This is a genomic window from Xanthomonas boreopolis (assembly GCF_046529185.1).
Taxonomy (GTDB): Bacteria; Pseudomonadota; Gammaproteobacteria; order Xanthomonadales; family Xanthomonadaceae; genus Pseudomonas_S; species Pseudomonas_S boreopolis.
The window spans coordinates 2379225-2604869 of sequence record NZ_CP097162.1; the positions used below are offsets into that span (position 1 = coordinate 2379225).

Genomic DNA, 225645 nt, shown 5'->3' on the forward strand with positions numbered 1-225645 from the left:
TTCGAACGCCTGCGCCGCGGCAGGCGCGACCGGCCGCGCATGGCCGCGCTCGCGACGGCCACCTCGGCAGTGGCCTACGCGGTGGACTACCACGTCGTGCCCCGCCGGCTTTCGCCGGGTTTCGACCGTCGTCTGCACGGGCGCGACCTGGCCGTCATCTACGCCAGCTTCGCGCTCGGGCTGGCCGTGCCCTGGCTGCTCGCGCGAGGGCGCGGCACGACGCGGATGCGTGGAGGCCGGTGATCACCGGCCTGCCCTCCCGGATGGGCTGCCGTCCCCCACGATCGCGTCCAGCTCGCGGGCGGCGAACGGATCGAGGGAATCGCCGGCGCGGCACAACCAGGTCTCGTGGGTGAGTTGCCGCTGCACCTCGAACCCGGCGCTGCGCGCCATCGCCAGCACGCAGGCCGCATTGGGCGCCCACCAGTTGGTCGGATCGCCGGCCAGCCGGTGCTCGATGAAGGCCATGCGCGGCCAACCGGGCGACTGCAGGCGATCGCGCTCGTCCAGGCCCAGGTCGGGCGGCGTGTCCAGCTGTTCGGTTTCGGGCATGGTCATGGTCTGCAGCACCATGCGGTCGGCGCACTTGCGGCGGACGATGTCCAGCGCCAGCAGCGGGTGGCGCAGGTGGTACAGCACGCCCATCAGCCAGATCCAGTCGAAACGGCCAGGCAGGTCGGCGATCTCGTAGATCTGCATCTGCCGGAAGCTCACCTGCGCCTCCAGTCCCAGCTGCCTGGCGGCCCAGCGCGCCTGCGCCAGGTAATGCGGGTCCACGTCGATCGCGGTGACCCGGGCGCCGCGCCGCGCCAGCTCGAAGCTGTAGAAGCCGGCGTTGCAGCCGATGTCCAGCACGGTCGCGCCCTGCAGGTCGCGCGGGATGTGCGGCTCGATCTGCCGCCACTTGAACGCGGGGAAATCGCCGTACGCATGGTCCGGCGCGGTCTGTTCCCCGCCGGGCAGGTGCAGGTTGTGGAACCACGGGCCGAGCTCCTGGATGGCCTGCGCCGGCGTTCGGGTATCGGTGGCGATCATGGGCCGCGCCTTCAATCGCGCTCGACCAGCTTGAAGAAGCGGCTCTCGCCGCCGTCGGCGGTCTTCTCCTGGTAGAGGAAGACCAGCCCTTCTTCGTCGAACTTCTCGAAGAACTCGTCCCACTCGATCTCTTCGAGGTCCTCGTCGTCGCGGAACATGATCCGCAGCAGGCCGGCGTGCTCGCCGCGGTCGGCGGTGCCGCGCACGCTGGCCGGGCGGCCGCCGCGTTTCTCCGCCCACCGGCGGATCTCGTCATGGTTGGTGGTCTGCTTGGACGAATGCTTGCTCATGGGCGGTTCTCCTGGCGTGGTGCGGCCGCGCGGCCCGGGCCGCGGCGCGCTCGTGGTAGTCGTGCAACGCCTGGGCGCGATGGGCCGGCGTGTGTTCGGAGAGGAAACGCCGCCGCACGGCCTCGCCGATGCGCCTGCGGGCGTCCTCGGGCGTGTCGCGCAGCCACCGCAGCACCTGGTCGCCCGATTGCGCGACCAGGATCTCCTGGCCCGGGCGGAACAGCGAATCCAGCCCGGTCCAGGCATCGGACACGATGGCGGTGCCGCACGCGGCCGCTTCGAACAGGCGCACGCTGGGCGAGTGCCCCATCGCGACCATGTCGGCGCGGGTCACGTTGAGGGTGAAGCGTTGCCGGTTGTAGAACCGGCGGTGCGCGCTGGGCGGCAGGTGCTCGATCCGCTCGACGTTGCCTGGCCAGCGGAGCGTGTCCGGGTACTGCGGGCCGGCCACGACGAAGCGCCCCTGCGGCCAATCCCGCGCGGGCCCCGCCAGCAGGCGCTCCAGCACCGGCTGGCGGTCCTGGCTGTAGGTGCCCATGTAGCCCAGGTCGTAGTCGGCATCGACCGGCTCGGGGAAGTAGCGCTCCGGGTCGGCCGAGCAGTACAGCGGTACCGGCATGGGCGCCCCGTAGTACCGCCGCAGCGTTTCCAGCGCCGGTCCGCCGGTGAACGACAGGTACAGGTCGTAGCCGGCGACCAGCTCGGGCGAGAGATAGTCGCAGGCGCCCCGCTGCAGCGCCGCCAGGGTGACCGGGGTATCGATGTCGTAGAAGGCCACCACGCCGCGGGCGGTTTCCTGTACCCACGCGCCCACGTCGATGCCTTGCGGCACGTACGATCCGACGATCACCAGGTCGGCCCCTGCGACGGCCTTGGCATGGCCATCGCGCAGCTCGTCCAGGTCGCGGTAGAGCGCCAGCCGCCCGGGAAGTTCGTCGCCCGCGTCCTGGTGCTGCGCGTACCAGGGCACGTCGCGCTCCAGGAACAGCACGCGGTCGCCGCGCGCCTCGAGCGCGCGCAGCAACGCGCGGTAGGTGGTCGCATGCCCGTTGCCCCAGGCCGAGCGCAGGCTGAGGCCGAGCACGACGATGTCGAGCGCGCCGCCCATCACGCGGCCACCCGCAGCTGCGCTTGCAGCAGCCGCTCGAGCTGCTCGGCGCGGTGCGCATAGGTGTGCTCGCGCAGCAGCCGCTCGCGGGCGCGCTCGCCGATCTGGCGCGACTGCGCCGGGCCAATCCTGCGCAGGTGCTCGACCACGTCCTCGGCGCCGTCGGCCACCAGTACCTCGCGGCCCGGCTCGAGGAACATCTCGATGCCCTCCCACCTGTCGGTGACCAGGCATGCGCCGGCCCCGGCCGCCTCGAACACCCGCGTCGGCGGCGAGAAGCCGAAGCGCGCCATGCTGTCGCGGTTGATGTTGAGCACCATGCGCGCGCTGCAGTTGAGCGCGTTGTGGTCGCGGGTCGAGACGTGCCCCAGGCGCTTCACGTTCCCTCCCGGGGCCACGTCGTCCCAGCCGCTGCCGCCGAGCAGGAAATCGAACTCCGGCGCCTGCCGCGCCGCCTCGAAGAAGAACCGGTGCACCCGCGCCTCCCGGTCGGGCAGGCGGTTGCCCAGGAACGCCAGGTCGGCGGCGAAGCGCGGCTCGTGCGGCACCGGATGGTGGGTGTGCGGGTCCAGCGCGTTGTAGACCGGCACGCACTGGCGCGCACCGAGCCCGCGGTAGGCATCGATCACCCGCTGCCCGCCGCCATAGGTCAGCACCAGGTCGTAGCGCGGTATGTGCGCCCGCAGCGGATCGTCCGGATCGCCGAGCATCCGCTCCAGCGTCGCCGGCGCGTCCACGTCCCAGAACGCGACGCGCGTGGCCGGGGATCGCAGCGCGAGCACCTCGCGCTCCAGGAAGTCGTCGAACACGCCCACGCCGCTGGCCTTGACCACCAGGTCGGCGCCGCGCGCCCGCTCCAGGGCGCGCGCGGCCTCGGCCTCGTCGCTGCCCGGGTACACCACCACCTCCGCCCATGGCGGATCGTCGATGTCGCGGTGCCGCTGCCGCTCGAACGCGTCCGGCTCGAAGAACGTGACGCGGTGGCCGCGCTCGTGGAGCGCGCGCACGATCCCGCGGTAGTACGTGGCCGCGCCGTTCCAGTACGAGGACACCAGGCTGGAACCGAAGAACGCGATGCGCAGGGGGCTAGGCATGGGTCAGACTCCGTGGCGTGGGAAGGGACGCTCGTTCGCGCGCGGGCCCGTCCAGTTCGGACAGGATCGACTGCAGTTGCTCGACGCGATGAGCGCAGGTGTGGCGGCGCGCGATCGTGGCGAGGCCGTGCATGGCCAGTTCCGATGCCATGGCCGGGTCGTGCAGCAGGTCGTGCAGGTGGCGGCGCATCCGCGCGCCGTTCTCCGCGACCAGGTAATCGCGTCCCGGCGCGAACAGGCCTTCCGCGTCGGTCCACGGCGCGCTGACCAGCGGGATGCCGCAGGCCAGGGCCTCGAACACCCGGATGGTGGGAATGCCCGGCAGCAGCCGCACGTAGGGGCGGCGCGGCACGTGCACGGTCGCCTTGAAGCGCGCGAACGTCTCCGGCGCGCGGTAGTTGGGCAGCCATCCGCGGTAGGCGATGCCGGCGCCGGCCAGCATCGCCAGCGCCTCCGGCGGATAGCGGCTGCCATGGACGCAGGCGTCGAGCCCGAGTGCGCGCACGGGCTCCACCAGGAATTCGCGCAGCTCCTGCGAGCGCTCGTCGTCGCCCCAGTTGCCGATCCACACCAGGTCGCCGGCACGCTCGCCGGGGGCGCGCAGCGGCTGGAACACGCGCACGTCGGCCGCCTCGTGCCAGGTCCATGCGCGCTCGCACCAGCCGTTGTCGAGGTAGCGCTGGCGGACCGCCTCGCCGAACGCGAGCACGCCGTCGTAGCGGTCCAGCCGGTAGCGCTGCATCTCCTGCGGCGCGCTCACGGAGCGGTGGTGCGTGTCGTGGAAGAAGACCCGGCACCCGGCCGGCGCATGGCGGCCGACCTCGGCGACCAGCGCCGGCTCGTTCCATTCGTGCACGATCGCCACGTCGGCGCCGTCGAGCGCCTGGTCCAGGTCGAGCGCGTGCATGTCGTAGCGATGGCTGTGCAGCCCGGGGAAGCGTCGCCGCCATTCCTCCAGCGGCGCCTGGCCGTGCTCGGCGACCAGTTGCGTGACGCTCCAGGCGTCGCGCGGCTCGTACACCTCGACCTGGTGGCCGCGCGCTTGCAGCTCGGCGACGATGCCGCGCAGGAAATGCGCGTTGCCGTGGTTCCAGTCGGACACCAGCGAGTGGTAGAACAGGACGTACTTCATGCATGCGCTCCTGCGACGTCGGGAATCGCGGTCGCCCGCGCCGGCCTGGCGTGGCCGCAACGCAGGGCCGCGTAGGCACGGCGGTAGCGCGCGGCCATGGCCTCGGGGGTATAGCGGCGCGCCCGCGCGGACGCCTGCCGGGCCATGCGCGCGCGCAGCATGTCGTCGTCGATCAACCGCCGCAAGGCATCGCGCAGCGCATCTGGGTCGTCCGGCGGCACGAACAGGGCCGCGTCGGCCCAGATCTCGCGCAGGCTGGGGATGTCGCCGAGCACCAGCGCGCAGCCGCCCTGCGCCGCTTCCAGGGCGGACAGGCCGAACGGCTCGTAGCGGGCCGGCAAGGCGTAGACCGGGGCTTTCGCCATCCAGGCGCGCAACTGCGCTTCCGGCAGCCGTCCCAGCACCCGCCCGCCTTCGAACGCGGCATCGCCGCCATGCGGATGGCGCGCATCGCCGGCCAGCAGCACCGGCCACGGCAGGTCGCCGGCGACCGCGGCCAGGGCCCCCAGGTTCTTGGCCTGGTCCCACAGCCGCCCGGCGCCGAGCACGAACCGCGCCTTGGCGTACGAGGCCTGCGGCAGCGCGGTGCGGCCGTTGTGGATGACCTCGCACGAGACGGGTGCGCCGTAATGCCCGGCCAGCGCCTGCAGCATCGCCTGCGATGGCGCGACCACGTGGTCGGCGGAGTGCACGCACGCGGCCACGCGGTCGCGGTAGGCATCCCATTCGCGCGGCGCGGCCGTGCCATGCACGGCCTGCCACCAGGAACACACGCAGGAGTGCGCGGTCAGCAGTACCGGGGCCGGCCAGCCGCGCTCGGCCAGTGCCAGGTCGTTGAGGTGGATCACGTCGGGCGCGAAATCCCGCGCCAGCGCCTGCAGCCAGTCGGCCGCCGCGTCCAGGTCGCGCCATGGATCCTGCATCCACACCAGGCGATAAGGCCGCGCGTGCAGTTCCAGGCCGGGGATCGCCGCCGCTTCGGCGCGCTGCGAGGCATCCGGTTCGCGCCCCATGGCGGCCAGCAGCACGCGATCGCCCCGGCCTGCCAGTTGCCGCGCCAGCTCGATGGCGAACGGCCATACGCCACCGAGCGTGTCGGCGGTCATCAGCACGCGGCCATGGAAGCGCTCAGCGGCCATAGATGGCATCCACGGCCCTGGCCACCTGCAGCAGCCGCACGGCGGCGGGATCGAAGCGCCGGTCGTGGCGCAGGCGCCGCGCCCACTCCACCAGCGTGCGCCCGCCCCATGGGTCCGGTGGCGCGGCGAGGTTGGAGCGCGCGGTGCCGTCGAAGCGTTCCACGATGAAGTCGTAGAAGGATCCGCCCACGTTGCGCAGGGCGGCCCCGGCGCGGGTGCCGTAGAACGATGCCTGGATCACCGCGTCGCGGCCCGCCGGCAAGCGCCACGAACAGGCCAGGCGCACGTGCGTGCCGTTGTCCAGCCGCCATTGCGCCACCGCATAGTCCTCGACCCGGTCGATCGGCGCGTCCAGCAGGCGCCCCTGCGCATAGAGCGCCGCGCTCATGTCCTCGTGCCCGCAGGCGCCGCAGATCCACTGCGCCAGGTCGACCAGGTGCGTGCCCAGGTCCATCACGCAGCCGCCGCCGGACTGGGCCAGTTCGTAGAACCAGGCCTTGTCCGGCCCGTAGGCGTTGTGGAAAACCAGGTCCACCGCGTAGATGTCGCCCAGCTCGCCGGCCTGCACCTGCCGGCGCAGTTCCGGCACGCCGGCGACCGCGCGATAGCTGAAATCGACGTCCAGGAGGCGATCGGCACGCCGCGCGGCCTCGATCACCTGCTCGGCCTCCGCGGCGGTGCGCGTCAGCGGCTTCTGGCAGAATACCGCCAACCCGCGTTCGAGCGCCGCGATGGCCTGCAGCGCATGGGCGCCGCTGGGGGTGGCGATCACCACGCCGTCCAGGTCGTCGTCTTCCAGCAACTCCGCGACGCTGCGGCAGCGACGGGCCTGCGGCGCATGCTCGGCGGCGCGCGCGAGCGATCCGGGATGCGGGTCGGCGATCGCGGCCACGCTGGCCTCGCCCGATTCGGCGAGCACCTGCATGCGCTGGCAGCCGATCCAGCCCACGCCGAGGAAACCCAGCCTCGGCCGCTCGGGCATCGCCTGCAAACGCGCGTTCATAGCGTCACCGTCGCTTTCATGAAGCCCTCGGGTCGTGCGGACATGGCCCGGAACGCATCGCCGAGGCGGTCCAGCGGATAGCGGTGCGTGAGCAGCGCGAACGGCTCGATGCGCCCGTCGCGCAGCGCCCGCATCGCTTCGGCCAGGCCGCGCAGCGCCACGGCGCGGTCGCGCTCGTGCGCGTTGATCACGTCCAGGCCGCGCCAGTTCCACTGCTGCATGTCGACCTGCCGTGACCCGTCCTGGTGGTAGCCGGCGATGACCAGGCGGCCGCCCTCGGCGCAGATCGCGCTGGCGATGTCGAGCGTCGCCTGTTCGCCGGCGGCCTCGATCACCCGGGCGCAGCCGCCGCGGCTGAGTTCGTTGACCGCGTTGATCGCGGCATGGCGGTCCTCGGTCGGCAAGGTCACGTCCGCTCCGCAGGCGCGCGCCACGTCCAGCGCGAACGGGCGCCTGGACAGCGCGATGACCTTGGCCCCGGCCCGGCTCGCGAGCTGGATCAGCAGCGCGCCGATGAAGCCCACGCCGACTACCGCCACGGTGTGCTCCGGGCGTATGTCGCTGCGTCGCCAGATGTTCATCGCGCAGGCCAGGGGCTCGCCCGGCAATGGCTGGCCGTCGAATCCTTCCGGCAGGCGTACCAGCGCATCGGCTTGCGCGACGTCGTACTCGGCATAGGCATTGCCGGACAGCAGCGCGACCCGCTCGCCGCGCCGCCAGCCGTCGACGCCATCGCCGACCTCGTCGATCTCGCCCCAGCCTTCGTGGCCCGGCGCGCCCGGTTCCAGCGGGTACTGGAACCAGGGGCGGCCCGACCACACCGGCAGGTTGGACGCGCATACGCCGCAGCCATGCAGTCGCACGCGTACCTGCCCGGCCGCGGGTAGCGGACGCGCCGTGCGCGCCACCTGCACGCGTTCGCTGCCTTCCAGCACTGCCGCAAGCATGCCGCTCATGCCGCGTGCGTCCTGGTCGCCGGCGCCCGCGGCACCGATACCGTGCCCGCGAGCCAATCGTGCAAGCGGGCCACGCCTTCGCGTGCGGCGACGCAGGGCCGCCAGCCGGTCGCGTGACCGAACGCGCGCGCGTCGGATACGTAGTAGCGCTGGTCCCCTACCCGCCAGGGGCCGTACTTGACCTGCGGCGGCCGGCCGTCGAGCGCCTCGATCAACGCCAGCAGCTCCAGCAGGCTGAGCGTGTTCGCCGGCCCGCCGCCCATGTTGAACGCGCGCCCGGCCAGTTCCGGCATCTGTTCCTGGGCGCGCAGCAGGGCCTGCACGAGGTCGTCCACGTACAGCACGTCGCGGACCTGGCGCCCGTCGCCGTAGATCGTGATCGCCTCGCCGCGCAACGCCCGGATCAGGAAGTGCGCCACCCAGCCCTGGTCCTCGGTGCCGCACTGGTGCGGGCCGTAGATGCAGCTCATCCGGAACAGGGCCGCCGGCAGGCCGAAGCTGCGCGCGTAGTCGAGCACGTACTGGTCGGCACCGCCCTTGGAGCAGCCGTAGGGGCTGTGGAAACACAGCGCACGCCACTCGCCGATGCCGCGCTCGCGCAGCTCCGCTTCGCGCGGCTGGTAGCGATCGCCCTCGATCTCCATCGCGATGTCGTCCAGGGCGCCGTAGACCTTGTTGGTGGAGGTGAACAGCAGCGAGGGCGGATCGTCGAGCGCGCGCATCGCCTCGAGCACGTTGAGCGTACCACCCAGGTTGATGTCGAAGTCCTCGCGCGGGTCCGCCAGGCTCGACGTCACCGCGACCTGCGCCGCCAGGTGGAACACCTGCCCCGCCTGCGCGACAGCGGCGCGCACGCGCTCGCGGTCGCGGACGTCGGCGACCTCCACCTGCAGCCGCTCGCCGTGGCGCGCGCGCAGCCATTGCAGGTTGCGCTCCACGCCGGCGCGCGACAGGTTGTCGTAGACCAGCACGCGGCGGCCCTGCTCCAGCAGCCGGTTCGCCAGGTTCGTGCCGATGAACCCCGCCCCGCCGGTGATCAGCACCGGCCGCATCGTCCCGGTGGCCTGCGTCATAGCTGCAACCCCCGGCGTGCGAGTTCTTCCACCGCCGCGTCGATGCGATCGACCGCGGTCTGTTCCCTGATCCAGGCCACGAGCTCCGTCATGCCTTCCTCCAGCGTCACCTGCGGGCGGTACCCGAGCAGTTCGCGCGCCAGCGCGATGTCGGCGAAGCAATGGCGGATGTCGCCGGCGCGGAAGTTGCCGGTGATGTCCGGCGGCAGGTCGTCGATGTCCAATGCCTCGGCCATCGCCGCGGCGATCGCGACGATGCTGATGGCCTGGCCGCTGCCGATGTTGATGGCCCGGCCGGCCGCCTCCGGGGTTTCCAAGGCCAGCCGGCAGGCGCGCGCGACGTCGCGCACGTGCACGAAATCGCGCCGCTGCCGGCCGTCCTCGAAGATCCTCGGCGGCTTGCGGTTGAGATAGCGCGAGGCGAAGATCGCCAGCACGCCGGTATACGGGTTGGACAGCGCCTGGCGCGTGCCGTAGATGTTGAAGAAGCGCAGCGCCGTGGTGGCGATCCCGTAGGCTTGGCCGACGATCAGGCACAGCTTCTCCTGGTCCAGCTTGGACAAGGCATACACCGACGTGGGCATCGGCGTCTTGCCCTCGTGTGTCGGCACCGGCGCAAGCGGGCTGCCGTCCTGCAGCAGTTCCCATTGCCCCCGCCTGAGCGCATCGAGGCTGCGCTCGGGCGGCGCGACCTCGTTGCCCGCGGCGTCGACGTACAGCCCTTCGCCGTAGATGCTCATGCTGGAGGCGACCACCAGGCGCTCCACCGGCGAGGAGGACAGGGCCTCCAGCAACACCGCGGTACCGCGGTTGTTGACGTCGGTGTAGTGCGCGATCTCGTACATGCTCTGGCCCACGCCGACCGCCGCGGCGAGGTGGAACACCTTGGATACGCCTTCCAGCGCGGCGCGGACCGCCTCCGGATCGCGCACGTCGCCCTGTATCAGCTCGACGTCTTCTGCCAGGTAGCCGGGGCGTGCCCGCTGTTCGCCATGGACCTGCTCGACCAGCGCATCGAGCACGCGCACCTGGTAGCCGTGCGCCAGCAGTTCGTCGGCCAGGTGCGAGCCGACGAAACCGGCGCCGCCGGTGATCAGCACCCGGCCTTTGCCGGACGAGCCGCCATTGCCGCGTGTGTCATGCGCAACCACGATGGACCTCCATGACCGGCATGTGCGCGGGATGCAGGCGCGCGCGCTGGGGTTGTTCCTGGCTCCGGAACCACTCGATCGTGCGGCGCAGCCCCTGCTCCAGCGGCACCCTCGGTTCCCAGTCCAGCTGCCGCCGCGCCAGCGCGATGTCCGGGCAGCGGCGGGTGGGATCGTCGATCGGCATCGGCAGGCGCCTGAGCGGCGAGGCCGAGCCGGTCATGGCCCGGATGCGTTCGGCCAACTCCAGCACGGTGATTTCCTCCGGGTTGCCGAGGTTCACCGGGCCGGTGAACGCCTCCGGCGCGCCCATCAAGCGCACGATGCCCTCGACCAGGTCGTCGACGTAGCAGAACGAGCGCGTCTGGCTGCCGTCGCCATGCAGCGTCATCGGTTCTCCCCTGATCGCCTGCACGATCAGGTTGGAGACCACCCGGCCGTCGTCCTCGCGCATGTAGGGCCCGTAGGTGTTGAAGATGCGCGCGACCTTGATGTCCACGCCATAGAGGCGGTGGTAGTCGAAGAACAGGGTTTCCGCGCAGCGTTTCCCCTCGTCGTAGCAGGCGCGCGGCCCGATCGAGTTGACCGCGCCGCGGTAGCCTTCCTGCTGCGGATGCGTTTCCGGCTCGCCGTACACCTCGCTGGTGGACGCCTGGAAGATCCGCGCCCCGTTGCGCTTGGCCAGTTCCAGCAGGTTGAGCGAGCCCTCCAGGCACGTCTGCAAGGTGTGCACCGGCCGGGCCTGGTAATGCACGGGCGAAGCGCAGCAGGCCAGGTTGAAGATCACGTCGGCGGTCGGGTCGTCGTACGGCTTGGTCACGTCGTGCCGCACGAACCTCACCGCGTCGTGATCGACAAGATCGCCGAGGTTGCCGAGGCGGCCCGTCACCAGGCTGTCCAGCACCGTGACCCGGAAGCCTTCGGCCAGCAGCCTCCGGCAAAGATGGGCACCGATGAAGCCGGCACCGCCGGCGACGAGTGCGTGTTTACGCTTCAGCTGTTTTGACCGTGCTACGCCATCCATACTCGTTCCTTTTCGGATAACCTGCCGCGCCACGTTGTCGGCCCGCGTTCCCGTACGCGACGGGGACGGGCCCGGACCTGGCGATGGACCGGACAGGCGGTTTGAGTTGCGCGTCACCCGCGGCGGAAACGCCGTTGCGTTCCGGGCGGGACCGTTGGCAGGAGTCGCGATGCGGTCGCTAGGCCGGCATCGACATCGCGCCATGATGTTTCCACTGGACCGGCCGGCGCGACCGTAGGTCTGCGTGATCGACGCTGCCGGCGGCATCGTGGAGAAAGGCACTCGACCATCGTTTGCGCTGCGGCCACCTCCTCGCTGCGAAGAAGCGGACCCCATCCGACGCCACGGAATGCATGTCGATGCGCAAGAAGAACGGTCCGCTTCAGGTTCGGGGCCAGTCTCAGCTTTGATGCTTTAAAGCTTTGAGAAGAAACACCTGGAAACGGCTACGCATGCTTCACAGCCAAGCTCGCTGGGTTTCACGCGAACGTGCCGGCGGGACGCGGAGCTCGCGCGGGATGGAGGCAACTCACGCGAAATCGCCTGCACTTCCCGTGTCGTTGATGCAAACGATGCGGATCCACATGTCGTCCACATCCACCACGCTGAGCGAAGCCGGGCTGATCTCGATCCGATGGAAAAGATCCAGCGGGATGCCGGCGTAGTGCGCCACCGCGCCGCGGATCATGTCGCCATGGCTGACGACGGCGATGGTCTGCTGCGGATGCAGCCTGCGCAGGCGGTCGAGCCCGACCACCATCCGCGCCTGCGCCTGCAGCATGTATTCGCCCGCGCGCGCCGCCGCGCAGCTGCGTTGCCCGTTGAAGATCCGGAATGCCTCGTCGTCGGCCAACGCCTGCAGGCTCAGGCCCGTCCATTCGCCGTAGTCGATTTCCAGCAACTCTTCACAAGGCACGATCCTGTGCCCTCGTAGAGTGGCGATGGCTTCGGCGGTCTGCATCGCCCGCTCCAGCGGGCTCGCATAGATCGCCGCGATGGAGAGTTGCCCGAGCCTCGCGGCCAATGCACGGGCCTGCCGGCGGCCGAGATCGTTCAGGCCTACGCCCGGCAGTCGCCCGGCCAGGCTATGGCCGTTCGCATCGGTTTGCGCATGACGGATCAACAGCAGCCGGGTCATCGTGGCGACCTCGCCGGTAATCGCGGGGTTGCCAGCATCGTCATCCCGCTTGGACGGAATCGTGAAGATCGGCGTTCTGACGTTCCACCGTTGCATCAACTACGGCAGCTACTGGCAAGCGAAATGCCTGGCCGACGGGCTGCGCTCGCTCGGCCATCGCGCCGTCATCCTCGACCACACATCGCGCAAGGTGGACATCGCCGAGTGGAGATGCGCGCTGCGCCCGACCCTGCCGCAGCCGACGCTGCGCGAGGACCATGGCCGCTACCGGCGCAAGATCCGCCGCTTCTTCGAAGCCTTCGAAGAGCTTCCCCTGTCGCCGCGCTTTCCCCTGGACGAGCCCGGGCGCATGCCGGCATGCGATACGGTGGTCGTCGGCAGCGACGAAGTATGGAACCTGTCGCATCCCTGGTACGGCGCCTTCCCCGCCTTCTACGGCGAAGGCCTCCGGGCGCGGCACCTGGTCTCGTACGCGGCCAGCTTCGGCCATTACGATGCGCGGCTCGGCCTGGACCAGAAGAGAGCGCAGTGCCTGCGCCGCTTCCGGCACATCGCCGTCCGCGATGCCGCATCGCGCGACCTGGTCGAGAACGCGACCGGCCACAGGCCCGAACTCGTGCTGGACCCTTGCCTCGCGCTCCCGCCCGCGCCATCGGTGCCCGTGCCCTTGGACGAACCCTATGTCGCCGTGTACGGCCACAACTTCTCGCCCCGCTTCGCCGATGCCGTGGCGCGCTGGGCCAGGCGCCGCGGGCTGAGGACGGTCAGCATCGGCTATCGCAATGCCTGGGCCGACCGGCAGTGGATCGAGGCAGGCCCCCGCGAGTTCGCGGCGCTCGTCGCCGGTGCGCGATCGGTGGCGACGAACTTCTTCCATGGTTGCGTGTTCGCCCTCCGGTACGGCCGGCCATTCGTGTGCGAAGGCTCTTCCTACCGCAGCACCAAGCTGCGCTCCCTGATGGCCGACGCAGGCACCGGAGCGCACTTTGCCGGCCCGTCCACGCCGGATTCCACGTTCGAGCGGCTGCTCGAAGAACCGTTGCCCGACGCGGTCCAGGATCGCATCGGCGCGCTGCGCGCCCGCTCGCATCGCTACCTGCTCGCCGCGCTGCTCCCTGCCACCGCCGCCGCATGAAGGCGTTGCGGCCCGAGGCCATGGTCCGCGCCGGTCTCTGCATCGGTTGCGGTGCCTGCGTCGCGCAAAGCGGCGTGCCCGGGGCCCGCATGCGCATGGACCGCGATGGCCTGCTGCGGCCCGCAGGTCCGCCTGGCTGGGGCGAGAATGCCGTGCCGCGCTTCGAGCGCACCTGCCCGTTCTCGCCCGCGGCCGACGACGAGGACCGCATCGCGGCGGAGCTGTTCCCGCACGCCGGCCTGCACGATGCGGCCACCGGCCGCTTCGCCGCCGCCTACGTCGGCCACGCCGGCGAGGGAGCGTTCCGGGCCGAAGGCAGCTCGGGCGGCATGGCGACCTGGCTCGCTGCCCAGTTGCTGCGCGAGGGAATGATCGACGGCGTCGCGCACGTCCACGCGATCGAGGATCCCGGCCGCGACGGCCGCTTCTTCCGCTACCGCATCTCGCGCGACGAGGACGCGTTGAAGCGCGGCGCCCGGTCGCGCTACTACCCGGTCGAGATGTCCGAGGTGCTGCGCATCATCATGGACACCCCCGGACGCTATGCGGTGGTCGGCATCCCCTGCTTCATCAAGGCCGTGCAGCTGATGCGCCGCGAGCACCCGCTGCTGCGCGAGCGCATCCGCTTCACCCTGGGCCTGTTCTGCGGGCACATGAAGAGCGCGCGCTTCGTCGAGAGCCTGGCCTGGCAGATGGGCACGACCGGGCGGGACGTCCGCGGCGTGGAGTTCCGCCGCAAGCTCCCGGACCGGCCGGCCAGCTGGTACAACGCGGCCCTGGCCCTGCACGATGGCCGCGTGCTCGACCGCGACTGGTGGCACCTGGCCGATGGCGACTGGGGCGCCGGCTTCTTCATGGACCCGGCCTGCAACTTCTGCGACGACGTGATGGCCGAGACCGCGGATGTCTCTTTCGGCGATGCCTGGGTGGAGCCGTACGCCTCGGACTGGCGCGGCAACAACGTGGTGCTTGTACGCTCTCCCGAGGTGGCGCGCATCGTCTCGCGCGCCGTCGAGGACGGCCGGGTGAAGCTGGACCGGGTGGACGCCTCGTTCGTCGCGCAAACCCAGGCGGCCGGCTTGCGGCAACGGCGCGAGGGGCTGGCCTATCGGCTCGCGCGCCGGCACGGCCTGCGGCCGCGCAAGCGGGTGGTTCCGGACAGGCGCGTGCCCTCCGCGCAACGCCGGCTGGTCTATCGCATGCGTTGCGCCATCTCCGCAGGCAGCCATCGCGCATTCCGCATCGCGCGCCGCCTGGGCATTCCCGCGCTCTACATCGGATGGGCGCGCGTCGCGGCGGCGACCTACCACGCCCTGGCCTACCACCGCGGCCGTCTGGGCGCCTGGATCAGGCGAGTGGGTTTGCGCTGAACCCGCCGGATCCGGATTTCCAGCGCGCGGCGCGATCGCCCAGCATCCGCCCGACGCGGGCGACCACCCCGGCCCAATCGCCCGCCTTCGCTTGCCGCACCAGGCGCATCGTCGGATACCACGGGCTGTCCTGGCGGCCTTCCATCCAGCGCCAGTCCGGCTCGGTGGAAAGCAGCGTCCACACCGGCACTCCCAGGGCCCCGGCAAGGTGGGCCGGCATGGAATCGATGGTGACCAGCAGATCCATCGCGCGCACCCCGCGCGCGTAGTCCGTCATGCCGAACTCGCCGGGGAAGCGGCCGAACTCGCCGTTCCATCCCGCCTCCCGCGCGCCGGGCTGGAGGATGAACCAATCGACGTCCGGCAGCTCCGCCAACGGCATCAGGGTCGCGAACGGCATCGAGCGCGCCGGGTTCCAGTCTCCCGCCTTCCATACCAGCCCGATCGCGGGTCGATCCGCGCGGCGCGCCAGCGCCATGGGCTCCGCGCGCAGGTACGGGACCTCCGCCGGCACGGTCGCCGGCGTGGTTCGGAAGAAATGCGCCAGCTCCATGATCTCGATGTCCGCGTCGTAGCCGGCGTCAGGGGCGCCGTCGTGCAACGGCAACAACCGGTCGATCCCGGCCACGCCCCGCAGCAGCCCGAGCAGCGAGGGCTGCGCCCACACGATCACCTCGCGGGCGATCGCCTTGAGCGGCCGCATGTAGCGGATGAACTGCAAGGTATCGCCCAGGCCGTGGTAGCACCGCACCAGCACGCGCCGGTTGGCCAGCGGCGCGCCGGTCCACACGTACTGCATGTGCCGCGGCCAGTGCGCGCAAGGCCGGCAAGCGCGCAGCGGGAGCTCGGCGTCGGTGATGGCCCAAGCCTGCTCCCATTCGCCGCGCCGCATGTGGCGCAGCCAGGCCTGCAGCGGATCCGTGCCGGGATCGCCGCAGGGAGGCTCGGCCGGGCGCGCATGCTGCAGGGCCATCGTGGACGTTCCGCGCCGGTCAGGCATAGCGCCGCAGCATTTCCACGCAGAAGTCGGCGAACTCCTGCATCTCCTGCGGCGGGCTGGTGTGGTGGGGACGTATCCCCCTGCTCTCGGGGGTGAAGCAGAAGGTGACGGTGAGCTCGAAAGGCTCCAGCGCCTTCATCATGCGATCGAACCACGCCAGCGCATCCGGCCTGTGCCGGTCGGCCCAGCTCAGGCCGGTGCGCAGTCGGCGCACGCCCAACCGCTTGAGCCAATCCACGGCGGCATCCAGCCGATGATCCTCGAAGTGGAACCACTGGCAGATGCCCAATTCCGGCGTGTACTGCGGGAACTGCCTCAGCGCGAGCTTGGGCGTGCCGTCCTCGCGCAGCAGCCCCATGTAGAAATGCCGGTAGTACGACGAGCCCTCCGCTTCGCGATGACGCGTGGTCGCCTCCCACGCGCTGGGCAGGTCGTACAGGCTGTACCAGTGCACCCGCTCGACGCGGCCCAGCAGCAGCTCGGCGGTACGCCGCAGCCCGAAGTCCTGCACCTCCTCGGCGCCGAAGCTGGACACGCCGACCTCCGTCACCCAGACCGGCAGGTCGGTGACGGCCTCGATCTCGGCGATCTTGTCGCGCCAGGCGTGGATCGGCCACAGGTTCCAGTCCAGCGGGAACCCGTGCACCGCCACCACGTCCATGTCGTCGAGGGCGCCCAGTCCCTGCAGGTGGCGCACGAAACCCGGATCGATCGGCGAGATCCCGCCGAGCACCCGCCGTACCCGCGGGCACTCGGCCTTGGTCGCCTGCGCGGCGATCGCCACCATCCGGGCATACATCTTCCACTCGGGATCGACCTCCATGTCCCAGTGCGACTTGTTGTTGGCCTCGTTCCAGAAAGTGACGGCTTCGATCATGTCGGCATGGCGGCGCGATGGCGAGGCGGGGAACCTGCGTCAGGCCCCCACGGGCTCCTGGTAGTAGTCCAGGCCCAGGTGCGTGATGAGGTCCTCGCCCATCATGTGGCGCAGCGTGTTCTGCAGCTTGATCAGCTGCTTGAAGATGTCGTGCTCCGGGCGCAGCCCGGGCGCCGTCTGCGGCGACTTGAAGTAGAACGACAGCCACTCCTGCACGCCCGACATGCCCGCGCGCTTGGCCAGGTCGGCGAACAGCGCCAGGTCCAGCACGATCGGCGCGGCGAGGATCGAGTCGCGGCACAGGAAGTTGATCTTGATCTGCATCGGATAGCCCAGCCATCCGAAGATGTCGATGTTGTCCCAGCTCTCCTTGTTGTCCCCGTGCGGCGGGTAATAGTTGATGCGGACCTTGTGATAGAGCTCGCCGTACAGCTCCGGGCTGAGATCCGGCCGCAGGATGTCCTCCAGCACGCTCAGCTTGGAGACCTCCTTGGTGCGGAAATTGTCCGGATGGTCCAGCACCAGGCCGTCGCGATTGCCCAGGATGTTGGACGAGAACCAGCCGCGGATGCCGAGCGCCCGTGCCTGCAGCCCGGGCGCCAGGATGGTCTTCATCAGCGTCTGCCCGGTCTTGAAATCCTTGCCGCCGATCGGCGTCCCGTTGGCCGCGGCCAGTTCGGCCAGCGCCGGGATGTCGCAGGTCAGGTTCGGCGCGCCGTTGAGGAACGGGATGCCCTGCGAGATCGCCGCATAGGCATAGATCATCGAGGGCGCGATGGCCGGATGGTCCTCGCGCAGCCCGCGCAGGAAACCATCCAGCGTCGCATGCACGTCCTGCGGCTGGATGTACTTCTCGGTCGAACCGCACCAGACCATCACCATGCGCGCGCAGCCATGGGCCGCGCGGAAGCGCTCCAGGTCCTCGATGACCGCTTCGGCCTGCGCCATCTTGCCGGCGGCCTGCTTCACGTGGCGACCATCCAGGTTCGAGACGTAACCGGGATCGAAGACCGCCGACATCGGCCGGATCGCCTCCAGCTCCGGCCTCACCGCATCGAGCATCGCCGGGTCGAGCACGCGCGCATTGCGCGCGGCCTCGTACACGTTCTCGTCGTAGATGTCCCAGCCGCCGAAGACCAGGTCGTCCAGGTCGGCCAGCGGCACGAAGTCGCGGATGCGCGGATGGCGGTTCTCGGTGCGCTTGCCCAGGCGGATGTTGCCCATCTGGGTCAACGAGCCGATCGGCAGCGCGAGCTGCCTGCGCACGGCCTGCACGCCGGCGATGAAGGTCGTCGCCACCGCGCCCAGCCCGGGCATCAGGATGCCCAGCTTTCCTTCGGCCGGTTCGACGCGCGTGGGTTTGATTGCGTGTTGGTAGGTCACGCGGCCAGCATGTAAGCGCTGCGGTAGAGCATCCGTGAAGCGGCCACATGCGTGGAGGCGCCGCGTGATGCCGCGTTGACGCGCCGGCGCACTGCGGGCACGTCCCGGCTGCCAGGCTCCACGCACGCACCCGGCCAGCGCGGCGCCATCACGGTGTCAGGATGAAGTCCAGGCTCTTGGCGTGCGCCGCCGCTTCATCCGCTTGCCGCGCACATTACCTCGCCGCCCACAGCGACATCGCGCGATGGAGGCCGCCGCGCCACGGCATCCATCGGGATCCGCTTCAGAGTGCGCCGAGCACCCAATGGTCGTTCAACTCGGGGCCGCCGCCGCGGTTGCCGCTGCCGGCCACGACATGGATCGCGTCCCCGGCCACCACCGCCTGCATGCCGTGCCGGCCGACCGGCATCGCCGGCAGGCTCGTCCACGTTTGGTTGCGCGGATCGTAGGCTTCGACCTCGGCATGCGCGCGCTCCTGCCGCTCGCTTTCGCCACCCAGTACCACGATGCGCCCGTCCAGCACGACCACCGAGACTCCGGAGCGCGGCGTCGGGATCGCCTGCGCCGCCGTCGTCCAGCGCCGCGCGGCGACGTCGTAGACGTCCATGCCGTCCAGGTGCAGCCCCATCTGCCCGCCGTCCTCGTGCCCGCTGAGGCGCCCGCCGACCGCGTAGATCTTTCCGTCCAGCACGGCGGCATGGAAGTGGTCGCGCGCATGCGGCGCATCGGGCAATGCCGTCCACGTTCCGGTCTTCGGATCGAACGCATCCAGCCACGGCACGAACCCGGCGCGATGGCCCAGCCGGTTTCCGCCCACCAGGTAAAACACGCCCTCGTGCACGACCAACCCGCCGCCGCCGCGGCGCCTGTCCGCCGGCAGCTCGGGGCCTTCTTGCCAGCGGTCGCTTTCAGGATCGTAGATCAGCACGCGCGGCACGACCTCTTCCTGCGGCCACGGCCCGGTCAGCGCCCCGATCACGTAGATGCGGCCATCCAGCACCGCCGCCTGCGTGTGGTGGATCTCCATCGGCGCCGCCGCGCCCTGTCGCCATTCGCCGGTGGCGAGGTCGAGGATGTCCAGCGGCGGCTGGCCACGGCCGCCGATGACGAACAGTTCGCCATCCACCACGGCCGCCGCACTCTCGTGGCGCGCCGTGGGCTGGCCGGAAGAGCGGGATGCCGCGGACCAACCTGGACGCGCGGGCGCGTTCGCCTCGGCCACGGATGTTCCGGCGGCCATCGGGACGGCGTCGGCCGCCGGTGTCAGCGTGGCGGCCATCCACAGTGCGAATCCGCAAGCGTGCTTGAGCATGCAACCCCCTCCGTGCCATCGAAACGAAGTGCCGGGTATGACACAGCGCCCGGCGCCGATCAATGCGTGGCCTCGCGAAACTGGGCCACGCGTCCCATGCGGACCGGCTCCCCACGTCGCCTTCCGCGTACCCGGTCGCCCGGCGGTGCAGCCTCCGGCCGGGGCCTACTTGAACGGCACGGCCGCCTCGCCCTCGGCCTTCTCGCGGGCATCGAAGGCTTCCCTGGCCGCGTCGATGTCGGCGATGTGCTGTCCGGCCCAGGTGCCCAGCGCGATCACCGGCTCGGTCAGCGAGCGCCCCAGCGGCGTCAATTCGTACTCCACGTGCGGCGGCATCACCGCATAGACGGTGCGCTTGATCAGCCCGTCGCGCTCCAGCCCGCGCAGGCACAGCGTCAGCATGCGCTGCGAGATGCCATTGATGGCGCGCTTGATCTCGGTGAAGCGGCGCGGCTTGGCGGCCAGGAACATGATGATCAGCACGCTCCATTTCTCACCCACGCGGGCCAGCACCTGGCTGACCTTGTGGCAGTCGGTTTGCCGCAAATCATGAGGGAAATCAGTCACTTTCATGTTACCGGGTTCTCTTGATGTGCCGTATTGTGCACCTTGGGAGCCGTAGTTACATTCCTAGTCCCGGTCACAATTCTATACCGAAGGACTTCCCATGACGCTCCTCCACATCGACGCCAGCATCCTCAACGAGCAGTCGGTCAGCCGCCAGCTCACCGCCTCCATCGTCAAGCGCCTGACCGACCAGGCGCCCGGCACGCAAGTCATCCGCCACGACCTTGCCGCGGAGCCGATCGAACACCTTTCCGCCGCCGAGTTCCTGGCCTTCCAGGGCGTCGAGCCGCAGGGCCCGGCGCAGCAGGCGGTGGCCCGCAACGCCCGCCTGCTGAACGACTTCCTGGCCGCCGATACTCTGGTCATCGGCGCGCCGATGTACAACTTCTCGCTACCCTCGCAGCTGCGCGCGTGGCTGGACCGCCTGGCGGTACCCGGCAAGACCTTCCGCTACACCGCCAACGGCGTCGAAGGGCTCGCCGCCGGCAAGCGCGTCATCGTCGCCTCCACCCGTGGCGGCATGTATGGCGAAGGCACCCCGATGGCCTCCTTCGACCACCAGGAAGCCTACCTGCGCAACTTCTTCGGCTTCCTCGGCATCACCGACATCGCCTTCGTGCGCGCCGAGGGCCTGTCGATCAGCCCCGAACTGCGCACCGCCGCGATCGACGCCGCCACGGCCGAGGTCGAGAAACTGGCCGCGTGACGCGCGGCCATCGATCAGCAGGACCATCCCCATGCATACGACATCCACGGCGGCTGCGGCCGCCCCTCTCGACAAGACGCCGCGCTTCATCGAATTTCTGCAAGAAAAACTTATTACCCACTAAGAGCGGCTAACAAAACCCGGGAAGATGGCGAAGACAGATGACCGAGCAGGCGAGAGACAGCAGGGCCAGATGGATATCGATCCGGCGTTCGAAACGGATGCGCAGCTTGCCCATGCCCGCGAACCAAGCATGAGTGCGCTCGACTACCCAACGATAGCGTCCCAGCCTATCGTTGCGTTCTATCCCCTTGCGGGCGATACGCGGGGTGATACCTCGCTGGTTGAGGTGATCGCGGCAGCGGTCGATGTCGTAGGCCTTGTCGGCGTGCAGCTTGCCCGGCCAGCGTTGCGGACGCCCCGGCTTGCCAGCGATCGGGGGCAGTGCATCAACCAACTCCTCGAATACCACCGAGTCGTGCCGGTGGGCTCCGGTGACACAGAACGCCAAGGGAATGCCGTTGCAGTCGGTGATCAGGTGCCGCTTGCTACCGAGCTTACCGCGATCGGTCGGGTTCGGCCCGGTGTAGGCGCCCCCCGGGGGGCGGCCACACTGGCCGCGTCCAGGCTGGCTCGACTCAGGTCCAGCTTGTCGGCCCGGCGCAGTTCGGCCAACAGGACCTGATGCAGACGATGCCAGACCCCGGCGGCTTGCCAGTCGCGCAACCGCCGCCAGCAGGTCATGCCGCTGCCGTAGCCCAGTTCCTGGGGCAACTCCTCCCACGGGATGCCGGTGCGCAGGACATAGACGATACCGTTGAGGGCTTGTTGGTCGCTCACGCGCGGTCGCCCTCCCTTGGGCGAGGGCTTCACGGGCGGGATCAAAGGTTCGATGCGCTTCCACAGCGCGGCGGGAATCTCTTTGCGACGTGCCATGCAGGCGATTTTGTCATCACCGCTCAGGTGTACAAGGCGGTTTTGTTAGCCGCTCTTAGTCCATCCAAAGCGCTTAAAGGAATAGGCGGATAGAAAACTATCCGCCGATGATTTCATCCAAGGAACGGAGAAAAATAGCGATGTGAATTCAACAGAGGACCGCGAATTATGATTACTCTTTTCAAGAAAGTCACCCCCGCCGCGCTCACCGTTGCTATCGCCGCCGGCATGATGGGGGGAACGGCAACGCTCTATGCACCGCCCGCCCATGCAATCTACTGCTCGAACTGCTCGACCGTCTGGAATCAGATGATGGAGTACGCCAAGGCGGTCGAAACCTCGATCAACACGGCGCGCCAGTTGCAGACGCAAATCCAGCAGTACAACGACATGATTAAGCAAGGCCTGTCCTTGCCCAACAGCATGTTCCAGAGCTTCACGAATGACCTGCGCCGGTTGCAGTCGATCTACAACGACAGCCGGGCGCTCGCGCATTCGATATCGAACCTCGATTCGCAGTTCCGCGACCAATTCAAGGGCTACGACAGCTATCTCAAGAGCATCGGGCAAGGCACCAACAACATGCCCGACCGCTACCGGAATTGGGCGCAATCGAGCTTCGACAATGCGCGCACGGCGATGGAATCGGTCGGACTGAATACCAGCATGTTCGATTCCGAGGATGCGGTGCTCGCCTCGTTGGTGTCCCGCTCGCAGACTGCGCAAGGCCGGATGCAAGCGATTCAGGCCGGGAACGAAATCGCGGCCCAGCAGGTGCAGCAGCTCCAAAAGCTGCGCGAAATGATCGCCACCAACGTCACGCTGCAAAGCAACTACATCGCGCAGCAGACCGAGCGGCAGGCGGTAAGTGATGCTGCCGCTCAACAGTTCTATAGCCGCAAGAGCCAGCGCGGCCCGAGCGAGGGCTTCTAATCATGATGACTATTTCCAAGCGGGTATTTGCCGCACTGCTTATCGGTGTCGGCTTCGGTGGCGCGGTTGTGTCCCGGCTAGTGATATCGCCCAGCAGCGAATGCGCGGTGATCGCCGACAAGATCAGCAAAGGCGACGCGGCCGAAGAAGAGTTCCGCCGCCGCCCGAGCCAGCGCGGCCCATCGGAGGGGTTTTGATATGAACCGCAAGACCATCCCTCTCTGCTTCGCCGCGCTGGCGCTTCTGTTGCTGACCGGCACTGCGATGGCTCAAGGCGTGGATCTCACCCAGAGCAACACCGCCATGAACGGGCTGCTCCGCGAGATTCACGAGGCATCCAACGCATGGACCGGCCGGCTACAAGGCTATGCAACGCACCTGCTCGTCGGCCTTGCCGTGATCCAGCTCGTCCTACAGTTCATGCCTTTGGTGTTCAAACAGGCGGAAATCGGGGAAACCATCGGCGAGATGGTCCGCACGATCCTCGTCGTCGGCTTCTTCTTTGCCCTGATTGAACACGGGACCGAATGGGTCGGCGCGGTCGTCAATAGCTTCCGGCAGGCCGGCGCATCGGCGGCCGGCCTGCCCACGGAAAAGCTCATGCCGGGTGATATGTTCGCGCTGGCGGTCGAGTTCTCGGAAAAGATCATGAATTCTGGCATGTCTATTCTGAGTCCGATTACGTCGGGCGTCATTGCCCTCGGCGCGATCATTGTCCTGCTGTGCTTCGCCTTCATCGCGGCGCTGATCTTCGTGACGTTGGTTGAGGCCTATGTCGTCATCAACGGCTCTGTGCTGCTGTTCGGCTTCGGTAGTTTGCGGTTCACGCGGGAATACGCCATCGCCCCGCTGCGCTATGGCGTCGCCGTTGGTGTCAAGCTGTTCGTGCTGACCTTGCTCGTCGGCCTGATTATGACGGCCGCCGCTGGTTGGTCGGCAAAGTACGCCAACGATCAAGCCTCGTTGCTGACGCTCGTCGGGCTGTCTTTGGTGTGCGCTTATCTCACGCGCACGATCCCTGAATTGATGGGCGGCATGATTTCGGGCGTTTCGATGGGCGGTGGCCACGCTATCGGCGGCATGGCGGCCGCAGGTGCCGCAGGCGCGGCGGCGGCTATCGCCACCATTGCGACCGCAGGCGCGGCCGCTCCGGCGGCCGGTGCCCTCGGCGCGGGTGGTGCTGGGGCGGCCGGTGGGGCGGCCGGAGGCGGTGGTCTGGCTGGCCTCATCAATTCCAGCTTCGCCGGGCAGGCTAGGGCCATGTCGGCCGGTAGCACGGCAGGCGGCATGGCCAGCGCGGCCAGTTTGGGCGGCGGCAACGCGGTCAAGGCGGCAGCGCCGCGCATCGGCGGCGGCAACGCGGCCGGTAGCGGCCCGGCTGCGAAACCGACCGGGGAAGCCGGCAGCGGCATGAATCAGGCCGCCAAAGCGGCCGGGCACGCGCCGCAGAATGGCGAGGACAAGAGCCAAGTGCAAACGCAGCCTGCCCCGGCGCCGTCGTCTGACAGTGGCAGCAACAACGCCCATATGTTCGCCTCTGGCGCGGTTCGCATGACGGGCGTGCTCTCCGCCATGTCGGTTCCGGGAATGGAAGGCGCGGCAGGCCTGTCGCTCAACGCGCCGAGCACGCCTGCCGCCGGCAGTGAAGGCGAAACCCCGACCGAAAACGCGAGCGCGGCGGCTGACTCCGAAAACGTTATTCGCCCGGCGAGCACCGCGCCCACCGAGGCGAAGGCCTCGCCCTCGTCGGCGGCGGATGCACCGAAGCCAACATCGTCCCTTGCGACCCTGCGTGTCGCCGGCATGGTCTCGTACCCTAATCCTCAAGGAGCCTGAAAATGACCGAATTTCTGTACACCTTCGGAATTCTGTTTTTCGTGTTCGCCATCATGTATCTCCTAGGCTTCTGGCTGCGCGCGCGCGGCCACGGTCCTAAGCTCGATGCCATCGCCGACAAGATCGAGGCTGCACGCGGGTTCATGGCGGATCGCATCATGATCCCGCTGGGGTTCGGAATGCTCGGCGCGGCGCGGGCCATCCATAGCGTGCCGCTGCTGGGTTCCAAGCAGTCGGCCCATCAACTCGCCCAGCTCGTGGCCCAGCTCCAGGAACAGCAGCAGGCGCAACAGAAGCGCCGGCAGTAAGTTTCGAAACCGAGCCAGCCGCAGCCCGCCAAGGATGGCGGGCTTTCTTTTGCCTGCGCAAAGGCGGCAGAAGCGCGTAAAACGGGCTACACGGGCCGAAGCGACCGAGATGCCCCCACCCTGCACCCACCCCCATGAAAACTTCATCACGGCCCGCCTGCGCAGCCGTAGGCGTATCAGATTACACGCGGGTGGCGCCCGGCAATCTGCGCCTTTCCTTTTGGTGTCCTCCCGCTTGCCCGGCAAGTAACCGGCTCAAAGCCTGATCCGGAAAGCAATCAGGCGTTCACCTCGCTCATCTGCGTCTAACCGCACCGTCCCTCGCATGAGCTGCGCAACCGACAGCCGCGATATGGTTATGCACAGGCCAATCGGGTTTTAAGAGTTTTATATAGATTTAAAGAGTTTTAGGTGCGCGAGTTGCCAATTTTCCCCGACTTTTCAATGAATTACGGAGGTGACCAGTGGGTAATAGACGGTTTCTGGTGGGTAATAGACGGTCCCGGGTGGGTAATAGACGGTGCCGGGTGGGTGATAGACGGTCTGTCCACAAGCAGGAGAGCGATTTCTTTGTGTCCGTCAAACGTATGAGTTTCTGGACAGCCAAAGAGGCCATTTCAAGCCTTCTTGGCACTGCGTCACCGTCTATTACACACCGCCGTATCATGTAGTAACGCGTCAGGCGCTTCGCTCCGATGCCGCATGAGCAATTGAGGGCCGCTCTGCCCTGCCTCCTCACGTAAAGTGTATTCGGGCAGGTCGTCGGCTACGATAAGCTTGCGCAGGATGCGGCAGAACTCTTTAAACGTGCCGGCGCTTCCGCTGCGCTGATAGATCGTCCGAAAAGCCCATTTCGCCTTACCCTTCCCGGCGGCGCGACGCGCGAGACGATAAACAAAGCGACCCATACCCGGCTCGATCAGAAAGTAGTCCGGGTGTACAGTTAGAACGTCCGGTTGCTTGCCCTCGGTGATCTCGCGGTAAATCCAGTTTGGGGCCTCGATCTCCACTCTGGCCACCTTGCCTGTATCCGTGCGCGATACGATCTCGTAGGAGCTGATAAGCCCCTCCGATTTGACCTCGCGCGTAGTGCGCTTACTGTCGCGCGATACTTCCCGCACGCTCTTGATCGTGGTTCCCTTGAGCCGGTCGAGCGCTGCTTCGACCTGCTCGAACTGGCGCGCGCCGTCACCTTTGCGACAAAATTTCAGAATGTCCGAAACGTGCGGTTTAAACACGCGGCCGGGTTTATCCCCCTTCCCCTCTCGATAACGGTTCATGGCTTCTGTGAGGTGGGAAACGAGCATCAGCACAATGTCATAGTCCCAGATCGAGGCCATGCCATCCGGCCCCGCCTTGACCTCCACGTGGCCGTCCGGCAGTTCGTAGCGGATGACCTCACCCGCCCGTTTATCCTTCTTGGACAGGCGGAACACGGCCACATCCATCATGCTGCGGCTGTCGCGCGTGCCAACTTCACGCAAGGCCGGGATGAAGAAATCCGGCTGCTCGTCGCCCTTGGGCGGTTTGCGCACGAGGGTCGCCGGTTGCTGATTAGAAACAGTCGGACGGCCTACCTTTTCCGCTTCCCGCTGGAAGCGGGCGGCAACGTGTTCGTATGTCTCGCCAGGACGTGCAGCAGCCTCGATGCACTCCCTCTGCTGCCTCCTCATGGCCTCAATGCGATCCAGCAGACCGCCAACGTCGCCTAGCACAGCGCCGATCGGCGTAAGACCGCTGTTTCTGATAATCATACGAGCGGTCCGACCTCCGTCGCATAAGGCCGAGCGCAGGCAGTTCGTTTCCGGGCATTACCGCGGTTGGGGCCCATCCCGGGATGGGCGGCTTGAATGCCCGACGACTTGCGCGTCTCAATCCATTGCTCGACGTCGGCCAGATCCCAGGCGACGTTCCGGCTGGTTAGTGCTATGCGGCGCGGGAATTCACCTCGCTGCTCCAAGTTGTAAATCGTGCGCTCGCACAGCGGGATCATCGCCAACAGCTTCTTTTTGTTGATGAGAGTCCTGCTCGTCTTTGCTTGCATGATTTGACCTCCATCAGTCACTTTCGAATGCGTGCCTGATGGTGCCCGGCATTACAGATTGCATCGACCTAATGATTGGCTAAAATGGTTGACATGAAAAATCAGCCAACCATAACCGTCTGGGACGGGTGCGATCCCACCGTTTCAAAGGCCATCGGACAATTTCAGGATCGCTGGAAGCCCTACTCAGAGTATGGGAAGCGCTACCCCATCGCTCGGCTTATCGAAGAACTCATTGACCCCGCTGTTGCGGCATACTCGGCAACGCTTCCGTCCCGATACGTGGGCCACATCCCCGGCGCAGGAACGGGCGTGGCCTTCAGCGAGATTGTCCGACTGGTCGGGCTCACTGCGATGGTGCGTTTACAGCGCCAGTTACTTCGAGCATTTGTCCTCACGGAAGACCAACAGTCCCCGCGAGATCAGCGATTTGTCGCGACACTTGAATCTTTGATTGAGTTGGTTTGGGCCTGCGCTCGTAAGCGTCCCGCGAAAAGGCAGGTACGCAATACTCGCCTGAACGGCCAGCGCTTGCAGGGCTTTTGCCGCTTTTGCGGCGAACTCGCGGAGTTGACTTCCTTCGCCGCAGGAAGCGACGCACCCAAAGCGGACGATGCAGACGAGCAGCTCCGCCTGAGCAACCTGTACTGCGTGGACCACCGGCCCAAGTTGGCGAATGGCGCATGGAATCCTGCGTACAGGAAAGCGAAACGCTCCGTGGCGCAGTTCGATCTCGAACTAGAAAGACTCACCCGACAATGCGCAATGCGGGGCGCGCCGCAAGCGAAATCTGGCAACGAACTGGTTGACGGCTACATCCTCCATTACATGCTCGGACAGACGTTGCAGCCGGCGGATGAAGCCGAGCTGCGAAACCGAGCACGCCTAATGGTGGACTCTAAATTGTCGGATCGAAAAAAGCAGATACTGATGCTTCAGCGAGCTGGCTTCAATCAGTCTGAGATTGCCCGCAGACTAGGTATTGAACGGCAAGCTGTATCGAAGGCCATTGCCTCGATCCCCCAGATATTTCGACTGAGCTTGCCAAAGCGTTCTGCCCGCTAACTTGTTCGCTCCGCTTAAGTGCATCCCGGCCGAGCGTTAATTGATCTCCGGCCGTCAAGGCAGTCGCACCGTGCAAACCGAAGCGTCCAATAAAGAGCCCGTCGTTCGACAAAGAAATCAGCAGTCTTTCCCCACTTGCGGCTTTCTAAGCGTCCACTCGTCTATCATGTCCGCCCAGTCCTGCAACATCGCCGCCCGTTGCTCCCGGTACTCCGCCTTGTTGTAAACAGCCCTCACTCCCCGCTGCTCGTGCGCAAGGCACTTCTCAATCCAATCGGTGTTGTAACCGGCTTCGTGGAGTAGCGTGCTGGCGGTGCGCCGTAAGTCGTGCGGGCCAAATTTGCCAAGGGGCTTGCCCTCCTTCTGCGCCAAGCGGTAAGTCAGCGTCAGCACCTGATTGAGCGTGGCGCTGCTCATGGGCAAGTCCGAGTCGTACCGCGACGGCAACACGTAGTCCGACCCACCCGCGAACGTTTTCAGTGCGATGAAAATGTCCAGCGCCTGTCGCGATAAGAACACCAAATGGGGATTGCGCCGCTTCATCCGCTCCTTTGGAATCGTCCAAAGCGCCTGGCTGAAATTGATCTCGCTCCACGTGGCGTTGGTCAGTTCACTCTTGCGCACCATGGTCAGCAACAGCAGCTTGGCAGCCGCCCGAATGGATGGCGTCGTGCCGATGCGCTCGATGTACTGGTACATCAGACCGATTTCGTCAGGCGTCAGCGCCCGGTCGCGCGGCTCGAACTTAGCGATGGTCGTTGGACGCACAAGCTCTGCCGGGTTCTCCACCTTTTGGCCGCGCTCGATGGCCCAACGATAGACCTGCAACACCACCTCGCGGGCATGTACCGCCGTGGCCGGAGCGCCGCGCTCCACGATGGCATCAGTCAGCGCTCGCAAATCCTCGTGTGTGATCTCGACCAACTTCTGATTGCCGAATTTCGGCTTCAACTCGCGCTCGAACACGGAACGGCGCATGTCGCGGGTGGAATCGGCCATCTGGTAGCCGCGCAACCACTTCTCCGCCCAAGCCCCGAACGTCTCTGCATCCTTGATACGGGCCTTGTCCCGCGCTTTCTCCTTCGCTGGCGACTTCCCGGCCGCGATCATCTTCTTGGCTTCGCCCAGCCGTTCCCGGGCTTCCGCGAGCGTGATGCCTCCTACACCATAGCGGCCGAAGGTGATGGTCTCCTGTCTGCCATGGATCGCGTAGTTGTAGCGGAATGAGATTGACCCGGCCGGTGTAACGGCCACGTAGAGGCCGTCACGGTCATTCACTTTGTAGAGCTTGTCCTTTGGCTTGAGGTTTCGCAGCTTGGTATCGGTCAGCATGGGCCTTTGCAGTTCTTCGCTTCGATACCATGCTCGGAAACGCTACGTTGAACCAGTGAAAATCCTTCAAGATCAACGTACTACGCACACTCAATACCATGATCCGCTCATTTTCACGACATGGTATCGGGCGCCAGACATGGCATCAGTGGTACTCGGTGCCATCGACTATGCCATAAAAAAGTGGTGCTTGGCGATGCAAAAATCTGCCGGAACGTGCCAGACATACCAGCAAAAAAGCCCGCATTTCTGCGGGCTTACGTGTGTTTTGGTGCTTAACCGTGCCAGTCCATGCCGGACGTGGGATCATTCCCACTCGATGGTCGCCGGCGGCTTGCCCGAGATGTCGTAGACCACGCGCGAAACCCCGCGCAGTTCGTTGATGATCCGGTTGGACACCGTGCCCAAGAAGTCGTACGGCAGGTGCGCCCAGTGCGCGGTCATGAAGTCGATGGTCTCCACCGCGCGCAGCGCGATCACCCATTCGTAGGCACGGGCGTCGCCGACCACGCCAACCGACTTGACCGGCAGGAACACCGCGAAGGCCTGGCTGACCTTGTCGTACAGGTCGGCCTTGCGCAGCTCGTCGATGAAGATCGCGTCGGCCCTGGCCAGCAGCTCGGCGTACTCGGCCTTGACCTCGCCGAGGATGCGTACGCCCAGGCCCGGGCCCGGGAACGGATGGCGATAGACCATCGTGCGCGGCAGGCCCAGTTCCACGCCCAGGCGGCGCACTTCGTCCTTGAACAGTTCGCGCAGCGGTTCGACCAGGCCGAGCTTCATGTGCTCGGGCAGGCCGCCGACGTTGTGATGGCTCTTGATGACGTGCGCCTTGCCGGTCTTGCTGCCGGCCGATTCGATCACGTCCGGGTAGATCGTGCCTTGCGCCAGCCACTTGGCGTTCTTCAGCTTGCCGGCCTCCTCGTCGAAGATCTCGACGAACAGGTTGCCGATGATCTTGCGCTTGGCCTCCGGGTCGCTCACGCCTTCCAGCGCCTTGAAGTAGCGGTCGGCGGCATTGACGCGGATCACCTTGACGCCCATGTGCTCGGCGAACATCGCCATCACCTGGTCGCCCTCCTGCCAACGCAGCAGGCCGGTATCGACGAACACGCAGGTCAGTTGCTCGCCGATCGCCTTGTGCAGCAGCGCGGCGACCACCGAGGAATCCACGCCGCCCGACAGGCCGAGGACGACCTCGTCGTCGCCCACCTGCTCGCGCACGCGCGCGATCTGGTCCTCGATGATGTTGGCCGCGGTCCACAGCGTCTGGCAGCCGCAGATATCGACCACGAAGCGCCGCAGCAGCGCCTGGCCCTGCAGGGTGTGGGTCACTTCCGGGTGGAACTGCACGCCGTACCAGCGCTTGTCCTCGTTGGACATCGCGGCGACCGGGATGCGGTCGGTGGTGGCGGTGACGGTGAAACCCGGCGGCGCCTTGGAGACATGGTCGCCGTGGCTCATCCACACGTTCAGGCGCGGCGCGCCGCCGTGGTCGCTCAGCCCGCGGAACAGCGCGTCGGGCGCCACCACGTTGACCTCGGCATGGCCGAACTCGCGCTGGTCCGCCGCCTCGGTGGCACCGCCCAGTTGCGCGGCCAGGGTCTGCATGCCGTAGCAGATGCCCAGGATCGGCAGCCCGCTGTCGAACACTTCCTGCGGCGCCGCCGGCGCGCCCGGGAGCGTGGTCGATTCCGGCCCACCCGACAGGATGATGCCCTTCGCCCCGAACTTCTCGATCTCGGCCGGATCATGGTCCCAGGCCCAGATTTCGCAATACACGCCGATCTCGCGGATACGGCGGGCGATCAGCTGCGTGTACTGCGCGCCGAAATCGAGGATCAGGATCTTGTCGTTGTGGATGTTGGTCATTGCTCGGGCGCAGGGAAAGGGTGAACAAGGAAAGTGCGGTTGATACTGTCTTCCAACGCACGATGTTGCGACACGGCCAGAGGATCGTCGTCGGACCAGCGCTGGCCGACAAACCCATCGGCACGTAGCTCGCGCCGGGGATATGGGTCGCCCCACATGCAGACGCTCAGGCTCTCTCCGCGCACATACGCGTTCTTGCACAAGATCAAGCGTGAGTCCCTAGAGCCCAACGAACCGCCGCTCAGCGTACTCATTACAGTTCTCCGGCCCGGGTCGTCCCCATACGGCCATTGCAGATGCTCGGCGTTCTGCTGTTCGGCGTCCCTGAGGAAATCCTGATAGTTCTCAGGATTGTCAGTGCAGGACACCCATGCTCGAAGGCTGGATACCTGCGGGGCCACGATCTGCCACTGGTAACTGTTCAAGCGCTGCAACTTCCAACCCTCGGGCAGCTTGAACTCCGTGTTGTTGCAGGGGGACGCCACCACCAGCCTCTTGGATTTGGAGGGCGTGCCCTCGCGCCTCGAAGTGGAGTCCGTATTGGCCGAACAGCCCGCTATCGAAAAGCAGGCTGCCGCGAACAGAGATATCCCCTTTACCATTTTGCTCCGTATCGTCCGTGGGGCCTCTGTCGCCACCCGATCACCCCATCCGGTAGTTCGGCGGTTCCTTGGTGATCTGCACGTCGTGGACGTGGCTCTCGCGCTGGCCGGCGCCTGTGATCTTCACGAACTTCGGCTTGCTGCGCATCTCGTCGATGGTCGCGCAGCCGACATAGCCCATCGTCGCACGCAGGCCGCCCACCAGCTGGTGGACGATGCCGCTGACCGAGCCGCGGTACGGCACGCGGCCTTCGATGCCTTCCGGCACCAGCTTGTCGGCGTCGGAGGCGTCCTGGAAGTAGCGGTCCTTGGAGCCTTTCTCCATCGCCGCCAGCGAGCCCATGCCGCGGTAGCTCTTGTAGCTGCGGCCCTGGAACAGCTCGACCTCGCCCGGGGCTTCCTCGGTGCCGGCGAACAGGCCGCCGATCATCACCGTGGAGGCACCGGCGGCGAGCGCCTTGCCGATGTCGCCGGAATAGCGGATGCCGCCGTCGGCGATCAGCGGGATGCGGTCCTGCAGCGCCTCGGCGACCATGTCGACCGCGGTGATCTGCGGCACGCCCACGCCCGCCACCACGCGCGTGGTGCAGATCGAGCCGGGGCCCACGCCGACCTTGACCGCGTCGGCGCCGGCGTCCATCAATGCCAGCGCGGCGTCGCCGGTGACGATGTTGCCGCCGATCACCTGCAGCTGCGGGAAGTTCTTCTTGACCCAGGCCACGCGGTCGATCACGCCCTGCGAATGGCCGTGGGCGGTATCGACGATCACCACGTCCACGCCGGCGGCGGCCAGGGCCTCGACGCGCTTCTCGGTGTCGCCGCCCACGCCGACCGCGGCGCCGACCAGCAGGCGGGTCGCGGCGTCCTTGGCGGCGTTCGGGAAATCGGACTTCTTCTGGATGTCCTTGACCGTGATCAGGCCGCGCAGCTCGAACGCATCGTTGACCACCAGCACCTTCTCGATGCGGTTCTTGTGCAGCAGCTGCAGCACTTCGTTCGCCTCGGCGCCTTCCTTGACCGTGATCAGGCGGTCCTTCTTGGTCATGATGTGGCGGACCGGGTCGTCCAGCTCGGTCTCGAAGCGCATGTCGCGGTGGGTCACGATGCCGACCAGCTGGCCGCCGTCGACCACCGGCACGCCGGAGATGTTGCGGGCGCGGGTCAGCGCCAGCACGTCGCGGATCGAGGTTTCCGGCCCGACCGTGATCGGGTCGCGGATCACGCCCGATTCGTACTTCTTGACCTTGGCCACCTCGGCCGCCTGCTGCTCGACCGTCAGGTTCTTGTGGATGATGCCGATGCCGCCCATCTGCGCCATCGCGATGGCCAGCCGGGCCTCGGTGACGGTGTCCATGGCGGCCGAGAGGATCGGCAGCTTCAGCTTCAGGCTGCGGGTCAGCCGGGTCTCCAGGCTGACGTCCTTGGGCAACACTGTCGAGTGGGCGGGGACGAGCGAAACGTCGTCGTACGTGAGAGCTTCAGCCTGGATGCGCAGCATCGGCGGACCCGAGAGTTTTGGGGAAGCGCGACATTTTACCCTGAAACGCGCCGCAACGACACCGTGGCAACCTGTCGCAGGCGCAATGCAGCGTTGCCGCCGGCCCGGCCCCGCTCCCGTTCAGCCAGCGGCTTCGGCGGCCTCGATCGTGTTCTGCATCAGGGTCGCGACCGTCATCGGCCCCACCCCGCCCGGCACCGGCGTGATCCAGCTGGCGCGCCTGGCCGCGGCCTCGAAGCCGACGTCGCCGACCAGCCTGCCGTCCTCCAGCCGGTTGATGCCCACGTCGATCACCACCGCGCCGGGCTTGACCCATTCGCCGGGGATCAGCCCCGGCCGGCCCACGGCCACCACCAGGATGTCGGCATTGCGGACGTTCGCCTCCAGCACCTCCGGCGGCGTGAACTTGTGGCAACTGGTCACGGTGCAGCCGGCGATCAGCAGCTCCAGCCCCATCGGCCGGCCGACATGGTTGCTCACGCCCACGATGGTGGCGTTGCGGCCGCGCACCGGCTGGTCGGTGTGGCTCAGCAGGGTCACGATGCCGCGCGGCGTGCACGGGCGCAGCCCGAACTCGCGCAGCGCGAGGTGGCCCACGTTCTGCGGATGGAAGCCGTCCACGTCCTTGCGCGGATCGATGCGCTGGATCAACCGGTTGGCGTCCGGGATGCCCGGCAGCGGCAACTGGATCAGGATGCCGTGGATCTTCGGGTCGGCGTTCAGCCGGTCGATCAGCGCCGCCAGTTCCGACTCGCTCGTGCCTTCCGGCAGGTCGTAGTCGAAGGCCTCGATGCCGACCTTCTCGGCCGCCCGCCGCTTGTTGCGCACGTAGACCGCCGAGGCCGGATCGCCGCCCACCAGCACCACCGCCAGGCCCGGCCGGGCCTTGCCCGCCGCGACCCGGGCGTCCACGCGCACCTTCAGCTCGTCGAGCAGTTCCTCGGCGATGCGGCGGCCGTCGAGGATGCGGGCGGTGTGCGAAGGGGCGGATGCGTCGGTCATCGGGCGCGGGCTTGGGAGGGGGCCGCCTATTGTCCCCGATTCCGCCGTGGCCGACACCCTCGCGATCGCCCGGATGCGCACCGCTCCGCAGGCGCGAAGGGACGAGCCGGCCGCTCTACTCGCCGGCCTGCGGCTCGGCGGCCGCATCCGCGTTGAGGGTGCGGCTCTCCCGCTTGGGCGTGGTGAACGGCGTGGGCTTCGGGCCAGGCTGGTTGCCGTAGACCATCGATGCCCCCGCCTTCAGGCCGCCGCCGGCCATCTCCAGCTCGAAGCGCTCGGCGTCGCGCTTGCGTATCTCGGTGGCGATGTTGGCGGCCTCGTCCTCGTCCACGCCCAGCTCCACCAGCGCCGCCTGCCCGAACTCCACGGCCGACTCGAAGGTCTCGCGGACCTGGTAGTCCACCCCGGCATGGATCAGGTGCAGGGAGTGCTCGCGGTCGTAGGAGCGCACCAGCAACCGCGCCTGCGGGAACTCGTGCTTCACCAGCTCGACGATCCGATCGGTCACGTCCCGGCGATCGGTACAGACCGCGATCGCCTGCGCGGTCGCCGCGCCGGAGGCATGCAGCACGTCCAGCCGCGCACCGTCGCCGTAGTAGATCTTGAAACCGAAATCCGCGGCGGCGCGGATCATCTCGATGTCGGTATCGATGATGGTGACGTCCACGTCGCGCGCCAGCAGCGATTGGCTGGCGACCTGGCCGAAGCGGCCGAAGCCGATGACCAGCACCCGCCCGCTCTGCCCGTCCCCCCGTTCTATGCCCTCCATCGAGGGCTCCTGCTCGGGCAGCATCCGCTCCATCAGCAGGACGAACAACGGCGTCAGCGCCATCGAGAGCACCACGATCGCGGTGAGACTCGCGCCGACCCGCGCGTCGATCACGTTCGTGGCGGCGGCCGCGGAGAACAGCACGAACGCGAACTCGCCGCCCTGCGCCATCAGCACGCCGCGATCGAGCGCCTGGCTATGGTCCGAGCCGGTGAAGCGCGCGACCAGGTAGATGCAGATCGCCTTGCCGACCATCAGCGCCAGCACGCCCAGCAGGATGCGCTGCCAATCGCCGGCGACGACCGACAGGTCCAGCGCCATGCCCACGCCCAGGAAGAACAGGCCCAGCAGGATGCCGCGGAACGGCTCGATGTCGGCCTCGATCTGGTGGCGGAAGGTCGATTCGGAAAGCAGCACGCCGGCGAGGAAGGCGCCCATCGCCATCGACAGCCCGCCCAGCTGCATCAGCAAGGCCGCGCCGAGCACGACCAGCAGCGCCGCCGCGGTCATCACCTCGCGGGCCTTGGCCTGCGCCAGCAAGCGGAACAAGGGATTCAGCAGCCACCGGCCCGCGGCGATCAGTCCGGCGATGCACCCCGCCGCGACCAGGATCGAGCGCCAGCGGTGGGATTCGGCGGCCACGTCGCCCACCGGCGCCATCAGCGCCACCACCGCCAGCAACGGCACGATCAGCAGGTCCTCGAACAGCAGGATCGAAACGATCTTCTGGCCCGACGGCAACGCGACGTCGCCGCGCTCGGACAGCAGCTGCATCACCACCGCCGTCGAGGTCAGCACGAAGCCGGACGCCGCGATGAACGCCACCGACGGCTCGAAGCCCAGCAACATCGCGATCCCGGTCAGGACCACGCCGCAGGTCGCGATCTGCAACGTCCCCAGCCCGAAGATCTCCCCGCGCAGGCTCCACAGGTGCGAGGGGCGCATTTCCAGCCCGATCACGAACAGGAACATCACCACGCCCAGTTCGGCCACGTGCAGGATCGACTGGGGATCCTCGAACCAGCCCAGCCCGAACGGCCCGATCGCCAGGCCGGCCGCCAGGTAGCCCAGGACCGAGCCCAGTCCCAGGCGGCGGAACAAGGGAATGGCCACCACGGCCGCGCCGAGCAGGGCGACCACGCTGGTCAGGTTGCTGGTTTCGGCGGAGGTCGTCATGGTTCGGTCCTGGAACGTGCTTGCCGCTGCGATGGAAGGAAGACTGCCGGCGCCGGAGGCCGTACTGCAAGAACGCCGGCGTCCCGAGCGCCCCCGGGCGACGGCATGACCCGCGCCCCGCCCGGCCCGTCTCGTGGAATGAAGGCCCACGCGTACCCATTACATAACACGCTCCGGTACCCGGCCCGTCCGAAACGACGAAGGCGGACCCGGGGTCCGCCTTCGACAGACAACCTTGCCGGCCGGGGTCAGCCCAATTCGGCCAACGCCTTGCGCATGATGTCCTGCGCCGAGGCACTCAGTTTCTCGTGGTCCAGCGCGTACTGGATGGTCGCCTCGATCAGGCCCAGGTGGGTACCGCAGTCGAAACGGGTGCCTTCGAAGCGGTAGGCATTGACCGGCTCCAGCTTCAGCAAGGCGGCGATCGCGTCGGTCAGCTGGATCTCGCCGCCCGCGCCCGGCGTGGTCTGTTCCAGCAGCTCGAAGATCTTCGGGTTCAGCACGTAACGGCCGACCACCGCCAGGTTGCTGGGCGCCACTTCCGGCTTGGGCTTCTCGACGATCCCGGTGATGCGCCCCTGGCGCCCGTCGAAGGTCTCGGTCGCGACGATGCCGTAGCTGGCGGTCTTGTCGTGCGGCACGTCCTGGACGGAAATCACGCTGGCGCCCGTGGCCTCGGCGGCGTCGGCCATCTGCTTGAGCGCGCCATCGCCGCGGTTCCAGATCAGGTCGTCCGGCAGCAGCACCGCGAACGGCTCGTCGCCCACCACCGGCTTGGCGCACAGCACCGCATGCCCCAGGCCCAGCGCTTCGGCCTGGGTGACGAACACCGCGCGCACGCCCTCGGGAAGCACGTGCCGGACCAGCTCCAGCTGCTCGGTCTTGCCGGCGCGCTCGAGCTTCTGCTCCAGCTCGTAGGCCTTGTCGAAGTAGTCGGCGACGGAGTGCTTGTAGCGATTGGTGACGAACACCAGCGTATCGCAGCCCGCCTGGATGGCCTCGTCCACCGCGTACTGGATCAAGGGCTTGTCGATGATCGGCAACATCTCCTTGGGAACGGTCTTGGTCGCCGGCAGGAACCGGGTGCCAAGGCCCGCCACGGGGAAAACCGCCTTGCGAATGCGCTTGCTCATCAAATTCTTCTGACCTCTCGTGCGGGGAAGGGAACGACCGTATCCGAGCGTGCATCGCTCTCATGACGGGCAGATGAGAAATCCGGCATCAAACTGCCGAGCACCGATTCCATGGCGGCCGTGTCGTAGCGGTCGACCGCGTCGCGCAACCTGGCCACCTGCTGGAGCACCTGGTCCTGCGGGAAGACGCGCACGTCCGCCTCGAGGATCTTCGGGTGCGCCGTGGGGCGATAGTTCTCGTCGGCGTAGAACAGCGTCTCGTGCAGCTTCTCGCCCGGCCGCAGGCCGGTGTACACGATGGCGACGTCCTTGCCCGGTTGCTTGCCGGTGAGCCGGATCATCTGCTCGGCCAGGATCCGGATCGGCACCGGCTCGCCCATGTCGAGGGTGTAGATAGCGCCATGCGAGGCCGATGCCGCCGCCTGGACGATGAGCTGGCACGCCTCGGGAATCGTCATGAAGTAGCGGGTCACCTCGGGATGGGTGACGGTGACTGGCCCGCCCCGGCGGATCTGTTCGCGGAACAGGGGCACGACGCTGCCGGCCGAATCCAGCACGTTGCCGAAGCGCACGGTGACGAAGCGCGTGGAGCCGTTGCGCGCGTCCAGGCTCTGGCAGACCATCTCGGCGTAGCGCTTGGTCGCGCCGAGCACGTTCACCGGCTCCACCGCCTTGTCGGTGGAAATGAAGACGAAGGTCTCGACCCCTGCGTGATGGCATGCACGCGCGACGTTCTCCGTCGCGAGCACGTTGTTGCGCACCGCCTCGCGCAGTTGCTCCTCCAGCAGCGGCACCTGCTTGTAGGCCGCGGCGTGGAACACCGCGTCCGGGCCGGCGCGGTCGAGCGCGTAGCGCACCACCGCGGGATCGCCGCAATCGCCCAGCACCCGCACCACCTCCACGTCCGGGAACAACCGGCGCAGGTCCGAGTCGATCGTCAGCAGCGCCAGCTCGTCCACCTCGAGCAGCACGATCCGCTGCGCGCCATGGCGCGCGCACTGCCGGCACACCTCGGAGCCGATCGAGCCGCCGGCACCGGTCACCATCACGGTCTTGCCGGTCAGCCATCCGCGGATCAGCTTCCAATCCGGCGTCACCGGCTTGCGGTTCAACAGGTCCTCGATGGCGACCTCGCGCAGCTCGCCGGGCAGCGAACGGCCTTCCAGCACGTTGACCAGCTTCGGCACCATCCGGAACGGGAGCCCGGTGCTCTCGCACAGGCCGACCACGCGCTGCATGCCCGGCGCATCCAGCGACGGGATCGCGATGACCAGCAGCTTCGCCGCGGTCTCGCGCGCGATCGACGCGACCTGGTCCAGGCTGCCCAGCACGGTCAGCCCCTGGATCTTGGCACCATGCAGGTGCGGGGCGTCGTCCAGGTAGCCCACCGGGAAGAACGCGCCGGTGCGGCGCAGGTCGCGCACCAGCGCCTCGGCGGCGCGACCGGCACCCAGGATCAGCACGCGCTGGCTGGTCTCGGCGGAATGCGTGATCTGGTAGTCCTTCCAGGCCCGGTACAGCAGGCGCGGCGTGCCCAGCAGCGCGGCAAGCGCGATGGGATAGACCACGAGCACCGACATCGGCACGCCGTTGAAGCGGTCGAAGGACAACGCCACCAGGATCGCGACCAGCCCCAGGAAGCTCGCCTTGAAGATGTTCCAGAGGTCGGGGACGCTGGCGAAGCGCCACAGGCCCCGGTACAGGCCCACGCGCCAGAAGACGACGCCCTGCGCGAGCATCACCACCGCCGTCCGCCAGTCCCACAACGGCAGGTCGGGCGATTCGCGCAGCATGGAATAGCGGCCCGCGTGCAGCAGCTGCCAGCAGATCCACACCATCAAGAGGTCATGCGCGACTACCGCAACCTTCGGCATGACACCTGCAAGTTTGTCGCGCCAAGACGTCATCGAACGTTCCATCAACGGTCACGCAGTCCTTTACGGAGGAAAAACCAGATCGCCATGGCGAAAGCCAGCCAGGCCCCTACTGCCGGCACCGCAAATGAACGTTGCGTTGCACCAAGCAGCAAGAATAGGACAAGCGCGAACACACTGAAACATCCATACCCGAACGTAACCCAACCGTGCGATTGCAGCTTCCGGGCCAGCCCCTGGTAGACATGCTGCGCATGGGGCTCCCACCAACGCTGGCGAGCGAGCATGCGGGCAACGAGCGTGAAGCCGGCGTCTACGAGGAAGGCCGTCAGCGGGACCCAGGCCCACCACCAGGCGGCGCCCTTCGCCAGCACGGCCCAGGCCATCAGCGCCGCCAGGACATAGCCGAGCGAGCCGCTGCCGCCATCGCCCATGAAGATCCGCGCCTTCGGGAAATTGAAAGGCAGGAACCCCATGCAGGCGCCGGCCAGGGCCACGGCGATCCAGGCGGCGGGGAAAGGGAGCACCAGGGCGAAGGCGGCCGCGGCCAGCAACGCCTGCGAGGCGGCCAGCCCGTTGATGCCGTCCATGAAGTTCCAGACGTTGATCAGCACCACGCACGAGCCGGCGGCGAACATCGCCTCGAACGGGCCGGCACCGGCGCGATACGACAGCCACCCCAGCCATGCCGACGCGAGCGCATGCACGGCCAGCCGCAATGCCGCCGACAAGGGGCGATGGTCGTCCCACCAGCCGATGCCCGCGACCACGACCAGGCCCGCGGCGAATCCCAGCAGCGAGGACCTGTGCGGGGGGAACAGCCAAGCCGCGGCCACGGCCGCCAGCAGCACGACCAGCACGATGGACATGCCACCGCCACGCGGCGTCACCACGGCATGGCTGCGCCGCTGCCCCGGCTGGTCCATCAGGCCTTTCGCAAGCGCGTACCGCCGCAGCGCCCAGGTCCCGGCAAGCGCTCCCACAAAGGAGAGCGCCAACCACGCGGTCCAGGCAGGCACTTACACCACCGCGTAGTTGAGCAGCGGCTTGACCGTCCCCCACTCCTTGCAGCTGGGGCATTGCCAGTGGTGGGTCTTGGCGCCGAAGCCGCAGCGCGTGCAGCGGTAGCTCGGATTGCGCACCAACAACTGGTCGGTGATGTGCTTCAGGTCGTGCAGGGTCGCGGTCGGGTCGGCATCCGCGGCCAGGGTCAGGTCGATCAGCGCGGACTCGCCGCGCACCGACGGCCGGTCCTTCAGCTGCCGTCCCAGGTAGGCGCGCGCGGGGACCGGGCCCTCCTGCGATTCCATCAACTGGGTCAGTGCCAGCACCGGCGCGATGCCGCGGTAGTGCTCGGTCATTTCCGAGAGGAAGTTGCGCGCGCCGGCGATATCGCCCACGCGCCGGTAGGCGGCCAGCAGGCTGGGGATGATCTCCGGCAGGTACTCGGGATCGTGGCGCGCGGCGCGTTCCCACGCGCGCACGGCGGCCTCGTCGCGCCCCATGTCGGCCTCGATCCGGCCCTCGAGGATGCCCGCGCGCACCGACGTGGCGTCGGCCTGGTAAGCGCGCGACACCGCCTGCAAGGCCAGGTCCGGCTTGCCGGCGCCGCGGTAGCGGTCGGCCAGTTCGCACTCGAACTGGGAAATCAGCTTGCCCATCGGCTCGCCGGTGACCTGCTCGTAGCGGGTAGCGTTGTCGATCGCCTTCTCCCAGTCGCGCTCGGCCTGGTAGATCCCGATCAGGTGCTTGAGCGCCTGCGGCGCGCGCTGGTCGATCTGCGCCAGTTCGGTGAACACCGTCTCGGCGCGATCGAGCAACCCGGACTTCATGTAGTCCTCGCCCAGCGCGAGCAGCGCCTGGACCCTCTGCTGGTCGGTCAGGTCGGAGCGCTGCACCAGCCCCTGGTGCAGGCGGATCGCCCGGTCGACCTCGCCGCGGCGGCGGAACAGGTGCCCGAGCGCGACCTGGGTCTCGAAGGTTTCCTTGTCCAGCTCGGCGATGTGCAGGAATAGCTCGATCGCCTTGTCAGGCTGCTCGTTGAGCAGGTAGTTCAGACCGCGGAAGTAGGTGCTGGAAAGGCGGCTGACCTGGGTGTCGCCATGCCGCTGCCCTCCCCGCCGGCCGATCACCCAGCCGCTCAGCGCGGCCAGCGGCAGGAACAGGAAGAACCAGAACCACTCGGTCAGAAATTCCATAGCGTGTCAGATGCCGTGGGTGGGGCCAGAAGCGCCCGGCTGGGAAGACGCCGCCTTGCCGGCGAGCTGTTTGTTGGCCGCGCGCAACCTGGCATAGAGCGGCAGGGCGACGCCCGCGAGCGCCAGCACCGCGCCGACGGCCAGGCCGACGAGCAGCGTGGAAACGATCACCGAACCCAGCTTCATCGTGAAACTGGTGACCAGCAGATCGATGGTGACTTCGCCGTTGTTGACGGCGCCGATGATCAGGCCCGCGAGCAACGCCACGAGCAACAACACGAGCAACAGGACCCAGCGAAAAGCCTTCATGGCTCGACTCCTTTCGGGGAGCACCTAGCTTAACCGAGCCGGAGCCTGCTCATTCGCCGGACTCGGCGACATCCACCGGGGTCACCGAGCTGACGCGCTCGCGCAACTCCTTGCCCGGCTTGAAATGCGGAACATGCTTGCCCGGCAGCGCGACCGACTCGCCGGTCTTGGGATTGCGGCCCAGCCGGGGCGGACGGTAGTGCAGCGAGAAACTGCCGAACCCGCGGATCTCGATGCGATCCCCGCCGGCCAGCGACTCCCCCATCATCTCCAGCAGCGACTTGACCGCAAGATCGACGTCATCCGACTTCAGATGCGCTTGGCGCCTTGCCAGGATTTCGATCAGTTCGGACTTGGTCATGGGGAAGGATGATATTGACTTGGCACATCCGGAATCGGCCCGGGGATTGCCCGGGCCGATCCAGTGACACGGCGGAAGCCGCGTCGGGGCTTACTCGGACTTGCCGCCCAGCTGTTCGCGCAGCAGCGCGCCCAGGCTGGTGGTGCCGGCGGCGGCCACGGTCGAGGCCTTGTTGTACTCGGCCAGCGCCTCGGCGGTCTCGGCTTCGTCCTTGGCCTTGATCGACAGCTGCAGGGTGCGGCCCTTGCGGTCCATGCCCACGAACTTGGCTTCGATCTTGTCGCCGACCTTCAGGTGCTGGGTGGCGTCGTCGACACGCTCGTTGGCGATGTCGCGGGCCGACACGTAGCCTTCGATGCCGTCGGCCAGTTCGATCACGGCGCCCTTGGCGTCGACTTCCTTCACCACGCCTTCGACCTTGGAGCCCTTCGGATTGGCGGCCATGTACTGGCCGAACGGATCCTGCTCGAGCTGCTTGACGCCCAGCGAGATGCGCTCGCGCTCCGGGTCGACGGCCAGGACGACGGCGTCCAGGGTATCGCCCTTCTTGAAGTTGCGAACGACGTCTTCGCCGGTGGTGTTCCAGCTGATGTCGGACAGGTGGACCAGGCCGTCGATGCCGCCGTCCAGGCCGATGAAGATGCCGAAGTCGGTGATCGACTTGATCTGGCCCGACACGCGGTCGCCCTTCTTGTGGGTCGCGGCGAAGGTCTCCCACGGGTTGGCCATGACCTGCTTCATGCCCAGCGAGATGCGGCGACGCTCTTCATCCACGTCCAGCACCATCACTTCGACTTCGTCGCCGACCTGCACGACCTTGGACGGGTTGACGTTCTTGTTGGTCCAGTCCATCTCGGAGACGTGCACCAGGCCCTCGACGCCCGGCTCGATCTCGACGAACGCGCCGTAGTCGGTGACGTTGGAGACCTTGCCGAACACGCGGCTGTTGGCCGGGTAGCGGCGCGAGATGTTGTCCCACGGATCCTCGCCCAGCTGCTTCAGGCCCAGCGAGACGCGGTTGCGCTCGCGGTCGAACTTCAGCACGCGCACGTCCAGCTCGTCGCCGACGTTGACGACTTCGGACGGATGGCGCACGCGCTTCCAGGCCATGTCGGTGATGTGCAGCAGGCCGTCGATGCCGCCCAGGTCCACGAACGCGCCGTAGTCGGTCAGGTTCTTGACGACGCCCTTCAGCACCGCGCCCTCGACCAGCTTGTCCAGCAGCTGCTCGCGCTCTTCCGAATGCTCGCTCTCGACCACCGCGCGGCGGGAGACGACCACGTTGTTGCGCTTGCGGTCCAGCTTGATGAGCTTGAACTCCAGTTCCTTGCCTTCCAGGTAGGCCGGGTCGCGCACCGGGCGCACATCCACCAGCGAACCGGGCAGGAACGCGCGGACATCCTTGATGTCCACGGTGAAACCACCCTTGACCTTGCCGCTGATGCGGCCGGTGATGGTCTCGTTCTTCTCCAACGCTTCTTCCAGCTCGTCCCACACCATCGCGCGCTTGGCCTTCTCGCGCGACAGGACGGTTTCGCCGAAGCCGTTCTCGATGGAGTCCAGCGCGACCTTGACCTGGTCGCCCACGCCCACATCGATCTCGCCAGCGTCGTTACGGAACTGTTCGATCGGCACGATGCCTTCGGACTTCAGGCCGGCGTTGATCACCACCACGTCGCCGCGGACGTCCACGACGGTACCGGTGACGATGGCACCCGGCTTCAGCTTGGCCAGATTGGCCTGGCTGGCTTCGAACAGTTCGGCAAAAGATTCGGTCATTTGAAATTACTCGGTTGAACACACAGGCGATCGCCCCGTTGCATCGGATGCGAACCGCCCACCCTGGTTAGTCGGCCCGTACCGCAGCCGTGTGTGGATTGGAAAAAACCGCCGCGCAGCCTGCGCGACGGAGCCTTTGGGTACAACTTGTACAACGATGCCTGCCGTGCAACGGGGCGACGGACCGCTCAGGAAGCGGGCAGCAACCCGATCACGCGCTCCACGACTTCCTCGATGTCCATGCCGGTGGTATCGATGAGGACGGCGTCTTCGGCCGGCCTCAGCGGCGCGACCGCGCGCTGGGCATCCCGGGCGTCGCGAGCTATGACCTCGCGCAGCAGGTCGTCAAATATAACCGAAACACCCTTTTCCATCAACTGCTTATGCCGCCTGGAGGCGCGCTCCTCGGCGCTCGCGGTCAGGAACACCTTGCAGGAGGCGTCCGGGAAGATCACCGTCCCCATGTCGCGCCCGTCGGCGACCAGGCCCGGCGGGCGCCGGAACGAGCGCTGGCGCTCCTTCAGCGCCGCCCGGACCTCCGGGATGGCCGCGATGGCCGAGGCCAGCGCCCCGGTCGTCTCCAGGCGCAGCTCGTCGGTGGCGTCCACGCCGTTGACCATGACCCGCAGCCCCCCGTCCTCCCGCTCGACGAACTCCACGTGGGTGTCGAAGGTGCAGCGCACCAGCGCGGCCGGGTCCGAGACGTCGAGGTCGGCCCAGCTGGCCGCCACCCCCACCGCACGGTAGAGCGCCCCCGAATCCAGGTAGTGCCAGCCCAGCCGGGCTGCGACAATGCGGCTTACCGTCCCCTTGCCGGCCCCCGACGGGCCATCGATGGTGAGCACGGGGATGGAAGCATTCATGGGGGCTCCTGGGGCGGCAAAGTCGCCATTGTAAGGCCGCCTGTCCACGCCCCGGCGCAATCAGTTGAAAAAGCAAGGAAAAGCCAGGTACAATGCCGGGCTTACTGCGGGATCGGCGCCCAGGTGGAGGTGCCGGGATCCCCTCCCTGAATCCACGTTTACGCCGAGGTGTGTCATGAAGGTCCTGTCCTCCCTGAAGTCGGCGAAGACCCGTCACCGCGACTGCAAGGTGGTCCGCCGTCGCGGCAAGGTCTTCGTGATCTGCAAGTCGAACCCGCGCTTCAAGGCCCGCCAGCGCTGATCGGCGGCCAGCGAACCGCGAGACCCGGAAAAGCCGCCCTTGGGCGGTTTTTTCGTTTCCGGCGGAGTTTCCGCCATCGCCGTCTGGTGTAATCGGCCTCCGCAAGCCCCCGTACCGCCGTGCGGGCAACTCAATGATTGATCCACTGGGGAGTAGATGATCATGAACCGCCGTTTCCTTGTCCTGCCGCTGCTCGCCGCCCTCGCCTCGGCATCGCCGGCGAGCGCCGACACCTTGCTGATCGAGCGCGTGCAGGAGAAGCCCGCGCAGGCGCTGCCGTTGCGCGGCCAGAGCATGGCCGAGGTGCAGTCGCGCTTCGGCGAGCCGTCGCAGAAGCTCGAGCCGCGCGGCGGCCAGAAGCGGCAATGGCCGACCATCAACCGCTGGGTGTATCCGGCGTTCACGGTCTATTTCGAGAAACAGCGCGTGATCGACGTGGTCGCCAACCAGGCCGGCGCCGACGAGATCGGCCCCAAGCCCGCCATCCGTTGATGCGGTCCGCCGCGGGAGCCGCGCATTCATGCGCGGGGCTTAAGATGGCCCCCGCCAGAGCCCGCGCCCCGGCGCGCGGGGATTCGATGAATCGCCCGGACCCCGTTCCGGGCACGATGTGAGTACCAGCCCGTAATGACCGACAGCTTTCGTTTTCCCGCGGAGTGGGAACCCCAGTCCGCCGTCCTGATCGCCTGGCCGCACGCCGAAACCGACTGGGCCGAGCGCCTGGGCGAGGTGGAGGAAACCTATGTCGCGCTGGTCGCGGCGATCACCCGCTTCGAGCCGGTGCTGGTCTGCGTGGCCGACGAGGACCTGCAGACCTATGCCGAGGCGCGCCTGCGCTCGGCGCGGGTGGACATGGACAAGGTCCGGTTCGTGCCGGCCGCGTACAACGACACCTGGCTGCGCGATTCGGGCCCGATCACGCTCAAGCGCGCGGACGGCGGCTTCCGCCTGCTGGATTTCCGCTTCACCGGCTGGGGCGGCAAGTTCGAGGCGAGCCTGGACGACCAGCTGGTCGGCGTGCTGGACGCGGCGCAGGTCTTCGCCAACCACGAGGTGCGCAGCATCGACTTCGCGCTGGAAGGCGGCGCCATCGACACCGACGGCGCCGGCACCCTGCTCACCACCTGGCAATGCCTGCACGAGCGCCATCCGCAGCGTTCGCGCGAGTCGCTGGGCAGCGACATGGCCGGCTGGCTGGCGCAGCAGCGGGTGCTGTGGCTGGACCATGGCTACCTGGAAGGCGACGATACCGACGCCCACGTCGACACCCTCGCCCGCTTCGCCTCGCCCGGCAGCATCGTCTACCAGGCGTGCGACGACGCGTCCGATTCGCACCATGCCGAACTGACCGCGATGGGCGAGGAACTGGCCGCGCTGCGCACCGCCGACGGCAAGCCCTACCGCCTGTTCCCGCTGCCGTGGGCGCGGCCGATCATCGACGAGGGCCGCCGCCTGGCCGCCTCCTACGCCAACTTCCTGATCGTCAACGGCGCGGTGCTGATGCCTGCCTACGGCGATCCGGCCGACGATGCCGCGCGCGACGTGCTGGCCGCGGCGTTCCCGGACCGCGAGATCGTCCAGGTCCCCTGCCGTCCGCTGATCTGGCAGAACGGCAGCCTGCACTGCATCACCATGCAGTTGCCGGCCGGCCTGCTGGCCGCCTGACCCGCCCCGCGCCCCTGCATAGGAGCGGCTTCAGCCGCGATGGGCTTTACCGAGAAGCCTCTCGCGGCTGAAGCCGCTCCCACAGGGGCGCGAGGCATGGCGCGGTAACATTCTCCTTCCATTCCCGCAGTTGCTTCCCCATGAACCCACGTACCCTCCCCGTCGCGCTGATCCAGGAGCGCAACCATGGCGACGCCGAGGCCAATCTCGCCGTCATCGAATCGCGCGTGGCCGAGGCCGCTGCGCAGGGCGCCAGGCTGGTGCTGCTGCAGGAGCTGCACAACGGCCCGTATTTCTGCCAGCACGAGTCGGTCGGCGAGTTCGACCTGGCCGAATCGATCCCGGGCCCAAGCACCGAGCGCCTGGGCGCGCTGGCCAAGCGGCACGGCGTGGTCATCGTCGGCTCGCTGTTCGAGCGCCGCGCGGCCGGGCTGTACCACAACACCGCGGTCGTGCTCGAGAAGGACGGCCGCCTGCTCGGCAAGTACCGCAAGATGCACATCCCGGACGATCCGGGCTTCTACGAGAAGTTCTACTTCACCCCCGGCGACATCGGCTTCAAGCCGATCGACACCTCGGTGGGCCGCCTGGGCGTGCTGGTGTGCTGGGACCAGTGGTATCCGGAAGCCGCGCGCCTGATGGCGCTGGCCGGCGCCGAGCTGCTGCTCTACCCGACCGCGATCGGCTGGGACCCGGACGATGCGCAGGACGAGAAGACCCGCCAGCGCGATGCCTGGGTGCTGAGCCACCGCGGCCATGCCGTGGCCAACGGCCTGCCGGTGCTGAGCTGCAACCGCGTCGGCCACGAACCGTCGCCGCTGGGCGCCTCGGGCATCCAGTTCTGGGGCAACAGCCACGTGCTCGGCCCGCAGGGCGAATTCCTCGCCGAGGCCGGCACCGAGCCGGCCGTGCTGACCTGCGAGGTCGACCTGCAACGCAGCGAGCACGTGCGCCGCATCTGGCCGTTCCTGCGCGACCGCCGGATCGATGCCTACGGCGACCTGCTCAAGCGCTACATCGACTGACCCGACCGCCTCCATGACCGTCCATCTGCGTGCCGCCACCGAGGCGGACATCCCGGCCATCACCGCGATCTACGCGGTGGAAGTCACCGACTACGTCAACACGTACGAATACGAAGTGCCGGACGAAGCGGAGATGGCCCGCCGGATGCGCGACATCGTCGGCCGCGGCTTCCCCTACCTGGTCGCCGAGCTGGACGGCAAGGTGGTCGGCTATGCCTACGCCAACACCTATCGCACCCGCGTGGCCTACCAGTGGACCGTGGAGAACTCGGTATACGTCGACTACGCCTGCCAGGGACGCGGCATCGGCGCCGCGCTGATGCAGGCCTTGATCGATGCCTGCACCGAGCGCGGCTTCCGGCAGATGGTGGCGGTGATCGGCGAGGAAGCCAACGTCGCTTCGATCCGGCTGCATGAACGTTTCGGCTTCCAGATGGTCGGAGTGTTCAAGGGCCTGGGCCGCAAGCACGGCCGCTGGCTGGACACGGTGCAGATGCAGCGTGCGCTGGGCCCGGGCGCCGACCAACCTCCTTCCAACGAAACGACGCAATGACCGAATACCCCACCGAAGCGGCCGGCGCGCTGGCCTTGTCCGGCCAGCCGTACCGCATCGTCGAGCGCGATGGCGTGCGCTATACCCTGCTGGGCACCGCCCACGTTTCATTGACCAGCGTGGCCGCCGTGCAGGAGGCCATCGGGAGCGGCCGCTACGACGCGGTGGCGGTGGAACTGGACGCGCAGCGCCTGCAGGCGATCAGCGACCCGGACGCGCTCGCCAAGCTCGACCTGGTCCAGGTGATCCGCAAGGGGCGCGTGGCCCTGTTCGCGGCCAACCTGGCGCTGGCGGCCTACCAGCGCCGCCTCGCCAAGCAGCTGGGCATCGAGCCGGGCGCCGAGCTGAAGGCGGCGGTCACGATGGCGCGCGAACGCGGCCTGCCGGTGCACCTCATCGACCGCGAGGTCGGGCTCACGTTCAAGCGCGCCTCGGCCCGGCTCGGCTTCTTCGGCAAGCTCAAGCTCGCCATGGGCCTGCTGGCAGGCCTGTTCGCCGCCGACGAAGTCGGCGAGGAAGAGATCGAGAAGCTCAAGCAGGGCGACATGCTGGAGGCCAGCTTCGGCGATTTCGCCAGCGAGAGCCCGGAGCTTTACGAGACGATCATCGCCGAGCGCGACCGCTACATGGCCGCGCGCCTGCGCGAGGAAGCCACGCCGGCGCGCCGCGAGGTGCTGGCAGTGGTCGGCGCGGGCCACCTGGCCGGCCTCGCCCGCCACCTGGAGTCCGACCAGGAAGCGCCCGGCCCGCTGCGCACCTCGCTGGAAGAGGTACAGAACAAGAAACGCATCCCCTGGATCACGCTGGGCATCCTGGCCGTGATCGTGGCCGGCATCGTGGTCGGTTTCTGGCGCGGCGGCATGGCGATGGGCGCGGACCTGCTGCTGCAGTGGGCGCTGTATACCGGCGGCCTCGCCGCGCTGGGCGCGCTGCTGGCCGGCAGCCATCCGCTGAGCGTCGCCACCGCCGCGGTCGTGGCGCCGTTCAAGCCGTTCCGGCTGAGCGTGCCGACGGGTGCGTTCGCGGCGCTGGTGGAAGTGCACATGCGCAAGCCGGCCTATCCGGACTTCCTGACTCTGCGCGACGATGCGCAGACCCTGCGCGGCTGGTATCGCAACCGGGTCTCCCGGGTCGTGCTGACCTTCCTGCTGACCAATCTCGGCAGCGCCCTGGGCGTGTGGCTGGCCGGCCTGCAGATATTCCACAAGCTGCAGGGCTGACAAGCTCCCTTCCTTGCGAGATGGAAAGGCGCGGCTTGCGCGCCGTCCTCTTGGCTTGGGAATGCCCACGCCGGCATGGGTCGCAACGCGAGTAAGGGTGGTGAGCGAAAAGCGCCGCTCGACCGCAGGCTTCACCCCTGTCTCGCCCCAGCGCTTCGCCCTTCGCCTTCGAAGCCTTCTCCCCCAGGGAGAAGGCTACTCCCACTACCCTTCCACCGCCGCGGGCATCGGCGGCACGCCGCGCGCGCGCCGCACCAGCCTCGCCGCGCCGTTGCTCAGGTCGTCGAGGATCGCGTAGATCGTCGGCAGGAACAGCAGGCTGACCGCGGTCGAGAACGCCAGGCCGCCGGCGATCGCGCGCGCCATCGGGAAGTACGGCGGGCCGTCGGCCATCGTGGTGGTGGACAGCGAGATCGGGACCATCGCCAGGATCGCCGTGCCCATGGTCATCATGATCGGGCGCAGGCGCTCCTTCGAGCCCTCCACCAGCGCGTCGGTACGTCCCATGCCGCGCCGGCGCAGGTTGTTGATGTGCTCGATCATGACGATGCCGTTGTTCACCACCACGCCCATCAGCACCAGGATGCCGATGAAGGACATGATCCCGAACGCCGTGCCGGTGGCCCAGAACAGCCAGAACACGCCGAAGATCGAGAACACCACGCCGCTCATGATCGCCGCGGGGAACAGCAGCGATTCGAACACCGCCGCCATCACCACGTAGATCATCACCAGTGCGATCACCAGGTTGAACAGCATCTGCTGCATCGCTTCGCCGTCGTCCTGGTAGTCGCCGCCGTCGAAGGTGTAGCTGTAGCCCGCCGGGAAGCTCATGCCCTTCAGCACCGCTTCCATCGCCTTGCGCCCCTCCGGCACGGTAACCTTCTCGCCCAGATTGGCCTTGATCGTCAGCGTGGTCTGGCGGTTGGTGCGCCCGATCTGGGTCGCCGACGGATGCTGCCGCACGTCCACCAGGCTCAGCAACGGCACGTTGCGGCCATCCTTGGTGCGCACGGTGAAGCTGGCGAGGTCCTCGGGCCGGGTCTTCTCCGCGCCGGCGAAGCGTACCCAGACCGGCACCTCGTTGTCGCCGCGGCGGAACTCGCGCAGCGGCGAGCCGCGCAGCGCCAGGCCGACGAACTTGGCGACCTCGTCGGCGCTGAAGCCGAACGCCGCCGCGCGCTCGCGATCGACGCGGATCGCCAGCTCGCTGGTGCGGTCGCCGGTATCGATGCGCACGTCGCGCAGTTCCTTGCGCCGCGCCAGCAGCGGCAACACCTCCTCGCCGATCGCCTGCAACTGCTGGGTGGAATCGCCCACCAACTGCACCTGCACGCCCTGGTTGTTGCTGCCGTTGTTGCCGCCCTGGTTGCCGATGCTGTAGTCGGTGCGGGCCGAGCGCGGCATCTCCTTGCGGATCTGCTCCAGCACCGGCGCCACGGCCTTGACCTTGTCCGGGTCGAACGTGACCACGGTGCTGCTGCCCTCGTCCTCGCTGAACCACGAGTAGACCTGGGTGATGTGGAAGCGCCCGCGGTTGTCGTCGAGGAACTTCTCGACCCGCGCCACCTCGTCGCCCATCTGCTCGCGCGTGTACGAGCCCTTCCACTGGTAGCCGATGAAGGCTTCGTTGCCGCCTTCGCCGCCGAACATGTCGATCTTGGTCAGCTTCATCGGCACCAGGCTGACCGCGGTCACCACCAGGATGCCGAACACGCTCCAGCCGCGGTGTTCCAGCGTCCAGCGCAGCAACCCGGCGTAACCGCGCTGCAGGCGCGCGATCACGCCCGTGTGCGACTGCACCAGCGCCGGGGTCTGCATCCGCGCAGACAGCATCGGGATCAGGCTGACCGCCACCAGCCAGGAGGCCAGCAGCGACACCGAGATCGTGATCGCGATCTGGGCCATGAAGATGCTGATGTTGTTGGTCTCGCCGAACAGGTTGGGCACGAACACGATGCAGTGGCACAGCGTGCCGGCGCTCAGCGCGATGGCCACGTTGCGGGTGCCCACCAGCGAGGCCAGCATCGGCTGGCCGGGCATGCGCTCGCGCTCCTGGTAGATGCTCTCCACCACCACCACCGCGTTGTCGACCAGCATGCCGACCGCCAGCAGCAGGCCCATCATCGTCAGGATGTTGAGCGTCACCCCGGCGAAGTACATGAAGCCGAGCGTGATCGTGAAGCAGATCGGGATCGCGAGGGTCACCATCAGCGTGGACGGCCAGTGCCGCAGGAAGAAGAACAGCACCGTCACCGACAGCAGCAGGCCGACCGCGCCGGCCTCGGCCAGCTCGACCAACGAGGACGTCACCGCCTGGCCCTGGTTGTCGATCACCTTGACCTGCACGTCGCGCAGGGCCGGCTGGCTGCGGATCGCCTCCACTTCCTTCAGCACCGTGCTCGACACCTCCACGAGGTTGGCGCTGCGCTCCTTGTAGATGTCCAGTCCGATCGCCGGATTGCCGTCGAGGCGGCGCCCGTAGTTCATGCGGGTCGGCTTGAGCCGGATCTCGGCGATGTCGCCCAGGCGCAGGCCGGTGTTGTTGATCACCAGGTCGCGCAGCTCCTGCAGGTCGCGCAGCTCGCCGACCGGCTGCACGCGGATGCGCTGGCCGTTGTCGTCGATCTGCCCGGCCGATACCGAGAAGTTGAGCTTGCCCAGACGCTCGCTCAACTCGTTGAGGCTGATGCCATGGGCGGTCAGCCGGTCCGGCGCGATCGCGATCTCGACCTCGTTCGGCGGCGCGCCGGAGATCTGCACCCGCGCCACGCCGGGAATGCGCTCGATGCGGCGCTTGAACTCGCGGTCCAGCATGTCGTACGCGCCGGTCAGGTCGGTCTGGCTGGCCAGGCGCACCTTCAGGATCGGCTCGTCGCTGCTGGACCACTTGTAGACGTAGTAGCGCTGCAGGTCCTCGGGCAGGTCGTCGCGGATCGCGTCGATGCGCTCGCGCGCGTCCGAGGCGGCGATGGCGATGTCGCGGTCCCAGTCGGAGAACTCGATGAAGATGTTGGCGCCGTCGGACGTCGCGGTGGAGCGCATCCGCTTGATCCCGGTCATCGTCGCCAGCGCCTCCTCGGTCGGTCGGACGAGGTTGCGTTCGGTCTCCTCCGGGGTCGAACCGGTGTAGGGCAGCTGCACGAACAGGAACGGCGCGGAGATGTCCGGCAGCGCCTCCAGCGGCAGGCGGAACGAGGCGATCAGGCCGACCACGACCAGCGACACGAAGCACATGATCGTGGTGACCGGCCGGCGGATGCTGAAGGCGGCGACGCTCATGCCGACTCCAGGGCGGCGTCGTCGCCGTCCGCGGCCTGCTGCGCCTTGCGCTGCATGCGGCGGCCGCGCTCCAGGTAGTAGCTGTCGGCGCGGCGGTCGAGCAGGTCGTAGACCACCGGGATCACCAGCAGGGTCAACAGCGTGGAGACCAGCAGGCCGCCGATCACCGTGATCGCCATCGGCGAACGCACCTCGGCGCCCTCGCCCATCGCCAGCGCCAACGGCGCGAAGCCGAACAGCGTGCACAGCGTGGTCATGATGATCGGGCGCAGGCGCGAGCGCGCGCCCTCGATCAGCGCCTCGTGCTTGGCCACGCCCTGCTCGCGCAGCTGGTTGACCTTGTCGATCAGGATGATCGCGTTCTTGGTCACCAGGCCGACCAGCAGGATCAGGCCGATGAACACCACCACCGAGATCGGCTTGCCGGTCAGCAGCAGCGCCAGCACCGCGCCGACCAGCGCGAGCGGGATGGTGAACAGGATCACGAACGGATGCAGCAGCGACTCGAACTGCGAAGCCATCACCAGGTAGACCAGGAACACCGCGAGCCCGAACGCGAACAGCAGCGCCTTGACCGAATCGGCCAGCTCCTCGCCCTGCCCGCCGATGTGCATGCCGATGCCGGCGGCGAGCGGATCGTCCTTGACCATCTGCTCGACCTCGCGCATCGCGCCGCCCAGGTCGATGTCGCGCAGGTTGGCCGAGACGATCGCCACGCGTGTCTGGTCGGCGCGATGGATCTCGCTCGGGCCGGTAGTGGCGACGACCTCGGCCACCGACGACAGCCGCACCGGCCGGCTGCTGCCCGGATTGACGATCAGGCGGCGGATGTCCTCGACGCTGGCACGATCGCTCTGCTGCGCGCGCACCAGCACGTCGATCTTGCGGTCGCGGAAGCTGTAGCGGGTCGCCACGTCGCCGCGCACCTTCTTGACGATCACGTCGGCGATCTGGCGCGTGGTCAGGCCGAGCGCGCCGGCGCGCTCCTGGTCGAAGCGGATCTGGATCTCGGGAAAGCCCTCCTCCACGGTCGACTTCACGTCGGCGTAGTGCGGGTTGGCGCGCAGCATCGCCGCCAGCTTCTGCCCGGCATGCTCCAGCTCGACCAGGTCGTTGCCACGCAGTTCCACTTCCAGCGGCGTGGAGAACGAGAACAACGCCGGCCGCGCGAAATCGACCTGCACGCCGGGATGGCCGGCCATCGTCGCGCGCAGCTTCTCGGTCTCGGCCGCTTCCACCTTGGCGCTGCCGCCGTTGGCCATCACGACGGTCAGCTTGCCGATGTTCTCGCCGCTTTCGGTCGGGTTGGCGTCCAGGCGCGTGCCGCTGCCGGACACGCCGTACAGCGACGCGATGCCGGCGTCCTTGCCGTGCGCCAGCTGCAGCTCGCGCACCAGCCCGTCGGTCTGCGCCAGCGGCGTCCCGGCCGGCAGCTTCACCGTCATCTCGAAACGGTCCTGCGCCAGTTGCGGGATCAGGTCGGCGCCCAGCATCGGCACCGCCAGCAGCGTGGCCACGAACGCCGCCGTCGCCGCGCCCAACACCAGCCACGGACGGCGCAGTGCCGCCGGCAGCAGGCGCAGGTAGCCGCGCTCGGCCCGGTCGTAGGGCGCCATCGCCAGGTCGCTGGCCTTGCGCATCACCGGGGCGACCACGCGCACCACCCCGCGCCACAGCCTCACCACCAGCCAGGCCGCGGCGAAGAAGCCGTAGCGGAACAGCGCGCCGAGCCCGCGGCGACCGGCCGCGACCGGCTTGAGCCAGCCCTGCCGCGGTTGCCATTGCGGATGCGGCGGTTCCTCCGGGAACGCCAGCGGCGGGCGTCCCTTCAGCGAACTCAGCATCGGGATCAGCGTCATCGACACCACCAGCGAGATCGCGATGGCGATCGCCACCGTCAGCGCCTGGTCGCGGAACAGCTGGCCGGCGATGCCCTCGACGAACACCAGCGGCAGGAACACCGCGATCGTGGTCAGGGTCGAGGCGACCACCGCCATGCCGACCTCGCGGGTACCGGCGATCGCCGCCTCCAGCACGCCCAGCCCGCGCTCGCGCGCCTTGGCGATGCTTTCCAGCACCACGATCGAGTCGTCCACCACCAGGCCGGTGGCCAATGCCAGGCCGCCCAGCGACATCACGTTGAGGCTCAGCCCGAACTGGCCCATGAAGAAGAACGTGGTGACGATCGACACCGGCAGCGACAGGCTGATCACGAACGTGCTCCAGCCGTCGCGCAGGAACAGGAAGATGATCAGGATCGCCAGCATGCCGCCGATCACCGCGTCGTGCTTGACCGAGGTGATCGCCGCCTCGATGAAGTGCGACTGGTCCTCGATCGTGGTGATCTCCACGTCGCCGGGTATGGTGTTCCTGATCTGCTCCAGGCGCTTGCGCAGCGCCGCCGCCGTGGACACGGTGTTGGCGTCGCCTTCCTTGTAGATCGCCAGCTCGACCGCTTCCTTGCCGCCCAGGCGGATGATCGCCTCGCGCTCCTTGAAGCCCTGGCGCACCTCGGCCACGTCCTTCAGGCGCACCGGCAGGCCGCCGGCGATGGACGCGGTCGACGAGGACGACGCGCTCTGCGCCTCGGCGGCCGCCGCGATCGCCGCCTGAGAACCCGTGGCCGCCGCGATCGCGTACATCTGCTGCAACGCCGCCTCGGCGCCGTTGCCGCTGCTGGTGGTGGTCGTCACCAGCATGTTGCGGATCTCGTCGAGGTCGACGAACTGGTTGACGGTGCGCACCAGGTAGCGCTGCGAGCCCTCTTCCAGCCTGCCGCCGGAGAGGTTGACGTTCTCTTCCTTGAGCCGGGTGATGACGTTGTCGATCGGTAGGTTGAGCTGGGCCAGCTTCTGCTGGTCGATGTCCACCTGGATCTCGTCCTCGAGGCCGCCGCCGACCTTGACCGCGGCCACGCCGGCAACCGGCTCGAGCTTCTTCTTCAGGTCCTCGTCGGCATAGCGGCGCAAGGTGGTCAGCTGGCGGATCGCGTCGCCATCGTCGCGCGGCGCATCCTTGGGCGACAGCACCAGGCGCATGATCGGCTCGGTGCTCGGGTTGAAGCGCAGCAGCACCGGCGCCTTGGCTTCCAGCGGCAGCGTCAGCGCCTCCATCTTGTCGCGCACCTCCAGGCTGGCCTGGTCCATGTTGGTGCCCCAGGCGAACTCCAGCACCACGTCGCTCTGCCCGGTACGGGAGACCGACTTGAGCTTGCGCAGGTTCTTGACCACGCCGACCGCTTCCTCGACCGGCTCGGTGATCAAGGTCTCGATCTCCGCCGGCGCGGCACCGGTGTATTCGGTGCGCACGGTGAGCGTCGGATAGCTCAGGTCCGGCAGCAGGTTGACCTTCAGCCCCTGCAGCGCGATCGCGCCGAACAGCAGCATCGTGACGGTGATCATCGCGATGGTGACGCGGCGGCGGGTGGAAAATTCCACCAGGCCGCCACCCATCGCGCCGGGTGCGGCGTGCGTGGCCGGATCGCGGCCGTGATCGGATCCGGCGCTGGTCATGAACGGTCGCCCTGCTGCGGCCCGGCCTTGGCCACGTCCCTGGCCGACGCCTGCGACTGGCCGATCACCTGCACCGCCGTGCCGTCGCGCAGCGCCACCTTGCCGGCGGTGACCACCTGGTCGCCCTCCTTCAAGCCTTCGCGCACTTCCACCCACGGCCCTTCGGCATAGCCCAGCTTGACCGGTACGCGCGCCACCTTGCCGTCGCGCACCCGGAACACCGCCGGATCGCCGTCGTCGAGCAACGCCACCCGCGGCACCACCAGCGCGTCGGCGCGCTGGTCGTAGTCGATGCGCAGGCGGCCGAACATGCCCGGTTGCAGGTCCTGCGCGCCCTCGTCGAACGCGCAGACCACGCGGAACGTGCCGCTGGTGGAATCCACCACCGGCGCAACCCGGTCCACGCGCCCCACGAAGCTGCGCCCGGGCAGCGCGTCGGCCAGCATCGTCACCGGCTGGCCGGCCTTGAGCGTGGCCAGTTCGCGCTCGGGCACGTTGAGCGTGGCCTCCAGCTGCGAGTCGTCGACGATGCGGAAGATCGGCGTGTTGATCTGCACGAAGTTGCCGGTCTTGATCGAGCGCGAAGCGACCACGCCGGAGATCGGCGCCACCACCGTGGTGTAGGACAGCTCCAGCGTCGCCAGCCGGTACTGCGCGCGCGCGTTCTCCAAGTCGAACTTGAGCTGGTCGACGTCGGCGGCGCTGACCAGCTGCTGGCCCACCAGCTGCGTGGCGCGCAGGTAGCTGTTCTCGAGCTTGCGCATCTGCGCCTCGCTCTGCGCGACCGCCAGCCTGGGCCGGTCGGGATCGAGCCGCACCAGCGGCTGGCCCGCCACGACCTTCTGGCCTTCCTCCACCAGCACCGCCAGGGCCACGCCGGAAGTCTTGGCGACCACCTGCGATTCGGCGCGCGGCTCCAGCGAGGCGGTACCGGTATAGCTGGCCGCCACGGCGCGGCGGGAAGCCTTGGCGACCTCGACCGGCACCGCGTCGGCCGCCTTCTCCTCCTTCTTGTCCGCGGCCTGGGCGTTGGATGCCTCACCGGACTTGCAGGCCGGCAGCAACAGGCAGGTGGTGATCAACAGTGCGGCGGCGCAGGTTCCGGTGCGGCCGCACAGCAGGGTCGGTAGCGACATCGTCTGGTCCCGTGGATGCGTGAGGAGGTGTTATAGGAAAGTAAATCACTGATCCACCCAGACACCATGCGCCAAAGGTCATGGTGCCGGCCCAAGTCCCTATTCACCCCCTTTTCAGATACCTGATATCGCGGGCTATACTCGGTCCCGGCCCCGCGTCCCCCCACGCCGGAGCCACCAAAACCCGTACCCGGACCCGAAATCAATGCGCCCGCAGCCGCTCGCCGCTTGTCTCGCTCTGGTCGTTTTCCTGCCCTTGGGGGGCGCCCTGGCCAGCCAGGATGCCGCACCGACCGCCTCCGCTCCCGCCGCCAACCCGGCATCGCCGACCGGGAACCCGGCCAATGGCCGCGTCCTGGTCTACACCTGCCAGGGTTGCCACGGGATCACCGGCTACAAGAACGCCTATCCCAGCTTCCGCATCCCCAAGATCGGCGGCCAATCCCCGCAATACCTCAGCCAGGCGCTGGTCGAGTACCGGGAGGGCAAGCGCAAGCACCCGACCATGCAGGCTCAGGCGCAGAGTTTCTCCGACCAGGACATCGCCGACATCGCCGCGTTCCTGTCCACCCTCAAGTAAGGCAAGCACGCCATGTCGAAAAGCCAGCATGCCCTGCGTCTCGTCACCGTCCTGCTCGCCTCGGCCCTCATGGCCGCCTGCTCCCAGTCCCAGGTCGAATCGACCAGCAAGTCCGCCGGCGATCCCGGCCATGCCAGCGGCGAGCACGGCTCGAGTTCGTCCGCCGGCCTGCCCGCAGGCCGCATCGAGTCCGGCGACAAGCTGGCCCATGCCAAGGGCAAGGCGACCGGCCAGAGCTGCATCGATTGCCACGGCGCCGACGGCAACGTCCCGATCGACCCGACCTATCCCAAGCTCGGCGGCCAGTACGGCGACTACATCGCCCATGCGTTGCAGGCCTATCGCAGCGGCGACCGCCAGCATGCGTTGATGAGCCCGCAGGCCGCCAACCTCAGCGACCAGGACATCGCCGACCTGGCCGCGTACTTCGGCTCGCGCACCACGCAATTGCGCGACCTGCAGGGCATCAAGTAACGCCCGGGCTTTTCCCACCGAATGGCCGCACATGGAGGTGCGGCCGGTCGCGCGGGAGCGCGCGGGAAGCCTTCGCGGCGCACCCGTCCGATCTTCAGCGCACGCTGCCGTTGTCTTCCTGCAGCTCCTTCTTGAACGGCACATCCGGCGGCGGCCGGGCGCTGGCCGGCTGTTCGTTCATGTTGGGATTGGTCAGCCCGCAACCGCCCCCGAACTGCAGCATCGACACCACGCAGCTGATCTTCGTGGACGTGCCCGGGATCGCGATCTCGATCTTCTTGATGCCCTTGCGCACCCATTCCTCGAGCAGCGACTCGTTGGGCACCCAGTACTTGTCGAACGAGGTCGGGGTGTAGTCGTACGGCGGCCGCTTCAGCCACGTGCCCGACTCGGCAATGCGTTCGCGGCTCCAATGATCGGTTTCGCTGCCGGGCGCGCCGCGTCCGCCGTCGGCCTGCCCTTGCTCGGGCACGCGCAGGCTGCCGTCGCGGTTGTACAGGCCGTCGCCCTGGCTCGCCCCTCCGTCCTGCCGGCCGGCCTGGTTGCGTTCGCCCAGGCCCCAGTCGTCGGCCGCCTTGGGCGCCGCCCAGCCGCCGCTGCGATCGGTGGGCCTGGGCCCTGCTCCGGCCTGTCGGCCAGGGCTGGCGCCGGGAGCACGGGCGGCAGGCGTGCTGCCCGCCGCGACCGGGCCCGACTCGGCCGGTGCGCTTGCCGGAGCCGATGCGGCGGGAGCCGGCGCGGTCGCCGCCGGGCTCGCGTCCATGGCACGGGCGGTTTGCGCCGGCGCCTGGCGGACCGGCTCGGCCGCGGGCGCAGGGGCCGGCGAAGACGCGGGAACGTCCGGCAGTTCCCGCTGCCGGACCGCGACCTCGGGCGTTTCCAGCGTCGGCGCCGGCGGGTGCAATGCCGGTTGCGGCAACGCGATCGCCGGCCGGTCGACCGTCGCCACCTCGCGCTCGCGCACCGTCGGCACCGGCAACGACGGCGCCGTGGGCGGCTGCACCTCGCGCGGCCTGACCTGCATCGCCTGCGGCCGCTCGACCGTCTCGACCTGGCGTTCGCGGACCTGCGGCAACTCGGGCTGGGCGAGCCGGGCCTCGCGCAGGGGGACCGATGGCGGCGGCGGCACCACGAAATCGGTCGTCGCGACCGGCGTCTCGGTGGCGATGACCGGCGCGGGATCGATGACCATCGGCGCCGGCCGCTGCACGGCCACCGGCGGCACGGGGCGCTCGGCCGAAGGCGGCACCCGCTCGGGTACCGGCGGCGCAGGTGGCGAGGCGGGCTCGGCCTCCGCCGCGGCGGCCGTCGGTGGCGTCGCCGCGGGCGAGGCTTGGCCGGAAGCGACGGGCGCGGGTCGGGAACGCGGCCGTACCGGCGCGGTGGTTCTCTGCGTGGCCTCCGGTGCCATCGCCTGCCCGCCTTCGCCGCCGCCTTCGTCGTCGGGCGCTCCGCGCCCGAGGATGGAGAGCTGTACGCGCCCCGCCTCGGGCTCGGTCTCGCGCGCGGCCCATCGCACCACCGCGACCCACAGCAACAGCACTAGGAACAGCACGTGGATCAGGAAACTGCCGGCGACGCCGAGCCAGTGCAGTCCGCGCTGGTCGGCCGGCCGCGGGTCCCAGTGCTGCCACCACAGCCGCCGGAACGCCTCCAGGAAGCTCAACTGGGGAGCGATCCCGCTCCCCGGCGGGCGCGGCAACGTGGCGACATGCGCGGCGATGTCGCGCCCGTCGAACGGTGCGGCGGCCGCTACGCCACTGCGCATCCAGATGCCCCAGCCATGGGGCATGCCGCTGCGTTTCTCGAGAATGGGCCAGTCCGGCCTGCGCGCCAGCAGATGGTCGATCAGGTCGGCGGCTTTCGTCACCGGTGCGACAGGGGATCAGGCCGCGTCGCGCGGGATGTACGGGGCATCGCCGGTGCTGTGGTCGGTGGCGTCGCGCACGGCGGTCACCCCCGGCACGCGCCCCATCAGCGTCTTCTCGATGCCCTGCTTGAGCGTCACGTCGGCCATCCCGCAACCGTGGCAGCCGCCGCCGAAGCGCAGCAGCACCACGCCGTCCGCGGACACTTCCTGCACCGCCACCCGGCCGCCATGCGAAGCCAGCTGCGGATTGATCTCGTTCTCGACCACCCAGCGCACCCGCTCGACCAGCGAGGCCGACTCCGCCGGCGCCTCGCCCTTGATCTTCGGCGCCTTGATGGTCAGCTGCTGGTTGCCGGTGGACTGGGTGACGTAGTCGATCTCCGCGCCGTCGAGCCATTGCACGCTGTCGGCGCTCACGTACAGCGTGAAGCCGTCGCAGTCCACCGCCCACTCGTCGCCGCGCAGGTCGGCCGGCTCGGCGAACTCGAGCCGCGCATCGGCGCGCGGGGTGCCGGCGTCCACCGCGCTGAGGCGCACGCCCATGCCGGCCACGCCCTCGCGCTCGATCAGCTTGCGGAAGTGTGCCTGTGCCTTGTCGGATATCTGGATCATGCGGGTATTCTAGCCCTGTCTTGACGACCGCTGATGGAACATTACATCCCTTGGCAACCCGTTCACGTCAGCCACCGTGGAGGCCCCCGATGACCGACCTCGTCCCGCTCGCGCAAGCGCACTGCCTGCCCCGCAAGGGCAGCGAATACAAGCTCGGCCAGGCCCGCCTGGCCGAACTCCTGCCCCAGGTCCCCGGCTGGGAGCTGGCGGAGAACGGCAACGCGCTGACCCGCACGTTCGCCTTCCGCGACTATTACCACACGATGGCCTTCGTCAATGCACTGGCCTGGATCGCGCATCGCGAGGATCATCACCCCGACCTCGGCGTGCACTACGACCGGGTCGTCGCCCGGTTCTCGACCCACGACGTCGGCGGCCTGAGCGAGAACGACTTCATCTGCGCCGCCAAGGCGTCCGCCCTTTACGAGGAAGCATGACCATGCGCCTGCACCACCTGATACTGCCGGTTGCCGCCACCGTCCTGCTGGGCGCCTGCGGCAAGTCCCAGACGCCTGCGGCGCCCGTCGTGCCGCCGACCGAGCTGACCGCGGTGCACACCCCGCCCCCGGAATACCCGGCCGAACTGGCCTGCGCCGGGATCGGCGGCAAGACCGTGCTCAAGGTGACGATCGGCACCGAAGGCACCGTCACCCAGGTCCAGCTGGTGCAGAGCAGCGGCCAGGCGGTGCTGGACGAGTCGGCCCAGAAGCGCGTGCGGGAAGAATGGAAGTTCAATCCGGCCACCCGCAACGGCCAGCCGGTTTCGCAGACCATCCAGGTGCCGGTGGATTTCAACCCGCCGCAGCCCAAGCCGAGCGAATGCTTCGCGATCGAGGAGCGCGCGCGGCGCGGCTGACCGCGCGCCTGTCCCGCGATCCCGTCCCCGGCGCCGCGAGCGGCGCCCGTCGTGCCGGCGCCGCCGGCTTCCGCCCGATACGAACCGGGTTCGGCGACGGCATGCGGGACCCAAGCCCAAGACGGAACCTGGCGCATGCCCGACATCACTTCCGCGAACGTGGTCACCGCCCTGCTGGTGACGCTGGCCGCAGGCCTGGCCACCGGCCTGGGCAGCCTGATGGTGCTGTTCTCGCGCAAGCCCGAACCGCGCCTGCTCGCGTTCGGCCTGGCCTTTGCCGGCGGCGCGATGGTGTACGTCTCGTTGTCGGAGATCCTCAACAAGTCGATCGCCTCGTTCTCGCTCGCCTTCAACGACAAGCTCGGCTTCACCTACGGCACCCTCGCCTTCCTCGGCGGCGTGCTGCTGATCATGCTGATCGACCGGCTGGTGCCCAACCCGCACCAGAGCCTGAGCAGCGAGGATCCGCTGTTCCGCGAGAACAACCGCGCCTACATCCGGCGGGTCGGCCTGTTGACCGCGGTGGCGATCACCGCGCACAACTTCCCGGAGGGACTCGCCACCTTCTTCGCCACGCTGGAAAGCCCGGCGGTCGGCATGCCGCTGGCGTTCGCGATCGCCATCCACAACATCCCCGAAGGCATCGCCATCACCGTGCCGGTGTACTTCGCCACGCGCAGCAAGTTCTATGCGTTCCTCGCCAGCCTGTTGTCCGGGCTCGCCGAACCGGTCGGCGCGGCGATCGGCTACGTGGCGTTGTCGGGCGTGCTGTCCGAGGCGATCTTCGGGCTGGTGTTCGGCCTGATCGCGGGGGTGATGGTGTTCCTCGCGCTGGACGAGCTGCTGCCGGCGGCCAAGCGCTACGCGAAGGGCCACGAGACCGTGTACGGCCTGGTCACCGGCATGGCCACGCTGGCGATCAGCCTGGTGCTGTTCCGCTTCGCGGCGCCCTGACGCGGCGTTCCGCCAAGCCGCAATCACGCCTGAACGCGATCCGTCGCGCGGCTCCGCCGCGGCTTCGAGAAAGGTGGCAGACATTCAAGCCGGCGCATCCTGCGCGCGTCCTCCAAACGCACGAAGAGAGGTGCAGCATGGACACCCGCACGTTGTCGCCGGCCCGGCTCGCCCTGGCCGTGGCCACCACGCTGAGCGTGCTTGCGCTGGGCGCCTGCCAGCAGCCCGCCCCGCCGCCCGCGGCCACCAGCGACGCCGCCCCGGCCGATCCCGCGCAACCGCCGTACGTGCCGCCCACCGCGGAGCAGTTGTACAAGCTGGTCGCGCCGATCGCGCTGTTCCCGGACAAGCTGGTCGCGCAGACCCTGGCGGCATCGGTGTATCCGGACCAAGTGCTCGCCGCGCAAGGCTGGTTGCACCAGAACGGCAACCTGAGCACCGCCGACCGGCTGCAGGGCGCGGCCTCGCAGCCCTGGGATCCCAGCGTCAAGGCGCTGAGCGCGTTCCCGGACGTGGTCGACCAGCTGGCCGGCAACCTCGACTGGACCCGCGCCCTCGGCGATGCCTACGCGCACGACCCCAACGACGTGCTCGACGCGATCCAGGTGATGCGCCAGCGCGCCCAGGCCAGCGGCCACCTGCGCAGCACGCCGCAGCAGCGGGTACAGGTGGTGCAGACCGTGGTCGCCCCGGCGCAGGACGAAGGCGAGATCCCGCCGCCGCCCCGGACCATCGTCATCGAGCCCGCGCAGCCGGACGTGGTCTATGTGCCGCGCTACGACCCCGGCGTGGTCTACGGCACGCCGGTCGACGTCTACAGCGACTACCGCTACCGCCCGGCGCGGGTCTACGACGACGGCGACATGCTCGCCACCGGCCTCGTCTCCTTCGGCGTCGGCGTGCTGGTGGGCAGCGCCCTCGAGCACCACCATCACGGTCCGCTGGCCTGGATCGAACCGGAACCGGCCTGGCACGGCTGGGGCTGGAACAACTGGGGCGTGGACTGGAACGCGCCGCCCGCCGCGCCGCACTACGTGGTCTACCAGAACCGGGTGTACGCGCCGCGCACGACGATCATCAACAACCGCATCGACAACCGCATCGATGCGCGCAGCTACGACATCCACCAGGACAACCGCAGTTGGGTGACCACGACGGCACCGCCGCCAGCCCAAGCCGCAACGGCCGCAGGCATGCCGATGGCCGCGTCGGCGGCGGCGCAGCGGCCGTTCCAGGGTTCGCGCGGGCCCTCCCCGCAAGTCGCGGCCGCGCAGAACCGGGGTGCGCCGGACTACGCGCACCTGTCCACGCCGCATTTCAATGCGCAGATGCTCCAACCGGGCCGCCCGGTGGCGATGGCGGCGCCTGCGCCGGCTGCGATTCGCGCCGGCGCCACCCCACCCATGGCCATCGCGCCGCACGACCTGCGCGCCCAACCGGCGGCGTTCGCGCCGCCGCTGCATCCTTCGGGCCGGGTGCCCGCGCCCGCTCCCCGTGCGACGGCACCGTGGGCGGCGGCCGCCACGCAGGCGCCCCGGCATGGCCTGCCCGCCGCCGCGGCCCATGCCCGCGACATGGATCCCATGCGCATGCCGATGCCCCGTGCTCCCGTTGCCGTTCGCAACGCGGCCCAAGCGCCGATGCCGGCCCGGCAGGCGCCGCCTGCGTTCGCGCCGCCGCATGAGGTCCCGCGCGCCATGCCGCTCCAGGAGATGGCCTTCGGCCAGCCTCATCCGCAGCGACAGCAGGCGCCGATGCCATCGTCGCGCCCGTCGTTCCCGCGCCCGCCGCAGGCGCAGCGCATGGCCGCGTTCGCGCCGCCGCACGCGCCTGCCGGTCGCGCGCCGGAACCACGCCCGGCGCACCCGCAGCCACGCCACGACCCGCACCACGACCACGACAAGCGCAACGGCTGAACCGCCGCCCCTGGCGCCCCTCCGGCGGCGTCAGCGGCCCAGCCGGTCCAGCGCTTCGGCCAGTTCGTCGGCCAGCGGCGCGCTCAACAGGTACGGGGTCCGGCCGCCGTCCAGCGCGAACTCCAGCGAGGCGGCGTGCAGGAACAGGCGCTTGAGCCCGATCTGCTCGCGCAGCCGCTTGTTGACCTCGGCCTGGCCGTACTTGTCGTCGCCGGCGACCGGGTGGCCGAGATGCTGGGCGTGGACGCGGATCTGGTGGGTACGGCCGGTCTCGATCCGCACCTCGCAATAGGAATGGCCTCCGCGCCGTTCGAGCACCCGGAAGTGGCTCAGCGACGGCTTGCCCTGCGCGTTCACCTGCACGTGCCGTTCGCCGCCCTGGCGCAGGCCGATGTGCAGGGGAGCGTCCACGCTCATCACGCCATCGGGCATGCGGCCGACCAGCAAGGTAAGATAGCGCTTGGCGATGCCGCGGCCGTCGTCGCCGTCGCCTTCCCGCATCAGCGCCTGCAGCTCGGTGAGCGCCGAGCGCTTCTTGGCGACGATCAGCAGGCCCGAGGTGTCGCGGTCCAGACGGTGCACCAGCTCCAGGCCCTGGTTGGGACGCAGCGCCCGGAGGGTCTCGATCGCGCCGTGGCTGATCCCGCTGCCGCCGTGGCTGGCCACGCCCGAAGGCTTGTTCAGGGCCAGCAGCCGCTCGTCCTCGAACACGATGGCCGCCTCCATCCGCGCCAGGAAGGCAGCGGGCGGCGGGGTCCGTTCTCCCTCCTCGGTGAGACGCACGGGCGGCAGCCGCACCTCGTCGCCGCCTTCCAGCTTGCGCTCGGCCTTGGCCCGGCCCCCGTTCACGCGCACCTGGCCGCTGCGGACCAGCTTGTAGACCAGGCTGCGGGGCGCCCCCTTGAGCTGGCCGAGCAGGAAATTGTCCAGGCGCTGGCCGCTGCGGTCGTCCGGGACCTTCACGATACGTGCGCCCGACGCTTTCGGAGTATGGGGATCGGTCATCCGGCTATTTATTCTGCTACACTCGGCGGGCGAGATAAGGGTTTGATTTCGTTGGAAGTTGCCTAGGGCCAGAAGCCCCGCTTCCGATGGATCCGGCACAGTGCGCGGCCACCGCCCCCGGGGCGGCCATGTTAGCGGCTTACCGGCCTACCCGGCCATCGCCGGCGGCCTTAGGGCCGTCGCGCTGAACATGTCCCGTGCGACGCCCCAGCCTGCTGGACGCGGCCGCCGGTCCTGAAACACCAAAAAACGAACAAGCGCTCCCGCGGCCTGCCGTGGTGTCGCAGCGCTGGAAAGCTCAAGCGGACCTGTACGCGCCCGGCGCGGAGGGGTCGGCGAAACCGTTCCAGAGGCGAAACGCCATGGCGTTCCGCGCGGTAGCAGCGCGCGAGGAACGCAACAATGAAGCGAATGCTGATCAACGCCACGCAGGCCGAAGAACTGCGCGTGGCGATCGTGGACGGCCAGAACCTGTACGACATCGACATCGAACAGCCGTCCAAGGAACAGAAGAAGTCCAACATCTACAAGGGCCGCATCACCCGGCTGGAACCCTCCCTCGAAGCCGCCTTCGTCGACTACGGCGCCGAGCGCCACGGCTTCCTGCCGCTGAAGGAAATCTCCCGCGACTACTTCCAGAGCGGGGTAGACCACCATAAGGCCGGCATCCGCGAGCTGCTGCGCGAGGGCCAGGAGATCGTGGTCCAGGTCGACAAGGAGGAGCGCGGCAACAAGGGCGCCGCCCTGACCACGTTCATCTCCCTGGCCGGCCGCTACATGGTGCTGATGCCGAACTCCCCGTCGGCCGGCGGCGTCTCGCGCCGGATCGAGGGCGAGGACCGCGCCGCGCTGAAGGACGCCCTGGACAAGCTGAACATCCCCGACGACATGGGGGTGATCATCCGCACCGCCGGCGTCGGCCGCGATGCCGAGGAACTGCAATGGGACCTGGACTACCTGCTGCAGGTCTGGCGCGCCATCGCCGAGGCCGCACTGTCCAAGCCGTCCCCGTTCCTGATCTACCAGGAGTCGCGCCTGATCGTGCGCGCCCTGCGCGACTACCTGCGCGCCGACATCGGCGAGATCCTGGTCGACACCGAGGAGATGTACGAGACCGCGCGCGAGTTCATGCAGCAGGTGATGCCGCACAACCTGCGCAAGCTCAAGCACTACAAGGACGACATCCCGCTGTTCAACCGCTTCCAGATCGAATCGCAGATCGAGGGCGCCTACGAGCGCAACGTGCGCCTGCCCTCCGGCGGCTCGATCGTGGTCGACCAGACCGAGGCGCTGACCGCGATCGACGTGAACTCGGCGCGCGCCACCAAGGGCGGCGACATCGAGGAGACCGCGTTCCACACCAACCTGGAGGCGGCCGAGGAAGTGGCGCGCCAGCTGCGCCTGCGCGACCTGGGCGGCCTGGTGGTGATCGACTTCATCGACATGGCCTCGTCCAAGCACCAGCGCGAGGTCGAGAACCGCCTGCAGAACGCCCTCAAGTACGACCGCGCGCGCGTGCAGATCGGCCGCATCTCGCGCTTCGGCCTGCTCGAGATGAGCCGCCAGCGCCTGCGCCCGTCGCTGGGCGAGTCCAGCCAGATCGTCTGCCCGCGCTGCGACGGCCATGGCCGCATGCGCAGCGTCGAGTCGCTGTCGCTGTCGATCATCCGCGTCGCCGAGGAGCACGCGATGAAGGAGAACACCGGGCAGGTCCTGGTCCAGGCCCCGGTGGAGATCGCCAACTACCTGCTCAACGAGAAGCGCCGCGCGCTCAGCGAGATCGAGAAGCGCCACGATGCGCCGATCATCATCGTCGCCGACGAGCAGTTGCATACGCCGCACTACGAAGTCACCCGCCTGCGCGAGAACGAGCTGGGCGAGGAAAGCGGCAAGCCGAGCTACCAGCGCGGCACCCCGCGCAAGCTGCCGGTGCATGCGCTCACCAAGGCGCAGCTCAACATCCCGCCCGCCCCCGCGGTCACGCAGGTCAAGCACAGCCAGCCTGCGCCGGTGCGCGAGGAAGCACCGGAACCGGTGCGCGCGCCCGCCCCTGCCGCAGCTCCCGCACCGGCCCCGGCGCCGGCGCCGGCTCCCAGCGGCGTGGTGGGCTGGCTCAAGCGCATCTTCGGCGCACCCGAACCCGCCCAGCCGGCGCGGGCCGAGCAGGCCCCGCAGCAGAAGCAGGCGGACGGCCGCGGCAACCGCAGCGAGCGTGGCCAGCGCCGTGAGCGCGACAACCGCGGCAATGGCAACGGCGGCCAGGGCAAGGAGCGCGGCGGCAACAACGCCAACGCCCGCCGCGAGGAACGCCGCCAGGGCAATGCCGGCAACGCCCAGCCGCAGCAGCCGGCGCAACCCAAGCAGCCGCGCGGCGACCAGGCGCCCGCCACCAAGCAGCCCAAGCCGCAGAAGCAAGCGCAGCAGCCCGCCGCGCAGAAGCAGCGCCCGGCCCAGCAGGAGCCGGCTGAAACGGCACCGAACGAGCGCGCGCAACCGCCACGGCCGCCCCGCGAGGACAAGCCCACTGCCGCCGCCGGCTCGAACGAGAACGCGGTCGCCACGGCTGCCGCCGGCACCGTCGCCGTGACCGCGCTCGCCAGCGAAGCCGTCGCCGCCAAGCCGGCCCCGGCCGAACGCGAAGCCCGCGAGCCGAACGTGGCCGCCGCGGAGGCTTCTGCCGAGGCCGCTACCGCGCAGCCCCAGGCTGGCGAGGCCAATGCGACGCCGGGCGAGGCCGCCGGCGAAGGCGGCAGCCGTCGCCGCCGCGGACGCCGCGGTGGACGCCGCCGGCGCCGTGGCAACGGCGCGACGAACGAGAACGCCGCCGGCACCGCCGATGAGCTGGACGACGGCGAGCTCGACCTGGACGAGGGCCAGGAGGTCGATGCGACCGATGCGGCCCCTGCGCCGGTCGCGACGTCGGCCGGGCCGCAGCCGGAATTCGATTTCGACGATGTGCCCGCCCCTGCCGCGCCGGCTGCCCCCGTCGTGCGCAACGAGGCGCCGCGACCGGCTCCCGTTGCGCCGGTCGCGTCCGACAGCGTTCCTTCGCCCGCGGAAAAACCCGCGGAAACGAAGGAAGCCGCTCCCGTCGCCGTCGTCCAGGCAGCGCCGGCCAGCGAGCCGCACGCCATCGCGGTCAGCCCGGCCGTCGCCGCCCCCGAACCGGTCGCCGTGACCGCTCCGGCCGTGGTCCCGCCGCAAACCACCGAAGCGGCCCAGGAAGCTGAGGCGGAAGCCGACACCGCCAAGGCCGACACCGCCCCGGAAACCGTGCCCGCGCCCAAGCCGTATGCGCCGGTCCAGACCACGCTGCTGGATGCGCTCGCCCCCGACGAAGCGCCCAAGCAACCGGCGCCGGAGGCCGAGCCGGTCCAGCACGCCGAGCCCCGCCAGGTCGCCGAAGAAGCGGTGCCGCAGGCGGAAGCTCCGGCACCGCGACCGGACACCGTCCCGGCTCCGCAGCCGGCGAACGAGAAGAAGCTGGCCGCGGAAGTGCACGAGGACGCCTCGTCCGAACCCCAGGCGCCGGACCGCGCCCCGGAAGGCATCGCCGACAAGCCGCGCGCCGGCTGACGGCAGGCAAAAAGAAAGCGGCCGCAAGGCCGCTTTCTTTTTGGGCATCCGGAAATGCTCAGATCGTCCGGGCCGGATCGGTCAGCCCGTACTGGTTGGCCAGGCGCGCCAGCGCGATGTTGTCCTGGATCCCGATCTTCTCGAACAACCTGGCCTTGTGCGTGTTGACGGTCTTGGCGCTGAGGTTCAAGCGCTTGGCGATGTCCTCCTGGCGCAGGCCCTGGGTGAGCAGCAGCGCCACTTCCAGTTCCCGCGGCGACAACGCATCGAAGGGCGAGGCACCGCCGTCCAGGTTCGCCAGCGCCATGTTCTGCGCGATGCTGTTGCCAAGGTAGCGCTTGCCCAGCGCGACGTCGCGGACCGCGCGCAGCAGTTCCTGCGCATCGCCGCCCTTGCCGACGTAGCCGGACGCGCCGACTTCGAGCAGGCGCTTCGGCAGCGGCCCGTCCTCGAGCACCGACACGATGATGACCCGCACGCCGTAACTGCCCTTGACCAGCCGCTCGGTCACCTCCAGCCCGCTGACGCCGGGCAGGTGCAGGTCGCACAACACGATGTCCGGCTGCAGGCGCCTGATCTGCGGCAATGCATCCTCGCCGGTCTCCGATTCGCCGACGACCTCGATGTCCAACTCGTTGGACAGGATCATCCCCATACCGGTACGTACCAATGCATGGTCGTCGATCAGAAAAACTCTGATGGTCATCCGTGTTGTCCCCCAGACTGTGACGGCCAGCCGCTTGGACCAGCCTAGCTCCATGAATAATTCAGGGCAAGACATTGCGCGCCGCCAAAAAAGCATCCTTGCGGCATGCATTTCCCGAAGCATGAAAGGCGTTTGCTCGCAGCCATGACCCGGTTGCATGCAACTGTCATGCTGCTGGCTGATGCACGGCGACGATGGTCCACCCGCCGCGACATCCGATCTTGCCGATGGCCGGCCAGGCCAGGCCATCGGACAATCCGGAATTGATCGGTCAGATTTTCCCGACCTCGGCGACCGGCTGTTCCGGATCGTGCAGGGGCTGCAGTTGCGGGTCGAGGGCGACCCGGCCATCGAACACGAAGCAGCGGCCGTCGTAACCCTCGCCACCGACTTCCTCGAAGTAGCCGAGGATCCCGCCGTCCAGTTGCAGCACGTTGTCCATGCCGCTGGCGCGCATCCACAACGCGGCCTTCTCGCAGCGGATGCCGCCGGTGCAGAAGCTGACCACCGTCGCATCGGCAAGCTCCTCGCGATGCGGCTGGAGCGCCTCCGGCAGGTCGGTGAACTTGCTGATCGGCAGCGTCAACGCGCCTGCGAAGGTGCCGTATTCGATCTCCTGGCGGTTGCGCGTATCGAGCATCACCACGCGGCGTCCCCGGTCGTCGCGGCCGGAGCGCAGCCATTGCCGCAGCACGGCGGGCGACACGCCAGGGGCGCGCTCGCCCAGGGGCGAAGCGTGGTCGCGCCGGAAACTGATGATCTCCGGCTTCACCTTCACCTTGAGCCTGCCGAACGGCTGGTGGCGGCTGCGGCTGTACTTGATGCGCATGCCGGCGAAGCGGCGGTCCGACCGCAGTTCGCCGTAGAACGCGTCGATGTCCGCCTGCGCGCCGGCCAGGAACAGGTTGATGCCCTCGCCCGCCACGAGCACGGTGCCCGTCAGCCGCAGGGCGGCGGCACGCTCGCGGACCTGCCCGGCGAGCGCGTCGGGATCGGCGATGGCGACGAAGTGGTAGGCGGCGGTGTTGGTGAACATCCGCCCATTTTACCCGCTGGCGGCGCCTACCCCTTCAACAGCAGGAACGGCAGCAGGACCAGCGAGGCCACCAGCAGCATCGCCAGCAGCGTCGCCAGCACGAACAGCGGCCGGCGCCGCAACAGCGAGCCGAAGGTCTCCGCGGTGCCCTCCTCCAGCGCCCGCTGCCGCTGCGCGCGGGCGGACTCGCTGCGCTGCCGCTGGTACTCCGCCAGCAACTGGCGCGCGCGCGGATGGGTGTCCGCGTCCTGCAGCCAGATGCCGCCGGCGGAGATGCCGAACACGCTCGGACGCGTCTCGTAAAAGGCCACGCCGTGCTCGCGCAGCAGGCGGCGGACGTCTTCGGCCTCGTCGTCGGGCACGTTGCGCAGGTTCATCAGCAGCTTCGCCATGCGCGGATGATAGCCGGCATGGGTGCGATAATCCCCGCCCCTTTGCGCCGGATGCCGCCATGCTGCGATTCCCACTCCTGATGCTGCTCTGCCTGCTGGCCGGCTGCACGCCCCCGGGCCCGCCGCCGGGCGGCACCATCGCGCAGTTCGAGAAGATCGACACGCATCCCGGCGACGGCGCGGAAGCCAAGCCCGGCGACCTGGTCACCGTGCACTACACCGGCTGGCTCTACGACGAGCGCACCGCCGACAGGCACGGCGACAAGTTCGACAGTTCGGTGGATCGCGGTGAGCCCTTCCAGTTCCGGCTCGGCGGCGGCCAGGTGATCCGCGGCTGGGACGAAGGCGTGGCCGGCATGAAGGTCGGCGGCAAGCGCACCTTGATGATCCCGCCCGAGTACGGCTACGGCGATCGCGGTGCCGGCGGCGTGATCCCGCCCGGCGCCTCGCTGGTATTCGACGTCGAACTGCTCGGCGTGCGCGCGGATTGATGGCCGGGCCGGTGTCCGCTGCCCGGGTGGCCGTGATCGGTGGCGGCCCTGCCGGCCTGTTCGCCGCCGAACGCCTGCGGGCGGCCGGCCTGCAGGTGGACCTCTACGAGGCCAAGGGCTCGCCGGGCCGCAAGTTCCTGATCGCCGGCAAGGGCGGGCTCAACCTCACCCATTCCGATCCGCCCGGCCTGTTCGCCAGCCGCTATCGCGAGCAGGCCGGAACCGTCGGCGCGTGGTTGCGCGACTTCGACGCGCAAGCCCTGCGCGACTGGGCGCGCGGCCTCGGCGTGGACACCTACGTGGGCAGTTCCGGCCGGGTCTTCCCCGTCGACCGCAAGGCGGCGCCGCTGCTGCGCGGCTGGGTACGGCGCCTGAAGGAACAGGGCGTGCGCCTGCACGTGCAGCATCGCTGGCTGGGTTGGAACGACGACGGCAGCCTGCGCTTCGCGCATGGCGACGAGGACGTATCCGTGCGTGCCGACGCGACCGTGCTGGCGCTGGGCGGCGGCAGCTGGCCGCAGCTCGGTTCCGATGGCGCCTGGGTCCCGTTGTTGCGTTCGCGCGGCGTGGACATCGCCCCGCTGCAGCCGGCCAACTGCGGCTTCGACGTCGCCTGGACGCCCTGGTTCGCCCAGCGCCACGCCGGCGCGCCGCTGAAGCCGGTGGTCGCGCACTGGCACGGCCTCGCCGGCCAGGCCCATCGGCTGCAAGGCGAATGCGTGGCCAGCGAGTACGGCATCGAGGGCAGCCTCGTCTACGCCTTGGCGGCCGATTTGCGCGAAACGATCGATCGCGACGGCCAGGCCATGTTGTGGCTGGACCTGGTCCCCGGCCGCGACGAAGCCCGCCTGTTGGCCGACCTGTCCAAGCCGCGCAAGGGCCGCAGCTTCGGCGAGCACCTGCGCCGCCAGGCCGGGCTGGATGCGGCCAAGGCCGCCTTGGTGTTCGAGCGGTTGGGCAAGGATGCCGGCCAGGACCTTGCCGCGGTGGCTGCCACGCTCAAGCGCTTGCCGCTGGTCCTGCTCCGGCCGCGCCCCATGGCCGAAGCGATCAGCACGGCCGGCGGCGTACGCCTGTCGGCGCTGGACGAGGGCTTGATGCTGGCCGCGCTGCCGGGCGTGTTCTGCGCCGGCGAAATGCTCGATTGGGAAGCCCCGACCGGCGGCTACCTGCTCACCGCCTGCTTCGCCAGCGCTCTGCGCGCGGCCGAAGGCGCGCTGGCCTGGCTGGAACGCTGAGCCGCTACCAGGGCCGCCGCATCCGTACCGAAGCCAAGGCCACGCCGCAGGGATGCGGATAGCGCTCCTCGCGTTCGACGACGAAGCCGACGCGCCGATAGAACGGCACGGCGTTGAGCGAGGCCGACACCACCAGCTCCCGGGCGCGATCGGCCCGCGCCAGCAGCCGTTGCATCAGGGCCTGGCCGATGCCTTGCCCGCCGCGGTCGGGATCGACGAACAGCGCATCGATCTCGTTGCCTTCCCGGTCCAGGACCCCATAGCCCAGCAGCCGGCCCGAGGCATCCTCGGCGACGATGCAGCCGCCCTGGGCAAGCAGCTCCGGGTAGTGCGCAGGCGGCGGCGATGCGGCCCACGGCGCGATGGCCTCCGGCGGATAATGGCTGCTGCACAGCTCGCGCACGCAGCGCGTGCGCAAGGCCCAGAGCGCATCGACATCCCCTCCGTGCCCGGCCCTGAACCGCATCGCCGTCCCCCGCTATCGCGACTTGCTGTCGCGCAGCGCCCGGATGCGCGGCGGCGGCGCGAACGAATCGCTGCGCGCATCCGCCCAGTAGTCGCGGAACACCGCATGCGCCGGCACCGCGTGCAGCAGCTCGCCCGGTTCCAGGAAGCGGTACAGCGAGGCCAGCGAACGGATTTCCACCGGCGACACGCGGCGGATGATGTGCTCCGGACCCAGCTGCGCCGGATCGTCCAGCCCGGCCGCGCACAGCAGCTCGCGCAATGCCTTCAGCGTGTTCTCGTGGAAGCGGTGCACGCGCTCGGCCTTGTCCGGCATGTCCAGGTGCCGCCAGCGGCGCGGATCCTGCGTGGCGATGCCGGTCGGGCAGCGATCGTTGTGGCAGCTGAGCGACTGGATGCAGCCGAGCGCGAACATGAAGCCGCGCGCCGCGTTGCACCAGTCCGCGCCCATCGCCAGCGTGCGCGCGATGTCGAAGGCGCTGGTGATCTTGCCCGCGGCGCCGATCCGGATGCGATCGCGCAGGTCCAGCCCGACCAGCGTGTTGTGCACCAGCATCAGCGCCTCGTGCATCGGCACACCGACATGGTCGACGAACTCCGATGGCGCCGCGCCCGTCCCGCCCTCGGCCCCGTCGACGACGATGAAGTCCGGCAGCAGTCCGGTTTCCCGCATCGCCTTGGCGATCCCGAACCATTCCCAGGGGTGGCCGATCGCGAGCTTGAAGCCGGTCGGCTTGCCGCCGGACAACGCGCGCAAGCGCGCGACGAACTGCAGCAGGCCGACCGGGGTCGAGAACGCCGAATGCGCCGCCGGCGACACGCAGTCGACGCCGGTGGGCACGCCGCGCGTCTGCGCGATCTCCGGGCTCACCTTGGCCGCCGGCAACACGCCGCCGTGGCCCGGCTTGGCGCCCTGCGACAGCTTGACCTCGATCATCTTCACCTGGTCGCCGGCGGCATTGGCGACGAAGCGCTCCTCGCTGAAGCGGCCGGCCTCGTCGCGGCAACCGAAGTAGCCCGAACCGATCTCCCACACCAGGTCGCCGCCGTGTTCCCGGTGGTAAGGCGAGATCGAGCCCTCGCCGGTGTCGTGGTAGAAGCGGCCGCGCCGCGCCCCTTCGTTGAGCGCGCGGATCGCGTTGGCCGACAGCGCGCCGAAGCTCATCGCCGAGATGTTGAACACGCTCGCCGAGTACGGCCTGGCGCAATCGGCGCCGACCAGCACCCGGAAATCGTGGCTGTCGATGTGACTCGGCGCGAGCGAATGGTTGATCCACTCGTAGTCCACCTCGTACGCGCTGCGCAGCGTACCGAACGGCACCACGTCCATTTCCTGCTTGGCGCGCTGGTACACCAGCGAACGCTGCTGGCGCGAGAACGGCACCTCGTCGATGTCGCTCTGCACGAAGTACTGGCGGATCTCCGGCCCGATCGATTCCAGCCCGTAGCGGAAGTGGGCCAGGATGGGATAGTTGCGCCGCAGCGTGCTGCGCCGCTGGCGCAGGTCCCAGCATCCGAGCGCGACCAGCGCGCCGAAGACCGCCACGCCCCACCACCAGTCCGGCCATCGCACGGCCAAGACCGCGCTCAGGCACCACATCGACAAGCTGATGGCCAGGGCCAGGTAACGATGCATCGCGCCTCCGATTGGTCGATCCGCTACAGCCGGTCGGTGACGAGTTCCCTCGGCCAGACCGATTTCACATCGTAAACGACCGCACCGGGCTTCCCGAGCGCGCGGATGCGATCGGCATCGAACTCGCGGAACTGCCGGTGCGCCACCGCGAGCACGATCGCGTCGTAGCCGCCGGCATCCGCCTCGGGCGCCACGGCGATGCCGGCCTTGCGCCGGGCTTCCTCGGGCGAAGCCCAGGGATCGACCGCATCCACCTTGGCGCCCAGCGCGGCGAAGGATTCCACCAGCTCCAGCGCGCGGCTGTTGCGCAGGTCCGGGCAGTTCTCCTTGAAGGTGATGCCCAGGACCAGGATGCGCGCCTGCGGCATGGACACGCCGCGATCGGCCAGCAGCGCCTGCACCCGCTCCACCACGTGCCGCCCCACCCGGTTGTTGATCGTGCGCGCGCTGTGGATCAGGTCCGGGTGGTAACCCACGCTCTCGGACTTGTGCAGCAGGTAGTACGGATCGACCCCGATGCAGTGCCCGCCCACCAGCCCCGGCCGGAACGGCAGGAAATTCCACTTGGTGCCGGCCGCGTCCAGCACGTCCTGGGTATCGATGCCGAGCCGGTCGAAGATCAGCGCCAGCTCGTTGACCAGCGCGATGTTGACGTCGCGCTGGATGTTCTCGATGACCTTGGCCGCCTCCGCGACGCGGATCGAAGGCGCCGGCCAGGTGCCGGCGGTGATGATCTGCGCGTAGAGCGCGTCGACCGCGGCTGCCGCTTCGGGCGTGGAACCGGACGTGATCTTGCGGATGTCCGGCAACCGCCGCTGGTGGTCGCCGGGATTGATCCGCTCCGGGCTGTAGCCGCAGTAGAAATCCCGGTTGAAGCGCAGGCCGGACACCGATTCCAGGATCGGCACGCAGACTTCCTCGGTGGTACCCGGGTACACCGTGGATTCGTAGATCACCAGGTCGCCGGGCTCGAGCATCGAGCCGATCAGCCGCGTCGCGCTGCGCAGCGGCTCCAGGTCCGGTTGCTCGTGCGCGTCGATCGGCGTCGGCACGGTGACGATGAAGACGCCGCAGCCGGCGAGCGAAGCCGGGTCGGCGCTGTATTCGAGCAGGCGTGCGGCGGCCAGCTGGTCCGGCTGCAGCTCGAGCGTGTCGTCGTGGCCGGCCTGCAACCGCGCCACGCGCGTGGCGTCGATGTCGAAGCCCACCGTGCGCCGGTACCGCCCGAACTCCGCGGCCAGCGGCAGCCCCACATAGCCCAGTCCGATGATGCCGATGGCGGCCGATGCGATGTCGACGAGCTTTGCGGCCGTCATGCCCTTTCCCGTTGGATGCGATCCGCGCGGCGAGCGCCGGCCGGCGACTCGCCATCTCACGTGCCCGGAGTGGGAATCGAACCCACATGACCTCGCGGTCGAGGGATTTTAAGTCCCTTGCGTCTACCGGTTTCGCCATCCGGGCATGGGGCGATAGGGTGCCTGATCGCCACGCGGTTGTGAATGCCGGGGTCAGATCGCCTTGGAATACGCGGCCTGCCGCGGCGCCTGCAGGTAGCGGTCGAAGCACATCGCGACCAGGCGGACCAGCGGCCGCCCCGCGTCGGTCACGCGCACCCTGCCCGGTTCGACGCCGACCAGGCCGTCGTCCGCCAGCGGCGCCAGCGCCCGCAGCTCGGCATCGAAGCGGCTGCGGAAATCGAGGCCGTATGCCGCCTCGATCGCGCCGACATCGATCTCCCCCTGGCACATCAGCCGCTGGATCAGGTCGGCGCGCACCTGGTCGTCCTGCGACAGCACGAGCCCGCGCCAGGCCGGCAGGCGACCTTCGTCGATGGCGGCCTCCCATTGCGGCAACCCCTTCGGATTCTGGCTGTAGCTGTCCCCGACGTGGCTGATCGCACTCGCGCCCAGCCCGAGCAGATCGGTGCCGGCATGGGTCGTGTACCCCATGAAGTTCCGGTGCAGGTCGCCGCGGCGCTGGGCCTGGGCCAACTCGTCTTCCGGCAGCGCGAAATGGTCCATGCCGATGTACTGGTAACCGGCCCCGGACAGGGTTCGCACCGCCGAACCCAACAACGCCAGCTTGAGTTCCGGGTCCGGAAGGTCGGCATCGGCGATCTTGCGCTGCGCGCGGAAGACCTGCGGCAGGTGCGCGTAGCCATAGATCGCCAGCCGGTCCGGGCGCGTGCTGACCACCGCGTCCAGCGTCCGCGAGAAACCTTGCAGGTTCTGCCGCGGCAGGCCGTAGACCAGGTCCACGTTCACCGAGCGGATGCCGTGCTGGCGGCAGGCTTCGATGAGCGACAGCGTTTCCCGCACGCCCTGGATGCGGTTGATGGCGCGCTGCACGTCGGGGTCGAAGTCCTGGACCCCCAGGCTGACGCGATTGAACCCGATCGCGGCCAACGCCGCGATGTCGCCCCGGCACGCCTGCCGCGGATCCAGCTCGATCGAGACGTCCCGGCCGGGCGAGGCATCGAACCGGAAGTGCCGCCCCAAACCGGCCATCAGTTCGCCGATCAGCGCCGGGGAGAGGAAGTTCGGCGTCCCGCCGCCGAGGTGCACCTGCACGACCTCGCGCCGCGGATCGAGCAGCGCCGCCAGCATCTCCGCTTCGCGCAGCACGCGCCGCACGTAGGCTTCGCCCCTGCCGCGATCGCGCGTGATCACGCGGTTGCACCCGCAGTAGAAGCAAGGATGGCTGCAGTACGGCACGTGCACGTAGAGCGAGAGCGGCCGCCCGGGCCATCGCGCCTGCGAACGGATCACGGCACGACGCAACTGCGCGGCGTCGAAATCCGCGCGGAAATGCGGCGCGGTCGGATACGAGGTGTAGCGCGGTCCTGGCCGGTCGTGGCGGCGCAGCAGCCCGGGATCGAAATTCCACGCCGGCATGGGCGGCAAGTCGGGGGTTTCCATGCCGCCACTATGGGCGGCCCTCGACCGCCGCGCCTTGATCGGGATCAATCCCTGCGCCGGCAACGACGAAGCCCGCCAAGGCGGGCTTCGATGGAGGCCTGGGTCGGAATTGAACCGGCGTACGCGGATTTGCAGTCCGCTGCATAACCACTCTGCCACCAGGCCGGTGCTCGAAGTCTATCGGAAAACCGGAGGCCGGGTCACCGATACGACAAGGCCCCGCGAGCGGGGCCTTGGAAAACCTGGAGCGGGAAACGAGACTCGAACTCGCGACCTCAACCTTGGCAAGGTTGCGCTCTACCAACTGAGCTATTCCCGCGTTGAGCTGTGCATTGTACAGGGACATTCCGGTTCGTGCCAGCCCTTCTTCACACTCGAAAGCAGGCCGGCGCACCTGCGGGGATGGCCCGGCAGCAGGCCACCGGAAGCCTCGTAAGTAGCTGAATTCCCTTGGATCCTGCCTGGGATGCGCGCATGAAGGCCATGCGTCGCGGAGCGATGCCGCGACCGGCCCGGCAAGCGTTCGTGCCACGCGCTCAATCTCGTTCGATCCCGCGCGCGAGCCCTGCAAGCCTGCGCACGAGCGGCTCGTACAGGTGCTCCGGCGTGTTCCCGTAGCCGAGCACCAGGCCGTTGTCGGAAGGCACCGGCCGCATCGCGAACGCCGACAGTGCGGCCGCCCCGATCCCATGCGCGCTGGCCGCCGCGGCCAGCGCGCGGTCCGGGCAACGACCGGGCAGCCGCAGCGTCAGGTGAAGCCCGCATGGCCCGCCCTCGACCCGGTGCGCGACGTCGAAGCGCCCTAGCGCTTCGAGCAGCGCCCGCCGCCGCCCTCGGTACAACCGCCGCATCCGGCCGAGATGCCGTGCGTACTCGCCGCTTTCGATGAAATCCGCGAGCGCGAGTTGCGTATGCCGCGGGACCCCGCGCAGCAATTCGCCCAGCGCATCGGCGACGACGGGCACCAACGCCTCCGGCAACACGACGAAGCCGAGCCGGAGCGCCGGGAGCATGGTCTTGCTGAACGAACCGACGTACAGCACCGGTGCGTTCGCGACCAGGCCCTGCATCGCGCCGATCGGCTCGCCGGCATGGCGGAACTCGCTGTCGTAGTCGTCCTCGATCACCCATGCGCCATGGCGCTGCGCGGCATCGAGCAGCGCCAGCCGCCGCGCGACCGACAGCACCGCGCCGGTGGGATACTGGTTCGACGGGGTCGTGTAGACGATCCGCGGCGGACGTCCCCGCCAATCCCCGGCCTCGACGCGCAATCCTTCCGCGTCCACCCGTACCGGCACGACCTGGAGATCGCCGGCGCGCATCGCCGCCCGCGCACCGCGGTAGCCCGGCTCCTCGATCCAGGCGACATCCCCGGGATCGGTCAGCAACTGCACGCACAACGCGATCGCGCCTTGCGCGCCGTCGGTGATGACGATCCGCGCGGGCTCGCAATGCACGCCGCGGGTGACCGCGAGGTGCCGCGCGATCGCGGCACGCAGGACGGGCTCGCCGAACGGATCGCCGTAGCCGAACGCGCCGGCACCCGAGCGCCGCCCTGCCCGGTCGAGCGCATGCCGCCACGCGGCGGCCGGGAATTGCGCCAGCGCAGGCACGCCCGGCCGGAAATGGCCGCCGTCGTGCACGGGCGCGGCGGGACGCAGGTCCGCGATGCGGCGCGGGACCTTGGGTGCCGCCACGGCCTTCTTCGCCCGCGCCGGCCGTACCAGATCGACGACACGCGTACCCAGCCGGTCCGAACGCAGGAAACCCTCGGCGACCAGTTGTTCGTAGACGGCCGTGACCGTGTTGCGCGAGACCCCGAGCGCGTCCGCGAGCGCGCGCGTGCCGGGCAGCAGGCTGCCGGCCGGCAACGCGCCTTCGAGCATCGCGTCGCGCAGGCGCCGCAACAGTTGCCGTTGCAGCGGCGGAGCGCCGCGCGTGCGCGTCAACGGGGCATCGAGCGGCGGCAATGGCAAGGCAGGCTTGGCGGTCATGGACTGGCACCATGGAAATCGGGCCGGGTGGATCTTTCCATGGTACCTCCGGGTACCTACGATCCCTTGCACCGGCATGCCGCCGGTCCCTACCGAAGCGAGAGCGACCTTGTCCCACACTGCCAACGCCCATGGCCAGCCCGTCGGGCTGCCGGTTCCCGGCTGGAGCGCGCGCCCATGCCCCGAGCGGGTAACGCTCGGCGGCCACTACTGCCGGATCGAGCCCCTCGACGTGGAGCGCCATGCGGCCGAACTGCATGCCGCCTACGCCGCCGCCCCGGACGGCCGCGACTGGACCTACATGTCGATCGGCCCGTTCGAGGATCTGCAAAGCTACCTGTCCCATGCGCGAGCTGCGGCCGCGAGCACGGATCCGCTGCACTACGCGGTGGTCGACCGGGCCAGCGGGCGCGCGCTCGGCACGTTCGCGCTGATGCGGATCGATGCGGCCAACGGCGTGGCCGAGGTCGGCTACGTCGCCTTCTCCCGCGCGCTGCAGCGCACGCCGATATCGACCGAAGCCCAGTACCTGCTCATGAAGTACGTGTTCGGCACGCTCGGCTACCGTCGCTACGAATGGAAGTGCGACGCGCTGAACGCGCCGTCGCGCAGGACCGCGTTGCGGCTCGGTTTCCGCTACGAGGGCACGTTCCGGCAGGCGATGGTCTACAAGGGACGCAGCCGCGATACCGCCTGGTTCTCGATCGTCGATCGCGATTGGGCGGCGCTGGCCGCGGCGTTCGAGGCGTGGCTCGCCCCCGGCAACTTCGACGCGCACGGCGCGCAACGCCGCTCGCTCGCCGCGATACGCGCGGACCAGGTCCGCGAAATGCACGACAAGCGCGCCGCCAAGCGCCCCGCGATCGCGGTCCGGCCGCTCGCCGCCGGCGACGAGGATGCCTGGCGCCCGCTGTGGCGTGACTACCTCGCGTTCTACGACACCCGCCTCGACGACGCGATGTTCGCCACGACCTGGGCGCGGCTGACGGATCCCGCCGAGCCCATGGTGGCCCTGGGCGCCTTCGACGGCACCGGCCGGCTGCTCGGCATCGCGCACGCGCTCTACCACCGCTCCTGCTGGACGGTCGGACCGTACTGCTATCTGCAGGATCTCTTCACCGTGCCCGACGGGCGCGGCCGCGGCGTCGGGCGCGCGCTGATCGAGGCCGTCGGCGCGCACGCGCGTGCAGCCGGCGCGGACCGCGTGTACTGGCACACGCACGAAACCAACACGACCGCCCGCGCACTGTACGACCAGGTCGCGACCAACGCGGGGTTCATCCAGTACCGGAACAGCATCGATTGAGCGCGTGCGGCCACACGCCCACGCGCGCCGGACGGGCAACGCCCATTGGCGCACGGACCCTGCCCAATGGCCGGGTCGCAGCATCTTCCCCCTCCTAACGCCGAAGAGGCGTTCCCCAACCCCGAGTCAGGACATGCCCATGCCATCGCCTCGTCCCGGCATCCCGCGAAACGGCGTGCCTTCCGCAAGCTTCATGAAACCGGCTGTTTCCTGCTGCCGAACCCTTGGGACGTCGGCAGCGCGCTGTGGTTGCAGCGGCTGGGCGCCGTCGCGCTCGCGACGACGAGCTCGGGCCTGGCCTGGTCGCTCGGGCGTCCCGACGGCGGCGTGACCTGCGCCGAAGCGCTCGCGCACCTGCGCGCGATCGTCGATGCGACCGACGTTCCCGTCAACGCCGATTTCGAGCGCGGTTTCGGGGCCGACCCGGATGCCGTGCACGACAACGTGCGGCTGGCGGCGCGGACCGGCATCGCCGGCCTGTCGCTCGAGGATTCGACCGGCATTCCCGCCTCGCCCCGGATGGGCCTGCGCGCCGCGGTCGAGCGGCTGCGGGCCGCGCGCGCAGCGCTCGATGCGGAAGGCGCCGACGTCGTGCTGGTCGGCCGCGCGGAAAATTTCCTGGTCGGCCACCCGGACCTGGCGGACACGATCGAGCGCCTGGTCGCCTATGCGGACGCGGGCGCCGATTGCCTGTACGCACCGGGCGTGCGCGACCGCGGCGACATCGCCGCGATCGTCGCGGCCGTCGCACCGAAGCCGGTCAACGTGCTCGCCGGCGCGGGGATCGGGCTTTCATTGCGCGAACTGGAGGATCTCGGCGTGCGACGCGTCAGCATCGGCGGAGCGCTCGCGCGCACGGCGTGGACCGGGTTCGTCCGCGCGGCGACGCGTCTCGTCGGGCACGGCTCGTTCGACGGCTTCGCGGACGTCATGACGCACGATTCGATCGATTCGGCCTTCCGCGACCGCGGCCCGGACGCACCGTCCGGCTAGCTGTGATCTCTCAGTAGGTTGTTCATCCGTGGCATCTCTGGAAGATGGGGGGTTGCGAAGCCAACCCAGCCCCAGGAGCCCCGGATGAACCTGCATAAACATGCCCGTTTGAGCCCTCGCGGTCGAGCCCTGCTCGTTGACCGCATCCTTGTTCATGGGATGCGCGTGGAAGAAGCCGCACAGGCGGCCGGGGTGAGCGTGCGTACCGCCTACAAGTGGCTCAAGCGCTTCCGGCAGGAAGGGCCCGCTGGCCTGCTGGATCGCTCCTCCCGGCCCCACCGCTGTCCGCACGCGACTCCACAAGCCGTGGCGGACCAAGTGCTGAACCAGCGGCGTGCACGCCAGACCTATCGCCAGATCGCCGAGCAATTGCCGGTAGCGCCAAGCACCATCGCCCGGCTGCTGCGCCGCGCCGGCCTGCACCGGCTGGCTGATCTGGAGCCAGCCTTGCCGGAGAACCGTTACGAGTACGCCCAACCTGGCCAACTTCTGCATCTGGACATCAAGAAGCTGGCCCGCTTCCGCCAACCCGGCCATCGCGTCACTGGCAATCGCCAGATCAACTCCGATGGCATCGGCTGGGAGTATGTTCATTTGGCCATCGACGACCACTCACGTGTCGCCTTCGGCTCCATCGAGCCGGACGAACGCGGACTCAGCGCCTGCAGGGCCTTGATGCAGGCCATCCGCTATTACCGGACCCTGGGCGTGTACTTCGAATGTGTGCTGACCGATAACGGCGCTTGTTACCGCTCGCGAAGCTTCCGTCGCCTCGTTCGGCGCCTCGGCATGCGGCATCTGCGCACGCGGCCCTACACGCCGCGAACCAACGGCAAGGCCGAGCGGCTGGTGCAGACCAGCTTGCGCGAATGGGCTTATGCACGCTCGTACCTCGACTCGCAGCAGCGCGCCAGTGCCTTCAAGAACTGGCTGCACCACTACAACTGGCATCGGCCTCATGCCAGCCTTGGCTACAAACCGCCCATCTCCCGTATCCCACTGAACAACGTGCTGGGTTTACACAGCTAGCGGTGCGTGCGTCGCAAGCTGGAGCGGGAAACGAGACTCGAACTCGCGACCTCAACCTTGGCAAGGTTGCGCTCTACCAACTGAGCTATTCCCGCTTGTTTTCGAGAACCACGACGCGTGGTTCGGTGGAGGCCTGGGTCGGAATTGAACCGGCGTACGCGGATTTGCAGTCCGCTGCATGACCACTCTGCCACCAGGCCTGGAACATCCCCGGCGCGCCCTCCGCCGGAACAACGAGGCCCCGCGTACGGGGCCTCGTGAGAATCTGGAGCGGGAAACGGGTTTCCCCATCAGTCCCTATCCACTTGATTCAACAGGGGTCTTCGGCACACCTCGTTGAACGACGTCGAGTATTGTGTACTGGCCGGCGAAATTTGGCAAGCCTTCGGCTGCGGGGAGCCACCTACCCGGCCCCAAATACGGACTACCGGCTATGCGGTTTGATCACAGCGAAGCGCTCGCTGTTCGGATGTCGTGGAGCAACCCGGCGAATTCGCCGTTGCCACGAGAGACCCCACCATGTCGCACCCGCATCCGACCTCCCGCGAAACGTCCGCCACGCCGACCGTGCTGCCCGCCGTACCGCTCGCACTCCTGCTCGACAAGCGCCTGATGCCGCTCGAACGCAATGCCTGGATGATCCTGCGTGCCAGCGCCAATGCCGGCGGCCACGTCACCGATCTCAGCTACATGCAACTGCGCCAGTTCCTGGCTTGCGTGCCGGAGAACGAGCTAGCCTCGCGCGAAACCGTTGCCCGGACGCTGACGGTGCTGCGGCTCACGCGCTGGATTCACGTCGAGGCGCACACTCGCAATCCGCTGACCGGCCATCTGTCCACCAACCACTACGTCGTCCACTCGCAGCCGGTGTCGATCACTCGGGTCTGCCACAGCGACCTGACCTGGATCGCGCTGTTGGAGCAGTCCTTCCAGCACGCCAGCCTGGCGGTGCGCCAGGTCGCGCGCCATGTCCTGGTCGAACTTGCCGCCGATCCCGATGCACTGACGCAGATGCCGGCCTCCATTCGGGAACGGGTGCAGCAGTTGCCACTGCCGCCTTCATCCGACGATGACGACCCACCCTCATCGACCGGCCAACACGACCTGCCCGTTGGCGATCACGGCCGTTCGGATAATCGCCCGGCATCGGAGCAACCGAACGGAACAGTACGTAACAGCTTTTGTTCTAAGAGCGGCTAACAAAACCCGGGAAGATGGCGAAGACAGATGACCGAGCAGGCGAGAGACAGCAGGGCCAGATGGATATCGATCCGGCGTTCGAAACGGATGCGCAGCTTGCCCATGCCCGCGAACCAAGCATGAGTGCGCTCGACTACCCAACGATAGCGTCCCAGCCTATCGTTGCGTTCTATCCCCTTGCGGGCGATACGCGGGGTGATACCTCGCTGGTTGAGGTGATCGCGGCAGCGGTCGATGTCGTAGGCCTTGTCGGCGTGCAGCTTGCCCGGCCAGCGTTGCGGACGCCCCGGCTTGCCAGCGATCGGGGGCAGTGCATCAACCAACTCCTCGAATACCACCGAGTCGTGCCGGTGGGCTCCGGTGACACAGAACGCCAAGGGAATGCCGTTGCAGTCGGTGATCAGGTGCCGCTTGCTACCGAGCTTACCGCGATCGGTCGGGTTCGGCCCGGTGTAGGCGCCCCCCGGGGGGCGGCCACACTGGCCGCGTCCAGGCTGGCTCGACTCAGGTCCAGCTTGTCGGCCCGGCGCAGTTCGGCCAACAGGACCTGATGCAGACGATGCCAGACCCCGGCGGCTTGCCAGTCGCGCAACCGCCGCCAGCAGGTCATGCCGCTGCCGTAGCCCAGTTCCTGGGGCAACTCCTCCCACGGGATGCCGGTGCGCAGGACATAGACGATACCGTTGAGGGCTTGTTGGTCGCTCACGCGCGGTCGCCCTCCCTTGGGCGAGGGCTTCACGGGCGGGATCAAAGGTTCGATGCGCTTCCACAGCGCGGCGGGAATCTCTTTGCGACGTGCCATGCAGGCGATTTTGTCATCACCGCTCAGGTGTACAAGGCGGTTTTGTTAGCCGCTCTAAGAATACGTATGTACCGCGCGCGAGGGAGAACACGCCCAGCGCCACCACCGAAAGCCTGCGCCTGCCAGCCAACTTCGCCGCTCTGACCGCCGAGCAGCAGCGCGACGTGCTGCGCGGCCTGCGTCGTCTCGACAGCCACCAGCGCCAGCCCGTCCTCGACGAGTGGTCAGCACGCTGCCTGCTCGGCCAGGTACTCAAGCCGGTGGCCTATCTGTTCGGACTGATTCGCAAGGCGCTGGCGGGCGAGTTCCGCCTATGGGCGGCCATTCGGCGCGCCCCAGCCACGCCTGCTGCACCACCACCCGCACCGGTCCCGCGTCCAGCCGCCGCATCGCCGGTACCGTGCCCGGCAAGGCCTGCGGCCTCGCCGGAAGTTGTGCGCAAGCATCTGGATCAGATCTCAGCCATGCTGCGGGTACCTCCACCCAAGCACATCTCCGGAGCAGCAGCGACGTCCGCTCCCTGCTGAGGGAGCACCGCAGGGCATGTAAAGCCCCACCGCTCCATTCCATTTCCTTTCTACAAGCAGCATCATCCGCTGCTGTCTCATCGACAATCCGCAACCGTTACATTGCCCACAGGGGACGACATGCAACAAATTCTTGAACATTTGAAAAATGGGAACCCGGAAATCACCCAGTTCTTCGTTGAAGCGGAAGAGCTCTGGACCACCTTGCTAGCTGACATTGATGCCGTGTCAATCACAGACCTTGCAGAACGACTGCATGTAAAGCAACCCGCTTTTGAGCGAATCTGCGACGACCGGCACCTTGGGAAGATCCTCATGGCATGGAGCGCATTCCCTCACTTCTATTCCTGCGAAGTGGGTTTCGATGAAAATGGGAAGCGCGCCCACAAGCTCATGCAGGCGTTCGCAAACAGCTTTTGCTCCGTGGAAGTCAAGCATGCGGCCAAAGATGCCGCAGAAATGTACGGCGTAGCAGACTACGCATGAGCCATCGACAACCTTTTCCAGGATAATAAAAATTGGCAAAGAGCAATTCGGAACAAACTGATGGCTCAGCCGTCGTAGAGAAAGGATTGGGGGTGCTGGATCGGGCCTGGAATGCCCAATGGGCATTGCGGCTGACATGCCTTGCCTTGTTCCTCGACATCGCCATGATGATTCATACCGGACATGGATTGTCACAGTGGTCGGATGGTGACAAGGAACTACTGGGAGACGTAGGGTTGATCGTGCTCACCCTTGTCGCCTTCAGCTTTGCTGTCGCCATCGTGATGCCGGTGATCCTAAACTTGTTTCGCCATGCCTGCTATTTCGTTCTGGCATGTATCCCCACCTCACGGAAATCACCGGATGACCGGCGTTATCAACGCCCCTTAGGGCGAGTTCCCGTCCGCGCATTTCATGATCTGGCACTACGCGAGAGGAGCGAGTTTTTGCTCGACCTATATCAATCACATGAACAAGAGAGAATTGCAGCCAGCCAATTCAGGGAGCGCACAGGGGAATTGACCGCCGCAGTTTTGCTGGTCGCCTCAATCGATTACCTGATTTCGTGGTTAACACCGAACTGCATCAGTGTGGTGGACACCATCATTGAAGCATCAGGGGACTGGGCATCCATCATAGTATTGGTAGTTCTGTTGTCCGCAGGAGCCATAGTGAAATGGGCATGGTTTACAGATACTCCGCCAAATGAGATCTACTACCCTCCATTGGATCGTGAACTTCGAGAAAATGAAGCAAGAATCAAAGGACTTTCCTGAGATGATGCCCTCTTGAGCGACACCGTAATCCCTAACGATGACGCGCCTAAACTGCCATGATCCGCACGAATCCTGCCGCCGCTCCCTCTGCGGCAAGTCGGCAACCGTCCCTCATCTCGGATGGAAGCACTGCCAATGCCTTTGCATGATCCGAGGCCCTGCGCCATGACGTCCAGCCTACCGCTGCCCTGAGCGTATCCACGCTGGCCGACCACCTGGGCTATCTACGTACCTGCAATGAAGTGAGTGACGAACTGGTGCAGGTACTTGCAGTGGCGCTGGTGTTTTGGGCTTTGCGTGCTACGGGTGTCTCTACGGCATTTCCTTGTGTTGCATGTAACGGTGAAATGGGCTATCTTTGTTACATGTAACGAGAATGGAGGAGAGAATGGCTCAGGTAAATTCCCGTGTCCAGAAGCATCGCGATGCTCTGCGCATGGCCGGATTGCGCCCGGTGCAAATCTGGGTACCCGATACTCGGCGGCCTGACTTCGAGCAGGAATGCCGGCGTCAGGCGAAGTTAGTGGCTCAGGCGGACGAGGCCGATACCGATCTGAGTCAATGGATGGACGAAGTGGCTGCTGACCTAGATGGCTGGACCGAATGAAACGCGGCGATTTGGTAACGGTCGCCATGCAGGGCGACTTCGGCAAGCCGCGTCCCGCGTTGGTAATCCAGGCCAACCACTTCAGCGAGAGCGCGACGGTGACGGTGTTGCCGGTGACCAGCACATTGGTGGCTGCGCCACTACTGCGGGTCAAAGTTCGACCGGATGCGCAGAACGGCTTGCAGAAGCCGTCGCAGTTGATGATCGACAAGACGATGACGGTGATGCGCGAGAAGATCGGGCCGACCTTCGGGAGGTTGGATGCGAACACGTTGGTCGAGGTGGAGCGGTGTCTGGCGCTGTTCCTGGGCATCGCGAAGTGAGGAACGAGCGTGGTCTCCAGCAGTAGACTGCGGCAGCGGGCCTTTTCCCTTTTCAAGTAGGCCCGTTGTCCGTTGATCCCCATTCCCTTGTCCATTCTTTCGCCTTTTCCTTGGCCCTTTGAGCCAGCGCATGCAAGCGAGGTATCTGCGATGAACGACAAGCTGCAACAGCACAATGCGGCGAGGAGGCTGGGGCGCTGGGTGGGCGAGCGGCATCGTACGCTGCGCCGACGGGAAGCGCTGGTTGTGCACTGGATGACCGATTGTGGCGTACCGTTGGGATTGGCACGGCTGCTGCCATGGACGGTCAAGGTTGTCGTGTTGTTGGCGCTGCTATATGTGGCGGTCTGGCTGGTGTTGCTGCTGGTATTCGAGGCCGTCGCCGCGAGAGTGCTGGAGGCGCAGTCGCAGATGACGCCGGAGGAGCGGGGCCAGTGGCGTGATGGCGAGCGAGGTTTCGGGTATTACGAGGGCTGCTTCAGGACGGACTTGGGGAATCCTTGGAATAGCGAAGACTGACCAAGCACGATAAGGAAGGACTCTGCTTGAAAGGTCTTACTTGATCGTCTTAGTGATGATGTCGGCTCCTCCTTTTCCCGCAGCGGAAGCGCCGGAGGTACCATCCCGGAGGCCGCGTAGTGCGTCGCCGACGTGCATGCCTGCCCAGCCCAACGCCGCCACCCAGAACGACGGCAGCACGATGAACATGGTGGCCATGACGAAGTTCAGCAGCATGTCGCCGAAGGCGTTGTTGAGGCCGATCAGCGGGTCGAAATTGGTGTGCGGGCGGTTGTAGCCCCAGCCCCAACCGTACAGCGCATCGAGGATGGTCGAGTCCAGCCAGCGGGCCAGTTGGAACCAGAATTCCACGAAGTACAGTGCGAAGAACACGCAACTGACCGTCGCGAACGCCTTGAGGTCGTAGGTCGCCAAGGTCAGTACCAGCGGGATGCAGATGATCAGGGCCATCTTCAGCAGCGACAGCACCATCGGCAGGGCTTGGCGCACCGCATCCATGGCCGGGAAGTAGCCGATGGCACCTACCGCGATGCCCACGTCGCTGGCAGCGCGCGTCACCACATTGGGCAGGGTCTTGTCGATCTGACCGCCGTAGTCGGCATAGACCGCGCCCTGGTTCATCTTCTGCTGGCGCGGGGTGGCAATGGCACGGATCACCGAGTCGTCCAGTTCGGTGCGGGAGACGAAGCCGGCCCAGTTCGCCAGTCGGGTCATCAGGCCGGGATCGACCACGGCCAGCAGCCGAGCGCGCAGCCCTTGGCCGCTGTCGTTCCACCACTGCCGGCAAGTCGGATAGCCGGCACCGCTGGGCACCTCGGCCAAGCCGGCATCGCGGGTGCTGTCGTAAGCCCAGCCTTCGCGCGGGGTCTTGGCGTGGTACGTATCGTAGAAGCCGGCAGTGTCGAGGAAGAAGCGCGAGCCGATCCAGGTGACGTCGTACATCTGCTCCTCGCTCAACTCGGGGCGGCTCATGAACAGCTTGGCGCGCGCCGGTCCGTAGCAGTCATGGCTGAAGTCGGCCACTTCCTGGGCCAGGACCGGATCGTCGATGCGGGTGGCATCGATGTCCATGCGCATCTGCCGCAGATCCGTGCCGCAGGGGATGGCGGCGACGGCCGCGCCGGTGATGGCCTTGGACAGGCTGTGCAGGAAGAACCACCAGACCGGGACCTTGGCCGACTGATTGTTGAGCGTGGTGAAGGACTGGCTCCAGCCGGTATCGGATGGCTGGGGCACCGAAACCTGGCACTGGGTCGAGCGAGTGGTGTCGAGCTTGATCGTCGCCAGGTCCACGTCGATGAAGGGCATGCAGGCGAACAGGATGATGACGATGGCGGTGAAGACGCGATTCTCGATCCGCAGTGAGGACAGCACGCCCTTGTTGCCCTCGTCGGCACCTTCGGCGCGGGCGCGCAGCCACTCGCCCAGGACGATGGCCAGGAACGGCAGGCCGATCGCACCGCTGGCCACGAGGATGGCCCAGACGCCGTTGTTGACCACCCAAGCCACCAGCGTCAGGTAATACTCCAGGTAGTCGGTCGTTTGCAGGGTCATTGTCGCGACCCTCAACCGTGTCGCAGCCACTGGCTGGTTTCGGAGAGCAGCACCGCGCCCACGCCGAGGATTTCGAGCCGGCGCAACTGCGGAGCGGATTGCGGGGCGCGCTGAAGCCGGCGCTTCCTGGCCCAGGGCCAAGCGGCCAGGATGGCGGCGTACAGGCATAAGCGCCAGACGAAGAAGTGCACGACATGGGCGTCCAACCAGCGTTGCCAGCCTTCGATGCCGCCGGTCAGGGCGATGCCGATGAGGTTGACTGCCGGCGCAACGAAGATGAGCGCGATGAGGATGGACAGCACCACCCACCATTGCCGGCGGGCATCGGTATCGGGATTCGACGGGAACATGCGGATCACTCCAGGCGCGATGAACGCCGCCAACGGTCATTGCGGGAGCCGCAGGTTGTCGATCAAGAATGCGGTAGTCCAAACTCCTTAAACTTTGGGCAAGCCGGAGGCAATAGCCATGACATCCTCTTGTTGCCTGCTCCAGCGTGGCATGGAGGCGTCCGGCGTGTTCGGCAAAGACCTGTCCGGCCAGGGGGGGGGGCCGACGGCTGCGCTCGAAGAGCGTCGCCCCCCCAAGGCGCTTTCCAACTCCTTGATCATACGCACAGGGGAGATTGGTCGATATTCAGTTGCTCGGCAGCGCGGGTGAAGTGAAGTTCTTCAGCAAACGCGAGGAATCCTCGCAAGTGCCGAAATTCTATTCGGCTTCTCTTGTGTTTCTTCGAGTCCATGTGGGGTTATCGGCAGGCTTGTATCCGGGACGGTAGCTCCTGAGACGTTGGCGGTTGAAGCTGAAGTTCTCCTTGCCTGAAGTCGATAGTGGCGCTGCATGACGTACAGTTCCAGTCGGATTGGTTATGAGTAGGTGGTGGATTGGCGATTATCGGCCCAGGTAAACAGCGGTGATTTTTGCTCTGCCATGTCCCAGCTCATGGGAGATGATTTGTCGGGCTTGGGCATCGAGAGCACGCTGTTCCGGAGCAAGTTGTCGGGAGGACGGGCCACCGACTGCCGGTGCCTTCCAGCCGGTCAGAGCCTCATAGCGCATCTGCGCGTAGCGATGCCGGAGACCATGCATGTGGCTCAGGCCAGCGGCCTTGCATTGGCCGTCGTAGGTATGCCGCTGCTGAATGTAGGTCTTGTGGGCTGGAATCAGCGAACCTGCACCGACCAGCGCATGCGCACGGTCCAGTACGGCGCGCTGGTTGTCGGTGAGGAGCGAGATGGTGCGCGCCCGCCCGCCCTTAGTCCATGAACCCTTGAGCGTGAGGTGGTCACCGCGGTCGGCATGGGCGGGCTGGAACTTGATGGCCTCCTCCCGGCGCAGGCCGAAGGCGGCCTGAAGCTCCAGGCTCATGCGCACGTGCGCGTCGGTGACGGTTTGGAGCTGGTCGTCCAGTTCGCGGGCCTTGTTCTGCTGACTACCCTGGTGACGGTCGGGGATGCCTAGCTGCACGTTGTCGTTCGGCAGCAAGCCGGCTTTGCCGATCTTCTCGGCCCACCAACGCAGGTGCGCCATCCGGTTCTTGAGCGTGCCGGTGGACAAGCCCTCGGCCTGCCAGCGCGAGAGCAGCACCTCGACGTGGCGGCCCCTGAGCGAGGTGGCGCGCATCTGGCGGAAACCGGCTTCGCGCAACTGGCGTGCGGCCAGGGACAGCGAGCGCATCCGATCGGCCTGCGTGGCGTGGCTGCCGTCGCGGTTGCGCCGGCAGAGTTGCTTCAGGGTCCAAGTCAGATCGTCCATGGCGCTCTCCTGCGAATCGGGGAATCGGTGGTGCGGGGTTCCGAGTCGTTCGTGGGTCAGTGTTGGTGCCAACCCGCAGCAGCGGGATGCTCCGAAGAGCCAAGGGCAAGGTGCTCAGATCGTAAGCTTCCCCGTCAAGCAGGCATTTCAAAAGCAGAACTTCCGGCGACGCGTTGGCGGTACTCGGCCGGGGTCAGATCGCCGAGCGAATCGTGGGGACGCTCCTCGTTGTACTCGAGCATCCACCAGTACGCGGCCTCGCGCACGTCGTCGAGGCGGGTGAACAGGTGCTGGTCCAGGACCTCCTCGCGGAAGGTCCGATTGAAGCGTTCGATGTAGGCGTTCTGGTTGGGCTTGCCGGGCTGGATGTACCGGATGGCCATGCCGTTGAGCTTGGCCCACTGCACGAAGGCCTCGCCCAGGAACTCCGGGCCGTTGTCGGTACGCAGGACCTGCGGCAGGCCGTGGTCGCGCTTGAGCTGCTCGAAGATGCGGACCAGGCGCGTGGACGAGATCGAGGTGTCGACCTCGATGTGCAGCGCCTCGCGGTTGAAGTCGTCGACCACGTTGAAGGTCCGGAAGCGGCGGCCACACGCCAGCGCGTCGGCCATGAAATCCGCTGACCAGACGGCATCGGGCAGCAGGGGAACGTAGAGCGGTACGCGTTCGCGCTTGGGCAGCCGCTGCTTGGCCTTGCGGCGCAGATTGAGCTTCATCGCCTTGTACACTCGGTAGATTCGCTTGTGGTTCCAGTCCGGACGCGCACGGCGCAGGACCTTGCAACACTTCCAGAAGCCGCGGCTCGGGCGATTCTCGACCACCTCGGCCAGGGCCGCGATGATCTCGGCATCCCGTACCGTCCAGTGCACCGGCGGCTGGTACCACGCTGCCCGCGACAACCCAACGCAATCACAGGACCGGCTCAGGGGCCGCGTGTGCACCTCGACCAGGTACCGCACGGCCTCGCGCTTCTGCTCCGGCCCTACAGTTTTTTTGCGATCAGATCCTTCATCGCGGCGTTGTCGAGCGCCAGCTCGGCGTACATCCGCTTGAGCCTGGCGTTCTCCGCTTCCAGGTCCTTGACACGCCGCAGCTCGGAGGCCTCCAGGCCGCCGTACTTCGACTTCCACTTGTAGTAGGTCGGAACGCTGATGCCGGCCTGCCGGCAGATGTCCTTGACCGGCACGCCGGCGTCGGCCTGCTTGAGGATCGAGACGATCTGGGTCTCGGTGAAACGGGACTTCTTCATGGAACCTCCTGGCTGGGGAAAACATGCCAGAAAGTTCTACTTATGGGGTGTCTGCGGATCGGGGAAGCTTACGAGATCACCAGGTACCTCGGGTGAGGCAGCCCGCCTTGCTTCCTGCGGGAAGACCGAACGGGCGTGGTCGGTACAGCGGAGAAACGGGCGTTGTGCGGGGATGAACCTCCTTCGGGAATAGTGGGAAAGGGTGACGAACACAGGTCGGTGGCCTGCGGCATGGGAACGTGGAGCGGACGCAAGACGCTGCGCCTTAGAAGGACCGACGAACGAGAAAGGACAATGGCTCGGCCCTGGATCAGGGGGCGGCGCGTGCGGGAGCCGTGTGCGCCTGGAGTGGTTCCATCCTTGCGGACGGGCACGTGCGGGAACCGGTGCCCTTGGGAGGCCGGGTGGGTACGGCCAGCGCAGTGACGACGCGGTGGCGCATGGAAGCTGCGCCAGGATCTCCGGTGTTCAAACCCGCCGGAAGGTCACTGCCGGGCCAGTATGTCGGGGCATCGTCATGCACGCCGCATGTAATGCGTAGCCGCGCCAGCCCGCATTATTGCGGCAGCCGCCGTTGTCGTCACTGCGGTGGGCAGTGACGACACGGCTCGTGGCAGGCATTGGCGCAGTTCATGGGGGAGGTGGCATCGCTGGCGCAGCGCAGGAAGGCTGGCTGTTGCAACTATCCCCAGGGGATAAGGCCATGGAGCTCCATGGAGCGCTAGTCGTGCCGTGCAAGACTGGCTATCAGCAGAAAAATAGCGCCGCCCGAAAGCGGCGTAATGGCACATGGGGCCAAATGAAGTTGAGGCTTGGCTGCAGCAGTTCGCCGAGGCGGTCGTAAGCGGCTGTCGAGGGCAAGCCAGTTGCGTGCCTTACAAGTCACAGATCAAAATGCGCCTAGTGTGGTCTATTGATCAACCAACGACCGGTTCCAGCAAATGCCCCTTCTCTAGATCGAGACGCCGAGTTGCATAGCCAGCCGCCTTAGGATCATGTGTGACCATAATGATTGTCTTGTCATGGACCTGATTGAGTTCCCGAAGAAGGGAAAGCACCTCTTCGGCAGAAATCCGATCCAAATCACCCGTCGGCTCATCGCATATCAGGATGGCCGGATCGGAAACAATCGCGCGCGCGATCGCCACGCGCTGTTGCTGTCCCCCGGATAGTTCGCTCGGCTTGTGCGAGGCACGATCTGCCAACCCTACTAGCTCTAGAGCAATTTCGGCACTCCGCCGCCGTTGAGATCTGCTCAAGTGGGTCAGGACAAGCGGAAGCTCAACATTTCCCCGAGCACTAAGAGATGGCATGAGGTTGTAGAACTGGAATACATATCCGACGTTACGGTGCCGCCAAGACGAAAGCTCATTGCTTCCCATGCTATCAAGCCGCTGCCCTCCGACATCAACCTGACCTCGACTTGGTAAGTCCAGACCGCCAAGCAGGTTCAAAAGCGTGGTCTTGCCGGATCCAGACGGCCCCATCAAAGCAAGAAACTCACCTTGTTCTATATCAAGATTGACATCGTGCAACACCTCCACTTCGGAGGAGCCGCGTCGATAGGTTTTTGTCAGATTGCGTACTGAGATTAAGCTCATTTACATTGATCCTTGGTTGTCAGCAGCGTTCGCTTCTCGCCGCGCAGAGAAACTGACCATTGCCCCCATCTCAGGAACGATGCGTTCGTCAGGGGCAAGAAATCCAACCCGTACTTTCACGGTCGCCTTTCCTCGATCAGCAGTGGGAATAATCGCAATGACCTTGCCTGGAAACGGGCTATCCCGATAGGCATTGAGGGTTATGCTGACGGGCATACCAGGTTGCACGCGGCTAATGTAGGCCTCGCCAACATCCACTTCGACCTCAAGGGAAGCCATATCCACGATGGTCCCGATACCCGTTCGAGTGTAACTGCCACCCGCAGAGAGCGGAGATACGATTTCGCCAGGCTGGGCTGCCTTGGCCACGACCACACCATCGAATGGCGCACGCACAATCGTGTCCGAAATACCAATGTCGGCAATTCGCACCTGCTCCAATGCCGTGGCAACCTCCATTTCTTCACTTTCAAGCTGCGCCTGGAGGGCATCTCGCTGCGCCACAGCCTGATCGTACTGGGATCTTGAAACCAATTTCTGCTCAACAAGCGTTCGCAAACGAGCCTCTTCGACAATGGCCTGCCCAAGCTCCGCCTTGTATTGGCGAACCTGTGCCCGTGCAGCAGCGGCCCTTGCTATGTATAAGCGACGATTGGCGTCTGCATCGATCCTATCGAGACGTGCCAGCACTTGCCCCTTGGAAACGTGCTGCCCCTCTTCTATCAGAACTTCAGCGACACGCCCGGTCACGCGGGCGGATACGGTGGCCATGCGTCGTGCCACGACATATCCACTGGCTTGGAGGACCGAGGAGGATGGGTTTGCAGTCTGAACGATGGACGACGCAGGCTGTACTTCCCCCCGAACAGGAACTGCGGTTTCTTTTTGTGCAGGAGCAACTATCTTGGGGCGTAACAACAAATGGACGCCGACCAGAACGGCAACGATACAGGCGCAAACTAGCGCCGACGCGGCCAGGACTTTCTTGCGACTCCCATGACTGGCGGATGCCACACTTGGTCGTTCCAGCCGCAATTCCTCTAGAAGTCGTTTGTTCGTACTCATGAATAAACGTCCATTGCCAAATGCGTCTTCGACCATCCCAAGCCTAATCGGCTCGAAGCGCATCGACCAAACTTCCAAAGGACATCTTCCAAATGGGAATCAAGGACGCCAGCGCACCGAGAAGCAGCGTGTAAAAGAAAACCGAGACCAAGACCCTGCCATCGAAGTTGAGCTGGGCGAACATGGAGTGCCCGCCAGAGGACGCCACAAACTGACGGCCATCCAGAGTCAGGAACAACACGAGCAGGGACAACACACAAGTCAGTGCACCGATGATCAACACTTCGATCAGTGCCGATGCAGCCACACTACTGCTTCGGAAACCCAAAGCACGCAATGTTCCCGATTCCCGACGACGACTCCGGAAGGACGTGCCGAGTGCATTGCCGATGGCAAGTACAGCCCCCGCCCCCAAGATGATCGACACGGCAACCGTTGCCTTGTACAGAAGCTCCGCCAACCATTGGGTATGCGCCTGATAGTAATAATCCTGTCGGACAATGCGGACTTCTCGTAGCCTGGGGTCTTGTTGGACGGCATCCTTCAGCTTTTGGAAGTTCTCCGGACGATCCAGCTTCAACAGCGCTACAGACCATACGGATTGCGATTGGTAATCTGCCTGCAAGGTGGACAGATCCGCCCAAAGCTCGGAGTCCCAAAGGCTTCCTGCACGATCCATTCTTCCGGAAAGATGCCAGTCATTGTTTCGGATTCGGACGGAAGTGATTTTCTGCTGTCCGTTACCAATATCACTCCCCACCATTGCTCCAGCCAAAAGCGCCCGACTTCCCGGCTTGATTGCATTGAACGGATCATCAGAAAATCCCATCACCCTCCACGTCTGCGGGTCAACGCCGCGGACCTGTATGGATCTGACCTGGGTGCCATCACTAATTTTCGTCGTCCCTAACAACTGCGGGGCAACGAGTGATTGCCCATCAGTTCCGCGCGCGACATACGGAAGATTACCGAGAAGCTGGATTTGTTGAGGTGAGAGCGTGCTGCTCGCCTCATCGAACGAACTCGTACTGAGAGCCAACGCAACATCAGGCCGCCCCGTCTTCGCCGCAGCCTGTTGCAAGCCGGAGGGCACGGCAAGGAGAACTGCGAGTACGGCAGAGGCCAAGGCAAAACCGGCTATGGTGAGGAATAAATCACGCGGACGAGAGCGATGCGTATGCCCCGAAAGCACTAATAGGTGAAGAATTTGCACTGTTGCCTCTTTACGCAGCGTTGCGGTCTGCCGGAGTTACGCGAGCGATGGTTCGGAATGGCGCAGCGGCCGACATCAGCGTCAAGGCAATCGCTCCAATCGCGAGCACCGCGTACGAAAATCCCAGCGGACGGATCTGCCCAAGATAAATGGAGACATAAGGGGTCAGCGCTTGCAGAAGGATCAGAGCCAGCAGGATGCCCAAGCATGCCCCCACAATCGTTATCACCGCGATTTCGACCACAATGCCGGCTTGGAGATGGCTCCCCCTGAATCCAATAGCCTGCATAGTAGCCATCGATGCTCTACGTTCCGCAGCCACATGAGCAAAAGAGCTGATGAAAACCAGCAGCGTGCATGCCGCAAGCGCAGCAGCCACCAACCACAACAGAATCGAGATGCTGCCGAACCGACTGAGGATCCCCTCCGATTCAGCTGCTGGGTTGGCTTGGATTGGTTCAACCTCGGAAGCAAACTCTTGTTCGATCCGAACGGCCAAATCCGCAGCCTTAACTCCGTCTTCAAGATAAACGCGGGCCACTCGAATCGTATCGCGATCCGATTCCGGAACCATGCGGTTTACATAGCCATAGTGGGCAAATGCGATCTGATCATTGCTGCCTGTATCAGACGGCGGAAGTATCGCAGACACCGTGATTTGAAGTGGCCGGCTGCTGAACAAGTCCATCGGTTCTATCGTAGTGCCCGAAGTCCATCCGCAATCGGCTGCAAGACGAGAACCAGCAAGGATGTTGCGATCATTTCCCTGCCAAGAGGAAATGGCCGATGCCGGAGTATTGCCCCCAAGGACGGCATGCAACCTGCCGGAAGGAATTTCCCATGCGTTCAGCGTTGCAACTGTAGCCGGTTCACGGCACATCACGGGAATGAACGTCATGAATGCAACGTCTGCGACACCATCCACATCGCGCAACTTTTGGACATACCGCATTGGCAACGAGCGACCATTACGCTCAGCCATCACGGTAATGATGGAACTCATCCCAGCCTTGGTTTCGGCCGACAGTTTTGATGCAACAGCGGACAACACCAGCCATGCCAATACCGTTACGGCCAGCGATGCAACCAAGTAAACAGAGCGCGACGGATGCTCCCTCAGACGCAAAAAGCCCAACTCTAAAGCGACCTTCATCCCTTTCTCATCTCATCCTATCCGTTGCAGCATTGAGCCAAGTGGTGCTTAGCGATCCACTCGCCCTTTGCTGGAAGACCAGAAGACGCGTTTGCAGTCTTGCGGCCCAGCCCCTGTTGCCGGGGAACACTCGACGGTACCGCCGCGCTGAAAAGCGGCATCCTCTGCCGCATTGTCAACGTAATGAGTGCTGCATGAAGCAAGGGAGGTTGATGCTAAGGACAAAGCTATCCAGAAGAGCTTTTTCATGTCAAAAATCCAGTAAAAATAAGATGATTCAGAACGCTTGGTGCCGCGGACACCAAGCGCAATTTTAGGTCATCTTAGTGGATTACCACTTGACAACGACCTCGCAGTAGACGGTGCCATCGGACCTGACACCGCAGCGAAGCTCACCTTCCGCACGTGCGGCGCTCGCTTCAGGCGAGGTCGGCGTGGCGAAGGCGGGGACGACCGAGAAGGTGGACGCCAGGATCATCGCGCTTGCAAGAACAGCCTTGAACTTCTTCATCGTACTCATGTTCCTTATGGTGTTGACGTAAGAACAGCTTTGCACTGAGGCAAAGATGCATTCTTCCTTCCATGCAGCCGGTGCATCCTCACTGAACTGGCAAGGAAAAATTCATCCAACCTTCAGGCAGATTTAGAGCGGCTAACAAAACCGCCTTGTACACCTGAGCGGTGATGACAAAATCGCCTGCATGGCACGTCGCAAAGAGATTCCCGCCGCGCTGTGGAAGCGCATCGAACCTTTGATCCCGCCCGTGAAGCCCTCGCCCAAGGGAGGGCGACCGCGCGTGAGCGACCAACAAGCCCTCAACGGTATCGTCTATGTCCTGCGCACCGGCATCCCGTGGGAGGAGTTGCCCCAGGAACTGGGCTACGGCAGCGGCATGACCTGCTGGCGGCGGTTGCGCGACTGGCAAGCCGCCGGGGTCTGGCATCGTCTGCATCAGGTCCTGTTGGCCGAACTGCGCCGGGCCGACAAGCTGGACCTGAGTCGAGCCAGCCTGGACGCGGCCAGTGTGGCCGCCCCCCGGGGGGCGCCTACACCGGGCCGAACCCGACCGATCGCGGTAAGCTCGGTAGCAAGCGGCACCTGATCACCGACTGCAACGGCATTCCCTTGGCGTTCTGTGTCACCGGAGCCCACCGGCACGACTCGGTGGTATTCGAGGAGTTGGTTGATGCACTGCCCCCGATCGCTGGCAAGCCGGGGCGTCCGCAACGCTGGCCGGGCAAGCTGCACGCCGACAAGGCCTACGACATCGACCGCTGCCGCGATCACCTCAACCAGCGAGGTATCACCCCGCGTATCGCCCGCAAGGGGATAGAACGCAACGATAGGCTGGGACGCTATCGTTGGGTAGTCGAGCGCACTCATGCTTGGTTCGCGGGCATGGGCAAGCTGCGCATCCGTTTCGAACGCCGGATCGATATCCATCTGGCCCTGCTGTCTCTCGCCTGCTCGGTCATCTGTCTTCGCCATCTTCCCGGGTTTTGTTAGCCGCTCTTAATTTATTGGAAACACGCCATCTGTCAACACGCCGTTGTGCCGGCTCTACATCGACAAGAACGCGAGACTCTCCTTGAAAGGGCTGGCATCAGAACATCTGAACTATCAATCCGAAACAGATTGTTCCGAACTTGTATGCGATCACCGAAAGCTTCGCATGGTTAGTACCGCCACAATGCAATTTTGGCGTCATCTGCCGCTGGACTTCCTATGCACGAAGCAACGACGACCGAGCGAGCAGCCCGCCCCATCGCACGTCCGTTCAGCCCTGCAACTGCTGAAGGACCGCCATCAGCGCCGCCCCGCCATGGGCAGGCCGGGCCGATCCCTGCATCAGCACCTTCAGCGCCTGGACCACCTCCGGCATCTGCGGCAGCACCGGCGTGTTGACCACGGTTTCCCCCGCCGCCCAGCGGTCGAGCCGATCGGCCCAGTCCTGCATCATCGCCCGGCGCTGCTCCACGTAGGCGGCATGGTTGTAGGCGGCCCGGCTCGGGTTCTTCTCGACGTGGGACAACTGCACCTCGACCCAATCCTCGGGATACCCCAGTTCATTGAGCGCGGTCGAGATCGTGGCGCGGATGCCGTGGCCGGTCAGGCGATTGGTATAGCCCATGCGATGCAGCGCACCGTTGAGCGTGTTCTCGCTGATGCCCTTCTTCAGGTCGCTGCGGTGCGGCAGCAGGTAGCGCTGCGCCGGCCGCCGCGCCTGCACCCCCAGCAGTTGCTGGACGATGGCCAGCGCCTGCCGCGACAACGGCACGATGTAGGGATCGACAGTCTTGCCTTCCTTGCGCAGCTTCACCTGCAACTGCTTGACCAGCACCGGCGGGATGATCCACAGCTTGCGCTCCAGGTCGAACTGCGCCGGTACGGCCTGACGCAACTCCCCGGTACGCACCCCAGTCAGCAACAACAGGCGCAAGCCGAGCTTGGTCGTTTCGTAGCCACCGTAACTCGCCAAGGCCTGCATCAGCCCCGGCAGTTCCTCGGTGCGCAGGAACGGGTTGTGCGAGACCGGCGGTTTGGGCGCGGCCACGATGTCCAGGTCGGCGGCCGGATTGTGGCGCAGGCCCTTCTCGACCATGGCGTAGCGGAACAACTGGTTCAACCAGGTCCGCACCTTCTCGGCGGTCGTATGCGCCTTGCGCCGTTCGATCCGGCGCAAGATCGGCAGCAAGTGGGTCTGGTCCACATCGAAAATCGAGAACGGACCCAGCGTGGGCAGCACATCCTTGGCGAAGATCCGATCGATCTGCGACAGCGTGCTTTGCCGACCGGGCTTCAGGCTCAGGGCCTTGAAGGCACGCCAGGTCTTGAACACCGCCGCGAAGGTATTCAACGGCGCGGCCAGCACCGCCGCCTTGGCTTGCAGGCGGTAGATGCGCGGATCGACGCCGCGGGCTACCTGCGCACGCAGGTCGTCGCGCTGCTCGCGGGCTTCCTTGAGGGAAAGCTCCGGGTAACTGCCGATAGCGATGCGCTGCTGCTTGCCGAGCCAGGTGAAGCGGAAATGCCACTTCTTGGCCCCCTTGCCGGTGATGAACAATACCAGCCCGTCAGCATCGTTGAGGGTGTAATCCTTGCCGGTGATCCGGGCTTGGCGGACGACGGCATCGGTAAGCGCCATGGGGTACGTCTCCTCTGGTTGAGGAGGTGTACCAACCGCACCGGGGAGAAGTCAGGCGAAAATCCGCACCGCCAGCCACCCGGATTTCACGTACTGATTCGTGTACTGATCCGGCGTGGTTGAAGGTGGATTTCAGCGGATTTCGCTGGAAGCTCCACAGGACGAAACCACTGTGGAATCAAGCTGGTCAAGACATCCGTGGATGTCTCTGGACCATGAATTGGAGCGGGAAACGGGTATCACATCAAACACCCAACCCGTTGATGAACAACGAAGTTTCCCGTCTCGCTTGTCTGAGACGGCCTCAATTATGGCCTCAAACGGGTACCCCGTCAACGCTCCGCGTCCATCAACATCCATGGTGATCTGACGACGCCTACCGTGCGCTACGCCCTCTCGTCCCTCGCATGCGCTCGGTTGCTTGTTCAACGTGCAGCTCTTCGGGCGCATTTCGGCAGCGAACACCTGATGCGATTTCAGCCTCTCAGCATGCTGATCGCGCATCCCAAGCGTGCCACTCGCCACAGAAATTCCTGGCGGGAAGGCTCCATCGGCAGACAAGGCCCTCCATAAGGCTCCAGCGCCAACACCTGATGCCAAATGGGCCTTGCCAAGCTCGCTGGAGCGTTTGACGCTCATCCCGAATGTGACTACGGCGTGACTGCTTCCGCTCGCACTGCTCTGTGTGCCGCCAACAAACAGCAGCGACTTTGTACACCCTATAGCAGCGCTGAGCTACTGGCCACGGGCCAGCTTCCCGCGCCATGACATGACGCCCCGCTCCCGCGAGCCTCGCGTCTGTCCGAACGATTTCCTCCGCTCGGGGCGGCCGCGTCCGCGAGCGGATTCCCACTGGTCAATGTGTCGATGCACCAGTCCTATCTGGGCGCTGAGGAGCTCTCGATGAAGTAGCGTCGCAAGGAGTCAAAGGCATGCGAGAGAATTCATTGTCGGATGTGTACTACCGTCCCATCGATGCGGCAATACGATGGGCTGGACTGCTGCGGTTCCGGGACGAGATCCTGGCCGCCGTCCAACATCGACACTTGCCTGCGCATCTGGACTGCCCGCGCTGCGACGAGTTGCGGCTCTACACCGATCGCATCTACGACGGCATCTACCACGGGGAACTTCCCTATGGTCAGAACGGCATCACGACGAACGACAAGACCCTGTGGGACTCCCCCGCGCTGACCGTCCGGCACATCGACCTGAAGCAGTGGATGCTCCACTACTATCCAGGGCAGCGACCGCCTTTTCTGTTCAGCCGCATCGAACGCATCGCCCATCCCGTGATCACCATGGAGTCCGGGCACGCGCTGCTGGTGGAGCGCGAAGCGCTGAAGTCGCAGCTTGAGCAGTGCCGCCGACAACTGCATGCCTTGCAAGAGCGGCAGAAGCTGCAAGGTCCGGCGCCTCCCGCCTGCAACCTGTGCCCGTTGAGCGATCGCGCCGAAGCCACCTACCTGCACATCATCGGCGCCATGCTGACGCTGATGCTCGGTCGATCGCCGTCGGGCACGCCTTACTCCAGCTTCAACAGCCAGGAGGCCATCGCCAGCGCCTTGGTCGCGCATCACGGCCACCTCATGGGCATCACCGAGCGCACGCTGCAAGGCAAGTTCGCCCAGGCCAAACGCAAGCTGCAATCGGCCGTCTCCTGAGATTCGCAAGCCCGTATCTGCGGTCGCGGAAACCGCATTTGCGGTGTACGCGGCCGAAAGGCGCTATTCCACTACGAGTCACCCCTAACAAGCGCTCGCGAGCGCCAAGGAGTGACTGTCATGCCGGACGAAACGCCGCTTCTTCCTACCGCGGTTGAGCACCGCATCCTACGGCTCGATGAAGTCGAAGCCAAGAGTGGCTTCAAGCGCGCCCACATCTACAACCTGATGAAGGCGGGCAAGTTCCCCAGGGCCATTCGCCTGGGGATTCGTGCGATCGGCTGGGATTCGCTCGAAATCGAGCAGTGGATCGCCGAGCGCCGCAAGCAGCGCGTCTGACCCCTCCGACCGTTCCATCCCGACGCGACGAGGAATCAGACCATGCTGGCTATCTCCATCATCTCGACCAAGGGCGGTGTCGGCAAGACGACGACCGCCGCCAACCTGGGCGGCTTCGCCGCCGACGCCGGCTTGCGCGTACTGCTGATCGACCTGGACGTGCAGCCCACGCTGTCCAGCTACTACCCGCTTGCACGCCAGGCGCCGGCCGGCATCTACGAGTTGCTCGCGTTCAACGAGCGCGACCCGGACAAGCTGCTGTCGCACACGCACATCGACCGGCTCGATGTGGTGCTCTCCAACGACGACAAGGGCCAGTTGAACACGCTGCTGCTGCACGCACCCGATGGACGCCGGCGGCTACGGCATCTGCTCCCGGCCTTCCAGTCCAGCTACGACCTGGTGCTGCTCGACACCCAGGGCGCACGCAGCGCGCTGCTGGAGATGGCCGTGCTCGCCTCGGACCTGGCGCTGTCGCCGGTCACGCCGGAGATCCTCGCGGCCCGCGAGCTGCGCCGCGGCACCTTGCAGTTGATCGAGGACATCACGCCGTTCCGCCACCTGGGCATCGAACCGCCACCGCTGCACCTGCTGATCAACCGCGTGCCGCCGGTCTCAGCCAACGCTCGCCTCATCCAGCAGGCGCTGCGGCAGATATTCGCGGATCGCAGCGACGTGCGCGTGCTGAACACCGCCATCCCGGCCATCGAAGCCTACCCGCGTGCGGCAACGCAGGGCCTGCCAGTCCATCGCGTCGAAGGCCGGCGGCCGAGCGGACGCAGCGCACCGGCCGCGCTGGAGTCGATCCGCATGCTCGCCAGCGAACTGTTCCCGCAATGGCGGGACCTGTTCGATCAGGTCGGTACGAAAACCGCAAAGGAGGCCGCCCATGTCCAGCGCACATGAGTTGTCCCGCGGGCACAAGCAACTGCGCGGCCTGATCGAGTTCGCGCTCCAGCACGGCTGGGAAGTCGTGCGCACATCGGGCGGCCATCTCAAGTTCACCAAGCCGGGCCTGCCGCCGATCTACACCGGCTCCACCGCCAGCGACTACTGCGCCGAGCGCAATGCCCGCGCCCAGTTGCGGCGGGCGGTTCGGCACGCCAGCGCATCGGGAGGGGAACGTCATGGCTGACTTGACACCCGACGACATGGCCGCCAAGTTGCTTGCCAGCGGCTTCCAGCGCCAGAGCCCCGCCGCGCAGGCGTTGAGCGATCCCATCGCCGATACCCCGATGGTGGTCACGCTCGACGAGCTGAGGCCTTACGAACTCGACCCGCGGCTGACGCGCAATCCGCTCTTTGATGAGATCAAGGCCTCGATCCGCGAGCGCGGCCTGGACGCGCCGCCGCCGATCACCCGGCGGCCAGGTGCCGACCACTACATCATCCGCAACGGTGGCAACACCCGGCTGGCGATCCTGCGCGAGCTGTGGTCGGAGACGAAGGACGAGCGGTTCTTCCGCATCTCGTGCCTGTTCCGGCCCTGGCCCGAACGTGGCGAGATTGTCGCGCTGACCGGCCACTTGGCCGAGAACGAACTGCACGGCGGCCTGACCTTCATCGAACGCTCCCTGGGCGTGGAGAAAGCCCGCGAGCTGTACGAACAGGAGAGCGGCAAGCCACCGTCGCAGTCCGAACTGGCCCGCCGCCTGGCCGCCGATGGCTACCCGGTCCAGCAGTCCCACATCAGCCGGATGCAGGACACCGTGCGCTACCTGCTGCCGGCGATCCCGAACGTGCTCTACGGCGGGCTGGGACGGCATCAGGTCGAACGGCTGGCCGTGCTGCGCAAAGCGGCGGAGTTCGCCTGGGAAACGCGCGTGCACGGCCGGCACCTGAGCGTCGATTTCGATACGCTGTTCCATGACGTCCTGGCGCAGTTCGACGCGCAGCCCGAGAACTTCTCGCCCCAGCGCGTACAGGACGAGCTGATCGGGCAGATGGCCGAGCTGCTGAGCGCGGACTACAACGCCCTGGAACTGGACATCGACAACATCGAGAACCGTCAGCGGGCGGTGAACAGTCCGCCCAGCCTGCCGGCCGAACCTTCGGCGCCGCCCACGGTGCCCGCATCCGCGCCCGCCCCACCTGCAGCATCGCCGCTGCCTGCCGCCGACACGTCGGAAACCGCTACGCCGTCCTCACGCACGGCGACGACGCAGAAGCCGGCCACCCCGGCACCGGCCGCAGCACCGCCTGCGAAAGCCGAAGACGAAGATGCGGACGCGGCGAATGAACGGCTGCAAGGTCACATCGTTTCCCCGGCGGCCAGTACCGATCGCCTCCAGGCCATCCAGCAACTGGTCGCCGAGCACACGGGCGAGGCCTTGCCGGATTTCGCGGACAACGTGCTGCGTGCGATTCCGGTCCAGGCCGGCGGGCTGTTTCCGATCACCGACGTCTGGTACATCGAACCGGGGCTGGACAGTCCCGACCGGCTGCGCATCCACATCGGGCAGTTCGCCCGCGAGATCGCCGACGAGGCCGAGTTGGCCGATTGCATCGCGCCGAGCGATGCCGGGATCGGCTTCCGGTGTTCGGCGGCGCTGCCCGCCACCCACACCGCGCCGGCGTTTGGCCGCGCCGTACTGGCGCTGCTGCATGCACTGAGCGGCGACGCGACCGACAGCGCGCCAATCCATCGTGCCGGGCACGATCCCTCTGGCTTGAACACGCTGGGCGTGCTGCTGCAAGGCGCTCGTCCCGGCCATCCCATCACGATTCCCCGATTGAGCGACAACGGGCTGGTCAAGCTCTTTCGCTTGTTGCGACTGGCTCGCCGCCTTTTGGAACTGGAAGCAGGTACGCGCGATGTAACCGAGGATTGAACCGACGGGAGGCCATCCATGTCCGCACCCCACCCACTGAACCAAGCCGTCGTCGCGCAGGCGCTGCATGACTTGCGCAACGGCCAGTTGCGCCGATGCCTGGCCATGGGATTCGGCGAGCGCGAACTGGACGTGCTGAAGCAGCCGGCGCTGGTGGCACTGCTGGCCAACGCGCGAGTGCCGTGGTGCTCGGTGAAAGTGGATCGAGACATGCTCTGGCGGCTGGTCAGCCAGATGCGCGACATCGAACAGGAGATCACTTCGGTCGACCGGATGCTCAGGCTCGGCGCCAGCACCGAGATGGTCAGCAAGTTCTATGGCCTCACGCATCAGGAAGTGGCGCTGCGCCGCGAAATACTCGGCTTGCCCAAGCGCAAAGGCCGTCATCCCGTGCTGAGCGAGGAACAGGAAACCACCCTCTGGCATCGTTGGAAGCCCGCCATCACCGCACGCGGCATCGCGCTGGACGATGAAACCGCCATGCTCGGACTGACGATGGAACTGGCTGAATCGCTGTCCCTGCCCATGTCGGTGATCTGGGCCGCGATACAGGGCTGGATCGAACAGAAGCTGGTGTAGGCCATGACGATGCCCAGTCCAGGCTCGCCAGATCCAATGCCGCTTTCGGCGCTGCTCGACGGTGCGCTTCAGCATCTGGAGGCGTCCAGTCGCGCCGCGGCCAGCCCCCCGCAGCCGCAGGACGGCTTTCTGTTCTCCGGCAACCGCCACGAGGCCGTGCCGCGGGCGCTGTTCTTCGACCGGCGGTTGACGCCCTTGGAGCGCAACGCCTGGCAGGTCTGCCGCCTCATGCTTAACGACGATGGCCTCACCGCCTGGCCGACCTACGAGCAGTTGCGCCCCTGGCTGACCTCGACGCCGTGCGCCCCGAAGGCCTCCCACGAGACCGTCGCGCGGGCGCTGACGGTGCTGCGACTCACGCGCTGGCTCAGCCTGGCTCGGCGCCGGCGCGACCCCAAGACCGGCCGCATCCTCGGCAACCTCTACGTGCTGCACGACGAGCCGCTGAGCCCTTTCGAGGCCATGCAGTTGGACCCTGCTTACCTGGAACTGGTCAGCCAGGCGCTGACCCATGCCAGCAAGGCCATCCAGCGTGTGGGCCAGCAGGCATTGCGGGAGTTGGCCGACGACCCTCTGCTGCGCGGGCGCCAGTTGCCGACGCGGCTCCAAGTGCTCGCCCAGCGTCTGGCCCACACGCATCCCAACCTCGCGGACACTTATCCACAGGAGGATGACGATCAGGATTCCGAAGAAGGCAGCGAACGCCTTCTTCGGAACGAGGAATCGCCGTCTTCGGATTCCGAAACAGGCGAAAAACCCGGCAAATCCACCCCTCTTCGGAATCCGAAGCAGGACCGTACTGAAGTACTGAGTAGTCGTATAAAAGAAGTACGTACAGTACCGCGTGCGCGAGAACTCAACGGCCTGCGACTGCCCGAGCGCTTCCAGTCCTTGAAGGACGAGCAGCAGGCCGGGGCGCTGGTGGCGCTGCAACAGGTCGAGAACGATCAACGCCAGGCCGTCCTCGACGAGTGGGCCGCCCGCTGCCGTGGCAGCACGGTGCGCAACCCCGCCGGCTATCTGTTCGGCATCATTCAGCGGGCGATCCGCGGCGAGTTCAAGGCCTGGGCCGGACAGACCGACACCGCCAGCACCCGTCCACGGACCAATCCAGGCCCGGCGCCACCTGCACCGAGGGCGGCCAGTCCCGAGCAAATCCAGGCCCATCTGGCCCACCTGCGTGCCATCCTGGACAAGCCCTGAGCAGCAGACGTCCTTGGCTTTCCATGGCGCTATCCCCAGGGGATAGTTGCAACAGGGAGCCTTCCCAGTCCGGCCCCGGTCGGAAATGGGTCGAACTTGAGCTATGCGTGAACTGTGCGTAAAATGTGCCTGAAACCACTCTCCATTGAGGAGTAGCGCCATGTCCGCCGTCTTCGCTGATGTGCTCGAATCGACCCGTGAACCCGGTACGTCGCGGTTCTCGGCATCGGGCATCGCCGCCGTTCTCGACCTGCAACAGCAGGATCTGGCCACGCTTGCGGGCGTTCACCGCAACACCCTGCGGACGCACCCGGAATCGCCCCGCCTGCAAGCCGCGTTGCGCGACCTGGTGCGAGTGCTGTCGGCCGCGACGGCGATACAGCCGGACCAGCAGCGTGCCATCTTCCTGATCAAGAACGAGCCCATTCCCGCGTTCCGCCACAAGACGCTGCTGCAACTGATCCAGGAGGGCCGGACGGAAGATGCGATCGGCTACCTGGAATCGATCAGCTCCGGCTTCGTCGGATGATCCTCGTCGATCTGCCTCCCGGCGCCACGCTGTTCCGGGCGCATACCCCGCAATGGGCCAGCCGGCCCACCAGCGGCGCGGGTGCCGCCACCCGCGGCGGACGCTTCAATCGCGAGGGCGTGGAAGCCCTGTACCTGTCGCTGGATGAGCTGACGGCACTGCGCGAATACCAGCAGACCTCGCCCTTCCTGCCTCCCTGCACGATGTGCTCGTACACCGCGACGCTGAGCAACCTGGTCGATCTGCGCCAGCTCCATCACGGCGAACCATGGGACGAACTGTGGCATGACTGGCGCGAGGACTGGCGCCACCTGAAGCTGGAACTGCACATCGAGCCGCCGACCTGGGTGCTCGCCGACATGGTGCTGGCCCATGGCTACACCGGCATCCTCTTTCCGAGCCTGGCGCACGAGGGAGGAACCAACGTCGTGGTCTATGCAGACCAGCTCAAGGACGGCAATTCGGTGGCAGTGAACGACCCGGACGGGCGACTTCCCCGCGACCAATCCAGTTGGGTGCGCTGATCCACGTCCCGAATCGGTCCATGCACTGACCGAGTGGATGTCCTTGGCCTTCCATAGCGCTATCCCCAGGGGATAGTTGCAACACACAGCCTTCCGCTTCTCCCCAAACCGGCGTCCTGTCCGTGCGGTTTGTTGACTGACGGCCTTCCGGCCCGTCCCGATGCTGGCGACTCGCTCACCACCTTGCGAGTCGCCTCCATGCCTACTAACGAATCCCTGCAACTGAACCTCGGGTCGCTGCGCAGCGCGATGTCGCTGACGCTGCACACGCATCATGCCTCCCGCATCTGGCACGGCCGCGCCGCCGCAGAAGGACGGCCCGGCATCATCGGCCTGAACGGCTATCTCTCGATCATGAGCAAGCTGCGGCGCGGCGCCGAGCAGGACGATCCGTACAGCGACTGGTGGATGCTGCGCATCGAAGACAAGCTGGCGCAGACCAAGACCAGCCTGCAATCGCTGCGCGAACAGGTGGAGCAGGTGCTGGCGAACGTGCCGCCCGCGTTGTCGCTCGGAGAAAACATGAACGTGCAGCCGGTCAAGCTGCCGCTGTTCGTGAACGCACAACTCGGCTTCATGGCCGTCTACCTCTTGGCGGACTACGACGACCTGGCCCGCAAGCTGATCCTCTCCCACCACACCGCGCTGATCGACCGCTCGACCCTGGAACGCTGGCTCAACGAAGGCGCGCACGCGCTGCGCAGCCTGTTCTCGCTGGCCCAGCAGTACCGCTACTCCGGCTGCACCCGCGACGACTTCGCCGCCAAGAACGCGGCAGCGCGTGCAGCCATCGAGAAGTACGGCGAACTGCCGCAGGAGGTGCTCGAAGGCACGAAGCGTTCCCGCTATGCGCCGCCCATCGTCCGGCGTTCGCCGCTGGCCTCGGCCCCCGGAGGCCGGGCCAGCCGCGCGGAGGACGAACCCGCGCTGGACGACGAGACCCCGCCGACTGCGGCAGCGGGCGATGCCGAGGGTGAGCCGGAATGAGCGCCAGCCCCGCGCGTCGATTCGCACCATTGGAACAGGCGGACTTCCTGACGCTGGAACACGCCGCCTTCCTAAAAGGCCTTTTACGCCCTTTTCCTTTTAAGGGTAAGGGGAGTCTGGAGGACTGGGCCAGCCAATGCCACGCGCTGCGCGACGACCTGATCGCCCTGGCGCAGCGGCGCGTGCTGGCGCAGGCCACCGACTACCCGTTCCGCCTGCTGCCCGTGCATCTGGCCCAGCAGACCACGGGCGCCGGCACGACCTTCCTGCGCTGGCGCAGACCCGACCGTTCGGCGATGGGCGTGGCGCTGTGGCAGTCGCTGATCGCCAGCCCTTCCACGCCCGACCACCTGATCGGCGACCTCTACGCGATGGAGGTCCAGCGCATCGTGCTGAACATGCAGGTCAGCCTCACCCACAGCATCGCCCGCCAAGCATTGGAGGCCGCCGAGAAGGTCGCCCAGGCCGAAGCGGTCTACCACCGGCGCAGCCGCGCCAACCACTCCCAGGAGAAGCATCGATGAGCACCCATTTCAGTGGCGAGGGCAATATCGGCTCTGCACCGGAATACCGCGAATTCCCCAGCGGCAACGACGAACCCCGCAGGCTGCTGCGCCTGAACGTCTACTTCGACAACCCGATCCCGAAGAAGGATGGCGAGTACGAGGACCGCGGCGGCTTCTGGGCGCCGGTCGAACTCTGGCATCCCGAGGCGGAGCGCTGGGCCAACCTCTACCAGAAGGGCATGCGCGTGCTGGTCGAGGGGCGCACCGTGCGCGACGAGTGGGAGGATGCCGACAAGAACGAGCGCGTCACCTTCAAGATCGAGGCCCGCCGCGTAGGCATCCTGCCGTACCGCCTCGAAGCGGTGACGCTCAGCCCCAAGCCTGTCACCTGATCGCTGCCTCTGCGAGGGCGGCTGCGGCAACCCACCGTCGCCCTCCATGCGCCAGTAGACCTCAGTGGAGCTATCCCCAGGGGATAGCTCCACCAACGTCCACCGAGTTCCACGCGCTCTCCCGATACGACGCTCCCGCCGAACAAACCGCAGCTTTGCCGTCCGGCTGCTGCGGCACGCGCCGCCTCATCGACCAACAAATCGGTGGCCGCGCCATGCGGCTTCTTTGCGGTGTCGCCGGCTCATCCCGGACACGCTGCTGCTCATCCGATGAACAGCACGTTTCCGAGGAGGCCGAATGCGCGTGGTTCTCTGCGAAAAGCCCTCTCAGGGCAAAGACATTGCCCGCGTGCTGGGCGCGAACCAGCGTGGCAATGGCTGCTACACCGGCGCCGGCCTCAGCGTCACCTGGGGCATCGGCCACCTGATCGAAACCGCACCGCCGGAAGCCTACGGCGAGCAATACAAGCGATGGGCACTGGAACCGCTGCCCATCGTTCCCCAGCGCTGGCAGGTCGAGGTCAAACCCAAGACTGCCGCGCAATTCAAGGTCGTCAAGCAGTTGCTGGCGCAGGCCAGCGAGCTGGTCATTGCGACGGACGCCGACCGCGAGGGCGAGATGATCGCCCGCGAACTGATCGACTACTGTGGCTACCGCGGCCCCATCCAACGCCTCTGGCTCTCGGCGCTCAACGATGCGTCGATCCGCAAGGCGCTCGGCGCGCTCAAGCCTTCGTCGGAGACCTTGCCGCTGTACCACTCGGCGCTCGCCCGTTCGCGTGCCGACTGGTTGATCGGGATGAACCTCAGCCGCCTGTTCACCGTACTGGGTCGGCAGGCCGGCTACGACGGCGTGCTCTCGGTCGGCCGTGTGCAGACCCCGACGTTGAAGCTGGTGGTCGACCGCGACCGCGAAATCGCACGTTTCGTCTCCGTGCCGTTCTGGGCGATCGAGGTTGCCCTGTCCGCAGGAGGCGCTTCCTTCATCGCCCACTGGCTGCCGCCGCAGGGCTGCACCGACGATGCCGGCCGCTGCCTGCAGCAGCCCGTCGCGCAGCAGGCCGTCGAGCGCATCCGCACGGCCGGCACCGCTCAGGTGATCGGCGTCGAGACCGAGCGGGTGCGCGAAGGCCCGCCGCTGCCGTACGACCTGGGTACGCTGCAAGAGGTCTGCTCCCGGCAGTTGGGTCTGGACGTGCAGGACACGCTCGACATCGCGCAGGCGTTGTACGAAACGCACAAGGCGACGACGTACCCGCGCTCGGATTCGGGCTATCTGCCCGAAAGCATGCTCGCCGAGGTGCCGACCGTCATCGACAGCCTCATCAAGACCGATCCGGCCCTGCGCCCACTGGTCGCCCAGCTTGATCGCAACCAGCGCTCGCGGGCTTGGAACGACGCCAAGGTCACGGCGCACCACGGCATCATCCCGACGCTGGAGCCGGCCAACCTATCCGCCATGAGCGAGAAGGAACTGGCCGTCTACACGCTGATCCGTGCGCACTACCTGGCGCAGTTCCTCCCGCACCATGAGTTCGATCGCACCACGGCGCGGTTCGCCTGCGGCGGCCAGAACCTGGAAGCCGTCGGCAAGCAGATCGTCGTGCCGGGCTGGCGCCTGGTGCTGGCGGCATCGGAACCTGCCGACGAGGACGGCGACGCCAAGGCTCGCAGCCAGGTGCTGCCGCAGCTGCGTGAGGGACTGGCCTGCCGGGTCGGCCAAATCGATCTGAAGGCACTCAAGACCCTGCCGCCCAGGCCATACACGCAGGGCGAACTCGTGAAGGCGATGAAAGGCGTCGCCAAACTGGTCACCGATCCACGCCTGAAGCAGAAGCTGAAGGACACCACCGGCATCGGCACGGAAGCCACCCGCGCCAACATCATCAAGGGCCTGCTCGACCGCGGCTACCTCATCAAGAAAGGCCGTGCCGTGCGTGCCTCCGACGCTGCCTTCACCCTCATCGACGCCGTGCCGCCGGCCATCACCGACCCCGGTACGACCGCGATCTGGGAGCAGGCGCTGGACATGATCGAAGCCGGCCAGATGACGCTGGACACCTTCGTCGAGAAGCAATCGGCCTGGGTCGCGCAGCTCGTGCAGCAGTACCGCAGCATCACCTTGTCCATCAAGCTGCCGCAGGGGCCGGTCTGCCCGCTGTGCGGTGCCGCCACGCGCCAGCGCACGGGCAAGAGCGGTGCGTTCTGGTCATGCACCCGGTATCCGGATTGCACGGGAACGGTGGCCATCGAATCCAGTCCGCGACGCCGCGCCAACAGCGGCACCCGCGGCACGGCACGCAAGACGCGCCGCTCGTCCACGTAGTCGCCACACCCAACCCCATCGCACCGGCCGCGACCGATGCGCAGGCCTCGCACCCCGCGAGGCACCCAGCACGCTCAACCTTCTGCGACGTGTGCACGTCCGCACCGGCGGTTCCTGCCGGCGCGGCGAGAAGGCGCACTGGTCACCGCCCGCATCCGTGGGCGTTCTGTTCGGCGTGTTTCCGTTCTCCCGGTCGGTCTCCCGGCGGCTTGCAGCGCGAGCCGCCGGGAGACCCACTGGGTCAGCGGTAGTCGATGCCGGTGCCTGCCGGCGAAACAACAGGCTCCTTTTGTGCGCGGATGCGTGCCGAAGGATTTCGGCCCCAACCACGACACGGGCCGGGTGCGATCGCTGATGCAGCGACAGGCTCTACCGACGGCCACGTCCTGCGACAGCCCACGGGTGGTTTCCTCCTCGCCAGCCGAAGACCCGAGCGGTCTTCGGCGCCTTTCTCCTGCCTTTCCGACACCCCGAACAGGAGAACCCCCGTGCACCCTCGACACCCTCCAGCTTTGCAGTACGGCAGCGTGTGCAGCGGTATCGAAGCCGTGAGCCTGGCCTGGCAGCCCCTTGGGCTGCAAGCCGCCTGGTTCGCCGAGATCGAGCCATTCCCCAATGCCGTCCTCGCGTACCGCTACCCCGAGGTTCCGAATCTCGGCGACATGACGGGCATTGCCCGCCAGATCCGTGCCGGCACCGTTCCCGCGCCCGACATCCTGGTCGGCGGAACTCCATGCCAATCCTTCAGCGTCGCCGGCGACCGCCAAGGGCTCGCCGATCCGCGCGGCGCGCTCACCCTTGACCTATGTGGAGTTGGCCAATGCCATCGATCAAGCCCGTACCCAAGCCCGCCGCCCGGAAGCCACGCTCGTCTGGGAAAACGTCCCGGGCGTCCTCTCGGACCGCTCCAACGCCTTCGGTTGCTTCCTGGGCGCACTGGCCGGAGAAGGCCGTGCGCTCGAACCACCAGGGCCGCGGTGGACGCACGCAGGTTGTGTGTCTGGACCCCGCCGCCGCATCGCGTGGCGCGTGCTCGACGCCCAATACTTCGGTGTTGCCCAGCGCCGTCGTCGTGTGTTTCTTGTGGCAAGTGGTCGAGACGACCTCGATCCCGCCGCGGTACTTTTCGAGTCCGAAGGCGTGCCTGGGCATCCTGCGGCGGGCTTCGCTCCGTGGCAAGACGCTGCCACGGGTCCTGCATCGGGTACTGACGCAGCAGGCAGCTATGCCGGATTGAACCGCGCCTACGGCAAGGTCACGCTCGCCTTCGGCGGCGGCAACACCTGCGGGCCGATCGACGTGGCCGCCTGCCTGACGGCGGCCCCAGGCGCCAAGAACGACTTCGAGGTCGAGACCTTCGCCGTGCAATCGATGACTGGCACGATCAGCCATGCTCTGAACACCGCCAACAACGGCAAGGGATGCAGCGAAGACGGCACGGGGCGCGGCGTGCCGATCATCGCTTTCACCGCGCAGGGTTGCGGCGCGGATGCAGCGATGGAACGGGCACCGACGTTACGCGCTGGTGGGCATCGCAATAGTCATGCGAATGCTGGTGTGGTGCCAGCAATCGCTTTCGCGCAGAACTCGCGTGGCGAGTTGCGGCTGGAATCAGGGCACGGCCAGTTGACCGGCACGCTGTCCACTGGCGGCGGCAAGCCCGGCCAAGGCCGGCCAATGGTCGTATCGGTTTCGCTTCGTGGGCGCGAAGACGGTCTGCGTGCGGAGCTGAGTGGCGTCATCTCACCCGTGCTGCGTGCAAGCAGCGGCGGCGGTGACAAGGGCCACGTGCTTGCACCAACCTACGAGGCGCATTTCCACTACGCCCCGAAGGCGCCGGGGGATGCCGACTGGTCGCAATGGCGGGTGCGCCGGCTCATGCCCGTGGAATGCGAACGCCTCCAGGGCATGCCCGACGACTACACGCTCGTGCCGTACCGCGGCAAGCCGGCCGCGGATGCGCCGCGCTACAAGGCCATCGGCAATTCGATGGCCGTGCCCTGTGTGGCCTGGTTGGGACGCCGACTGTTGCAAGCATTGCGTTGAACACGGTGATGGCGGGTTTCTGTTTCTCGCGCGACGGCGACCTTGCCCGCCGCGATGCTCCTCCCATGCGTCGCTGACTTCGTCAGCACCATGCCAGCAGCCAGGGTCTTTCGGCTGCCGCGGAATCCTCTTCCGCGCGACCCGCCAGTCCGCTTCGCATCGCCCCCCCGCGGACGAGCGCCTTTCCGGAGCCGATGCTGCCTTGTTCCACCGACCGGGAGGTTCTGCTTCCCGACCGGGATGTGGCCTCCGACCTTCCCCAGGAGATCGCCATGTCCCTTCCGCCCCATGCGGTGCTTCCGAGCCCCGCCCAGGCCCGAGCCGATGCCATCGGCTATCTGGCCCTGATCCACGTCGGCAAGCGCCTGTTCGTCCAGGTCTGCCACAGCGCCGCCGGCCACTACATCGGCACCACCGATGCAGACGGCCCGGTCTCGCGCGAGTCCGCCCAGTACTTCCGCTCCTACCAGGCCGCCAGCCACGCCTTGGCGATCGGCCGTTGGCAACAGCGCCTCCATTCCTGAATCCCACTCGCCAGGAGACTTTTCATGAACCAGTCTTTGCCCCAAGACGTGCTCGAACTGATCGTGCGGGAAGACCTGCATTTTGCCCAGGCCCCCGAAGCGTTCTTCCAGGCATGGAAGCGCGGCGTCGAGATCGCCGGCCACCAGTGGTTCGGCGACGGCACCCGCGAAGGCCTGCAACATGCCGCCGAAAAGTGGGATCTGCGTCCAAACCTGCTGATGCTCAACGACGCCCTCGGCGTACTGAGCGGCGGCCAGCGAATGTTCCTCGCCGCGATGGTCAGCTTCTACAACGAACGCGAGGGCGGCGCCATGCTCAAGCGTTGCGGCTTCCACGGGCTGGCCGACTTCGGTGGCCTCGACTTGGAACGCCGTCAGGTGCTCGCCCAGTTGCTGCTCAACTACAACGGCTGGTGAGCCTGCCCAGGCACATCACCGTATTCCTTCCTCTCACCCCAAGAGGGACATGCGTCCCTTCGGGGCCATGTCCCTCCTTTTTTCATAGGAGCGACCATGTCCCGAATCCCTTCCTTCGCCATCGTCCTTGAGGGTGGCCTAGTCCAAACCGTGATCATGCAGGACTGGCCCGGCCAGGTCCCGCTGCCGCGCATCGCGGTGATCGACTATGACACCGAAGGCGCGGCCTACGACGAAATCACCCAGTTCGCCATCGGCGACAAGCCCGCGGAAGCCATCTGCCGCGGCGACGTCCCGGAGGTGTACGAATCATTTCCGGTGGCCTTGTCTCCCCGTGCCGTCCTTGCTGCGCTCGGCGAACCTGTCGATGACGACGCTTCCGAGCCGGCCATGACGGTGGCACGCAACGTCCGCAACAGCATCGTGGCGCTCGATGAGGCGCTGAACTGCAAGGAGCAGGCTCCGACCAGCAGCGATTACAACGAACTGTACGTGCTCGCCAACTGTGGGCTGATCGACGTGCTGAAGGCGATGGGCGACACCACCGACTTCGGCGACTGACTCTTCTTCCTTCCACCGCTCGAAGCCATTCCGGCCTCGGGCTTTTCCCATGCGGATGCCATCGTCCGCACGGACCGGCTCCGCTCGACCATCGAAAGGAGCCACCATGGCCAACAACTACTACGACGCCACCGGCGTCCTCGCGCTCGACCAGGTCACGCCGGTCATCACCGCACTGTTCGGCGGGTTCAATCTCGATCCAGCCTATCCCGGCAACGGGCGGGCCTACATCGCCCGGATTTCCGAGTCCAACGATCCGCAGTGGGACGACGTGCAGGAAGGTCTCGCCGACCTCGCCGCCACGCTCGGCCTGGATCGGCCGGATCAGGACGACGAATCGCCACTGGCAGGCATCCTGCGGGTGCTTGCCGCGCACTTCGGCGCCGAGGACGACGAGGCGTTGGAAAACCTCATCGAACAGCACGCGTTCGAGGACGGTGCCGATCTGGAGGCACTGTTCCTGGTGGCCACCTGTTTCGATGACGGCCACCACCTGGCCGCCATCCAGTTCGAGGGCTGCTGGCATTGCAGCAAACCGCGGCTGTTCGAGTTCGGCGGCGATGCCTGCTTCCTGAGCCGGGAGGTTCGCCTTTTCGGAGCTTCCACGCACGCCATGGAGCTTGGCGAGCAATTGCGCAAGGCCGTCCTGACGGTCGATGCCGAGGAAGCCTCCGCGCTGATCGCATTGGAGGCTGTCAGCGTGCTCTCGGGCATCAACGACGACGCCTTCCGTTCGCGGCTGCGGCGGCGCGTCGCCGAGCGGCTGTTCGACCCACCCGCGTCCGGCGATACCGCCTGACGTTCTTTCCTTCCTTCACCCGCTGGGGTTCCATCCCCGGCAGGGGATGGGCTCCGCCTAATCCTTTGCTGGAGAAATCCCATGTCCAAGACCGAAAATTTCTTCGTTCGCGGGTACAGCAACCTGCGCATCGTCCGCTCCCTCTGCATCAGCTACGACGACGGCAGCCCACTGGTCTGGCGTCCCATCCACGCCAGCCAGGCACTTCTATCCGACCGCGACCTCATCTCGTCGCCTTGCATCGTCACCAACGACTTCGCCGTGATCCGAAATATCGGCGAGGAAATCAGCGACGAATTGGCGGCCGAGTGCGATGCCGGCGACGGCGTCGATGGCGAGGGCGTCGTGGGCGCCGTGGTCTATGCCATCCACGGCGACGACTTCAACGGCGAACCCGTCCATATCGGCGACACCTATTCCGAGGGAGCTGCCCGCGAGATCGTGGGGCGGCTGAGTTTCGAGACCGGCTTCTACAGCCGCGCCTGGGAGATCAGCAGCGCCCATCTGACCGAGGACGCCAACCGCTACCTGATGGAGCTGGCTGACCTCGCTACCCCGGAGAGGTTCCTGTTCATCGCCTTCCGCATCCCGTACAGCCCGGCGATCGGCGTCAAGCTGATCTCCACGCCCTGGGCGGACAGCCATCTGCAGGACCTGGAAGGCATCACCGCCGAACAACTGCGGCAGGAACACCGGAACAAGGGCATGCCCGAATCCCTGGTGGACGCGCTGCAACAGGCCGGCCAGGCCGATGTTCGCTTCCTGATCTTCGATGCCGACGCCCCGGTACTGGAAGGTCTGCCGCTGTACGAATCGTAGTCCCTGCGCTCCCTGGGAGCATCCACCGTCCTTGCGGCTCGGCATCCGCGAGGGTGCTGAGCCGCTCCTTCTTTGGAGCACACCATGATCACTTCGCTGTCCGAGCCCGGCCTCGACCTGTCCGGCATCGTTGACCACGTACTGCACGATCTTGACGCCGAAGCAGACTTCGAGCTGCAACTGGGCGCCTGCATCAATGCCATGAGCCAGGACGATGCCATCGGCCAAACGCTGGTGTTCGAGCGCATGAGCGGCACGCTGCACATGCGCCATATCAGCATCGCCGATCTCATGGAGACCGACATCGACCGCTACGAAATGGTGGTATTCGACGGCGGCAATACCCGCGGCGACTGCTGGAAGCACGTCTTCTTCCCACGACAACGCACGCATTGCTTCGTGTACGAAAACTTCTGATCCACCTGCCGCCCCTCGATCGAGGGGCGTTTTCTTGTCCGTGTCCGCCGCACCAATGCGGGAACGTCCAGATTCCATATTGCGTGCACCGGGCCGCCAGCGACGCGCCATGCTGGCCGCGTGTTCGCTGGCGTAGCCGGCAACCGCCCAGGCAGTCGAGACCTTCGAGGCTGCGGTGCACCCGCACTGGTCATCTCCATCCATCGACGCACACCGCGTCCTTTCCACCCCAAGGGATCTTCCTCCCTTGCGGGCGGGAGTCCCTTGTTTTCCTTCAAGGAGTCTCCCATGGACCGTTCTGCTATTCGCATCCAGTTGCCCACGCTCGTCGCAGGGCACGTCCCGCGCAACGTGAACTCGTTCAAGTTCCGCTTCTTCGACAGCCAGCCGCAGGAATCCACGCTCGGATTCGTGATCGACCCCAAGCCCTTCGACGGCAAGGTGGTGGCGACGACCGATGACGCCATCGTTGTCAAGACCTCCCGTGCCGAGTTCGCGGTGCTGGATCGCGACCTGGTCACCGTCGTCCCCGACGAAGGTGCCAAGGTGCACGTCCAGCCCTATGCGCGGCGCCGCTTCGACGGCCTGCGCGCGGACACACCGGAAGAACGCACCGAGTACACCTCCGAGGGCAAGCCGTACACCATCCAGACGCACATCCTCGGCTCCGCGCCGGCCAAGCTGCCCATCCCCGAACCGCAGTGCCCCGAACTGCACGACCTGATCCAGCAACTGGAGGAACTGCCGGCGCCCGATCGCTTCCGGAAGATCACCCACATGCTGGTCGATGCCGGGGCCAAGGACTTCACCTGGGTCGATCCGGCACCGACCAAGATCATCGAGACGCCGCCGGCGATCAGCTTCTCCGTCTCCACGGCGAAGTTCGAGGGGCGGGTCACCGTGCTCTACGACCGTGCCGGCGACGTGTACGTGATCGAGCTGCATCAAGGCGATGAACTCATCGAGCGCATCGACGAGGTGTATTTCGACAGCCTTGGCGAGGCGCTGGCGCATCGGATCGACGATGGCCGCTGGCGCCAGATCCAGGTGACCGTCCTGGAGCAGGCCAAGCGCACGCGCAAAGCCCTCTCGGCGTGATCGACCAGGCCGCGGCTTCCGCGGCCTACCTTCCATCCCACTTTGAGGAGATTTCTCCATGTCCCTGCGATTCAAGGGGGTCGATCTGCGCCCGGTGTTAGCCGAAGCAGTCGCCAACCAGTGCCGCGTCGTCCTCGCCAAGGACCAAGGCGCCTACTTCCTCGCCGAACGCGGCGAGCGCCTTCCCGGTGGCCGCCAGAAGCTGATCGCCTACGCGGTCGGCTGCAACCCCGACGTCGATCCATCCGTTCGACGACTGGTGGGCACTGGTGAACGCCGAGCTGGGGGGCGATGATTTCGGCGAGTTCTTCGACGTACAGGACGACGTGTTCGCCCGCATCCTGCACAGCGAAGACGATCTGGCGTTGTCCGCCACCGAGACGCACCTGTCCTTGCAGGCGGTTCCGCGCGAACCCAATGGCGGATGACCGCCGCTTTCCCCGACCCCCGCGCATGCGGGGGGTTCTTCGTTCTGGAGCCAGCATTTCGACCGGACCCGGCGCCGGAATGGGGTGGTCCGGTAGTGCCGATTCATCGATGCCCCCGGCGTACCGTCATGCCACGCTGCCGCCATGCCCCGCTGATTGCGATCAGCAGCATGCCCAGGTAGCCACGATCTTCAAGGCTACGACTCGGTTCCGACCGCGTTGATCACCCCCGTTCGCACCGGCATCCATGCGCGAACAACCATCGATTCCAGATGGCGATGCCACCACGCTGTTCCATCAACCCACGCGGGGGTTCCACACCTTCCCCGCCTGGGTCGGGTGTGTCTCCGCTTCTTGTCCTACTGGAGATTCACCATGACCACTTCCAACGAAAAAACCTACTTCGATCTGCACATCACCGGCCTCGGCTACCTCAATCGCATCCGCGAGGTGAAGCCGAAGAAGGGTTCGCCCTTCCTGGCTTGCGACATCGCGGCGCTCAACGGTCCCAGCGATGACGTTTCCTACGTGCGTTTCGACACCCGTGTTTCCGGCAACGAAGCGCAGCACTTGGTCCGCCGCTGCGAGGATGCCGTCAAGGCCGAAAAGAAGGTCCTGATCGGCTTCCGCCTGGGCGACCTCTGGGCCGACACCTTCACCTACACCAAGGGGAAGCACATCGGCGAACAGGGGGTGAGCTTCAAGGCCCGCCTGCTGTTTATCTCTTGGATAAAGGTCGACGGCGAGCTCGTCTACAAGGCCGAGCCCAAGCCGACCGACTCCGACGAACGCGAGAGCGACGTTCCGGCTCCCGCCGAAACGCCCGCCCCGCAGGAAGCTCCGGCCCAGGCGTCCCCCGCGCCGGCCGCTGAAGCGCCCGTCGAAGCCCCCGCACTGGAGGCTGCCGAGTCGTTCTGACCCGCTGATCCACAAGGCCCTGTTGTCCGGGGCCTTGTTTTTTCCCCGCAGCCATCCGCCATCGGCCATTCGCGCTGATGGCGGACGGCTGTTCCTTTATCCGCAGGAGTCTTCCCATGATTACTCTCCCAGGCCAGCTGGCCATCAAGACCATCCACGGCAGGAACGGCGACTTCAACGTCGGCCGCCTCGCCACCTCCATCGGCGAGTTCGTCGTGAAGAACGCCGAGTTGGATCAGTACGACGAGGGCAAGTACGAGGGCGATTTCGCCATCGCTGAAATCCGGCCGTCCACGTACAACGCCAACGGCCGCATGGTCATCGAGATCCGCGCCTTGCTAGGCGGAATGACCTTGTCCAACGTCGATGCCCTGAGCGGCGACGAAGCCCGGCAGTTGAGCCCGCAGGAAGTCGATCCGATCGACGAAGAAGCGCAAGCCCCCACGCCGGCCAAGCCCAAGGCACCCGCTAAAGCGAAGTCCCGCGACCCGCGTGATCCGCTGGTCGATACCACGCCCTTCGGCAGCGCGATCGCAGCTCCCGTTACCCCCGAAGCCTCGGCCGAGGCGGACGATGCGGCGCTGTTCGGTGCGATCTGGCCGCTGGACGAGATCGTCAAGCTCGATGCCACCGTCGATCGCCGCGTCCTGCGTCAGCAGCGCGACCGTCTCGGCACGCTGGGCTACATCTTCGAGCCGTTGTCCCAGGACTGGCACCTCGCCAAGGCCTGATCCCCTCCGTCGCACCCGCGACGTTCATCCACCCGCCGGGGCCGCTTCCCCGATGGGGGAAGCCCCCCGGCTTTTTTCTGGAGGTTTCCATCATGTCCGCCATCGCTTGCGATTCCCCCCGTTCCACGCTGGATGAATCCGCGTGGCAAGCGGTCTGCAAGACGGCTGCCGAGCACGCCCAGCGTGGTTGCGGCCTCTCCTGGGAGCACTGGGTCACGCTTTTCAGTTCGGAGATCGACATGCAAGTCAGCCAATTGCCGGAAGAGCAGCGTGCCCAGGCCCTGGAAATCGCAGCCCAGGAATGGGACTACGCAACACCTGCCGAGCGGCAGGAAATCCAGGACTGGCTTGCCGAAAACGGATGCTGCTCCCACGGTATCACCTTGGGCTGCTGCCCGGCCGGTTGCGGCTCGTACTGAGGAGGCGCCATGGACCCGATCCTGACGGCACTCTCGCCCTCGCTGCTCGCCTACGTCGAGGGGCAGTTGTCCAACGACGAGGTTTCTTCCGACGAGGAAATGCTCGACTACTTCGTCGCCAACGGCCTCACCGAGGAACAGGCCCGGCACGCGCTGACCTACCGCGACCAGTACCTCAACAACCTCTACCTCGAAGGCTTCACGCCGATCACCGCGGTAGATGCGCCGCTGCACTTCAACCCGCACACCCGGCAGTTCGAGCCGGACTGAGCGGTTCCTTCTCCACCCCACGGGGCAGCACTGGCCCCGGCGGGCGGTGCTGTTCCCCTTCATCGAGGACATCACCATGCCTGCATCCGCTTCTCCCACGACGCTGTACCGTATCGACGAGTGCCCGGACCTGATGGCCGACGCCTGCGTCGGTGACGACCAGGGCAACCTGATCTTCCTGTCCATCTGGGCGCGCGACACCGCCGTCCAGGAGTTCCTCGCTCGCCTCACCCTCGGGCGCGACGAGCAGGGACTGGACCAGTTCCACGTCATCACCCCCGAAGGCGGCTCGCTGCCGCTGTTCGTCGGCAACGTCGATCGGCTGGAAAAGCGTGCCACGCGCGCTTACCGGCGCACGCTGTTCGGTTCGCTCTCCAATGTGTGGCTGTTCGACAAGCGTTGCGTCAAGCCCGACAAGGCCAACGCCAGCGCACTGGCGCTGCTGCCACGCGATTCCACCCACCGGCTCGACCGGCTGTGGACGCTGGTGCAGGACACCTGCCCATTGCCCTTGCTCGACCACTGGCGCGAGACCGTGCTGGAACTGCTGCAAACCCGCGACATGCTCGGCCGCCTTCCGTTCGCCCTCGGGCCGCTGGAAGGCCATCGGCTCGCCATCGACGTGCCGGTGCTGACCCAGGCACTGGGCAACCTAATCCGCAACGACGTACTCACCGCCTATCCCTATCCGGCAAAGATTTGGACGCCGGAAGTGGAAGCGGCCTGAACCACGTCACGGACGCACGCCTTGCGCGTGCCTCCGTCAATTTTCCCCGCCAACCAAGGAGACTTCCATGGCACTCATGTTCCCGCGGCTTGCCCGCAGTTTCGCCAAAAATGGCTACTACCCCACCGACGAAGCAACGCTGGAGCGAACACTGTCCGCACTGGCGCCGGCCAACGGCCCGATGTCGATTCTTGATCCCTGTGCCGGTGAAGGCGTGGCGATCGCCGAAGCTGCCCACGCCCTCGGGCGCGAGCAGACCACCGCGTTCGCCGTCGAGTACGACGCAGAGCGGGCCCACCACGCCCGCAACCTGGTCGATCACTGCATCCACGGCGATCTGATGGACACGCTGATCTCGCGGCAGGTCTTCGGCTTGCTGTGGCTCAACCCGCCCTATGGCGACCTGTCGAAGGATGTCAACGGCAACATCGGCTACCAAGGCCAGGGTCGTCCCCGTCTGGAAAAGCTGTTTTACCAGCGCTCGCTTTCCTTCCTGCAATACGGTGGTGTGCTCGTCTTCATCGTGCCGTCCTACGTGCTCGATGACGAACTGGTCGGATGGCTGACTCGTCACTTCTCCAACCTGCGTGCCTTCCAAGCGATGGACAAGCAGTTCCGGCAGGTGGTGATCTTCGGCCAGCGCATTCGCCAGCGCGACCAGGTATCGGATTCGATCAAGGCGGCACGCACGCTACTGTTGCAGATCGGGCAAGGTCAGATTGAAGCCGATGAACTTCCGTCCGAATGGCCGTTCCTGCCGTACACCGTTCCCGCGGCGCAAGCCGAACCAGAGCACTTCTACCGCGTGACGATGGAACCGGAGCAGTTCGCCGATGAAGTCGGCCGGCTGCACGGGCTCTGGCCGTCGGTGGATACGCATCTGGGCGCCGCGCAGAAAGCCCTGCGGCCGCCGGCGCGTGCGTTGTCGCACTGGCATCTCGCCCTGGCCCTGGCTGCGGGCGCGATCTCCGGCGTGGTGCGTTCCAAGAACGGCCGCGTGCTCGTCGTCAAAGGGGACACCCACAAGGAGAAGACCCTCCAGACGGAATACACCGAACGCGACGACGGCTCCGTGGCCGAGACCCGCATCCTCACCGACAAGTTCGTCCCCGTCATCCGCGCCTGGGACATGACCCCCGGCTCGTCCACGCGAGGCGAGGTACTGACCATCCGCTGATCGCGGTTCACCCACGACGGCTCGCCGTCGATTTCATCCACCCAACGGGGTCCCGTCACCCCGCTGGGGTGCCGTGGCCCTTCCATTCTCCAAGGAGCACACCATGGCAACCCAAGCATCTCCCATCGCCCAGACCTCGAACCGGCGCTTCTCGCCCGGCCAGACGGTTATGACCCTCGGTGTCGATGAACTGGTCCGTCAGGGCCGGCTCAATCCCGTGCCGTATCTGCGCCGCCATCTCGCCGCCGACTGGGGCGACCTCGACGACAGCGACCGGCGGCAAAACGATGCCGCGTTGAAGTCCGGCGAGGATCGCCTGTTCTCGTCCTACCAGGTCACGCCCGATCTGAAGCTCTGGATCATCACCGAGAGGGATCGCAGCGTCACCACGCTGCTGCTGCCCAGCGAGTACTGATCCCTCCCACGCACAACGGCTTCGCGCCGTACTTCTCTTCCCACACCGGGGCATGCCATCGCCCCGTGGGGGTGGTGCATGCCCCAACTCATTTGGAGCATCACCATGTCCCTCGATCTCGAAACCACTGCCGCGCGAGTTGAGTCCGTCCAAGGCGAACTGCTCGACGCGGAACCGTCTCCTCTCACCCTGAGCCTTCAGGATTTCGTCACCGAGTTCGGCGACGAACTGCTGGATTCCCTCAACCGCGCCAACCCGCCGGTCTACATCGGCACGCCGAAGGCGCATCGTCAACTTCTCCTGGCCAGCCTCAAGCGCCAGTTGTTCCCGGCGCAAGCCGACGTGGTCCATGCCGCCGCCGAGCTGCTGGTCGATCGCGGCGAACGCGCCGCGATCGTCAACGGCGAGATGGGGTGCGGCAAAACGACCGTCGGCATCGCCACGGCCGCCGTCCTCAATGCCGAGGGCTACCGCCGTACCCTGGTTCTTTCGCCGCCGCACCTTGTCTACAAGTGGCGGCGCGAGATCCAGGAGACGGTCGCCGGTGCGAAAGTCTGGGTGCTCAACGGCCCGGACACGCTGGTCAAGCTCATCAAGCTGCGCGAGCAGCTTGGCGTGCAGCCCTCCGGCCAGGAGTTCTTCGTCCTGGGTCGCGTGCGGATGCGGATGGGCTTCCACTGGAAGCCGGCCTTCACCCGGCGGCGCACCCGCCACGGCGACGTGGGCGCGTGCCCGGACTGCGGGCAGGTCATCACCGACCTCGACGGCGAGCCGGTCGATCCGATCGAACTCGAAGCCGAGGAATACCGCCGCAAGTGCAGCCGTTGCGCCGCACCACTGTGGACGCTGATCCGTCCGAGGGGCTTGTCCGCCAGCGACCAGTCCTCCGCCGTGCTCAAAGCGCTGAAGCGTATCCCGACCATCGGGGAAGTCACTGCGCAGAAGCTGATGCAGAAGTTCGGCGATGCGTTCCTCGCCTCGATGCTCGGCGACAACATCCACGAGTTCATCAACCTCATGGATGGTGACGGCGAGCTGGTCTTCTCCGACCGCCAGGCCACGCGCATGGAGCGCGCCATGGCGAACATGGAATTTGGATTCGGCGAAGGCGGCTACCAGCCGTCCGAGTTCATCAAGAGATACCTGCCGCAAGGCATGTTCGATTTGCTGATCGCGGACGAGGCGCACGAGTACAAGAACGGCGGCTCCGCGCAGGGCCAGGCCATGGGCGTGTTGGCGGCGAAGTCGCGCAAGACCTTGCTGCTCACCGGCACGCTGATGGGCGGCTACGGCGACGACCTCTTTTATCTGCTGTTCCGCGCCTTGCCTGGGCGGATGATCGAAGACGGCTACCGCCCGACCAAGAGCGGCAGCATGACCTCGGCCGCGATGGCGTTCATGCGCGATCACGGGGTCTTGCGCGATATCTATTCCGAGAGCACCGGCACGGCACACAAGACGGCCAAGGGCACCAAGGTATCGGTGCGCACGGTCAAGGCGCCGGGCTTCGGCCCGAAAGGGGTGCTGCGCTGCATCCTGCCGTTCACCATCTTCCTCAAGCTCAAGGACATCGGCGGCAACGTCCTGCCGCCGTATGACGAGGAGTTCCGCGAGGTGGCGATGGACCCGGCGCAAGCCACGGCCTACCGCGATCTGTCCGGGCGGCTGACGGCCGAGTTGCGCCAGGCTCTGGCGAAACGCGACACGACGCTGCTCGGGGTGGTTCTCAACGTGCTGTTGGCCTGGCCGGACTGCTGCTTCCGGTCGGAGACCGTGGTGCATCCGCGCACGCGCAACACCTTGGCGTTCGTCCCGGCTCAGTTCAACGAGCTGGAGCTGATGCCGAAAGAGCGCGAGCTGATCGAGATCTGCAAGCAGGAGAAGGCGGAAGGTCGCAAGACCCTGGTCTATTCGGTCTACACCGGCACGCGCGACACGACGAGCCGGCTGAAGGTACTGCTGGAGCAGGAAGGTTTTCGGGTCGCGGTGCTGCGCGCGAGCGTGGACGCCTCCCGCCGCGAGGACTGGATCGCCGAGCAGTTGGACCGTGGCATCGACGTGCTCATCACCAATCCCGAGCTGGTCAAGACGGGGCTGGACCTGTTGGAGTTCCCGACGATCGTGTTCATGCAGTCGGGCTACAACGTGTATTCGCTCCAGCAGGCCGCACGCCGCTCCTGGCGCATCGGGCAGAAGCAGCCCGTGCGAGTGATCTATCTCGGCTACGCCAACTCCTCGCAGATGACCTGCCTGGGGCTGATGGCCAAGAAGATCATGGTCTCGCAATCCACCTCCGGCGACGTGCCGGAATCCGGGCTCGACGTCCTCAACCAGGACGGCGATTCCGTCGAAGTGGCGTTGGCCCGCCAGTTGGTCGCCGCCTGATCTCCACGCCCACCGCGGCGGCACGCCAGCCGCCGCTTCTTTCCTCGCCCAACCGATGCGTCCATGCCCCTCGCGGGCATGGCGTCATCGCTTTTTCTCCCAAGGGTCTGATCCATGAAAACACATCGCATCGCGGTCGCGTGCCGCAACGCCTCGGGCATGCCCGACCTGCCCATCTTCACCGTCACCCCCACCGAGGAGGAATACGACCTCGGCATCCACTACGACAAGGCCGAAGCGTTGGCCGACGAGGCCGGCTATGAAGGTCCCTTCGTCTGCTTCGACGACACCGAGCATGCCGCGATCCTGGCGGCGGCTGTCAGGCTGAAATTCGTGGCCGATTGACACCACACGCTTTGCACCTTCGACGGCCCTCCGGGGCCGTTTTTTCTGCCAGTTCCCGGGACGAGGAATCGGGCGCAGGGCAATCCGCTTTGTTTGCTGCCGCACGGGGTCGCCGCGGCGATGGTGAGGGCTCGATGCTTCAGGACACCTCGCCATGTGCCCCTCCCATCCCTTGTTCCATCATCCCGAACGGCGTCTGCTGTTGGGCTTCCTCGGCCTGCTCTGGGCCATGCTGGCTGGCGGCTGCGCAACGACGGCCACGCCGCCGGCAGCGCCTGATGCGTCCGTCGCCGTCGCGCCCGAACCCGCGCCGCAGTTCGTTCCGGTCGTGCGCTATGGCCGCTACACGCTGGTCGAACTGACGCCAACAGCCGCCCAGCAGGACCTGATGCTGCAAGTGGTCGACGTGGCCGTCACCGACACGCTGCACGCCAGCGTCGGCGATGCGCTGCGCTACGTGCTGCTGCGCTCAGGCTATCAACTCTGCGGCGGGGCCGACACCGATGCCTTCCAGTCGCTGCCGCTGCCGGTGGCGCACTACCGGCTCGGCCCGCTGCCGCTGCGCGATGCGCTGCTGACCCTGACCGGCCCGGCCTGGGATCTGCACGTCGATGACGGCACGCGCCAAGTCTGCTTCACCCGCGCCGGCGTCGCGGTTCCCGAGCCGGCGATTCCACCCGTACCCGACCGCCCGGCGATCGACGCCGACGTCCAGACCTTTCCGCTCGGGGAGACGCAGCCATGACGACGCTGCCGGGCTCCGCACCTCGCCGCGCCACGCTGCTGCGCGTGGCCGCCATCACCTGGGGGCTGCTGGTCAGCGCCGCCGCCCTGGTCAACGTCGTGGCGCTGACCAAGCTGAGCGAGCAGGCCCAGGCCAGCGCACCCAGCAGCCAGGTCACGGCCCTCGAAGGCCGGCTGGCCGAACTCGACCAGCGTATCGAACAGGCCCGGCAACAGCCTGCGGCGCTGCCGCAGGCCCGCTACGACACCGAACGCCGGGCGCTGGAGCAGCGGCTGGCGGCGATCGGGCAGGCACTGGGCGAGCGGTTGACGGCGGACAACCTGCAACCCTTGCAGGCCCGCATCGAGCAGGTGGAGGCGCGGCTGGCCGCCCGCCCGGCGGCAGCGGTTGCCCGCTCGCGCGCTACGGCCAAGCCCAAGCCGGCCGAACCACCGTTCCAGGTGACCGGCGCCGAGCTGCGGGCTGGCGAGCGCTTCCTGACGATCCTGCCGACCGGGCCAGCGACGCTCGCACAGGTACGCCTGCTGCGCCCTGGCGAGGACGAAGCCGGCTGGCGCCTGGAAGCGATCGACGGCGCCACCGCCGTGTTCCGGCATGGCGACGAAACCCGCCGCCTGGCGATCCCGCGCTGAGGAGGACGCCATGCCGCGTCTTGCCTTTGCACTTCTCCTGCTGCTGGCGAGCGCCATGCCACTCGCCCAGGCGCAGACCGCCAGCGCCACCCGGACCGCGCCCAGCCGCGAGCGGCCGGCCATGGCCGAACGCAGCGACGAAGCGCAGGCACGCGACTGGGGCCTGCGCAGCGAGGAATGGGCGCGCTACCGCGAGCTGATGCAAGGACCGCTCGGCGTCTATTCGCCCAGCCTCGATCCGCTCACGGCGCTGGGCATCGAAGCCCGCTCGGACGAGGAGCGGCGCCGCTACGCCGAGTTGCAGGTGCAGGTCGAAGCCCGCCGCGTCGAGAAGACCCTGGCCTACCAGCGTGCCTATGACGATGCCTGGCGGCGGCTCGCGCCCGGCGCCCAGCGCGTCAATCTGCCAGGGGCCGGCGCGACGGCCGACCGGAGCATGGCGGTCAGTGCGGAGCGCACCGCCGTGTTCGTCAAGGCGGACTGCACGCCATGCGTGCGGCGCGTGCAGCAGTTGCAGGCCGCCGGCACCGCCTTCGACCTCTACATGGTCGGCTCGCGCCAGGACGATGCCCGCATCCGGCAGTGGGCCACGCAGGCCGGCATCGAACCGGCCAAGGTGCGTGCCCGCACCATCACCCTCAACCACGATTCGGGCCGCTGGCTGTCGCTGGGCCTGCAAGGCGATCTGCCCGCGGTCGTGCGCCAGGTCGGCGGGCAATGGCAGCGGCAGCCGTAAGCCGGGCCGGCGCGGCGCTCGTGCTGCTGGGCATGCTCGCCGGCACCGCCGTCCGTGCGCAGGAAGTTCCGCCGCCGGCCTATCAGCTTGCCGCCCAGCGCGCCGGCATCCCGTCCACCGTGCTGTACGCCGTGGCTTTGCAGGAAAGCGGCGCCGCGCTCAATGGCCGCCTGATCCCGTGGCCCTGGAGCCTCAACGTCGCCGGGGCTACCCGCCGCTACGGCAGCCGCGCCGAGGCCTGCGCCGGCTTGCAGCAGGCCCTGCGCAGCGTGCCGCCCACGCGCGTCGATGCCGGCCTGGGGCAGATCAATCTGGGCCACCAGCGGCAGCGCTACCAGCGCCCCTGCGATCTGCTCGATCCCTACCGCAACCTCGCCATCGCCGCCGAGATCCTGCGCGAACAGCACACCCCGGGCGAGGACTGGCTGCTCGCCATCGGCCGCTACCACCGTCCCGCCGGTGGCGCACCGGCCGCCCGCTACCGCCGCAGCGTCGGCCAGCACCTGGCGCGCGTGCTTGGCGAGTCCCGCCTGGACGCCACCGTCCGAAGGAGCCTCCCATGAAGCCCGTCCCCCTGGCCGCCGCGCTGCTCGCGATCGCGGCCCCCCTCGTCGCCATCGCCCAATCCGCGCCGCTGATCGTAGTCGAGGATCGCGGCGGGGTGTCGGCGCTGCCGTACTACGAAGTGCTGGACCTGCAACCACGCGCCGGGCAGATGCCGCCGCGGCTCGACGTGCCGCAGCCGCCGGCCGGGCCGGTCAGCGAAACGGCTATGCTGCCGGTACGCTCGGCCCGCCTGTCGCCCGGCAACGTCGAGCGCCGGGTGATCCAGGCCCCCGGCCTGACGCCGTTCTTCCTCGTCGGCGACGACGAGCGCTCGTACGCCTGGCTGCGCCAACGCGCCCCAGCCCTGCGCGAACTGGGCGCGTTCGGCCTGGTGGTCAATGTCGAATCCGCCGACGCGCTGGCCGCACTGCGCCGGCTGGCGAGCGGGCTGACCCTGGCGCCGGTGTCCGGCGACGACCTGGCCGAGCGCCTGGGCCTGCGGCATTACCCGGCGCTGGTGACCGCCACGGGCGTCGAACAGTGAAGCGGCGGCGATGGCTCAGTCGCCCCATGCCATCGAAGTGCTGCTGCGGCCAGCGGTGGAGCTATACACCGTCGCCGTGTGTGCGGGCGCCGCGCTTCTGTCCTTGGTGGCACCGTGGTCGCTCGCGCTGAACCCGCTGACCGGGCTGGGGAGCGCACTGGCTTTCGCCGCCTTCGGCGCGATCCGCCTGCGCGAAGCGCGGGTGATCCTGCGCTACCGGCGCAACATCCGCCGCCTGCCGCGCTACGTGATGACCAGCCGCGACGTGCCGGTCAGCCTGCAGCGGCTGTTCATCGGCCGTGGCTTCCTGTGGGAGCAGCGGCACACCCATCGGCTGACGCAGACCTACCGGCCCGAGTTCCGCCGCTACGTCGAGCCCACGACCGCCTTCCAGCTGGCCCGGCAGTTGGAGGAACGGCTGGAGTTCGCGCCGACCCCGTTGTCCCGGCTCGCCAAGGTGCTGGCCTGGGACAGCCCGCTCAATCCGGTGCGGCCGCTGCCGCCGGTCGGTGGCATGCCGCGCCTGCATGGCATCGAGCCCAACGAGGTCGACGTCAGCCTGCCGCTCGGTGAGCGCGTCGGCCACAGCCTGGTGCTCGGCACCACCCGCGTCGGCAAGACGCGGCTGGCCGAACTGTTCATCACCCAGGACATCCGCCGCCGCAACGCCGCCGGCGAGCACGAGGTCGTGATCGTCTTCGACCCGAAGGGCGACGCCGACCTCCTGAAACGCATGTACGTGGAGGCCAAGCGCGCCGGGCGCGAAGGCGAGTTCTACGTCTTCCACCTCGGCTGGCCGGACATCAGCGCCCGCTACAACGCCGTGGGCCGCTTCGGTCGCATCTCCGAAGTCGCCACGCGCATCGCCGGGCAGTTGTCCGGCGAGGGCAACAGCGCGGCGTTCCGCGAGTTCGCCTGGAGGTTCGTCAACATCATCGCGCGTGCCTTGGTGGAACTGGGGCAGCGCCCGGACTACCTGCTGATCCAGCGGCACGTGGTCAACATCGACGCGCTGTTCATCGAGTACGCGCAGAGCTACTTCGCCAAGCACGAGCCGAAGGCCTGGGAGATCATCGTCCAGCTCGAAGGGCGGCTCAACGACAAGAACATCCCGCGCCACATGGTCGGGCGCGAAAAGCGCGTGGTGGCGCTGGAGCAGTACCTTTCGCAGGTGCGGGTGTACGACCCGGTGCTGGACGGGCTGCGCAGCGCCGTACGTTACGACCGCACCTACTTCGACAAGATCGTCGCCAGCCTCCTGCCGCTGCTGGAGAAGCTCACCACCGGCAAGATCGCGCAACTGTTGGCGCCGAACTACTCGGACTTGTCCGATCCCCGGCCGATCTTCGACTGGATGCAGATCATCCGCAAACGGGCCGTGGTCTATGTCGGCCTGGACGCGCTCTCCGACGCCGAAGTCGCCGCCGCGGTCGGCAACAGCATGTTCAGCGATCTGGTCTCGGTCGCCGGCCACATCTACAAGTTCGGCATCGACGACGGCCTGCCCGGTGCCCAGGCGGGTTTGAAGATCCCGATCAACGTTCATGCCGACGAGTTCAACGAACTCATGGGCGACGAATTCGTGCCGCTGGTCAACAAGGGCGGCGGCGCCGGGCTTCAGGTCACGGCCTACACACAGACGCTCAGCGACATCGAAGCGCGCATCGGCAACCGGGCGAAGGCCGGCCAGGTCATCGGCAATTTCAACAACCTGTTCATGCTGCGCGTGCGCGAGACCGCGACAGCGGAACTGCTGACCAAGCAGTTGCCGAAGGTCGAGGTCTACACCACCACGCTGGTCAGCGGCGCCACCGACAGTTCCGACATCCACGGTGCGACCGATTTCACCAGCAATGCGCAGGACCGCATCAGCACGTCCAGCGTGCCGCTGATCGAGCCGGCGCACGTGGTCGGACTGCCCAAGGGCCAGGCGTTTGCGCTCTTGCAGGGCGGTCAACTTTGGAAAATCCGCATGCCGTTGCCGGCGCCCGACGCCGACGAGGTGATGCCCGAGGACTTGCAGCAGCTCGCCGGCTACATGCGCCAGCACTACGCCGAAGCCGGCGACTGGTGGGAAGGCCAGGGCCTGCCTGGCTTGCAGAACCAAGGACTGCCGGAAGACCTGCTCGACGGCTTCCGCCACCTGGCCGCCGATGAACTGATGGCGAGCGAGACGCCGCCATGAAGGACCCGGCCGTCACTGCCCAGCGCCAGCAAGTTCGCCAGCAGAGCCTGATCGCCAGCGTCGTCACGTTCCCGTTCCGCCTGCTCGGCGTGCTGTGCGGCTCGCTGCTGCTGTCGATCGTGATCGAGTGCGTCGGCATGCACTTCTTCTGGTCCGAACAGGGCTGGCACCACGCCCAGGGCATGCTCGACTACGAACTGGGGCAACTGTCCGCTCACTTCACCCGCAGCGCGATCGTGCAGGAGCCGGGACGCACCGCGCATTGGCTGGTCGAGCGCAGCTACGAGTGGGTCTTCGTCAAGACCGGACTGATCGACTGGATGCGCGAGGCCTCGGCGCAGGCCAGTGCACCCAGCCGCGGCGGGGCGCGGGATTTCCGCTACTGGATCAGCCAGGTCTACGTCTGGACCGAGAGCTACCTGATCGCCGCCGCATTCACCACGCTGACCTTCATCGTGCGCCTGCTGGTCCTGGTGCTGACCCTGCCGCTGTTTCTGCTCGCGGCGTTCGTCGGCTTCGTCGATGGCCTGGTTCGCCGCGACATCCGCAAGTTCGGCGCCGGCCGGGAATCGGGCTTCATCTACCACCGCGCCAAGGCCACGCTGATGCCGCTGGCCGTCGCGCCGTGGGTGATCTACCTCACGCTGCCGGTATCGCTGCATCCGCTGCTGGTGCTGTTGCCCAGCGCCGTGCTGCTGGGGCTGGCCGTGGACATTGCCGCAGGTAGCTTCAAGAAGTACCTCTAGTGACGTTTTAGGCAGTAACGGCCTACACGCCATCAATCGGGCGTGTGCCCGTGCGCATTGTTTGCGGCGCCAGATCGCCCCCGCCGAGAGCATCTCGCCATCCGACGTTTCTCGTGGATGGGCTCATGTCGATCTCTCTGGCTTCCGCTGCCGACCGGCGTTGCGTGTCGGGCCTGGTGCTGGCGCTGTGCCTCGTGCTGGGGTTCCCGGTGCGCGCCCAGGCCGATGACGCCACGCCCGAACAGGCGCGCCTGGCCGCGGCGCTGCGCCAGCTCGACGCCATCGACCGGCTCATCGCGCCGGAGATCGCCCAGCCGCGCGACGAGCGCAGCCGCTACCACTTCGACTACACCCGGCTGGCCGCCGACCTGGAACGCGTGCGTACCGGCATCCGCGACTACCTGAGCCCGCCGCGTGCGCAGCCACGCGATCCGGCCGTGCTGCTCGGCGACTACCGCCAGTCCTCCACGCCCTCCGTCACCGCCACGGAGGCCTCGCCATGAACGCCGCCCAGGTCAGCGCCTTCCAGGCCAACGGTGGCTTCACCCCTTCCGCCGTGTCGGTCGTGCTGATCGGCGCCGTGTTCGCCGTGCTCCTGGTCTGGGGCGTCTGGGCGATGCGGACCGCCTACGTCGGCTGGTCCGAGCAGCGGATTTCCCAGCGTCAGTTCCTCGGTGTCGTGGTGAGGTTCCTCTCCCTGTACCTGGTCCTGACCTTCTTCCTGCTCTCCTGAAAGGTCGCCACCATGAACCCGGTTTCCCGCTTCCTCCCCCGCATCGCACGCCTGAGTGCGCTGCCCGCACTCGTCCTGCTGTCGCCGCTCGCCCAGGCCCAAGGTCTGCCGACCCTCGAAGACCCCTCCAGGGGCCAGGGCAACGGCATCATGGACACGCTGCGCAACTACGGCTACGACATCATCATGCTGGTCGCGCTGCTGATCGTCGCCTCGATGTTCGTGGGCGTGTGCTACCACGCCTACTCGCGCTACGCCGAAATCCATACCGGCCGCGCGACCTGGGGCCAGTTCGGCCTGACCGTCGCCATCGGCGCGATCCTGCTGGTTGTCGGCATCTGGCTGCTGACCGAAGCCACCGGCATCCTCTGAGGCCGCCGGCATGGCTGACCAGGACATCCGCCCGGACGGGACGGTGGCGTTCCTGCCGCACCGGCTCAACCGCCATCCGGTCGTCGTGCGCGGCCTGACGGCGGACGAGCTGTGGATCTGCGCAGGGCTGTCGGCCGTGGCCGGTCTGCTGGCTGGGATTCCACTGGCCTTCGCGCTGTCGGCCTTCGCCGTCGCTCCGACCGCCATCGTGCTGGCGATCGCCCTCGGCGTGTTCGCCGGCGGCGGCATGTTGCGCCGGCTCAAGCGCGGCCGACCGGACACGTGGCTGTACCGCCAGATCCAGTGGTGGGTGACGGTGCATCAGCCATCGCTGGCGCACTTCGTCGGCGGGCGGACGCTGGTGACCCGTTCTGGCTTCTGGGCCACGCGCAGGAGCGGACCGTGAGCCGGGTCAAGAACGAAGTCCTGCGCCTGGAAGCGCACATCAAGAGCCTGCGCCTGGGCGGCGGCGTGCTGTTCGCGCTCGCACTGGTGATGGGCATCGGCTGGTGGAACGCACCGCGCGACCTGACCGTGCACGTGCCGCCGGACCTGCGCTCGGGCAGCACGCGCAAATGGTGGGAGGTGCCGCCGGAGTCGGTCTATGCCTTCACCTTTTACGTCTGGCAGCAGCTCCAGCGCTGGCCGACCAATGGCGACGACGACTACCCGCGCAACCTGCACGCGCTCTCCAGCTACCTGACACCAGCTTGCCGGGCCTTCCTACAGCAGGACTACGAATACCGCCGCAACGCGGGCGAGCTGCGCCAGCGCGTGCGCGGCATCTACGAGATTCCCGGCCGCGGTTACGGCGAGAACCCGGCCCAGCGCGTGCGGGCCGTCTCCGAGCGCGACTGGGTGGTCACGCTCGACGTCACCGCCGACGAGTACTACGCCTCCGAGCAGGTGAAGCGCGCCTTCGTGCGCTACCCGCTGAAGGTCACGCGCATGGACGTCGATCCGCAGCGCAATCCCTTCGGCCTGGCCATCGACTGCTACGACGGTACCCCGCAGCGCATCGACGCGCCGGCTCCCGCGCCAGGCAAGGCCACCGCCATTCCCCAGGGAGAAATGCCATGAAGTTTCCCGTGCTGTCCGTTTGCGTGGCGCTCGCGCTGCTGCTGGCGGCGCCGGCCCAGGCAGTGGAAATCCTGCGCTGGGAGCGCTTGCCTCTGGCGGTGCCGCTGCTGGTCGGTCAGGAGCGCGTCGTGTTCATCGATCGCAACGTCCGCGTCGGCGTGCCGGCCAGCCTCGGCGGCAAGCTGCGCGTGCAGAGCGCGGCCGGCACCGTGTACCTGCGGGCCAGCGAACCGATCGAGCCGACCCGCCTGCAACTTCAGGATGCCGACACCGGCACGGTGATCCTGCTCGACATCGCCGCCGAGCCGGCCGGCAAGGACCAGCCACCGCTGGAGCCGGTGCGCATCGTCGAGGCCGATGCGCCGGCCACCCACTACGGCGCGGCCAAGACCGGGGACGCGGCGGGAGATGGCGATCCCATCGCCGCGCGGCCCGTCCGCGAGACGCCGGTGCCGGTGGTGCTGACCCGCTACGCGGCGCAAAGTCTCTATGCTCCGCTGCGCACCGTCGAGCCGGTGCCGGGCATCGCTCGCCTCAACCTGCGCCGCGACCTGGCGCTGGACGGCCTGCTGCCGACCTTGCCGGTGCAGGCCCAGGCGCTGGCCGCCTGGCGGCTGGACGATGTGTGGGTCAGCGCGGTGCGCCTGCACAATACCGCCCCGCGCTGGCTCGACCTCGACCCGCGGGCGATCCAGGGCGACTTCCTGGCCGCCACCTTCCAGCATCCGACGCTCGGCCCGGCCGGCACGCCGGAGGACACCACCGTCGTCTACCTGGTCACCCGCGGGCATGGCCTGGCGCAGTCGCTGCTGCCGGTCATCGCCCCGGTCGATGCCGCGCTCAACCTGCCGGTGCCCACGCCGGCAGGCCCCGACGAGGGAGGCCACGATGAAGAGTAATGGCCTGCTCAAGTGGCTGATGATCCCGCTCGCGCTGCTGGTGGTGTTCGTCGGCATCAAGCTGTTTTCCGGCGGCGGCAAGCCTCCCGCGCAGAACCCCAATCCGCAGCTCACCACGGATGAGGCCAAGGCGCTGGGTATCGAGGGCGACACGCCACGCGACACCGTGGCAACGCTCGTCGCCCAGGTCCGGCAACTGCGCACCGAACTGCAAACCGCGCTGACCGACAACAAGACCCAGCGCGAGGAGAACGACCGCCTGCGCCAGCGCGAGGGCGCGATCGATCGACGCATCGACACCGCCCTGGCCGGCGAGCGGAACAAGCTGCAGCAGGATCGCGACCAGGTCGCCTCCGAACGGCAGCAGACCCAGGGCCTGTTGCAGGAACTCCAGCAGCGGCTCGATGGCCTCGGCGGCGGCCGGAACAGTTCCGCCGACCTCCCGGTCGGGCTGGGGCTGGGGCTGGAACCGGGCGACAGCGCCGGCCTCGGCAGCGATGGCATGCACTGGATCGAGCCGGACGACGCCCGCGACGACGGCAAGCGCAAGAACGCCAGCGGCACCGGGAGTTTCAGCTTCCCGACCAGCTTCGGCCCGGCGCAGAAGACGCTCGACACCGCCACCGACGCCGCCATCGAGACCGGCCGCCGCGCCGTCGGCGCCGAGGAAACCAAGCCGGTCTATACCGTGCCGACCAACGCCACCTTGATGGGCTCGATCGCGATGACCGCTTTGATCGGCCGGGTTCCGGTGGATGGCACGGTCAACGATCCGTACCCGTTCAAAATCCTCATCGGTCAAGACAACCTGACGGCCAACGGCATCGAGATTCCCGACGTTGCAGGCGCGGTGGTCAGCGGCACCGCCTCGGGTGACTGGACGCTCTCCTGCGTGCGCGGGCAGATCCGCTCGGTCACGTTCGTATTCAACGACGGCACCGTCCGCACGATGCCCGAAGACCGCGAGGACGGCGGCAACCGCCAGCAAGCCAACGAGAACAACACGACGCAAAGCGGGCTGGGCTGGATCAGCGACCCCTACGGCATCCCCTGCGTATCGGGCGAGCGCCACAGCAACGCGCAGCAGTACCTGGGCACCCAGGCCCTGATCACCGCCGCCGGCGCCGGCGCGGCGTCGCTGATCGACTCCGACAGCGGCCAGGTCTCCTACATGAACAGCGATGGCTCGATCGGCACCGTCGGTATCGGCGGCAACGAAGCGATGGGCCGGATTCTCGCCAGCGGCGTGCAGGACATGTCGCAGTGGGTGAACAAGCTCTACGGCCAGGCCTTCGCCGCCGTGTACGTCAAGCCCGGCGCCAAGGTCGCCGTGCATCTGGAAGAACCCCTCATGATCGACTACGCGCCCCAGGGCCGCCGCGTCGACCACCGCCTCGGAGGTGATGCGCATGCGCAGGAACTGGACTGACGGCCTGGTGCTGCTGGGCCTGGTACTCGTGCTGGGCGGCTGCGCCACCAGCAAGGAACAACTGCTGCCGCACGGCGACAGCACGATGCTCGATATCTGGAACGTGCAGACCGGCGGCAGCGCGAGCGGCGGCCAGGCCGCACGGCAGTTGCTCGATGCCCGCCAGGCGCTGCGCCGGCCGCTGACGGATGCCGACGTGCAGGCCGCGCCGCAGGCGCAGGCCCGCTACACCCGCACCGCGCAGAACGAGATCTACCGCCAGTTCCACCGGCTGCCGAATCCCGATCTCGTCATGTACGTGTTTCCGCACCTGGCCGGCAGCGACCCGGTGCCGGTGCCCGGCTACACCACCGTTTTCCCGCTGTACCAGCGCGTGCAGTACGCGCTCCCCGGCGAACGCACCGAGGACTACTGATGGCCTGGCCGCTGAGCAAACCGCGTCCGGCGAAGGTAGCGGACGTTGCCGAGCCGGAGGCCCCGGATGCGTGGGAACGCCACATTGCCGCGCTGCGCGAGCACGGCATCCCGGAGCCCGGCCAGCGAGACGGCCGCAAGCGCCGACCTGCCACCGTCGCCGACGAGCAGGCGCTGTACGACGTGGCACCGTCGTTCGTGGACATGCTGCCCTGGGCCGAGTTCCTGCCCCAGTCGCAGTGCATGCTGCTGGAGGATGGCGTTTCGCTCGCCGCCTTCTTCGAGCTGGAACCCGTCGGCACCGAGGGCCGCGAACCAGCCTGGCTCGGCCAAGTGCGCGACACGCTGGAAAACGTGTTGCAGGACTCGTTCGACGAGCTGGACGACAACCCCTGGGTCGTGCAGTTCTTCGCCCAGGACGAGACCAACTGGGACAGCTACCTCGACGGTCTGCGCCGCTACGTCCAGCCACGCGCCCAGGGCAGCGCCTTCACCGAACTCTACCTGCGCTCGATGGCCCATCACCTGCGGGCCGTCGCCAAACCCGGCGGCCTGTTCGAGGACAGCACGGTCACCCGCCTGCCGTGGCGCGGGCAGACCCGGCGCACGCGGCTGGTGATCTACCGGCGTGCCGGCCAGACACCGGGACGCCGCGGGCAGTCGCCGGAGCAGGCGCTTAACACGGTTTGCGACCGCCTGGCCGGCGGGCTCGCCAATGCCGGCGTGCGTGCCCGGCGCCTGGGCGCGGCCGACATCCACGCTTGGCTGCTGCGCTGGTTCAACCCGCATCCGACGCAGCTCGGACCCAGCGCCGAGGACCGGGAACGCTTCTACGCGCTGACCCGCTACCCGGAGGAAAGCGAACCCGGCGAGATCGAGCTGGCCAGCGGCACCGATTTCAGCCAGCGCCTGTTCTTCGGCCAACCGCGCTCGGACGTGGCGACCGGCCAGTGGTACTTCGACGGCCTGCCGCACCGCGCGATCGCGGTCGATCGGCTGCGCACACCGCCTTCGACCGGCCACCTCACCGGCGAGACGCGCAAGGGCGGCGATGCGATCAACGCGCTGTTCGACCAGATGCCCGAAGACACCGTCCTCAGCCTCACCCTGGTCATCACCCCGCAGGACATCCTGGAGGCCCATCTCAATCACTTGGCCCGCAAGGCGGTCGGCGAGACGCTGGCCTCGGAGCAGACCCGCCACGACGTACAGCAAGCACGCGGACTGATCGGCAGTTCGCACAAGCTCTACCGCGGAGCGCTCACCTTCTACCTGCGCGGGCGCGACCAAGCCGAGCTGGATGCCCGCGGCTTGCAACTGGGCAACGTCCTGCTCAACGCCGGCTTGCAGCCGGTGCGCGAGGAGGACGAAGTCGCGCCGCTGAATACCTACCTGCGTGGCTTGCCCTGTGTCTTCGACCCGGCCAAGGACAAGCGCCAGTGGTACAGCCAACTGCTGTTCGCTCAGCACGCGGCGAACCTCGCGCCCTGGTGGGGCCGCAGCCAGGGCACCGGGCATCCCGGCATCACCTTGTTCAACCGCGGCGGCGGCACGATCACCTTCGACCCGTTGAACCGGCTCGACCGGCAGATGAACGCCCATCTGTTCCTATTTGGCCCGACCGGCTCAGGCAAGTCCGCGACCTTGAACAACCTGCTCAACCAGGTCACAGCGATCTACCGGCCACGGCTGTTCATCGTGGAGGCCGGCAACTCGTTCGGCCTGCTCGGCGACTTCGCCGCACGCCACGGCCTGTCCGTCCATCGGGTGAAGCTGGCACCGGGATCGGGCGTCAGCCTCGCCCCGTTCGCCGATGCGTCGCGCCTGGTCGATACGCCCGGCCAAGTGCAAACGCTCGATGCCGATGCCCTGGACGAGGGTGAGACCGACGGCGACGAGCAGCGCGATGTGCTGGGCGAATTGGAGATCACCGCCCGTCTGATGATCACTGGCGGCGAAGACAAGGAGGAGGCCCGCATGACGCGGGCCGATCGCTCGCTGATTCGCCAGTGCATCCTCGACGCCGCCCGGCGCTGCGCGACCGAACAGCGCACGGTGCTGACGCGCGACGTGCGCGACGCGCTGCGCGAGCGCGGCCGCGATCCGACGCTGCCGGAGATCCGCCGCACCCGGCTGCTGGAAATGGCCGATGCGATGGACATCTTCACCCAGGGTTCTGACGGCGAGATGTTCGACCGGCCCGGCACGCCCTGGCCGGAAGCGGACATCACCGTCGTCGACCTGGCGACCTATGCCCGTGAGGGCTACAACGCCCAGCTCTCGATCGCGTACATCAGCCTGATCAACGCGATCAACAACATCGCCGAGCGCGATCAGTTCCTGGGACGGCCCATCATCGCTGTCACCGACGAAGGCCACGTCGTCACCAAGAACCCGTTGCTCGCGCCGTATGTCGTCAAGATCACCAAGATGTGGCGCAAGCTCGGCGCCTGGTTCTGGCTGGCGACGCAGAACATCGACGACTTGCCGAAGGCCGCCGAGCCGATGTTGAACATGATCGAATGGTGGATCTGCCTCAGCATGCCGCCAGACGAAGTGGAGAAGATCGCACGCTTCCGCGAACTCACCCCCGCGCAAAAGGCGCTGATGCTCTCGGCACGCAAGGAGTCCGGCAAGTTCACCGAAGGCGTGATCCTCTCGCGCAGCATGGAGCTGCTGTTCCGCGCGGTGCCGCCGAGCCTCTACCTGGCGCTGGCGCAGACGGAGCCGGAGGAGAAGGCCGAGCGCTTCCAGTTGATGCAGCGGTTCAACATCAGCGAGCTGGATGCGGCGTTCAAGGTCGCCGAGAAGATCGACCAGGCGCGTGGCATCGAATCGCTGTCGCTCAATGCTCTAGACGCAAGGCTTACCGCGTAGGTCCTACGTCTTGTCTGGCTATTCGATGTATTTTCCACGACCGGCCAGTGTTGCAAAGACGACAACCAGGATGCTGGATGCAATCAGAAGGATCAACGGCCAAGTCCAACCACTGTCAATGTCGCGCAGGACTCCGATGAGGAAAGGCCCGGCAGCAGCTCCCACGTACCCGACAAACTGAGCCATCCCGGAAAGCGAAGCGGCCTGGTGATGATCGTGCGTGCGCAACGTGAACAGTGCAAGGCTCGTCGTCATCGCGGTTCCCGCGCCAAATCCTGCGCTGATAAGCCAGATCAGCGGTGATCCAGCTCCCGAATACAAGCCAGCGGTTCCGATGACCAAGAGCAGGCCGCACAGGAATCCCAGAAGTCTTTGATCCTTGAATCGCCTGATGATCGGTGCACATGCCAGATTCGTTGCTACCGCCACAATCTGATAGACAAGCAGATAGAAGCCCGCTGCTTCCGGTGCCACGTTCCGCGACGCCGCGTAGGACGCAAACCAGTCAACGATCGAATAGAAGACCAACGAATGAAGCGCGAAGAACAGCGACACCTGCCATCCAATCGGGTGCTTCCAGGGTGAAACGCCTTCCTTGATCCTGATGCCCGTTGCCGAAGGAGCATGCGAGGGCACTGTCCATTGAGGCAGCCAGACAACCAGCGTGATGGCCGCCAGCAAGGCCCAACAACCGATTGCCCATCGCCAGTCGAGCCCCACCACATGGGTGATGGGTACGGCGATGCCCGCCGCCACGCCGGCCATCCCGGCCATCGATGCCGCATAGAGCCCGATCAGGCCTGCCGCCTTGGTGGGGAATTCGCGCTTCACCAGCCCCGGCAGAAGTACGTTTCCGAACGCAATGCCTGCACTCAACAACCCAGTGCCAATCCAGATTGCACCTGGCAATGGCACAGAGCGCACCAGCGTCCCGAGCAAAATGGCTGCGACAGCCCACGTTAAAACCCGCTCTAGGGAATGACGACGTCCGACTGACGGCGCGAGAAGCGATAACAGGGCAAAGATGAGAAGCGGCAAGGCGTTGAGTACGCCGGCCCCAGCCCCGTCAAGATGAAGTGCCGCTTGTATGTCCGAGAGAACCGGACCGACGCTGGTGATCGGCGCACGCAGATTGGCGCCGATGAGAATAATGCCGAAGTAGAGAAGACCCAGACGCGAGCGGGTCGTCGCGCCGGAAAGAGAGCGCTCGACAGCCATAACAGCAACCTCTGCACGAAACGGCAGCCGAGACTAGGGCGTGCCGAAATCATGCGTTGGTTGACGTTAACGCTTACGCAAGAAGCCAAGAGAGGCTTAGTGTCTGACCCAGATGTTAATACAGCCCTCTTTGCGGAGCAACAAACAGGGTGAAGCCATGACGGATTCCAGAAGGCATCTCCGCATTGCCGCATGCTGAAGTTGCAGCTCGGATCGGAGCAGCCCGGCCACCCGGCGGGCACATCCAGGACCCCGCCATGCAACCACCTCAGCGTTCCCATACATCCCACCGGCGTCTGGCCTGGCTGTCCATCGCCGTCGTGGCGCTTGCCGTACTCGGCGCGTGGCTGCTCTCCCGGCAACCGCAGCAAGAAGCCCCCCTCACGACGAAGACGCCCACAGCGACCGCCACCGAACCTGCGCCCGGTCCGCCCTGGTACTACGGCCCGGCCGATGCCCGCTTCACCCTGATCCTGTACGCGGACCTGGAGTGCCCGTATTGCAAGGCCTACTTCCCCGTGGTGAAGGCCTGGGTCGACCAGCACCCCGAAACCCGGCTGCAATGGCACCACCTGCCGCTGCCGATGCACGAGCCGGTCGCATCCCGGCTGGCCAGCCTCGCCGAGTGCGCAGGCGAAACCGGCGGCCAAGCCGCCTACTGGAATGCGTTGGGCTGGATCTACCAGCACACCCGGGGAGACGGGCAAGGCCTGCCGGAAGGCGTGCGCTATCCCGGCCAGACGCCCGCGCTGCAGGCGTGTCTGGAGAGCGGGAAGACCCAGAACACGGTCCAGACGCAAGCCCGCGAGGGCGCGCGCGACGGCATCGCCGCCACCCCGACCTTGCGCGTGCGCGACGAGCACACCGGCCAAGCCTTGCTGCTGCATGGCCCGGTCGAGGGCGATGCGCTGCTGTCGGCCCTCGACTTCCTGGCCGCCGATGGCGTGCCCGCGCCTGATCCCGAAGCCCCCGGAATGTCCGCCGCCGATACCGGCGACATGCCCAGGTAGTCCAGGTCTTCAAGGACTACGGCGCGGCTTGCCCGCGTTGACCCGCCCGTTCGCTCCGCATCCTGCCAGCGAACAGCCATCGCACGCGTGATGGTGGATGCCCGCTTTTCCGCGTTCCTATCTCCCATCGTCCCCGGAGGGCTGCCCCTCCCGGGTGCGCCTCCGGCTCAATCTTCTGGAGGTCTACCATGTCACTCACCACACTCGACGCCCCAACCGTGTCGGATATCCGTTCCCCAACCGTCGATAACGACCGCATCATCGAACAGGCCATCGCCATTCTGGAACGTCGCATCTTCGCGACGGGCCCTCGTCTTACAGGCCTTGAAGGCGCCCGCGAGTACCTGCGTCTGAAGCTGTTACAAGAACCCAACGAGGTATTCGTCGTCGTATTCCTCACCACAAGGCATCGTGTCATCGCCTGTGAAGCCCTGTTCAGAGGCACCATCGACGGTGCCGAAGTCCACCCCCGCGTGGTGGTACAGCGGGCACTGGCTCTCAATGCAGCGGCGCTGATCGTGGCGCATCAACATCCATCCGGCGATACCACGCCATCCGCGGCAGATCGAGCGATCACCAATCGTTTGAAGGATGCACTCAGCTTGGTGGACATTCGCCTGCTGGACCACTTCATCATCGGCAAAGGAACACCGTACTCGTTCGCCGCATCCGGCCTGCTGTAGTTCACCAGGCACGCCAAGCCATCCCATCCATGACGCAGTAATCCCAGCGGGAGCTTCGGCTCCCGTTTTCTTTCATGAAACCGGGTACGCCGGTTCCCGTTTGTTTGTCGTCCCGAAATCGCCCGTGCGTTCGACTACTCGCCTGATCGACTCCAAGGCGACTCGACATGGCCGCTTCCTCTTTTCGTCGTCACGGCTCCCGGTGGCATGTGCTGATCGCCGGTTTCTGCGCGGCGCTGCTCAGCCCGTGGACCGCGGCCGCCGACCTGATCGTCATCACCGACAGCCGGCATCCGGTACGGGAGCCCGCCGGCGCACGGGTCATCGAGCTGGATCGCGCGGCACGCCTGGAGGTCAGCCTGGCCGCGAACCTGCCCGCCGACCCCGGCCGCGCCACGACGCTCGTGCAGCAGCGCCTGCGCGACGGCGGCGAAACCCTGCAACGCGAACTGGCGGCGGCCTACCAGGGCGTCGCCGACGCTTGGAGCCTGGGCGTCACCACGCTCCCGGCCGTGGTGCTGGACCGGCGCTACGTGGTGTACGGCGAACTCGACGTGGCCAAGGCCGTCGCCCGCATCGAAGCCCATCGGAGGACGCAGCCATGAAGCGTTTGCATCGCCTGCGCTCCGGCGTCGCCGCGGTGCTGCTCGGCGCGGCCTCGTCGGCCTTCGCCATCAACACCGCGACCATCGTGTCGTCTGCGCTGTCACCCGACTGCCTGGAATACCGCGTGGTCGGCATCTGCTACTGGCTCTACTGCTCCTATGGCGGCTGCACGGTGCGCACGTCGGTGAAGGTTCGCCACTACATCCCCGACGCGGTGGTGTCGAGCTACTCGAACACCGGCGAGAACCCATGGACCGAAGTGCGGGCAATGAGCATGCCCAACGCCACCGCCCAGGCCGGCGGTGACGGCACGACCAACCACGACAACGAGAACAACCTCGCCAAGTTCAAGAACGCGGACGTGATCGGCCACCCGGCCGGCTCGGTGTTCGGCCAGTTCGCCGCGGCCTCCGGCTACACCTGCGAGGGTGCCGGCACGGCCTTCATGCCCTACCTGCTGAGCACCCTGGATACCGTCGCATGGCGCTACAACGTGCCCGAGCTGGTGTACCCCGAAGCACTGGTGCCGGGCATGCGCGAGATCGGCGCCCGCACCACGCTCAACCTGTGGGGCGCGGTGTACCCGCGCGGCGGACTGCTGCACCAGACCGACGACTACGAGGCCGGTGCCGTGGTCGCGCAGCGTGCCGGCGACGTCGTCACCCGGCGCGGGCAGATCCACGTCTACCAGCCGCTGCTGGCCAACGCCCGCGACGGCTACTGGCCGGCCGGCGCCCTGGTCGAGGGCGATGCCTCCACCGGGAAGTGGCAGGAACTGACGCCCACGCTGTCGCGCTCATGCGCGGTCTTTCCCCATTCCGACACCCGCGTGCAGGCGCAACAGGGCGACTACGCCTGGGCGTTGTGGCGTCCGTATAGCTGCTGCCGGCGGCGCGGGCAGACCTTTCTCGGCAGCACCGACTTCAACTGAGATCCACCATGAACCGTTTCGCCTTTCCGAACTGCGGCCGCTTGTTCCTTGCCGCGTTGGCTCTGGCGCTGGTCGGTGCCGGAGCCAGCGCCCAGACCAACGTCAACGAGTACGGCGTCCAGCACCAGGGCAGCGTGATCGGCGACGACGTGCTGTATTCGATCGGCGGTGGTCGCGCGGTCTCGATGAGCGGCGCGGCCAGCATGCGTCAGCTCGGCGTCGGCGTGGGCTGGAACTCCAACCTGATCTGCGGCGACATGTCGATCTCGACGACGATCCAGAACCAGCTCAACGGCATCAGCAACGGCTTCCAGACCATCATGTCGTCGGTGATCCAGAACGCCACCAGCGCGGTGGCCTCGCTGCCGGCGCTGATCATTCAGCGGGCCGATCCGGGCCTCTACAACCTGCTGACGAATGGCGTGTTGCAAGCCCGGCTCGACTTCGACCGCAGCAAGATGACCTGCCGCGCGATCGCCAACCGCATGGCCGACATGGCCGGCGGCCAGACGAGCTGGGACCAGCTCGCCGAAGGCATGGCCCTGAAGCAGGCCGTGGCGAGCACCGATGCCGTCTCGGCTATCGACCAGGCCGAATCCAGTCGCGGTAACAACGGCGTGCCCTGGGTCGGCGGCAGCAATGCCGGCGGCGCCGGCCAGCGGCCGGTGCGCATGGTCGGCGACGTGGCCCGCGCCGGCTACAACCTGCTCAACGGCCGCGATGCCACCGACACCAGTTCCATCGACCCCAGCGCCTGCAACGGCAACCTGGCCTGCCAGACCTGGAACTCGCCCGAGGCGGCCGCGGCCTGGGCCGTGCGTGTGCTGGGCGAGCAAGAGCAGCGCACCTGCGAAGCCTGCACCAAGACCCAGACCACGCCCGGCGTCGGCTTGACGCCTTTAATCCAGGAAGAGTACGAAACCAAGCTCCAGGCCTTGCAGGAGCTGGTGGCCGGCAGCCGGTCGACCAGCTACGAGAACCTGCAGGCGGCCAGCAGCGCATCGCTGCCGATCACGCGCGGCGTCATCGAAGCCCTGCGTGATGAGCCCGACCAGGACCTGCTGGCACGGCGGCTGGCTTCGGAGGTCGCGCTGTCGAGCGTGCTTGAGAAGGCCTTGCTGCTCCAACGCACGATGCTGACCGGGCGCAAGGAGCCCAACGTCGCCGCCAATGATCTGGCCCAGCAGGCGGTATCCCACGAGAGCGACACCCTCGACCGGGAAATCCACAACCTGAAGACCGAACTGGAACTGCGCCGCGAGCTGGCCAGCAATTCACCCTCGGCCATCATCCAGCGGCACAGCACCCGCGCCACCGGCTCGCGCGGCATCTACGAGGGCGACCCGACCCGCAACCGGCTCGACGAGTTGCAGCGGCCGCCGAGCGGGAACAACCCGTGAGCGCCGGCTGGTGGCGGTTGCGCTGGCTGTTCAACCGGCGCGTCGGCCGGACGCTGCTGTGGGCGTCCGGGCTGCTGATCCTGGCCATCGTCGCCAACGTGGTCGGCATCCGCTTGGCCGGCAGCATCGAAGGCTGGCAGCGCTGGATGGCCGACCACGCTGGCCTGTTCTTTGTCTGGCGGGCGGTGCTCTACGCTGGCACCGTCTGGGGCTGGCTGTGGATGCGCCGGCGGCTGCGTGCCCGCGAGCCGGAAGGCGGTGCGCAGCAACGCCTGCTGCGGGTGGAGATCGCTGCGGTACTGGCGGTGATCGCGCTGGAAGCCAGTCAGTTCATGCAGGCCAAGTGACGCGGAGACGGCGATGACCCTCTACACCACCGACTACCTGGAGTATTACCTGACGCTGGTTTCCTGGATCGTCAACAACGGCATCTGGAACGTGCTGGTCGCCAGCGGCGTGTTCGCCATCCCGTTCCTCGCCATCGTGATCCAGGAATGGCTGAAGGCCCGCAGCGAAGGCGCGGACGAAGGCAACAAGGGCGTGCTGAGTTCGGCACGCATCGAGAACCGCGTGTTCGTCGCCATCGTCGTCATCATGTTCGCCGGCATTCCCTTCATCGACGTCGACTTCAACACGATCAAGTACGACCAGGCGCGCTCGACGCAGTGCCAGGTGCGCGTACCGGAGCCTACCGAGACCGGCTGGTCGCAATCCTTCAGCACGATCAACAACCAGTCGGCCAAGGTGCCGGTGTGGTGGTTCTTCATCCACGCGGTTTCGCGTGCGGTGACGGGCGCCTCGGTCGCCGCCATTCCCTGCGGCACGGATCTTCGGCAGATGCGCATAGACATCGACGCCACCCGCATCGACGACCCGGTGCTGGCCCAGGAAGTGGCCGACTTCACCCACGACTGCTACGGCCCGGCGCGTGCCAAGTTGTTCATGTCGCGTCCCGACCTGAGCGAGGAGCAGATGAACGATGTCACCTGGATCGGCTCGCACTTCTTCCTCGACACCAGCGGCTTCTACGACACCTACCACGCGAAGACGCCGCAGGAGGGCTGGCCCTACGACAGCAACCGGGATGCTGGGCTGGCCGAGGTCCCCAGCGGGGCTGGCTATCCGACCTGCCGGCAATGGTGGTCGGATGGTGGCAGCGGATTGCGTGCGCGGCTGCTGGCCCAGGTCGATCCTGGCCTGCTGACCCGCATCGGTGGCTGGGCCGGCTTCCTGAGCCCGGACCAGGTCAACGACTCTGTGGTTCGCACGATTGCCTCGCCCCGGCAACAGAAACTCAACCAAGGGGCGGTCTATGCCGATTACGGCGGGCAGATCCAGATGACACTGCCCAACATCGCTACCCGTGCAGTCGGCGACGTGGGGCTCGCCGTGGGGTCGCTGGGCTACTTCCCGGCGATGGACGTGGTGCGGCAGGCGTTGCCGATGGTGCTGGCGCTGCTGAAGATGGCGCTGGTAGTGTGCATCCCGCTGGTGCTGGTGATCGGCACCTACGACCTGAAGACGCTGATAACCGTCTCAGTGGTTCAGTTCGCCTTGTTTTTCGTGGATTTCTGGTTCCAGCTCGCTCGCTGGATCGACTCGACCATCCTCGATGCGCTGTACGGTTGGGGATGGGGCTACAACCGCCCGCATACCAACTTCGATCCGCTGATCGGGCTCAACAATACGTTCGGGGACATGCTATTGAACTTCGTAATGGCGACAATGTTTATCGTGCTGCCCGGGTTCTGGATGACCGCCTTGGTTTGGACTGGCGTCAGGACCGGCGCCGTCCTCCAAGGGTTGGCTGATGGCACTCGCGGGGCGAGCCAGGCTGGTTCTTCCGGCGCAGGCACGTTGCTCGGCGCGGCCAAGAAGAAATAGCGGATCGATCAATCGTCCTCGAATCTGGGATCTGGATCATCGCTATAGGACAAGGGGTGATAGAACACGCTCTTGCGATGATCGTGCTCGTCGTCGGCCATCTGTTGAGGCTGCTCGTTCACTGCCTCATGCGCATTGGATGCCAGCCATGCCGCAGTCATGGTGAACACCAACAGCAGCGCCAGCCAGAAGGCCGCATACAGCAGCACACCGAGCACAATGAGCTTGACGGCCCACAGCAGACCCACAGCCACGCCTGCGTCGAGGCCTCGCGCCACCAGCCAGCCCCGTGCCTTCCGATCCAGGCGTGCGCCAGCACGCCACATCCGGCCGAAGACTCGGCCTGCACGCTCTGCGAAAGTGGTTTTTGCTGCGAGCTTCATGGTGGCGACCTCATGGTGATCCTATCGGCTCTTGTTCAACACCTGCTCCAGGGAGTCCTTGCTCGAATCCATCTCGATTTTTCAAGCGAGATCTGAATTTCCATGCCACATCCAATCAATCGGATACGGCACAGCCTACGGCTTCTTCGACGCTTGCCAGTCTGCCTTGCTCGCCGCGACCAGCGCCTTCCAGTCGTCGGGCGGGTTGCCTCGCCCGAGCATCTTCTCGAACACCGCATACGGATCGGACTTGCTGCCCGCCGACCGCAGCGTTTGTTCGTCGTTGACCCAGGCGAACACGATCACTTTGGTCCTGGAGTCGTAGCGGAAGAACAGGCGGAACCGCCGTCCGATCTTCGCGCGCCGCCAGTGGCGGTATTCCGGTCCCAGGGTGCTGCCTTGGCGGAACTCGTCGCGTGCGGGGTCGCCCGGAACGACTTCCATGATCAACTGGCTCAACGCCCGGAACAGCTTGACGTTGGCATTGCTCTCGACCCTTCGCGGGTCGTTCTGCTCGGCCCGCTCCGCGGCCGCATGCAGCTTGCGCAACTGCCCGATCACGCCCTCATGGAACAGCAGCGTCCAGCCATGCCGCTGCATCAGAGCGCCACTTCGCCTTCGATGTCCTCATCGAGGTCCACCGCATGGCCGGCGTTCGCCAGCATGGCCCGCGCAAGATCTTCCGGCAGCGCCTGGACATGCCGGCCGGCCCGGATATCAGCCTCCAGCAACGCCAGGAAGGCCCCGATCGCCGGGTCTTCGTGCTCGGCGTCGGCGCGGGTCACAACGACCTTGCCGCCGCGCAGGTCGAACGCCACTTTGCCGCCGGCATCCACCCCCAGCGCCTGGCGGATGGGTTTGGGCAGCGTGATCTGGCCCTTGGAGGTCACGGTGGCGACTTCATGAATGTTGGGCATGGCGGTTCTCCCGATAGCGACACTCATATTGTAAGGAATATTCCTTACTTCGTCAATCTGATCCAGCATGTCGGCTCCGGTCTAGGGAAGAAGGAGCCATCGTAGGCACGACACAGCGACCCTCCATCCACAAGCTGGCCTCGGAAACGCCGCATTGGCAGTGGCGATACGCCGTCTGATCGAAGCGTCGCTCACCGCAGAGTACATCCGTTAGTCGGCCGACTGGTTATGTTTTGGTGCCGGGCGGAACCGAGCAATTACACCAGAGTTATGTGGAGCCTTGAACAAATCTCCGGACGGACCTTGTACTGTCCGTTTTGCAAAGGGCACTGAGCTGAGATGCACAGCATTGACCCCAAACGACCGCTTCTCTTGTGATTCCTCGTGAACCATGACGCAGTATCATTTCCCCACTATTTTCCGTCTCAGCAGGAGGGACGCCCCCTTGGACATGGGAATCGCCAATCGCACCGCTTTGGTTTGTGGAGCAAGCGCAGGGCTTGGCTTGGCCTGTGCAAGAGCATTGGCGAGCGAAGGTGTAAATCTAGTAATCGTTGCTCGGAGACCCGAGCCCCTGGAAAAGGCCGCTACCATGCTGCGCTTTAGCTATGGCGTGAACGTGAAGACGGTCGCCTGTGACATCGCCAGCATGGAGGGTCAGCGAGCGGTTCTGACCATCTGCCCACATCCGGATATCGTGGTCACTAATGCCGGTGGTCCACCATCCGGCGATTTTCGCAACTTCGACCGCGAGGACTGGATTGCCGCGCTGGAAGCGAACATGCTTGCTCCAATTGTGTTGATACGCGCCACTCTCGACAGCATGATCGCGCAACGCTTTGGTCGCATCATCAACATCACCAGCGCAGCGGTAAAGGCACCGATTGCCGAGCTTGCATTGTCCAACGGCGCTCGCAACGGCTTGACCGGTTTTGTCGCAGGACTCTCACGACAAGTGGTGCAGCACAACGTCACCATTAACAACCTGCTCCCAGGCCTGTTCGACACTGCACGCTTCGAAAAGCTGACGCAGGCGCGTGCATCTACTCTTGGAATCAGCGCGGAAGAAATGGCACGACGCCAACGCGATGCGATTCCGGCCCGCCGCGTTGGCCAACCTGAAGAGTTCGGTGCCGCATGTGCATTCCTGTGTAGCACGCACGCTGGCTACATCAAAGGTCAGAATTTTCTGCTTGATGGCGGCGCGTACCCTGGTACGTTTTAACTGGCGTGCTCCTTATTCGCACGGCGTTTCTCCGACTCGCCACAATCGTTGAACCCAGGTCACTGTAACCGCGATCACCGCGAAAATCACCTTCAGCGAGGAGCCACCAACGACTTGATTTCAATCAGTTCCTGCTCCTGCGAAGACCAGGTGGCTTGCAGTCCGGCCAAGTCCACACGCAGCCGGCCGATGCTTCGCAGACAATGTTCTATCACCGCATCTGCAACTTTGAGCAGGTTCGTACGGATGGACTCTTTCAGCTCAGCGTGCAGGCGTGAGTAGTCCACCATGCCTGCAAGGTTGTCATAGCCGACCTCACCACCGATCGCCAGCTCGATGGATTCAGGCTCAGGCACCATGTCGAAATCGGCAAGTGTCTCGTCGACTACTATCGCCACAATCTTGCGCAGAAGTTGTGCAGCCTCCACACGGGCTGCTCCCGCATCCCCCATATCGGCATGGTTTTCCAGCAACTGGGGCAATGCCGGAAGGGCGCTTCGCCACGCGCAGTCGAGGAACCGATCGCGTCGCTGCGCCAATGTACTCTCCAACTGTTGCAGTGACCGCAGCAACGCATCCAGGGCCGGCTGCAGGTTGCTTCGCAGATCCCAGGCGACGCACTCGTCCAGATGATGCAGAAGCACGGCCGCCGGCTTGAACCGCTTGTAGGCCAACGCCGGCTCGGTAATGGCCCGAAGCGCAGCGAACAGCCGTTCGAAGCCGGCGGCCTCCATTGCCTCCTGCGTCTGCCCCTGCTGGCGTGCGACGTGGGTGGAAATGGACACCGGCCTCTCCAGCAACGCGGTGTTCAACCCTAGCATCACCAGCTTCTCCCCCGCCCGCTTGGCAACGTCGGCTTCCTGCAGCGCCCGATTCTCCTCGGTCTTGTTGCGCAACAGCTTGACAAGCCTGCCATCAGCCTCGTCTTCCTCGTACACATCGCTGCGGGTCAGTACAGGCAGCAACGGCTTGTCGCGATGCAGTTCGCGGGCCAATTCATCCAGCTCCTGTACCTGCCCGGGCGAAGCGGAACTGGTCAACCATAGGACACCATCGGCGCTGTCGGTGAAACGACGGGTCAGCGCGGCGTTCTCCGGCGTCATCGAGTGCAGACCGGGAGTGTCCAGCAATACCAGCCGTTCGCCCAGGCGCACGCCTTGCAGCCCGGTCGTGGTCTCGGTCGCCCCTTCCTGAAACGGCCCCGCTGTATCCACCACCATCCCGCCTTGCACGCGGAAATGATGCACCTGCTTTCCCTGTGCTGCGAAACGTCCAGCAAGGAAATTGCACAGCGAACTCTTGCCGGCATTGAACTTGCCGAACACAAGCAGCAGCACCTTGTCATCGAGCGCATCGGCCAGCTGCTGCGCAGGCGCGAGCTCAGCCCATTGGCGTGGCCAGCTTTCCAGGCATGCACTCACCCTTGCATTGAACGCCTGGAACTGCCGTGCCAACGCGCTGTCATGGGCAATACCGGCAGGCCGCAATCGGACGGAAGCCAGGCATTCCTCCACGCCTGTCCTCCACGCTTCCAGCCGACTCAGGATTTCTCCCAGGTCCCGACCGCGAAAGTCCACGCTATCGGCTTGGGCGATGAAGCGTTGTTCGTGGCTGACATTGGCCTTCATGCCACCGGCACCAGCGCGTGCAAGGCATCAAGTGCGTTTTCCACGGTGGCAACCTCCGCCTCGGCAACGGCGATCGCCCCGGCCAGTTCGATCCGATCCTTCGACAGTTCGAAGTAGTGGAGGAAATCCTGGTGCAGACGCTCAATCCCGGCGCCATCGCAGAACATGCGACGCAGATCACTTCGCCGTTTCACCGACACTCCCATCACCGCAACCATCACCGAGTCCATTGCCCGGGCACCGGTCCGCTGTGCAGAAGGAAGCTCAACGACGCCATGTCCCGCCAGGAAGCCGTCAAGCTCGATGCAGGCACGCGAATAGGCCACCTGGATGCGGGCCCGCTCGAGCTTGGCGGCTGTCTGACGATAGTGATCTTCGGCAGAATCCGCCGTTTGCGCATGGTCTGGCCCAGGCGCGTCGACGACTGCCCGAATGTTCGCGCCTATCCGCGCGAACACGCCCTCCAGCCCCTGAACGAACGCCAGGCGCTGCTGGCGCTGCCGCGCACGTGATTCCGCCAGCGCCGCCTTGTGCCGCGAGTGCAAGGCCTGCAACTCCGCGAGGATTTCGCCGAGCAGTAAGGCAGTCTCGTGGGCGCGGGCCATTTGCACACCGCTCAGTGACGTCGCCAACTCGTCGCGCAGCCGGGGAAATCCGCTGCGTTCGAACATCAACCGCTTCCCCTCCTGCACCCCGAGGCGATGGCGCGTGGCGGAGACCGGGATTGGCTTCAAGTCCGGTAGTTGCGACTGCAGGGCGTCAATCACCTTGTCCAGTTCCGCCTCGTCAGCCAGTTGATCCACCTGCGAGAGCACGAACAAGGTCTTGCGCCGCGTGCGGCCGGCATCGGCACGCAACTCACCCAGCAAGGCCCGCTCCTGTGCATCCAGTTCGCCTTCCTTGGCCGCATGCACGAATAGGCGGATATCGGACTGCAACCAGGCCGCCTGCATCGCGTGGCGATCATCCTCGACGCCAACGTCGGCGTCGATGCCCGGGGCATCAAGCCAGCGCACGCCATCGCGCTCACACTCCGACAACGCAACCGTCTCACGCCGGTCGGCCACGGCGAAAGCGTCGTGCCCCAGCAGTTCATTGAGCAGGCGGCTTTTGCCGTGGTTGTATTTGCCGATGACGGTGACGATCGGGATGCCCCCTTCCGCCAGCACCCGGAGGCGGGTCAGGTCGTGGTCGCGGCCGGGCAGCACGGCAGCAATATCGCGCCGCGCCCGCTCCTGCTCCGACAGATCCAAGGAACCCAAGCCATCACTCCCGCAGGAACTCCAGCAACAGCGCATTGAACGCCGATGCCGATTCGATGTTGACGATATGCCGCCCCCCCAGTGAGACATGCCTTCCATGCCGGACGGCGTCAGCGATGGACTGCAGGTCACCCGGCGGACACACCGGATCATCGTCGCCGGAGACCGCCAGCAGAGGATGGGGAATCGTGTGGATCTCTTCCCGCAGATCCGCGCCGGCCAGCGCTGCGCAACAGCCGTTGTAGCCATCGGGATCCACAGCGACGAAGGCGGCGAGGATCTCATCCACCACCGGCTTGTGCTCGGCATTGAACCGGGGCGTGAACCAGCGCTCGGCGGTGGCCGCGGCCATGTGCTCCAGGCCTTGTTCCTGCACCTGCTCGATGCGGGCCTTCCACCCGTCCGCCGAACCGATCTTGGCCGCGGTGGCGCAGACCACGAGCCTGTCCAGGCGATCGCCCTTGTTCACCCCGAGCCATTGCCCGGTCAAGCCGCCGATGCTCAGGCCGCAGAAGTGAACCTTCTCGATCTCCAGTGCATCCAGCAGGGCAATCACGTCATTGCCCAAATCTTCCAGCGCATACGGTGGTGGTGGTGTGGTCGAGCGACCATGGCCACGCCGGTCGTAGCGCAGCACGCGGAACCGCCGCGATAGCTCAGCCACCTGCGCGTCCCACATGTGCAGGTCGGTGCCGAGCGAATTGCAGAAAAGCAGCCACGGCCCGGCGACGCCATCGACGGTGTAGTGCAACCTGTGCGTGGCGAGTTCGATGAAGGCCATGCTCACACCCTCTCGACGGCCAGTGCCAGGCCCATGCCCACGCCGATGCACAGCGTGGCCAGTCCGAGTTTGCCACCGGTCTTCTCCAACTGGTGGGTCAAGGTCAACGCCAGCCGCGCCCCGCTCATGCCCAGCGGATGCCCCAGGGCGATCGCGCCGCCATTGGCATTGACCTGCGGCGCATCGTCGGCCAGCCCGAGCTGGCGCAGCACCGCCAGCGACTGGCTGGCGAAGGCCTCGTTGAGTTCGATGGCGTCGAAATCACCGATGTCCAGGCCCAGACGCGCCATCAGCTTGCGCGCCGCCGGTACCGGGCCTACCCCCATCACCCGGGGCTCGACGCCCGCCGAGGCAAGTCCGAGGATTCGCGCACGCGGGGTCAGGCCAAACCGCTTGACGGCGTCCTCCGAGGCAATCACCAGTGCCGCCGCACCGTCGTTGATGCCGCTGGAATTGCCGGCGGTCACGGTGCCGTCAGCGAACAAGGCCCTCAGCTTCGCCAGCGCCTCCAGGCTGGTGTCAGGACGCGGATGTTCGTCGATGGAAACCTGGACGATCTCGCCTCTTTTCTTGCCCGGCACCTGCACCGGAATGATCTCTTCGGCAAAGAATCCCGACCGCTGCGCCTGCGCTGCGCGTTGTTGACTACGCAGGGCGAATGCGTCCTGGTCTTCGCGGCTGATCCGGTAGTCGGTGGCCACGTTCTCACCGGTCTGCGGCATGGTCTCGGTGCCGTAGAGCGCTTTCAGTTCGGGGTTGACGAAGCGCCAGCCCATCGTGGTGTCTTCCAGCTGCTGCGCCCGGCCAAAGGCCGTATCAGCCTTGCCAATCACCAAGGGCGCCCGGCTCATTGACTCCACGCCGCCCGCGATGGTGAGGTCGAGTTCGCCCGTCCTGATGCCACGCGCGGCCTGGCCTACCGCCTCCAGCCCCGACGCGCACAGGCGGTTGAGCGTCACGCCTGGCACCGAAACCGGCAATCCGGCCAAGAGCAGGCTCATCCGCGCCACGTTGCGATTGTCCTCGCCGGCCTGGTTGGCACAGCCGTAGAACACCTCGTCGACCGCCTGCGGATCGAGATCCGGATTGCGTTCGAGCAGGGCCCGAATCGGCAGCGCACCGAGGTCGTCGGCGCGGATGTTCGCCAGGATCCCGCCATAGCGACCGATCGGCGTACGGGCAGCATCGCAAATGAAGGCTTCGGACATTCAATCTCTCCCTTTACATGGCCAGTTCGAGGTGCACGCCGGTGAGCCGGCGCAGTTCGTCGAGCGTGGTGCCTTCGACCATTTCAACCACCTTCGCGCCGTCCTTGCCGACATCGAACACGCCGTGGTCGGTATACACCCGGGAGACGCAGCCCAGGCCTGTGACGGGATAGGTGACGTGCTCGACAAGCTTGCTCTCGCCTTTCTTGGTCAGCAGATCCATCATCACGAATACCTGTTTGGCGCCGATGGCCAGGTCCATCGCGCCGCCCACCGCCGGGATCGCATCCGGGGCACCGGTACTCCAGTTCGCCAGATCGCCGTTCGTGGCGACCTGGAAGGCACCGAGCACGCAAATGTCCAGATGCCCGCCGCGCATCATCGCGAACGAATCGGCGTGGTGGAAAAACGCGCCGCCGGCGAGCAAGGTGACCGGCTGCTTGCCGGCATTGATCAGTTCGGGATCCTCCTTGCCCGCCTCCGGCGCCGGCCCCATGCCGAGCAGACCATTTTCCGATTGCAGGAAGATTTCCTTGTCTTTCGGCAGATAGTTGGCGACCGACGTCGGCAAGCCGATCCCCAGGTTGACATACGCCGCTTCGGGAATGTCCCTGGCCACGCGTGCGGCAAGTTGTTCTCGGCTCCACAGCTGTGCGCTCATCGGCTTTTCCCTCCAACTGCGACCACGCGTTGCACGAAGATGCCAGGCGTGATGATGCTCTCCGGATCAAGCGCACCCAGCTCGACGATCTCCCCGACCTGCGCAATGGTGGTTTTCGCCGCCATCGCCATGATCGGGCCAAAGTTGCGCGCGGTCTTGCGGTACACGAGATTGCCCCAACGGTCGCCCCTGCCCGCCTTGATCAGGGCGAAATCCGCGGAGATGGGGAATTCGAGCACATAGTGCTTGCCATCGATCTCGCGCGTCTCCTTGCCTTTTGCCAACTCGGTCCCGTAGCCGGTCGGCGTGAAGATCGCGCCCAGCCCCGAACCGGCTGCATGGATGCGTGCAGCGAGGTTGCCTTGGGGTACCAGTTCCAAGTCGATCTCGCCTGCCTTGTAGGCTGCGTCGAAATGCCAAGAATCGCTCTGCCGCGGGAACGAGCAGATGATCTTTCTCACCCGCTTGTTCGCGATCAGCGCCGCCACTCCGCTGTCCCCGTTGCCTGCATTGTTGTTGATCAGCGTCAACTCGCGTGCACCGTGCGCGATCAGGGCGTCTATCAGCTCATCCGGCATGCCTGCCGTGCCAAACCCGCCGATCATGACTGTCGCGCCATCATGGATATCGGTCACCGCTTCCGCGCACGTCTTGAATGTCTTGTCGATCATTGAAGTTTCATCAGGTTGGATCCTCTTCCCGGATCGCTGAATCGCGATGTCGGCGCAGGCCAACACCGGGCGATACGCTATCGTCACGCCGAGCTTGCGGCCCATCCCAGTTCGCGCCGTGCCCGTGCGATGTCGGCATCGACATCGTGGTTCCACAGCCAATCAAACCGGGACGCGAGCGCCTGCCCCTGCAGTACCGGATCGTTGCCAATTTCCGGACTGCGCCGCTCGTACAACTCGCCCGCCTCCCACGAGGTTTGTTGGACACGACAGGCCCGCGGGCGACGAACGCGGTCATAGACCTCCAGCAGCGCCGGGATCTGCCCGCGATCCGGAGCCGCCGTTTGCAGCAACCGGGCAAGAAAATAGGCATCTTCCAGGCCCTGGCCAGCGCCCGCCCCTTGGTGCGGCAACATCGCGTGCGCGGCGTCTCCGATCAGCGCGACACGCCCGTGTATGTAGGTCGGCAACTGCGCCAAGTCGTGCAGCGCCCAGTAGGTCGGCGCATCGATGCATTCCAACAAGGTACGTGCCGCCGTCCCCCAATGCCCGAAGGCATCGAGCATTTCACGGCGACTTGCCTCACGCACCCACGGCTGTCCCTGCGGCCACTCGGGGTGGGGGATGGTCCGATCCGATACGAAGGCCACCACGTTGACAAGGCGCCCCTTCTTCACCGGAAAGGTCAGAATGTGCGCATCCAATCCCAGGTACATCTGGGGCACATCGACCAGATGCGTGTCCACGCCCGCAACGGTGAAGGCCTCACGCAGGCGCTGGCTGTCGATCATGCCGCGATACGCGCAGGTGCCGGTGAATCGCGGCGAGACGCCTGGATGCCCCGATGCCCCCAAGACCAGGTCCCGCAGGGAAGACTTGATGCCATCGGCCGCGATCAGCATGTCGCAGCCGTATTCGCTACCGTCGACGAAACGCACACGCACGCCATCAGCGTCCTGTTCCAGGGCACACGCACGCTTGCCAAAGTTCGTCATCGCGGCCGGCAGGCGCTTGGCGAGCGCATCGAGGAAGTCGGCCCGGTGCACCGACGATTGCCCCAACCCGGGCGCGATGCTGGCGCCGATGTAGCCGGCATCCTCGCAATTGCGCCACTCGAACCAGATGTCCTGCCAGGGTGCCGGGGTGGAGTCGGCCAGGGCCTCGTAGGCTTCGCCCATGCCCAGGCCAGAGATGGCGCGCACGGCGTTCGGACCGAAGGACACTCCGGCACCGATCTCACCGAAGGCCGATGCCGACTCGAACAATTGCACGTCCAGATGAGGACAATTCCGCAGGCCAAGCGCCAAGCCAACGCCGGCGATGCCGCCGCCCACGATGCCGATGCGCAATGCCGGGAGGGAGGATCGGGAGCTCATTTCGGCGCACTCCTCATAGCGGAAACGTCGCCTTGACCGTGAACACCGAGCCTTGTGGCCGATTGCGAACGTCGAATTCCGGAGCGTACTTGCCCGTGACGAACCAGCCCTTGCCGCTGTCGTACTTCACGTCCGGCCCGAGAGCGTAGGCGCGCCCCTTGTAGTCGGCAATGGTCTGGCCATACTGTTTGTCATCGGTGGTCTGTCGATAAACGAAACCGCCGACACCCAACGTCCAGTGTTGCCCAACGCTCCAGCCGACAGCGACATCCGCGATGAACTCCTGCCCGGATTTATAGTGTGTGTCCGAGTTCTTGGCATTGAACTCGTACATCACCTTCGCGGAGAAGTTGAGGCCATCGGGATTCACATAGTCGAACGCGTACAGCGGCTGCACCGCCCAGTAGTTTCGCCCGGTATTGGCGATGTCGTTGACGTCGTAAGCGCCAGTCGGCGCGAATATATCCAGCGCCAGAAGGCCGTGCGCGTGCTGCGAATAGTGATAGCCGATGGCCGGCCCGAATGTGATGTCACCCTGCGCAAACTTGTGGTCGCTCACATGCATCCCTGCGGCCGGGCTGAGCGAAACTCGCTGATCCATGAAGGGCACGAGCACGTGCCATGCCAGTTGCCCACCCAGCAGGTGCTGATTCGTTACCCAGATCAGGCGTGGGGCGATGACGTTGACGTCGAGGTCGAAGTCGTTGTGGATTTCGCGACCGGAATTGTCGCGCAGCTTGTCCGCCGAATACGAATAGGCATAGACAATGCCGTACATCCCCGGCGGCGGCATTGCACCCGCCATGAAGTTCTCGATGCCGGGTGCGTACATCTGGCCACCACCCTCGGTCGCACTCGCCGGCATGGTTACCGACGATGCGCCTACCGCCAACATCAATGTGATGCTCTTGCGTTCCATTTCCCTGCTCCCTTGGTCGGTGCGTCGCATGTTTCGAACGAAGCGGCAATGGATCGCGCCGCCGCCGAGCATTGCGGGGCCTACGCGGCCTTGACTTCGGCGCGCGGACGATGGACGAGTTGATTGTCCACGCCGTGCACCCGCGGGGTCAGGGTGAAATTGAACTCGATCTCCTTGTAGGCATCGGCTTTCAGCCCGAGCGCTGCACCACCGGTCTTCTCGATCACGTGCGGAATCAGTTCTTCGCGCGTCGCGTAGGCGAAGTCATCCCAGATCAGGGGATCGCCTTCGATGTTGAATTGCGTGGTGAGCTTGCGGAACTGGTCCGTGGTGACGAAGAAATGGACGTGCGCAGGCCGATTGCCGTGGCGGGCCAGCACATTGAGCAATTGCTGGGTAGCGCCCTGCGGCGGACACCCGTAGCCGACCGGCATGAGCGTGCGGAATTCGTACTTCCCATCGGTCCCGGTGCGCACCGCGCCCCTCAGGTCGAACTCCGGCAGCTTCCCGGTTGGATCGAAGTGCGAATAGAAGCCCCGGGAATCCGCATGCCAGCATTCCACCAACGCGCCGGCGACAGGCTGGCCGTCGGGCCCAACCACGCTTCCACGAATCACCAGCGGGCCTGCATCCGGGTCATCGACGATGTCGATCTTTGCCACGCCGTCCTTGACCGGAGCACCGGCGACGTACAACGGCCCCTCGATGGTGCGAGGCGTGCCCCAGGTCAATCCCAGAGCGACGTCTTCGGCGTCGAGGCGAATATCGATGTATTTCTCCAGACCGAGACCGGCGGCCAGCAGTGCGGCTTCGCCATCGGCGCCGAGCTTGTTGAAGTAGTTCACTCCGGCCCAGATTTCGTCAGCGGTGATGTCCAGGTCGTCGATGGCTTTGAACAGGTCGCTCAACAAGCGGTGGACGATTTCCTTGGCGCGCTTGTCGCCACCTTCGCCGTCGATATTGGTAGCCGCCTTCAGCAGATCCTGGACTTCCTTCGTATTGAAAACCTTGACGCTCATTGTTGTTCCCTCCTCACCGGGTTGTCATTGAAGCTGCAACCAGGCTCGTCACAGGCCACCTGGTTCGCCGAGATTGATCAGGTATCGTCCTCACGGATCGACGATGGATGACGCAACAGGGGCGTCACTGAAATCTTCATGTACGGAAACAACGGCAACCCCGCCAGCAGGTTGTGCAGTTCCTCGTTGCTTTCGACATCGAAGATGCTGTAGTTCGCGTACTCGCCGGCGATGCGCCAGATGTGGCGCCACTTGCCGCACTTCTGCAGCTCCTGCGAATACGCCTTTTCCCTGGCGATCGTGTCGGTGCGGATCTGCGGATCGAGATCGCCGGGAATGTTCACGTCCATACGTACGTGGAAAAGCATCTTCGTCTTCCTACCTATTGAGTAATTTTGGTGAAACCGCTGCGGGTGAAGCGCTTGAGCTTCTCCTCATCCAGTTCCAGGCCCAGGCCTGGGCCGCTTGGAACCGCCATCGAGAATTCGCTGTAGTCCAGCGGCTGGGTCAGAATTTCCTCGGTCAGCAGCAAAGGCCCGAAAAGTTCAGTGCCCCACTTAAGTTCGTTGAAAGTGCTGAACAGGTGCGCGGATGCCACCGTACTGACGGCGCCTTCGAGCATGGTGCCCCCGTACAACTCGATACCCGCGGCATCGGCGATGGCCACGGTGCGCTGGGCGGCGAACAGCCCGCCGTTCTGCTCGATCTTGATCGCGAACACGTCGGCGCCGCCGGCCTTGGCGATTTCGTAGGCGACCTGTGGGCCGGTGATGGACTCGTCGGCCATCAAGGGCACGCGGAAACGTTGCTGTTTCAACCGCACCAGGCCAGCAGCGGTGGCGACAGGCTGCTCGACCAGGTCGCATCCGACGTCCGCCAGCGCGGCCATGCCCCAGGCCGCATCGGTATCGCCCCAGGCCATGTTCACGTCCACCCGCACGGACCCGCGATCGCCAACCGCCTTCTTGATCTCGGCCACGTGCCTGATGTCGGTCTTGATGTCCTTGGCACCGATCTTCAGCTTGAAGATGTTGTGACGGCGCTCGGCAAGGAAGCGTTCTGCTTCGGCGATATCCTTCGCGGTATCGCCGGAAGCCAGCGTCCACGCAACCGGCAGGCGTTCGCGACGGCGGCCGCCGAGCAATTCACTGATGCTCAGACCGGTACGCTTGCCCAGCGCGTCCAGCAAAGCGGTTTCGACCGCGCTCTTGGCAAAGCGGTTGTCCTTGACCATCTTGCCGATGCGGGCCATCAGTGCCTGCACACCGTTGGCATCCTGGCCAATCATCACCGGTGCGAAATAGCTGTCGATGTTGAGCTTCATGCTCTCGGGACTTTCGCCGCCGTAAGCGGTGCCGCCGATCGTGGTGCCCTCGCCGATGCCGACGGTGCCATCGCTGCAATACACCTTGACCAGCATCAGGGTCTGGCCGTTCATCACCGCCACCGACAGCTTGTGCGGTCGGACGGTGGGCAGATCGACCAGACAGGTCTCCACCCGTTCGATGGACGGGGAGGCTGAAGCTATTGCACTGGCAAGGACGGCGTTCATGTTGCCGTTTTAACCGGGCAATTTCCGTGCCGTCCAACACCTTTTGCGTCACTTTCAATACCCTAAAAGTATTGATATGCGTTAAGATGGTGCAAAATATGGGATTGTGCACCGCACCATACCTTGCCAGCATTGTTACCTGAACACGCCTAATGCGACTAAAGTCTATGGATCTGCGTCAGCTTCGCTATTTCGTCACCGTGGCCCGTGAGCGCAACTTCACCCGAGCCGCCGAGCAGCTCGGCATCGCGCAACCACCGTTGAGTAGACAGATCCAGTCGCTTGAGGAGGAGCTTGGTGTCTCATTGCTGATTCGCAATTCGCGTCCTGTACGGCTGACCGATGCAGGTCGTCTGTTCTTCGAGCAAGCAATGCAGATCCTTGGCCGCGTGGAGCAGTTACAAGTCGCTACCCGTAGAGTCGGGATGCACCAGCGCAGCGTGTTGTCGATCGGTTTCGTGGCATCCACGTTGTATGGCGGCTTGCCAATATTGGTTAGGAAACTCCGCCAATGCGCACCTGAACTGGACATTCAACTCGTGGAACTGATGTCGGTACAACAGATACCGGCCTTGAAGGAAGGGCGCATCGACATCGGGTTTGGCCGGGTGCGCCACAGCGATCCAAGTGTGGCGGGCACCGTGCTGCATGAAGAGCGCCTCGCAGTGGCCGTGCCGACCAACTCACCGATGGCTCAAGAAACAGCGCCGCTACCGATCAAGCAATTGTCCAGACAACGACTGATTGTGTACCCCAAGGAGCCGCGCCCCGGGTTTGCTGACGAAGTGTTGAACGTGCTGCATGGGCATGGAGTGCAGCCTGGAGAAGTGCTAGAAGTGCGCGAAATACAGACAGCCCTGGGCTTGGTCGCAGCCGAGTTCGGTGTATGCCTGATTCCATCCTCAGCGCGGCAAATGCGCCAGGACGTGCATTTCCGGATGATCGACAGCCCTCGCGCGATTTCGCCGGTTATATTCAACCATCGTGTCAACGACACCTCCAAATACGTCGAGCTGGTGAAGGGCTTGATACCGGAGATGTACGCGGAGCACTAGGCAGCAGCACTCTCGATGCCAGCCCTCAGAGGGGCATTGTCAAAGCCAACCGTGATTGGCATGCAGATGCCCTGCACAATGAATCAGGGCACCTCCCTTGCCGTATAGATAGTAGCTAGCGTGTCCTGTCGCCTCTACACCAGAGTGGAAAGGGCCGGCAAGGGGCAAGGGAACGGAGTCAAGGGGAAAGGCCCTACCCGAAAAGGCCAAAAGGCTCTCCCGCCCGCCCCTCAACAGGACTTCACCATGCTCTCGCTGTTCCAGCGGAAAAAAGCACCGCCCATCATCCGCGCAGCGCCAATGCCGCCCACTGATCCCCCGAAAGGGCTGCTGCGGCCGCAGTCGGCTTCGACGCTGCTGGCGACTTCGCGGCGGAAGAAACTCCTGGAACACATCTGGCAACGCACTGCGTTGTCCCGCAAGCAGTTCACCGCGCTGTACCTGGAGCCCCTGGAACACTATGCCGAACTCGTCCAGCAGTTTCCGGCCTCCGAGTCGCATCATCACGCTTATCCTGGGGGTATGCTGGATCACGGCCTGGAGGTCGTGGCATATGCGCTCAAGCTGCGGCAGTCCTACTTGCTCCCCAGCGGCACCACGCCCGAAGACCAGACCGCGCAATCTGAAGCCTGGACCGCTGCCGCGGCCTACGCTGCGCTGTTGCACGACATCGGCAAGGTTGCTGTCGACCTGCACGTCGAACAGGCCGACGGCAGCCTCTGGCACCCCTGGCATGGCCCCTTGCAGCAGCGCTACCGTTTCCGCTATCGACCCGACCGGGAGTACCGCCTGCACAGCGCAGCTTCCGGGTTGCTCTACATCCGCCTGCTCGACCGCGACATCCTAGACTGGCTCAGCGGCTTCCCTCTGCTGTGGTCGTCTCTGCTCTATGTGCTGGCCGGGCAGTACGAACATGCCGGCGTCCTTGGCGAACTGGTGATCCAGGCCGACCGCGCCTCGGTTGCCCAAGCGCTGGGCGGCGACCCGGCGAAGGCGATGGCGGCGCCGAAGCACGCGCTGCAGCGCAAGCTGCTCGATGGCCTGCGCTACCTGTTGCGTGAGGAACTGAAACTCAACCAGGCCGGCCCCGCCGATGGCTGGCTGACGCAGGATGCCCTGTGGCTGGTGAGCAAGACCGTCTCGGACAAGCTGCGCGCGCACCTGCTGTCGCAGGGCATCGACGGCATTCCGACCAGCAACAGCGCGGTGTTCAACGTGCTGCAGGACCACGGCATCCTCCAGCCTACGCCCGACGGCAAGGCGATCTGGCGGGCGACCATAAGCAGCGACAGTGGCTGGTCATACACCTTCACGCTGTTGCGCCTGGCGCCGGCCTTGATATGGGAAGGGAGTGATCGTCCTGTACCGTTTGCAGGCACCGTCACGGTGGTCACCGCGCCAGCAGCCGAGGACGGAACGCCACCGCCATCACCTGACGCTACCGCTTCGGTCATGGCAATGGCGTCACCACCTGCAGCTCCCTCTGGCGATGACCTCGATGCTCTGCTGGAACTGTTCAGCACGAACAGCGTGGCGGAGACAGAACCTCGACCTGCCGTAGAGTTGCCGCCACCGCTCGTCGAACGTAGCTCGCCCAGTGAGATCGAGGCGCAAGCCGTCTTCCTGGACAAAGCGCCTGCCAAGCCCGTCGCAAGCCCGTCAGGCGAGCACTTCGTTGAATGGCTGAAGCAGGGTGTCCAGTCGCGCAAGCTGATCATCAACGATTCCAAGGCGCTGGTGCATACCGTGGCCAATATGATCTACCTAGTCAGTCCCGGCGTATTCCAACGCTACGCTCGGGAGCACCCGCAAGTGGCATCGATTGCGAATCAGGAGCAGATCCCCGACTGGCAGTGGGTGCAGAAGCGATTCGAGAGGCTGCAACTGCACCGCAAGCAGGACAGCGGCCTGAACATCTGGACCTGTGAAGTCACTGGTCCGCGCAAATCGCGCCGACTGCATGGCTACCTTATGGACGATACCTTCCAACTATTCGATCAGGCTCCACCCAATAACCCCTACCTGACACTTGTCCCGACGGCACCCTAGCTTTCGCAGGCTCTACGTGGCACGCACCCAAGCCATTCGTGCTGCACGAAGATTGAAAAGGCGTCTCAGGTGTCAAATGGCATTATTGGGCAACGTTCCACGCTGCCCCGTGGGTTGATCGTCAGGCTCCACCAGCGGCGGCCTGCCGGGTCACGGGTCAGGCCCGAAGGCTTCCACGGCGAAGTCCAGGAAGCTCCTGAGCTTCGGGGTTATCCGTCGATCTGGTGCATAGAGCACATGCATGGGTCGCGACGGCACCTCGTATGCCGGCAGCAAGCGCACCAGGCGGCCATCTGCCAGCGCTTTACGCACCAATTCGAGTGGCTGCAACATGACCCCCATACCCGCCAGGGCGGCGCACAGCAGCGGCTCGCCGTGATCGACCATCAGCCGCCCGGAGACCGGGACGGTGATACGGCCATCCGGTCCATCAAACGTCCAGTGAGTCCGCAGTTCGGTATGTGAAAAGCCCAGGCATTCGTGCTGCTGCAGATCCTGGGGTGAGGTCGGCGCAGGCCGTCCATCGAGATAGCTTGGCGCGGCACACAGCACCAGTTGATAGGGCGCCAAAGGGCGTGCGATCAGCCGACTGTCGGTCAGCTCACCGACACGGAACACGACGTCATAACCTTCATCGGTCAGATCCACAGCTCGGTTGCTCAGACTCAGATCCACCTCGATGTGGGGATGGCGCTTCATGTAATCGGGCAGGCGTGGTGCCAACACACGCATACCAAAGCTGACCGGCGCGTTGACGCGCAGCCGCCCGGTGGGCACGGCCCGCGTCTCTTCCGCCAAGCTTTCTGCCGCCTCGACCTCGGCCAGGATGATCCGGGCACGCTCGTAGAACACGCGTCCGAAGTCCGTGAGGCTCTGGCGCCGCGTAGTTCGGTTGAGAAGCCGCACGCCCAGACGTTGCTCGATCCCCTGGACATGTCGCCCGATCAGCTGCGAGGACATTTTGAGGGCATCGGCCGCTGCGCTGAAAGAACCCAGATCCACCGCCTTGACGAACACGGCGAGGCTCGTAAGACGATCCATTTGAACTCCTGGGTTTCCAATGAAATCCAATTCTAGACATTTTTCTCGTTTCCATCCAAATCTAGCATAGCTACTTTCCCATAGCCCCTCAGGAGGCTCCCCATGAAGGTCGCAGTCATCGGAACCGGCAACATCGGCGGCGCCTACACCCGTGCGCTTGCCGAGGCCAGGTTCGAGGTCGTCGTCGGTGATCGTGATCCGGGCAAGGCAGCCACCCTCGCTCACGCAGTCGGCCCACAGGTACAAGGCGGTGGCATCGCCGCCGCCTTCAAGCTCGCCGACGTGGTGTTGCTGGCCCTGCCTTACCAGGCCATCGCCGGTATCCTGGCCGACGCGGGCGACCTGAGCGGCAAGGTGCTGATCGATGTCAGCAATCCGCTGAGCGAGGACTTCCAGAATCTGGTCGTCGGGCTGACGACATCCGCAGCGGAACAGATCCAGGCGGTGGCGCCGTCAGCACGTGTTGTGAAGGCATTCAACACCATCTTCGCCCAACTGGTTGCCGCCGACGCGCACGCTGGCAAACGCCTCCAGGCTTTCATCGCCAGCGATGATGCCGCAGCAAAAACCACGGTACAGGAACTGGCAACCAGGCTCGGCTTTGTCCCGGTCGACGCCGGCCCGCTGCGCAACAGTCGTTTCCTGGAACCCGTGGGGATGATGAACATCCAGTTCGGCTTCTTCCTTGGCGCGGGCCCGACCACCGCACCGTCCTGGGCGCACTCCTAGGACCGCCGACGTCTATGCCGGAACCACCCGGCGCAGACGCATCAATTTCCAAAGAGGATCGCCCATCATGCTGCCGAAATTGCTGCTCTTCCTGGGGCTCGCCATGAGCATTTCCCCCGCATTGGCCGATCCGGCCCAGAAGGTACTCGGCAAGGACTACGTCTTTCCCAACCGGATCGAAGGCCTGCCGCACAAACTCTCGGATTTCACGGACCTGCAGATCAACCGCTTCACCACGTCCGATGGCGCCGAGTTGGCCTATTGGGAAGCCGGCCAGGGCGAACCCCTGATCTTCATTCCGGGTTGGTCGGCCAACGGCGCTGAATACATCAACGTGATGTACCTGCTCAGCAAGCACTATCACGTCTATGTCCTCGACCCGCGCAACCAGGGGTTGTCTCAACGGGTGGAGTATGGCAGCCGGATCGCACGCTTCTCGATGGACCTCAAGGAATTTTCCGACCACCTCAAGCTGGACAAGGCCGACTACGTCGGTTGGTCGATGGGCGCTGCGGTGCTTTGGGGCTACATCGACCTATTCGGCACCCGCGGCATCGACAAGGCCGTGTTCGTCGATGAGCCGATCTCGATCTACTCGCACCAGGACTGGAGCGAACAGGAGCGGCTCGATGCCGGCGGCACCACGACCGCGCCCGAACGCATGGTCGCCGGCTTCACCCAAGGCGCACCGCTCAACAGCTTGGTGACTGACCTCTTGCCTTGGCAGCGCGTGCAGCTCAAGGACTCGCCTTACTTCGCCAATTCCTCGGCATTCGCCAGCACCTTCATCCACAACGATCCACAGGCGCTGGGGCGGGTGTTGTTCGACCATATCGTCAATGATTGGCGCGACGTCATCCGCCACAAGATCAATATCCCGGTAGCGATCTTTACCGGAGAACGCAGCAACAACCTGCCCAGCCAGCAATGGATGCACAAGACCATTCCCGGCTCGCAGCTCTACGTGTACACGGAGAAGGAACAGGGCGACCACTTCCTGATGTTCAAGAATCCGGTCAAGTTCACATCGGATCTCCGCGGATTCCTGTCGAAAGAGACAAAAGAGAACGTACGGAGCAGGCATGAGAATCGCCAATCCGCCAACGACTTGGATACGAGTGCTGCAGAATCCTACCGGCTATCTGGCGTGCAGCTTCGCCCATCGATGTACCTGGGGGAAGACACAGCGCTGGAGCTGAGGATGCCTTCCGCGAACTATCAAGATCCGGCCAAGGAGACGCTCAGCGATCGCGACTTCATGGCTTGGCTGCCGATAGACTTCCAGGACGGAACGGTCGAGGTCGAGGTGGCTAGTGAGCTGGCACCTGATGCGCCGGCGTACGCCAGGGGGTTTGTCGGAGTCAGCTTCCGAATCGACGAACAGGGGCGCTTCGAGAGCCTCTACCTGCGACCAACGAACAGCACGGCTGACGATCAAGTTCGTCGGAACCGCAGCGTGCAGTATGCCGCCTACCCTGACTTCCGGTTCCATCAGTTACGTGCCGAAGATCCCGGAAAGTACGAGTCATATGCCGATCTCGCTCTGGGACGATGGATCCATATGAGGCTGGTCGTGGCAGGAAGCCAAGCACGCCTGTATCTGGATCGAGATCCACAGCCAGCACTAATCGTCAACGATCTGAAGCTCGGGCCGACCCAGCGCGGCGGTGTGGGCATCTGGTTGGAATCGGGAACGATCGCGCACTTCCGACACCTGCGGGTGACGGCAGCCACTACCCCAATAGAGGTAGACGAGCCGCGGCGTTCCTGAACGACCACGGCCAGAAGGATTCTCCACTCGACCCATAACCATCGTTCGACAATAAAACCCATGGACATTCCACTGTGATTCGCACAAAGCTGATATCGCCGATATTGTTTCTGATCGGGACTGCCCTTGCCATGACCTCCCATGCGGGCACCACGCGGGAAGGCGACTTGGCGTTCGCAAGGCAAATGCGTCAGGATTTCAAGTCTTCCGTGGCATCGGTAGGCACGCCGGAGCGGGTTGCGGAACAGCGCGACTTCACGGTCGGCGCCGGAAAGCCGGAACGCCGGATTCCCGTGCGCCTGTACCTGCCGGCCAACACCGGGGAGGAGACGCTGCCGATCGTGCTGTTCATCCACGGAGGAGGCTTCGTCGCCGGCGATCTCGACTCCTACGACCCGATGCTCACGGGCCTGGCCAATCGCACCGGCGCGGCCGTTCTTTCCGTCGACTATCGCCTTGCGCCTGAAAATCCCTTTCCCGCCGGGCTGGAGGATGCCTATGCCGTATTGAAATGGGCAGCGAAGAATGCCTCATCTTTCGGAGCAGACGGAAGTCGCATTGCGATCAGCGGCGACAGTGCCGGCGGCAACATTGCGGCCGCGACCGCAATGCTTGCGCGCGACCGACACGGCCCGAAGCTGAAGGCACAGCTTCTCATGTATCCGACCGTGAGCAACAAGATGGACACCCCCTCCTGGAAGGAGCTGGGGGAAACCCATTTCCCGACTCGCGAGATCAATTCCAAGGTGATCGACGCATACGTCCCTGCTGGCACGAGTCACTATGCGCCGCTGGTTGCGCCCCTGTGGGGCGATCACCAGAAACTGCCGCCAGCCCTCATCATCGTGGGGAACCTCGATCCGCTGCGTGATGAGGATAAGGACTATGCTGAAAAAATGCGTCTTGCCGGTGGCGAAGCGCAGGTCATCGTCTATCCAAATGCACAGCATGGATTTGTGCAGTTCTACCAACAGAAGGACAAGAATCCAGATGGCGAAGTGGCCCTCGCCGATGGCGCAAGATTCCTTATGGAAAAGTTGAAATCTGAATAAAGAAATTTCCTGGACAGAATAAATGCAAGTCGAGTTCATCCCTTGGCGCATAGCCGTGGGCTTTTCATATCAACCGACAGGAGGCTCCAATGACTCACGATAATGCCCCGCTACTGCCGATTCGTGCCGCTGTGGCGCGTGAAGTCGGCCAACCGCTCCACCTGGAGTCGGCCACCTTGGAGCCCCCGCGCGATGACGAAGTGCTGGTACGCCTGGTCGCCAGCGGCGTGTGCCACACCGACATGGTGGTGCGCGACCAGCATATGGCCACGCCTCTGCCGATGATCCTCGGCCACGAAGGCTCGGGCATCGTCGAGAAAGTCGGCGCCGCGGTGTCCACTGTCGAGCCGGGCGACCATGTGGTGATGACCTACATGTACTGCGGGCTGTGCGCTCCGTGTTCAACCGGACACCCGGCGCATTGCGAGCACATGGGCCAGCTCAACTTCGCTGGTGCCCGCATGGATGGCAGTTCCTCGGCACATGATGCGCAAGGTCATCCGCTCCACGATCATTTCTTCGGCCAGTCATCCTTCGCGACCCACGCGATCGCCAACGAGCGCAACGTCGTCAAGGTCCGCACGGACGTCCCGCTGGAACTGCTCGGCCCGTTGGGATGCGGCATCCAGACCGGCTCCGGCGCGGTACTCAACGCATTGAAGGTCCACGCCGGCACCTCGTTCGCCGCCTTTGGCACCGGCGCGGTGGGCCTGGCCGCACTGATGGCCGCGCGCGTGGCCGGCGCCACGACCATCATCGCGGTGGATGTGAACCCGGCCCGTCTCGCGCTGGCACTGGAACTGGGCGCGACGCATGCCATCAACAGCCGTGAGCAAGACCCTGTCGCCGAGATCCGTACGATCACCAGTGGTGGCGCCGACTTCACGCTCGAATGCAGCGGCCGTGCCGAGGTGCTTCGCCAGGCCATCGACAGTCTGGGGATGCTGGGCACGTGCGGCATCGTCGGCGCCACCCGAGAGGGCACGGAAGCCAGCTTCAACGTCAACGACGTGATGATTCCCGGCCGCAGGATCATGGGCATCGTCCAGGGCGACGTGGTCTCGCGCACCTTCATTCCCGAGTTGATCGAACTGTACCGGCAGGGCCGCTTTCCTTTCGACCGGCTGGTCAAGTTCTATCCCTTCGAGGAGCTGAACCAGGCCATGGCCGACAGCGAGAGCGGCATCACCATCAAGCCCATCCTGCGGCTGTCCGAGGTTTCCTTCTGACGCGACCGATCGAATCCGGCCGCGGCATTGCATCCACATCACGAGAAGCACTTCATGAAAACACGCCTCATCATCGACAACACGCCACGCGAGGCCGAACACGGCGCCACCTTCGAGCGCCGCCACCCCGTCACCGGCGAGCTGGTCACCACCGGCGCGGCCGCATCGGTCAACGATGCCCTGGCGGCGGCCGATTCTGCGGCGGCCGCCTTCGCCGATTGGTCAACCACCGGCCCGTCCACTCGCCGGGCCATCCTGCTCAAGGCCGCGGACATTCTGGAAACCAGGATCCCGGAGTTCTGCAAGGTCATGGCCGCCGAAGTCGGCGCCTCCGAACTGTGGGCGACGTTCAATGTGCGTGGATCTGCCGCGTTGTTCCGCGAGGCAGCCGGCCTGGCCACCCAGATCCAGGGGGAGACCATCCCCACCGACAAGCCGGGTACCTTCTCGATGACCTTGCGCCAGGCTGCGGGTGTGGTGCTGAGCATCGTGCCGTGGAATGGTCCGGTGCTGCTCGGTGCGCGCGCCATCGCCTATCCGCTGGTCTGCGGCAACCCGGTGATCTTCAAGGCATCCGAGAGCAGTCCGCGCACCCACGAACTGCTGGTATCCAGCCTGTATGAAGCCGGCCTTCCGGCTGGCGTGCTCAACTTCCTCACGTCCACCCCCACCGATGCCGGCGCGGTGACCGAGGCATTGATCGCCCACCCTGCGGTGCGCCGGGTCAACTTCACCGGTTCGACCAAGGTTGGCCGCATCATCGCCGAGACTTCCGCGCGCTATCTCAAGCGCAGTCTGCTGGAACTGGGCGGCAAGGCGCCGTTCGTGGTGCTGGACGATGCAGACCTGGATGGCGCGGTCAATGCCGCCATCTTCGGCACGTTCCTGTACCAGGGCCAGATCTGCATGTCGACCGAGCGTTTCGTGGTGGACGAGAAGATCGCCGACGCGTTCGTCGAGCGCTTCGCCGGCCGCGCCCAGGCCTTGCTCGCGGCCGATCCGCGCGAGAACCCGGGCTGCGTCATCGGCCCGATGGTCAGCCCCGCCTCCGGCGAGCGCCTCAATCACATGCTGGAGGACGCCGTGTCCAAGGGCGCGGTGATCGTGGCCGGTGGCGATGCCGAGGGCGCCAGGATGCCGGCAACCATCGTCGACCACGTCAAGCCGGGCATGGTCATCTATGGGGAAGAGACCTTCGGCCCTGTGACCACCATCGTGCGGGTCAACGGCATCGAAGAGGCGGTCCGCGTCGCCAACGACAGCGAATACGGCCTGTCCTCGGCGGTGTTCGGAAGCAACATCAACCGTGCGTTGTCGGTCGCCGCTCGCCTGCAGTACGGCTGCGTCCACGTCAATGGCGCCACCGTGCAGAACGAGGCCCAGGCCCCCTACGGCGGCATGAAGAACAGCGGCTACGGGCGCTTCGACGGCCGCGCGGTCATCGACGAGTTCACCGAGGTCAAGTGGGTCACGCTGGAAGACCCGGCCCAGCCCTATCCGTTCTGAGGACTTTGGCCCAACGCAGCAGCCGTCTCGTCGATCATGAACAACGCAACGCAACTCACCGCCCGCGGCTCGGTTCTCGACCTGAGCCACCCCCACGTCATGGGGATACTCAATGTCACCCCGGATTCATTCTACGACGGGGGACGCCACAACACGCCGGGAAAGGCGATCGATCATGCCCATGCGCTGATCAGGGATGGCGCCACGATCATCGATGTCGGCGGCGAATCGACGCGGCCCGGTGCTGCGCAGGTCAGTGTTGACGAAGAGCTGCATCGGGTGATTCCAGTCGTCGAAGCGCTTGCCCGGCGCTTTGACGTCTGGCTTTCGGTCGACACCTCCAAGCCGGAAGTGATCACCGCCTCCGCACAAGCGGGTATCCACCTCATCAATGACATCCGCTCGCTGAGCGAGCCGGGTGCGCTGGAAGCGGCAGCCGACAGTGAACTGCCGGTGTGCCTGATGCACATGCAGGGCGAGCCGCGGACCATGCAGGTCGCACCGCACTACGACGACATCGTGGTCGAGGTATCCAGCTACCTCCAGGCGCAGATCGAACGATGCATGGCTGCCGGCATCGCGCGTGACAGGCTGCTGCTCGATCCTGGGTTCGGCTTCGGGAAGCGGCTCGCCCACAACTATGGATTGCTGGCAAGGCTGGAGGAGCTGCAGGCGTTCGGGTTGCCGCTGCTGGTCGGCATGTCGCGCAAGTCCATGGTCGGACAGCTCCTGGACGTCCCACCGTTGGAGCGGCTGCATGGCAGCGTCGCCTGCGCAGTGATCGCGGCCATGCACGGTGCCCACATCGTGCGCGTGCATGACGTGCGGGCGACCGTGGATGCGATGCGCGTCGTCGAGGCCACACGTGCGGCAATGTACCGGCACCCAAGCGAGAGCGCGGCATGCCTGGCGTCGTGACCCCTCTTCCCGGAGAGGCAGCTTCGCCGGTCAGCCGGGCCAGGCATGCCGCCATCATCTTCGCGCTTGCGTTCGGTGGCTTCGCGATCGGGGTGAGCGAGTTCTCGATCATGGGACTGATGCCCAATGTCGCCAGCGACTTCGGCATCACCGAGCAGGCCGTCGGACGCCTGATCAGCGTCTATGCGCTCGGAGTGGTGGTGGGAGCGCCCACCATGGCGCTGCTGGGCGGGCGCGTGAAGCGCAAGACCATGCTGATGGCGCTGATGCTGCTCTACGCCATCGCCAACCTTGCCAGCGCACTGGCACCGGACTATCGGTGGATGCTGATCGCCCGGTTCGTGTCGGGACTCCCGCACGGCGCCTTCTTCGGCCTGGCGGCCCTTGTCGCCGCTTCTGTCAGCACGCCCGGACAGCGCGGCGCCGCGGTTGCCAAGGTGATGTTCGGCATCACGCTCGCACTACTGATCGGCAATCCACTGGCCGTTGGCATCGGCCAGTCGCTGAGCTGGCGGTACGCCTTTTACGCCGTGTCGGCCGGCGCCCTGATCACGGCCGTGCTGATCGCGATCTCGCTGCCGCCGCGCCAGGAGGGCCAGGCGCCCAGCATGCGGCAGGAACTGCGCGACTTCCATCGCGCCGAGGTATGGCTGGCCTTGCTGGTGGGCTCGGTGGGATTCTCGGGCCTGTTTTGCGTCTTCAGCTACATGGCCCCGACGATGACGAATGTTACAGGCGTATCCGAACACTGGATTCCATTCGGGGTCGCCACCTTCGGCGTGGGCTCCCTGCTCGGTGCCCAGGTGGGAGGCTGGATGTTCGACAGGTTCGGCAGTCGGGCGGTGTCGCTGAGCCTGATCGGGGCTGTCGTCGTGCTCCTGCTCTACTTCTTCGCGGTACGGTCACCGCTCTCTGTCATTCCCGGCATCGTGCTGGTGGGTACGATGGGGACGCTGGTTCCCATCATGCAGATCCATCTGCTGGACGTGGCCCGGGATGCACAGGGCCTGGCATCGGCCTCCAACCAGGCCGCCTTGAACGTCGCCAACGCCCTGGGGCCATGGTTCGGCGGCCTGGCCATCACCGCCGGGCTGGGATGGGCGTCGACCGGACTGGTGGGTGCCACGCTGTCCCTGGCCGCGCTCCTGATCTGGTCGCTGGCACCTGCCAGACTCAAACGAGCCGAGGTGCTTTAGCCGGCGCTCGCGTAGCCGCTATCGCCAGCACGGCGACGCGAACGCGTCGACCAGGAAATCGAGTATCCGCCGTGTCTTCATCGGCAGGTGCTTGCGACTGGGGTAGACGGCGTGGATGCCCAGCGTGAGCGATCGATACTCCGGCATCAGCTCGACGAGTCGCCCCTGTTTGAGATCCTCGCCGATCAGGAAATCTGGCTGGAGCACGATGCCCTGGTGCGCCAGTGCGGCGATCCGGCAGGTATCGCCGGAGTTGGTCCGGATATGCGGGCTGATCCGCACGTGCTCTTCCCCGGCCGGGCCGGTAAAGCGCCAATCGTCCCTGCCGGTCCAGTAACTGTAGGCCACGATGCGGTGCGTCGCCAGATCCTGCGGCGTCCGGGGATGCCCGTGCGCTTCCAGATAATCGCGAGAGGCGCACAGGACGATTCTCGTGGTCGTCAGTCGGCGGCCGATGAGCTGCGAGTCGGCGAGATTGGTGATGCGTACCGCGATGTCGTAACCCTCCTCGACCAGATCGACCACGCGATCGTTCAAATCGACGTCCAGTTGCACCTTCGGGTTGGCATCGACAAACCGTGGCCACAGGGGGGCCAGATGCAGCAGGCCGAAGGAGACCGGTGCATTGATCCGCAAAACGCCAGCCGCTTCGGCACCGCGGGAGATGGTTTCTGTCTCCAGTTCGTCGAAGGCTGCCACCAGCTCGATGGCTCGCGTATGAAAGCGCTGCCCGTCCTCCGTCAGGGAAAGGCGGCGGGTGGTGCGGTGAAGCAGACGAATCCCCAAGCTGGCCTCCAATTCCCCCACATGTCGGGAAATCGCCGCCTTGGACAGGTTCGTTGCCTCTGCGGCCCCGACGAAGCTGCCAGCACGAACGACGGCGAGAAAGCTGCTCAATTGCTGCAGGTCGAGCACGAATTGTTCCCCTTTGCGTGACAAATAATCATTTGAACCGCTATTTATAACAATAAATGAAGAGAATAAAGTGGCAACCAATCCCGAACACGGGTCACCCACTTGGAGCTTCTCATGAACATCCTCATTCTTGGTGCCGGCAATATGGGCTCGGCATTTGCGCGTCAGTTCACCCAGGCCGGCCATCGGGTTCGGATCGTCGCGCGTGATCTTGAAAAGGCGGCGACTGTTGCCGCCGCCAATGCGCCGGCAACCGCAGTGGCGCTAGCCGACAGTGCCGCCGACAGCGATGTGATCATCGTGGCCACGCCCTACGAGCAGGCCGTCACCGCGCTGCATGCCGCCGGTTCCCTGGAAGGCAAGGTGATCGTGGACATCACCAATCCGCTCACGGCCGACTACATGGGCCTGACGCTGGGCCATGCCACTTCGGCGGCGGAGGAAATCGCCAAGGCGCTACCCGGCGCCCAGATCGTGAAGGCTTTCAACACGGTCCTGGCGCAAGTCCTCGCCGAAGGTCCTGCCTTCGCCAACGGCCAGACCGTGCCGGTCTTCTATGCCGGCGACGACGAACGTGCCAAGCAGACGGTGCGTGCACTGGCCGAAAGCATCGGTTTCCAGCCGATCGACGCGGGCAGTCTGAAGAACGCCCGTTATCTGGAGCCGGTCGGTGGACTGAACGTCTATTTCGCCTATGGCGCCGGCCAGGGCACCCAGATCGCGCCCACCTGGATCCATCGCAACTGACCCCCGAAACAGGCAACGGGCCACATTGCGCGGCCCTTGCCACCTTTCCTTTCTCTCCATTTGATCCGTAGACAGGACACTCGCCATGAAATCGCATGCCATTCTCTCGCTGCTGGGCCGCTTCGCCCTGGCGCTGATCTTCATCATCACCGGCTGGAGCAAGATCACCGGCTACGCCGGCACCCAGCAGTACATGGAAGCCATGGGCGTCCCCGGTGCCTTGCTGCCGCTGGTGATCGCGCTCGAGCTTGGAGGTGGCCTGGCCATCGCCGCCGGTCTGCTCACGCGCTGGATCGCGGTCGCGATGGCGCTGTTCTCGGTCGCCACGGCGCTCATCTTCCATGCCGATTTCGGCGATGCCGCGCAGGCCATCAATTTCTGGAAGAACCTCTCGATGGCGGGCGGCTTCCTCCTGCTGGCCGCCAATGGCGCTGGCGCCCTGAGCATCGACGCGCGGCGCTCCGGCTCCGCCCAGGCATCGTAAGTTCACCTGTTCCCCGGCGCGGCAGCGGGCGAAGTACGCCCGCTGCCCTGGAGAGACACCATGTCCCGTGCTCCTTCACTCTTCATTTCCCACGGCTCGCCGATGTTCGCGCTGGAACCGGGCGTGCTCGGCCCGAACCTGCAACGTGTGGGCGCCTGGCTGCATGAGATCCCGGCCATCGTCGTCGTGTCGCCGCACTGGCAGACGTCCGGATTGCGTGTGACCGCGACCCGGCAGAACTCGACCATTCACGACTTTGGCGGCTTTCCTCAGGCGCTCTATGCGCTGCAGTACGAACCGCCGGGAGCGCCTGCCTTGGCCGCCGACATTGTCCGGATGCTCGGCGACGCGGGCCTGCCGGCCACGCTCGATCCGCAGCGCGGCCTGGATCATGGCGCCTGGGTGCCGCTGCGCTACCTGAAGCCTGCGGCCGACGTTCCGGCGCTGCAAGTCTCCCTGCCAGCGCGGATGGACGCGCAGGGCGCGGTGCAACTGGGCAAGGCACTGGCCCCGCTGCGCGAGCGCGGCGTGCTGGTCGTCGGCTCGGGCAGCCTCACCCACAACCTCGACGAGTTCCGCAGCCACATCCGGGACCCGGAGTACGCACAGACCTTCGCCGACTGGGTCGCCGAGGCGATCGCGCACCGCGACGATGAGGCGCTGGTGCGCTACCGCAGCCTCGCCCCTCACGCCGCGCGTGCGCATCCAACCGAAGAACACTATCTCCCCTTGCTGGTGGCACTCGGCGCAAGCACGCAGGACGAAGACCGCATCCGGATTCCCGGAGGCATGACCTACGAGGTGCTGTCGATGGACTCCTTCGGCTTCGGCCTCACCCCCACCATCCCCCTGGAAGCCACATGAACGCCACGATTTCCGAACTTCGTACCGACCTGTCGCTTGCGTTCCGCACCACCTCGCCCGATACCGCGCCGGCCAAGCGGCTGCTCGTGCTGCTGCATGGCGTAGGCGGCAACGAAACCAATCTTGCGCCGTTGGGGGACACGCTGATCGACACCCGCGTGATCCTGGCACGTGGCCCACTCACGTTCGCTCCCGGCCAGCACGCCTGGTTCCAGGTGTCGTTCGGCCCCCAAGGACCGCGCCCGGATCTGGTGGCGGCGGAGCAGAGCCGGCAGCGACTGGCGAGCTTCATCTCGGAACTTCAGGCAACGTACGCCGTACCCGCCTCGCAGACGGTGGTGGCCGGCTTCAGCCAGGGCGGCATCGTGAGCGCCAGCATCGGCCTCACCCAGCCTGGGCTCGTCGCCGGCTTCGGCATCCTCTCCGGTCGTATCCTGCCCGAGATCGCGCCGCAACTGGCCAATCGTTCTGCGCTGGCCGAGGTCAATGGCTTCATCGGCCATGGCCGGGACGACACCAAGCTGACGGTCGATTGGGCGCATCGCGCGGATGCATGGCTGAGCGAACTCGGCATTCCCCATGAGACGCACCTGTACCCGGGTGACCACGGCATTCCTCCCGCCATGCAGAAGGACTTTCTTGCCTGGTTCGGACGTCTGGTCGGCCAAGAAAGCTGAACCCACATCCTCTGGCCGGTGGCAACTGCGGGAAACGCGAGGGCGCATCCTGGCTGCGGCATGCCGGGCTCGGCCCAGCACGCCGCGCCCATCGAAGGCGCTGGATATGGCTGGGCGCCCCGGGTCAATCCCATCTTCGGATCCGCCGAAGTTGCAAAATCGGCAGGGAAAAGACTGCCGTACCATGGCTTAAAAAGATATTAAAGCGTCTGCTTCATGATTTCTCGAGAACCGAAGCCCGATCGGGGAATGACGTGACATGAACCTCCTACTCGTAGAAGACGACCAGATGCTGGGCGAAACCATCCGCGATGGGGCACGCCAGAGTGGATGGCACATCGATCACGTCGGCGACGCGAACACCGCGCGCAGCGCCCTGGTGGACCACAGCTACGCGGCCGTCCTGCTCGACATCGGTCTTCCGGGCGATTCCGGTCTGGCCGTCCTGCGCTCGATGCGGAGTCGCTACGACGCCACGCCCGTTCTGATCCTGACGGCACGCGGCCAGCTCAGCGAGCGCATCGCCGGCCTCGATGCCGGCGCCGACGACTACCTGGTCAAGCCGTTCCAGTTCGACGAGCTCTGGGCACGCGTGCGATCGGTCATCCGCCGCAGCCAGGGACGTGTCGTCCCGGTGTTCACCCATGGGGACATCCTCATCGACCGCAGCAAGCGAGTGGTCACCAAGGCCGGCACCGAGGTCGTCCTCAGTGCCCACGAGTACCGTACGCTGCTTGCCCTGGTCGAGCGGCCTGGCCATGTCGTCACACGCGACCATCTGCACGATGTCGTCTACGGCACAGCGAGCAATGTCGAGAGCAATACCATCGCGGTGTTCATCCACCAGTTGCGACGCAAGCTCGGCGACGATCTGATCCGGACCGTCCATGGGCTGGGCTACGTCATCGGCCAGCCGACCGCATGAAGTCGCGCTCCTTCAACGCGCAACTCATCCTGGTGATCGTCGCGGTCATCGCCCTGTGCTGGACGGTGGTGCTCGGGATCGTGCTCACGCAGCTCTCGCTCAACCGCACCAGCACCTGGGACGAAAAGCTCGGCGCGATCGCCACCCAGCTCCTGGTGACGATCCCCGCCGACAGCGACTTCGACGGAGAAGGCAGGCCGGGCCTCAAGCTGAAGGAGGTCGCCGGCACCGAACACGAGCAACTGGTGTTCCAGATCTGGATTGATCGCAAGCGAATGGTCGCCAGCACGCCCGGGTCCCCCGAGTCGCCGCTTCAGCCCGACTTCTCCGATGGAGCGGCCTCCACCCAGGTCGAGAATGAGAAGTGGCGTGTCTTTTCCGCAACCGACAGCACGGGACGAGTGACCGTCCAGGTGGGCAATCTGCAGAGCATCGTCGATGCGGACATGCGCCACGAGGCGGCCCATGCGCTGGCCCTGGCAACGGTCCTGCTCATCATCGCAGGTCTTGTCATGTGGTTCGTCAGCCAGGCTGCACTCAAACCCGTACGAGCGCTCGGCACCGCCATGCGCCACCGCCGCCGCTTCGATTTCACCGCCTTGCCGCTGGATCGCTTGCCGCGGGAACTGCATCCATTGGTCGACTCCTTCAACCATGTCCTCAAGCAGCTGGACGAGGCCATCGAAGGCGAGCGCCGCTTCATTGGGGATGCCGCCCATGAGCTGCGCACACCGTTGTCAGCCTTGCAGGCCCAGGCCGAAATCGCACTGCGAGCCACCGATCCTCAAGACAAAGATGCCGCCCTGAGGAAGCTGCTGGTTGTCGCCAAGCGCAGCACACGGCTGTCCGAGCAGTTGCTCGATCTGGCGAGCATCAGTGCGGGTGCCAAGGCCCCCAAGCACGTACCGGCCGATTTGAACAAGCTGGTGCAGCACGTTGCCCAGGAGTTCGAGGTCTATGCCAACCTGAACCAGCGTTCGCTATTCCTGGATGTGCATGCCTGCAGAATCTCCTGCGACATCGATGAGATCGGCATCTTGCTGCGTAACCTCATGCACAACGCCATGCGCTACACCAGCGAAGGCGGCAACGTGCTCGTGCGCTGCGGCTATGAGGCCTCAGAAGGAGGCGAACGGGCGCAACCCATGGTCTATCTGGAAGTTACAGATGACGGCCCGGGCGTTCCGGCCGAGCAGCGCGAGGCCATCTTCGAGCGCTTCTACCGGGTCGCGGGCACGCCTGTGCGTGGTAGCGGCATCGGCCTGTCGCTCGTGGCCGGCATTGCGGAAGCTCACAATGCCACCATCCACACCGGCACCGGGCTGGAAGGGCGGGGGCTCATGGTGCGCGTCATTTTCCCGGGCATCGTCGAGCCAGGCCGCCCAGGCTGATCCAACCGACCTTGTCGCGCCCGGTGGGGTTCGTTCTTCCATGAGGCCATCGCGAGACATCGAGCTTGGCTGAGGGCGCGTGAGATACATGCCGTTCACATTTTTTCGCTGAACGGCCCTTTTCTTAAAAAATTCCTAATAACTCTAAAAATCCCCTAAATCCGCTTGGGCAGTATCCGCTCTTGCAGGCGCGTCGTCTCGACGTGCCACGAGACCGGAACGATTCATGCTGGATTGCAAGCCAAGCCCGGACACGCGGCCATCCCTGATCCGCCTGCAGCGCACCCCGCGCAGGCAATCCGGGGCCGCCCCCCGCTCGTATCGCCAGGAGCTGGGGGTCGCCCCGTCGCAGTATCTGCGCCGCCGGACAGGCCTGTCCGGTGCCGACGCTCTGCTGGGCGGTGGGTCGCGTGGCCTGGCCATGCTGTTGCTGGCGATGCTGACGGGGTGCGCGACCCAAGGGCCATACCAGGCGACGCCTCTGGAGGCGCCCGAGGCCTGGACCATGCCTGCTGCGGAGGCAGCGCTGGCCACGCCCAGCGATGAGTCCTGGTGGCGCCAGCTCAACGACCCCGCCATCGATGTTCTGGTGGACGCTGCACTGGCCGACAGTCCCAGCATCGCGCAAGCCATCGCCAAGGTCGACGAGGCGCGTGCCTTGCTCGGTGCCACCTCGGCGCAGCGCATGCCCTCGGTGGACGTCAACGGCTATGCCACGCGGGCCCGCAGCCTGGAGACCGACAGCCCCACGGGCACGATCCTGAGCACGCAGAGCGGCATCGGGCCCGAGCTGTCCTGGGAGATCGACCTTTTCGGCCGGGTGCGCAACTCGGTCGAGGCCGGCGCGCTGCGGATCCAGGCACGCGATGCGGACGCCAAGGCAGCCCGGCTGGCGCTGACCTCACAGATCGGCGACCTGGTGCTGGCCTTGCGCGCCTGCGAGTTGTCCAGTTCCGTGCTGCACGAGGAAATCGACTCGCGCGAAAACACACTGGCGCTGACCCGCCGGCGGCTGGAAACCGGCTTCGTCGCCCCCATTGAAGAGGCTCGGGCGCAAAGCGGCCTGGCCACCGCGCGCACAACGCTGGCCACGCGCCAGGAAGCCTGCGCACGCCACATCAACGCATTGGTAGCCATCACCGGTCAGCCACGCGGCACTGTGCAAGCGGTGGTGGCCGTGGACACGCAGGCGGTCAGCGTGGCGCAGCGGGTCACGGCCATCCCGTCTGCGCCAGTCGTGCAACTGGCGTTGCCGGCTACGGTCCTCGCAGCCCACCCGGCCGTCGTCGCCGCCGAACGCGAAGCGGCCGCGGCGTGGTCGGAGATCGCGGTCGCGCGCGCCGAGCGCCTGCCCCGGCTCGATCTGGCGGCTGCGCTCAGCGGGCAGTGGCTGCGGGCCGCCGGCCAGTCCCTGAGCGAGACCGTCTGGTCTCTCGGCCCGACGCTTGGCGCTCCTGTCTTCGACGGCGGCCGCGGTGCCGCCAATGTCTCGGCCGCCCAAGCCCGCCATCGCGCCGCCGAGGCCAACCTGCGCCTGGCGGTTCGCGCCGCTGCACAGGACGTCGAGAACGCCATGGCCGCCATCGAATCGGCCACTGCGCGCCGGCGCAGCACGCTGGACGCCGTCACCGCCGCGCAGCGCGTGCTGGACGCGACGCAGGCGCGCTGGAACGTCGGTGCCGTGAGTTTGTTCGAGGTCGAAGATGCGCGTCGCCAGCTGGCCGACGCTCAAGACAGCGCCATCGCCGCTGCACACGACAGCAACCGTGCCTGGATCGCCCTGGTGCGCGCCTCCGGCCACGCCAGCGCGGCCACGCCTGGTGGGGCGCTGTCATGACGATGTCCATGTCATCTCCGAAGCTCACCGCGTCCGCAGCGGCATTGCGGCGCCGCCGGATCACCTTCGTCCTGGCGGGCGCCGCCCTGTTGGTGCTCGGTGCCGCCGCCTGGGGCTTCATGTCGCGCGCCGCCCCGCCGGCCCCGGCGCACAGCCTGGCTTCATTATCGGTGACGGCCACGGTTCCGCGCGAAGCGCAGTGGGCCAGAACCATCGAGGCCAGCGGCGTGGTCGCTCCCTGGCAGGAAGCCATCATCGGCGCACAGACCTCCGGGCTGAGCATCGCCCGGCTCGAGGTCGCGGTCGGTGACGTGGTGCGGCGCGGCCAACTCCTGGCTCGCTTCGACACGTCCACGCTGCGCGCCGAAGAGGCGCAGCTGTTGGCTGCGCTCACACAAGCGCAAGGCGTGGCGGCACAGGCGGATGCCAACCGTGCGCGCGCGCTCCAGCTCCAGGGCAGCGGTGGCATCAGCGAGCAGGAGGTGCAGCGCTACGTTACCGAAGCCATCACCGCCAAGGCCCAGGTGGGGGCCGCGCAGGCCCAGCTGGAGGCCAAGCGGCTGCAACTGCGCCAGGCCGACGTGGTCGCGCCGGATGATGGCGTGATCAGCGACCGCACCGCCACGCTGGGTGCGGTCGCCAACAACGGCCAGGAGCTGTTCCGCCTGGTGCGCCAGGGGCGGCTGGAATGGCGCGGCGAATTCACCGCGACGCAGATCGCCGCCATCGCCGTCGGCCAGGACGTCACCCTGCAACTGCCCGAGGGGCAGTCCGCCAAGGCCCGCGTACGTCAGATCGCGCCGCTTCTGGACACGCGCTCGCGGCTGGGGCTGGTGTATGCGGACATCGAGCCCGGAAGCCTGGCGCGCGGCGGCATGTACGTCGATGGCCGCATCGCGCTCGCGCCCAATGCGGCGCGGGTGGTTCCGGCATCGAGCGTGGTGGTGCGCGACGGGCGCAGCATCGTCTTCCGCCTGGAAAGCACGGGAAAGGAATCCAAGGTTCAGGCCCAGTCGGTGACGGTGGGCCGTCGCCAAGGCACCGAGGTCGAGATCCTGGACGCGCTTACCGGCGGTGAGCGCATCGTCGCCCAAGGGGCCGGCCTGCTGGCCGATGGCGACACCGTGCGGGTCGAGCCGGATCCGAGCGAGGCATCGGCCTCCGCGGCGGCGGGAGGGGAGCGATGAACTTCGCCACCTGGTCCCTGCGCAACCCCATCCCGGCCGTCCTGCTGTTCATGCTGCTGACGCTGGCAGGCTTGTACGGCTTCCGGCAGTTGCCGATCCAGGCCCTGCCGGACATGGACCTGCCCTCTGTCAACGTGACGCTGTCCCAGCCCGGCGCTGCGCCGGCCCAGCTTGAAACCGAGGTGGCACGCAAGGTGGAGGACTCCATCGCCACGCTCAGCGGACTGCGACATACGCGGACCACGATCACCGATGGCCAAGTCCATATCCAGGCCGAATTCGAGCTGGAGAAGCCGCTGTCCGACGCGCTGATCGAGACCAAGGATGCCGTCGACCGGGTGCGTTCGGACCTGCCGACGGATCTGCTGCAGCCGGCCGTCAGTGCACAGACGGTCAGCAGCAGCCCCATCCTGACCTATTCGGTCAGTTCCGAGACCATGGACGAAGTCGCGCTGTCCTGGTTCGTGGACGACACGTTGAGCAAGACCTTGTTCAACGTGCCGGGCGTGGGCGGGGTGAAGCGGCTGGGCGGCGTGCAGCGCGAGATCCGGGTCGACGTCGACCCGGTGCAGATGAATGCGTTGGGCGTCACCGCAGCCGACGTCTCGCGCGCGTTGCGCCGCACCCAACAGGATTCCTCGGGCGGACGCGGCCAACTGGGCGGCGAAGAGCAGTCGCTGCGCACTGTGGCCACGGTGCGACGGGCCGACGAACTGCGCGCCATGCCGGTCATTCTCGCCACCGGCGGCAAGGTGCGCCTGGATCAGGTCGCCTCGGTGCATGACACCGCCGCCGAACGCAGCCAGGCGGCGCTTCTGGACGGCAAGCCCGTCATCGGCTTCAGCATCCAGCGCACCAAGGGCTTCGACGAAACCCGCATCGCCGAAGGGGTGGCCGAGGCACTCCAGCAGCTCCAGGCCGAGCACACGTCCCTGCGGATTACCCCGATCTCTGGCAGCGTGGCCTACACGCTCGAACAGTTCCAGGGTTCGATGGCGATGCTCTACGAGGGCGCGCTCCTGGCCGTGCTGGTGGTCTGGCTGTTCCTGCGCGACTGGCGCGCCACGCTGGTCGCCGCCTCGGCGCTGCCACTGTCGATCCTGCCGGCCTTCGCTGCGATGTGGTGGCTGGGCTACTCGCTCAACACCCTCACGCTGCTGGCGCTGGCGGTGGTCGTCGGCATCCTGGTGGACGACGCCATCGTCGAAGTCGAGAACATCGAGCGACACCGGCGCATGGGCAAGCCGATCATGCAGGCCACGGCCGATGCGGTCAACGAGATCGCGCTGGCGGTGATCGCCACCACGGCGACCCTGGTGGTGGTGTTCGTGCCCACCACGCTCATGGGCGGCGTACCGGGTCTGTTCTTCAAGCAGTTCGGCTGGACCGCGGTCATCGCCGTGCTCGCCTCGTTGATGGTGGCGCGCCTGATCACCCCCATCATGGCCGCCAAGCTGCTCAAGCCCGGCACGCACGCGGCCAACGAGCAGGACGGCCCCTTGATGCGCCGTTACCTGCGGGTGGTGGACTGGAGCCTGCACCATCGCGGCAAGACCATGGCCGCGGCCGCGGCCTTCTTCGTCGGCTCGATGGCGCTGCTGCCCTTCATCCCCACGGGGCTGGTACCCCCGTCGGACCGGGGCTTCACCACGGTGACGCTGGAGCTGGCACCGGGCAGTGCCCTCAATGACACCGTGGCCACGGCCGAGCGGGTGCGCGCGGTGGTTGGCCAGTTGCCCGGCGTGCGGAGCGTCTTCACCACGGCCGGCGCCGCCGACAGCGGTAGCGATGCGCAGGTGAGCGACGTGCGCAAGGGCGAGCTCACGCTGGTGCTGACCGATCGCAAGGAGCGCGCCGTCCAGTCCGAGATCGAACAGACCGTGCGTGATGCGCTGGAGAAGATCCCCGGTGCGCGCTTCACCGTCGGCGGCGGCTCTGGCGAGCAGCTGCAGATGATCCTCGCCAGCGACAACGCCGGCGCGCTCAGGACCGCCGTGGATGCTTTCACCCGGGAGTTGCGTGCGGCCGGCCTGTCCGGTGTGCGCAGCACGGCCAGCCTGGAGCGCCCCGAGATCGTGGTACGGCCGGATCTCAACCGGGCAGCCGAACACGGCGTGAGCAGTGCCGCCATCGGCGAGCTGATGCGTACGGCCACCAGCGGCGACTTCGACTCCCAGCTGTCCAAGCTCAATCTGGACAACCGCCAGATCGGCATCCGGGTGCGCGTGCCCGACAGCGTGCGCCAGGACATCGCCGCGTTGTCCGGCCTGCGCGTGGCGTCGCGCGATGGCATGGTCCCGCTCTCCAGCGTGGCCACCTTCGCCGTGGAGAGCGGCCCGGCACAGATCGACCGCTACGACCGCCAGCGCTACGTCACCGTGACCGCCGACCTGGGCGCCCGTTCGCTGGGCGAAACCCTGGCCATCGCCAGTGCGCTGCCTGCGGTACAGAACATGGCCCCGGGCGTCTCGCTGATGCAGGCGGGCGACGCCGAAGTGGCCGCGGAGCTGTCGTCCGGCCTGGCGCTGGCGATCGTGACCGGCATCCTGTGCATGTTCTGCGTGCTGATCCTGCTGTTCAAGGACTTCTTCCAGCCGATCACGATCCTGTCGGCGATCCCGCTGTCCCTGGGCGGTGCCTTCATTGCGCTGCTGCTGGTGGGCAGCGAGCTCGACGTGCCTTCGATGATCGGCCTGGTGATGCTGATGGGCATCGTCACCAAGAACTCGATCCTGCTGGTCGAGTACGCGGTGCTGGCGCGTACCGAGCACGGACTCTCGGTGATCGATGCCCTGCTCGACGCCTGCCACAAGCGCGCCCGTCCCATCGTCATGACCACCGTCGCGATGATCGCCGGCATGTTGCCGATCGCGCTCGGCTTCGGTGCGGACGCCAGCTTCCGCCAGCCCATGGCGATCGCGGTGATCGGCGGACTGATCACGTCGACGCTGTTGAGCCTGGTCATCGTGCCGGCGGTGTTCAGCTACGTACACGACTTCGAGACCTGGCTCGCAGGACGCTTCAAGGCGGTCGGCGCGCAGGGTCAGCCGGCGAACCGCGTGTTGCCCACCGATCCCCCCGTTGCCGAAGGGAACCACCGATGAAAGCAAGCCGCGTACGCCTGACCGCCAACCGTGATCCTCCCGGCACGCGACGAAGCCACCTGCATGGCAGGTCCATGGCCCAGCCGTGGAGGACGACGAGATTTCTCCCCCCAATGCTTCAAGAAAAGGATCCAACCATGTTTCGACAACAACGCTCCCGTCTCCCGCTCGCTTCCTCCAGGCTGAGCGTCATCGCCGCGATGGCGCTGTCCACCGCGTGGGCGCCCTCGGCCTTCGCTCAGGATGACGCGTCCAGGGATAGCGGCCAGTGGGCCCTGGGCCTGGGTGCCGTCGTGCTCGACCAGCCGTATCGCGACATCGATCGCGAGGTGTTTCCTCTTCCGCTGATCTCGTACGAGAGCAAGTGGATCAGTGCCACCGTGCCCGTGTTAGACCTCAAGTTCTACTCGACCGATTCCCTCTCGCTGCGTGCCCGCGTCCGCTTGTCCGGCGAGGGCTACGAGTCGGACGATTCCCCGGCCCTGACGGGCATGGAAGATCGCAAGCGCAGCCTGTGGGCCGGCGGTGCGGTGAACTGGAAGACGGACTTCGTGAACGTCAGCGGGGAGGTGCTGGCCGACACCCTGGGCAACAGCAAGGGCACGCGGGCCAAGGTGCAGATCGATCGGCGCTTCGCCGCAGGCAGGTTCGGCTTCACTCCGCGCTTGGCTGCGGAATGGGTCGACGACAAGTACGTCGACTACTACTACGGCGTCCGCCAGTCCGAGGTGCTGGCGGACCGTGCGTTCTACGAAGGCAAGGCCACGACGAACGTGCAGTTCGGCCTGCGCGTGGACTACTCGCCGTCACGCCACCATGCGATGTTCATCGACGTCGCCGCCACGCGTTTCGGCAGCACCATCGAAGACAGCCCGCTGGTCGACCAGTCCACCGGCACCACCATCGCCGTGGGCTATGCCTACCGCTTCTGACCACGCCCTGCCCCCCATCCGCCATGGGCACTTGCGGCCCATGGCTCAGGAGATCCGACAATGAAGACGATCCAATCTCTCGTGCTGGCGGTGATCGTGCTGGGCACCAGCGCGTGCGCCGGCAATGCCGTCAAGCAAACGCCTGCGGCATCGCTGGATAGCGGAGCCACGCCTGCGGCCGTGCCGGTCGCGTCGGCAGCCCGTGGGGCCGGGGAGCCGGCGGCGCAGCCCCAGCCTCATGCGGCCGGCGCCATCGCCACCGCCGGCACGTCGGCGCCCGCACCCTCGGCAGTCTCGCCCACGGAAACCTCGCCCATGAAGCCGGCCTCGGTCGGCAGCCCGGACGCGGACGGCGCGCGCACGCAGGCCGAGCAGGATGCCGAGGAGCTGTACGCCCAGCCGCCGGTGCACGATCCCTGGGAAGGCTTCAACCGCAGGATGCACGCCTTCAACAACGTCCTCGACCGGTTCATCTTCCGCCCCGTGGCGATCGGCTACGACAAGATCACGCCCGATCCGGTCCAGGCAGGCGTGTCGCGGTTCTTCGGCAACCTGCGCCTGCCCGCCACCGCCTTGAACCAGGCGCTGCAGGGCCGGCCTGGCGAGGCCGGGCAGTCGCTCGGACGATTCGTCGTCAATTCCACGGCGGGCATCGGCGGCGTGTTCGACCCGGCGCGCCACATCGGCATGCCCAAGCCCGACGGCGAGGACCTGGGCCAGACCCTGGCGACCTGGGGGTGGCGGGACTCCCGCTACCTGGTGATGCCGATCATGGGGCCGCGCACGGTGCGTGACGCCTTGGGCGGCGTCGGCGACCAGCAGCTTTCGGTCATCAACCAGATCGACAACGCCAGCGTCGCCGACAAGCTGCAGATCATGCAGCTGGTGGATGTGCGTGCCCAGCTGCTCCCGACAGACCAGATGCGAAGGGAAGCAGTCGACGACTACGCCTTCGTCCGGGACGCCTGGGCGCAGCGGCGCAGTCGCCAGATCGAACAGGACCTGCGAGACACTCGCGATTAGTGTCGCCATGCGCCAGCCGGAGGATGACAGCGCAGGAACGGTGATCGTCATCGTCCCGAACGCCTCGTGGGGCTGAGCGCCAGTTCCACTTGCACGTCGAGCTGCAGCCGCCTCGGGAACAGGAGTCGATTGGTCAATAAGAGATCCCGAGGCGTCTTCCTACCCTGCCACAGCCATAGACGACTTCGGCAGGACCGTCCTCCCTAATGACCATCTCGCGATCAATCGGTCGAGCGTTTGGTGACGATGCGCGCGGCACGCTGGTAGCTCCAATACGCGATCACCCAGTTGACCAGGACAACGAAGCGATTGCGGAATCCGATCAGGAAGTACACGTGCGCCGCCAGCCAGAACCACCATGCCGGCAGGCCCGAGAACTTGAACCTGCCCACGTGGACGATGGCGGCCATGCGTCCGATCGTCGCCAGGTTGCCGTAGTCCTCGTAATGGAAGACCGGTGTCGTTTTCCCCGAGAGACGTGCACGCGCCGCACGCGCGATGTGCTTGCCCATCTGCTTCGCCGCTGGCGCCACGCCCGGCACAGGGCGACCATCCTGCTGGATGGAAGCCAAATCGCCGCCGATGAAAATGTCCGGATGACCGGGCACGCTCAGGTCCGGTTCGACTAGCACGCGCCCGGCGCGATCCAGCGGCACCCCAAGGCTTCGCCCCAAGGGTGATGCTGCAACACCTGCCGCCCACACCACGGTACGTGCCGGCACGAATACATCGCCCAAGGTGTAGCCGTTTTCGTCGATGTGCGTCACAGCAGTACCGGTCAACACTTCGACGCCCAGTTTTTCCAACTGGCGCTTCGCCTTGTCGGTCAAATCGGAGGGAAAGGAAGGCAACACTCGCGGCCCCGCCTCGATCAGTCGAACCTTGGCCTTGCGTGGATCGATGTGGCGGAACTCATCCTTCAACGTGTGTCTGGCGATCTCGGCCAGCGTACCGGCCAACTCCACGCCGGTCGGGCCTCCGCCGACGATGGCGAAGTTCAGCGATGCCTCGCGTGCCTGCGGATCGCTTTCGGCCTCCGCACGCTCGAACGCCAGCAGGAGCTTGCGCCGCAAATACATTGCATCGTCGAGCGTCTTCAAGCCCGGCGCATGCTCGGCCCAGTGATCGTTGCCGAAGTAGGCATGGGCTGCGCCAGTTGCCAACACCAGGCTGTCGTACTCCAGCATGTCGCCATCGGCGAGCACAACAACATGTTGCTGCGGCAGCACTTGCACCACGTCGCCCAGACGCACTTCCACGTTGCGCTGATCGCGCAGGATGTGGCGCAGCGGCGCCGCGATGTCCGGCGCCGACAAGCCCGCTGTCGCCACCTGATACAGCAGCGGCTGGAACAGGTGATGGTTTTGACGGTCGATCAAGGTGATGCGGATGTCGGAGGCCTCCAGCGCACGCGTCGCCCACAGGCCGGCGAAACCGCCACCCACCACGACAAGATGATGCTTTCGGTCCGCCATGTATCCGGTCTCCATGTCGCCATACCCGTCTTCGCTCATATCGGTGCCCTTGATGTTCACTTTACGGGTATGGAAAGCGCCTGCCCCTCGACCCCGGCATAGGTGCAGACGATTTCGGCGGCCTCATCGCCCGTATAGCCGCGGTGAACGTCATCCACGGACTCGGCGAACGCTTGGCCTGCTCCGATCACCCGCAGCTTGCCCGTCCCTCGCTCCTCCAGCGTGATCTGGCCCGAGATGACATAGCCGGCGTTGGGCATCGGGTGCGTATGCCAGGGCAGCGAGGTATGCGGCGGGATGTGGAACCTCAGCACCGTCAATTGCGGTCGTCCTTCCGGATAACGCTCATAGGGCTTTCCATTCCAGGAGGTATCGCTTCTGAGCAGCTCCTCCGAGTGGAGCGAACAAGCGCATTCAGGGGAATGAGTTTTCTCAGGCATGGGTTGGGTACTCCATAGATGATGTTGCAGATTCTTGATCCGAAAGCGCTGCGGCATTCCGCTGCGACGAGGAGACCGGCGCGGACATCCGCCACGCCTGCTGCCCGAATTCGATCTCAGAACACATAGCTCATGCTCAATCCGGCGCTCCAACTGCGTCCGGACGCCGGCTCGAAGTAGCGGCCATTACCTTCGTTCACAATGACCGATCCTACGTATCCGCGATCGAGCAGATTGTCGAGACGTGCGTAGGCATTCCATTCCCAGGAACCGCGGTGCCACCGATAGCCCGAGGAGAGCGAGGCCACGAAATAACCGGGTGCCGAATCGCTGTTGGCGTCATTCACGTAGATCTTGCTGAGGTAGCGCCCTTCGATGCCCAACCGCCAGCCCTCGGGGGGAGACCAGGCAAGCGCACCGTAGAGCATTTCCCTCGCAACCCCCGGAATGCGGTTTCCTGACGAGATCGCGGATCCCGCCACATCATCGCGGTAGCGTGCATCGATCCGGGTGTAGGCCCAATCGGTGCGCCAGTTTGTTGACTCCAGAATTGCGCTCCATTCCAGTTCGACGCCGTCGCGTCGGGTGCGTCCGCCATTGCGATAGGTTGCGCGACCATCGATGCTTCCGGCCGAGACGATTTCATCGCGCGTGTCGGTATGGAAAAGCGCCAAGGACAGCAGTCCGCCAGCTACTTGCGTTTTTGCTCCTAGCTCGTAGTTGTCGCTGACGGCTGGCTGCAAGCCCAGGTTCAGTCCAGCGCCTCCGTCTGGCCGATAGGAGGCTTCGTTGGTCGTCGGCGTTTCGAAACCACGGCCATAGGATGCGTAGAGCATCGTCGCCGAATTGATTCGATACCGCAGCGCACCCATTGGCAGCACCTTTCGATAACGAGTCGACCCGCTGTCGTTGCCGTTTCCTTCGGCGATGTAGTGGTCATTGGAGTCGAAACCCACGGTGCCGTACCGAAGGCCGGTGTCCAGCGTCCATCCTGGCGCAAACTCCCAGGATGCCTGGACATAAGGGTCGAGGTTGAAGACATCGTTGGTTTCATCTCGACGCAGTCTGCCACGTACCCCCACGGCACTCGGACTGCTGGCACTTCCCGTGAAGTTCTCGTAGCCCCTACGGCGCTCGCTCAGCGAGTCGTAGGACACCCCTCCGATCAAGGTGAGCGGCTGGCCAGCCAAACTCAGGCGTGATGTCCAACGCAGGTCGATGCCACCGTACTCGCGCTGAAGATCAATCACGCCACCGGCATGTTGGGGATTGCGCTGTGTGGCAACGGGAATGGATTGATACTGTACGGTGTCACGTTCACCGTAGTAGACCATGGCACGAAGATCGTTATTGGCATCCACTTGCCGCTCGTAGACTAGGCCACCTTGGGACTGCCTGACCGTCTTGCGGGTGTTGTACTGTTCCGCCTGCGGCGTGGCCTGCCTCGGATCTGCCTCATATTGCGAGCGGGTCAGGCCCAGCGGGTCGTCGGCCCTCAGATCCACGCTGTTGGCAACGAGGGTCAAGCGGCTATCGGGATCAAGCTGCAAACCCAGCTTCACGTTCCCCAAGTTCTTTTCTGCCCCACTGTGGCTGCGGTATCCGCCTGTGGTGAAGCGGTTGGTACTGACCACATAGTCGAGTGGGTCAGAGGCGCCGCTGACCTTGAGCCCGTAGCGCTCGGTGTCGTCGCTTCCAGCGCCGGCATCCGCTTGGACGCGGGGCGCTCCAGCGCCATCTTCAGTAAAGACCTGGAGCACACCACCCGACGCATTGCCGTACAAGGCCGAGAATGGTCCACGGAGCACCTCGATGCGGTCGATTGACGCGATGTCGATGTTCGACGTCTGTCCCTGTCCGTCCGGCATGGTGGCAGGGATACCGTCCACGTAGAGCCTGACGCCACGCACACCAAACGTCGAGCGGGCACCGTACCCGCGCATGGATATCTGCAAATCCTGCGCATAGTTCTGGCGATTCTGTATCTGCAGGCCGGGCACGTGCCCGAGGCTTTCTGAAAGATTGATTCCCGGACGGTCCGTACGCATCTGGACGCCATCGACAATGCTCACTGATGCGGGCGTGTCCTGCGGGCTGGTGCCATAACGAGTACTGGTGACCACGACCGTATCCAGCGTGGTGGTTTGCGCTACCGCAACCGCAATTGGCGTCAGAGTCATGCCCCAACAAGCCATACCCGACACCGCAATGCGAAAGGAGCTTCCCATCATGAGGCTATAGCGCAAAGACAAGCTTGAGGCTTGCGACCAAGATGTCGTCGCGATCACCTAGCCCACCGGGATGGCGGACATACTGGAAGCCCGGGCGCAGTGTTGCAGCCGGTGTCAGCTTGTATCCGTAGTTCAACTCGGCCGCTTGCTCGTGGTCCTGCGGGCTTGCTTGTCTCAGCCCAGCCTCATTCTGCGCTCGTTGCGACCGGCTGACTCGATTGTTCACCGATACCTGACCGATGCCCAAGGTGACATCGTCCTTGGGACGCCCCGGAAGCGGCCCCGTAAAGCTGAAGATCAGTGCCGCCTTGCTGTGAAGTCGATTGGTCGCGCGATCAGTCACCGCTAGGTTGCCCACGACCGTCAACCCGTGCGAACCATCGGCCCTCGGTGCCAGCAGTTGCTGCACCACATTGGCGTGGAAGCCCGCATGGTGGTTCTCCCTTGCAAACTCGCCCCCCGAGACCGCCTGGTACTCGCCATTCACGTCATAGACGATGTTGTTCGAATTGCTCGTGTCGTACCAGCCACCGACCTTGTAGGTGCCTGGCAGGTCGTGCCGGCTCCCGAACGTCGGGGTCCACTGAAGCTCCGCAGCATAGATCGTGCCGGTCGCGCCGCCGGTTCCGAGATAGAAGCCCCGGTCCTCGCTCAGGTTCACCGGATTGGACTCGATGACGCCGAGGTTGACATGCAGCGTCGGGGCAAGTCGCTGACGCAGGCGCACGCCCCAGGAGCTCACGGGCAAGTTGTAGAGATAGCCACTGACGATCTGGCTTGAGGCCGGACCGCACAGTACGACGTTCGAGATGTTGCCGCACGGGGTCGCGCCATAGTCCTCGCCATGCGTGACCCGGCCGAACTTCAGTGCGGTTGCCCCATCGTTGAAGCTCTGTTCGTACCAGAAATCGGACAGTCGCCAGATCTCCCCGCGGCCGTAGATGGATTGCAGAGGCTGGAGCAGCCCGAGATTGGCGTCGTTGGACAGGTTGTTGCCGTGCCGGTTGGTCAATGTCACCTGCAACTTGCCTCCCGGATGGCCCCACGCCTTGTCCGTGTCGATGGTGACCCCGAGCAGGAACTGGCCCGCCGCACGGCCCGCCTCACGCGTCCCCCCGTTGAAGTTGTGGACGGAATCGACAACCTCGCTTCCAGTGAATGTGACACCGTCCTCCGCGAGACGGTGGCGCAGCCCGCCCCAGTCACCAGTCAATGTCGAGCGATTCCAGAAGCTGCTATCGGCGGCTTCCTGTGCGTCAGCGACGCCCGTACCCAGTAGCGCAGAAAGAATCACGCTTTTTTGCAACGAGCGCATAGGGGCTATTTTCATTCTTGGAATTCCTGGACCTGCTCGGCGCGGCATCCGGTACTTAACTCGCATGAACCGCGCGTCCCATCCGGGCGGTAAGCGCGGGCATTGGGAATTGCCTCAGCCGAACGGGATGATTGGGACGCTGGCCTTGTGGCCAAGAGGACGGCTTTGCCGTCCTCTTGATGCCAGCACTTCAGCGCGGCGGCCGTGCCTGCCCGGGCAGGGCGTAGGCGATGATGTAGTCGCCATGGTCGGGTGCCGCGCGGGAACCGCTCGCCGTCACCACGACGTACTGCCTGCCATCAGCCGGAGAGGTGAACACCAGCGGCGTCGAACCACCGCCCACCGGCAGCGGGCTTTTCCAGACCACCTCGCCCGTCATGACGTCGATCGCACGCAGGTAGTAGTCGGAGGTGGCTGAGAAGAACACCAGCCCCGAACCTGTCGTCACCGCGCCGCCCAGTGTCGGCATGCCAAGCTCGACCGGCAGATGGGTCTTCATACCCAGCGGGCCAAACTGCTCGGGCGTACCCAGCGAGCGATGCCACAAGACCTTGTGCGTGGTCATGTCGATGGCGGCCATGGTGCCGAAGGGGGGCGTTGTGCACGGCACGCCGAGGAAGGACTGCACCATGCCACGCTCGGCACCATAGGGGGTGTTGGCCATCGGAATCACGCCACCGACACCTTCCACCGACTTGTTGGCCAGCCGTCCGTTCGTCTCCTCGCGGGTGAGCAACCGGCCCTTCATCATGATCCGCATGTCGTTGACGATCATGATGTCGTGCTGCTTGTCTATCGATTGTCCACCCCAGTTGGTGGTGCCGTACCAGGAGGGATTCTCGAGATACCACTTCAACTGCGGCGGCGTGTAGTCGCCCTCGTAGTGCAGTCCCTTGAACTGCACACGGCAATTCAGTTGGTCGATCGGCGTGATGCCCCACATCTTGGCTTCGGTCAGCATGCCATCGCGCATCTCAGGCATGCCGACCGAATAGGGCTGTGTCGGCGACAGGCGTTCCCCCGGCACCCCCTTGGTGGGTACCGGGCGCTCCTCGACCTGCGTGAGCGGCTTGCCGGTGCGGCGATCCAGGACGAAGATCTGTCCGTTCTTGCCCGCCTGCACAAGCGCCGGCACTCGCCCACCCTTGCCATCGGGCATGTCGTAAAGCACTGGTTTGGACGGAAGGTCGTAATCCCACACGTCGTGGTGTACGAGTTGGTATACCCAGCGCTCCTGCCCAGTAGTGGCATCGAGTGCAACCACCGATTGCGATACCCGATCGGTGGCCGCCGAACGCTGTCCACCGAAAAGGTCGGGGGTACCGCCACCGGTAGGCAGGTACACCATGTTGAGTTCTGGATCGTAGCTGGGCGTTGCCCACATGTTCGGGGTGCCGCGGGTATAGAACTCCCCATCAGCCGGCTTGCCGGTCTGGCCAGGACGGCCCACATCCCATGCCCAGGTCAATTCCCCCGTGACGGCGTTGAATGCGCGCACGACACCCGAGGGCTCATCGGTTGATTGGTTGTCCATCACCCAGCCGCCGACGATGAGATTGCGGCCTGCCAGCAATGGCCCCGAGGTGGGGTTGTAGAAGCCCGGGATGACCTTGCCCATGCCCTCGGCCAGATACACGGTTCCATCTTCGCCGAAAGAAGGCACGGGCTCACCGGTCTCCGCGTCCAGGGCGATCAGCCGCATGTCGCCGGTGGTGAGGTAGACACGCTTCTTGCCGGGCGCGTCGTTGGCCAGTTCGGGAATCTCGAAGTACGCCAGCGAGCGGCATCGCATCCAGTTCGCCGTGGACGCCGGTGTCACCTTGGGGTCGAAGTGCCAGAGCTTCTCGCCTGTATCCCCGCGCACCGCGAAGACCTGCCCCGACTGGGTGCACGGGTAGAGCGTATTGCCGATCTGGAGCGGCGTATTCTGGTTCTCCCGACCATCCGCGCTGATGTCTCCAGTACGCAACGTCCAGGCGACTTGCAACTGGCCGACATTGTCCTTGGTGATCTGCGTATCCGGCGAGAACTGTTCTCCCGTCGTGGTGCGTCCAAATCCTACCCAGTCCTTGGGTTCGCGGTCGGGCCTGTAGTCCGCAGCGACCTGCGGAGCCGATCCGGATTTCACGAGCCAGATGGGGGAGAACGCACCCACGAGGGTCGCTACCAGGCCGGCAGCGGTCGCACCGGCGATCCCGTAAGAGAGTCCGCGTATGCGCGGAATGCCCCTGGCTCCAGGCAAGCACGGAACGCAGACGGCCAAGAGCAACCCGAGAACCGCGAACATGCCAAGCCGTGCGGCGAGCGGCCAGAACTGGAAGCCGGCTTCCCAGAGCGACCATAGCGCTGTGACGACGAAGAACCCCAAGTACAGGTACGCCGCACGCACGCTGAGTCTTGCAAGCAGAATCGCCGTGGCGATAAGAGCGATGCCTGCAGGCACATAGTAGAGTGACCCACCAAGCATGATCAGCTTGGTGCCGTTATAGAGGAAATACAGTCCAACCAGGCCAATCAACAGGCCTAAAATGATCGTATAGAGCCTAAGAGTCGCTAACAAAACTCCGGAAGATTCCGTAGGCAGATGATCGAGCAGGCAAGCGACAGCCACGCCAGATGGATGTCGACGCGCCGCTCGATCGGCATGCTCAGGTTGAGAGGGCATAACATGTTCTCCTGAAGGAACAATCGCCAACCCTGAACACAGGCGAAGATTCCGAGAATGGCTGTGTGCGACGTTGGATCAGGACCGGGCCTGTCCTCGAAGCGGTTGGCACCAATTGCCCGGCGTATGGAATCTGTCTATTTAGATCGAATTTCGAACAGATGACCGCGAGCGCCGAGACAATTCCGCGCAAGACGCCGTTTAGCCCACACTGTTCTAGCCGCGAAACAACCAGGAAATCCATTATCGAGGCGCAGGAACATGGTGAACTTGTGTAGTCCTGCGACTATATGTCACTGTGCATAGAGGGATAAATGCTCCACAGAGAACAACAATGTGGACTTAAATTCCACAGATGGTTCGGGGTCTATACATCCCTCTCTAACCAATTTCATTCATGGGCTGTCTAGTCCAGTGCACCGCTTTGTGCATGCTCGACCAAGCAATCAATGACATAGCGAACACGAGGCGCGAGCGAGGCCTCCCTGAGCCAGATGAGGTGAACATCGACATTGACGTCGGAATAGTCGCTCAGCACCGGAACAAGATGCCCCTCTTGGATTTTGTCTCTAAGGAGAGAAATCGGCATCTGGCACAGTCCAAATCCGGCTGCGGCGGTCTCGACAATGGACTCTCCATCACTCAGGCGATGTGTTGCTGGAGGCGTTACGAGTTTCGACCTTCCTCCATCGCGTACGGTCCAGTGCTGCGGCGGCCCATCCTCGGTACCGACAATGCAACTATGGTTGATCAGATCGTCAGGTGTTGCCGGCACTCCGCGGCGCTCAAGGTACGCCGGGGAAGCGCAGATGATCCTTTGCTGGCTCGCCAGCTTCCGGGCGACGAGGTGGCTGCTGTCCTGAAGCTGGCCGAATCGCACCACCAGATCCGCATCCACCTGCATGGGATCAATCACTCCATCGTTGAATGTCATGGTCAGTTGAAGATGTGGGTGAGGTTCAGCCACCTTCAAGAGAATGGGCATCAGCACACGCCGACCGAATGCAATCGGCATATCCACATGTATACGGCCACGCAGCACCTGGTCGTTCGAGGTAATCCTCGCCTCTACGGCGGCAATGCTCTCCATGGCCAACGAACATGCCTTGAAGTAAGCCTCACCATCAAACGTCAGGCGTAGTCGCCTTGTCGTGCGGTGGATCAGACGCACTCCCAGCCGCGTCTCCAAGCGTTTGATGCTCTTGCCGACAGCCGATTTCGTGACCCCAAGCCGCTCGGCTGCCGCCGTAAAGCTTCCCAACTGAGCCACGGTCACAAATGCGCTTATCCCGGACAGGGATTCAGGAAGCATCTCCACCTTCGTTCTCCAATGCATTAATTGTGGAAATTTGCTCGCCACAGCGTATCCGGCGAAGCGGTTTATCCCGCCGTTTCATTGCCACTATCATGGTTCACGCTTCTCAGCTGCACGGCATTGGCCTCCAGTCCATCGCAGTTGATCTGCGCCCCGCTGAATCGGCTCGTACAGCGACAACGCCACGTAGCGATTTACCGGGAAGAAAGCGCCGTCATTGAAAATCAAGGCGGGTAGCGTCCTTTCATCTAAAGAAAGCTGAGGAAATATCATGCCGGTCGTACGCGTAAGCTGGTTTGAAGGTAAAGACACGAAGGCAAAGCAGGCCGTTGCGGCCGAAATCACCGAGAGCATCGTCAAGAACACCGGAACTGATCCGAGTTACATTTACGTCATCTTCGAAGACGTAGCTCCCTCCGACTGGGCAGGGGCCGGTAAGCTCTTTGGTGGAAGCACCGACGCCCCCACCTGACGCAGTCTTGCACCGTTAACCATAAACAGCGCTGCGCATCTCGAAGAGGCAAGCGCCATTGACCCTTGCCGTCCCGCGAAACGGCGCGGGCCAGTAGGCAGGCAACTGTCGACTCTCCGGTTGCCCCCTTTCCGGGAGCGCTGCTCCTTGACTTGACCAGGAATAGGCCACGCGGAGCTTTCGCTAGGCCAGTCGCCCAAGTTCGCCGTTTCCATTTCCCCAGACGTCTCGACCAATGCGCCACTACGTCAAGCCCCCTGGCAATCGACAGGGGGCTTGAATCGGCAGTTCGGGCTTGAAGCCGCACTCCACCGACTAGCGGATGAATCCATTGATCGGCGCAAGGTATTCCGCGCCGAAAGTGTCGAGCCTCGCCCGTGCGGCCTCATCCGGTTTTCCGTACACCGTCAGGCGTGCCACATCGACCATCCATGCAAAGCGCTCGGCGAATGGGGCGAAGGTGACATCCACGTGCGAAACCAGCGATTCCGAGTCACGGTAGTGCTCGAAGATGTGGACGATGCTCCCGTCCGTATTGGCACTGTATTCGTACGCGAGGGTTCCCGGCTCCTTGCTCGCACCTGCCACGGCCTCGGAAATCATCTGCTTGAATTTCTCGAACTGACCCGGCTTCACCTTCAGTTCAAATACCACATAGACGTTCTTGCTCATCTTTACTTCCTTCGTTGTTGAAAAATCGCCTGAAGCTCGTCCAGGCACGAGTGGTCGAGTCGCGGATGCAGGCATCAATCCCTTGACTCATCAGCTTCGATCGTAGCGACGCCTCTCTTAAGCGGGAGTGGTTTCAGGGCATGGAGCCGGGCTGGGAAACACTGGCAACAGGTATTCGCCCAGCTCGTCGATCACCTCCGAGGCGGGGCGCCGCTGCGGCTTGAAGTGCAGGCCGACGTGCGAGACACCTTGTTCCTGCTGCCGCAGCCAGAGTTCGCGCAGCGCGTTGCGTCCGCCTCGCAACACACGACCCGGCTGGATCGGCTTGTTCGGATCGCGGTCCAGGTCGAACAGCGTGCCGTAGCCATAGGGCTTGAAAACATCAGTCCCGCAGGCCGCACGCCACTGCGCGATGATCTGTGGGATCCGCATCGGGTCGGCGATGTACGAGAGGATTCCGTCGACCTGCTGTGCGGTCCAGTCCAGTGTCTGGCCTGCATGGCCGATCACGATGCTGGGCAGCCTCGGTGCCACCGGCTTGGGCACCAGATCCAGCCCGCCATCGAGGCGACCATAGAAGCGCGATTCGTGAATCGGCCAGGCGTGTTCGGTCGTGGCCCGGATTACCGCCAGCGCATCACGGAAGCGCTCGGCCCGGTTGCCGTACTCGACACCGAACGCCGGATACTCGACCGGCCGGTCGCCGGTGGCGAGCCCCAGCACGAAGCGCCCGCCCAGCAGCTGGTCGATGGTCGCGGCTTGCTTGGCGACGATCACCGGATCGCGCAGCGGCAGCACGATACCCGCGGTGCCGATCGTGATATTGCGGGTGATCGCCGCGAGGAAGCCCGCGTAGACCATCGGGTCGAGGACTTGGCCGACATCGCCGAAGTTGGGATCGTAGAAGGGCACGTCGCGCAGCCAGATCGCCGAGAAACCTGCGGCATCGGCATTCCTGGCCAGTTCGGCGTGTCCGGCCAGGGTCGGGCCAGCGCTGTCGGGATAGCTTTCCAATGGTGAGATGAAGCCGAACGTCAGGCGTCCCGGCTGGAACACTCTTGCATAGCCTGGATGGCGGGCAAGGCTCGTAGGCAGCTTGCCGAGCGCGGTGGGCAACGTCATGGTCAATCTCACATCTCCGGGACAAGGGTGCCCGGCACGCACCAAGCCCACTTGAAAACCAGAACTCTATCCCCCCGGATTAACAAGAAAAATGGGGTAAATTTCCAAACATATCGGAACAAAAACGCAGGAATAGACGATGAACTACTTCGGAGCGCTCGAAGCGTTCGTGCAGGCAGCGGAAACCCGCAGCTTCACCGAGGCCGGACGACGGCAGGGCGTTTCATCGTCGGCAATCGGCCGCTCGGTGGCGCGATTGGAAGAGGAGTTGGGCGTGCGCTTGTTCCACCGCTCCACCCGCGCCATTGCACTGACCGCCGAAGGCGAGCTGTTCCTGCAGCGTTGCTACCGGATCTTCTCCGAGCTCGACGTCGCCAAGAACGAGTTGAGCAGGGCCGCAGGGACGCCGCAGGGACGCCTTCGAATCGGACTGCCCCAGTTGGGCGCGCACCTGATGCGCCACCTGATCGAGTTCCAGCAGGCCTTCCCCGAGATCGACCTGGAGCTGGATTTCAGCGACCGTCTGGTCAATGTGATCGAGGAGGGTTTCGATGCCGTGATGCGCATAGGGGACGTCGACGACTCCCGGCTGACCATGCGCAGGCTCGACGGCTACCGTCACCGGCTCGTGGCGGCTCCCGGCTATTTGTCTCGCCACGGGACACCGACTCGGCCTGCCGAACTGGCCGATCACGCCTGCCTGCGCTATCGCTATCCCAGCACTGGCAAGCTCGCTCCTTGGCCATTGTTCGCACGAGGCCGGCCGCTTTTTCTGGAACTGCCGCAATCGGCGGTCAGCAACACCATCGATTCCCTGTTGGACATGGCCGAAGCGGGTCTGGGCATCGCTCTGTTGCCGGACTTCATCGTCGCAGATGCCGTTGCGAAAGGCCGCTTGGCGGTGATGCTGGACAAGCATGTACGCGACCACCGCAACTTCTGCATCCTCTGGCCCTCCAGTCGGCACACCTCACCCAAGATCAAGGCATTCGTGGATTTCATGGTTTCCCGGCTCGGTGCGGCCGGTGCCCTCCAGCGCAGATAGCCTGCTCCCTCCGTGAGCCACCAGCACCACATCATGACAAAAAAGGCATGATTCAAGACTGGTTTTGGTCTTAGACACCATTCACCATCACGCCGGAAAATTCATCGGGATATCTGCGGGCAGCCGACGGGCGCCTTGCACCGGCACCGCTCCATATCCCATCAGGCCAAGACAAGGTCATGTCTCTGACATTACCGCGACTCTGCTGGACGACGGGAGGAACGGCACACCGCCACGACTCATGCTCGCGCCGGATGGTCCATCTTGGCGCCCCTGGCAGACTCGTGGAGGTTTCATGTCTTCAACAACTACTACAACAGCAACAGCATCAACCGGGCGCAGCAAGACCGGCTGTCTGGTGCGTCCGCTGGTGGTACTCATCACGTTGCTCGCCGTCTGGTTCCTGGTCGGCGGCATCATGCTCGCAGTAGCTGGGGGATCCTGGTACTACTTGCTGTCCGGTATTGCACTATTGGTTTCCGGCGTCCAGCTATGGCGCCGCAAGAGCACTGGCGCCTGGTGGTTCGCGCTGGTGTTCGGCGCAACCATTCTTTGGACCATATGGGAAAGCGGCTCCGACTACTGGGGCTGGGTTCCACGCCTGAGCCTGCTCACCGTACTGGGCTTCCTGCTCAGCCTGGTCCTTCCCGACCTCGATCGCGGAACGCCTCGCAGGATTGCTCTCGTCTTCACAGGCGCGTTGACGGCGGTCTTCGCGGTGGCCTTCGGCCTGGCCTTCGTTCCTCACAACGTCATCGCCCCGGCCGGCGCCATGCCCGATAAACCGTTGATCGGCGCAGATACCAATGCCGGGATTCCGGACTCGGACTGGGTCGCCTACGGTCGCGACAGCCGCGCCACCCGCTACAGCCCGCTGGCACAGATCACGCCGGCCAACGTGGGCAACCTCAAGCGTGCCTGGGTGTACCGGACCGGTTCACTGCCGCTGGATGAGAAGAACAACCGCTGGGCGCCACAGACCACTCCGTTGAAGATCGGCGATGCCATCTACCTGTGCACCGCCACCAACGATATGCTGCGCCTGGATCCGGCGACCGGCAAGGAAGTCTGGCGCTACAAGTCCGACGTGCGCGAGCAAGACATCCCGTACACGGCCGCCTGCCGTGGCGTAACTTACTACGAGTCACCGCAGACGCCGGCCGGCCAGGCCTGCCATGCCCGCATCATCGAGGGCACCCTCAACATGAAGCTGGTCGCGGTGGATGCCGAGACCGGCAAGCCCTGCGAGCATTTCGGCGAGAGTGGCCGGGTCGACCTCATGGTGGGCATGGGCAAGACCGTGCCAGGCATGGCGGCGGTCACCTCGCCACCCGTGGTGGTCAATGGCGTCATCGTCGCCAACCACCAAGTCATGGACGGCCAGCGCCGCTGGTCGCCATCGGGCGTGATCCGTGGCTATGACGCCGAGACTGGCGCCTTCCGTTGGGCCTGGGACGTGAACCGTCCGCACGAGCATGGCCTGCCGCCGCCCGGCCAGTCCTACAGCAAGGGGACACCCAACTCCTGGACCAACATGACCGGCGACAACAAGCTGGGGCTGGCCTATGTGCCGACCGGCAACTCCACGGTCGACTACTACTCGGCGATGCGCACCCCGGAGGAAAATGCCGTCAGTTCGTCCGTCGTCGCGCTCGATGTGCAGACCGGCGAGCCGCGCTGGGTGTTCCAGACCGTGCACAAGGACGCCTGGGACTACGACATGGGGTCGCAGGTCACCCTGCTGGACTATCCCGATGCCAATGGCCAGCCGGTTCCTGCCATGATCGTACCGACCAAGCGTGGCCAGACCTTCGTACTCGATCGTCGCGACGGCAAGCCACTGAGTCCGGTGGAGGAGCGTCCGGCACCGGCGGGGAACGTGCCGGGCGATCCGCGCGCGCCGACACAGCCCTGGTCGGTCGAGATGCCGCGCATGAGCGGCCCGGATCTCACCGAGCAGATGATGTGGGGCATCACTCCCCTGGACCAGCTGTATTGCCGCATCAAGTTCCGCAACACCCGCTACGACGGAGAGTTCACCCCGCCTGGCGTGGGCGATCACTGGCTCGTCTATCCCGGCTTCAACGGCGGCAGCGATTGGGGCAGCATGGCCTATGATCCGAAACGGGGCATCCTGGTTGGCAACTACAACAACCTGCCCGTGCGCGAACGCCTGATCCCGCGTGCCGAGGCCGACAAGATGGGGCTTCGCTCGATGGACAACCCGGAATACAAGCCCGGTGGAACGCCCGTCGAAGGCAACGGCCCTCAGGAAGACACGCCCTACGCGATCGAGACGACCATCCTGATGGTCAAGCTGACCAACATGCTGTGCACCGAGCCGCCCTACGGAGGAGTCAAGGCGATCGACATGCACACGCGCAAGGTCCTGTGGGAGCGCCCGTTCGGAACGGCGCGCGCGAATGGCCCGTTCAACATTCCCACCGGCCTGCCGATCGAGACCGGTACGCCCAACAACGGCGGCCCGATGATCACGGGTAGCGGCCTGGTGTTCATCGGCGCGGCCACCGACAACCTGCTGCGTGCAATCGATCTGGCGACCGGCAAGATCATCTGGAAGGACGTGCTGCCGGCAGGCGGGCAGGCCACCCCGATGACCTATGAGTACAAGGGACGCCAGTATGTGCTGATGATGGCCGGTGGCCATCACGTGATGGGTACCCCGACTGCGGACTATCTCGTCGCCTATGCATTAGATCAGTGACTGGTAGCGACAGATCAGTGACTGGTAGCGACCGGAAGCGGCGACATGATCGCCGTTCCCGGCTGGCTCGCTCGTCATTTCACGTGCGCGCGAGAGTCGCCCACCTCTGCTTCCCATACCCAAGCAAGGATTGCTCCGGACAGCGCGATGCCGGGATGAACACCAAGTCACTCGTTACCTGGGACAGCGACGGTGCCGTACGAAATCCACGTCAGTCTTCACTTTACTGGCCGCAAGAAAGCCTCAGATATGCGCCCCCCCCTGAATGCTCCATTCGTAAGAAGCAGTCTCCATTGCGCCGCCCCGGTAATTTCGGTGCCGACCTTCGCCCAGGCGCCAGCCTCCAAACCAGATTTGAGGAGCGCCTTCTGGAAGAAGTTCCTCCGACGGTTCCGCCGCCCGAACATAGCGGGACATCTGCGCCTGATACTCAGCACACAGGGAGCCCTGGCACTGGCCCTGCCCCTTGTTGGCTGCATGACCGTTCCCGACGTTCGGGAACCTGCCCTTGCCACGCCCGCGGCGGCGTTGCGGGCGCGATCGATCGCAGTCACCCGTCATCCGGCCCTGAGTGAGCAACCTGCACCATCCCAGTGGTGGCATCTGTTCGGTGATCCGACGCTGACGACACTTGAAGCCGAAGCCGCCGCTTCCAACCTCGATCTTCTGGCTGCCTCTGCACGCATCGAGGAAAGTCGCGCACAACTGGGGATGGTCGATGCTGCACGCCGGCCACAAGTCTCTGTCCAAGCCGGCTACACCCGCTCGGCCTTGAGCGAACACTCGCCGATGGTTTTGCTCGGCGCGCCAAGCGAACCGACGAGCACCTGGTCGCTGGGACTACAGGCTGGATGGGAACTGGATCTGTGGGGCTACCTGCGGCATCAGAGCGAATCGGCCGAAGCCAGACTGCAGGCCAGCGCCTACGGCATGGACGCGGTGAAGGTCTCCGTTGCCGGCGATGTCGCCCGTACCTACCTGTTGCTGCGCGGCGTGCAGGCGCAACTGGGCATCGTCGAGGAGAACCTCCAGATTGCCAGGAACTTAGTGCGCATGACCGAAAGCCGTCAGCGCAACGGCGTCGCGACACGCTTCGATGCCGCCGCCGCCCATGCAGACGTTGCGAGTATCCAGGCACGCCTGGCGCAATTGCAGCAACAACGCGATGCCTTGATGAACGCCCTGGCGCTGCTCCTGAGCAAGCCGCCACGAGAGCTGGACGAACGCCTGGCCGATGCCGCGTTGCCGGCACTGCCCGAGCGCCTCCCCATCGGCGTGCCTTCGGAGTTGGCCCGCAACCGCCCTGATATCCTGCAAGCGGAAGCCCGCTTGCGTGCTTCCGTGGCGGATATCGGGGCTGCGGAAGCCGATTTCTATCCGCGCATCCGTCTCACGGGCAGCGTCGGCGTGCAGGCGTTCGAGCTTTCCGACCTGGGCAGTTGGAGCTCTCGGCAGTTCTCGGTGGGGCCGGCGCTCCACCTGCCGATCTTCCAGGGCGGCAGGCTCAAGAGCAACCTGGCCCTGAGCGATGCCCGGCATCGCCTAGCGGGCATCGCCTACCGGCAAACCGTGCTGCGCGCCTGGCATGAGGTGGACAACGCACTTAGCGCTTACGCCACCGAACTGAAGCGGCACGAGCAATTGCAGCTTGCCTGGACGCAGAACCAGACGGCGCTGGAAGTGGCCCAACGCGCCTATCAGCAGGGCACGTCGGACTTCACTTCCGTCCTGGTCGCCAGGCGCTCGCTGCTGTCCAGCCAGGCCGAACTGGCCGATTGCGCGACCGCCTCCGCCCTGTCGGTCGTGGCGCTCTACCGGGCGCTCGGCGGCGGCTGGTCTTCGGAACTGCGGATGGAGACTGCGGCAACGGACAAGGATGCCTCATGACGCCACCACCCGCGCCGGCAGGTACAAGCGCACCACCGCCTGGAAAACCGCCTATGCCGGCATTCGGCCCACGCCTGGCTTGCGGCCTGCTCGGCGTGTTGCTGGCGGCGATGGTGGCCGGCCTGAACAGCCGCGTTCCCGGGCTGGTGCTGAGCGACGTGCAGGGAGCTCTGGGCTTTGCGCGTGACGATGCGTCCTGGCTGACCACTGCCTACTCGGCCGGGGAGCTGGCGGCCATGCCGTTTGCGACCTGGCTTGCCATCACCTTCTCGCTACGCCGCTTCCACCTGGCGTCGCTGACGGCCGCGCTGACCTTGGCGGCCATCATGCCTTTCGTGCGGGATCTGCATCTCCTGCTGGCGTTGCGCGCGCTTCAAGGGCTGTTTTCCGGTGCGCTGATCCCGATGCTCATGGTGGCGGCATTGAGCTTCCTTCCGTTGCCTATCCGCCTGCACGGCCTGGCACTCTATGCGCTGACCGCCACCTTTTCGCCAAACGTCGCACTCTGGTTGGCGACGTTGTGCGTGGACCGGATGGCAGACTGGCGCTGGGCCTACTGGCAGGCGATCCCGCCGGGATTGCTGGCGATGGCGATGATGGCCTGGGGCGTGCCGAAGGTGCCCATGGCGCTGTCGCGCCTGAAGCAAGGCAACTGGTTGGGCATGGCACTGGGAATCCCGGGTCTGGCCCTGCTGGTGGTCGGGGTGGATCAGGGCGTGCGCCTGGACTGGTTCAACTCGCCACTGATCGTGGCGTCGCTGATGACGGGGACCGTGTTGACCGGGCTGTTCCTGGTCACCGATTGGCGACACCCTACCCCCTTCCTGCGGCTGCAGTTGCTCGGCCGCCGGAATCTTGGCCTGGGCTTCAGCGTGTTCGTGTGCCTGTTGATGATCGTGGCCACGGCCGTCACCTTGCCGGCCAACGTGCTGGGGCAGTTGCAGGGCTTCCGCCTGGAGCAGAGCGCCACGCTTGGCCTGATCGTCGGATTGCCGCAGCTGGTGCTCGGCTTCTGTGTCGCGCTGCTGCTCTATCAACGCTGGGTCGACGCCCGCTACGTCTTCGCTACGGGACTGGCTTTCATCGCAGCGGCCTGCTGGCTGGCCAGCGGCATCACCAGCGAATGGATGGTGGCGCAATTTGTTCCCGCAGAAATCCTGTACACCATCGGCCAGCCGATGGCGATCGTCTCGCTGCTGTTCCTGGCCACGAGTGTCGTCCAGCCCATGGACGGCCCCTTTGTCGCCAGCGTCGTCAACACCTTGCGTGCGTTCAGTTCGGTGTTGGGCGGCGCGCTCATCGGCCAGCTCACGACCGTGCGCGGCCACTTCCACAGCGAGATGCTGGTTGATCGTGCGGGAAGAGTGCTACCTCGCCTATCGCCGTCCGACTTTGGACTGGACACCCTGGCCGGGAGCATCGCCCAGCAAGCCAGCGTCCTGGCCGCAGCGGATGTCTACCGAACATTCGGCCTGTTGGCCCTGCTGCTGATCCCGCTGGTCCTGACGCTCACCTACATCCCTGCGCCCATGACGCAGCCCACTTCAGTCGCGTCATCTGCCGTACCGGCAAGCACCACACCTTGACCTTCTACCATCGGTAAACAGTATTTCATGGCTACCAACCTTCGCTTTCGCATCACCGTGGGCACGATTGCGCTCATCGTTCTACTCGTCGCCCTGGTCGTCCTCAATCGGTCCGAATCCAACGCCTCCGAACAAAGTACCGATGACGCCTATCTACAGGCGGACTCCACGATGGTCGCTCCACAGGTGGCTGGCGTCATCACGCGTGTGGGGGTCGAAGACCACCAACTCGTGCAGGCCGGCACCCTGCTGGTCAGCATTGATGACCGGGAACTTCGCATTGCCGTCGATACTGCCAAGGCCACCGTCGATAGCCTGGAGGCACAACTGGACCGCCAGCAGAGCAGCATCGCGCAAGCCCGCGCAGCAGTCGCCGCCTCCACGGCCAACTTGAAGCTTGCCGAAACCAATCGGAAACGCTTCGCCAATCTGGCACGCGATGGATCCGGCACGGTCCAGGCTCAGCAACAGGCCGAAGCGGAATGGGATGTTCAACGCGCCGCACGCGAACGTGATCGGGCTGGACTGCGTTCGGCCGAACAACAGGTTGCCATCCTGCGTGCCGAGTTGGAAAAAGCAAAGGCCGCTAAAGCGGATGCCGAGTTGAACCTGTCTTACGCCAGTGTACATGCACCCATTGGTGGCGTCGTCGCTCAACGCCGGGCCAGGTTGGGCGGCTATGCCCGCGTGGGCGAACCGTTGTTGACCTTGGTTCCTCTGGATGCTTTGTACGTGGAAGCCAATTTCCGCGAGACGCAACTTGCACGTGTGCGGATAGGCCAGCCGGTGGACATCACCGTCGACGCGCTACCCGGAGAACATTTCAAGGGGCACGTCGAGAGCCTGGGGCCAGCCAGCGGAGTGAGCTTCTCACCCGTACCGTCCCAAAATGCCACTGGCAATTTCACCAAGATCGTGCAGCGTCTGCCCGTACGCATCCGCCTCGAACCAGGCCAGAAGAACACCAGTCTTTTGCGGGTCGGCATGTCCGTGCGTCCGAACATCGACGTGACGGCAAAGGACGCAAGCACTGAACCATCCGAGGCTTCATCGTGAAGCCAATATTCAGAACGTCAACACCTCAGGGGATTGCGATGCAAGGTTATCAGATTACCTTCTTCACTCAGCAAGATCGCACACATGGTTCGACGCCTCTCGCTCAATGGCTGGTCGAGCAGGCTAAACAGCAGGGCATCCGCGGGGCGACATTGTCTGGAGCCATCGAAGGGCTGGGACACGACGGAAAGACTCACGCGATCAACATGTTCGACTTGTCGGATCAGCCGGTTCAAGTCACGCTCGTTGTCAACGACGAAGAAGCCAAGCGGCTTTTTTCTCATCTCACGCAAGAGAAAGTACAGGTGTTCTACATGATTCTGCCGGCAGAGTTCGGGATGTTGGGCGGCGACGGCTCTGGCATGCCACAGATGCTATCGTCTCCAAGCGGCGCGTAAGTCGAGACGCGGAGTCATTGTTCCGTTGCGTTACCGCGCCACTGCTACGGCACTGCAGCCAGCGATCAGAAATCATGGAATCGGTTGTGCTTGGCATCCAAGGACGCCGGATCATCGTCCGCGAACTTGCGGACAACAGCCTTGACCGATTCAATCAGCCCGCGGTCTTCCTGCGCGCGGTGACACATGAGTACCGGAATCGTCACATTGGCATCCTCGATAAGGCGATACGCGATATCGGATCGCAAGTGCCGCGAGTTAGCTGGGACCAAGCAGAATCCGAGGCCCGCCGCGACGAACGCCAGTGCAGTGTCGATCTCGCTGACTTCCCTGATCTCTGACGGCCGACTCGCGGAGGCGCGAAGCCAAGCGATGGTCTGGTCGGCAAAGCCCGCCTTGTGGCCGCTCGGATAGACGATGACTTCCCTGTCGTCGAGATCGGCAATTCCAATTGACCCTTCACTCAAGGCCAGTACATCGTCAGGGGGTATGGCGACGAACAGTCGTTCGTCACGCATCGGGATCTGCACAATGTCAGGTTCGAGATAGCGAGATCGGCTGAAGCCGATATCGATCACCCCCTTCCGCAGAGCGTCGTCTTGATCTCCCGACATCATCTCCCGCCAGCGGATATCAACGTCAGGCAGCGCCTCGGCAAGGTGCTTCATCACATGGGAAATGCCACCGTAGACGATGGTGGGCGAGAATGCGATGGTCAGGGTGCGCTTGCGTCCCGCCCCGAGTTTTCTAGCAGTGGCCTGCATTCGCTCCACGCGATCCAGCACAGCCAGCGCATCCTCGTAGAAGCGGCGTCCTGCATCTGTCAGCATGAAAGGACGCGCGCGCCGATCGATCAACTGAGCGCCAAGCTGCTCTTCCAAGCGAGCGATCTGCCTACTCAGGGCCGGCTGAGCAATGTGAAGTGACTCCGCCGCACGAGTGAAGTTGCGTAGCTCAACCACCACGACGAACTTGCGCAATTGCTTCAACTCAACCATCAGATAGTCCTAGAGAGAAGCGCGGCAATGCAATGCCTACACGTAAAAATCTCAGCCCTCGCCTTCGTTAGTAGAGTTCTCATTTGCCTATACAAGAATAGCAACTCGTCCATAGCGCATAGTGGAATTTATTTCAACTGAGTGAATACCGTGACCTCGTATATCACCCCAAAGGGAAGCGCTACGATTAAAGCAACATCTTATCCAGGCAGTCTTCCTAAAGGCAATAGCTCATGTCAATTTCGGATCTTATCAACTCCCGCACATCTGCAAACAGCTACGATACGTCACGCGACTTGTCTGAGGCGGATATTTCGGAGTTAATCTTCCTTGCAACACGCGCCCCTACCGCCTTTAATTTTCAAAACTGGAAATTCATCGCGGTACGTAGCAAAGAAGCAAAGGCACGACTCCTGCCACTGGCTTTCGATCAACAGAAAGTAGTCGATGCTGCCGTGACATTCATCATATGTGGGACGTTGGAACCTCACACGACGCTACCCGCTTCGCTATTGCCAACGTTTGAAACAGGCATCATCGACGAAGCTACCTATAACGCCTGGATTGTGGCCGCGCAAGGCAACTACCAGAATAACCAGGTACTTCAACGTGACGAAGCTATCCGCTCGGGTTCCCTCGCAGCGATGACGCTGATGCTGGCAGCAAAGGGGAAGGGCTTGGTATCAGCGCCGATGATTGGATTTGACCCCGTTGGAGTGTCCGAAGCGTTTGGACTCGCCGCCACCGAAGTTCCTGTAATGCTGGTGACAGTGGGATATCCAGGGCCAGCGAACTGGCCGCAGAAGCCGCGCAAGCCTGTGCAGGACGTATTGTCATTCGTCTGATCGCCATACCAGCCCTGCTCTAGGTCGCCAGGGAGCTATGTTGATGGAGTTGCGACACCTCCGCTGCTTTATAGTCCTGGCAGAAGAACTGCACTTCACACGAGCCGCCGAGCGCCTTCACATTGACCAATCGCCGCTTTCCAGAACCATCAAGGAACTGGAAGACGATTTAGGCATGCTGCTATTTGACCGTGACCGTCGCGGAACTCGTCTAACCCGTGCCGGCGCAGTCTTTCTGCAAGACGTGCGCCGTCTGTTCACCACACTGGATCAGGCTCGCGAGAACGTCAAAGCCGTTTCCGCTGGGTATCGTGGCAGCCTGCGAATTGCGGTATCCGATGGCGCAATTGATCCACGCCTTTCCGAGTTCCTGGCGCGTTGCCGCGAAGAAGAACCGGAGATCGAGATTCGACTCTCCGAGGTCCCGTTCCCCGAACAACTGCGTGGATTGCGGTCGGGCGACTTCAACATCGGTTTCGCGCATGCCGACAACACTGGCAGCGGTATCGTTGCTGAAGCCATCTGGCGAACGCCCATCGTGGCGGCACTCCCGGCCCGTCATCCGTTGCTCATCCACAAGGAAGTACCGCTCAATGAACTGGCGCGGTTTCCCTTGGTCATGTGCGATCCGCAAATATGCGAGGGATACTTCAGGGAACTGACCCGCCTGCTGTGCACGCAAGAACATCAACCGAACGTCATCGAACACGCAACCTCGCTGGATGTAATGCTTACCCTCGTCGCCGCAGGCTACGGCATCGGCTTTACTTCTTCGGTCCGGGTGGCGACCTGCCGCCTCCCGAACATCGTGATTCGCCCCTTAGCAGTCGAGTCCGCCATCATCACGACCTATCTACTCAGGCCCGACAGCGAAAGCCCATCCTTTCCATTGGGGCGATTCCTGGCACGCTTGCACGCCCCCGCCGACGACTAAGAGCCGCTAACAAAACTGACTTGAACGCTGGTTCGCAGGTGGCAAAATTGCCGGCATGCCCCGTCGCAAAGAGATCCCCGCCGCGCTGTGGAAGCGCATCGAACCGCTGATCCCGTCAGTAAAGCCTTCGCCCAAGGGCGGGCGGCCGCGCGTCAGCGACCAGCAAGCCCTCAACGGCATCGTCTATGTCCTGCGTACCGGCATCCCATGGGAAGAATTGCCTCTGGAACTTGGCTACGGCAGCGGCATGACCTGTTGGCGCCGGTTGCGCGACTGGCAGGCCGCAGGCGTCTGGCATCGCCTGCATCAGACCCTGCTGGCCGAACTGCGGCGGGCCGACAGGCTGGACCTGAGCCGAGCCGGCCTGGATGCGGCCAGTGTGGCTTCCCCCCGGGGGGCGCGTACACCGGGCCGAACCCGACCGATCGCGGCAAGCTCGGCAGCAAGCGGCATCTGATCGTCGATCGCAACGGCGTTCCCTTGGCGTTCTGTGTGACCGGAGCCAACCGGCACGACTCGGTGGTCTTCGAGGCACTGGTCGATGCCTTGCCGCCGATCGCCGGCAAGCCCGGGCGTCCACGGCGTTTGCCAGGCAAGTTGCACGCCGACAAGGCCTACGATATCGATCGCTGCCGCGCGCATCTCAAGCAACGGGGCATCACCCCCCGCATCGCTCGCAAGGGGATAGAGCGCAACGACCGATTGGGGCGGCATCGCTGGGTGGTCGAGCGCACGCATGCCTGGTTCGCCGGAATGGGCAAGCTGCGCATCCGCTTCGAGCGGCGCGTCGACATCCATCTGGCGTGGCTGTCGCTTGCCTGCTCGATCATCTGCCTACGGAATCTTCCGGAGTTTTGTTAGCGACTCTAAGCCTCGGAGACCGTTCACGGCTTCTCTCCGGAACGAAGGTTGCTTTCCGTAGCAGCCATCAGATCGGCCGCGCTTTTATCCAAAGCCCCAGCGATTCTCAGGATCATCGCCAAGGTTGGCATGTGCTCTCCGCGCTCAATCTTGCCCAAGTGAGAACGCTCGATCCCAGCCCGGACGGCGAACACATCCTGAGCAATGCCTTGTTCCAGCCGGGCAGCACGAACGGCATGGCCGAAGGCCATTGCAGGTTCAGCTTCGTAGGTGGGTGTGCCGGCTGGACGGCCTCGTTGGACTGAGCGCTTTTGCATTAGCAAAAGCGTCGAATATCTGGGTAAATTAAACCACGTTAACTTTAACTCTTGCTATGATATTTGCCTGTTTTTACGCATCTAACACTCCTTCCCTGGAGGGGGCCATGAGCACCTCCCAACGGTCTATAACGCTGAAGCTCGCAGCCTCGCCCGGCGCGCTGTCCCCGCTGCTGGCGAACCTGCTCGCGCTGCAACGCGCAGAAGAACCTGAAACGCAGGTGCTGCTGGAGGAAGCGCCCCCCGAGGACCTTCTCCATGGACTGGGCAGCGGTCGCTACGACTTCGGCATCACATGGACGACGTCAGCGGAACCATCTCTACGCAGCCAACCGCTCTGGAACGAAGAATTGGGCATCGCTGTTCCTTCGCGGTCGCCCCTGCTCGTGCATGCGGCTATTCCATCGGAAGCACTTCAGCTCTATCCCCTGATCCAGGCCTGCATTGCACTGAGCGATGACCTACTGAGGCAGTTGGACTGCCCACTCCAGGATGCCTCTTCGTTCGAGTTGATGGCAGCCCTGGTCGCCGCAGGCTACGGTATCGGTGTAGCACCGCGCTCGCGCATTTCGCAGGCGCACGGCTGGGGCATCGTCTGTCGCCCTTTGGCTGGCGGGCCTCATTCCGTCAGGGTACAGTTGCTGCGGGCCGGCTCCAAGCAAGAGCCGGCCGCAGACCGTTTCGCGGAGCGCGCAGCGAAGATCACGGCCGCAGACCACTGAACCCGACAGGATCATTGGTAGCAGACTGCCTCGCGAACTACGCGAGCCGCTTCCTGAAGCGTGCCAGGCGTCACCGCTTCGATCGGGGAGCGACCGCCCAGCCGCTCCTGCGGCGCGACCAGTACACGATAGAGCCGCCACATATCCGGGCCGCCGTCCTCCACAGACCGAATCGCTTCCCAAGCCAGCTTCTGCTTGACGGGATCGAGCTGCCAGTCGGGGATGCGTTGCCCGCGGTTGCCCAGGCTCAGCGAGAGTAACTTGCCGGCCTTGATCTCGCGGTTGATCTGGTCCTTGGACCTGCCAGCCAGCTTGGCGAACACCGGAACCGGCAGCTTGTCCGGCGCTTCGTAGATGCTCAGCATTTCCTGACGCTCGCGTTGGATGTCCGAGATGGCTGGTTCTTCCTCCGGCTCCGGCTCACGCAGGGGCGGCAACGGCGACAGCCGCTCGAACACCGGGCCGCTGGCGTTCGCTCCAACCATGGTGGGCGACACCATCGCCGAGGTCGTGACGTCCCCTGCGGCCTCCGGCAAAACCAGCATCGAGTCCGCCTCGCCGCCGACGACCGTGGGCACGCCTTCGATATGGATCTTCAGGTGTGTGCTGGCGGCCTCGACATGCCCCTGTTCCAGCAGGTCCAGCCGGTCAGCCCAGTCCTGCATCATGCGCCGGCGCGGCTCAACGTACAGGGCATGGTTGTAGGCAGCGCTGACCCGGTTGGGGTCCGAGTGCGAAAGCTGGGCGTCCACCCAGAGCTTCGGGTAGCCGATTTCGTTGAGCGCCGTGGAGATCGTCCCGCGGATGCCGTGGCCGGTCAGCAGGTCCTTGTAGCCCATGCGCGTCAGGGCGCTGTTGAGGGTGTTCTCGCTGATCGGCTTCTTCAGGTCGCTGCGGTGGGCAAGCAGGTGCTTCTGGGCGGGCTTGACCAGTTCCAGCAGGAAGCGGGCGATCTCGATGGCCTGGGCGGACAAGGGCACGATGTAGGGCGGGATGTCCTGCGGGCGCTTGTTGTGCTTGCGCATGTCGTCCTGCAACTGCTTGACGACTTCGGGCGGGATGATCCACAGGCCCTGGTCCAGGTGAAACTGGGCCGGCTCGGCGAACCGCAGTTCCCCGGTCCGCACGCCCGTCAGGAACAACAGCCGGATGCCGAGTTGGGTGATGAGCTGGCCACGGTAGCGACGCAGCCTGTGGAGCAGATCAGGGATTTCCGGCAGCCGGAGATAGGGATTGTTCACGACCGGCGGCTTGGGCTTGGCCACCACATCCAGATCGGTGGCCGGATTGTTCTCCAAGCCCGGAACCTTCACCTTGGCGTAGCGGAACAACTGGTTGAGCCAGGTGCGCACCTTCTCGGCCGTTGTCAGCGCATCGCGTTCCTCGATCTTCTTCAGCACTTCCTCCAGATCCGTGCTGCGCACGTCGGTCATCGTCATGATGCCGAGCCGAGGCAGCACGTCCTTCTTAAAGATGCGCTGGATCTGCGACAGGGTGCTGTTGCGTCCCTCCTTGAGTTCCAGCGTGCGCTGTTCGAGCCAGCGGAGGTAGACCGCCTTGAAGCTGTTTTCGTCGGCCAGGCGGACGGCCTGACGCTTGCGCTTGCGATCGACCTTGGGGTTGATGCCCTTGGCCAGCAGGGCGCGGGCCTTGTCGCGCTCCTCGCGGGCCTCCCGAAGGCTGACCTCGGGATAGGTGCCCAGCGACATGCGCTTTTGCTTGGAGGCCCAGTAGTAGCGGAAATGCCACGCCTTGCAGCCGGTGTCGGACACGAACAGCCCGAGGCCGTCGAAGTCAGGGAGGGAATAGTCTTTGCCGGTAGCCTTCGCCTGCCGGACGACGAGATCTGAGAGTGCCATGCTCAAGCTCCTGAACGTGAGTCAGGTGCTCGATGCTGTTCCCGTCGAACGCGCTCCCCCAGCAACAATCCGGCTTCACCGCTTCCGTAAAGATGGCCTCAAAAATGGCCTTAAACGTCGTGGCTGTAGCTGGATTTCAGTAGATGTCGCTGGAACGAAAAAAGAGGCCTTCGCCTCTTTTTTCAGGGATTTACAGACGTCCGTAGAGGTCCATAGATCCAAAATTGGAGCGGGAAACGAGACTCGAACTCGCGACCTCAACCTTGGCAAGGTTGCGCTCTACCAACTGAGCTATTCCCGCTTGGGAGGCGAAATTCTACATTGAACGAGGAACCTGTCAACTGTTGGATCCGGCTTTTTTTGCCGCTCCGCGCGCCGCGGCCTTCTCGTCCTCGCGCAGGCTCGGCCACGCCGCGTGCAGGTACTGGAACCCCGACCACAACGTGAGGATCGCCGCGATCGCCAGCATCCAGTCGCCGACGTGGAAAGCGAACGTGCCCATCCAGATGCCGTCCCCGGCGATGCGCCCCGGCATCACCGAGTACAACAGGCACAGCAGCGCCACCATCTGCGCGGTGGTCTTGATCTTGCCGATCAACGCCACGCGCACCTTGGCGCGCTGGCCGATCTCGGCCATCCATTCGCGCAACGCCGACACCGCGATCTCGCGGCCGACGATCACCGCCGCCCAGAACGCCATCCACGGCGTGGGATGGCCTTGCACGATCAGGAACAGCGCCACCGCCACCATCAGCTTGTCCGCCACCGGATCCAGGAACGCGCCGAACGCCGAATACTGGTGGTAGCGCCGCGCCACCCAGCCGTCGAGCCAGTCCGTGATCGCGGCCAGCGCGAAGATCGCCGCCGAAGCGAAGTTCGTCCACTTGTAAGGCAGGTAGAACACCACGACCAGCACCGGGATCATCACGATCCGCAGCAAGGTCAGCCAGGTGGGGATGGTCAACTTCATCTGGTTCTCTACTCGCCGGACGCGTCAGGCGTCGGCAACCCGTGCAGGTTAGCGTAGATTCTCGCCGCCAGCGCGGCGTTGACGCCTTCCACACGCGCGATTTCCGCCTCGCCCGCGGCCTTGAGCCCGGCCAATCCGCCGAAATGCTTGAGCAGGTTGGCGCGGCGGCGCGGGCCGATGCCCGGGATGTCCTCCAGCTTGCTGGTCATGCGCGCCTTCTGCCGCCGGCCGCGATGGCCGGTGATGGCGAAACGGTGCGCCTCGTCGCGCACCTGCTGGACGAACTGCAGCGCCGGCGACGCCGCCCCCGGCCGCAGCTCGCGGCCGTCCGGCAACACCAGCGCCTCGTGGCCGGCACGGCGCTCCTCGCCCTTGGCGACGCCGACCAGCGCCACGTTCTCCACCCCCAGGTCGGCCAGCGCGGCCTGCGCCTGCGCCAGTTGTCCCGCGCCGCCGTCGATCAGCAGCACGTCCGGCAGCACGCCGTTCTCTTCCACCGCGCGGCGGAACCGGCGGTCGATCGCCTGGCGCATCGCCGCATAGTCGTCGCCCGGCTCGATCCCGGAGATGTTGTAGCGCCGGTATTGCCCCCGCACCGGGCCGTTCGCATCGAACACCACGCACGAAGCCACCGTCGCCTCGCCCATGGTGTGGCTGATGTCGAAGCACTCCACGCGCTTGAGCGGCTCGGCCAGCCCCAGCATCTCGCGCAGCGCGTCGCTGCGCGCATGCTGCGCGCTCTGGCTGTCGAGTTCGGTCGCCAGGGTGAGCTGCGCGTTGCGGCTGGCCAGCTCGACGTAGCCGGCGCGCTCGCCGCGCACGTTCCACTTCAGCGAGACCTTGTGCTCGGCCGAGGCGCCCAGCGCGTCCTCGATCAGGTCGAGGTCCGGGATGCCGCGGTCCAGCAGGATCTCGCGCGGCGGCGCGTGCTCGGCGTAGTACTGCGAGACGAAGGCCGCCAGGATCTCCTCCTGGCTGTCCTCGCCGTTGGTGCGCGGGAAGAACGCCCGCGTGCCCAGGTTGCGCCCGTCGCGGAAACTCAGCAGCAGCACGCAGGCCTGGTTCATCTGGGTGGCGACCGCCAGCACGTCCAGGTCGGCCGCGCGGCCGTCCACGTACTGGCGGTTCTGCATGCTGCGCAACGACGACAGCAGGTCGCGCAGACGCGCCGCGCGCTCGAACTCCAGCTTCTCGCTGGCCTGCTGCATCGCCTGCATCAGCTCGTCCGCGAGCAGGTCGCTCTTGCCTTCCAGGAACAGCGTGGCCCGGCGCACCGCCTCGGCATAGTCGTCGGCGCCGACCAGGTCCACGCAGGGCGCGCTGCAGCGCCCGATCTGGTATTGCAGGCACGGCCGCGAGCGGTTGCGGAACACGCTGTCCTCGCAACTGCGCAGGCGGAACAGCTTGTGCATCAGGTTGAGCGTCTCGCGCACCGCGGTGACGCTGGCGTACGGCCCGAAATAGCGGCCCGGGATCGCGCGCGGGCCGCGGTGCAGGGCGATGCGGGGCCACTGCTCGCGGGTCAGCATCACGTAGGGATAGCTCTTGTCGTCGCGCAGGGCCACGTTGTAGCGCGGCGCGAGCGACTTGATCAGCTGGTTCTCCAGCAGCAGCGCCTCGGCCTCGCTCCGGGTCACGGTGACGTCCATGCGCGCGACCTGCGACAGCATGGACATGATCCGGGTGGTCTTGGGGCTGCCGTTGAAATAGCTGCCCACGCGGTTGCGCAGCGCCCGCGCCTTGCCCACGTACAGCAAGGTGTCGTCGGCCGCGTACATGCGGTAGACGCCCGGCGCCGTGCTCAGCTTGGCGGCGAACGCCTTTCCGTCGAACTCGGCCTTGGGCATGGAGCGTGCCGTGCCCTTGTTCATGGGATGCGCCGCCCGGTGCGATGCCCGCCGCGTCGCGCAGCGTGCCCGCCCGGGCCGCGCCGCGCCGCTTGGCTGGACGCGCCCCGGGCGGCTTCGCACTCACGGGAAGGGACATGACACGCTCTGGATTTCATTCTTCTATCGGTACGTCGCTCAGCTCGCCGGTGGCGATGTCGTAGCGCAGCACGGCGTGCGCATCGGTTTCGGAAATCCACACCGCGCCGGCCGCCACGGCGAGGCCGGTGGGTCCGTGCAGGCGGCGCGGCAAGGCCACGGTCGCCAGTTCGCCGCCGCCCAGCCGCAGCGAACGCAGGCAGCCGTTGCCGCTGTCGGCGATCCACAGCACCGGCGAATCCGGCGCCAACGCGATGCCCTGCGGGAACTGCATGCGCGCGCGCGACCGCGGGCCGTCCTCGTGGCCGGACTCCCACACGCCCTGCCCGCCGACCAGCGTCTGCACCAGGTCGCCGCGCAGCTGCATCGAGCGGATCGCCGAGCCCAGCGCGTCGCTGACGTACAGCACCTGCCGCACCGCCGCCAGCGCCGTCGGCTGCGCGAAGGCGGCCAGGTGGCCGCTGCCATCGCGCGTTTCCAGCGCGCCGGCCCCGGCGCGCCACGACAGCCGCCTGTGCCCCAGGTCGTAGCTCCAGATCCGGTTGTCGCCAGACATCGCGATCAGCACCTGGTTGTCGGCGATCGCCAAGCCCTGCGGGTGGTTCAGGCCGACCGCGCCCGGCTGCGCCACGATCCCGTCCACCGGTTCGCCGGCCCTGCCGTTGCCGCACAGCGTGTCGACCTGCCCGTTGCGCAGGTCGATGCGGCGCAGCGCATGGTTGCCGGTATCGGCGACGTAGAGCACTTCGCGCTCCAGCGCCAGGCCGTGCGGCCGCTTGAAGGCGGCCTCGCCGGTGCCGCCATCGATGAAATCGGCGGTGCCGGTGCCGAACTGACGCAAGATGCGGCCGCCGTGGCTGCATTCCAAGATGCGATGGTGGCCGCTGTCGGCGACGTAGAGCCGATCCGGCGTCGCCACCAGGCCGGTGGGAAAGCGCAGCGGCAGCCTCGGCTCGGGATTCAGCTCGCGCGCGCCGCGCGGGTCGTCGTCGCCGGACAGGGACTGGTCCTCGCACAGCGCCTGCAGTGCGCGCTCCAGCTCGCCTCCGGTCCCGACCAGGCGCTGCCGTTCGCGGCCCTGCGCGTCGAGCAGGACGACGGTCGGCCAGGATTCGATGCGGAACCGGCGCCAGGTTTCCCAGTCGCTGTCCAGCAGCGCCGGCGCATCGATTCCCTGGCTGCGCAACAGCTTCAGCGCGCGCCGCGGGTCGCGTTCGCTGTCGAAGCGCGGCACCTGCACGACGATGACCCGCAGCCGCCCAGGATTGCGCGCCTGCCAGTGCGCCAGTTCGGCCAGGCGCTGTGCCGACCACACCGAGCCCGCGTTGACGAACGCGAGCGCCAGTGCCCGGCCACGATGCTCCTGCAGCGTGGAAGGCCTGGCATTGAGCCAGGTCGGGAATTCCGGGAATTCCGGCGCGAGCTGGGCGTTCATGCGTCGATTATGCCCGGTTGCCGGCGAACCGGCCCACGGTCGCGGCGGCCGCGCGGTCGACCAGCCGCCATACCCGCTCGAAGTCCTCCGCGCCGCCCGTGTAGGGGTCCGGGATGTCCGCGCGTTCCTCGATGCCGGCCCACGGCAACCACAGCACCACCTTGTGCCGGTGCTCGGCGGGGGCGATCCGCAGCAGGTCGCGGCGGTTGTTGGCATCGGCGCACAGCAGCCAATCGAAGGCCTCGAAGTCCTTCGGCCGGACCTGCCGCGCGCGCAATCCGGAGATGTCCACGCCGTGTCCCAGCGCGCAACGGATCGCGCGGCGGTCCGGCGGCTCCCCGGCGTGCCAACCGCCGGTGCCGGCCGAATCGACCTCGACCACGTCCGACAGCCCTGCCCCGGCGATCCGCGCCTGCAGGGCGCCTTCGCCCATCGGCGAGCGGCAGATGTTGCCCAGGCACACCACCAGCAGCCTCATCGGGCCGCCAGCCGCGCCTCGGCGCGCTCCAGGTCCTGCGGCGTGTCGATGCCCGGCGGGAACTGCTCCGGCGTCAGCGCGACCGCGATCCGGTACCCGGCTTCCAGCACCCGCAGTTGCTCCAGCGATTCGATCCGCTCCAGCGTACCGGCCGGCATCGCCGCGAACCGGCGCAGGAAGCCGGCGCCATAGCCATAGATGCCGATGTGCCGGAGCCACTCGCCCTCCGGCTTGCGCTCGCGCGAGACGGCAAAGCCATCGCGATGCCAGGGAATCGTGGCCCGGCTGAAGTACATCGCATCGCCGCGCGCGTTGCGTACCAGCTTGACCACGTTCGGGTCGAACAGCTCATGCGCATCCTCGATCGGCGTGGCCAGCGTGGCCATCTCGGCCCCCGAGCTGCCCAGCAGCTCGGCCACCGCGCGGATGCCCGACGCCGGCGCGAACGGCTCGTCGCCCTGCAGGTTCACCACCCGCACGTCATCGGCCCAGCCGGCGATCCGCGCGCATTCCGCCAGGCGGTCGGTCCCCGAAGCGTGCGTGGACGCGGTCATCGCCACGTGCACGCCTTCGATGCCCGCCACCGCTTCGGCGATCCGCGCGTCGTCGGTGGCCACCCAGACCGCCTGGGCGCCGGCCGCCAGGGCGCGCTCGGCCACATGCTGGACGAGCGGCCGGCCGCCCAGCAGGCGCAACGGTTTGCCCGGCAGCCGCGAGGCGGCATAGCGGGCGGGAATGGCGACGACGAAGCGCTCAGCCATGGCGCCGGCCCATTCGGAACGCTTCCTTAACAAAGTACATCCGCATCGATTGCATCCACCTAGGCGTTTAACTGAGAATAATTTTCATTCGTTGTCGCATTTGGAGGCGACGACGACGGAACCCCGGCCGTCACGGCGGGAACCAGCATTCCCCCAACATTCTATAGACCCCATGACTTCGAACGCTCCGGGCCCGGCCTCCGCCGTGCCGCTCCTGCAGACCGCCCTGCGCCGCAATGCGCTGTTCCTGCCGATGCTGGCCGCCCTGGCCGCGCCCTTGGCGGCCCGGGCGGAAGCCGTCGCCGACGCCAAGACGCTGGACTCGGTCAAGGTGACCGCCGAGCGCCAGGACGGCTACACCGTGCGCGAGACCAGCACCGCCACCAAGCTGGCCCTGTCACCGCTGGAAACCCCGCAGTCGGTCAGCGTGATCGGCCGCCAGCAAATGGACGATTTCGCGCTGAACAGCGCCATCGACGTGCTGGATCAGGCTGCCGGCGTGCAGGTCGAAAAGATCGAGACCGACCGCGCCTACTACACCGCGCGCGGCTTCGACATCACCAACTTCCAGGTCGATGGACTGGGCCTGCCGTTCACCAACGGCGGCAGCGAGGGCGACATCGACACCGCGATCTACGACAGGGTCGAAGTGTTGCGCGGCGCCAACGGCCTGCTCTCCTCGACCGGCAATCCGTCGGCGACGATCAACTTCGTCCGCAAGCGCCCGACCGGGGACACGCAGGGCAGCGTCGCCGTGGGCGGCGGTTCGTGGAGCAACTACCGCGTCGATGCCGACCTGTCCGGCAAGCTCAACCAGAGCGGCAGCGTGCGCGGGCGCCTGGTCGGCGCCTGGCAGGACGGCGACAGCTACCTGGACCGCTACAGCCGCAGCAAGAAGGTGTTCTACGGCGTGGTCGAGGCCGACCTGAGCGAGACCACCCTGCTGACCGTCGGCGCCAGCTACCAGCAGAACAAGCCCAAGGGCGCGATGTGGGGCGCGCTGCCGCTGTACTACACCGATGGCAGCCCTACCGATTACGCCCGCTCCACCAGCACTTCTGCCGACTGGAGCGCCTGGGAAAGCACGGACAAGCGCGCCTTCCTAGAGCTGGAACAGGCGCTCGACGGCGACTGGAAGCTCAAGGCCGCGCTGAACTACCGCAAGATCGAGACCGAGGGTGACCTTTTCTATGTGTTCGGCACACCGGACCACGCTACAGGACTTGGCCTCTATGCCTATCCTTCCTACTACATGAGTACCGAGACCCACAAGACCGCGGACGTTTACGTGAGTGGCACCCTTTCATTCGGTGGACGAACACATGACGTTGTCGCAGGTGTTAACTGGGGAAAAATGAATGCCGACCAGTTGTCCAATTACGACGCAAACGTATGTGAAGACAACTACACGGCACTACCGGATTTGGCCACTTGGGACGGTCATTTCTCGAAACCCAGCTTCAATGGCTGCTCCGATGGCGCCAACTTCGACATGACCCGCAAGACCGCCTACGCGACGGTCCGCTGGAACCTGAGCGACCGGTTCAAGCTGATCACCGGCGTGAACTACACCCATGCGGAAAGCGGCGGCGAGAACTACGGCAGCGCGCACGCCTACGACGACAGCAAGACCACCCCGTTCGTCGGCGCGGTCTACAACTTCGACCCGAACTACGCGCTGTACGCGAGCTACGCGGAGATCTTCAATCCGCAGACCGAACTGGACACCAACTTCCGCGTGCTCGATCCGGTCAAAGGCAACAACGCCGAACTCGGCATCAAGGGCCAATGGCTGGATGGCCGCGTCAACGGTGCGTTCGCCTTCTTCCGCGCCAAACAGGACGGCGTCGCCGAAGCCGGCGACATCATCAACAACATCCAGACCTACCACGGCATCAACGCCACCTCCACCGGCTACGAAGCCGAGCTGGCGGGCCAGTTGAACGAGTACTGGCAGATCAGCACCAGCTACACCCAGCTCGGAATCAAGGGCGATGATGGCGAGAACGTGCGCACCTATGTGCCGCGGCGTACCGCCAAGCTGGCGACCACCTACCGGATCCCGGGGCTGGAGCAGCTCAAGATCGGCGCGAACGTGCGCTGGCAGGACGCCATCTCGCGCGACCAGCTCGCCACCGACCTCGACGGCAACGAGATCTTCACCCGCCAGGGGTCCTACGCCCTCGTCGGTGTGATGACCAGCTATGACTTCACCCCGCAGGTCAGCGCCACGTTGAACGTCAACAACGTCACCGACCGCAAGTACATCAACAGCCTGTACTGGGCCCAGAACTTCTACGGCGCCGGCCGCAACTGGTGGCTGTCGGTCAACTACCGGTTCTGATCGCGATGCGCGGCATGCGACGAGGGCGCCCGACGGCGCCCTCGTCCTCGCCCCCCGGGCCGCGCATGGCGGCGCAGGCGGGTCATTCGCGCGACAGCTTGCCCAGCCTGTCCAGCAGCGCCACCCAGAACGCCGCCGGCAGCTCCGCCTGCAGCGGCACGCTGTAGAAGCCGTCGCCGGCGAAGCCCTGGCATTTCACCGCGTCCTTCTCGGTCATCAGCACCGGCAGGCGGCTGCCGAACTCGAAATCCCCGGCCCGGTAGCGGTGATGGTCGGCGAAGGCATGCGGCACCACCCCGATCCCGCGATTGCGCAGCATCGCGAAGAAACGCTCCGGATGGGCGATGCCGGCCACGGCATGCACGCGGCGCCCGGCGAACGTTGACAGCGGGCAGGCCCGCACGCCGCCGAGCGGCTGCGCAAGCTCGATGCGCAGCCGCATCCCCCATTCGCCGAACCCGACGCCCGCCGCGGCCTGCTCCGGCGAATCGCTGGCCTGGCCCAGGTTGATCACCCGGAAGTCGCATTCGCGCGCGCGCGCGACGGGCTCGCGCAGCGGGCCGGCCGGCAGCAGGTGCCCGTTGCCGTAGCGGCGCTGCGCATCGACCACCTCGATCTCCACGTCCCTGGCCAGCCGGTAGTGCTGCAGGCCGTCGTCGCAGACGACGATGTCGCAGCCCGCTTCGACCAGCGCGCGCGCGGCCGCGACGCGATCGGTATCGACCCGTACCGGTACCCCGGTCTTCCAGGCGATCAGGGCCGGCTCGTCGCCGGCCAGTTCGACCGGCGTGCCGGCCTCGATCCAGCGCGGCTTCCCGGCCTCGTCCCGTCCGTAGCCGCGACTGGCCACGCCGGGTTTCCAGCCCGCCTCCTTGAGCCGGTTGACCAGTTCGATCGTCAGCGGCGTCTTGCCGGTACCGCCGGCGGTGACGTTGCCCACCACCACCACCGGCACCGGCACCTGCTGGCGCTTGCGCCAACCGCGCCGGTACAGGCTGCGGCGCAGCGCGGTCGCGCCGGCGTACAGCGGCTCGAGCAGGCGTGCCGCCAACGGAATCGGACCTTCGCCGTACCAGTACGCCGGCGTGCGCGTTTCGCCCCTGCTCATGCCTGCCTTTCGCGGAACTGCATGCCGTGCAGGTGCGAGTACAACCCGCCCAGCGCCAACAGTTCGGCGTGCGTGCCGCGCTCGACGATGCGCCCCTGGTCCATCACCAGCACCTGGTCGGCATGCTCGATCGTGGACAGGCGATGCGCGATCACCAGCGTAGTGCGATCGGGCATCAGGCGATGCAGCGCATCCTGCACCAGGCGCTCGGATTCGTTGTCGAGCGCGGCGGTGGCTTCGTCCAGGA

General features: G+C 65.9%; 215 protein-coding genes, 6 tRNA genes and 3 pseudogenes (2 of these 224 running past the window's edge). 122 read left to right on the top strand and 102 right to left on the bottom strand.

Annotation, left to right across the window (positions count from 1 at the left end; translation table 11 throughout):
• Nucleotides 1-243: the final stretch of a hypothetical protein gene (locus M3M27_RS10540; RefSeq protein WP_177497629.1), read on the top strand. Its footprint begins 318 nt before the window's first position; only the last 243 of its 561 coding nucleotides appear in the window; its start codon lies off the left edge, out of view; its stop codon occupies nt 241-243.
• On the opposite strand, the gene M3M27_RS10545 is transcribed toward M3M27_RS10540, so the two are convergent.
• From M3M27_RS10545 to M3M27_RS10600, 12 genes are all read right to left on the bottom strand, one after another.
• On the bottom strand, nt 244-1035 hold the full coding sequence (locus M3M27_RS10545; RefSeq protein ID WP_140721069.1) for a TIGR04290 family methyltransferase: 792 nt from the start codon (nt 1033-1035) through the stop codon (nt 244-246). It lies immediately after the preceding gene.
• 11 nt (nt 1036-1046) lie between these two features.
• Nucleotides 1047-1325, bottom strand: a complete 279-nt coding sequence (locus M3M27_RS10550) for a hypothetical protein (RefSeq protein ID WP_434025662.1) — start codon at nt 1323-1325, stop codon at nt 1047-1049.
• Nucleotides 1288-2433, bottom strand: coding sequence for a CgeB family protein (locus M3M27_RS10555; protein WP_434025663.1), 1146 nt, complete (start codon nt 2431-2433; stop codon nt 1288-1290). Before M3M27_RS10555 ends, M3M27_RS10550 begins: the two co-directional genes overlap by 38 nt.
• Nucleotides 2433-3527: a CgeB family protein gene (locus tag M3M27_RS10560; protein ID WP_434025664.1), complete on the bottom strand. Its 1095-nt coding sequence runs from the start codon at nt 3525-3527 to the stop codon at nt 2433-2435. The genes M3M27_RS10555 and M3M27_RS10560 overlap by 1 nt, the downstream gene beginning before the upstream one ends.
• Nucleotides 3520-4659 carry a CgeB family protein gene (locus tag M3M27_RS10565; RefSeq protein WP_434025665.1) on the bottom strand — a complete coding sequence of 380 codons (1140 nt, stop codon included), beginning with the start codon at nt 4657-4659 and terminating at the stop codon, nt 3520-3522. Before M3M27_RS10565 ends, M3M27_RS10560 begins: the two co-directional genes overlap by 8 nt.
• Nucleotides 4656-5798 carry a glycosyltransferase family 4 protein gene (locus M3M27_RS10570; protein ID WP_434025666.1) on the bottom strand — a complete coding sequence of 381 codons (1143 nt, stop codon included), beginning with the start codon at nt 5796-5798 and terminating at the stop codon, nt 4656-4658. Before M3M27_RS10570 ends, M3M27_RS10565 begins: the two co-directional genes overlap by 4 nt.
• The gene (locus M3M27_RS10575; protein ID WP_434025667.1) at nt 5788-6801 is read right to left on the bottom strand and encodes a Gfo/Idh/MocA family protein; all 1014 of its coding nucleotides are present in this window, start codon (nt 6799-6801) and stop codon (nt 5788-5790) included. The genes M3M27_RS10570 and M3M27_RS10575 overlap by 11 nt, the downstream gene beginning before the upstream one ends.
• A complete protein-coding gene (locus M3M27_RS10580; protein ID WP_434025668.1) occupies nt 6798-7757 on the bottom strand; it encodes an MDR/zinc-dependent alcohol dehydrogenase-like family protein in 960 nt (319 codons plus the stop codon). Before M3M27_RS10580 ends, M3M27_RS10575 begins: the two co-directional genes overlap by 4 nt.
• On the bottom strand, nt 7754-8830 hold the full coding sequence (locus M3M27_RS10585; protein WP_177497625.1) for an SDR family NAD(P)-dependent oxidoreductase: 1077 nt from the start codon (nt 8828-8830) through the stop codon (nt 7754-7756). The genes M3M27_RS10580 and M3M27_RS10585 overlap by 4 nt, the downstream gene beginning before the upstream one ends.
• Nucleotides 8827-9981: an NAD-dependent epimerase/dehydratase family protein gene (locus M3M27_RS10590; RefSeq protein WP_434025669.1), complete on the bottom strand. Its 1155-nt coding sequence runs from the start codon at nt 9979-9981 to the stop codon at nt 8827-8829. The genes M3M27_RS10585 and M3M27_RS10590 overlap by 4 nt, the downstream gene beginning before the upstream one ends.
• Nucleotides 9968-11002: a UDP-glucuronic acid decarboxylase family protein gene (locus M3M27_RS10595; protein ID WP_434025670.1), complete on the bottom strand. Its 1035-nt coding sequence runs from the start codon at nt 11000-11002 to the stop codon at nt 9968-9970. Before M3M27_RS10595 ends, M3M27_RS10590 begins: the two co-directional genes overlap by 14 nt.
• 529 nt (nt 11003-11531) lie before the next feature.
• Entirely contained in the window at nt 11532-12140 is a 609-nt protein-coding gene (locus tag M3M27_RS10600) for a histidine phosphatase family protein (protein ID WP_434025671.1), read from the bottom strand.
• A 1-nt stretch (nt 12141) separates the two neighbouring features.
• Here M3M27_RS10600 and M3M27_RS10605 point away from each other — a divergent pair, with 1 nt between their 5' ends.
• Both M3M27_RS10605 and M3M27_RS10610 read left to right on the top strand, forming a co-directional pair.
• Nucleotides 12142-13275 (top strand): polysaccharide pyruvyl transferase family protein, encoded by a 1134-nt coding sequence (locus tag M3M27_RS10605; protein ID WP_434025672.1) that lies wholly within the window; start codon nt 12142-12144, stop codon nt 13273-13275.
• Nucleotides 13276-13364: 89 nt separating this feature from the next.
• On the top strand, nt 13365-14645 hold the full coding sequence (locus tag M3M27_RS10610) for a Coenzyme F420 hydrogenase/dehydrogenase, beta subunit C-terminal domain (RefSeq protein ID WP_434025673.1): 1281 nt from the start codon (nt 13365-13367) through the stop codon (nt 14643-14645).
• Here the strand turns inward: M3M27_RS10610 and M3M27_RS10615 are convergent.
• The 5 genes from M3M27_RS10615 to M3M27_RS10635 all read right to left on the bottom strand — a co-directional run bounded on the left by M3M27_RS10615 (nt 14623) and on the right by M3M27_RS10635 (nt 19790).
• Nucleotides 14623-15618: a hypothetical protein gene (locus M3M27_RS10615; RefSeq protein WP_434025674.1), complete on the bottom strand. Its 996-nt coding sequence runs from the start codon at nt 15616-15618 to the stop codon at nt 14623-14625. The two genes, M3M27_RS10610 and M3M27_RS10615, sit on opposite strands and share 23 nt — an antisense overlap.
• A gap of 19 nt (nt 15619-15637) precedes the next feature.
• Complete coding sequence (locus M3M27_RS10620) at nt 15638-16522, bottom strand: glycosyl hydrolase (RefSeq protein WP_434025675.1); 885 nt, start codon at nt 16520-16522, stop codon at nt 15638-15640.
• A 39-nt stretch (nt 16523-16561) separates the two neighbouring features.
• Nucleotides 16562-17905 carry an inositol-3-phosphate synthase gene (locus tag M3M27_RS10625; protein WP_434025676.1) on the bottom strand — a complete coding sequence of 448 codons (1344 nt, stop codon included), beginning with the start codon at nt 17903-17905 and terminating at the stop codon, nt 16562-16564.
• A 283-nt stretch (nt 17906-18188) separates the two neighbouring features.
• Nucleotides 18189-19217, bottom strand: coding sequence for a Kelch repeat-containing protein (locus M3M27_RS10630; protein WP_434025677.1), 1029 nt, complete (start codon nt 19215-19217; stop codon nt 18189-18191).
• Nucleotides 19218-19382: 165 nt separating this feature from the next.
• A complete protein-coding gene (locus M3M27_RS10635) occupies nt 19383-19790 on the bottom strand; it encodes a winged helix-turn-helix transcriptional regulator (RefSeq protein ID WP_140721027.1) in 408 nt (135 codons plus the stop codon).
• Nucleotides 19791-19884: 94 nt separating this feature from the next.
• Here M3M27_RS10635 and M3M27_RS10640 point away from each other — a divergent pair, with 94 nt between their 5' ends.
• A complete protein-coding gene (locus M3M27_RS10640) occupies nt 19885-20490 on the top strand; it encodes an FMN-dependent NADH-azoreductase (RefSeq protein WP_434025678.1) in 606 nt (201 codons plus the stop codon).
• A 130-nt stretch (nt 20491-20620) separates the two neighbouring features.
• Here M3M27_RS10640 and M3M27_RS10645 read toward each other — a convergent pair.
• A protein-coding gene (locus M3M27_RS10645; RefSeq protein ID WP_130531530.1) for an IS5 family transposase occupies nt 20621-21426 on the bottom strand; the annotation gives its coding sequence in 2 pieces (ribosomal slippage) (nt 20621-21096 and nt 21096-21426; 807 coding nt in all).
• A 168-nt stretch (nt 21427-21594) separates the two neighbouring features.
• Here M3M27_RS10645 and trbJ point away from each other — a divergent pair.
• The 4 genes from trbJ to M3M27_RS10665 are packed head-to-tail and all read left to right on the top strand — an operon-like array spanning nt 21595 to nt 24503.
• Nucleotides 21595-22359 (top strand): P-type conjugative transfer protein TrbJ, encoded by a 765-nt coding sequence (gene trbJ / locus M3M27_RS10650; RefSeq protein ID WP_434025679.1) that lies wholly within the window; start codon nt 21595-21597, stop codon nt 22357-22359.
• A 5-nt stretch (nt 22360-22364) separates the two neighbouring features.
• A complete protein-coding gene (locus M3M27_RS10655; RefSeq protein ID WP_181159443.1) occupies nt 22365-22556 on the top strand; it encodes a hypothetical protein in 192 nt (63 codons plus the stop codon).
• Between the two features lies 1 nt (nt 22557).
• Entirely contained in the window at nt 22558-24195 is a 1638-nt protein-coding gene (gene trbL / locus M3M27_RS10660) for a P-type conjugative transfer protein TrbL (protein ID WP_434025680.1), read from the top strand.
• A gap of 2 nt (nt 24196-24197) precedes the next feature.
• Nucleotides 24198-24503: a hypothetical protein gene (locus M3M27_RS10665; protein ID WP_434025681.1), complete on the top strand. Its 306-nt coding sequence runs from the start codon at nt 24198-24200 to the stop codon at nt 24501-24503.
• A gap of 638 nt (nt 24504-25141) precedes the next feature.
• On the opposite strand, the gene M3M27_RS10670 is transcribed toward M3M27_RS10665, so the two are convergent.
• Together M3M27_RS10670 and M3M27_RS10675 are read right to left on the bottom strand one after the other, a co-directional pair.
• Nucleotides 25142-26257, bottom strand: a complete 1116-nt coding sequence (locus tag M3M27_RS10670; RefSeq protein WP_434025682.1) for a replication initiator protein A — start codon at nt 26255-26257, stop codon at nt 25142-25144.
• Nucleotides 26254-26547: an AlpA family phage regulatory protein gene (locus tag M3M27_RS10675; protein WP_434025683.1), complete on the bottom strand. Its 294-nt coding sequence runs from the start codon at nt 26545-26547 to the stop codon at nt 26254-26256. The genes M3M27_RS10670 and M3M27_RS10675 overlap by 4 nt, the downstream gene beginning before the upstream one ends.
• Before the next feature lie 84 nt (nt 26548-26631).
• On the opposite strand from M3M27_RS10675, the gene M3M27_RS10680 reads away from it, so the two are divergent.
• Complete coding sequence (locus M3M27_RS10680) at nt 26632-27612, top strand: LuxR family transcriptional regulator (RefSeq protein WP_434025684.1); 981 nt, start codon at nt 26632-26634, stop codon at nt 27610-27612.
• A gap of 117 nt (nt 27613-27729) precedes the next feature.
• On the opposite strand, the gene M3M27_RS10685 is transcribed toward M3M27_RS10680, so the two are convergent.
• The 14 genes from M3M27_RS10685 to cmk form a co-directional block, all read right to left on the bottom strand.
• Nucleotides 27730-28944: a tyrosine-type recombinase/integrase gene (locus M3M27_RS10685; RefSeq protein WP_434025685.1), complete on the bottom strand. Its 1215-nt coding sequence runs from the start codon at nt 28942-28944 to the stop codon at nt 27730-27732.
• A 306-nt stretch (nt 28945-29250) separates the two neighbouring features.
• Nucleotides 29251-30816 (bottom strand): glutamine-hydrolyzing GMP synthase, encoded by a 1566-nt coding sequence (gene guaA / locus M3M27_RS10690; RefSeq protein ID WP_434025686.1) that lies wholly within the window; start codon nt 30814-30816, stop codon nt 29251-29253.
• Nucleotides 30813-31241, bottom strand: a complete 429-nt coding sequence (locus M3M27_RS10695; RefSeq protein WP_434025687.1) for a hypothetical protein — start codon at nt 31239-31241, stop codon at nt 30813-30815. Before M3M27_RS10695 ends, guaA begins: the two co-directional genes overlap by 4 nt.
• 217 nt (nt 31242-31458) lie before the next feature.
• Nucleotides 31459-32916, bottom strand: a complete 1458-nt coding sequence (guaB, locus tag M3M27_RS10700; protein ID WP_140720922.1) for an IMP dehydrogenase — start codon at nt 32914-32916, stop codon at nt 31459-31461.
• Between the two features lie 120 nt (nt 32917-33036).
• Nucleotides 33037-33918, bottom strand: a complete 882-nt coding sequence (gene folD / locus M3M27_RS10705; protein WP_434025688.1) for a bifunctional methylenetetrahydrofolate dehydrogenase/methenyltetrahydrofolate cyclohydrolase FolD — start codon at nt 33916-33918, stop codon at nt 33037-33039.
• A 115-nt stretch (nt 33919-34033) separates the two neighbouring features.
• Nucleotides 34034-35863 (bottom strand): monovalent cation:proton antiporter-2 (CPA2) family protein, encoded by a 1830-nt coding sequence (locus tag M3M27_RS10710; RefSeq protein ID WP_434025689.1) that lies wholly within the window; start codon nt 35861-35863, stop codon nt 34034-34036.
• Nucleotides 35864-36111: 248 nt separating this feature from the next.
• Complete coding sequence (gene galU, locus M3M27_RS10715) at nt 36112-36996, bottom strand: UTP--glucose-1-phosphate uridylyltransferase GalU (protein WP_140720913.1); 885 nt, start codon at nt 36994-36996, stop codon at nt 36112-36114.
• A complete protein-coding gene (locus M3M27_RS10720; RefSeq protein ID WP_434025690.1) occupies nt 36996-38903 on the bottom strand; it encodes a polysaccharide biosynthesis protein in 1908 nt (635 codons plus the stop codon). The genes galU and M3M27_RS10720 overlap by 1 nt, the downstream gene beginning before the upstream one ends.
• A gap of 11 nt (nt 38904-38914) precedes the next feature.
• On the bottom strand, nt 38915-39889 hold the full coding sequence (locus tag M3M27_RS10725) for an MraY family glycosyltransferase (RefSeq protein WP_434025691.1): 975 nt from the start codon (nt 39887-39889) through the stop codon (nt 38915-38917).
• Nucleotides 39890-41068 carry a lipopolysaccharide assembly protein LapB gene (lapB, locus tag M3M27_RS10730; RefSeq protein ID WP_140720907.1) on the bottom strand — a complete coding sequence of 393 codons (1179 nt, stop codon included), beginning with the start codon at nt 41066-41068 and terminating at the stop codon, nt 39890-39892.
• Nucleotides 41069-41074: 6 nt separating this feature from the next.
• Nucleotides 41075-41377, bottom strand: a complete 303-nt coding sequence (locus tag M3M27_RS10735; RefSeq protein WP_140720904.1) for a LapA family protein — start codon at nt 41375-41377, stop codon at nt 41075-41077.
• Between the two features lie 49 nt (nt 41378-41426).
• Entirely contained in the window at nt 41427-41738 is a 312-nt protein-coding gene (locus M3M27_RS10740) for an integration host factor subunit beta (protein ID WP_140720901.1), read from the bottom strand.
• 90 nt (nt 41739-41828) lie between these two features.
• A complete protein-coding gene (gene rpsA / locus M3M27_RS10745) occupies nt 41829-43517 on the bottom strand; it encodes a 30S ribosomal protein S1 (RefSeq protein ID WP_140720898.1) in 1689 nt (562 codons plus the stop codon).
• Between the two features lie 188 nt (nt 43518-43705).
• On the bottom strand, nt 43706-44380 hold the full coding sequence (gene cmk / locus M3M27_RS10750) for a (d)CMP kinase (RefSeq protein ID WP_434025692.1): 675 nt from the start codon (nt 44378-44380) through the stop codon (nt 43706-43708).
• 175 nt (nt 44381-44555) lie between these two features.
• On the opposite strand from cmk, the gene ykgO reads away from it, so the two are divergent.
• The 6 genes from ykgO to M3M27_RS10780 all read left to right on the top strand — a co-directional run bounded on the left by ykgO (nt 44556) and on the right by M3M27_RS10780 (nt 49144).
• Nucleotides 44556-44681, top strand: coding sequence for a type B 50S ribosomal protein L36 (gene ykgO / locus M3M27_RS10755; protein ID WP_005913193.1), 126 nt, complete (start codon nt 44556-44558; stop codon nt 44679-44681).
• A gap of 159 nt (nt 44682-44840) precedes the next feature.
• A complete protein-coding gene (locus M3M27_RS10760) occupies nt 44841-45173 on the top strand; it encodes a hypothetical protein (RefSeq protein ID WP_434028003.1) in 333 nt (110 codons plus the stop codon).
• 135 nt (nt 45174-45308) lie between these two features.
• Nucleotides 45309-46346: an agmatine deiminase family protein gene (locus M3M27_RS10765; RefSeq protein ID WP_140720889.1), complete on the top strand. Its 1038-nt coding sequence runs from the start codon at nt 45309-45311 to the stop codon at nt 46344-46346.
• 140 nt (nt 46347-46486) lie between these two features.
• Nucleotides 46487-47371 carry a carbon-nitrogen hydrolase gene (locus tag M3M27_RS10770; protein WP_140720886.1) on the top strand — a complete coding sequence of 295 codons (885 nt, stop codon included), beginning with the start codon at nt 46487-46489 and terminating at the stop codon, nt 47369-47371.
• A 13-nt stretch (nt 47372-47384) separates the two neighbouring features.
• On the top strand, nt 47385-47924 hold the full coding sequence (locus M3M27_RS10775; protein ID WP_140720883.1) for a GNAT family N-acetyltransferase: 540 nt from the start codon (nt 47385-47387) through the stop codon (nt 47922-47924).
• Nucleotides 47921-49144 (top strand): TraB/GumN family protein, encoded by a 1224-nt coding sequence (locus tag M3M27_RS10780; protein ID WP_434025693.1) that lies wholly within the window; start codon nt 47921-47923, stop codon nt 49142-49144. The genes M3M27_RS10775 and M3M27_RS10780 overlap by 4 nt, the downstream gene beginning before the upstream one ends.
• Nucleotides 49145-49348: 204 nt before the next feature.
• On the opposite strand, the gene M3M27_RS10785 is transcribed toward M3M27_RS10780, so the two are convergent.
• Genes M3M27_RS10785 through M3M27_RS10795 form a run of 3 tightly spaced genes read right to left on the bottom strand, consistent with a single transcriptional unit; the run spans nt 49349 to nt 57074 of the window.
• Nucleotides 49349-52426, bottom strand: a complete 3078-nt coding sequence (locus M3M27_RS10785; protein ID WP_434025694.1) for an efflux RND transporter permease subunit — start codon at nt 52424-52426, stop codon at nt 49349-49351.
• A complete protein-coding gene (locus M3M27_RS10790) occupies nt 52423-55938 on the bottom strand; it encodes an efflux RND transporter permease subunit (protein WP_434025695.1) in 3516 nt (1171 codons plus the stop codon). Before M3M27_RS10790 ends, M3M27_RS10785 begins: the two co-directional genes overlap by 4 nt.
• Nucleotides 55935-57074: an efflux RND transporter periplasmic adaptor subunit gene (locus M3M27_RS10795; protein ID WP_434025696.1), complete on the bottom strand. Its 1140-nt coding sequence runs from the start codon at nt 57072-57074 to the stop codon at nt 55935-55937. The genes M3M27_RS10790 and M3M27_RS10795 overlap by 4 nt, the downstream gene beginning before the upstream one ends.
• A 205-nt stretch (nt 57075-57279) precedes the next feature.
• On the opposite strand from M3M27_RS10795, the gene M3M27_RS10800 reads away from it, so the two are divergent.
• Together M3M27_RS10800 and M3M27_RS10805 are read left to right on the top strand one after the other, a co-directional pair.
• The gene (locus M3M27_RS10800) at nt 57280-57654 is read left to right on the top strand and encodes a c-type cytochrome (protein ID WP_434025697.1); all 375 of its coding nucleotides are present in this window, start codon (nt 57280-57282) and stop codon (nt 57652-57654) included.
• Nucleotides 57655-57666: 12 nt separating this feature from the next.
• Nucleotides 57667-58128: a c-type cytochrome gene (locus M3M27_RS10805; protein ID WP_434025698.1), complete on the top strand. Its 462-nt coding sequence runs from the start codon at nt 57667-57669 to the stop codon at nt 58126-58128.
• A 94-nt stretch (nt 58129-58222) separates the two neighbouring features.
• On the opposite strand, the gene M3M27_RS10810 is transcribed toward M3M27_RS10805, so the two are convergent.
• Both M3M27_RS10810 and M3M27_RS10815 read right to left on the bottom strand, forming a co-directional pair.
• Nucleotides 58223-59998, bottom strand: coding sequence for a transmembrane repetitive protein (locus tag M3M27_RS10810; RefSeq protein WP_434025699.1), 1776 nt, complete (start codon nt 59996-59998; stop codon nt 58223-58225).
• Between the two features lie 15 nt (nt 59999-60013).
• On the bottom strand, nt 60014-60610 hold the full coding sequence (locus M3M27_RS10815; protein WP_140720859.1) for an NfuA family Fe-S biogenesis protein: 597 nt from the start codon (nt 60608-60610) through the stop codon (nt 60014-60016).
• Between the two features lie 89 nt (nt 60611-60699).
• On the opposite strand from M3M27_RS10815, the gene M3M27_RS10820 reads away from it, so the two are divergent.
• The 4 genes from M3M27_RS10820 (at nt 60700) to M3M27_RS10835 (ending at nt 64336) form a co-directional block, all read left to right on the top strand.
• Entirely contained in the window at nt 60700-61047 is a 348-nt protein-coding gene (locus M3M27_RS10820) for a 4a-hydroxytetrahydrobiopterin dehydratase (RefSeq protein ID WP_140720856.1), read from the top strand.
• A gap of 2 nt (nt 61048-61049) precedes the next feature.
• Entirely contained in the window at nt 61050-61466 is a 417-nt protein-coding gene (locus tag M3M27_RS10825) for an energy transducer TonB (protein WP_218569564.1), read from the top strand.
• Nucleotides 61467-61601: 135 nt separating this feature from the next.
• On the top strand, nt 61602-62420 hold the full coding sequence (gene zupT / locus M3M27_RS10830; protein WP_140720850.1) for a zinc transporter ZupT: 819 nt from the start codon (nt 61602-61604) through the stop codon (nt 62418-62420).
• Nucleotides 62421-62557: 137 nt separating this feature from the next.
• Nucleotides 62558-64336, top strand: a complete 1779-nt coding sequence (locus M3M27_RS10835; protein ID WP_434025700.1) for a DUF3300 domain-containing protein — start codon at nt 62558-62560, stop codon at nt 64334-64336.
• A 30-nt stretch (nt 64337-64366) separates the two neighbouring features.
• Here the strand turns inward: M3M27_RS10835 and M3M27_RS10840 are convergent, their stop codons facing one another.
• Nucleotides 64367-65341 carry an RluA family pseudouridine synthase gene (locus tag M3M27_RS10840; RefSeq protein ID WP_140720842.1) on the bottom strand — a complete coding sequence of 325 codons (975 nt, stop codon included), beginning with the start codon at nt 65339-65341 and terminating at the stop codon, nt 64367-64369.
• Nucleotides 65342-65743: 402 nt separating this feature from the next.
• Between M3M27_RS10840 and rne the strand changes: the two genes are divergently transcribed.
• Nucleotides 65744-68917 carry a ribonuclease E gene (rne, locus tag M3M27_RS10845; protein ID WP_434025701.1) on the top strand — a complete coding sequence of 1058 codons (3174 nt, stop codon included), beginning with the start codon at nt 65744-65746 and terminating at the stop codon, nt 68915-68917.
• A 58-nt stretch (nt 68918-68975) separates the two neighbouring features.
• Here the strand turns inward: rne and M3M27_RS10850 are convergent, their stop codons facing one another.
• The 3 genes from M3M27_RS10850 to M3M27_RS10860 form a co-directional block, all read right to left on the bottom strand.
• Nucleotides 68976-69623 (bottom strand): response regulator, encoded by a 648-nt coding sequence (locus M3M27_RS10850; RefSeq protein ID WP_434025702.1) that lies wholly within the window; start codon nt 69621-69623, stop codon nt 68976-68978.
• A gap of 271 nt (nt 69624-69894) precedes the next feature.
• The gene (locus M3M27_RS10855; protein WP_434025703.1) at nt 69895-70659 is read right to left on the bottom strand and encodes a sulfurtransferase; all 765 of its coding nucleotides are present in this window, start codon (nt 70657-70659) and stop codon (nt 69895-69897) included.
• Between the two features lie 26 nt (nt 70660-70685).
• Nucleotides 70686-71051, bottom strand: a complete 366-nt coding sequence (locus M3M27_RS10860) for a DUF6164 family protein (protein WP_434025704.1) — start codon at nt 71049-71051, stop codon at nt 70686-70688.
• Between the two features lie 62 nt (nt 71052-71113).
• On the opposite strand from M3M27_RS10860, the gene M3M27_RS10865 reads away from it, so the two are divergent.
• The gene (locus tag M3M27_RS10865; protein WP_434028004.1) at nt 71114-71542 is read left to right on the top strand and encodes an FKBP-type peptidyl-prolyl cis-trans isomerase; all 429 of its coding nucleotides are present in this window, start codon (nt 71114-71116) and stop codon (nt 71540-71542) included.
• The gene (locus M3M27_RS10870) at nt 71542-72780 is read left to right on the top strand and encodes a TIGR03862 family flavoprotein (RefSeq protein ID WP_434025705.1); all 1239 of its coding nucleotides are present in this window, start codon (nt 71542-71544) and stop codon (nt 72778-72780) included. Before M3M27_RS10865 ends, M3M27_RS10870 begins: the two co-directional genes overlap by 1 nt.
• A 4-nt stretch (nt 72781-72784) precedes the next feature.
• On the opposite strand, the gene M3M27_RS10875 is transcribed toward M3M27_RS10870, so the two are convergent.
• From M3M27_RS10875 to M3M27_RS10910, 8 genes are all read right to left on the bottom strand, one after another.
• Nucleotides 72785-73246 (bottom strand): GNAT family N-acetyltransferase, encoded by a 462-nt coding sequence (locus M3M27_RS10875; RefSeq protein ID WP_434025706.1) that lies wholly within the window; start codon nt 73244-73246, stop codon nt 72785-72787.
• 12 nt (nt 73247-73258) lie between these two features.
• Nucleotides 73259-74881, bottom strand: a complete 1623-nt coding sequence (locus tag M3M27_RS10880) for an FMN-binding glutamate synthase family protein (RefSeq protein ID WP_140720820.1) — start codon at nt 74879-74881, stop codon at nt 73259-73261.
• 23 nt (nt 74882-74904) lie between these two features.
• A complete protein-coding gene (locus M3M27_RS10885) occupies nt 74905-76197 on the bottom strand; it encodes a nucleotide sugar dehydrogenase (RefSeq protein WP_434025707.1) in 1293 nt (430 codons plus the stop codon).
• Between the two features lie 61 nt (nt 76198-76258).
• Nucleotides 76259-76342, bottom strand: a tRNA-Leu gene (locus tag M3M27_RS10890).
• Between the two features lie 47 nt (nt 76343-76389).
• Nucleotides 76390-77799, bottom strand: coding sequence for an oxygen-independent coproporphyrinogen III oxidase (gene hemN / locus M3M27_RS10895; protein ID WP_434025708.1), 1410 nt, complete (start codon nt 77797-77799; stop codon nt 76390-76392).
• Nucleotides 77800-77890: 91 nt separating this feature from the next.
• Nucleotides 77891-77964, bottom strand: a tRNA-Cys gene (locus M3M27_RS10900).
• A 78-nt stretch (nt 77965-78042) separates the two neighbouring features.
• Nucleotides 78043-78118 (bottom strand) — tRNA-Gly (locus tag M3M27_RS10905).
• 217 nt (nt 78119-78335) lie between these two features.
• Nucleotides 78336-79793: a PLP-dependent aminotransferase family protein gene (locus tag M3M27_RS10910; protein ID WP_434025709.1), complete on the bottom strand. Its 1458-nt coding sequence runs from the start codon at nt 79791-79793 to the stop codon at nt 78336-78338.
• A gap of 109 nt (nt 79794-79902) precedes the next feature.
• On the opposite strand from M3M27_RS10910, the gene M3M27_RS10915 reads away from it, so the two are divergent.
• From M3M27_RS10915 to M3M27_RS10925, 3 genes are all read left to right on the top strand, one after another.
• The gene (locus M3M27_RS10915) at nt 79903-81099 is read left to right on the top strand and encodes a GNAT family N-acetyltransferase (protein WP_434025710.1); all 1197 of its coding nucleotides are present in this window, start codon (nt 79903-79905) and stop codon (nt 81097-81099) included.
• A gap of 66 nt (nt 81100-81165) precedes the next feature.
• Nucleotides 81166-82092, top strand: coding sequence for an isocitrate lyase/PEP mutase family protein (locus M3M27_RS10920; protein WP_434025711.1), 927 nt, complete (start codon nt 81166-81168; stop codon nt 82090-82092).
• A gap of 84 nt (nt 82093-82176) precedes the next feature.
• Nucleotides 82177-83121 (top strand): IS481 family transposase, encoded by a 945-nt coding sequence (locus tag M3M27_RS10925; RefSeq protein WP_434025712.1) that lies wholly within the window; start codon nt 82177-82179, stop codon nt 83119-83121.
• A 19-nt stretch (nt 83122-83140) separates the two neighbouring features.
• Here the strand turns inward: M3M27_RS10925 and M3M27_RS10930 are convergent.
• Nucleotides 83141-83216 (bottom strand) — tRNA-Gly (locus M3M27_RS10930).
• 31 nt (nt 83217-83247) lie between these two features.
• Nucleotides 83248-83321 (bottom strand) — tRNA-Cys (locus M3M27_RS10935).
• 319 nt (nt 83322-83640) lie between these two features.
• On the opposite strand from M3M27_RS10935, the gene M3M27_RS10940 reads away from it, so the two are divergent.
• Complete coding sequence (locus M3M27_RS10940) at nt 83641-84321, top strand: STY4528 family pathogenicity island replication protein (RefSeq protein WP_434025713.1); 681 nt, start codon at nt 83641-83643, stop codon at nt 84319-84321.
• Here the strand turns inward: M3M27_RS10940 and M3M27_RS10945 are convergent.
• Nucleotides 84318-85123, bottom strand: a protein-coding gene (locus M3M27_RS10945) for an IS5 family transposase (protein WP_130531530.1) whose coding sequence is annotated in 2 segments (ribosomal slippage) — nt 84318-84793 and nt 84793-85123 — 807 coding nt in all. Because the reading frame shifts where the segments join, the coding sequence is not laid out codon by codon here. The genes M3M27_RS10940 and M3M27_RS10945 overlap by 4 nt on opposite strands.
• Nucleotides 85124-85770: 647 nt before the next feature.
• On the opposite strand from M3M27_RS10945, the gene M3M27_RS10950 reads away from it, so the two are divergent.
• The 5 genes from M3M27_RS10950 to M3M27_RS10970 all read left to right on the top strand — a co-directional run bounded on the left by M3M27_RS10950 (nt 85771) and on the right by M3M27_RS10970 (nt 88361).
• Nucleotides 85771-86136, top strand: coding sequence for a hypothetical protein (locus tag M3M27_RS10950; RefSeq protein ID WP_434025714.1), 366 nt, complete (start codon nt 85771-85773; stop codon nt 86134-86136).
• A gap of 32 nt (nt 86137-86168) precedes the next feature.
• Nucleotides 86169-86912 carry a hypothetical protein gene (locus M3M27_RS10955; RefSeq protein WP_434025715.1) on the top strand — a complete coding sequence of 248 codons (744 nt, stop codon included), beginning with the start codon at nt 86169-86171 and terminating at the stop codon, nt 86910-86912.
• A 436-nt stretch (nt 86913-87348) separates the two neighbouring features.
• Nucleotides 87349-87519, top strand: a complete 171-nt coding sequence (locus M3M27_RS10960) for an antitoxin MazE family protein (protein ID WP_434028005.1) — start codon at nt 87349-87351, stop codon at nt 87517-87519.
• On the top strand, nt 87516-87842 hold the full coding sequence (locus M3M27_RS10965) for a type II toxin-antitoxin system PemK/MazF family toxin (RefSeq protein ID WP_434025716.1): 327 nt from the start codon (nt 87516-87518) through the stop codon (nt 87840-87842). The genes M3M27_RS10960 and M3M27_RS10965 overlap by 4 nt, the downstream gene beginning before the upstream one ends.
• Before the next feature lie 150 nt (nt 87843-87992).
• Nucleotides 87993-88361 carry a DUF3742 family protein gene (locus M3M27_RS10970; protein ID WP_434025717.1) on the top strand — a complete coding sequence of 123 codons (369 nt, stop codon included), beginning with the start codon at nt 87993-87995 and terminating at the stop codon, nt 88359-88361.
• Between the two features lie 36 nt (nt 88362-88397).
• Here M3M27_RS10970 and M3M27_RS10975 read toward each other — a convergent pair whose 3' ends face one another.
• The 10 genes from M3M27_RS10975 to M3M27_RS11020 all read right to left on the bottom strand — a co-directional run bounded on the left by M3M27_RS10975 (nt 88398) and on the right by M3M27_RS11020 (nt 98462).
• The gene (locus M3M27_RS10975) at nt 88398-89915 is read right to left on the bottom strand and encodes a conjugal transfer protein TraG N-terminal domain-containing protein (protein ID WP_434025718.1); all 1518 of its coding nucleotides are present in this window, start codon (nt 89913-89915) and stop codon (nt 88398-88400) included.
• A gap of 11 nt (nt 89916-89926) precedes the next feature.
• Nucleotides 89927-90265, bottom strand: a complete 339-nt coding sequence (locus M3M27_RS10980) for a hypothetical protein (protein WP_434025719.1) — start codon at nt 90263-90265, stop codon at nt 89927-89929.
• A 257-nt stretch (nt 90266-90522) separates the two neighbouring features.
• Nucleotides 90523-90657, bottom strand: coding sequence for a LysR family transcriptional regulator (locus tag M3M27_RS10985; protein ID WP_434025720.1), 135 nt, complete (start codon nt 90655-90657; stop codon nt 90523-90525).
• Between the two features lie 149 nt (nt 90658-90806).
• A complete protein-coding gene (locus M3M27_RS10990; RefSeq protein ID WP_434025721.1) occupies nt 90807-91670 on the bottom strand; it encodes a phage integrase N-terminal domain-containing protein in 864 nt (287 codons plus the stop codon).
• 134 nt (nt 91671-91804) lie between these two features.
• A protein-coding gene (locus tag M3M27_RS10995) for an IS3 family transposase (protein WP_434025722.1) occupies nt 91805-92919 on the bottom strand; the annotation gives its coding sequence in 2 pieces (ribosomal slippage) (nt 91805-92667 and nt 92667-92919; 1116 coding nt in all).
• Nucleotides 92920-93836: 917 nt separating this feature from the next.
• Entirely contained in the window at nt 93837-94520 is a 684-nt protein-coding gene (locus M3M27_RS11000) for an ABC transporter ATP-binding protein (RefSeq protein ID WP_434025723.1), read from the bottom strand.
• Nucleotides 94521-95648 (bottom strand): efflux RND transporter periplasmic adaptor subunit, encoded by a 1128-nt coding sequence (locus M3M27_RS11005; RefSeq protein ID WP_434025724.1) that lies wholly within the window; start codon nt 95646-95648, stop codon nt 94521-94523.
• Nucleotides 95629-96798, bottom strand: coding sequence for an ABC transporter permease (locus M3M27_RS11010; RefSeq protein WP_434025725.1), 1170 nt, complete (start codon nt 96796-96798; stop codon nt 95629-95631). The genes M3M27_RS11005 and M3M27_RS11010 overlap by 20 nt, the downstream gene beginning before the upstream one ends.
• A gap of 10 nt (nt 96799-96808) precedes the next feature.
• Nucleotides 96809-97951 (bottom strand): FtsX-like permease family protein, encoded by a 1143-nt coding sequence (locus M3M27_RS11015; RefSeq protein WP_434025726.1) that lies wholly within the window; start codon nt 97949-97951, stop codon nt 96809-96811.
• A gap of 331 nt (nt 97952-98282) precedes the next feature.
• The gene (locus M3M27_RS11020; protein ID WP_434025727.1) at nt 98283-98462 is read right to left on the bottom strand and encodes a hypothetical protein; all 180 of its coding nucleotides are present in this window, start codon (nt 98460-98462) and stop codon (nt 98283-98285) included.
• Between the two features lie 190 nt (nt 98463-98652).
• Between M3M27_RS11020 and M3M27_RS11025 the strand changes: the two genes are divergently transcribed.
• A protein-coding gene (locus M3M27_RS11025) for an IS5 family transposase (protein ID WP_130531530.1) occupies nt 98653-99458 on the top strand; the annotation gives its coding sequence in 2 pieces (ribosomal slippage) (nt 98653-98983 and nt 98983-99458; 807 coding nt in all).
• A 271-nt stretch (nt 99459-99729) separates the two neighbouring features.
• On the opposite strand, the gene M3M27_RS11030 is transcribed toward M3M27_RS11025, so the two are convergent.
• The gene (locus M3M27_RS11030; RefSeq protein WP_434025728.1) at nt 99730-101097 is read right to left on the bottom strand and encodes a tyrosine-type recombinase/integrase; all 1368 of its coding nucleotides are present in this window, start codon (nt 101095-101097) and stop codon (nt 99730-99732) included.
• Nucleotides 101098-102029: 932 nt separating this feature from the next.
• On the opposite strand from M3M27_RS11030, the gene M3M27_RS11035 reads away from it, so the two are divergent.
• From M3M27_RS11035 to M3M27_RS11270, 48 genes and pseudogenes are all read left to right on the top strand, one after another.
• The gene (locus M3M27_RS11035) at nt 102030-102761 is read left to right on the top strand and encodes a hypothetical protein (protein ID WP_140720811.1); all 732 of its coding nucleotides are present in this window, start codon (nt 102030-102032) and stop codon (nt 102759-102761) included.
• A gap of 120 nt (nt 102762-102881) precedes the next feature.
• The gene (locus M3M27_RS11040) at nt 102882-103100 is read left to right on the top strand and encodes an AlpA family transcriptional regulator (RefSeq protein WP_073664141.1); all 219 of its coding nucleotides are present in this window, start codon (nt 102882-102884) and stop codon (nt 103098-103100) included.
• A 42-nt stretch (nt 103101-103142) separates the two neighbouring features.
• Nucleotides 103143-104006, top strand: a complete 864-nt coding sequence (locus tag M3M27_RS11045; protein ID WP_140720808.1) for a ParA family protein — start codon at nt 103143-103145, stop codon at nt 104004-104006.
• On the top strand, nt 103990-104235 hold the full coding sequence (locus M3M27_RS11050) for a type II toxin-antitoxin system HicA family toxin (protein WP_140720805.1): 246 nt from the start codon (nt 103990-103992) through the stop codon (nt 104233-104235). The genes M3M27_RS11045 and M3M27_RS11050 overlap by 17 nt, the downstream gene beginning before the upstream one ends.
• A 16-nt stretch (nt 104236-104251) precedes the next feature.
• Entirely contained in the window at nt 104252-105931 is a 1680-nt protein-coding gene (locus M3M27_RS11055; protein WP_434025729.1) for a ParB family protein, read from the top strand.
• An 18-nt stretch (nt 105932-105949) separates the two neighbouring features.
• Nucleotides 105950-106510 (top strand): DUF2857 domain-containing protein, encoded by a 561-nt coding sequence (locus M3M27_RS11060; RefSeq protein ID WP_140720802.1) that lies wholly within the window; start codon nt 105950-105952, stop codon nt 106508-106510.
• Between the two features lie 3 nt (nt 106511-106513).
• Nucleotides 106514-107713, top strand: a complete 1200-nt coding sequence (locus tag M3M27_RS11065; RefSeq protein WP_434025730.1) for an STY4528 family pathogenicity island replication protein — start codon at nt 106514-106516, stop codon at nt 107711-107713.
• Nucleotides 107714-107873: 160 nt separating this feature from the next.
• Complete coding sequence (locus M3M27_RS11070) at nt 107874-108242, top strand: DNA-binding protein (protein WP_073664146.1); 369 nt, start codon at nt 107874-107876, stop codon at nt 108240-108242.
• Nucleotides 108239-108766 (top strand): RES family NAD+ phosphorylase, encoded by a 528-nt coding sequence (locus M3M27_RS11075; protein WP_140720800.1) that lies wholly within the window; start codon nt 108239-108241, stop codon nt 108764-108766. The genes M3M27_RS11070 and M3M27_RS11075 overlap by 4 nt, the downstream gene beginning before the upstream one ends.
• Before the next feature lie 198 nt (nt 108767-108964).
• Complete coding sequence (locus M3M27_RS11080; protein WP_140720798.1) at nt 108965-109753, top strand: PFL_4669 family integrating conjugative element protein; 789 nt, start codon at nt 108965-108967, stop codon at nt 109751-109753.
• Nucleotides 109750-110277: a DUF3158 family protein gene (locus M3M27_RS11085; RefSeq protein WP_140720796.1), complete on the top strand. Its 528-nt coding sequence runs from the start codon at nt 109750-109752 to the stop codon at nt 110275-110277. Before M3M27_RS11080 ends, M3M27_RS11085 begins: the two co-directional genes overlap by 4 nt.
• Nucleotides 110274-110651 (top strand): single-stranded DNA-binding protein, encoded by a 378-nt coding sequence (locus M3M27_RS11090; RefSeq protein ID WP_140720794.1) that lies wholly within the window; start codon nt 110274-110276, stop codon nt 110649-110651. The genes M3M27_RS11085 and M3M27_RS11090 overlap by 4 nt, the downstream gene beginning before the upstream one ends.
• A 298-nt stretch (nt 110652-110949) precedes the next feature.
• Nucleotides 110950-112977: a DNA topoisomerase III gene (locus M3M27_RS11095; RefSeq protein ID WP_140720792.1), complete on the top strand. Its 2028-nt coding sequence runs from the start codon at nt 110950-110952 to the stop codon at nt 112975-112977.
• A 299-nt stretch (nt 112978-113276) separates the two neighbouring features.
• A pseudogene (locus M3M27_RS11100) lies at nt 113277-113726 on the top strand (DNA cytosine methyltransferase); the annotation flags it as partial.
• 58 nt (nt 113727-113784) lie between these two features.
• On the top strand, nt 113785-115023 hold the full coding sequence (locus M3M27_RS11105; protein WP_434028006.1) for a DNA cytosine methyltransferase: 1239 nt from the start codon (nt 113785-113787) through the stop codon (nt 115021-115023).
• A gap of 272 nt (nt 115024-115295) precedes the next feature.
• Entirely contained in the window at nt 115296-115547 is a 252-nt protein-coding gene (locus M3M27_RS11110) for a hypothetical protein (protein ID WP_140720790.1), read from the top strand.
• Between the two features lie 24 nt (nt 115548-115571).
• Nucleotides 115572-115964 carry a hypothetical protein gene (locus M3M27_RS11115; RefSeq protein WP_140720788.1) on the top strand — a complete coding sequence of 131 codons (393 nt, stop codon included), beginning with the start codon at nt 115572-115574 and terminating at the stop codon, nt 115962-115964.
• Nucleotides 115965-116060: 96 nt separating this feature from the next.
• Nucleotides 116061-116525: a hypothetical protein gene (locus tag M3M27_RS11120; RefSeq protein ID WP_140720786.1), complete on the top strand. Its 465-nt coding sequence runs from the start codon at nt 116061-116063 to the stop codon at nt 116523-116525.
• 106 nt (nt 116526-116631) lie between these two features.
• Nucleotides 116632-117324 (top strand): hypothetical protein, encoded by a 693-nt coding sequence (locus M3M27_RS11125; RefSeq protein ID WP_140720784.1) that lies wholly within the window; start codon nt 116632-116634, stop codon nt 117322-117324.
• An 81-nt stretch (nt 117325-117405) separates the two neighbouring features.
• A complete protein-coding gene (locus tag M3M27_RS11130) occupies nt 117406-118143 on the top strand; it encodes an ABC transporter substrate-binding protein (protein WP_140720782.1) in 738 nt (245 codons plus the stop codon).
• An 84-nt stretch (nt 118144-118227) separates the two neighbouring features.
• Nucleotides 118228-118560 carry a uridylate kinase gene (locus M3M27_RS11135; protein ID WP_140720780.1) on the top strand — a complete coding sequence of 111 codons (333 nt, stop codon included), beginning with the start codon at nt 118228-118230 and terminating at the stop codon, nt 118558-118560.
• Between the two features lie 288 nt (nt 118561-118848).
• Complete coding sequence (locus tag M3M27_RS11140) at nt 118849-119658, top strand: GTPase (RefSeq protein WP_140720778.1); 810 nt, start codon at nt 118849-118851, stop codon at nt 119656-119658.
• Between the two features lie 58 nt (nt 119659-119716).
• Nucleotides 119717-120086, top strand: a pseudogene (locus tag M3M27_RS11145) (DUF3085 domain-containing protein).
• A 375-nt stretch (nt 120087-120461) separates the two neighbouring features.
• Nucleotides 120462-121004: an STY4534 family ICE replication protein gene (locus M3M27_RS11150; RefSeq protein WP_140720776.1), complete on the top strand. Its 543-nt coding sequence runs from the start codon at nt 120462-120464 to the stop codon at nt 121002-121004.
• 116 nt (nt 121005-121120) lie between these two features.
• A complete protein-coding gene (locus tag M3M27_RS11155; RefSeq protein WP_140720774.1) occupies nt 121121-121735 on the top strand; it encodes a DUF3275 family protein in 615 nt (204 codons plus the stop codon).
• 92 nt (nt 121736-121827) lie between these two features.
• The gene (locus M3M27_RS11160) at nt 121828-122154 is read left to right on the top strand and encodes a hypothetical protein (protein ID WP_140720772.1); all 327 of its coding nucleotides are present in this window, start codon (nt 121828-121830) and stop codon (nt 122152-122154) included.
• 9 nt (nt 122155-122163) lie between these two features.
• Nucleotides 122164-122424 carry a hypothetical protein gene (locus tag M3M27_RS11165; RefSeq protein WP_140720769.1) on the top strand — a complete coding sequence of 87 codons (261 nt, stop codon included), beginning with the start codon at nt 122164-122166 and terminating at the stop codon, nt 122422-122424.
• A 76-nt stretch (nt 122425-122500) separates the two neighbouring features.
• Complete coding sequence (locus M3M27_RS11170) at nt 122501-123151, top strand: hypothetical protein (protein ID WP_140720767.1); 651 nt, start codon at nt 122501-122503, stop codon at nt 123149-123151.
• 67 nt (nt 123152-123218) lie between these two features.
• Nucleotides 123219-124328 (top strand): DUF6094 domain-containing protein, encoded by a 1110-nt coding sequence (locus M3M27_RS11175; RefSeq protein ID WP_140720765.1) that lies wholly within the window; start codon nt 123219-123221, stop codon nt 124326-124328.
• 103 nt (nt 124329-124431) lie between these two features.
• Nucleotides 124432-124743 carry a hypothetical protein gene (locus M3M27_RS11180; RefSeq protein WP_140720763.1) on the top strand — a complete coding sequence of 104 codons (312 nt, stop codon included), beginning with the start codon at nt 124432-124434 and terminating at the stop codon, nt 124741-124743.
• A 105-nt stretch (nt 124744-124848) separates the two neighbouring features.
• The gene (locus M3M27_RS11185; RefSeq protein WP_140720761.1) at nt 124849-127128 is read left to right on the top strand and encodes a helicase-related protein; all 2280 of its coding nucleotides are present in this window, start codon (nt 124849-124851) and stop codon (nt 127126-127128) included.
• Between the two features lie 114 nt (nt 127129-127242).
• The gene (locus tag M3M27_RS11190) at nt 127243-127473 is read left to right on the top strand and encodes a hypothetical protein (protein ID WP_256661882.1); all 231 of its coding nucleotides are present in this window, start codon (nt 127243-127245) and stop codon (nt 127471-127473) included.
• A 154-nt stretch (nt 127474-127627) separates the two neighbouring features.
• Complete coding sequence (locus M3M27_RS11195; RefSeq protein WP_140720759.1) at nt 127628-128218, top strand: PilL N-terminal domain-containing protein; 591 nt, start codon at nt 127628-127630, stop codon at nt 128216-128218.
• Nucleotides 128215-128850, top strand: coding sequence for a hypothetical protein (locus M3M27_RS11200; RefSeq protein ID WP_140720757.1), 636 nt, complete (start codon nt 128215-128217; stop codon nt 128848-128850). The genes M3M27_RS11195 and M3M27_RS11200 overlap by 4 nt, the downstream gene beginning before the upstream one ends.
• Nucleotides 128851-128971: 121 nt before the next feature.
• On the top strand, nt 128972-129586 hold the full coding sequence (locus M3M27_RS11205) for a TIGR03759 family integrating conjugative element protein (protein WP_434028007.1): 615 nt from the start codon (nt 128972-128974) through the stop codon (nt 129584-129586).
• Nucleotides 129587-129618: 32 nt separating this feature from the next.
• The gene (locus M3M27_RS11210) at nt 129619-130149 is read left to right on the top strand and encodes a transglycosylase SLT domain-containing protein (RefSeq protein WP_434028008.1); all 531 of its coding nucleotides are present in this window, start codon (nt 129619-129621) and stop codon (nt 130147-130149) included.
• Complete coding sequence (locus M3M27_RS11215; RefSeq protein ID WP_434025731.1) at nt 130146-130676, top strand: integrating conjugative element protein; 531 nt, start codon at nt 130146-130148, stop codon at nt 130674-130676. The genes M3M27_RS11210 and M3M27_RS11215 overlap by 4 nt, the downstream gene beginning before the upstream one ends.
• 10 nt (nt 130677-130686) lie before the next feature.
• The gene (gene traD / locus M3M27_RS11220) at nt 130687-132861 is read left to right on the top strand and encodes a type IV conjugative transfer system coupling protein TraD (RefSeq protein ID WP_073664171.1); all 2175 of its coding nucleotides are present in this window, start codon (nt 130687-130689) and stop codon (nt 132859-132861) included.
• Nucleotides 132858-133607, top strand: a complete 750-nt coding sequence (locus M3M27_RS11225) for a TIGR03747 family integrating conjugative element membrane protein (RefSeq protein ID WP_073664172.1) — start codon at nt 132858-132860, stop codon at nt 133605-133607. The genes traD and M3M27_RS11225 overlap by 4 nt, the downstream gene beginning before the upstream one ends.
• 125 nt (nt 133608-133732) lie before the next feature.
• A complete protein-coding gene (locus M3M27_RS11230) occupies nt 133733-134110 on the top strand; it encodes an RAQPRD family integrative conjugative element protein (protein ID WP_073664173.1) in 378 nt (125 codons plus the stop codon).
• Nucleotides 134107-134340, top strand: coding sequence for a TIGR03758 family integrating conjugative element protein (locus M3M27_RS11235; RefSeq protein WP_434025732.1), 234 nt, complete (start codon nt 134107-134109; stop codon nt 134338-134340). The genes M3M27_RS11230 and M3M27_RS11235 overlap by 4 nt, the downstream gene beginning before the upstream one ends.
• Before the next feature lie 12 nt (nt 134341-134352).
• The gene (locus M3M27_RS11240; RefSeq protein ID WP_003484800.1) at nt 134353-134712 is read left to right on the top strand and encodes a TIGR03745 family integrating conjugative element membrane protein; all 360 of its coding nucleotides are present in this window, start codon (nt 134353-134355) and stop codon (nt 134710-134712) included.
• Between the two features lie 10 nt (nt 134713-134722).
• Nucleotides 134723-135118 (top strand): TIGR03750 family conjugal transfer protein, encoded by a 396-nt coding sequence (locus M3M27_RS11245; protein ID WP_296463651.1) that lies wholly within the window; start codon nt 134723-134725, stop codon nt 135116-135118.
• The gene (locus M3M27_RS11250; protein WP_296463649.1) at nt 135115-135792 is read left to right on the top strand and encodes a PFL_4703 family integrating conjugative element protein; all 678 of its coding nucleotides are present in this window, start codon (nt 135115-135117) and stop codon (nt 135790-135792) included. Before M3M27_RS11245 ends, M3M27_RS11250 begins: the two co-directional genes overlap by 4 nt.
• On the top strand, nt 135789-136691 hold the full coding sequence (locus tag M3M27_RS11255) for a TIGR03749 family integrating conjugative element protein (RefSeq protein WP_434025733.1): 903 nt from the start codon (nt 135789-135791) through the stop codon (nt 136689-136691). The genes M3M27_RS11250 and M3M27_RS11255 overlap by 4 nt, the downstream gene beginning before the upstream one ends.
• Nucleotides 136681-138120, top strand: a complete 1440-nt coding sequence (locus M3M27_RS11260) for a TIGR03752 family integrating conjugative element protein (protein ID WP_434025734.1) — start codon at nt 136681-136683, stop codon at nt 138118-138120. The genes M3M27_RS11255 and M3M27_RS11260 overlap by 11 nt, the downstream gene beginning before the upstream one ends.
• Nucleotides 138101-138535 (top strand): TIGR03751 family conjugal transfer lipoprotein, encoded by a 435-nt coding sequence (locus M3M27_RS11265; protein ID WP_296463643.1) that lies wholly within the window; start codon nt 138101-138103, stop codon nt 138533-138535. The genes M3M27_RS11260 and M3M27_RS11265 overlap by 20 nt, the downstream gene beginning before the upstream one ends.
• Nucleotides 138535-141411: a conjugative transfer ATPase gene (locus M3M27_RS11270; protein ID WP_296463641.1), complete on the top strand. Its 2877-nt coding sequence runs from the start codon at nt 138535-138537 to the stop codon at nt 141409-141411. The genes M3M27_RS11265 and M3M27_RS11270 overlap by 1 nt, the downstream gene beginning before the upstream one ends.
• A gap of 18 nt (nt 141412-141429) precedes the next feature.
• On the opposite strand, the gene M3M27_RS11275 is transcribed toward M3M27_RS11270, so the two are convergent.
• On the bottom strand, nt 141430-142629 hold the full coding sequence (locus M3M27_RS11275; protein WP_296463639.1) for a CynX/NimT family MFS transporter: 1200 nt from the start codon (nt 142627-142629) through the stop codon (nt 141430-141432).
• 257 nt (nt 142630-142886) lie between these two features.
• Here M3M27_RS11275 and M3M27_RS11280 point away from each other — a divergent pair, with 257 nt between their 5' ends.
• From M3M27_RS11280 to M3M27_RS11310, 7 genes are all read left to right on the top strand, one after another.
• Nucleotides 142887-143639, top strand: a complete 753-nt coding sequence (locus M3M27_RS11280) for a DsbA family protein (protein WP_296463637.1) — start codon at nt 142887-142889, stop codon at nt 143637-143639.
• 188 nt (nt 143640-143827) lie between these two features.
• Nucleotides 143828-144322 carry a RadC family protein gene (gene radC, locus M3M27_RS11285; RefSeq protein WP_296463635.1) on the top strand — a complete coding sequence of 165 codons (495 nt, stop codon included), beginning with the start codon at nt 143828-143830 and terminating at the stop codon, nt 144320-144322.
• A gap of 167 nt (nt 144323-144489) precedes the next feature.
• A complete protein-coding gene (locus M3M27_RS11290) occupies nt 144490-144927 on the top strand; it encodes a TIGR03757 family integrating conjugative element protein (RefSeq protein WP_296463633.1) in 438 nt (145 codons plus the stop codon).
• On the top strand, nt 144924-145859 hold the full coding sequence (locus M3M27_RS11295) for a TIGR03756 family integrating conjugative element protein (protein WP_073664184.1): 936 nt from the start codon (nt 144924-144926) through the stop codon (nt 145857-145859). Before M3M27_RS11290 ends, M3M27_RS11295 begins: the two co-directional genes overlap by 4 nt.
• An 8-nt stretch (nt 145860-145867) precedes the next feature.
• The gene (locus tag M3M27_RS11300; RefSeq protein ID WP_073664185.1) at nt 145868-147259 is read left to right on the top strand and encodes an integrating conjugative element protein; all 1392 of its coding nucleotides are present in this window, start codon (nt 145868-145870) and stop codon (nt 147257-147259) included.
• Nucleotides 147256-147606 carry a hypothetical protein gene (locus tag M3M27_RS11305; RefSeq protein ID WP_073664186.1) on the top strand — a complete coding sequence of 117 codons (351 nt, stop codon included), beginning with the start codon at nt 147256-147258 and terminating at the stop codon, nt 147604-147606. The genes M3M27_RS11300 and M3M27_RS11305 overlap by 4 nt, the downstream gene beginning before the upstream one ends.
• A 13-nt stretch (nt 147607-147619) precedes the next feature.
• Nucleotides 147620-149143 (top strand): conjugal transfer protein TraG N-terminal domain-containing protein, encoded by a 1524-nt coding sequence (locus M3M27_RS11310; RefSeq protein ID WP_434025735.1) that lies wholly within the window; start codon nt 147620-147622, stop codon nt 149141-149143.
• Nucleotides 149144-149151: 8 nt separating this feature from the next.
• Here the strand turns inward: M3M27_RS11310 and M3M27_RS11315 are convergent, their stop codons facing one another.
• The 3 genes from M3M27_RS11315 to M3M27_RS11325 form a co-directional block, all read right to left on the bottom strand.
• Nucleotides 149152-149526, bottom strand: a complete 375-nt coding sequence (locus M3M27_RS11315) for a DUF3742 family protein (protein WP_140720712.1) — start codon at nt 149524-149526, stop codon at nt 149152-149154.
• A gap of 135 nt (nt 149527-149661) precedes the next feature.
• Nucleotides 149662-150126 carry a type II toxin-antitoxin system YhaV family toxin gene (locus M3M27_RS11320; protein WP_140720710.1) on the bottom strand — a complete coding sequence of 155 codons (465 nt, stop codon included), beginning with the start codon at nt 150124-150126 and terminating at the stop codon, nt 149662-149664.
• Complete coding sequence (locus M3M27_RS11325) at nt 150126-150512, bottom strand: type II toxin-antitoxin system PrlF family antitoxin (protein ID WP_434025736.1); 387 nt, start codon at nt 150510-150512, stop codon at nt 150126-150128. Before M3M27_RS11325 ends, M3M27_RS11320 begins: the two co-directional genes overlap by 1 nt.
• Before the next feature lie 376 nt (nt 150513-150888).
• On the opposite strand from M3M27_RS11325, the gene M3M27_RS11330 reads away from it, so the two are divergent.
• Nucleotides 150889-151668 carry an SDR family oxidoreductase gene (locus tag M3M27_RS11330; RefSeq protein WP_140720708.1) on the top strand — a complete coding sequence of 260 codons (780 nt, stop codon included), beginning with the start codon at nt 150889-150891 and terminating at the stop codon, nt 151666-151668.
• Nucleotides 151669-151760: 92 nt separating this feature from the next.
• Here the strand turns inward: M3M27_RS11330 and M3M27_RS11335 are convergent, their stop codons facing one another.
• From M3M27_RS11335 to M3M27_RS11385, 11 genes are all read right to left on the bottom strand, one after another.
• Nucleotides 151761-153296: a dynamin family protein gene (locus tag M3M27_RS11335; protein WP_140720706.1), complete on the bottom strand. Its 1536-nt coding sequence runs from the start codon at nt 153294-153296 to the stop codon at nt 151761-151763.
• The gene (locus M3M27_RS11340) at nt 153293-154558 is read right to left on the bottom strand and encodes a GTPase (protein ID WP_256661880.1); all 1266 of its coding nucleotides are present in this window, start codon (nt 154556-154558) and stop codon (nt 153293-153295) included. The genes M3M27_RS11335 and M3M27_RS11340 overlap by 4 nt, the downstream gene beginning before the upstream one ends.
• A gap of 4 nt (nt 154559-154562) precedes the next feature.
• Entirely contained in the window at nt 154563-155339 is a 777-nt protein-coding gene (gene pcaD, locus M3M27_RS11345; RefSeq protein ID WP_140720702.1) for a 3-oxoadipate enol-lactonase, read from the bottom strand.
• A 2-nt stretch (nt 155340-155341) separates the two neighbouring features.
• Nucleotides 155342-156547 (bottom strand): 3-oxoadipyl-CoA thiolase, encoded by a 1206-nt coding sequence (gene pcaF / locus M3M27_RS11350; RefSeq protein ID WP_140720700.1) that lies wholly within the window; start codon nt 156545-156547, stop codon nt 155342-155344.
• Between the two features lie 13 nt (nt 156548-156560).
• Nucleotides 156561-157208, bottom strand: a complete 648-nt coding sequence (locus tag M3M27_RS11355) for a 3-oxoacid CoA-transferase subunit B (protein ID WP_140720698.1) — start codon at nt 157206-157208, stop codon at nt 156561-156563.
• Nucleotides 157205-157879 (bottom strand): 3-oxoacid CoA-transferase subunit A, encoded by a 675-nt coding sequence (locus M3M27_RS11360; RefSeq protein WP_140721917.1) that lies wholly within the window; start codon nt 157877-157879, stop codon nt 157205-157207. The genes M3M27_RS11355 and M3M27_RS11360 overlap by 4 nt, the downstream gene beginning before the upstream one ends.
• Nucleotides 157880-157962: 83 nt before the next feature.
• Entirely contained in the window at nt 157963-159255 is a 1293-nt protein-coding gene (gene salA, locus M3M27_RS11365; RefSeq protein WP_140720696.1) for a salicylate 1-monooxygenase, read from the bottom strand.
• Between the two features lie 13 nt (nt 159256-159268).
• Nucleotides 159269-160174 carry a SphA family protein gene (locus tag M3M27_RS11370; RefSeq protein WP_177497617.1) on the bottom strand — a complete coding sequence of 302 codons (906 nt, stop codon included), beginning with the start codon at nt 160172-160174 and terminating at the stop codon, nt 159269-159271.
• 80 nt (nt 160175-160254) lie between these two features.
• Nucleotides 160255-161193, bottom strand: a complete 939-nt coding sequence (gene catA / locus M3M27_RS11375; protein ID WP_140720693.1) for a catechol 1,2-dioxygenase — start codon at nt 161191-161193, stop codon at nt 160255-160257.
• Between the two features lie 77 nt (nt 161194-161270).
• The gene (gene catC / locus M3M27_RS11380) at nt 161271-161561 is read right to left on the bottom strand and encodes a muconolactone Delta-isomerase (RefSeq protein WP_140720690.1); all 291 of its coding nucleotides are present in this window, start codon (nt 161559-161561) and stop codon (nt 161271-161273) included.
• A gap of 14 nt (nt 161562-161575) precedes the next feature.
• Complete coding sequence (locus M3M27_RS11385; RefSeq protein ID WP_140720688.1) at nt 161576-162745, bottom strand: muconate/chloromuconate family cycloisomerase; 1170 nt, start codon at nt 162743-162745, stop codon at nt 161576-161578.
• Nucleotides 162746-162912: 167 nt separating this feature from the next.
• Here M3M27_RS11385 and M3M27_RS11390 point away from each other — a divergent pair, with 167 nt between their 5' ends.
• Together M3M27_RS11390 and mobH are read left to right on the top strand one after the other, a co-directional pair.
• On the top strand, nt 162913-163800 hold the full coding sequence (locus M3M27_RS11390; protein WP_140720686.1) for a LysR family transcriptional regulator: 888 nt from the start codon (nt 162913-162915) through the stop codon (nt 163798-163800).
• A gap of 246 nt (nt 163801-164046) precedes the next feature.
• A complete protein-coding gene (mobH, locus tag M3M27_RS11395; RefSeq protein ID WP_140720684.1) occupies nt 164047-165849 on the top strand; it encodes a MobH family relaxase in 1803 nt (600 codons plus the stop codon).
• Nucleotides 165850-165999: 150 nt separating this feature from the next.
• Here the strand turns inward: mobH and M3M27_RS11400 are convergent, their stop codons facing one another.
• Complete coding sequence (locus M3M27_RS11400; protein WP_140720682.1) at nt 166000-166890, bottom strand: LysR family transcriptional regulator; 891 nt, start codon at nt 166888-166890, stop codon at nt 166000-166002.
• A 102-nt stretch (nt 166891-166992) separates the two neighbouring features.
• On the opposite strand from M3M27_RS11400, the gene M3M27_RS11405 reads away from it, so the two are divergent.
• The 7 genes from M3M27_RS11405 to M3M27_RS11435 all read left to right on the top strand — a co-directional run bounded on the left by M3M27_RS11405 (nt 166993) and on the right by M3M27_RS11435 (nt 175291).
• Complete coding sequence (locus M3M27_RS11405; RefSeq protein ID WP_140720680.1) at nt 166993-167619, top strand: NADPH-dependent F420 reductase; 627 nt, start codon at nt 166993-166995, stop codon at nt 167617-167619.
• Nucleotides 167620-167686: 67 nt separating this feature from the next.
• The gene (locus M3M27_RS11410; protein WP_140720677.1) at nt 167687-169390 is read left to right on the top strand and encodes an alpha/beta fold hydrolase; all 1704 of its coding nucleotides are present in this window, start codon (nt 167687-167689) and stop codon (nt 169388-169390) included.
• A 131-nt stretch (nt 169391-169521) separates the two neighbouring features.
• Entirely contained in the window at nt 169522-170442 is a 921-nt protein-coding gene (locus M3M27_RS11415; RefSeq protein ID WP_218569562.1) for an alpha/beta hydrolase, read from the top strand.
• Between the two features lie 89 nt (nt 170443-170531).
• On the top strand, nt 170532-171671 hold the full coding sequence (locus M3M27_RS11420; protein ID WP_140720675.1) for an NAD(P)-dependent alcohol dehydrogenase: 1140 nt from the start codon (nt 170532-170534) through the stop codon (nt 171669-171671).
• 54 nt (nt 171672-171725) lie between these two features.
• Nucleotides 171726-173177, top strand: coding sequence for an aldehyde dehydrogenase (locus M3M27_RS11425; protein ID WP_140720673.1), 1452 nt, complete (start codon nt 171726-171728; stop codon nt 173175-173177).
• A 36-nt stretch (nt 173178-173213) separates the two neighbouring features.
• On the top strand, nt 173214-174095 hold the full coding sequence (folP, locus tag M3M27_RS11430; protein ID WP_140720671.1) for a dihydropteroate synthase: 882 nt from the start codon (nt 173214-173216) through the stop codon (nt 174093-174095).
• The gene (locus M3M27_RS11435; RefSeq protein WP_140720669.1) at nt 174080-175291 is read left to right on the top strand and encodes an MFS transporter; all 1212 of its coding nucleotides are present in this window, start codon (nt 174080-174082) and stop codon (nt 175289-175291) included. The genes folP and M3M27_RS11435 overlap by 16 nt, the downstream gene beginning before the upstream one ends.
• 18 nt (nt 175292-175309) lie before the next feature.
• On the opposite strand, the gene M3M27_RS11440 is transcribed toward M3M27_RS11435, so the two are convergent.
• Nucleotides 175310-176206, bottom strand: a complete 897-nt coding sequence (locus tag M3M27_RS11440; RefSeq protein ID WP_256661879.1) for a LysR family transcriptional regulator — start codon at nt 176204-176206, stop codon at nt 175310-175312.
• Nucleotides 176207-176320: 114 nt separating this feature from the next.
• Here M3M27_RS11440 and M3M27_RS11445 point away from each other — a divergent pair, with 114 nt between their 5' ends.
• The 11 genes from M3M27_RS11445 to M3M27_RS11495 all read left to right on the top strand — a co-directional run bounded on the left by M3M27_RS11445 (nt 176321) and on the right by M3M27_RS11495 (nt 189377).
• The gene (locus tag M3M27_RS11445; protein ID WP_140720665.1) at nt 176321-176953 is read left to right on the top strand and encodes an NADPH-dependent F420 reductase; all 633 of its coding nucleotides are present in this window, start codon (nt 176321-176323) and stop codon (nt 176951-176953) included.
• Nucleotides 176954-177038: 85 nt separating this feature from the next.
• Nucleotides 177039-177437, top strand: a complete 399-nt coding sequence (locus M3M27_RS11450; RefSeq protein ID WP_140720663.1) for a DoxX family protein — start codon at nt 177039-177041, stop codon at nt 177435-177437.
• Nucleotides 177438-177497: 60 nt separating this feature from the next.
• Entirely contained in the window at nt 177498-178301 is an 804-nt protein-coding gene (locus M3M27_RS11455; RefSeq protein WP_140720661.1) for a dioxygenase family protein, read from the top strand.
• On the top strand, nt 178298-178978 hold the full coding sequence (locus M3M27_RS11460; protein ID WP_140720659.1) for an alpha/beta hydrolase: 681 nt from the start codon (nt 178298-178300) through the stop codon (nt 178976-178978). Before M3M27_RS11455 ends, M3M27_RS11460 begins: the two co-directional genes overlap by 4 nt.
• Nucleotides 178979-179237: 259 nt before the next feature.
• On the top strand, nt 179238-179903 hold the full coding sequence (locus M3M27_RS11465) for a response regulator transcription factor (protein ID WP_140720656.1): 666 nt from the start codon (nt 179238-179240) through the stop codon (nt 179901-179903).
• Nucleotides 179900-181294: a sensor histidine kinase gene (locus M3M27_RS11470; RefSeq protein WP_140720654.1), complete on the top strand. Its 1395-nt coding sequence runs from the start codon at nt 179900-179902 to the stop codon at nt 181292-181294. Before M3M27_RS11465 ends, M3M27_RS11470 begins: the two co-directional genes overlap by 4 nt.
• Before the next feature lie 226 nt (nt 181295-181520).
• Nucleotides 181521-183131 (top strand): efflux transporter outer membrane subunit, encoded by a 1611-nt coding sequence (locus M3M27_RS11475; protein ID WP_218569561.1) that lies wholly within the window; start codon nt 181521-181523, stop codon nt 183129-183131.
• Complete coding sequence (locus tag M3M27_RS11480; RefSeq protein ID WP_218569560.1) at nt 183128-184318, top strand: efflux RND transporter periplasmic adaptor subunit; 1191 nt, start codon at nt 183128-183130, stop codon at nt 184316-184318. Before M3M27_RS11475 ends, M3M27_RS11480 begins: the two co-directional genes overlap by 4 nt.
• Nucleotides 184315-187422: an efflux RND transporter permease subunit gene (locus M3M27_RS11485; protein ID WP_218569559.1), complete on the top strand. Its 3108-nt coding sequence runs from the start codon at nt 184315-184317 to the stop codon at nt 187420-187422. The genes M3M27_RS11480 and M3M27_RS11485 overlap by 4 nt, the downstream gene beginning before the upstream one ends.
• 137 nt (nt 187423-187559) lie before the next feature.
• Nucleotides 187560-188354 (top strand): MipA/OmpV family protein, encoded by a 795-nt coding sequence (locus M3M27_RS11490; RefSeq protein WP_140720651.1) that lies wholly within the window; start codon nt 187560-187562, stop codon nt 188352-188354.
• Nucleotides 188355-188414: 60 nt separating this feature from the next.
• Entirely contained in the window at nt 188415-189377 is a 963-nt protein-coding gene (locus M3M27_RS11495) for an MlaA family lipoprotein (RefSeq protein WP_434025737.1), read from the top strand.
• A gap of 221 nt (nt 189378-189598) precedes the next feature.
• Here M3M27_RS11495 and M3M27_RS11500 read toward each other — a convergent pair whose 3' ends face one another.
• The 7 genes and pseudogenes from M3M27_RS11500 to M3M27_RS11530 all read right to left on the bottom strand — a co-directional run bounded on the left by M3M27_RS11500 (nt 189599) and on the right by M3M27_RS11530 (nt 198815).
• Nucleotides 189599-190825 (bottom strand): NAD(P)/FAD-dependent oxidoreductase, encoded by a 1227-nt coding sequence (locus M3M27_RS11500; protein ID WP_177497673.1) that lies wholly within the window; start codon nt 190823-190825, stop codon nt 189599-189601.
• An 83-nt stretch (nt 190826-190908) separates the two neighbouring features.
• Nucleotides 190909-191292: a cupin domain-containing protein gene (locus M3M27_RS11505; protein WP_140720647.1), complete on the bottom strand. Its 384-nt coding sequence runs from the start codon at nt 191290-191292 to the stop codon at nt 190909-190911.
• 116 nt (nt 191293-191408) lie between these two features.
• Nucleotides 191409-193472 (bottom strand): TonB-dependent receptor, encoded by a 2064-nt coding sequence (locus tag M3M27_RS11510; RefSeq protein WP_218569558.1) that lies wholly within the window; start codon nt 193470-193472, stop codon nt 191409-191411.
• A 55-nt stretch (nt 193473-193527) separates the two neighbouring features.
• Entirely contained in the window at nt 193528-194853 is a 1326-nt protein-coding gene (locus M3M27_RS11515; RefSeq protein WP_177497614.1) for a carbohydrate porin, read from the bottom strand.
• Nucleotides 194854-195028: 175 nt separating this feature from the next.
• Nucleotides 195029-197398, bottom strand: coding sequence for a membrane-bound PQQ-dependent dehydrogenase, glucose/quinate/shikimate family (locus M3M27_RS11520; RefSeq protein ID WP_177497612.1), 2370 nt, complete (start codon nt 197396-197398; stop codon nt 195029-195031).
• Nucleotides 197392-197490, bottom strand: a pseudogene (locus M3M27_RS11525) (IS5/IS1182 family transposase); the annotation flags it as partial. The pseudogene M3M27_RS11525 and the gene M3M27_RS11520, both read right to left, overlap by 7 nt.
• Nucleotides 197491-197909: 419 nt before the next feature.
• A complete protein-coding gene (locus M3M27_RS11530; protein WP_140720641.1) occupies nt 197910-198815 on the bottom strand; it encodes a LysR family transcriptional regulator in 906 nt (301 codons plus the stop codon).
• 274 nt (nt 198816-199089) lie between these two features.
• Here M3M27_RS11530 and M3M27_RS11535 point away from each other — a divergent pair, with 274 nt between their 5' ends.
• On the top strand, nt 199090-199290 hold the full coding sequence (locus tag M3M27_RS11535; RefSeq protein WP_140720638.1) for a tautomerase family protein: 201 nt from the start codon (nt 199090-199092) through the stop codon (nt 199288-199290).
• Nucleotides 199291-199605: 315 nt separating this feature from the next.
• On the opposite strand, the gene M3M27_RS11540 is transcribed toward M3M27_RS11535, so the two are convergent.
• On the bottom strand, nt 199606-199962 hold the full coding sequence (locus M3M27_RS11540) for a putative quinol monooxygenase (RefSeq protein ID WP_140720636.1): 357 nt from the start codon (nt 199960-199962) through the stop codon (nt 199606-199608).
• Between the two features lie 117 nt (nt 199963-200079).
• Entirely contained in the window at nt 200080-201084 is a 1005-nt protein-coding gene (locus M3M27_RS11545) for an LLM class oxidoreductase (RefSeq protein ID WP_140720634.1), read from the bottom strand.
• Between the two features lie 139 nt (nt 201085-201223).
• Between M3M27_RS11545 and M3M27_RS11550 the strand changes: the two genes are divergently transcribed.
• The 6 genes from M3M27_RS11550 to M3M27_RS11575 all read left to right on the top strand — a co-directional run bounded on the left by M3M27_RS11550 (nt 201224) and on the right by M3M27_RS11575 (nt 209781).
• Complete coding sequence (locus tag M3M27_RS11550) at nt 201224-202129, top strand: LysR family transcriptional regulator (protein ID WP_140720632.1); 906 nt, start codon at nt 201224-201226, stop codon at nt 202127-202129.
• Between the two features lie 295 nt (nt 202130-202424).
• The gene (locus M3M27_RS11555; RefSeq protein ID WP_140720630.1) at nt 202425-204854 is read left to right on the top strand and encodes a membrane-bound PQQ-dependent dehydrogenase, glucose/quinate/shikimate family; all 2430 of its coding nucleotides are present in this window, start codon (nt 202425-202427) and stop codon (nt 204852-204854) included.
• 477 nt (nt 204855-205331) lie between these two features.
• Nucleotides 205332-206741 (top strand): efflux transporter outer membrane subunit, encoded by a 1410-nt coding sequence (locus tag M3M27_RS11560; RefSeq protein ID WP_434025738.1) that lies wholly within the window; start codon nt 205332-205334, stop codon nt 206739-206741.
• 53 nt (nt 206742-206794) lie between these two features.
• The gene (locus M3M27_RS11565; RefSeq protein WP_218569557.1) at nt 206795-208327 is read left to right on the top strand and encodes an MFS transporter; all 1533 of its coding nucleotides are present in this window, start codon (nt 206795-206797) and stop codon (nt 208325-208327) included.
• Between the two features lie 27 nt (nt 208328-208354).
• Nucleotides 208355-209383, top strand: coding sequence for an HlyD family secretion protein (locus M3M27_RS11570; protein ID WP_140720623.1), 1029 nt, complete (start codon nt 208355-208357; stop codon nt 209381-209383).
• Nucleotides 209384-209421: 38 nt separating this feature from the next.
• Nucleotides 209422-209781 carry a DUF190 domain-containing protein gene (locus tag M3M27_RS11575; RefSeq protein WP_140720621.1) on the top strand — a complete coding sequence of 120 codons (360 nt, stop codon included), beginning with the start codon at nt 209422-209424 and terminating at the stop codon, nt 209779-209781.
• 65 nt (nt 209782-209846) lie between these two features.
• On the opposite strand, the gene M3M27_RS11580 is transcribed toward M3M27_RS11575, so the two are convergent.
• Entirely contained in the window at nt 209847-210779 is a 933-nt protein-coding gene (locus tag M3M27_RS11580) for a LysR family transcriptional regulator (protein WP_140720619.1), read from the bottom strand.
• 233 nt (nt 210780-211012) lie between these two features.
• Between M3M27_RS11580 and M3M27_RS11585 the strand changes: the two genes are divergently transcribed.
• From M3M27_RS11585 to M3M27_RS11595, 3 genes are all read left to right on the top strand, one after another.
• A complete protein-coding gene (locus M3M27_RS11585; RefSeq protein ID WP_140720616.1) occupies nt 211013-211624 on the top strand; it encodes a nitroreductase family protein in 612 nt (203 codons plus the stop codon).
• 43 nt (nt 211625-211667) lie between these two features.
• The gene (locus M3M27_RS11590; protein ID WP_140720613.1) at nt 211668-212558 is read left to right on the top strand and encodes a LysR family transcriptional regulator; all 891 of its coding nucleotides are present in this window, start codon (nt 211668-211670) and stop codon (nt 212556-212558) included.
• 55 nt (nt 212559-212613) lie between these two features.
• Nucleotides 212614-213419 (top strand): IS5 family transposase gene (locus tag M3M27_RS11595; protein ID WP_140720611.1). Its coding sequence is split into 2 segments (ribosomal slippage): nt 212614-212944 and nt 212944-213419, totalling 807 coding nucleotides; the frame shifts between segments, so codons are not numbered across the junction.
• 23 nt (nt 213420-213442) lie between these two features.
• Here the strand turns inward: M3M27_RS11595 and M3M27_RS11600 are convergent.
• Nucleotides 213443-213736, bottom strand: coding sequence for a helix-turn-helix domain-containing protein (locus tag M3M27_RS11600; protein ID WP_140720609.1), 294 nt, complete (start codon nt 213734-213736; stop codon nt 213443-213445).
• A gap of 107 nt (nt 213737-213843) precedes the next feature.
• On the opposite strand from M3M27_RS11600, the gene M3M27_RS11605 reads away from it, so the two are divergent.
• Complete coding sequence (locus M3M27_RS11605) at nt 213844-214458, top strand: substrate-binding domain-containing protein (RefSeq protein WP_177497610.1); 615 nt, start codon at nt 213844-213846, stop codon at nt 214456-214458.
• An 11-nt stretch (nt 214459-214469) separates the two neighbouring features.
• On the opposite strand, the gene M3M27_RS11610 is transcribed toward M3M27_RS11605, so the two are convergent.
• The 7 genes from M3M27_RS11610 to kdsB all read right to left on the bottom strand — a co-directional run bounded on the left by M3M27_RS11610 (nt 214470) and on the right by kdsB (nt 221946).
• On the bottom strand, nt 214470-216317 hold the full coding sequence (locus M3M27_RS11610) for a tyrosine-type recombinase/integrase (RefSeq protein WP_140720605.1): 1848 nt from the start codon (nt 216315-216317) through the stop codon (nt 214470-214472).
• 225 nt (nt 216318-216542) lie between these two features.
• A tRNA-Gly gene (locus M3M27_RS11615) sits at nt 216543-216618 on the bottom strand.
• 36 nt (nt 216619-216654) lie between these two features.
• Nucleotides 216655-217287 carry a CDP-diacylglycerol--glycerol-3-phosphate 3-phosphatidyltransferase gene (gene pgsA / locus M3M27_RS11620; RefSeq protein ID WP_140720593.1) on the bottom strand — a complete coding sequence of 211 codons (633 nt, stop codon included), beginning with the start codon at nt 217285-217287 and terminating at the stop codon, nt 216655-216657.
• Nucleotides 217288-217295: 8 nt separating this feature from the next.
• Complete coding sequence (gene uvrC, locus M3M27_RS11625; RefSeq protein ID WP_434028009.1) at nt 217296-219134, bottom strand: excinuclease ABC subunit UvrC; 1839 nt, start codon at nt 219132-219134, stop codon at nt 217296-217298.
• 154 nt (nt 219135-219288) lie between these two features.
• Nucleotides 219289-220707, bottom strand: coding sequence for a hypothetical protein (locus M3M27_RS11630; RefSeq protein ID WP_140720588.1), 1419 nt, complete (start codon nt 220705-220707; stop codon nt 219289-219291).
• A gap of 7 nt (nt 220708-220714) precedes the next feature.
• Complete coding sequence (locus M3M27_RS11635; protein ID WP_434025739.1) at nt 220715-221185, bottom strand: low molecular weight protein-tyrosine-phosphatase; 471 nt, start codon at nt 221183-221185, stop codon at nt 220715-220717.
• A complete protein-coding gene (gene kdsB / locus M3M27_RS11640; protein WP_434025740.1) occupies nt 221182-221946 on the bottom strand; it encodes a 3-deoxy-manno-octulosonate cytidylyltransferase in 765 nt (254 codons plus the stop codon). The genes M3M27_RS11635 and kdsB overlap by 4 nt, the downstream gene beginning before the upstream one ends.
• 172 nt (nt 221947-222118) lie before the next feature.
• Between kdsB and M3M27_RS11645 the strand changes: the two genes are divergently transcribed.
• Nucleotides 222119-224290, top strand: a complete 2172-nt coding sequence (locus M3M27_RS11645) for a TonB-dependent siderophore receptor (RefSeq protein WP_434025741.1) — start codon at nt 222119-222121, stop codon at nt 224288-224290.
• Nucleotides 224291-224372: 82 nt separating this feature from the next.
• Here M3M27_RS11645 and lpxK read toward each other — a convergent pair whose 3' ends face one another.
• Nucleotides 224373-225398: a tetraacyldisaccharide 4'-kinase gene (lpxK, locus tag M3M27_RS11650; RefSeq protein WP_140720581.1), complete on the bottom strand. Its 1026-nt coding sequence runs from the start codon at nt 225396-225398 to the stop codon at nt 224373-224375.
• Nucleotides 225395-225645, bottom strand: the 3' portion of a protein-coding gene (msbA, locus tag M3M27_RS11655; RefSeq protein ID WP_434025742.1) for a lipid A export permease/ATP-binding protein MsbA. The gene runs 1519 nt beyond the window's last position; 251 of the gene's 1770 nt are visible here — the last part of the coding sequence; its start codon lies off the right edge, out of view; its stop codon occupies nt 225395-225397. The genes lpxK and msbA overlap by 4 nt, the downstream gene beginning before the upstream one ends.

Excerpts from the sequence above, each read along its gene's own strand:
- M3M27_RS10545 (WP_140721069.1), bottom strand. The coding sequence starts at position 1,035 with ATGATCGCCACCGATACCCGAACGCCGGCGCAGGCCATCCAGGAGCTC.
- M3M27_RS10550 (WP_434025662.1), bottom strand. The coding sequence starts at position 1,325 with ATGAGCAAGCATTCGTCCAAGCAGACCACCAACCATGACGAGATCCGC.
- M3M27_RS10555 (WP_434025663.1), bottom strand. The coding sequence starts at position 2,433 with ATGGGCGGCGCGCTCGACATCGTCGTGCTCGGCCTCAGCCTGCGCTCG.
- M3M27_RS10560 (WP_434025664.1), bottom strand. The coding sequence starts at position 3,527 with ATGCCTAGCCCCCTGCGCATCGCGTTCTTCGGTTCCAGCCTGGTGTCC.
- M3M27_RS10565 (WP_434025665.1), bottom strand. The coding sequence starts at position 4,659 with ATGAAGTACGTCCTGTTCTACCACTCGCTGGTGTCCGACTGGAACCAC.
- M3M27_RS10570 (WP_434025666.1), bottom strand. The coding sequence starts at position 5,798 with ATGGCCGCTGAGCGCTTCCATGGCCGCGTGCTGATGACCGCCGACACG.
- M3M27_RS10575 (WP_434025667.1), bottom strand. The coding sequence starts at position 6,801 with ATGAACGCGCGTTTGCAGGCGATGCCCGAGCGGCCGAGGCTGGGTTTC.
- M3M27_RS10580 (WP_434025668.1), bottom strand. The coding sequence starts at position 7,757 with ATGAGCGGCATGCTTGCGGCAGTGCTGGAAGGCAGCGAACGCGTGCAG.
- M3M27_RS10585 (WP_177497625.1), bottom strand. The coding sequence starts at position 8,830 with ATGACGCAGGCCACCGGGACGATGCGGCCGGTGCTGATCACCGGCGGG.
- M3M27_RS10595 (WP_434025670.1), bottom strand. The coding sequence starts at position 11,002 with ATGGATGGCGTAGCACGGTCAAAACAGCTGAAGCGTAAACACGCACTC.
- M3M27_RS10600 (WP_434025671.1), bottom strand. The coding sequence starts at position 12,140 with ATGACCCGGCTGCTGTTGATCCGTCATGCGCAAACCGATGCGAACGGC.
- M3M27_RS10610 (WP_434025673.1), top strand. The coding sequence starts at position 13,365 with ATGCGCATGGACCGCGATGGCCTGCTGCGGCCCGCAGGTCCGCCTGGC.
- M3M27_RS10615 (WP_434025674.1), bottom strand. The coding sequence starts at position 15,618 with ATGGCCCTGCAGCATGCGCGCCCGGCCGAGCCTCCCTGCGGCGATCCC.
- M3M27_RS10620 (WP_434025675.1), bottom strand. The coding sequence starts at position 16,522 with ATGATCGAAGCCGTCACTTTCTGGAACGAGGCCAACAACAAGTCGCAC.
- M3M27_RS10630 (WP_434025677.1), bottom strand. The coding sequence starts at position 19,217 with ATGCTCAAGCACGCTTGCGGATTCGCACTGTGGATGGCCGCCACGCTG.
- M3M27_RS10635 (WP_140721027.1), bottom strand. The coding sequence starts at position 19,790 with ATGAAAGTGACTGATTTCCCTCATGATTTGCGGCAAACCGACTGCCAC.
- M3M27_RS10640 (WP_434025678.1), top strand. The coding sequence starts at position 19,885 with ATGACGCTCCTCCACATCGACGCCAGCATCCTCAACGAGCAGTCGGTC.
- trbJ (WP_434025679.1), top strand. The coding sequence starts at position 21,595 with ATGATTACTCTTTTCAAGAAAGTCACCCCCGCCGCGCTCACCGTTGCT.
- M3M27_RS10655 (WP_181159443.1), top strand. The coding sequence starts at position 22,365 with ATGACTATTTCCAAGCGGGTATTTGCCGCACTGCTTATCGGTGTCGGC.
- trbL (WP_434025680.1), top strand. The coding sequence starts at position 22,558 with ATGAACCGCAAGACCATCCCTCTCTGCTTCGCCGCGCTGGCGCTTCTG.
- M3M27_RS10665 (WP_434025681.1), top strand. The coding sequence starts at position 24,198 with ATGACCGAATTTCTGTACACCTTCGGAATTCTGTTTTTCGTGTTCGCC.
- M3M27_RS10670 (WP_434025682.1), bottom strand. The coding sequence starts at position 26,257 with ATGATTATCAGAAACAGCGGTCTTACGCCGATCGGCGCTGTGCTAGGC.
- M3M27_RS10675 (WP_434025683.1), bottom strand. The coding sequence starts at position 26,547 with ATGCAAGCAAAGACGAGCAGGACTCTCATCAACAAAAAGAAGCTGTTG.
- M3M27_RS10680 (WP_434025684.1), top strand. The coding sequence starts at position 26,632 with ATGGTTGACATGAAAAATCAGCCAACCATAACCGTCTGGGACGGGTGC.
- M3M27_RS10685 (WP_434025685.1), bottom strand. The coding sequence starts at position 28,944 with ATGCTGACCGATACCAAGCTGCGAAACCTCAAGCCAAAGGACAAGCTC.
- guaA (WP_434025686.1), bottom strand. The coding sequence starts at position 30,816 with ATGACCAACATCCACAACGACAAGATCCTGATCCTCGATTTCGGCGCG.
- guaB (WP_140720922.1), bottom strand. The coding sequence starts at position 32,916 with ATGCTGCGCATCCAGGCTGAAGCTCTCACGTACGACGACGTTTCGCTC.
- folD (WP_434025688.1), bottom strand. The coding sequence starts at position 33,918 with ATGACCGACGCATCCGCCCCTTCGCACACCGCCCGCATCCTCGACGGC.
- M3M27_RS10710 (WP_434025689.1), bottom strand. The coding sequence starts at position 35,863 with ATGACGACCTCCGCCGAAACCAGCAACCTGACCAGCGTGGTCGCCCTG.
- galU (WP_140720913.1), bottom strand. The coding sequence starts at position 36,996 with ATGAGCAAGCGCATTCGCAAGGCGGTTTTCCCCGTGGCGGGCCTTGGC.
- M3M27_RS10720 (WP_434025690.1), bottom strand. The coding sequence starts at position 38,903 with ATGACGTCTTGGCGCGACAAACTTGCAGGTGTCATGCCGAAGGTTGCG.
- lapB (WP_140720907.1), bottom strand. The coding sequence starts at position 41,068 with ATGGAATTTCTGACCGAGTGGTTCTGGTTCTTCCTGTTCCTGCCGCTG.
- M3M27_RS10735 (WP_140720904.1), bottom strand. The coding sequence starts at position 41,377 with ATGAAGGCTTTTCGCTGGGTCCTGTTGCTCGTGTTGTTGCTCGTGGCG.
- M3M27_RS10740 (WP_140720901.1), bottom strand. The coding sequence starts at position 41,738 with ATGACCAAGTCCGAACTGATCGAAATCCTGGCAAGGCGCCAAGCGCAT.
- rpsA (WP_140720898.1), bottom strand. The coding sequence starts at position 43,517 with ATGACCGAATCTTTTGCCGAACTGTTCGAAGCCAGCCAGGCCAATCTG.
- cmk (WP_434025692.1), bottom strand. The coding sequence starts at position 44,380 with ATGAATGCTTCCATCCCCGTGCTCACCATCGATGGCCCGTCGGGGGCC.
- ykgO (WP_005913193.1), top strand. The coding sequence starts at position 44,556 with ATGAAGGTCCTGTCCTCCCTGAAGTCGGCGAAGACCCGTCACCGCGAC.
- M3M27_RS10765 (WP_140720889.1), top strand. The coding sequence starts at position 45,309 with ATGACCGACAGCTTTCGTTTTCCCGCGGAGTGGGAACCCCAGTCCGCC.
- M3M27_RS10770 (WP_140720886.1), top strand. The coding sequence starts at position 46,487 with ATGAACCCACGTACCCTCCCCGTCGCGCTGATCCAGGAGCGCAACCAT.
- M3M27_RS10775 (WP_140720883.1), top strand. The coding sequence starts at position 47,385 with ATGACCGTCCATCTGCGTGCCGCCACCGAGGCGGACATCCCGGCCATC.
- M3M27_RS10780 (WP_434025693.1), top strand. The coding sequence starts at position 47,921 with ATGACCGAATACCCCACCGAAGCGGCCGGCGCGCTGGCCTTGTCCGGC.
- M3M27_RS10785 (WP_434025694.1), bottom strand. The coding sequence starts at position 52,426 with ATGAGCGTCGCCGCCTTCAGCATCCGCCGGCCGGTCACCACGATCATG.
- M3M27_RS10790 (WP_434025695.1), bottom strand. The coding sequence starts at position 55,938 with ATGACCAGCGCCGGATCCGATCACGGCCGCGATCCGGCCACGCACGCC.
- M3M27_RS10795 (WP_434025696.1), bottom strand. The coding sequence starts at position 57,074 with ATGTCGCTACCGACCCTGCTGTGCGGCCGCACCGGAACCTGCGCCGCC.
- M3M27_RS10800 (WP_434025697.1), top strand. The coding sequence starts at position 57,280 with ATGCGCCCGCAGCCGCTCGCCGCTTGTCTCGCTCTGGTCGTTTTCCTG.
- M3M27_RS10805 (WP_434025698.1), top strand. The coding sequence starts at position 57,667 with ATGTCGAAAAGCCAGCATGCCCTGCGTCTCGTCACCGTCCTGCTCGCC.
- M3M27_RS10815 (WP_140720859.1), bottom strand. The coding sequence starts at position 60,610 with ATGATCCAGATATCCGACAAGGCACAGGCACACTTCCGCAAGCTGATC.
- M3M27_RS10820 (WP_140720856.1), top strand. The coding sequence starts at position 60,700 with ATGACCGACCTCGTCCCGCTCGCGCAAGCGCACTGCCTGCCCCGCAAG.
- M3M27_RS10825 (WP_218569564.1), top strand. The coding sequence starts at position 61,050 with ATGCGCCTGCACCACCTGATACTGCCGGTTGCCGCCACCGTCCTGCTG.
- zupT (WP_140720850.1), top strand. The coding sequence starts at position 61,602 with ATGCCCGACATCACTTCCGCGAACGTGGTCACCGCCCTGCTGGTGACG.
- M3M27_RS10835 (WP_434025700.1), top strand. The coding sequence starts at position 62,558 with ATGGACACCCGCACGTTGTCGCCGGCCCGGCTCGCCCTGGCCGTGGCC.
- M3M27_RS10840 (WP_140720842.1), bottom strand. The coding sequence starts at position 65,341 with ATGACCGATCCCCATACTCCGAAAGCGTCGGGCGCACGTATCGTGAAG.
- rne (WP_434025701.1), top strand. The coding sequence starts at position 65,744 with ATGAAGCGAATGCTGATCAACGCCACGCAGGCCGAAGAACTGCGCGTG.
- M3M27_RS10850 (WP_434025702.1), bottom strand. The coding sequence starts at position 69,623 with ATGACCATCAGAGTTTTTCTGATCGACGACCATGCATTGGTACGTACC.
- M3M27_RS10855 (WP_434025703.1), bottom strand. The coding sequence starts at position 70,659 with ATGTTCACCAACACCGCCGCCTACCACTTCGTCGCCATCGCCGATCCC.
- M3M27_RS10860 (WP_434025704.1), bottom strand. The coding sequence starts at position 71,051 with ATGGCGAAGCTGCTGATGAACCTGCGCAACGTGCCCGACGACGAGGCC.
- M3M27_RS10870 (WP_434025705.1), top strand. The coding sequence starts at position 71,542 with ATGGCCGGGCCGGTGTCCGCTGCCCGGGTGGCCGTGATCGGTGGCGGC.
- M3M27_RS10875 (WP_434025706.1), bottom strand. The coding sequence starts at position 73,246 with ATGCGGTTCAGGGCCGGGCACGGAGGGGATGTCGATGCGCTCTGGGCC.
- M3M27_RS10880 (WP_140720820.1), bottom strand. The coding sequence starts at position 74,881 with ATGCATCGTTACCTGGCCCTGGCCATCAGCTTGTCGATGTGGTGCCTG.
- M3M27_RS10885 (WP_434025707.1), bottom strand. The coding sequence starts at position 76,197 with ATGACGGCCGCAAAGCTCGTCGACATCGCATCGGCCGCCATCGGCATC.
- hemN (WP_434025708.1), bottom strand. The coding sequence starts at position 77,799 with ATGGAAACCCCCGACTTGCCGCCCATGCCGGCGTGGAATTTCGATCCC.
- M3M27_RS10910 (WP_434025709.1), bottom strand. The coding sequence starts at position 79,793 with ATGACCGCCAAGCCTGCCTTGCCATTGCCGCCGCTCGATGCCCCGTTG.
- M3M27_RS10920 (WP_434025711.1), top strand. The coding sequence starts at position 81,166 with ATGGCCGGGTCGCAGCATCTTCCCCCTCCTAACGCCGAAGAGGCGTTC.
- M3M27_RS10925 (WP_434025712.1), top strand. The coding sequence starts at position 82,177 with ATGAACCTGCATAAACATGCCCGTTTGAGCCCTCGCGGTCGAGCCCTG.
- M3M27_RS10940 (WP_434025713.1), top strand. The coding sequence starts at position 83,641 with ATGTCGCACCCGCATCCGACCTCCCGCGAAACGTCCGCCACGCCGACC.
- M3M27_RS10950 (WP_434025714.1), top strand. The coding sequence starts at position 85,771 with ATGCAACAAATTCTTGAACATTTGAAAAATGGGAACCCGGAAATCACC.
- M3M27_RS10960 (WP_434028005.1), top strand. The coding sequence starts at position 87,349 with ATGGCCGGATTGCGCCCGGTGCAAATCTGGGTACCCGATACTCGGCGG.
- M3M27_RS10965 (WP_434025716.1), top strand. The coding sequence starts at position 87,516 with ATGAAACGCGGCGATTTGGTAACGGTCGCCATGCAGGGCGACTTCGGC.
- M3M27_RS10970 (WP_434025717.1), top strand. The coding sequence starts at position 87,993 with ATGAACGACAAGCTGCAACAGCACAATGCGGCGAGGAGGCTGGGGCGC.
- M3M27_RS10975 (WP_434025718.1), bottom strand. The coding sequence starts at position 89,915 with ATGACCCTGCAAACGACCGACTACCTGGAGTATTACCTGACGCTGGTG.
- M3M27_RS10980 (WP_434025719.1), bottom strand. The coding sequence starts at position 90,265 with ATGTTCCCGTCGAATCCCGATACCGATGCCCGCCGGCAATGGTGGGTG.
- M3M27_RS10985 (WP_434025720.1), bottom strand. The coding sequence starts at position 90,657 with ATGGACTCGAAGAAACACAAGAGAAGCCGAATAGAATTTCGGCACTTG.
- M3M27_RS10990 (WP_434025721.1), bottom strand. The coding sequence starts at position 91,670 with ATGGACGATCTGACTTGGACCCTGAAGCAACTCTGCCGGCGCAACCGC.
- M3M27_RS11000 (WP_434025723.1), bottom strand. The coding sequence starts at position 94,520 with ATGAGCTTAATCTCAGTACGCAATCTGACAAAAACCTATCGACGCGGC.
- M3M27_RS11005 (WP_434025724.1), bottom strand. The coding sequence starts at position 95,648 with ATGCGCTTCGAGCCGATTAGGCTTGGGATGGTCGAAGACGCATTTGGC.
- M3M27_RS11015 (WP_434025726.1), bottom strand. The coding sequence starts at position 97,951 with ATGAAGGTCGCTTTAGAGTTGGGCTTTTTGCGTCTGAGGGAGCATCCG.
- M3M27_RS11020 (WP_434025727.1), bottom strand. The coding sequence starts at position 98,462 with ATGAAGAAGTTCAAGGCTGTTCTTGCAAGCGCGATGATCCTGGCGTCC.
- M3M27_RS11030 (WP_434025728.1), bottom strand. The coding sequence starts at position 101,097 with ATGGCGCTTACCGATGCCGTCGTCCGCCAAGCCCGGATCACCGGCAAG.
- M3M27_RS11035 (WP_140720811.1), top strand. The coding sequence starts at position 102,030 with ATGCGAGAGAATTCATTGTCGGATGTGTACTACCGTCCCATCGATGCG.
- M3M27_RS11040 (WP_073664141.1), top strand. The coding sequence starts at position 102,882 with ATGCCGGACGAAACGCCGCTTCTTCCTACCGCGGTTGAGCACCGCATC.
- M3M27_RS11045 (WP_140720808.1), top strand. The coding sequence starts at position 103,143 with ATGCTGGCTATCTCCATCATCTCGACCAAGGGCGGTGTCGGCAAGACG.
- M3M27_RS11050 (WP_140720805.1), top strand. The coding sequence starts at position 103,990 with ATGTCCAGCGCACATGAGTTGTCCCGCGGGCACAAGCAACTGCGCGGC.
- M3M27_RS11055 (WP_434025729.1), top strand. The coding sequence starts at position 104,252 with ATGGCCGCCAAGTTGCTTGCCAGCGGCTTCCAGCGCCAGAGCCCCGCC.
- M3M27_RS11060 (WP_140720802.1), top strand. The coding sequence starts at position 105,950 with ATGTCCGCACCCCACCCACTGAACCAAGCCGTCGTCGCGCAGGCGCTG.
- M3M27_RS11065 (WP_434025730.1), top strand. The coding sequence starts at position 106,514 with ATGACGATGCCCAGTCCAGGCTCGCCAGATCCAATGCCGCTTTCGGCG.
- M3M27_RS11070 (WP_073664146.1), top strand. The coding sequence starts at position 107,874 with ATGTCCGCCGTCTTCGCTGATGTGCTCGAATCGACCCGTGAACCCGGT.
- M3M27_RS11075 (WP_140720800.1), top strand. The coding sequence starts at position 108,239 with ATGATCCTCGTCGATCTGCCTCCCGGCGCCACGCTGTTCCGGGCGCAT.
- M3M27_RS11080 (WP_140720798.1), top strand. The coding sequence starts at position 108,965 with ATGCCTACTAACGAATCCCTGCAACTGAACCTCGGGTCGCTGCGCAGC.
- M3M27_RS11085 (WP_140720796.1), top strand. The coding sequence starts at position 109,750 with ATGAGCGCCAGCCCCGCGCGTCGATTCGCACCATTGGAACAGGCGGAC.
- M3M27_RS11090 (WP_140720794.1), top strand. The coding sequence starts at position 110,274 with ATGAGCACCCATTTCAGTGGCGAGGGCAATATCGGCTCTGCACCGGAA.
- M3M27_RS11095 (WP_140720792.1), top strand. The coding sequence starts at position 110,950 with ATGCGCGTGGTTCTCTGCGAAAAGCCCTCTCAGGGCAAAGACATTGCC.
- M3M27_RS11110 (WP_140720790.1), top strand. The coding sequence starts at position 115,296 with ATGTCCCTTCCGCCCCATGCGGTGCTTCCGAGCCCCGCCCAGGCCCGA.
- M3M27_RS11115 (WP_140720788.1), top strand. The coding sequence starts at position 115,572 with ATGAACCAGTCTTTGCCCCAAGACGTGCTCGAACTGATCGTGCGGGAA.
- M3M27_RS11120 (WP_140720786.1), top strand. The coding sequence starts at position 116,061 with ATGTCCCGAATCCCTTCCTTCGCCATCGTCCTTGAGGGTGGCCTAGTC.
- M3M27_RS11125 (WP_140720784.1), top strand. The coding sequence starts at position 116,632 with ATGGCCAACAACTACTACGACGCCACCGGCGTCCTCGCGCTCGACCAG.
- M3M27_RS11130 (WP_140720782.1), top strand. The coding sequence starts at position 117,406 with ATGTCCAAGACCGAAAATTTCTTCGTTCGCGGGTACAGCAACCTGCGC.
- M3M27_RS11135 (WP_140720780.1), top strand. The coding sequence starts at position 118,228 with ATGATCACTTCGCTGTCCGAGCCCGGCCTCGACCTGTCCGGCATCGTT.
- M3M27_RS11140 (WP_140720778.1), top strand. The coding sequence starts at position 118,849 with ATGGACCGTTCTGCTATTCGCATCCAGTTGCCCACGCTCGTCGCAGGG.
- M3M27_RS11150 (WP_140720776.1), top strand. The coding sequence starts at position 120,462 with ATGACCACTTCCAACGAAAAAACCTACTTCGATCTGCACATCACCGGC.
- M3M27_RS11155 (WP_140720774.1), top strand. The coding sequence starts at position 121,121 with ATGATTACTCTCCCAGGCCAGCTGGCCATCAAGACCATCCACGGCAGG.
- M3M27_RS11160 (WP_140720772.1), top strand. The coding sequence starts at position 121,828 with ATGTCCGCCATCGCTTGCGATTCCCCCCGTTCCACGCTGGATGAATCC.
- M3M27_RS11165 (WP_140720769.1), top strand. The coding sequence starts at position 122,164 with ATGGACCCGATCCTGACGGCACTCTCGCCCTCGCTGCTCGCCTACGTC.
- M3M27_RS11170 (WP_140720767.1), top strand. The coding sequence starts at position 122,501 with ATGCCTGCATCCGCTTCTCCCACGACGCTGTACCGTATCGACGAGTGC.
- M3M27_RS11175 (WP_140720765.1), top strand. The coding sequence starts at position 123,219 with ATGGCACTCATGTTCCCGCGGCTTGCCCGCAGTTTCGCCAAAAATGGC.
- M3M27_RS11180 (WP_140720763.1), top strand. The coding sequence starts at position 124,432 with ATGGCAACCCAAGCATCTCCCATCGCCCAGACCTCGAACCGGCGCTTC.
- M3M27_RS11185 (WP_140720761.1), top strand. The coding sequence starts at position 124,849 with ATGTCCCTCGATCTCGAAACCACTGCCGCGCGAGTTGAGTCCGTCCAA.
- M3M27_RS11190 (WP_256661882.1), top strand. The coding sequence starts at position 127,243 with ATGAAAACACATCGCATCGCGGTCGCGTGCCGCAACGCCTCGGGCATG.
- M3M27_RS11195 (WP_140720759.1), top strand. The coding sequence starts at position 127,628 with ATGTGCCCCTCCCATCCCTTGTTCCATCATCCCGAACGGCGTCTGCTG.
- M3M27_RS11200 (WP_140720757.1), top strand. The coding sequence starts at position 128,215 with ATGACGACGCTGCCGGGCTCCGCACCTCGCCGCGCCACGCTGCTGCGC.
- M3M27_RS11205 (WP_434028007.1), top strand. The coding sequence starts at position 128,972 with ATGGCCGAACGCAGCGACGAAGCGCAGGCACGCGACTGGGGCCTGCGC.
- M3M27_RS11210 (WP_434028008.1), top strand. The coding sequence starts at position 129,619 with ATGCTCGCCGGCACCGCCGTCCGTGCGCAGGAAGTTCCGCCGCCGGCC.
- M3M27_RS11215 (WP_434025731.1), top strand. The coding sequence starts at position 130,146 with ATGAAGCCCGTCCCCCTGGCCGCCGCGCTGCTCGCGATCGCGGCCCCC.
- traD (WP_073664171.1), top strand. The coding sequence starts at position 130,687 with ATGGCTCAGTCGCCCCATGCCATCGAAGTGCTGCTGCGGCCAGCGGTG.
- M3M27_RS11225 (WP_073664172.1), top strand. The coding sequence starts at position 132,858 with ATGAAGGACCCGGCCGTCACTGCCCAGCGCCAGCAAGTTCGCCAGCAG.
- M3M27_RS11230 (WP_073664173.1), top strand. The coding sequence starts at position 133,733 with ATGTCGATCTCTCTGGCTTCCGCTGCCGACCGGCGTTGCGTGTCGGGC.
- M3M27_RS11235 (WP_434025732.1), top strand. The coding sequence starts at position 134,107 with ATGAACGCCGCCCAGGTCAGCGCCTTCCAGGCCAACGGTGGCTTCACC.
- M3M27_RS11240 (WP_003484800.1), top strand. The coding sequence starts at position 134,353 with ATGAACCCGGTTTCCCGCTTCCTCCCCCGCATCGCACGCCTGAGTGCG.
- M3M27_RS11245 (WP_296463651.1), top strand. The coding sequence starts at position 134,723 with ATGGCTGACCAGGACATCCGCCCGGACGGGACGGTGGCGTTCCTGCCG.
- M3M27_RS11255 (WP_434025733.1), top strand. The coding sequence starts at position 135,789 with ATGAAGTTTCCCGTGCTGTCCGTTTGCGTGGCGCTCGCGCTGCTGCTG.
- M3M27_RS11260 (WP_434025734.1), top strand. The coding sequence starts at position 136,681 with ATGAAGAGTAATGGCCTGCTCAAGTGGCTGATGATCCCGCTCGCGCTG.
- M3M27_RS11265 (WP_296463643.1), top strand. The coding sequence starts at position 138,101 with ATGCGCAGGAACTGGACTGACGGCCTGGTGCTGCTGGGCCTGGTACTC.
- M3M27_RS11270 (WP_296463641.1), top strand. The coding sequence starts at position 138,535 with ATGGCCTGGCCGCTGAGCAAACCGCGTCCGGCGAAGGTAGCGGACGTT.
- M3M27_RS11275 (WP_296463639.1), bottom strand. The coding sequence starts at position 142,629 with ATGGCTGTCGAGCGCTCTCTTTCCGGCGCGACGACCCGCTCGCGTCTG.
- M3M27_RS11280 (WP_296463637.1), top strand. The coding sequence starts at position 142,887 with ATGCAACCACCTCAGCGTTCCCATACATCCCACCGGCGTCTGGCCTGG.
- radC (WP_296463635.1), top strand. The coding sequence starts at position 143,828 with ATGTCACTCACCACACTCGACGCCCCAACCGTGTCGGATATCCGTTCC.
- M3M27_RS11290 (WP_296463633.1), top strand. The coding sequence starts at position 144,490 with ATGGCCGCTTCCTCTTTTCGTCGTCACGGCTCCCGGTGGCATGTGCTG.
- M3M27_RS11295 (WP_073664184.1), top strand. The coding sequence starts at position 144,924 with ATGAAGCGTTTGCATCGCCTGCGCTCCGGCGTCGCCGCGGTGCTGCTC.
- M3M27_RS11300 (WP_073664185.1), top strand. The coding sequence starts at position 145,868 with ATGAACCGTTTCGCCTTTCCGAACTGCGGCCGCTTGTTCCTTGCCGCG.
- M3M27_RS11310 (WP_434025735.1), top strand. The coding sequence starts at position 147,620 with ATGACCCTCTACACCACCGACTACCTGGAGTATTACCTGACGCTGGTT.
- M3M27_RS11315 (WP_140720712.1), bottom strand. The coding sequence starts at position 149,526 with ATGAAGCTCGCAGCAAAAACCACTTTCGCAGAGCGTGCAGGCCGAGTC.
- M3M27_RS11320 (WP_140720710.1), bottom strand. The coding sequence starts at position 150,126 with ATGCAGCGGCATGGCTGGACGCTGCTGTTCCATGAGGGCGTGATCGGG.
- M3M27_RS11325 (WP_434025736.1), bottom strand. The coding sequence starts at position 150,512 with ATGCTGGATCAGATTGACGAAGTAAGGAATATTCCTTACAATATGAGT.
- M3M27_RS11335 (WP_140720706.1), bottom strand. The coding sequence starts at position 153,296 with ATGAAGGCCAATGTCAGCCACGAACAACGCTTCATCGCCCAAGCCGAT.
- pcaD (WP_140720702.1), bottom strand. The coding sequence starts at position 155,339 with ATGGCCTTCATCGAACTCGCCACGCACAGGTTGCACTACACCGTCGAT.
- pcaF (WP_140720700.1), bottom strand. The coding sequence starts at position 156,547 with ATGTCCGAAGCCTTCATTTGCGATGCTGCCCGTACGCCGATCGGTCGC.
- M3M27_RS11355 (WP_140720698.1), bottom strand. The coding sequence starts at position 157,208 with ATGAGCGCACAGCTGTGGAGCCGAGAACAACTTGCCGCACGCGTGGCC.
- M3M27_RS11360 (WP_140721917.1), bottom strand. The coding sequence starts at position 157,879 with ATGATCGACAAGACATTCAAGACGTGCGCGGAAGCGGTGACCGATATC.
- salA (WP_140720696.1), bottom strand. The coding sequence starts at position 159,255 with ATGAGCTCCCGATCCTCCCTCCCGGCATTGCGCATCGGCATCGTGGGC.
- M3M27_RS11370 (WP_177497617.1), bottom strand. The coding sequence starts at position 160,174 with ATGGAACGCAAGAGCATCACATTGATGTTGGCGGTAGGCGCATCGTCG.
- catA (WP_140720693.1), bottom strand. The coding sequence starts at position 161,193 with ATGAGCGTCAAGGTTTTCAATACGAAGGAAGTCCAGGATCTGCTGAAG.
- catC (WP_140720690.1), bottom strand. The coding sequence starts at position 161,561 with ATGCTTTTCCACGTACGTATGGACGTGAACATTCCCGGCGATCTCGAT.
- M3M27_RS11385 (WP_140720688.1), bottom strand. The coding sequence starts at position 162,745 with ATGAACGCCGTCCTTGCCAGTGCAATAGCTTCAGCCTCCCCGTCCATC.
- M3M27_RS11390 (WP_140720686.1), top strand. The coding sequence starts at position 162,913 with ATGGATCTGCGTCAGCTTCGCTATTTCGTCACCGTGGCCCGTGAGCGC.
- mobH (WP_140720684.1), top strand. The coding sequence starts at position 164,047 with ATGCTCTCGCTGTTCCAGCGGAAAAAAGCACCGCCCATCATCCGCGCA.
- M3M27_RS11400 (WP_140720682.1), bottom strand. The coding sequence starts at position 166,890 with ATGGATCGTCTTACGAGCCTCGCCGTGTTCGTCAAGGCGGTGGATCTG.
- M3M27_RS11405 (WP_140720680.1), top strand. The coding sequence starts at position 166,993 with ATGAAGGTCGCAGTCATCGGAACCGGCAACATCGGCGGCGCCTACACC.
- M3M27_RS11410 (WP_140720677.1), top strand. The coding sequence starts at position 167,687 with ATGCTGCCGAAATTGCTGCTCTTCCTGGGGCTCGCCATGAGCATTTCC.
- M3M27_RS11415 (WP_218569562.1), top strand. The coding sequence starts at position 169,522 with ATGACCTCCCATGCGGGCACCACGCGGGAAGGCGACTTGGCGTTCGCA.
- M3M27_RS11420 (WP_140720675.1), top strand. The coding sequence starts at position 170,532 with ATGACTCACGATAATGCCCCGCTACTGCCGATTCGTGCCGCTGTGGCG.
- M3M27_RS11425 (WP_140720673.1), top strand. The coding sequence starts at position 171,726 with ATGAAAACACGCCTCATCATCGACAACACGCCACGCGAGGCCGAACAC.
- folP (WP_140720671.1), top strand. The coding sequence starts at position 173,214 with ATGAACAACGCAACGCAACTCACCGCCCGCGGCTCGGTTCTCGACCTG.
- M3M27_RS11435 (WP_140720669.1), top strand. The coding sequence starts at position 174,080 with ATGCCTGGCGTCGTGACCCCTCTTCCCGGAGAGGCAGCTTCGCCGGTC.
- M3M27_RS11445 (WP_140720665.1), top strand. The coding sequence starts at position 176,321 with ATGAACATCCTCATTCTTGGTGCCGGCAATATGGGCTCGGCATTTGCG.
- M3M27_RS11450 (WP_140720663.1), top strand. The coding sequence starts at position 177,039 with ATGAAATCGCATGCCATTCTCTCGCTGCTGGGCCGCTTCGCCCTGGCG.
- M3M27_RS11455 (WP_140720661.1), top strand. The coding sequence starts at position 177,498 with ATGTCCCGTGCTCCTTCACTCTTCATTTCCCACGGCTCGCCGATGTTC.
- M3M27_RS11460 (WP_140720659.1), top strand. The coding sequence starts at position 178,298 with ATGAACGCCACGATTTCCGAACTTCGTACCGACCTGTCGCTTGCGTTC.
- M3M27_RS11465 (WP_140720656.1), top strand. The coding sequence starts at position 179,238 with ATGAACCTCCTACTCGTAGAAGACGACCAGATGCTGGGCGAAACCATC.
- M3M27_RS11470 (WP_140720654.1), top strand. The coding sequence starts at position 179,900 with ATGAAGTCGCGCTCCTTCAACGCGCAACTCATCCTGGTGATCGTCGCG.
- M3M27_RS11475 (WP_218569561.1), top strand. The coding sequence starts at position 181,521 with ATGCTGGATTGCAAGCCAAGCCCGGACACGCGGCCATCCCTGATCCGC.
- M3M27_RS11480 (WP_218569560.1), top strand. The coding sequence starts at position 183,128 with ATGACGATGTCCATGTCATCTCCGAAGCTCACCGCGTCCGCAGCGGCA.
- M3M27_RS11485 (WP_218569559.1), top strand. The coding sequence starts at position 184,315 with ATGAACTTCGCCACCTGGTCCCTGCGCAACCCCATCCCGGCCGTCCTG.
- M3M27_RS11490 (WP_140720651.1), top strand. The coding sequence starts at position 187,560 with ATGTTTCGACAACAACGCTCCCGTCTCCCGCTCGCTTCCTCCAGGCTG.
- M3M27_RS11495 (WP_434025737.1), top strand. The coding sequence starts at position 188,415 with ATGAAGACGATCCAATCTCTCGTGCTGGCGGTGATCGTGCTGGGCACC.
- M3M27_RS11505 (WP_140720647.1), bottom strand. The coding sequence starts at position 191,292 with ATGCCTGAGAAAACTCATTCCCCTGAATGCGCTTGTTCGCTCCACTCG.
- M3M27_RS11510 (WP_218569558.1), bottom strand. The coding sequence starts at position 193,472 with ATGACTCTGACGCCAATTGCGGTTGCGGTAGCGCAAACCACCACGCTG.
- M3M27_RS11515 (WP_177497614.1), bottom strand. The coding sequence starts at position 194,853 with ATGAAAATAGCCCCTATGCGCTCGTTGCAAAAAAGCGTGATTCTTTCT.
- M3M27_RS11530 (WP_140720641.1), bottom strand. The coding sequence starts at position 198,815 with ATGCTTCCTGAATCCCTGTCCGGGATAAGCGCATTTGTGACCGTGGCT.
- M3M27_RS11535 (WP_140720638.1), top strand. The coding sequence starts at position 199,090 with ATGCCGGTCGTACGCGTAAGCTGGTTTGAAGGTAAAGACACGAAGGCA.
- M3M27_RS11540 (WP_140720636.1), bottom strand. The coding sequence starts at position 199,962 with ATGAGCAAGAACGTCTATGTGGTATTTGAACTGAAGGTGAAGCCGGGT.
- M3M27_RS11545 (WP_140720634.1), bottom strand. The coding sequence starts at position 201,084 with ATGACGTTGCCCACCGCGCTCGGCAAGCTGCCTACGAGCCTTGCCCGC.
- M3M27_RS11550 (WP_140720632.1), top strand. The coding sequence starts at position 201,224 with ATGAACTACTTCGGAGCGCTCGAAGCGTTCGTGCAGGCAGCGGAAACC.
- M3M27_RS11555 (WP_140720630.1), top strand. The coding sequence starts at position 202,425 with ATGTCTTCAACAACTACTACAACAGCAACAGCATCAACCGGGCGCAGC.
- M3M27_RS11560 (WP_434025738.1), top strand. The coding sequence starts at position 205,332 with ATGACCGTTCCCGACGTTCGGGAACCTGCCCTTGCCACGCCCGCGGCG.
- M3M27_RS11565 (WP_218569557.1), top strand. The coding sequence starts at position 206,795 with ATGCCGGCATTCGGCCCACGCCTGGCTTGCGGCCTGCTCGGCGTGTTG.
- M3M27_RS11570 (WP_140720623.1), top strand. The coding sequence starts at position 208,355 with ATGGCTACCAACCTTCGCTTTCGCATCACCGTGGGCACGATTGCGCTC.
- M3M27_RS11575 (WP_140720621.1), top strand. The coding sequence starts at position 209,422 with ATGCAAGGTTATCAGATTACCTTCTTCACTCAGCAAGATCGCACACAT.
- M3M27_RS11580 (WP_140720619.1), bottom strand. The coding sequence starts at position 210,779 with ATGGTTGAGTTGAAGCAATTGCGCAAGTTCGTCGTGGTGGTTGAGCTA.
- M3M27_RS11585 (WP_140720616.1), top strand. The coding sequence starts at position 211,013 with ATGTCAATTTCGGATCTTATCAACTCCCGCACATCTGCAAACAGCTAC.
- M3M27_RS11590 (WP_140720613.1), top strand. The coding sequence starts at position 211,668 with ATGGAGTTGCGACACCTCCGCTGCTTTATAGTCCTGGCAGAAGAACTG.
- M3M27_RS11600 (WP_140720609.1), bottom strand. The coding sequence starts at position 213,736 with ATGCAAAAGCGCTCAGTCCAACGAGGCCGTCCAGCCGGCACACCCACC.
- M3M27_RS11605 (WP_177497610.1), top strand. The coding sequence starts at position 213,844 with ATGAGCACCTCCCAACGGTCTATAACGCTGAAGCTCGCAGCCTCGCCC.
- M3M27_RS11610 (WP_140720605.1), bottom strand. The coding sequence starts at position 216,317 with ATGGCACTCTCAGATCTCGTCGTCCGGCAGGCGAAGGCTACCGGCAAA.
- pgsA (WP_140720593.1), bottom strand. The coding sequence starts at position 217,287 with ATGAAGTTGACCATCCCCACCTGGCTGACCTTGCTGCGGATCGTGATG.
- uvrC (WP_434028009.1), bottom strand. The coding sequence starts at position 219,134 with ATGCCCAAGGCCGAGTTCGACGGAAAGGCGTTCGCCGCCAAGCTGAGC.
- M3M27_RS11630 (WP_140720588.1), bottom strand. The coding sequence starts at position 220,707 with ATGAACGCCCAGCTCGCGCCGGAATTCCCGGAATTCCCGACCTGGCTC.
- M3M27_RS11635 (WP_434025739.1), bottom strand. The coding sequence starts at position 221,185 with ATGAGGCTGCTGGTGGTGTGCCTGGGCAACATCTGCCGCTCGCCGATG.
- kdsB (WP_434025740.1), bottom strand. The coding sequence starts at position 221,946 with ATGGCTGAGCGCTTCGTCGTCGCCATTCCCGCCCGCTATGCCGCCTCG.
- M3M27_RS11645 (WP_434025741.1), top strand. The coding sequence starts at position 222,119 with ATGACTTCGAACGCTCCGGGCCCGGCCTCCGCCGTGCCGCTCCTGCAG.
- lpxK (WP_140720581.1), bottom strand. The coding sequence starts at position 225,398 with ATGAGCAGGGGCGAAACGCGCACGCCGGCGTACTGGTACGGCGAAGGT.